202 protein-coding genes, 4 tRNA genes, 2 rRNA genes and 1 other RNA gene (1 of these 209 cut by a window edge) are annotated in these 218,961 nt (G+C 61.8%); 128 read left to right on the top strand and 81 right to left on the bottom strand.

The features are described from left to right. The 3 genes from ICI42_RS02400 to ICI42_RS02390 form a co-directional block, all read left to right on the top strand. A 23S ribosomal RNA gene (locus ICI42_RS02400) occupies positions 1–1,205 on the top strand; it begins 1,595 nt to the left of the window's first position. 260 nt (positions 1,206–1,465) lie between these two features. Continuing rightward, a 5S ribosomal RNA gene (rrf, locus tag ICI42_RS02395) occupies positions 1,466–1,580 on the top strand. 166 nt (positions 1,581–1,746) lie between these two features. Beyond that, positions 1,747–3,975: a mechanosensitive ion channel domain-containing protein gene (locus tag ICI42_RS02390; protein ID WP_188162933.1), complete on the top strand. Its 2,229-nt coding sequence runs from the start codon at positions 1,747–1,749 to the stop codon at positions 3,973–3,975. Between the two features lie 13 nt (positions 3,976–3,988). Here the strand turns inward: ICI42_RS02390 and ICI42_RS02385 are convergent, their stop codons facing one another. Continuing rightward, a complete protein-coding gene (locus ICI42_RS02385) occupies positions 3,989–5,089 on the bottom strand; it encodes a CobW family GTP-binding protein (protein WP_188162932.1) in 1,101 nt (366 codons plus the stop codon). Between the two features lie 11 nt (positions 5,090–5,100). Further along, complete coding sequence (locus ICI42_RS02380) at positions 5,101–6,252, bottom strand: D-alanyl-D-alanine carboxypeptidase family protein (protein WP_188162931.1); 1,152 nt, start codon at positions 6,250–6,252, stop codon at positions 5,101–5,103. Between the two features lie 196 nt (positions 6,253–6,448). On the opposite strand from ICI42_RS02380, the gene ICI42_RS02375 reads away from it, so the two are divergent. Further along, positions 6,449–7,615: a M20 aminoacylase family protein gene (locus ICI42_RS02375; RefSeq protein ID WP_188162930.1), complete on the top strand. Its 1,167-nt coding sequence runs from the start codon at positions 6,449–6,451 to the stop codon at positions 7,613–7,615. Positions 7,616–7,791: 176 nt separating this feature from the next. Here ICI42_RS02375 and ICI42_RS02370 read toward each other — a convergent pair whose 3' ends face one another. The 3 genes from ICI42_RS02370 to rpmB form a co-directional block, all read right to left on the bottom strand. After that, positions 7,792–8,553 carry a hypothetical protein gene (locus tag ICI42_RS02370; RefSeq protein WP_188162929.1) on the bottom strand — a complete coding sequence of 254 codons (762 nt, stop codon included), beginning with the start codon at positions 8,551–8,553 and terminating at the stop codon, positions 7,792–7,794. A 1,449-nt stretch (positions 8,554–10,002) separates the two neighbouring features. Continuing rightward, positions 10,003–10,686, bottom strand: a complete 684-nt coding sequence (locus tag ICI42_RS02365; RefSeq protein ID WP_230980126.1) for a queuosine precursor transporter — start codon at positions 10,684–10,686, stop codon at positions 10,003–10,005. Positions 10,687–10,808: 122 nt separating this feature from the next. Continuing rightward, on the bottom strand, positions 10,809–11,105 hold the full coding sequence (rpmB, locus tag ICI42_RS02360) for a 50S ribosomal protein L28 (RefSeq protein ID WP_188162928.1): 297 nt from the start codon (positions 11,103–11,105) through the stop codon (positions 10,809–10,811). Between the two features lie 308 nt (positions 11,106–11,413). On the opposite strand from rpmB, the gene modA reads away from it, so the two are divergent. From modA to ICI42_RS02320, 8 genes are all read left to right on the top strand, one after another. Beyond that, entirely contained in the window at positions 11,414–12,214 is an 801-nt protein-coding gene (gene modA / locus ICI42_RS02355) for a molybdate ABC transporter substrate-binding protein (RefSeq protein ID WP_188162927.1), read from the top strand. 17 nt (positions 12,215–12,231) lie between these two features. After that, entirely contained in the window at positions 12,232–12,933 is a 702-nt protein-coding gene (modB, locus tag ICI42_RS02350; RefSeq protein WP_188162926.1) for a molybdate ABC transporter permease subunit, read from the top strand. Then, on the top strand, positions 12,930–14,042 hold the full coding sequence (modC, locus tag ICI42_RS02345) for a molybdenum ABC transporter ATP-binding protein (protein WP_188162925.1): 1,113 nt from the start codon (positions 12,930–12,932) through the stop codon (positions 14,040–14,042). Before modB ends, modC begins: the two co-directional genes overlap by 4 nt. Before the next feature lie 67 nt (positions 14,043–14,109). After that, positions 14,110–14,451, top strand: a complete 342-nt coding sequence (locus ICI42_RS02340; RefSeq protein WP_188162924.1) for a winged helix-turn-helix domain-containing protein — start codon at positions 14,110–14,112, stop codon at positions 14,449–14,451. Between the two features lie 60 nt (positions 14,452–14,511). Continuing rightward, positions 14,512–14,871 carry a VOC family protein gene (locus tag ICI42_RS02335; RefSeq protein WP_188162923.1) on the top strand — a complete coding sequence of 120 codons (360 nt, stop codon included), beginning with the start codon at positions 14,512–14,514 and terminating at the stop codon, positions 14,869–14,871. A 245-nt stretch (positions 14,872–15,116) separates the two neighbouring features. Then, positions 15,117–16,304 (top strand): iron-containing alcohol dehydrogenase, encoded by a 1,188-nt coding sequence (locus ICI42_RS02330; RefSeq protein WP_407945124.1) that lies wholly within the window; start codon positions 15,117–15,119, stop codon positions 16,302–16,304. A 4-nt stretch (positions 16,305–16,308) separates the two neighbouring features. Next, positions 16,309–16,752, top strand: a complete 444-nt coding sequence (locus ICI42_RS02325; protein WP_188162921.1) for an acyl-CoA thioesterase — start codon at positions 16,309–16,311, stop codon at positions 16,750–16,752. Positions 16,753–16,769: 17 nt separating this feature from the next. Continuing rightward, on the top strand, positions 16,770–17,522 hold the full coding sequence (locus tag ICI42_RS02320; protein ID WP_188162920.1) for an SDR family NAD(P)-dependent oxidoreductase: 753 nt from the start codon (positions 16,770–16,772) through the stop codon (positions 17,520–17,522). A gap of 14 nt (positions 17,523–17,536) precedes the next feature. Here the strand turns inward: ICI42_RS02320 and ICI42_RS02315 are convergent, their stop codons facing one another. From ICI42_RS02315 to ICI42_RS02300, 4 genes are all read right to left on the bottom strand, one after another. Continuing rightward, the gene (locus ICI42_RS02315) at positions 17,537–17,734 is read right to left on the bottom strand and encodes a Trm112 family protein (RefSeq protein WP_188163682.1); all 198 of its coding nucleotides are present in this window, start codon (positions 17,732–17,734) and stop codon (positions 17,537–17,539) included. Positions 17,735–17,757: 23 nt separating this feature from the next. Then, a complete protein-coding gene (locus ICI42_RS02310; protein WP_188162919.1) occupies positions 17,758–18,429 on the bottom strand; it encodes an LON peptidase substrate-binding domain-containing protein in 672 nt (223 codons plus the stop codon). A gap of 84 nt (positions 18,430–18,513) precedes the next feature. Further along, the gene (gene trxA, locus ICI42_RS02305; RefSeq protein WP_188162918.1) at positions 18,514–19,509 is read right to left on the bottom strand and encodes a thioredoxin; all 996 of its coding nucleotides are present in this window, start codon (positions 19,507–19,509) and stop codon (positions 18,514–18,516) included. Between the two features lie 71 nt (positions 19,510–19,580). Continuing rightward, positions 19,581–20,078, bottom strand: coding sequence for a prolyl-tRNA synthetase associated domain-containing protein (locus ICI42_RS02300; protein ID WP_188162917.1), 498 nt, complete (start codon positions 20,076–20,078; stop codon positions 19,581–19,583). A 250-nt stretch (positions 20,079–20,328) separates the two neighbouring features. Here ICI42_RS02300 and ICI42_RS02295 point away from each other — a divergent pair. The 29 genes from ICI42_RS02295 to ICI42_RS02155 all read left to right on the top strand — a co-directional run bounded on the left by ICI42_RS02295 (position 20,329) and on the right by ICI42_RS02155 (position 53,684). Then, positions 20,329–20,403, top strand: a tRNA-Gly gene (locus tag ICI42_RS02295). Between the two features lie 548 nt (positions 20,404–20,951). Then, a complete protein-coding gene (nusG, locus tag ICI42_RS24220; protein ID WP_407945123.1) occupies positions 20,952–21,503 on the top strand; it encodes a transcription termination/antitermination protein NusG in 552 nt (183 codons plus the stop codon). 67 nt (positions 21,504–21,570) lie between these two features. After that, a complete protein-coding gene (locus ICI42_RS02285; RefSeq protein ID WP_230980125.1) occupies positions 21,571–22,875 on the top strand; it encodes a sugar transferase in 1,305 nt (434 codons plus the stop codon). 34 nt (positions 22,876–22,909) lie between these two features. Then, the gene (locus tag ICI42_RS02280) at positions 22,910–23,872 is read left to right on the top strand and encodes a GDP-L-fucose synthase family protein (RefSeq protein WP_188162915.1); all 963 of its coding nucleotides are present in this window, start codon (positions 22,910–22,912) and stop codon (positions 23,870–23,872) included. A gap of 218 nt (positions 23,873–24,090) precedes the next feature. Next, entirely contained in the window at positions 24,091–24,843 is a 753-nt protein-coding gene (locus ICI42_RS02275) for a glycosyltransferase family 2 protein (RefSeq protein ID WP_188162914.1), read from the top strand. A 52-nt stretch (positions 24,844–24,895) separates the two neighbouring features. Further along, complete coding sequence (locus ICI42_RS02270) at positions 24,896–26,197, top strand: glycosyltransferase (protein ID WP_188162913.1); 1,302 nt, start codon at positions 24,896–24,898, stop codon at positions 26,195–26,197. 269 nt (positions 26,198–26,466) lie between these two features. Continuing rightward, positions 26,467–27,333 (top strand): glycosyltransferase family 4 protein, encoded by an 867-nt coding sequence (locus ICI42_RS02265; RefSeq protein WP_188162912.1) that lies wholly within the window; start codon positions 26,467–26,469, stop codon positions 27,331–27,333. Continuing rightward, positions 27,334–28,632 carry an O-antigen ligase family protein gene (locus ICI42_RS02260; RefSeq protein ID WP_188162911.1) on the top strand — a complete coding sequence of 433 codons (1,299 nt, stop codon included), beginning with the start codon at positions 27,334–27,336 and terminating at the stop codon, positions 28,630–28,632. Between the two features lie 67 nt (positions 28,633–28,699). Next, the gene (locus tag ICI42_RS02255; RefSeq protein ID WP_188162910.1) at positions 28,700–29,212 is read left to right on the top strand and encodes an LbetaH domain-containing protein; all 513 of its coding nucleotides are present in this window, start codon (positions 28,700–28,702) and stop codon (positions 29,210–29,212) included. Continuing rightward, positions 29,148–30,764, top strand: a complete 1,617-nt coding sequence (locus ICI42_RS02250; RefSeq protein WP_188162909.1) for a lipopolysaccharide biosynthesis protein — start codon at positions 29,148–29,150, stop codon at positions 30,762–30,764. Before ICI42_RS02255 ends, ICI42_RS02250 begins: the two co-directional genes overlap by 65 nt. Positions 30,765–30,835: 71 nt before the next feature. Beyond that, positions 30,836–31,894 (top strand): glycosyltransferase, encoded by a 1,059-nt coding sequence (locus ICI42_RS02245; RefSeq protein WP_188162908.1) that lies wholly within the window; start codon positions 30,836–30,838, stop codon positions 31,892–31,894. Positions 31,895–32,049: 155 nt separating this feature from the next. Then, positions 32,050–33,237, top strand: a complete 1,188-nt coding sequence (locus tag ICI42_RS02240) for a glycosyltransferase (protein WP_188162907.1) — start codon at positions 32,050–32,052, stop codon at positions 33,235–33,237. Positions 33,238–33,375: 138 nt separating this feature from the next. Next, positions 33,376–34,488, top strand: coding sequence for a non-hydrolyzing UDP-N-acetylglucosamine 2-epimerase (gene wecB, locus ICI42_RS02235; protein ID WP_188162906.1), 1,113 nt, complete (start codon positions 33,376–33,378; stop codon positions 34,486–34,488). A 62-nt stretch (positions 34,489–34,550) separates the two neighbouring features. Then, a complete protein-coding gene (locus tag ICI42_RS02230) occupies positions 34,551–35,699 on the top strand; it encodes a polysaccharide pyruvyl transferase family protein (protein WP_188162905.1) in 1,149 nt (382 codons plus the stop codon). Beyond that, the gene (locus tag ICI42_RS02225) at positions 35,696–36,946 is read left to right on the top strand and encodes a glycosyltransferase (RefSeq protein ID WP_188162904.1); all 1,251 of its coding nucleotides are present in this window, start codon (positions 35,696–35,698) and stop codon (positions 36,944–36,946) included. Before ICI42_RS02230 ends, ICI42_RS02225 begins: the two co-directional genes overlap by 4 nt. 325 nt (positions 36,947–37,271) lie before the next feature. Continuing rightward, a complete protein-coding gene (locus tag ICI42_RS02220) occupies positions 37,272–39,212 on the top strand; it encodes an acyltransferase family protein (RefSeq protein ID WP_188162903.1) in 1,941 nt (646 codons plus the stop codon). A 141-nt stretch (positions 39,213–39,353) separates the two neighbouring features. Further along, positions 39,354–40,475 (top strand): GDP-mannose 4,6-dehydratase, encoded by a 1,122-nt coding sequence (gene gmd / locus ICI42_RS02215; RefSeq protein WP_188162902.1) that lies wholly within the window; start codon positions 39,354–39,356, stop codon positions 40,473–40,475. 11 nt (positions 40,476–40,486) lie between these two features. After that, positions 40,487–41,359, top strand: a complete 873-nt coding sequence (locus ICI42_RS02210) for an FkbM family methyltransferase (RefSeq protein WP_188162901.1) — start codon at positions 40,487–40,489, stop codon at positions 41,357–41,359. Between the two features lie 742 nt (positions 41,360–42,101). Then, entirely contained in the window at positions 42,102–42,569 is a 468-nt protein-coding gene (locus tag ICI42_RS02205; RefSeq protein WP_188162900.1) for a hypothetical protein, read from the top strand. Positions 42,570–42,678: 109 nt separating this feature from the next. Next, the gene (locus ICI42_RS02200; RefSeq protein WP_188162899.1) at positions 42,679–43,485 is read left to right on the top strand and encodes a tyrosine-protein phosphatase; all 807 of its coding nucleotides are present in this window, start codon (positions 42,679–42,681) and stop codon (positions 43,483–43,485) included. Then, a complete protein-coding gene (locus ICI42_RS02195; protein ID WP_188162898.1) occupies positions 43,482–44,240 on the top strand; it encodes a polysaccharide biosynthesis/export family protein in 759 nt (252 codons plus the stop codon). The genes ICI42_RS02200 and ICI42_RS02195 overlap by 4 nt, the downstream gene beginning before the upstream one ends. Positions 44,241–44,266: 26 nt before the next feature. Beyond that, positions 44,267–46,639, top strand: a complete 2,373-nt coding sequence (locus ICI42_RS02190) for a GumC family protein (RefSeq protein ID WP_188162897.1) — start codon at positions 44,267–44,269, stop codon at positions 46,637–46,639. Beyond that, positions 46,602–47,777 carry a tetratricopeptide repeat protein gene (locus ICI42_RS02185; protein ID WP_188162896.1) on the top strand — a complete coding sequence of 392 codons (1,176 nt, stop codon included), beginning with the start codon at positions 46,602–46,604 and terminating at the stop codon, positions 47,775–47,777. The genes ICI42_RS02190 and ICI42_RS02185 overlap by 38 nt, the downstream gene beginning before the upstream one ends. Then, positions 47,774–49,057: an O-antigen ligase family protein gene (locus tag ICI42_RS24080; protein ID WP_188162895.1), complete on the top strand. Its 1,284-nt coding sequence runs from the start codon at positions 47,774–47,776 to the stop codon at positions 49,055–49,057. The genes ICI42_RS02185 and ICI42_RS24080 overlap by 4 nt, the downstream gene beginning before the upstream one ends. A gap of 40 nt (positions 49,058–49,097) precedes the next feature. Then, positions 49,098–49,185 (top strand) — tRNA-Gly (locus ICI42_RS02175). Between the two features lie 243 nt (positions 49,186–49,428). Beyond that, positions 49,429–49,863, top strand: a complete 435-nt coding sequence (locus tag ICI42_RS02170) for a pyridoxamine 5'-phosphate oxidase family protein (protein WP_188162894.1) — start codon at positions 49,429–49,431, stop codon at positions 49,861–49,863. Positions 49,864–49,977: 114 nt separating this feature from the next. Continuing rightward, positions 49,978–50,496, top strand: coding sequence for a peptide-methionine (S)-S-oxide reductase MsrA (gene msrA, locus ICI42_RS02165; protein ID WP_188162893.1), 519 nt, complete (start codon positions 49,978–49,980; stop codon positions 50,494–50,496). A gap of 237 nt (positions 50,497–50,733) precedes the next feature. After that, positions 50,734–50,880, top strand: coding sequence for a hypothetical protein (locus tag ICI42_RS02160; RefSeq protein WP_188162892.1), 147 nt, complete (start codon positions 50,734–50,736; stop codon positions 50,878–50,880). 275 nt (positions 50,881–51,155) lie between these two features. Beyond that, complete coding sequence (locus ICI42_RS02155) at positions 51,156–53,684, top strand: HWE histidine kinase domain-containing protein (RefSeq protein WP_188162891.1); 2,529 nt, start codon at positions 51,156–51,158, stop codon at positions 53,682–53,684. Between the two features lie 354 nt (positions 53,685–54,038). Here the strand turns inward: ICI42_RS02155 and ICI42_RS02150 are convergent, their stop codons facing one another. From ICI42_RS02150 to ICI42_RS02140, 3 genes are read right to left on the bottom strand one after another with little or no spacing between them, the layout of a single operon-like run. Beyond that, positions 54,039–54,980 carry a nucleoside hydrolase gene (locus tag ICI42_RS02150; protein WP_188162890.1) on the bottom strand — a complete coding sequence of 314 codons (942 nt, stop codon included), beginning with the start codon at positions 54,978–54,980 and terminating at the stop codon, positions 54,039–54,041. Positions 54,981–55,002: 22 nt separating this feature from the next. Beyond that, the gene (locus tag ICI42_RS02145) at positions 55,003–58,476 is read right to left on the bottom strand and encodes an indolepyruvate ferredoxin oxidoreductase family protein (RefSeq protein ID WP_188162889.1); all 3,474 of its coding nucleotides are present in this window, start codon (positions 58,474–58,476) and stop codon (positions 55,003–55,005) included. Beyond that, positions 58,473–59,933, bottom strand: a complete 1,461-nt coding sequence (locus tag ICI42_RS02140; protein WP_230980124.1) for an FAD-binding oxidoreductase — start codon at positions 59,931–59,933, stop codon at positions 58,473–58,475. The genes ICI42_RS02145 and ICI42_RS02140 overlap by 4 nt, the downstream gene beginning before the upstream one ends. Before the next feature lie 126 nt (positions 59,934–60,059). Between ICI42_RS02140 and ICI42_RS02135 the strand changes: the two genes are divergently transcribed. The 4 genes from ICI42_RS02135 to ICI42_RS02120 all read left to right on the top strand — a co-directional run bounded on the left by ICI42_RS02135 (position 60,060) and on the right by ICI42_RS02120 (position 64,158). Beyond that, positions 60,060–60,815, top strand: a complete 756-nt coding sequence (locus ICI42_RS02135; protein WP_188162888.1) for a FadR/GntR family transcriptional regulator — start codon at positions 60,060–60,062, stop codon at positions 60,813–60,815. 50 nt (positions 60,816–60,865) lie between these two features. Next, positions 60,866–61,861, top strand: a complete 996-nt coding sequence (acuI, locus tag ICI42_RS02130) for an acrylyl-CoA reductase (NADPH) (RefSeq protein WP_188162887.1) — start codon at positions 60,866–60,868, stop codon at positions 61,859–61,861. A 285-nt stretch (positions 61,862–62,146) separates the two neighbouring features. Continuing rightward, positions 62,147–63,724, top strand: a complete 1,578-nt coding sequence (locus tag ICI42_RS02125) for a serine hydrolase (protein WP_188162886.1) — start codon at positions 62,147–62,149, stop codon at positions 63,722–63,724. 188 nt (positions 63,725–63,912) lie between these two features. Beyond that, positions 63,913–64,158, top strand: a complete 246-nt coding sequence (locus ICI42_RS02120; protein WP_188162885.1) for a hypothetical protein — start codon at positions 63,913–63,915, stop codon at positions 64,156–64,158. Positions 64,159–64,236: 78 nt separating this feature from the next. Here the strand turns inward: ICI42_RS02120 and ICI42_RS02115 are convergent, their stop codons facing one another. The 6 genes from ICI42_RS02115 to ICI42_RS02090 form a co-directional block, all read right to left on the bottom strand. Beyond that, entirely contained in the window at positions 64,237–66,366 is a 2,130-nt protein-coding gene (locus ICI42_RS02115) for an acetate--CoA ligase family protein (RefSeq protein ID WP_188162884.1), read from the bottom strand. A gap of 243 nt (positions 66,367–66,609) precedes the next feature. Continuing rightward, a complete protein-coding gene (locus tag ICI42_RS02110) occupies positions 66,610–67,392 on the bottom strand; it encodes an ABC transporter permease (RefSeq protein ID WP_188162883.1) in 783 nt (260 codons plus the stop codon). Position 67,393: 1 nt separating this feature from the next. Further along, a complete protein-coding gene (locus ICI42_RS02105; protein WP_188162882.1) occupies positions 67,394–68,254 on the bottom strand; it encodes an ABC transporter permease in 861 nt (286 codons plus the stop codon). After that, positions 68,251–69,309 (bottom strand): ABC transporter ATP-binding protein, encoded by a 1,059-nt coding sequence (locus ICI42_RS02100; protein ID WP_188162881.1) that lies wholly within the window; start codon positions 69,307–69,309, stop codon positions 68,251–68,253. Before ICI42_RS02100 ends, ICI42_RS02105 begins: the two co-directional genes overlap by 4 nt. A gap of 76 nt (positions 69,310–69,385) precedes the next feature. Next, positions 69,386–70,423 (bottom strand): ABC transporter substrate-binding protein, encoded by a 1,038-nt coding sequence (locus ICI42_RS02095; RefSeq protein ID WP_188162880.1) that lies wholly within the window; start codon positions 70,421–70,423, stop codon positions 69,386–69,388. Between the two features lie 151 nt (positions 70,424–70,574). Then, positions 70,575–71,546, bottom strand: coding sequence for an isopenicillin N synthase family dioxygenase (locus ICI42_RS02090; RefSeq protein ID WP_188162879.1), 972 nt, complete (start codon positions 71,544–71,546; stop codon positions 70,575–70,577). A gap of 262 nt (positions 71,547–71,808) precedes the next feature. On the opposite strand from ICI42_RS02090, the gene ICI42_RS02085 reads away from it, so the two are divergent. From ICI42_RS02085 to ICI42_RS02070, 4 genes are all read left to right on the top strand, one after another. Beyond that, a complete protein-coding gene (locus ICI42_RS02085) occupies positions 71,809–72,918 on the top strand; it encodes a carbohydrate kinase (RefSeq protein ID WP_188162878.1) in 1,110 nt (369 codons plus the stop codon). Positions 72,919–72,937: 19 nt separating this feature from the next. Then, entirely contained in the window at positions 72,938–73,867 is a 930-nt protein-coding gene (locus ICI42_RS02080) for a pseudouridine-5'-phosphate glycosidase (protein ID WP_188162877.1), read from the top strand. 52 nt (positions 73,868–73,919) lie between these two features. Continuing rightward, positions 73,920–74,744 (top strand): enoyl-CoA hydratase/isomerase family protein, encoded by an 825-nt coding sequence (locus ICI42_RS02075; protein WP_188162876.1) that lies wholly within the window; start codon positions 73,920–73,922, stop codon positions 74,742–74,744. A gap of 249 nt (positions 74,745–74,993) precedes the next feature. Further along, the gene (locus tag ICI42_RS02070; protein WP_188162875.1) at positions 74,994–75,911 is read left to right on the top strand and encodes a nucleoside hydrolase; all 918 of its coding nucleotides are present in this window, start codon (positions 74,994–74,996) and stop codon (positions 75,909–75,911) included. A 135-nt stretch (positions 75,912–76,046) separates the two neighbouring features. Here ICI42_RS02070 and ICI42_RS02065 read toward each other — a convergent pair. Both ICI42_RS02065 and ICI42_RS02060 read right to left on the bottom strand, forming a co-directional pair. Continuing rightward, positions 76,047–76,123 (bottom strand) — tRNA-Arg (locus ICI42_RS02065). 401 nt (positions 76,124–76,524) lie between these two features. After that, positions 76,525–78,003, bottom strand: coding sequence for a sensor histidine kinase (locus tag ICI42_RS02060; protein WP_188162874.1), 1,479 nt, complete (start codon positions 78,001–78,003; stop codon positions 76,525–76,527). A 255-nt stretch (positions 78,004–78,258) separates the two neighbouring features. Here ICI42_RS02060 and ICI42_RS02055 point away from each other — a divergent pair, with 255 nt between their 5' ends. Both ICI42_RS02055 and ICI42_RS02050 read left to right on the top strand, forming a co-directional pair. After that, positions 78,259–78,585, top strand: a complete 327-nt coding sequence (locus ICI42_RS02055; RefSeq protein ID WP_188162873.1) for a hypothetical protein — start codon at positions 78,259–78,261, stop codon at positions 78,583–78,585. A 208-nt stretch (positions 78,586–78,793) separates the two neighbouring features. Next, entirely contained in the window at positions 78,794–79,783 is a 990-nt protein-coding gene (locus ICI42_RS02050) for a BMP family lipoprotein (protein WP_188162872.1), read from the top strand. A 61-nt stretch (positions 79,784–79,844) separates the two neighbouring features. Here ICI42_RS02050 and ICI42_RS02045 read toward each other — a convergent pair whose 3' ends face one another. Beyond that, positions 79,845–80,054 (bottom strand): SlyX family protein, encoded by a 210-nt coding sequence (locus ICI42_RS02045; protein WP_188162871.1) that lies wholly within the window; start codon positions 80,052–80,054, stop codon positions 79,845–79,847. A gap of 140 nt (positions 80,055–80,194) precedes the next feature. Here ICI42_RS02045 and ICI42_RS02040 point away from each other — a divergent pair, with 140 nt between their 5' ends. Genes ICI42_RS02040 through deoA form a run of 6 tightly spaced genes read left to right on the top strand, consistent with a single transcriptional unit; the run spans position 80,195 to position 86,148 of the window. Next, the gene (locus tag ICI42_RS02040) at positions 80,195–81,727 is read left to right on the top strand and encodes an ABC transporter ATP-binding protein (RefSeq protein ID WP_188162870.1); all 1,533 of its coding nucleotides are present in this window, start codon (positions 80,195–80,197) and stop codon (positions 81,725–81,727) included. Beyond that, the gene (locus ICI42_RS02035) at positions 81,724–82,275 is read left to right on the top strand and encodes a cysteine hydrolase family protein (RefSeq protein ID WP_188162869.1); all 552 of its coding nucleotides are present in this window, start codon (positions 81,724–81,726) and stop codon (positions 82,273–82,275) included. Before ICI42_RS02040 ends, ICI42_RS02035 begins: the two co-directional genes overlap by 4 nt. Further along, complete coding sequence (locus ICI42_RS02030) at positions 82,272–83,414, top strand: ABC transporter permease (protein WP_188162868.1); 1,143 nt, start codon at positions 82,272–82,274, stop codon at positions 83,412–83,414. Before ICI42_RS02035 ends, ICI42_RS02030 begins: the two co-directional genes overlap by 4 nt. Position 83,415: 1 nt before the next feature. Beyond that, a complete protein-coding gene (locus ICI42_RS02025) occupies positions 83,416–84,387 on the top strand; it encodes an ABC transporter permease (RefSeq protein WP_188162867.1) in 972 nt (323 codons plus the stop codon). Between the two features lie 2 nt (positions 84,388–84,389). Then, a complete protein-coding gene (gene cdd / locus ICI42_RS02020; RefSeq protein WP_188162866.1) occupies positions 84,390–84,782 on the top strand; it encodes a cytidine deaminase in 393 nt (130 codons plus the stop codon). A 55-nt stretch (positions 84,783–84,837) separates the two neighbouring features. Beyond that, entirely contained in the window at positions 84,838–86,148 is a 1,311-nt protein-coding gene (gene deoA, locus ICI42_RS02015) for a thymidine phosphorylase (RefSeq protein WP_188162865.1), read from the top strand. Between the two features lie 70 nt (positions 86,149–86,218). On the opposite strand, the gene upp is transcribed toward deoA, so the two are convergent. Then, complete coding sequence (gene upp, locus ICI42_RS02010) at positions 86,219–86,848, bottom strand: uracil phosphoribosyltransferase (RefSeq protein ID WP_188162864.1); 630 nt, start codon at positions 86,846–86,848, stop codon at positions 86,219–86,221. 189 nt (positions 86,849–87,037) lie between these two features. Between upp and lnt the strand changes: the two genes are divergently transcribed. The 4 genes from lnt (at position 87,038) to trmB (ending at position 91,298) form a co-directional block, all read left to right on the top strand. Further along, positions 87,038–88,621, top strand: a complete 1,584-nt coding sequence (lnt, locus tag ICI42_RS02005) for an apolipoprotein N-acyltransferase (RefSeq protein WP_188162863.1) — start codon at positions 87,038–87,040, stop codon at positions 88,619–88,621. A 127-nt stretch (positions 88,622–88,748) separates the two neighbouring features. Further along, positions 88,749–89,168 (top strand): helix-turn-helix domain-containing protein, encoded by a 420-nt coding sequence (locus ICI42_RS02000; protein WP_188163679.1) that lies wholly within the window; start codon positions 88,749–88,751, stop codon positions 89,166–89,168. A 146-nt stretch (positions 89,169–89,314) separates the two neighbouring features. After that, on the top strand, positions 89,315–90,580 hold the full coding sequence (gene metK / locus ICI42_RS01995) for a methionine adenosyltransferase (RefSeq protein WP_188162862.1): 1,266 nt from the start codon (positions 89,315–89,317) through the stop codon (positions 90,578–90,580). A gap of 1 nt (position 90,581) precedes the next feature. Continuing rightward, complete coding sequence (gene trmB, locus ICI42_RS01990; protein ID WP_188162861.1) at positions 90,582–91,298, top strand: tRNA (guanine(46)-N(7))-methyltransferase TrmB; 717 nt, start codon at positions 90,582–90,584, stop codon at positions 91,296–91,298. A 119-nt stretch (positions 91,299–91,417) separates the two neighbouring features. Here trmB and ICI42_RS01985 read toward each other — a convergent pair whose 3' ends face one another. Together ICI42_RS01985 and ICI42_RS01980 are read right to left on the bottom strand one after the other, a co-directional pair. Further along, positions 91,418–92,806, bottom strand: a complete 1,389-nt coding sequence (locus ICI42_RS01985; protein ID WP_188162860.1) for a sensor histidine kinase — start codon at positions 92,804–92,806, stop codon at positions 91,418–91,420. Continuing rightward, positions 92,803–93,480, bottom strand: a complete 678-nt coding sequence (locus ICI42_RS01980; RefSeq protein WP_188162859.1) for a response regulator transcription factor — start codon at positions 93,478–93,480, stop codon at positions 92,803–92,805. The genes ICI42_RS01985 and ICI42_RS01980 overlap by 4 nt, the downstream gene beginning before the upstream one ends. A gap of 104 nt (positions 93,481–93,584) precedes the next feature. Between ICI42_RS01980 and ICI42_RS01975 the strand changes: the two genes are divergently transcribed. The 4 genes from ICI42_RS01975 to ICI42_RS01960 all read left to right on the top strand — a co-directional run bounded on the left by ICI42_RS01975 (position 93,585) and on the right by ICI42_RS01960 (position 97,916). Continuing rightward, the gene (locus ICI42_RS01975; protein ID WP_188162858.1) at positions 93,585–94,652 is read left to right on the top strand and encodes an ABC transporter substrate-binding protein; all 1,068 of its coding nucleotides are present in this window, start codon (positions 93,585–93,587) and stop codon (positions 94,650–94,652) included. A 276-nt stretch (positions 94,653–94,928) separates the two neighbouring features. Beyond that, on the top strand, positions 94,929–95,873 hold the full coding sequence (locus ICI42_RS01970; RefSeq protein ID WP_188162857.1) for a Bug family tripartite tricarboxylate transporter substrate binding protein: 945 nt from the start codon (positions 94,929–94,931) through the stop codon (positions 95,871–95,873). Next, a complete protein-coding gene (locus ICI42_RS01965; RefSeq protein WP_188162856.1) occupies positions 95,870–96,355 on the top strand; it encodes a tripartite tricarboxylate transporter TctB family protein in 486 nt (161 codons plus the stop codon). Before ICI42_RS01970 ends, ICI42_RS01965 begins: the two co-directional genes overlap by 4 nt. Positions 96,356–96,371: 16 nt before the next feature. Next, the gene (locus ICI42_RS01960) at positions 96,372–97,916 is read left to right on the top strand and encodes a tripartite tricarboxylate transporter permease (RefSeq protein ID WP_188162855.1); all 1,545 of its coding nucleotides are present in this window, start codon (positions 96,372–96,374) and stop codon (positions 97,914–97,916) included. A gap of 93 nt (positions 97,917–98,009) precedes the next feature. Here ICI42_RS01960 and ICI42_RS01955 read toward each other — a convergent pair whose 3' ends face one another. After that, entirely contained in the window at positions 98,010–98,174 is a 165-nt protein-coding gene (locus ICI42_RS01955; protein WP_188162854.1) for a hypothetical protein, read from the bottom strand. A gap of 260 nt (positions 98,175–98,434) precedes the next feature. On the opposite strand from ICI42_RS01955, the gene rimP reads away from it, so the two are divergent. The 11 genes from rimP (at position 98,435) to ICI42_RS01900 (ending at position 111,590) form a co-directional block, all read left to right on the top strand. After that, positions 98,435–99,061: a ribosome maturation factor RimP gene (rimP, locus tag ICI42_RS01950; RefSeq protein WP_188162853.1), complete on the top strand. Its 627-nt coding sequence runs from the start codon at positions 98,435–98,437 to the stop codon at positions 99,059–99,061. 46 nt (positions 99,062–99,107) lie between these two features. Further along, a complete protein-coding gene (gene nusA / locus ICI42_RS01945) occupies positions 99,108–100,715 on the top strand; it encodes a transcription termination factor NusA (protein ID WP_188162852.1) in 1,608 nt (535 codons plus the stop codon). 32 nt (positions 100,716–100,747) lie between these two features. Next, positions 100,748–101,398, top strand: coding sequence for an RNA-binding protein (locus ICI42_RS01940; protein ID WP_188163678.1), 651 nt, complete (start codon positions 100,748–100,750; stop codon positions 101,396–101,398). Beyond that, complete coding sequence (gene infB / locus ICI42_RS01935; RefSeq protein ID WP_188162851.1) at positions 101,395–103,995, top strand: translation initiation factor IF-2; 2,601 nt, start codon at positions 101,395–101,397, stop codon at positions 103,993–103,995. Before ICI42_RS01940 ends, infB begins: the two co-directional genes overlap by 4 nt. 31 nt (positions 103,996–104,026) lie before the next feature. Next, positions 104,027–104,545: a hypothetical protein gene (locus ICI42_RS01930; RefSeq protein WP_188162850.1), complete on the top strand. Its 519-nt coding sequence runs from the start codon at positions 104,027–104,029 to the stop codon at positions 104,543–104,545. Between the two features lie 57 nt (positions 104,546–104,602). After that, complete coding sequence (gene rbfA / locus ICI42_RS01925) at positions 104,603–105,007, top strand: 30S ribosome-binding factor RbfA (protein WP_188162849.1); 405 nt, start codon at positions 104,603–104,605, stop codon at positions 105,005–105,007. Next, positions 105,007–105,942 (top strand): tRNA pseudouridine(55) synthase TruB, encoded by a 936-nt coding sequence (gene truB / locus ICI42_RS01920; RefSeq protein ID WP_188162848.1) that lies wholly within the window; start codon positions 105,007–105,009, stop codon positions 105,940–105,942. The genes rbfA and truB overlap by 1 nt, the downstream gene beginning before the upstream one ends. Positions 105,943–106,161: 219 nt before the next feature. Continuing rightward, the gene (gene corA / locus ICI42_RS01915) at positions 106,162–107,253 is read left to right on the top strand and encodes a magnesium/cobalt transporter CorA (RefSeq protein ID WP_188162847.1); all 1,092 of its coding nucleotides are present in this window, start codon (positions 106,162–106,164) and stop codon (positions 107,251–107,253) included. A 160-nt stretch (positions 107,254–107,413) separates the two neighbouring features. Further along, entirely contained in the window at positions 107,414–107,683 is a 270-nt protein-coding gene (gene rpsO, locus ICI42_RS01910; RefSeq protein ID WP_188162846.1) for a 30S ribosomal protein S15, read from the top strand. A gap of 421 nt (positions 107,684–108,104) precedes the next feature. Continuing rightward, the gene (gene pnp / locus ICI42_RS01905; protein ID WP_188162845.1) at positions 108,105–110,252 is read left to right on the top strand and encodes a polyribonucleotide nucleotidyltransferase; all 2,148 of its coding nucleotides are present in this window, start codon (positions 108,105–108,107) and stop codon (positions 110,250–110,252) included. Positions 110,253–110,570: 318 nt separating this feature from the next. Beyond that, positions 110,571–111,590, top strand: coding sequence for a class I SAM-dependent methyltransferase (locus ICI42_RS01900; RefSeq protein WP_188162844.1), 1,020 nt, complete (start codon positions 110,571–110,573; stop codon positions 111,588–111,590). A 32-nt stretch (positions 111,591–111,622) separates the two neighbouring features. On the opposite strand, the gene ICI42_RS01895 is transcribed toward ICI42_RS01900, so the two are convergent. Continuing rightward, positions 111,623–112,900 carry a hypothetical protein gene (locus ICI42_RS01895; protein WP_210316926.1) on the bottom strand — a complete coding sequence of 426 codons (1,278 nt, stop codon included), beginning with the start codon at positions 112,898–112,900 and terminating at the stop codon, positions 111,623–111,625. 231 nt (positions 112,901–113,131) lie between these two features. On the opposite strand from ICI42_RS01895, the gene ICI42_RS01885 reads away from it, so the two are divergent. After that, a complete protein-coding gene (locus ICI42_RS01885; protein ID WP_188162841.1) occupies positions 113,132–113,323 on the top strand; it encodes a hypothetical protein in 192 nt (63 codons plus the stop codon). An 82-nt stretch (positions 113,324–113,405) separates the two neighbouring features. On the opposite strand, the gene fabI is transcribed toward ICI42_RS01885, so the two are convergent. Genes fabI through fabA form a run of 3 tightly spaced genes read right to left on the bottom strand, consistent with a single transcriptional unit; the run spans position 113,406 to position 115,992 of the window. Further along, entirely contained in the window at positions 113,406–114,212 is an 807-nt protein-coding gene (gene fabI, locus ICI42_RS01880) for an enoyl-ACP reductase FabI (protein WP_188162840.1), read from the bottom strand. A 14-nt stretch (positions 114,213–114,226) separates the two neighbouring features. Further along, complete coding sequence (fabB, locus tag ICI42_RS01875) at positions 114,227–115,447, bottom strand: beta-ketoacyl-ACP synthase I (RefSeq protein ID WP_188162839.1); 1,221 nt, start codon at positions 115,445–115,447, stop codon at positions 114,227–114,229. A 29-nt stretch (positions 115,448–115,476) separates the two neighbouring features. Beyond that, positions 115,477–115,992: a 3-hydroxyacyl-[acyl-carrier-protein] dehydratase FabA gene (fabA, locus tag ICI42_RS01870; protein WP_407945133.1), complete on the bottom strand. Its 516-nt coding sequence runs from the start codon at positions 115,990–115,992 to the stop codon at positions 115,477–115,479. Between the two features lie 262 nt (positions 115,993–116,254). On the opposite strand from fabA, the gene irrA reads away from it, so the two are divergent. Further along, positions 116,255–116,659, top strand: coding sequence for an iron response transcriptional regulator IrrA (irrA, locus tag ICI42_RS01865; protein ID WP_188163677.1), 405 nt, complete (start codon positions 116,255–116,257; stop codon positions 116,657–116,659). A 16-nt stretch (positions 116,660–116,675) separates the two neighbouring features. On the opposite strand, the gene ICI42_RS01860 is transcribed toward irrA, so the two are convergent. Next, a complete protein-coding gene (locus ICI42_RS01860) occupies positions 116,676–117,239 on the bottom strand; it encodes an SH3 domain-containing protein (protein WP_188162837.1) in 564 nt (187 codons plus the stop codon). 160 nt (positions 117,240–117,399) lie between these two features. Here ICI42_RS01860 and ICI42_RS01855 point away from each other — a divergent pair, with 160 nt between their 5' ends. Beyond that, the gene (locus tag ICI42_RS01855; protein WP_188162836.1) at positions 117,400–118,401 is read left to right on the top strand and encodes a 2-hydroxyacid dehydrogenase; all 1,002 of its coding nucleotides are present in this window, start codon (positions 117,400–117,402) and stop codon (positions 118,399–118,401) included. A 13-nt stretch (positions 118,402–118,414) separates the two neighbouring features. Here the strand turns inward: ICI42_RS01855 and ICI42_RS01850 are convergent, their stop codons facing one another. The 12 genes from ICI42_RS01850 to ICI42_RS01795 form a co-directional block, all read right to left on the bottom strand. After that, positions 118,415–118,894 (bottom strand): GNAT family N-acetyltransferase, encoded by a 480-nt coding sequence (locus tag ICI42_RS01850; protein WP_330999091.1) that lies wholly within the window; start codon positions 118,892–118,894, stop codon positions 118,415–118,417. Between the two features lie 4 nt (positions 118,895–118,898). Continuing rightward, on the bottom strand, positions 118,899–119,669 hold the full coding sequence (locus tag ICI42_RS01845; RefSeq protein WP_188162834.1) for a molybdopterin-synthase adenylyltransferase MoeB: 771 nt from the start codon (positions 119,667–119,669) through the stop codon (positions 118,899–118,901). Between the two features lie 31 nt (positions 119,670–119,700). Beyond that, positions 119,701–120,873 (bottom strand): DNA replication/repair protein RecF, encoded by a 1,173-nt coding sequence (recF, locus tag ICI42_RS01840; protein ID WP_330999090.1) that lies wholly within the window; start codon positions 120,871–120,873, stop codon positions 119,701–119,703. 13 nt (positions 120,874–120,886) lie between these two features. Next, positions 120,887–122,005: a DNA polymerase III subunit beta gene (gene dnaN / locus ICI42_RS01835; protein ID WP_188162833.1), complete on the bottom strand. Its 1,119-nt coding sequence runs from the start codon at positions 122,003–122,005 to the stop codon at positions 120,887–120,889. A 176-nt stretch (positions 122,006–122,181) separates the two neighbouring features. Beyond that, entirely contained in the window at positions 122,182–123,708 is a 1,527-nt protein-coding gene (gene dnaA, locus ICI42_RS01830; RefSeq protein ID WP_188162832.1) for a chromosomal replication initiator protein DnaA, read from the bottom strand. A 389-nt stretch (positions 123,709–124,097) separates the two neighbouring features. Beyond that, positions 124,098–124,448: a hypothetical protein gene (locus ICI42_RS01825; RefSeq protein ID WP_188162831.1), complete on the bottom strand. Its 351-nt coding sequence runs from the start codon at positions 124,446–124,448 to the stop codon at positions 124,098–124,100. A 68-nt stretch (positions 124,449–124,516) separates the two neighbouring features. After that, the gene (gene rpsT, locus ICI42_RS01820) at positions 124,517–124,786 is read right to left on the bottom strand and encodes a 30S ribosomal protein S20 (protein WP_188162830.1); all 270 of its coding nucleotides are present in this window, start codon (positions 124,784–124,786) and stop codon (positions 124,517–124,519) included. A 162-nt stretch (positions 124,787–124,948) separates the two neighbouring features. Then, positions 124,949–125,722 carry an enoyl-CoA hydratase gene (locus ICI42_RS01815; protein WP_188162829.1) on the bottom strand — a complete coding sequence of 258 codons (774 nt, stop codon included), beginning with the start codon at positions 125,720–125,722 and terminating at the stop codon, positions 124,949–124,951. 22 nt (positions 125,723–125,744) lie between these two features. Then, positions 125,745–126,635, bottom strand: a complete 891-nt coding sequence (mutM, locus tag ICI42_RS01810) for a bifunctional DNA-formamidopyrimidine glycosylase/DNA-(apurinic or apyrimidinic site) lyase (protein WP_188162828.1) — start codon at positions 126,633–126,635, stop codon at positions 125,745–125,747. Continuing rightward, positions 126,628–127,869, bottom strand: a complete 1,242-nt coding sequence (locus ICI42_RS01805) for a phosphopentomutase (protein WP_188162827.1) — start codon at positions 127,867–127,869, stop codon at positions 126,628–126,630. The genes mutM and ICI42_RS01805 overlap by 8 nt, the downstream gene beginning before the upstream one ends. A gap of 201 nt (positions 127,870–128,070) precedes the next feature. Then, positions 128,071–128,412, bottom strand: a complete 342-nt coding sequence (locus ICI42_RS01800) for a hypothetical protein (RefSeq protein ID WP_188162826.1) — start codon at positions 128,410–128,412, stop codon at positions 128,071–128,073. A 91-nt stretch (positions 128,413–128,503) separates the two neighbouring features. Beyond that, positions 128,504–128,800 (bottom strand): hypothetical protein, encoded by a 297-nt coding sequence (locus tag ICI42_RS01795; protein WP_188162825.1) that lies wholly within the window; start codon positions 128,798–128,800, stop codon positions 128,504–128,506. 203 nt (positions 128,801–129,003) lie between these two features. Here ICI42_RS01795 and ICI42_RS01790 point away from each other — a divergent pair, with 203 nt between their 5' ends. The 3 genes from ICI42_RS01790 to ICI42_RS01780 are packed head-to-tail and all read left to right on the top strand — an operon-like array spanning position 129,004 to position 131,624. Beyond that, complete coding sequence (locus tag ICI42_RS01790; RefSeq protein ID WP_188162824.1) at positions 129,004–130,374, top strand: leucyl aminopeptidase family protein; 1,371 nt, start codon at positions 129,004–129,006, stop codon at positions 130,372–130,374. A gap of 42 nt (positions 130,375–130,416) precedes the next feature. Continuing rightward, complete coding sequence (locus tag ICI42_RS01785; protein WP_188162823.1) at positions 130,417–130,767, top strand: MarR family winged helix-turn-helix transcriptional regulator; 351 nt, start codon at positions 130,417–130,419, stop codon at positions 130,765–130,767. Then, on the top strand, positions 130,764–131,624 hold the full coding sequence (locus ICI42_RS01780; RefSeq protein ID WP_188162822.1) for a C40 family peptidase: 861 nt from the start codon (positions 130,764–130,766) through the stop codon (positions 131,622–131,624). The genes ICI42_RS01785 and ICI42_RS01780 overlap by 4 nt, the downstream gene beginning before the upstream one ends. Before the next feature lie 26 nt (positions 131,625–131,650). Here ICI42_RS01780 and ICI42_RS01775 read toward each other — a convergent pair whose 3' ends face one another. The 9 genes from ICI42_RS01775 to ICI42_RS01735 form a co-directional block, all read right to left on the bottom strand. Further along, positions 131,651–132,592: a 2-hydroxyacid dehydrogenase gene (locus ICI42_RS01775; protein ID WP_188162821.1), complete on the bottom strand. Its 942-nt coding sequence runs from the start codon at positions 132,590–132,592 to the stop codon at positions 131,651–131,653. Between the two features lie 17 nt (positions 132,593–132,609). Beyond that, positions 132,610–134,238, bottom strand: a complete 1,629-nt coding sequence (locus ICI42_RS01770; RefSeq protein ID WP_188162820.1) for an ABC transporter ATP-binding protein — start codon at positions 134,236–134,238, stop codon at positions 132,610–132,612. After that, the gene (locus ICI42_RS01765) at positions 134,235–134,627 is read right to left on the bottom strand and encodes a type II toxin-antitoxin system VapC family toxin (RefSeq protein ID WP_188162819.1); all 393 of its coding nucleotides are present in this window, start codon (positions 134,625–134,627) and stop codon (positions 134,235–134,237) included. Before ICI42_RS01765 ends, ICI42_RS01770 begins: the two co-directional genes overlap by 4 nt. After that, the gene (locus ICI42_RS01760) at positions 134,624–134,872 is read right to left on the bottom strand and encodes a type II toxin-antitoxin system VapB family antitoxin (RefSeq protein ID WP_188162818.1); all 249 of its coding nucleotides are present in this window, start codon (positions 134,870–134,872) and stop codon (positions 134,624–134,626) included. The genes ICI42_RS01765 and ICI42_RS01760 overlap by 4 nt, the downstream gene beginning before the upstream one ends. A 49-nt stretch (positions 134,873–134,921) precedes the next feature. After that, a complete protein-coding gene (locus ICI42_RS01755) occupies positions 134,922–136,055 on the bottom strand; it encodes an ABC transporter permease (RefSeq protein WP_188162817.1) in 1,134 nt (377 codons plus the stop codon). Next, positions 136,055–137,167: a microcin C ABC transporter permease YejB gene (locus ICI42_RS01750; RefSeq protein ID WP_188162816.1), complete on the bottom strand. Its 1,113-nt coding sequence runs from the start codon at positions 137,165–137,167 to the stop codon at positions 136,055–136,057. The genes ICI42_RS01755 and ICI42_RS01750 overlap by 1 nt, the downstream gene beginning before the upstream one ends. A 46-nt stretch (positions 137,168–137,213) precedes the next feature. Beyond that, positions 137,214–139,073, bottom strand: a complete 1,860-nt coding sequence (locus ICI42_RS01745) for an extracellular solute-binding protein (RefSeq protein ID WP_188162815.1) — start codon at positions 139,071–139,073, stop codon at positions 137,214–137,216. 2 nt (positions 139,074–139,075) lie between these two features. Then, on the bottom strand, positions 139,076–140,959 hold the full coding sequence (locus ICI42_RS01740) for an extracellular solute-binding protein (RefSeq protein ID WP_230980123.1): 1,884 nt from the start codon (positions 140,957–140,959) through the stop codon (positions 139,076–139,078). Between the two features lie 154 nt (positions 140,960–141,113). Then, positions 141,114–141,803 carry a c-type cytochrome gene (locus ICI42_RS01735; RefSeq protein ID WP_188162813.1) on the bottom strand — a complete coding sequence of 230 codons (690 nt, stop codon included), beginning with the start codon at positions 141,801–141,803 and terminating at the stop codon, positions 141,114–141,116. 200 nt (positions 141,804–142,003) lie between these two features. On the opposite strand from ICI42_RS01735, the gene ICI42_RS01730 reads away from it, so the two are divergent. Both ICI42_RS01730 and ICI42_RS01725 read left to right on the top strand, forming a co-directional pair. Continuing rightward, a complete protein-coding gene (locus ICI42_RS01730) occupies positions 142,004–142,735 on the top strand; it encodes a 3-deoxy-manno-octulosonate cytidylyltransferase (RefSeq protein WP_188162812.1) in 732 nt (243 codons plus the stop codon). A gap of 4 nt (positions 142,736–142,739) precedes the next feature. Then, on the top strand, positions 142,740–143,603 hold the full coding sequence (locus ICI42_RS01725) for a prephenate dehydratase (RefSeq protein WP_188162811.1): 864 nt from the start codon (positions 142,740–142,742) through the stop codon (positions 143,601–143,603). Here the strand turns inward: ICI42_RS01725 and nudC are convergent. Together nudC and ICI42_RS01715 are read right to left on the bottom strand one after the other, a co-directional pair. Then, positions 143,600–144,541 carry an NAD(+) diphosphatase gene (gene nudC, locus ICI42_RS01720; protein ID WP_188162810.1) on the bottom strand — a complete coding sequence of 314 codons (942 nt, stop codon included), beginning with the start codon at positions 144,539–144,541 and terminating at the stop codon, positions 143,600–143,602. The two genes, ICI42_RS01725 and nudC, sit on opposite strands and share 4 nt — an antisense overlap. A 5-nt stretch (positions 144,542–144,546) precedes the next feature. Then, positions 144,547–144,966, bottom strand: coding sequence for an HIT domain-containing protein (locus ICI42_RS01715; RefSeq protein ID WP_188162809.1), 420 nt, complete (start codon positions 144,964–144,966; stop codon positions 144,547–144,549). Between the two features lie 134 nt (positions 144,967–145,100). On the opposite strand from ICI42_RS01715, the gene ffs reads away from it, so the two are divergent. The 6 genes from ffs to ICI42_RS01685 all read left to right on the top strand — a co-directional run bounded on the left by ffs (position 145,101) and on the right by ICI42_RS01685 (position 150,821). Beyond that, positions 145,101–145,197, top strand: an RNA gene (ffs, locus tag ICI42_RS01710) — signal recognition particle sRNA small type. Between the two features lie 131 nt (positions 145,198–145,328). Further along, on the top strand, positions 145,329–147,152 hold the full coding sequence (locus ICI42_RS01705; RefSeq protein ID WP_188162808.1) for a DNA polymerase III subunit gamma/tau: 1,824 nt from the start codon (positions 145,329–145,331) through the stop codon (positions 147,150–147,152). A 21-nt stretch (positions 147,153–147,173) separates the two neighbouring features. Beyond that, on the top strand, positions 147,174–147,497 hold the full coding sequence (locus tag ICI42_RS01700) for a YbaB/EbfC family nucleoid-associated protein (RefSeq protein ID WP_188162807.1): 324 nt from the start codon (positions 147,174–147,176) through the stop codon (positions 147,495–147,497). A 388-nt stretch (positions 147,498–147,885) separates the two neighbouring features. Next, entirely contained in the window at positions 147,886–148,641 is a 756-nt protein-coding gene (locus ICI42_RS01695; protein WP_188162806.1) for a cell wall hydrolase, read from the top strand. 100 nt (positions 148,642–148,741) lie between these two features. Beyond that, positions 148,742–149,347, top strand: a complete 606-nt coding sequence (recR, locus tag ICI42_RS01690) for a recombination mediator RecR (RefSeq protein ID WP_188162805.1) — start codon at positions 148,742–148,744, stop codon at positions 149,345–149,347. A 25-nt stretch (positions 149,348–149,372) separates the two neighbouring features. Beyond that, positions 149,373–150,821: a lytic murein transglycosylase gene (locus ICI42_RS01685; RefSeq protein ID WP_188162804.1), complete on the top strand. Its 1,449-nt coding sequence runs from the start codon at positions 149,373–149,375 to the stop codon at positions 150,819–150,821. An 18-nt stretch (positions 150,822–150,839) separates the two neighbouring features. Here ICI42_RS01685 and ICI42_RS01680 read toward each other — a convergent pair whose 3' ends face one another. The 3 genes from ICI42_RS01680 to ICI42_RS01670 all read right to left on the bottom strand — a co-directional run bounded on the left by ICI42_RS01680 (position 150,840) and on the right by ICI42_RS01670 (position 154,335). Further along, the gene (locus ICI42_RS01680) at positions 150,840–151,841 is read right to left on the bottom strand and encodes an LLM class flavin-dependent oxidoreductase (protein WP_188162803.1); all 1,002 of its coding nucleotides are present in this window, start codon (positions 151,839–151,841) and stop codon (positions 150,840–150,842) included. Between the two features lie 79 nt (positions 151,842–151,920). Next, positions 151,921–153,057: an AI-2E family transporter gene (locus ICI42_RS01675; protein WP_188162802.1), complete on the bottom strand. Its 1,137-nt coding sequence runs from the start codon at positions 153,055–153,057 to the stop codon at positions 151,921–151,923. Between the two features lie 210 nt (positions 153,058–153,267). Continuing rightward, positions 153,268–154,335 carry an LLM class flavin-dependent oxidoreductase gene (locus ICI42_RS01670; protein ID WP_188162801.1) on the bottom strand — a complete coding sequence of 356 codons (1,068 nt, stop codon included), beginning with the start codon at positions 154,333–154,335 and terminating at the stop codon, positions 153,268–153,270. A gap of 316 nt (positions 154,336–154,651) precedes the next feature. Here ICI42_RS01670 and ICI42_RS01665 point away from each other — a divergent pair, with 316 nt between their 5' ends. Then, positions 154,652–155,077, top strand: a complete 426-nt coding sequence (locus ICI42_RS01665; protein WP_188162800.1) for a DUF6481 family protein — start codon at positions 154,652–154,654, stop codon at positions 155,075–155,077. A gap of 82 nt (positions 155,078–155,159) precedes the next feature. On the opposite strand, the gene sugE is transcribed toward ICI42_RS01665, so the two are convergent. Together sugE and ICI42_RS01655 are read right to left on the bottom strand one after the other, a co-directional pair. Continuing rightward, the gene (sugE, locus tag ICI42_RS01660) at positions 155,160–155,474 is read right to left on the bottom strand and encodes a quaternary ammonium compound efflux SMR transporter SugE (RefSeq protein ID WP_188162799.1); all 315 of its coding nucleotides are present in this window, start codon (positions 155,472–155,474) and stop codon (positions 155,160–155,162) included. Positions 155,475–155,628: 154 nt separating this feature from the next. Then, complete coding sequence (locus ICI42_RS01655) at positions 155,629–156,867, bottom strand: DNA recombination protein RmuC (protein WP_188162798.1); 1,239 nt, start codon at positions 156,865–156,867, stop codon at positions 155,629–155,631. A gap of 102 nt (positions 156,868–156,969) precedes the next feature. Between ICI42_RS01655 and def the strand changes: the two genes are divergently transcribed. From def to truA, 6 genes are all read left to right on the top strand, one after another. After that, entirely contained in the window at positions 156,970–157,500 is a 531-nt protein-coding gene (gene def, locus ICI42_RS01650) for a peptide deformylase (RefSeq protein ID WP_188162797.1), read from the top strand. Positions 157,501–157,567: 67 nt separating this feature from the next. Next, complete coding sequence (locus ICI42_RS01645) at positions 157,568–157,858, top strand: ribbon-helix-helix protein, CopG family (protein ID WP_188162796.1); 291 nt, start codon at positions 157,568–157,570, stop codon at positions 157,856–157,858. Further along, positions 157,855–158,277 (top strand): type II toxin-antitoxin system VapC family toxin, encoded by a 423-nt coding sequence (locus ICI42_RS01640; protein WP_188162795.1) that lies wholly within the window; start codon positions 157,855–157,857, stop codon positions 158,275–158,277. The genes ICI42_RS01645 and ICI42_RS01640 overlap by 4 nt, the downstream gene beginning before the upstream one ends. Before the next feature lie 39 nt (positions 158,278–158,316). Then, positions 158,317–159,252: a methionyl-tRNA formyltransferase gene (gene fmt, locus ICI42_RS01635; protein WP_188162794.1), complete on the top strand. Its 936-nt coding sequence runs from the start codon at positions 158,317–158,319 to the stop codon at positions 159,250–159,252. After that, entirely contained in the window at positions 159,249–159,755 is a 507-nt protein-coding gene (locus ICI42_RS01630) for a GNAT family N-acetyltransferase (protein WP_188162793.1), read from the top strand. Before fmt ends, ICI42_RS01630 begins: the two co-directional genes overlap by 4 nt. After that, on the top strand, positions 159,755–160,528 hold the full coding sequence (gene truA, locus ICI42_RS01625) for a tRNA pseudouridine(38-40) synthase TruA (protein ID WP_188162792.1): 774 nt from the start codon (positions 159,755–159,757) through the stop codon (positions 160,526–160,528). Before ICI42_RS01630 ends, truA begins: the two co-directional genes overlap by 1 nt. Here truA and ICI42_RS01620 read toward each other — a convergent pair. From ICI42_RS01620 to dapD, 5 genes are all read right to left on the bottom strand, one after another. Next, positions 160,492–161,088 carry a transporter gene (locus tag ICI42_RS01620; protein ID WP_188162791.1) on the bottom strand — a complete coding sequence of 199 codons (597 nt, stop codon included), beginning with the start codon at positions 161,086–161,088 and terminating at the stop codon, positions 160,492–160,494. The two genes, truA and ICI42_RS01620, sit on opposite strands and share 37 nt — an antisense overlap. A gap of 7 nt (positions 161,089–161,095) precedes the next feature. Next, positions 161,096–162,283, bottom strand: a complete 1,188-nt coding sequence (gene dapE, locus ICI42_RS01615) for a succinyl-diaminopimelate desuccinylase (protein WP_188163675.1) — start codon at positions 162,281–162,283, stop codon at positions 161,096–161,098. A gap of 111 nt (positions 162,284–162,394) precedes the next feature. Beyond that, a complete protein-coding gene (locus ICI42_RS01610; RefSeq protein ID WP_188162790.1) occupies positions 162,395–162,760 on the bottom strand; it encodes a DUF805 domain-containing protein in 366 nt (121 codons plus the stop codon). Further along, positions 162,753–163,106: a DUF805 domain-containing protein gene (locus ICI42_RS01605; protein ID WP_188162789.1), complete on the bottom strand. Its 354-nt coding sequence runs from the start codon at positions 163,104–163,106 to the stop codon at positions 162,753–162,755. The genes ICI42_RS01610 and ICI42_RS01605 overlap by 8 nt, the downstream gene beginning before the upstream one ends. 70 nt (positions 163,107–163,176) lie before the next feature. Then, positions 163,177–164,031: a 2,3,4,5-tetrahydropyridine-2,6-dicarboxylate N-succinyltransferase gene (gene dapD / locus ICI42_RS01600; RefSeq protein ID WP_188162788.1), complete on the bottom strand. Its 855-nt coding sequence runs from the start codon at positions 164,029–164,031 to the stop codon at positions 163,177–163,179. A gap of 147 nt (positions 164,032–164,178) precedes the next feature. On the opposite strand from dapD, the gene ICI42_RS01595 reads away from it, so the two are divergent. The 3 genes from ICI42_RS01595 to ICI42_RS01585 all read left to right on the top strand — a co-directional run bounded on the left by ICI42_RS01595 (position 164,179) and on the right by ICI42_RS01585 (position 165,880). Continuing rightward, positions 164,179–165,018 carry an LOG family protein gene (locus ICI42_RS01595; protein WP_188162787.1) on the top strand — a complete coding sequence of 280 codons (840 nt, stop codon included), beginning with the start codon at positions 164,179–164,181 and terminating at the stop codon, positions 165,016–165,018. A gap of 71 nt (positions 165,019–165,089) precedes the next feature. Beyond that, positions 165,090–165,551, top strand: coding sequence for a group III truncated hemoglobin (locus ICI42_RS01590; RefSeq protein ID WP_188162786.1), 462 nt, complete (start codon positions 165,090–165,092; stop codon positions 165,549–165,551). 98 nt (positions 165,552–165,649) lie between these two features. Beyond that, on the top strand, positions 165,650–165,880 hold the full coding sequence (locus ICI42_RS01585; RefSeq protein WP_188162785.1) for a hypothetical protein: 231 nt from the start codon (positions 165,650–165,652) through the stop codon (positions 165,878–165,880). Positions 165,881–165,898: 18 nt separating this feature from the next. Here the strand turns inward: ICI42_RS01585 and ICI42_RS01580 are convergent, their stop codons facing one another. Beyond that, positions 165,899–166,609: a pyrimidine 5'-nucleotidase gene (locus tag ICI42_RS01580; RefSeq protein ID WP_188162784.1), complete on the bottom strand. Its 711-nt coding sequence runs from the start codon at positions 166,607–166,609 to the stop codon at positions 165,899–165,901. Positions 166,610–166,764: 155 nt separating this feature from the next. Between ICI42_RS01580 and ICI42_RS01575 the strand changes: the two genes are divergently transcribed. Both ICI42_RS01575 and ICI42_RS01570 read left to right on the top strand, forming a co-directional pair. Next, a complete protein-coding gene (locus ICI42_RS01575; protein WP_188162783.1) occupies positions 166,765–167,526 on the top strand; it encodes a GGDEF domain-containing protein in 762 nt (253 codons plus the stop codon). Between the two features lie 76 nt (positions 167,527–167,602). Then, a complete protein-coding gene (locus ICI42_RS01570; RefSeq protein WP_188162782.1) occupies positions 167,603–168,508 on the top strand; it encodes a DMT family transporter in 906 nt (301 codons plus the stop codon). Here ICI42_RS01570 and ICI42_RS01565 read toward each other — a convergent pair. Genes ICI42_RS01565 through argB form a run of 3 tightly spaced genes read right to left on the bottom strand, consistent with a single transcriptional unit; the run spans position 168,505 to position 169,900 of the window. Then, on the bottom strand, positions 168,505–168,750 hold the full coding sequence (locus ICI42_RS01565) for a DUF2442 domain-containing protein (protein ID WP_230980122.1): 246 nt from the start codon (positions 168,748–168,750) through the stop codon (positions 168,505–168,507). The genes ICI42_RS01570 and ICI42_RS01565 overlap by 4 nt on opposite strands. Beyond that, positions 168,743–168,985 (bottom strand): DUF4160 domain-containing protein, encoded by a 243-nt coding sequence (locus ICI42_RS01560; protein WP_188162780.1) that lies wholly within the window; start codon positions 168,983–168,985, stop codon positions 168,743–168,745. The genes ICI42_RS01565 and ICI42_RS01560 overlap by 8 nt, the downstream gene beginning before the upstream one ends. A gap of 12 nt (positions 168,986–168,997) precedes the next feature. Then, entirely contained in the window at positions 168,998–169,900 is a 903-nt protein-coding gene (gene argB / locus ICI42_RS01555) for an acetylglutamate kinase (protein WP_188163674.1), read from the bottom strand. Positions 169,901–170,049: 149 nt separating this feature from the next. Between argB and ICI42_RS01550 the strand changes: the two genes are divergently transcribed. The 3 genes from ICI42_RS01550 to ICI42_RS01540 all read left to right on the top strand — a co-directional run bounded on the left by ICI42_RS01550 (position 170,050) and on the right by ICI42_RS01540 (position 172,050). Beyond that, the gene (locus ICI42_RS01550) at positions 170,050–170,589 is read left to right on the top strand and encodes a sigma-70 family RNA polymerase sigma factor (RefSeq protein WP_188162779.1); all 540 of its coding nucleotides are present in this window, start codon (positions 170,050–170,052) and stop codon (positions 170,587–170,589) included. Continuing rightward, positions 170,586–171,299: an anti-sigma factor gene (locus ICI42_RS01545; RefSeq protein WP_188162778.1), complete on the top strand. Its 714-nt coding sequence runs from the start codon at positions 170,586–170,588 to the stop codon at positions 171,297–171,299. Before ICI42_RS01550 ends, ICI42_RS01545 begins: the two co-directional genes overlap by 4 nt. Positions 171,300–171,492: 193 nt before the next feature. Then, positions 171,493–172,050, top strand: a complete 558-nt coding sequence (locus tag ICI42_RS01540; RefSeq protein WP_188162777.1) for a fasciclin domain-containing protein — start codon at positions 171,493–171,495, stop codon at positions 172,048–172,050. A gap of 105 nt (positions 172,051–172,155) precedes the next feature. On the opposite strand, the gene yihA is transcribed toward ICI42_RS01540, so the two are convergent. From yihA to rpmH, 6 genes are all read right to left on the bottom strand, one after another. Beyond that, positions 172,156–172,809, bottom strand: coding sequence for a ribosome biogenesis GTP-binding protein YihA/YsxC (yihA, locus tag ICI42_RS01535; protein WP_188163673.1), 654 nt, complete (start codon positions 172,807–172,809; stop codon positions 172,156–172,158). A gap of 8 nt (positions 172,810–172,817) precedes the next feature. Further along, positions 172,818–173,456, bottom strand: a complete 639-nt coding sequence (locus tag ICI42_RS01530; RefSeq protein WP_188162776.1) for a CatB-related O-acetyltransferase — start codon at positions 173,454–173,456, stop codon at positions 172,818–172,820. A gap of 170 nt (positions 173,457–173,626) precedes the next feature. Beyond that, positions 173,627–174,424, bottom strand: a complete 798-nt coding sequence (locus ICI42_RS01525) for a phosphodiesterase (RefSeq protein WP_188162775.1) — start codon at positions 174,422–174,424, stop codon at positions 173,627–173,629. 251 nt (positions 174,425–174,675) lie between these two features. Next, on the bottom strand, positions 174,676–176,514 hold the full coding sequence (yidC, locus tag ICI42_RS01520; RefSeq protein WP_188162774.1) for a membrane protein insertase YidC: 1,839 nt from the start codon (positions 176,512–176,514) through the stop codon (positions 174,676–174,678). Positions 176,515–176,601: 87 nt separating this feature from the next. Continuing rightward, complete coding sequence (rnpA, locus tag ICI42_RS01515) at positions 176,602–176,955, bottom strand: ribonuclease P protein component (protein WP_188162773.1); 354 nt, start codon at positions 176,953–176,955, stop codon at positions 176,602–176,604. A gap of 15 nt (positions 176,956–176,970) precedes the next feature. Then, positions 176,971–177,105: a 50S ribosomal protein L34 gene (gene rpmH / locus ICI42_RS01510; protein ID WP_188162772.1), complete on the bottom strand. Its 135-nt coding sequence runs from the start codon at positions 177,103–177,105 to the stop codon at positions 176,971–176,973. A gap of 289 nt (positions 177,106–177,394) precedes the next feature. Between rpmH and ICI42_RS01505 the strand changes: the two genes are divergently transcribed. From ICI42_RS01505 to ICI42_RS01455, 11 genes are all read left to right on the top strand, one after another. Then, a tRNA-Ser gene (locus tag ICI42_RS01505) sits at positions 177,395–177,484 on the top strand. A 209-nt stretch (positions 177,485–177,693) separates the two neighbouring features. Beyond that, positions 177,694–178,017, top strand: coding sequence for a hypothetical protein (locus tag ICI42_RS01500; protein WP_188162771.1), 324 nt, complete (start codon positions 177,694–177,696; stop codon positions 178,015–178,017). A 743-nt stretch (positions 178,018–178,760) separates the two neighbouring features. After that, complete coding sequence (locus ICI42_RS01495; protein WP_188162770.1) at positions 178,761–179,516, top strand: SDR family NAD(P)-dependent oxidoreductase; 756 nt, start codon at positions 178,761–178,763, stop codon at positions 179,514–179,516. Between the two features lie 88 nt (positions 179,517–179,604). Then, the gene (locus ICI42_RS01490) at positions 179,605–180,249 is read left to right on the top strand and encodes a carbonic anhydrase (RefSeq protein WP_188162769.1); all 645 of its coding nucleotides are present in this window, start codon (positions 179,605–179,607) and stop codon (positions 180,247–180,249) included. A gap of 157 nt (positions 180,250–180,406) precedes the next feature. Beyond that, positions 180,407–181,432: a BMP family protein gene (locus ICI42_RS01485; RefSeq protein WP_188162768.1), complete on the top strand. Its 1,026-nt coding sequence runs from the start codon at positions 180,407–180,409 to the stop codon at positions 181,430–181,432. Between the two features lie 172 nt (positions 181,433–181,604). Then, on the top strand, positions 181,605–183,110 hold the full coding sequence (locus ICI42_RS01480) for an ABC transporter ATP-binding protein (protein ID WP_188162767.1): 1,506 nt from the start codon (positions 181,605–181,607) through the stop codon (positions 183,108–183,110). 231 nt (positions 183,111–183,341) lie between these two features. Continuing rightward, the gene (locus ICI42_RS01475; RefSeq protein WP_188162766.1) at positions 183,342–184,391 is read left to right on the top strand and encodes an ABC transporter permease; all 1,050 of its coding nucleotides are present in this window, start codon (positions 183,342–183,344) and stop codon (positions 184,389–184,391) included. A gap of 194 nt (positions 184,392–184,585) precedes the next feature. Then, positions 184,586–185,527, top strand: coding sequence for an ABC transporter permease (locus ICI42_RS01470; protein ID WP_188162765.1), 942 nt, complete (start codon positions 184,586–184,588; stop codon positions 185,525–185,527). A 63-nt stretch (positions 185,528–185,590) separates the two neighbouring features. Beyond that, complete coding sequence (locus ICI42_RS01465; protein WP_188162764.1) at positions 185,591–185,860, top strand: GIY-YIG nuclease family protein; 270 nt, start codon at positions 185,591–185,593, stop codon at positions 185,858–185,860. A gap of 191 nt (positions 185,861–186,051) precedes the next feature. Further along, positions 186,052–187,332: an amidohydrolase family protein gene (locus ICI42_RS01460; RefSeq protein WP_188162763.1), complete on the top strand. Its 1,281-nt coding sequence runs from the start codon at positions 186,052–186,054 to the stop codon at positions 187,330–187,332. A gap of 154 nt (positions 187,333–187,486) precedes the next feature. Next, on the top strand, positions 187,487–191,317 hold the full coding sequence (locus ICI42_RS01455) for a CHAT domain-containing protein (protein WP_188162762.1): 3,831 nt from the start codon (positions 187,487–187,489) through the stop codon (positions 191,315–191,317). A gap of 24 nt (positions 191,318–191,341) precedes the next feature. Here the strand turns inward: ICI42_RS01455 and ICI42_RS01450 are convergent, their stop codons facing one another. Beyond that, complete coding sequence (locus ICI42_RS01450) at positions 191,342–191,794, bottom strand: CoxG family protein (RefSeq protein WP_188162761.1); 453 nt, start codon at positions 191,792–191,794, stop codon at positions 191,342–191,344. Positions 191,795–191,938: 144 nt separating this feature from the next. On the opposite strand from ICI42_RS01450, the gene ICI42_RS01445 reads away from it, so the two are divergent. The 3 genes from ICI42_RS01445 to ICI42_RS01435 all read left to right on the top strand — a co-directional run bounded on the left by ICI42_RS01445 (position 191,939) and on the right by ICI42_RS01435 (position 194,913). Beyond that, a complete protein-coding gene (locus tag ICI42_RS01445) occupies positions 191,939–193,741 on the top strand; it encodes an IlvD/Edd family dehydratase (protein ID WP_188162760.1) in 1,803 nt (600 codons plus the stop codon). A gap of 130 nt (positions 193,742–193,871) precedes the next feature. Continuing rightward, complete coding sequence (fdhD, locus tag ICI42_RS01440; RefSeq protein ID WP_188162759.1) at positions 193,872–194,696, top strand: formate dehydrogenase accessory sulfurtransferase FdhD; 825 nt, start codon at positions 193,872–193,874, stop codon at positions 194,694–194,696. After that, positions 194,686–194,913, top strand: a complete 228-nt coding sequence (locus tag ICI42_RS01435) for a formate dehydrogenase subunit delta (RefSeq protein WP_188162758.1) — start codon at positions 194,686–194,688, stop codon at positions 194,911–194,913. Before fdhD ends, ICI42_RS01435 begins: the two co-directional genes overlap by 11 nt. A gap of 6 nt (positions 194,914–194,919) precedes the next feature. Here ICI42_RS01435 and ICI42_RS01430 read toward each other — a convergent pair whose 3' ends face one another. Then, positions 194,920–195,204 (bottom strand): hypothetical protein, encoded by a 285-nt coding sequence (locus tag ICI42_RS01430; protein WP_188162757.1) that lies wholly within the window; start codon positions 195,202–195,204, stop codon positions 194,920–194,922. 169 nt (positions 195,205–195,373) lie between these two features. On the opposite strand from ICI42_RS01430, the gene ICI42_RS01425 reads away from it, so the two are divergent. Continuing rightward, positions 195,374–197,746, top strand: a complete 2,373-nt coding sequence (locus ICI42_RS01425) for a sensor domain-containing diguanylate cyclase (protein ID WP_188162756.1) — start codon at positions 195,374–195,376, stop codon at positions 197,744–197,746. A gap of 31 nt (positions 197,747–197,777) precedes the next feature. Here ICI42_RS01425 and ICI42_RS01420 read toward each other — a convergent pair whose 3' ends face one another. Then, positions 197,778–198,953, bottom strand: a complete 1,176-nt coding sequence (locus ICI42_RS01420) for an Mrp/NBP35 family ATP-binding protein (protein ID WP_188163672.1) — start codon at positions 198,951–198,953, stop codon at positions 197,778–197,780. Positions 198,954–199,176: 223 nt separating this feature from the next. Here ICI42_RS01420 and ICI42_RS01415 point away from each other — a divergent pair, with 223 nt between their 5' ends. The 5 genes from ICI42_RS01415 (at position 199,177) to fdhF (ending at position 205,802) form a co-directional block, all read left to right on the top strand. Further along, entirely contained in the window at positions 199,177–199,596 is a 420-nt protein-coding gene (locus ICI42_RS01415) for a YciI family protein (RefSeq protein WP_188162755.1), read from the top strand. A gap of 105 nt (positions 199,597–199,701) precedes the next feature. Continuing rightward, positions 199,702–200,601 (top strand): LysR family transcriptional regulator, encoded by a 900-nt coding sequence (locus ICI42_RS01410; RefSeq protein WP_188162754.1) that lies wholly within the window; start codon positions 199,702–199,704, stop codon positions 200,599–200,601. A 92-nt stretch (positions 200,602–200,693) separates the two neighbouring features. Then, complete coding sequence (locus ICI42_RS01405) at positions 200,694–201,167, top strand: formate dehydrogenase subunit gamma (protein ID WP_188162753.1); 474 nt, start codon at positions 200,694–200,696, stop codon at positions 201,165–201,167. After that, positions 201,164–202,720 carry a formate dehydrogenase beta subunit gene (locus tag ICI42_RS01400; protein WP_188162752.1) on the top strand — a complete coding sequence of 519 codons (1,557 nt, stop codon included), beginning with the start codon at positions 201,164–201,166 and terminating at the stop codon, positions 202,718–202,720. The genes ICI42_RS01405 and ICI42_RS01400 overlap by 4 nt, the downstream gene beginning before the upstream one ends. A gap of 202 nt (positions 202,721–202,922) precedes the next feature. Beyond that, complete coding sequence (gene fdhF, locus ICI42_RS01395) at positions 202,923–205,802, top strand: formate dehydrogenase subunit alpha (RefSeq protein WP_188162751.1); 2,880 nt, start codon at positions 202,923–202,925, stop codon at positions 205,800–205,802. Between the two features lie 21 nt (positions 205,803–205,823). Here fdhF and ICI42_RS01390 read toward each other — a convergent pair whose 3' ends face one another. From ICI42_RS01390 to pdxR, 4 genes are all read right to left on the bottom strand, one after another. Further along, positions 205,824–207,326, bottom strand: a complete 1,503-nt coding sequence (locus tag ICI42_RS01390) for a glycosyltransferase family 39 protein (RefSeq protein ID WP_188162750.1) — start codon at positions 207,324–207,326, stop codon at positions 205,824–205,826. A 182-nt stretch (positions 207,327–207,508) separates the two neighbouring features. Then, positions 207,509–208,825, bottom strand: coding sequence for an MFS transporter (locus tag ICI42_RS01385; RefSeq protein ID WP_188162749.1), 1,317 nt, complete (start codon positions 208,823–208,825; stop codon positions 207,509–207,511). A 143-nt stretch (positions 208,826–208,968) separates the two neighbouring features. Then, positions 208,969–210,426 carry a trimethylamine methyltransferase family protein gene (locus ICI42_RS01380; RefSeq protein ID WP_230980176.1) on the bottom strand — a complete coding sequence of 486 codons (1,458 nt, stop codon included), beginning with the start codon at positions 210,424–210,426 and terminating at the stop codon, positions 208,969–208,971. Positions 210,427–210,596: 170 nt separating this feature from the next. Further along, positions 210,597–212,090: a MocR-like pyridoxine biosynthesis transcription factor PdxR gene (gene pdxR / locus ICI42_RS01375; protein WP_188162748.1), complete on the bottom strand. Its 1,494-nt coding sequence runs from the start codon at positions 212,088–212,090 to the stop codon at positions 210,597–210,599. A gap of 216 nt (positions 212,091–212,306) precedes the next feature. On the opposite strand from pdxR, the gene pgi reads away from it, so the two are divergent. Then, positions 212,307–213,947 (top strand): glucose-6-phosphate isomerase, encoded by a 1,641-nt coding sequence (pgi, locus tag ICI42_RS01370; RefSeq protein WP_188162747.1) that lies wholly within the window; start codon positions 212,307–212,309, stop codon positions 213,945–213,947. Between the two features lie 5 nt (positions 213,948–213,952). Next, positions 213,953–214,663 (top strand): HAD family hydrolase, encoded by a 711-nt coding sequence (locus tag ICI42_RS01365; RefSeq protein ID WP_188162746.1) that lies wholly within the window; start codon positions 213,953–213,955, stop codon positions 214,661–214,663. Positions 214,664–214,694: 31 nt separating this feature from the next. Here ICI42_RS01365 and ICI42_RS01360 read toward each other — a convergent pair whose 3' ends face one another. Further along, positions 214,695–216,425, bottom strand: coding sequence for a long-chain-fatty-acid--CoA ligase (locus ICI42_RS01360; protein ID WP_210316980.1), 1,731 nt, complete (start codon positions 216,423–216,425; stop codon positions 214,695–214,697). 813 nt (positions 216,426–217,238) lie between these two features. On the opposite strand from ICI42_RS01360, the gene ICI42_RS01355 reads away from it, so the two are divergent. Further along, positions 217,239–218,834 carry an ABC transporter substrate-binding protein gene (locus tag ICI42_RS01355; RefSeq protein ID WP_188162745.1) on the top strand — a complete coding sequence of 532 codons (1,596 nt, stop codon included), beginning with the start codon at positions 217,239–217,241 and terminating at the stop codon, positions 218,832–218,834. The last annotated feature ends 127 nt before the right edge of the window (positions 218,835–218,961 follow it).

Below are 218,961 nucleotides of genomic sequence, written 5' to 3'. Positions count from 1 at the left end.
CTATGCTGAAGGAACTCGGCAAATTGCACGCGTAACTTCGGAAGAAGCGTGACCCTTTTGCACGCAAGTGTAAGGGGGTGGCACAGACCAGGGGGTAGCGACTGTTTATCAAAAACACAGGGCTCTGCGAAGTCGCAAGACGACGTATAGGGTCTGACGCCTGCCCGGTGCTGGAAGGTTAAGAGGAGAGGTGCAAGCTTTGAATCGAAGCCCCAGTAAACGGCGGCCGTAACTATAACGGTCCTAAGGTAGCGAAATTCCTTGTCGGGTAAGTTCCGACCTGCACGAATGGCGTAACGACTTCCCCGCTGTCTCCAGCATAGACTCAGTGAAATTGAATTCCCCGTGAAGATGCGGGGTTCCTGCGGTTAGACGGAAAGACCCCGTGCACCTTTACTATAGCTTTACATTGGCATTCGTGTCGGCATGTGTAGGATAGGTGGTAGGCTTTGAAGCAGGGACGCCAGTCTCTGTGGAGCCATCCTTGAAATACCACCCTTATCGTCATGGATGTCTAACCGCGGCCCGTTATCCGGGTCCGGGACAATGTATGGTGGGTAGTTTGACTGGGGCGGTCGCCTCCTAAAGAGTAACGGAGGCGCGCGATGGTGGGCTCAGACCGGTCGGAAATCGGTCGTCGAGTGCAATGGCATAAGCCCGCCTGACTGCGAGACTGACAAGTCGAGCAGAGACGAAAGTCGGTCATAGTGATCCGGTGGTCCCGCGTGGAAGGGCCATCGCTCAACGGATAAAAGGTACGCCGGGGATAACAGGCTGATGACCCCCAAGAGTCCATATCGACGGGGTTGTTTGGCACCTCGATGTCGACTCATCGCATCCTGGGGCTGGAGCAGGTCCCAAGGGTATGGCTGTTCGCCATTTAAAGCGGTACGTGAGTTGGGTTCAGAACGTCGTGAGACAGTTCGGTCCCTATCTGCCGTGGGTGTAGGAATATTGAAAGGATCTGTCCCTAGTACGAGAGGACCGGGATGGACGGATCTCTGGTGGACCTGTTGTGGCGCCAGCCGCATAGCAGGGTAGCTATATCCGGACGGGATAACCGCTGAAGGCATCTAAGCGGGAAACCCACCTTAAAACGAGTATTCCCTGAGAACCGTGGAAGACGACCACGTTGATAGGCCGGGTGTGGAAGCAGGGTAACCTGTGAAGCTTACCGGTACTAATAGTTCGATAGGCTTGATCGTTCTCATTACTTATGTTCATCGCTAACGCGTTTATCTCGCTCACGCTTGTTCCGCCCTTCAGGCGGCGCTGCGCGGGTGCGGCGCAAAAGCGCCGACGGCCAGTCGGCCTTGCGAAGCTTCGCTTCGTCAGGCTAATGGCACGTCAAAAGCACGGAAAGAACAGAGCGCTGTGAAAAGGCAGGCGGAGGGTCAAAAACCTACTCGCTAATCCCTATTCGCTACTCGCTCCCCAGCTTCTCAATCAACATACCCTTTGCCGACCTGGTGGTTATGGCGGAGCGGCTGCACCCGATCCCATTCCGAACTCGGCCGTGAAACGCTCCAGCGCTGATGGTACTTCGTCTCAAGACGCGGGAGAGTAAGTCGCTGCCAGGTCTGCTAAGGGTATGAGTTCTCACACATTGTCCAAAACCTCGATCGAAGCCCGTCGCTTTTTAGCGGCGGGCTTTTTCGCTTTTTAAGCCAGCTTTTAACCAGCGGATTGACTTTCCAGCCTGCTGCCCCAAGTCCCCGGTATAGCCCAACAGCCATATCCGGACGCATGCTCAGACTTCTGCTGATTTTCATCCTTTTTTCCGCACTATCCGTCTCCGGCCATGCGCAGACGACCGCGCCCGGTGATCCGCCGGCACATACGGCGGCAGCCAGCGCCAATGTCGACGCGTTCATCCGCATCATCGAGAACGACGAAACGCGTCTGGAGCTCATCAACCGCCTGCGCGAGCGCGGCGGTGAGATAGCCGTCGCTCCGGAAGAAGCGAGCCCCAGCCTGGCAACGCAGGTTGCCGAATACACCCGCCAGGCTGCTGAACAACTGTCGGACGGCACCATGCTTGCAGCGTCAGCGGCGACCGAACTGGTAGGGGTGTTCAGCGGTGCCGGCGGCCGGCTCGCCAATCTTCAGACCGCTTTTCTGGAAATAGCCGTTGTGGCGGCAGTTTTGCTGGCGGTGTTCTTTGCCCTCAGGGCTCTCATTCGCTGGATCAAGACGTCGCTTGCGCGCCGGGCAATTGGTGGGTCTTTTGTCGTCGTGCTGGTCAGCGTTGTCATAGCCCTGGTTCTTGAATGGGCGAGTGTCGGAACTGCCTGGGCTGCCGGCTATTTCACCGCACTCCAGGCCGCGACCGGAGAGCTCGGACGCATGTCGCTCAGCCAGACCTTGCTCTTGAACGCCTTCCTGGTCGTGGAAACCATCAAGGCCGTTCTGCGCGCCACGCTGCAGCCGCGCGACCCGGCGCTGCGCTTTCTGCCGTTGAGCGACACCAGTGCCGCGTATTGGCATTTCTGGCTGGCAAGGCTGACTTCGCTTGTCGGCTATACGTTCCTGTTCATAGCTCCACTGCTTGCCAACAATGTATCCCCGGCGCTCGCGCAGGCGCTGCGTGTCCTCGTCCTGTTCGTCGCGCTGGTCACGGTCATTATCATCGTGCTGCAGAACAAATCTGCCGTTCGCACCGCCCTTTCGGCACGGGCCGCGGAGGAAGGCGGAAATCCGCTGTCGCGGAGCCTCCCCCTCATCGCCCGCTACTGGCATGTCGTCGCCATAGCCTATGCGGTGGCGATCTTCCTGGTGTGGATGGTCAACCCGACGAACGCGCTACCCTTCATGCTCGCGGCAACCGCGCAAACCGTTCTGGCGATCGTGGTCGCGAGCGTCGTCATCTACGGCGTCAACAGGTTCGTGCATGGCGGACTGCACTTGCCTCAGGACATCCGGACGAGGCTGCCTTTGCTCGAACATCGCCTGAACGCCTTCGTTCCCCGCGTCATGCAGGTCGTGCGCTTCCTGGTCATTCTCTGTGCCGTACTGTTCATCACCCAGGCCTGGGCGCTGCTCGACTTCTCCGGCTGGCTGGTCAGCGAGGCCGGCACGCGTGTGACCGGTGCGGTGGCGTCCGCAGGCATCATCGTGCTCATAGGCTTCGCCATCTACATCGCCATGTCGTCCTGGGTCGAATATCGCCTCAACCCGCAAATCGGACATGTCGCCACGGCACGCGAAAAAACGCTGCTGTCGCTGTTCCGCAACGCGTTCACGATTGCCTTGGCTGTTCTGATCACCATGCTGGCGCTCGCACAGATCGGCGTCAACATCGCGCCGCTACTCGCCGGCGCCGGCGTGCTCGGCCTGGCGATCGGCTTCGGTGCCCAGAAATTCGTTCAGGACATCATCACCGGCGCATTCATCCAGTTCGAAAACATCATGAACGAAGGCGATGTCGTGCAGGCCGGCGGCCAGTCCGGCGTGGTCGAGCATCTGACGATCCGCTCCGTGTCGATCCGGTCGGCGGATGGGACGCTGCATGTCATCCCCTTTTCCTCGGTCGATGCCGTTTCCAACATGATGCGCGGTTTTTCCTACCACGTCGCCGATATCGGCGTGGCCTACCGCGAGGACATTGGCGAGGTGAAGGAGGCGATGGGGGAGGCCTTCGACCTGCTGATGCAGACCGAGCACAAGGACTCCATCGTCGACGCGCTCGAAATGCAGGGGGTTACCGCACTCGGCGATTCCGCAGTGAATGTGCGTGCCCGGATCAAGACCTTGCCAGGAAAGCATTGGGGAGCGGGCCGCGCCTATAACGAGATCATCAAGACGGTCTTCGGCCGCCGCGGCATCGAGCTTCCCTATCCGCACATGACGATTTATATGGGTGAGGACAAGCAGGGCAACGCCCCGCCCCTCCATATCGAGGGATTGACGCCGTCCGCGCCGGCAACGCCGACCGTCCAAGCAAACCCAGGAACAATCGAGCCAAAGCCGGCGTGAGGGTTGGCCGCGTTCAGCGGCCGGCAATCGCCAAGGGGTTGTTTTCCAGTGCCGCCCGGTCGGGCATGTCGATGGACGGCTGGTTGACGAAGGCCGCGAATGTCCGCCTGACATAATCCTCCGGCAGATCGACCGCGATGATGACCAGCCGCATGCCGCGCACATCGTCCGGCCATTTGGGCAAACGTGCCGGCGGATGCAGGATTTTCTGAACGCCATGCACCACCAGCGGCCGCGCCGGATCCTCGGCGATCTCGACGATACCCTTGAGCCGCAGCACCTTGTCGCCATGCGTCGACAACAGCAGGTCGAGAAACATGCTGATGGTCGAGAATGGCACAGGGGCGGCATGGATCAGCGAAAACGAACGCACGCGTTCGTCGTGCCGGTGCTCATCATGATCATGCCCATGATCGTGGTGATGGTGCCCGTCATGATGGTGATGCGCCTCCTCACCCAGCCAGCGCTGCACGTCGGCTGTCTTGGTGGTGGGGTCGTAGAGCCCGCAGGCAAGCAGCGAGGCGCTGTCGATGGCGTCGACGGAGAACTGGCGTGCCCCGGGATTGATCGCCCTCAGGCGCTCCGCTAGGGCCGCCAACACGGCGTTGTCTTCCACGAGATCGGCCTTGGTGATCACGATCCTGTCGGCGACGGCGACCTGTTTGACCGCTTCGATATGGGCGTCGAGCGTTTCAGCTCCGTTGACCGCGTCGACCAGCGTGATGACGCCGTCGAGACGGAAGGCCTGCAGCAGCACCGGATGCCCCATGATCGATTGCAGCACCGGCGCGGGATCGGCGAGGCCGGTGGTCTCGATCACCACGCGGGCGAGCCGTTCGATGCGGCCGTTCTGCACCCGGTCGACCAGATCGGCCAGCGTGTCGACCAGTTCGCCGCGCACGGTGCAGCACAGGCAGCCGTCGGACAATTCGATCACCCCGTCGGTGGCCTGTTCGACCAAAAGATGGTCGATACCGACATCCCCGAACTCGTTGATGATGACGGCCGTATCGACGAGGGCCGGATCCTTCAGAAGCCGGTTGAGCAGCGTGGTCTTTCCCGCGCCCAGAAAGCCGGTGATGACCGAAACCGGTATCGGAAACTGCGCTGCCATGAAAACTGCTTTCAGAGAGAGGATTTGAGCACGCGATCGCCTTGGGCGAGCGGCTCGGCGCCTGCCGGCGGCGGCAAATCGGGCCGCCAGCTCGGCAGCGGCACATCGGCGAATTCTCGGCCGTCCGGACTGAGCCGTGCCTTTGGCGTCGGCCCGGTCGCATTGCCGGGTCCGACGGCCACGAGCGTCGGAACATGCGTCAGCGTCTCCTGATAGACCGACTTCGGGCCTTTTTCGGCCTCAGCCCCGGCTTCCGACAATTCGGCCGCGGGCTTCTTCTCGCAGATCTCCTGGCGCATGTCGGTCGCGACCGCCGCATTCTGGCCGTAGAAGGGCAGGGCGGTGACGGTCTGGCTCGAGGCGTTGGAGGTGGCGAAACCGGCGTTCAACAGATTGCCCGCAGTCTCGGCGCGTTTGACCGCCGATTGCTCGCCCAGCACCACGGCCACGAGCGTACGGCCGTCGCGGGTGGCCGAACCGATCATGTTGAAGCCCGAGGCGCAGACGAAGCCGGTCTTCATGCCGTCGGCGCCGGGCAGGCGGCCGACCAGCAGGTTGTAGTTCATGATGGTCGCCTTGCCGGCCTGCAGGCCTTCTATCGCGAAATAGGACTCATATTGCGGAAACTCGTTGCGGATCGCCATGACCAGCAGCGCCAGGTCGCGCGCGGTCGTATATTGGTCGAGCGAATGCAGGCCGTTGGGATTGGCAAAATGCGTGCCGGTCATGCCGAGACGTTGCGCCTCGGCGTTCATCCGCGTCACGAAAGCCTTTTCCGAGCCGCCGACATTCTCGCCAATGGCCATGGCGATGTCGTTGGCGGACTTGATCAGCATCATCTTCAGCGCATTGTCGAGACGGATCACCGAGCCCGCCGCGTAGCCCATCTTGCTCGGCTGTTCGCCGGCCGCGTGTTTCGACACCCGGATCGGCGAATCCAGCTGCAACTCGCCTGCCTGGACCGCGCGGAACGTGACATAGGCCGTCATCAGCTTGGTCAGCGAGGCCGGATACCAGCGCTGGAACGCATCCTGGTGTTCGATGACCCGGCCGCTGCGCAGCTCAAACACCAGCAACGGGTTCGCCTGTGCGTCCGAGGCAAAGGCTAAGGGGCCGGCAAGCGCGCCGACCAGAGCGAATGAAGAGAGCCAATGTCGTATCATCTAATCCGAAATATCCCCTTGCCGCCTCCATGCGACGGTCAATAAGATTTTCCCGAGCCAGTGGCATGGGAACAAAGGCAGTCGGGACACGGATAGTCCGACGCACCGCAGGGTGCTATCTAGCTCATGTGACGTCAAGATGGCAAAGGCCCCGCAATCACGTTTGCGCGGCCTAATCCGGAGAATGCGAGACACGATGCCGATCCTCAACAGAGCCGCCGAACTGCAGGATGAAGTTGCCGCCTGGCGCCGTCACCTGCACCAGAATCCCGAGCTGGGGTACGACGTGTTCGAAACCGCGGCCTTCGTGAAACAGAAGCTCGAGGAATTCGGCTGCGACGAGATCGTCACCGGCTTGGGACGCACCGGCGTGGTCGGGCTGATCAAGGGCCGAGGTCCGGGCGGCACGGTTGGCCTGCGTGCCGACATGGATGCGCTGCCCATCGATGAACTGACCGGCAAGCCCTATGCCTCGAAAACATCCGGCAAGATGCATGCCTGCGGACATGACGGGCATACCGCGATGCTTCTGGGGGCTGCGAAATATCTCGCCGAGACGCGCAATTTCGACGGCAATGTCGCCGTCATCTTCCAGCCTGCCGAAGAAGGCGGCGGCGGCGGCGGCGAAATGGTGCGCGACGGCATGATGGAGCGTTTCGGCATCCAAAAGGTGTTCGGCATGCACAACATGCCAAGCCTGCCGGTGGGCGAGTTCGCGATCCGGCCCGGTCCGATCATGGCCGCGACAGCGGAGTTCAGCATCGACGTCAAGGGCAAGGGCGGACATGCGGCCATGCCGCATCTCGGCATCGACCCGATCCTGGCAGGCGCGCAGGTGGTGGCGGCGTTGCAGACGATTGCCTCGCGCACCACCGATCCCATCGATTCGGTCGTGGTTTCGGTGACGAAATTCCATTCCGGCACCGCCCACAACATCATTCCCGAGCATGCGCATATCGCCGGCACCGTGCGATCGCTGCGCACAGACGTCGCCAAGAAGGCAGAGGAACGCATGAAGACGATCTGCGCCGGCATTGCGCTGGCCAGCGGCACGGAGATCGTCGTCGACTACCATCCCAACTACCCCGTAACCTTCAATCACGCCGCCGAAACCGTCATCGCCGGGGACGCCGCGGCATTGGTGGCGGGCGACCCGCAGGTTCATCGCGACATTGCGCCGCTGATGGGCGGCGAGGATTTTTCCTACATGCTCGAGGCGCGCCCGGGTGCCTTCATTTTTATCGGTAACGGCAAGTCTGCCAACCTGCATCACGCCGAATACGACTTCAACGACGAGGCCATCCCGCACGGCATCAGCTATTGGGTGAAGCTGGCGGAGACGACGCTCGCGATGCCACGTTGACAGCTGTCGAGTTGGGCGTCCGTGTGTGTCTTTCGAGGACCGGCCGGCTTTGTCCAACTCCGCTGAAACTTTGCTGACGGAAACGTCGGACCGCGCACAATCGGCCAACGGTTTTGGCGCGCGCGAGCGAGGCTGCGCGTCAGCGAACAAAGCGGTTCTGTCGCAAGGCCAGCTGGTCATGAACTGTCGGGGTGCTCCAGCGTCCACAGCGCCAGGCCGTGCACATCGTCCAGGGTGCGGTCGACCTCGCGGGCGTGGCGCGAGCCCGGTGCCCGCAAGCCCGGCGGCGGCCCGCCGCGCAACGGCGACAGGCGATGGAACACGCCGCGCCGCCGCCGTTGCCGCCAGCGCACGAAGCGCCGGGCCTGGCGCGGCAGGTCGTCGAGCGCGCGGCCAAGCGCTGCGAGCCTGAGCCGCAGGCGGTCGGCATCGAGCGGATCGTCTGGCTCCGGCACCGGGCGGGCCGGGATGAGCGAGGGCGCGTCGAACCCGAAACCGAAGCCGCGAATGCGCGGCACGACGGCCGGCCGCGACGGCTTGTGGCGGGGCAGGCGCAGCGGATCGAGCAGCGGCAGCGCCATGGATTGAGGCATGGGGCGAGACGGCATGGCTCCTTTCGGCATCACGATGCCGGTGCCGCCGGGCGCGCGCAGGAAGGCGGAATGTTGCTGCGATGCGCGAACAGGCGAGTGCCGGTGCGGCACAATCATGCCGCGCGCGGCGAGAATGATCAGCCGTCGTGCCGCCGCCTCGGCGGGACGCAGCAGCCGGAGAATGGCGCGATGCAGATGGCGCGGCAGGGTGTTTTGGCCGACATCAATGCCGGCCGTGCGTTGGCTTTCGCCAGCCGTAACCGTCATGCCGGCCATGGCGACGAGCAAAGCGAGCAGGCGCTTCAGCGCTGCCTGATGCTTGTCGATCGCCCCTGCCCAATCCATCGCCGCCTCCTTTCGTTGTTCAAGGCGGTGGGAGTGTAAGGCGGGGGGTGGGGAGTGTGGATAAACTTTTGCGATTGAGCGCCCTTCCTTCTCCCCTTGCGGGAGAAGGTGTCGCCCTCGGACTTGCGCAGCAAGGACGAGATCAGGCGACGGATGAGGGGTGTTGGACGGAGTGAGGGGCTGGAGAGTATCCGCCGCCAGCCTTTCGGTTCATCACCCCTCCTTCATCGCCTCGTTTCTTCCAACACCCCTCATCCGCCCCTTCGGGGCACCTTCTCCCGCAAGGGGAGAAGGGGGGGCGTCGGCGCTGACGATGCACTACCGCCAGGGCTCCGGGCGTTCATCACTTCAATCGACAAATCGTTGTCGATTGATCGGCTTCGCCGACCGCTCTTCACCCCGCAAGGGGAGAAGGGGGCGCGCTCCTTTCTGCCTTCGCAGGTGTTCCTCGTAAGTCACGGAATGGATTCCCGGGTTTCCGCCTTCGCTGCGCTCGGGCTGCACCCGAGAATGACGAAGGTGGGGTTGGCTCCGCCAATCTCCAGCGTCGGAGCTTGGCCGAGCCAATCCCACCTTCGTCATTCCTGGGCAAGCGAGGCGAAGCCGAGCGCGACCCGGGAATCCATTCCGTGACATCGACGAAAGCTACAGCGGTGGAGAAACTTGCTTATCGCCTTCGCTGCGCTCGGCTCCACCCGAGAATGACGAAGGCGCGGGGGTGGCAGATGTCAATCGCTAGCGTCGGAGCTTGGCGGAGCAACCCCACCTTCGTCATTCCTGGGCAAGCGAGGCGCAGCCGAGAGCGACCCGGGAATCCATTCCGTGACGTGTCAGACACGCGACGAAGGCAGAACGAGGCGGGCGTTGCCGATTCTTGCGGGAGATGAACTCGGTCTGCGATACCATCATCGCCTTTACGCGCGATCGAACTTTGCAGCCCTGGCGGTAGTGCGTCGTCAGCGCCGACGCCCCCTTCTCCCCCTGCGGGAGAAGGTGCCCCGAAGGGGCGGATGAGGGGTGCTGGAAGAAACGAGGCGATGGGAGGAAGGGGAAGCTCGGTGCATTGACGCGCGCAATACGCAGCCTCTCACTCCGTCCAACACCCCTCATCCGCCGCCTGTCTTTCGCTGCGCTCGGCTCGGCCACCCCCGGCCCTCCGCTTGGGCTCCGGGCGTTCATCGCTTCAATCGACAAATCGTTGTCGATTGATCGGCTTCGCCGACCGCTCTTCACCCCGCAAGGGGAGAAGGGGGGCGCTTCTTTCTGCCTTCGCAGGTGTATCTCGTCGATTGATCGGCTTCGCCGACCGCTCTTCACCCCGCAAGGGGAGAAGGGGGCGCTCCTTTCTGCCTTCGCAGGTGTATCTCGTCGATTGATCGGCTTCGCCGACCGCTTTCACTCCTCCCGCGCAGGGGGGAGCCATGACGAACGGTCTCGCCAGAAACCGGCTCAGCTCAACGGCTTGGGCTGCAGGCTCCAGCGTGTCGCAATCAGCCGGTAGGGGATCAGTGCCACGGCGGCGATGAGCAGCTTGACCGAAAGGTCGCCGAGCGCCCAGGACAGCCAGCGCGGCGCTTCTGTTGCGAAAAGGCCCATGAAAGGAGCAGTTTCGAGCGCGAAGCCATCTTCCGGGCCGACGAAGGCGAAGGCTGCCGAGAAACTGATGGCAAAGAACAGGATGGTATCGACCACCGAGCCGGCAAGCGTGCCGAAGATCGGAGCGCGCCACCAGCTTTGCGCGCGGAACTTGTTGAAGATGGTGATGTCCAGCAGCTGCGCGGTGAGGAAGGCTGTACCCGATGCAATCGCGATGCGCACCAGCCGGCCGGCCGCGGTCTCATATTCGATGTAGCCATGGCTGTAGAGCAGCGGCGGCACCACGATCGAGCAGATGACGGCCGCCATGAAGCCGACGAAGACGATGCGGCGCGCCACGACAGGGCCGTAGCGGCGGTTGGCGAGGTCGGTGACCAGAAACGCGAAGGGATAGGTGAACGCGCCCCAGGTCAGCAGATCAGCCAGAGAAAGCGCGCCGATCTGGCCCTGAACCGGGAATTGCACGAGAATATTGGACGCGACCACGACGAGAGCCATGGCGGCGACAAAGGGAATGTAGGCGGACAGGCGCTGCATTTTTTTATCCTGGGTAATGGAACCAGTGGACCGGCCGGGTGACATCCCGGAATGGAAAGAGCCTCGAAAGCCGTTCAGGCAGTCGAGGCTCGGAAGGCGGTTGTCCCCCGCCTTAAAACTGCTTAGGCAGCGACTTCTTCGGTCAGCTTCTTGGCGATCTGCTTCTTGAGCAGGCGCGCACGCTGCGAGAGTTCGCTGATATCGGCCTTCACGAGGAAGGCGTCGAGGCCGCCGCGATGCTCGACCGAACGCAGTGCGTTGGCAGAGATGCGGAGACGGACGTTCTGGTTGAGAGCCTCGGACATCAACGTGACGTTGACGAGGTTCGGCAGGAAGCGACGCCGGGTCTTGTTGTTGGCGTGGCTCACATTGTTGCCGGTCAGGACGGCTTTGCCGGTGAGTTCGCAGGCGCGGGACATGATGTGTCTACCTTTAATTCTTCTGTCGGACCAAAGGACACCGGCGCACCGAAACTCGGCTGGCGCGCAATCGATCCGGCGGCCCATTGGAAAAGTTGGCGTTCCTTAGTGGGAATTTTCGGACGCGTCAAGGCCGGGAGGCGATATCCATGCCGGCAAACCGACTTTCGCTTGAGCCGATGCATAACGGAGTTCGCAGATGTGGTTGCTATCACGAGGCCACTTGCTAACAGTGTTATATTTGTCTGTATATAGCGAGGGGCCTGCACACAATGTTGTCAGGCAGGATATGCGTCAGGGAGACGATCATGCTGACTGTTCGTCGCCGCATCAGGGGAGCCCTGGCGGGGCTCGCTGTGGTGGCCATGACAGCGGCCACGCCGCTGCATGCTGAGGAGAACGTCACCGTCTTCGCGGCAGCCAGCCTGAAGAATGCGCTCGATACCGTCAACGCTGCCTGGAAGGCGGATGCCGGCAACCGGGCGACGACCTCTTATGCGGCAAGCTCCGCGCTGGCCAAGCAGATCGAGCAGGGCGCACCCGCCGATATCTTCATCTCCGCCGATCTCGACTGGATGAACTATCTTTCCGACAAGAAGCTGACCAAGGCGGACAGCGAACTCAATCTTCTGGGCAACCGCATCGTTCTCGTCGCGCCCGCCGACACGGCGAAGGATGTGACCATCGCGCCGAATTTCGATCTTGCCGGCGCGCTGGGCGACGGCCGGCTCGCCATGGGCGACGTGAAGGCGGTGCCGGCGGGCAAATACGGCAAGGCGGCGCTGGAATCGCTCGGCGTCTGGGCGTCCGTCGAGGGCAAGGTCGCACAGGCCGAGAACGTGCGCGCCGCGCTCAAGCTCGTCGCCACCGGCGAGGCGCCGCTGGGCATCGTCTACGCCACCGACGCCGTGGCCGAGCCGGGTGTGAAGGTGGTCGGCACCTTCCCCGAAAGCAGCCACCCGGCCATCGTCTATCCCATTGGGATCGTCGCTGAATCGAAGAATGCCGATGCGGCCTCGGCCTATGTGACGTATCTTCAGGGCCGCAAGGCCAAGGAAATGTTCGAGGCGCAAGGGTTCACCGTGCTCGCGCCGACCGTTTCGAATTAGAAGGTTTGACCTGACGCATGGACTGGATGGCCCTCAGCCCGGAGGAATGGACCGCGGTCCGGCTGTCCGTCAAAGTCGCGCTGTGGGCGATGATCGGCAGCCTGCCGCTCGGCCTCGTCGTGGCCCTGCTTCTGGCGCGCGGCAATTTCTGGGGCAAGTCGGTGCTGAACGGCCTCGTGCATATGCCGCTTATCCTGCCGCCGGTGGTGACGGGCTATCTCCTGTTGCTGAGCTTCGGCCGGCGTGGCCCCATCGGCGCGTTTCTCGACGCGCATTTCGGCATCGTCTTCTCGTTCCGCTGGACCGGCGCCGCCCTTGCCTGCGCGGTGATGGGATTTCCGCTGCTGGTCCGGGCGATACGGCTGTCGATAGAATCGGTCGACCGCCGGCTGGAAGCGGCGGCGGGCACGCTGGGCGCCGGTCCGCTCTGGACCTTCGCCACCATCACCTTGCCGCTGATCCTGCCCGGTATCGTTGCCGGCATGATCCTGTGCTTCGCCAAGGCGATGGGCGAATTCGGCGCCACCATCACCTTCGTTTCCAACATTCCCGGCGAAACCCAGACGCTGCCCTCGGCGATCTACACCTTCACCCAGGTGCCTGGCGGCGACACGGGTGCGCTGCGGCTGACGCTGGTGTCGATTGCGATTGCCATGGCGGCCCTGGTCGCGTCCGAAGTGCTGGCGCGGCGGCTTAGCCGGCGGATGGACATCGAATGAGCCTGTCGGTCGATATCAGCCACAGCCAGGGCGCCTTCCGGCTTCAAGCTGCGTTCGAAAGTCCGGGCCGGCTGACGGCCTTGTTCGGGCCGTCGGGCTCGGGCAAGACCTCGCTGGTCAACATCATCGGCGGGCTGGTCAAGCCGGAGTCCGGGCGTATCGCGGTCGACGGCCGCGTGCTGGTCGATCGCAAGGCGGGCATCTTCCTGCCCCGGCACAAGCGCCGCATCGGCTATGTCTTCCAGGATGCGCGGCTGTTTCCGCATCTGACGGTGAGCCAGAACCTGCGCTATGGGCGCTGGTTTACCCCGCCATCCGAGCGCTACGCCGACATCGATGCGGTGGTCGGCCTGCTCGGCATCGGTCAACTCATGGAGCGGCGGCCCAACCTGTTGTCCGGCGGCGAAAAGCAGCGCGTGGCGATCGGCCGGGCGCTGCTGGCGAGCCCGCGCCTGATCCTGATGGACGAGCCGCTGGCGGCGCTGGACGATGCCCGCAAGGCCGAAATCCTGCCCTATATCGAAAGGCTGCGCGACGAGGCCAAGGTGCCCATCGTCTATGTCAGCCATTCCATCGCCGAGGTCGCGCGGCTGGCGACCGATGTCGTGATCCTGTCGGACGGTAAGGTGGCCGCGGCGGGGCCGGCCTCGGAGGTGCTGCAGAAGCTCGACCTGCTGCCGGCCGGCGAGCGCGGCGAGGGCGGCGCGCTTCTGGAGATGACGGTGGCCGAACAGGATGCCGGGCACGCCATCACCGTGCTGCGCTCGGCTGCCGGAGACATCCGCGTGCCGGTGTTCGGCGGCGCGGTGGGGCAGCGGGTCCGCATCCGCATCCGCGCGCGCGACGTGATCGTCGCCACCCAGAAGCCGGAGGGCCTGAGCGCGCTCAACATCGTCGCAGGCACGGTCGCCAGCGTCAGGGAAGGCGAGGGCGCACATGCCGATATCGGCATCGACTGCGGCGGACAGACGGTCCTGGCGCGCATCACCGGGCTGTCGCTGCGCACTTTGGGCCTGCGCGTCGGCCAGCCCGTCTACGCCGTGATCAAGACGGTCAGTTTCGAGCCGGGCACGGTGGCGGCAGGGCTCAACGGCGAACATTCCGGCTAATTGGCGACCGCTCGGATGGGCTCAACGCTTCACCAGGACCCGCCGCGAATTCAGGAGTAGGGAAAACATGCCATCGCTGAGCCTGCGCATCAATCTCGATCCGGACGGCCGTCTCGGCCCCGGCAAGATCGAGCTTCTGGAGCAGATCGTAGCGTTCGGCTCGATCTCGGCTGCGGCGCGCGGCATGAACATGTCCTACAAGCGCGCCTGGGATCTGGTCGAAGAGATGAACCGGCTGTTCGGCAAGCCGGTGGTGTCGACCCAGAGCGGTGGGCGTAGGGGCGGAGGGGCGCAGCTGACGCCGGTCGGGCTTGCCGTGGTCAGCCGCTTTCGCGCCATCGAGCGCGCTGCGACCTCGGCCACCGAGCAGCATATCGCAGCCCTTCAGGCCGAGATCGAAGCGGCCTGATTTTCCCAGATGTTTCGGCCGCAGCTGGTTGGTGTGGCCGAGTCCATAGGTCGGTGTTTCATGAAATCCGTTTGTGCCATTCTCGTTCATGTGTCCGATGTCACGGCCGCGCTGATATGGTATCGACAGGCGTTTCCGGATGCGGTTCTTGAAGTCAGCCAGCCATCCGGTTTCGAATTTCTCAGGGTCGGGTCGATCCAGCTCGAAATCGTGCCCGCCGACGAAAAAGTGGCGAGCGGCGCTGCGGGGTCGGTGGTCTACTGGGCCGTCAAGGATTTCCAACGCGCTCTCGACCATCTGATACATGCAGGCGGCGTTCTTTATCGTGGCCCGCTGGAAATCGATGGCGAACTGTGGATGTGCCAGGTCCGCGACCCCTGGGGGAACTGCATTGGCCTGCGTGGCCCAATGACGGACTGAAAAGCCTGTTTTTGCCGACCAAGCGCTGCGATGTCTTCTGCTGCGGTCGGCTAATGGCGATCATAACAGCGCGAGGGCTGCCGGCGGTCCGCCATTTTGCTCTTGTACCGGCTAGAACGCCGAGTACAAGGCATCGAGCCAGACCAAGCCTGGACACGCGGCGTCCGACAGTCAGTTTCATCCCTGTGAAGCCGTCTGTCGCGGACATTTCCGGCATCACCTGTTATGCCTGCACGCCAAGCTTTATGAGCGCGTTCGAGGAGGATCACAGTTTGCAGTCATTCGCTTTCCACACCACGCCCCATCTGGTTTTCGAACCGGGCAGCACTGCGCGGCTCGCGGCCATCGCCGGCAGGAAGCTCGGCGCATCCGTGCTGTTCGTCACCGATCCAGGCCTGCGCAGGCTCGGCCTGTGCGATGCGGCTTTGGCGTCGCTGACCCAGGCGGGACATTCGGTCGGCGTGTTCGACGCGGTCGAAGCCGATCCTTCGCTGGATACCGTCCTGAAGGCGGTCGAGGCGGGTCGCTCCATGGCCGCGACGGGCGTGGTCGGCTTCGGCGGCGGCTCTTCGCTCGATGTGGCCAAGGTGGCCGCACTTCTGCTCGGGTCCGGCGAAGAGATCGACGGCGCCTGGGGAGTCGGCAACGCCAAGGGTCCGCGCCTCCCGCTGGTTTTGGTGCCGACCACAGCCGGCACGGGCTCGGAGGTGACGCCGGTGTCGATCATAACCGTGGGCGCGGAGGAAAAGCGCGGCGTTTCGTCTCCGATCATCCTGCCCGACATTGCGATACTCGATGCGTCGCTGACGCTCGGCCTGCCGCCGGCAATCACCGCTGCGACCGGCGTCGATGCCATGGTGCATGCCATCGAGGCCTATGCGTCGAAGAACGCCAACAACAATCCGCTGTCCAAGATGCTGGCCCGGCAGGCGCTGCAACTGCTCGGCGCCAACATCGAAAAAGCGGTCTTCGACGGCGGGGATGTCGACGCACGCGGCGCGATGCTGCTCGGCTCCATGCTTGCCGGCCAGGCCTTTGCCAACTCGCCGGTGGCGGCGGTGCATGCGCTTGCCTACCCGATCGGCGGCACCTTCCATGTGCCGCACGGTCTGTCCAACGCGCTGGTGCTGCCGCATGTGCTGCGCTTCAACGCGCCCGACGCGGCACAGCTTTATGCCGAAATCGCCGCCGACGCGTTTCCGGACCTGGCCAAGGAGCAGGGCAGCCAGGGCCGCTGCGCCGCCTTCATCGAGGCGCTGGCCGCTTTGTCCAAGAAACTCGGCATGCAGACACGGCTGCGCGAGGTTGGCATCGGCGAGGAGCATCTGGCCAAGATGGCCTCCGACGCGATGAAGCAGCAGCGTCTGCTGGTCAACAATCCGCGCGACGTTTCCGAAGCCGATGCGCTGGCGATCTACAAGGCGGCATGGTGAGGTCATGAGCGAACGGCCTGCCCCTTCCGCCCGCAGCGGCTACAAGACGTTTCGCACCATTACCACGCGCTGGATGGACAATGACGCCTACGGCCACATGAACAATGTCGTGCATTACTCGCTGTTCGACACCGCCGTGAACGGCTGGCTGGTCGAGCAGGGCGTTCTCGATTTCCATGCCGGCGATCAGATCGGATTGGTCGTCGAGACCGGCTGCCGCTACTTCGCGGAAATCGCCTTTCCGGATGTGGTGCATGCCGGCATCCGGGTGGCAAAGGTTGGCTCGTCCTCGGTACGCTATGAAATCGGCCTGTTTCGCAATGACGAGGAGATGGCGGCGGCGGAGGGGTTCTTCATCCATGTCTATGTCGACCGCGTCAGTCGCAGGCCAAAACCGCTGACCGATCGCCTCAGGGGCATTTTGGCGACGATTGCTTCGACGCATTGACAGCACGAGGGGAAAGAATGTTCGACGATCTGAAGGGAAAGCGCGTTCTCGTGACGGGAGCCTCGAGCGGCTTCGGCAAGCATTTCGCGGGTCTCTTTGCCGGCTACGGAGCTTCGGTCACTTTGGCGGCGCGCCGTCTCGATGCGCTTGAGCAGAGCTGTGCCGAAATCCGGGATGCCGGCGGCCAAGCCGAGGCCGCAGTGCTCGACGTCGCAAGCGCCGACTCGGTCGCTGCATTGTTCGGCGCGCTGTCCGCGCCGTTCGATATCGTCGTCAACAATGCCGGCATCAGCGGCACCGGTCGCGCGCTCGATCTGACGGAGGCGGATTGGGATCAGGTGGTCGACGTCAATTTGAAGGGCGCTTTCCTGGTCGCGCAAGGTGCTGCGCGGGCGCTCAAGGCGGCGGGTAAGGGCGGCGCCATCGTCAATGTCGCCTCCATCGTCGGCCTGCGGGTGGCGAGCGAATTGGCGCCTTATGCGGCTTCCAAGGCGGGGCTGATCCACCTCACCAAGGAACTCGCACTCGAATGGGCGCGCCATGACATCCGCGTCAATGCGCTTTGCCCAGGCTATATCGAAACCGATATCAACCGCGATTTCTTCGTCACGCCGCCCGGAGAGGCGATGATCAAGCGCATTCCGCAGCGCCGGCTGGGCAAGATCGAGGATCTCGACGGGGCGATGCTGCTGCTGGCTTCGCAGGCGGGCGCCTATATCACCGGCGCATCCCTGGCCGTCGATGGCGGGCACCTTGTCTCGTCGCTGTAAGGTTGTAAGCCGGCTTATCTCGCCAGCTTCGCCAACTCCTCGTCGGAGAGAGAGCGTGCTTCCGAAGGCAGCATGACGGGAATGCCGTCGCGTACGGGATAGGCAATCCGGGCGAGGCGCGAGACCAACTCGTTGTTGGCTGCATCCCAACTCAACGCCCCCTTTGTCAAAGGGCAGACCAGCAGCTCCAGAAGTTTTGGGTCGACGGCCATGGCGGATTTGTCGCGGCGCACGGTCAGTTCATCCGCGAGCTGTTGCCGTCGCCATCGCGCGCGACGCTTATCTCGGTAATGGCGATCAAGGTATCGGCGCGGGTCTTGAGATCGGGTGCCTCGAGCAGCGCCTGTTTCTCGGCTGCGCCATAAGGCGCCATCATCGACAAAGCGTTGACCAGCATGGCGTTGTCGGCGCGACTGACGCTTTCCCAGTCGGCTTCGAGATCGTTGGCCTGCAGATAAGCGCGGAATGCCTTCAAAAGGGCTGCGCGGTTGATGTCGTCGGCGGCCGCATCTTCTGTCAGGTCGCCAATGAAAGGGGTGATCCTGCACTGGCGGTAGGGCGTCTTGACGTCCAACTCATCGGCAAGCCGGAAGCGGCACACGCCCTGCAACGACACGAGATAGCGGCCGTCGCCCGTTTCGGACAATGAGGTGATCCGGCCGAGGCAGCCGACGGGGCAGAGCTCCGGCTCGCCGTCCTCGCGGCGGCTTCCGTCGAGCGCGGGCTGTATCATGCCGATCAGCCGCTTGCCCGACATCGCCTCGTCGATCATCTGCAGGTAGCGCGGTTCGAAGATGTTGAGCGGCAGGCGCCCGCCGGGCAGCAACAGGACCGCGGCCAGCGGGAACACCGGAATCGCCGCGGGCAAATCCTTGGCCATCCTGTAATGTGCGTTTCCTGCCTGCATGATATTCCGGTCCTTCGCCGTTGCGACATCATCTGGGGCGAAAACGCCCAGACTCAAGACCCGCACCGGACTATATCTGCCGGCTTAGGAGAACAGCAGCGACGAAAGCTTCCTGCGCGCCGCCAGCGTCGCGGGGTCCATCGCCCCCCAAGCCTCGAAGAACTTCAGGAGTTGTGCCCTGGCGCCGTCCTCGTTCCAGGTCCGGTCAGCCTTGACGATGGCGAGCAGGCTGTTGGCCGCCTCGTCGCGCTTGCCGGCCGCGTTCTGGATCATGGCGAGATCGAAGCGCGCCTGATGATCGGTGGGGTCTTCCGCGAGGCGGCGTTCGAACTCGGCACCATCGCCCAGGGCAGAGGCTTCTTCCGCCAGCTTGATCTTGGTGCGGACGGCGTTCAGCGCGGCATCGTTGGCAGCGGTCTCCGGCGCCGTGGCAAGAACCTCTTTCGCAGCCTCGAGGTCGCCGGCATCCGCCAGCAGATCCGCGAAAGCCGCGATGGCTGCGACGGTCTCGGGCAGTTGCTCGATGATCGCCTGATAGATATCGGCCGCGGTCTGCAGGTCGCCCGCTGCGCGCGCTTCGGCGGCCGCTGCCAGCGCTTCGTCTATCTGCGGTTGCGCGCCGCCGCCCTTGCCGGCGAGCTTGTCGAGAAAGGCGTTGACCTGGCTCTCGGGCTGGGCCCCCATGAAGCCGTCGACCGGCTGTCCGTTCTTGAAGGCGATGACGGCGGGGATCGACTGGATGCCGAGCTGGCCGGCAATGGCCGGATGCTCGTCGATGTTCATCTTGACGAGCTTGACCCGCCCACCCTTGGCGCGCACCGCTTTTTCGATGATCGGCGTCAGCTGCTTGCAAGGCCCGCACCAGGGCGCCCAGAAATCCACCAGGACCGGCTGCTTGCGCGACTCCCGGATGACGTCGACGGCGAATGCCTGGGTGGTGGTGTCCTTGATGACATCGGCGGGCGGGGCGGTGTCGAGCTGCAGGGCGGCCGCTGGCCGCTCCGCGCTGGTGTCGCCATACTGCACGCTGGTGGCATACTGGCCGCCGAAGCCGCCGAACGGGTTGTTCTCGTTGTTCATGGTCATGCTTTCCGTCGGGGTTCCTCTGGCGCGACGTCAAGGTCTCGCCGCTTCAGGCTTCCATGTGGCGATCAGTCCGATACTTTCAAGATAACAGGCTCATGTCCGGTTGCCTCGATAAATCTGATCAGGTCGTCCCGCGCAATGGCGGTGGTGGCTTCGTTGGTCAGGGGATGGGCGTTGATGACGTCATGCTCCATCAGCGCTGCATCGAGGATCATCTTCACCCGGCCATTCGTATCGTTGATGACGCCGAAGGCGGTGACCGAGCCGGGAATGACGCCGAGCAGTTCCATCAGCGCTTCGGGCTTGCCGAAGGAGACGCGGCTGGAAGCGCCGATCACATGATGGATTTGCTTGAGGTCGACGACGGCGTTCTGCTCGACGGTCAGGAGGAAGAAGTTGTCCTTCTTGTCCTTGAGGAACAGGTTTTTGGTGTGGCCGCCATCGAGGTCTTCGCGCAGGTTCTGGGAATCGGCGACCGTAAACAGCGGCGGGTGCTTGATCGTGCGGACGGAGATATCGAGGCTGTCGAGATAGGCGAAAAGGTCTTCTGGTGTTTTCGGCATCGTCTTTCCGTCTCCCCAGGCGCCGCGGCCAGCTGCGCCATCCCAGCCGCGCCGCCTGCGCAGCACCGCGTATGCCGGGCTTTTTCAGCGAATTTTCGCGAGCTTACAAGCCCGAAAGCTTGGGCTCTCGCGATGTTTCGGGGTCGCGGCAAACAAAATGCCGGGGATGTTGAAATTGCCCAAATTTCCCTGTTGCATTCGCCCGGCTCTTCGGCCATATAGCACCGGCTTGCGGCGCACAGCTGCATGAGCGGGTGTAGCTCAGGGGTAGAGCACAACCTTGCCAAGGTTGGGGTCGGGCGTTCGAATCGCCTCACCCGCTCCAGTTTCCTTCGGGAAGCAAGCAATTAAAGCGGCCACCTTAGGGTGGCCGTTTTGCTTTCCCGGATACCCTCAAGTTACCACGGGATCACGCTACGCGCTGGTCAGCTCCTGTAAAAATAACGATTCGCTGTTGGCCTAGCCTCGTTAACGAATGCGAAAGAGATGCGATTCAGGATATCGGATCGGGAGTGGTTCAGGCCGATCTGGACCCCGGCGAGAATGCGCTGATGTACGAACTAACCCATTGAAATAAAACAATATCGTGATGCTGCCCTTCTATATGTCCTAAATGTCACGAAATGCGATATACAGTAGAAAAAACGCCAATACGGCGGTATCTGCTTGTTTTCTGAAAAGTTGAGTGTAATAGTAGATTATTCTGCCCAGTTTTTGAGCATCAATACAATAAGACATGATCAGGTGCCGACGCCGAATCCCGATTGAGCTTGATCTGTTTCAACTGCCGAGGCGTGAGTTCAAGCACGAAAAGTTCGGCCGAAATCTGGTTGTCTCGACCCTGTTTGCGGAGGGCGGCGACAAGCTGGGACGATGCATACAGCTATGACGTGTGGTGCGGGATATCCAGAATTGAACACGCCTGCACGGGAGAGATGGCACGTTGCACGCACGCAACCCGGGAAGTGGCGGATTGGCGAGCTTCATCTAAGGCGCCAGGGCTACAAAGCATTTGTTCCGCAGATAGAGACCACCGTTCGACGCAGGCAGCGGTTTCATCTGAGGAGGGTCCCGTTTTTCCCTGGCTATCTGTTCGTTTTTTTCAACACTGCCAACACGCGGTGGCGCGCGATAAACAGTACGCGCGGCATTAGTACGCTGATTATGCAGGGTGAGACTCCTCTGCCTCTGCCGATCGGGGTGGTCGAGTCGCTGATCGCGCGTACGGACGAACTGGGCATTTTACGGCCGGAAGAAAAAATAGCGCCCGGGTCGAGCGTTCTAATATCCACGGGGCCTTTCGCAAATCTTGCAGGTACACTACAAAAGCTGGAACCAAACGGCCGTTGCCGTGTGTTGGTCGAATTGCTGAATGGCTCCGTAGCAGTTCGACTAGAGAGAGGAAGCATCCGTCTTCAGGATTAGCGACCCAACTGGATATTTTGCTCGGCGAAGCGACGTCGAGTGCGGTAGCTTTGCTTGCGGATAGCCCTTGAGTACTCGTAAATTGCACGGCGGACGACGGCGTACGCTGCTTAGAATACGGTATCAGTTGCTTGGGGCAATCTTCTCCGCGATCGTTCTGCCGTATCTCTTGTCGCCAACGATGGGGTCGGAAGGGCTTCAGGCTGCGACCTTAAGCAACTCGATCATCGCGAGCTTCTTCGCTGTCACAATCGCCTTGTATTTTCTCAGAAGGGTCTCGATCTACCCGGGCTTCAATGAAGGCCTTTATGTCTTCCCGACCCTTACGGCGACATACGGAATGGCGATCTTGGTGCTGTTTGCATTTCGTCTGGACTATAGCCGGTTCCATGTCGTCGCAAGTTTCTGCGCTTCTCTATTCTGGTTCCTGTTCATATTTTTGGTGGTCAGGCGGAATGAAGTCTACCGTATGGCCGTCGTACCGGGCGGTGCAGTTGGCACGCTGATGCGAATTCCCAAAGTCGAGTGGGTTGAATTGGTCGACGCAGATCAACCACTGGAGGAGTTTTATGGACTTACCGCTGATCTACGGGCAAACCTGACGAACGAATGGGAGCGGGTGATCGCCTCGGCGGCACTAGGCGGTCTACCGGTTTTTCATTTCCGGCAGGTCACCGAGGCGCTCACAGGACGAACCGAGATAGAGCATCTCTCCGAGAACACGCTGGGTTCGATCAATCCCAACCAGGCCTATATCAAGATCAAGCAGGTTTTGGACTGGGTCGCGGCGGCAGTCGGCCTAGTGGTTCTAGGTCCGTTGATTGCAGTTTTAGCCGTGGCAATTCGACTTGAAACGACTGGCCCGGCGTTCTTCAAACAAGAGCGGATTGGGTACAGGGGGAAGACGTTTAACGTCTACAAGCTGAGGACAATGCGAGTTCGAACGGAGGACGTCTCCGGGCCCTCAGGCGCAAAAGACGTTGTCGACCGATTGAAGGATGCGATGACGCTCGAAGCCGATCCCAGAGTGACGAGGTTGGGGCGCTTCTTGCGGCGATCCCGAATCGATGAATTGCCTCAGTTGATCAACATTTTACGTGGAGAGATGAGTTGGATAGGGCCTCGACCGGAGGCGATTGCTCTGTCGAAATGGTACGAAAAAGAACTGCCCTTCTATGTCTACCGTCATATCGTACGGCCCGGGATCACGGGATGGGCGCAGATCAACCAGGGCCATGTGGTCGAGAAGGACGCCGTTCTGGAAAAGCTGCACTACGACTTCTACTACATCAAGAATTTCTCATACTGGCTTGATGTGATAATCATCTTAAAGACGTTTAAAACGGTTCTGACAGGTGCCGGGTCCCGCTGACCGTGTTCGCCCTTTTGGTTATGCTGAGAGCATTATGACAACCTATGAACTTTCCGGCCAGCGCGTCTGGGTTGCCGGGCACCGAGGCATGGTGGGTCAAGCGATCGTCAGGCGTCTCGCCTTGGAAAATTGCACCGTCCTGACCGCGACACGCGATACGGTAGACTTGCGAAACCAAGCTTCCGTCTACGCCTGGATGAACGAGGCTCGCCCGCAAGTGGTGTTCCATGCTGCCGCAACTGTGGGTGGGATCCTGGCGAACAGCACGCGACCGGCGGAATTTCTGTACGATAACCTCATGATCGGCGCGAACGTCATTGAGGCGGCGCGTGAGTTTGGGGTCGAAAAGCTCGTCTATCTCGGGTCATCCTGCATCTACCCAAAGTTTGCGCCGCAGCCGATTCCGGAAAGTGCGCTGCTATCCGGACCGCTCGAACCCACCAATGAGTGGTATGCGGTTGCCAAGATCGCTTGTATCAAGCTTTGTCAGGCCTACCGCGCTCAGTATGGCTGTGACTTCATTGCTGCACAGCCGACCAATCTCTACGGCCCGGGTGACAATTTTGACCTTGCCAGCAGCCATGTGCTGCCGGCGCTTCTCCGCAAGGCTGAGGACGCCAAAATCTCCGGTAAATCCATGACAGTTTGGGGAACGGGCTCGGCGCTGCGGGAGTTTCTCTATGTCGACGATCTCGCCGATGCGTTGGTATTCTTGGCGCGCACCTATTCCGAAAGCGAAATCGTCAATATCGGAACCGGCGAAGAGATTACTATCGGAGATCTCACCAAACTGATCGGCGACGTCGTGGGCTTCAAGGGCGGGTTCGACTACGATCGGTCCAAGCCTGATGGCTCTCCGCGAAAGCTGGTCGATATCACCAAGCTTCACAATCTCGGATGGAAGCACAAGATGAACCTGCGCGAGGGCATTGAGGCCACGTATCGCTGGTATCTCGAACAATCCGAGTTGCGCGGTGTCAGCCATTCGGCGTTGTAGCCTGTTAAGAATTGTCGCGGTCCCGTAGACGGCCTTGCCTTGGCACCTCCCGAAGGATTTGCCCACGGCAAGTGCCGTCGATGCTGCGTCACTTTCGCCGTTGGCGGCGTTCTTGAAATACCGCCGAGCAACAACAACGGCATTTTCAATCCGATGGATCGTTCGGCTGACATGGCGCGAACGCCTTCATTCGACGACCTTGCCTTTCCGGTGACCGCGTGAAAATCTCTCTCATAACCGCTGTTTTCAATTCGGAGACAACCGTCGGCGAAGCGATCGCCAGCGTCGCTGCGCAGACCTATTTGAACTTCGATCACATCGTCGTGGAGGGCAAATCCAAAGACGGCTCCCTCGCTGCCATTCAACAGGTCCAGCACGATCGGATGCGATTGATCAGCGAGTCTGACCGAGGTGTCTACGATGCGCTGAACAAGGGAATTCAGCATGCCGAGGGCGATGTGATCGGCTTCATTCACAGTGACGATTTCCTGGCGCATCCCGGCGTCTTGGAGCGGATTGCGGAAGCTTTCGAAGATCCCGCCGTTGAAGCTGTCTTCAGCGACCTCGACTATGTGGCCCAGTCAGACACCTCACGCGTCATCCGGCATTGGTCTACAGGCCCTTTTCGCCCTGGGAGGTTGAGGCGCGGATGGATGCCGGCCCACCCTACGCTCTATGTCCGGCGTCATGTCTACGAGCGGTACGGAGCCTTCGATATTGGTTTTGGCATCGCCGCGGACTACGATTTCATCCTGCGCTACTTCTCGCGCACCACAGGCAAGTCGATCTACATTCCTGAGGTTCTCTATAAGATGCGCGTGGGAGGGATCAGCAATCGCAACTTCGCTAAAGTTCGTCAGAAGATGGCGGAGGACTACCGCGCGATCCGGCGAAACCGGGTGGGCGGACTTTCGACTCTGGCGTTGAAGAACCTGTCCAAAGTGGGCCAGTTCCTGGTGCGGCAGGCATAAGAGCGAAGTTCTGGTACGGCCCGGGCCGAACTGGATGGCAGAAGACTGAGATATGCAGCCCCTGAAGTCTAAAGATACGGCTTTGAGACGTGCGAACGCAGCCGATGGCGCTCTTGATATTTTCGTAATCACACCTTGGTTTCCCAACCGGCCGGGCGGATGGCCTGCACCATTTATTGCTGAGTCCGTTGGGGCGCTGGCGGAGATGGGCCACCGGGTGCGCGTTGCAGTGTTGCGGGGAATTGTCCCGAACTTCCTAGAGCGGTTTGCACCCCGCGAACATCAAGGCAAGATCGATACTGCCGCATTTCACAGCTTGGAGCGACTTGAGACAAGCCGCTATCTAGCATTGCCACGCGGTTTCTTACGACGTTTGACAAACTTGGCTCTCGATGGGACGGTAAAGCGCAGCTTACAGAGGGCCTTTAAAGATCGACGGCCCGATGTTCTGATTGTTCACTCCGAAGGACTTGCAAGCGGCGCCGTTGAGATCGCTGGGACGATTGGTTTGCCTGTCATTGTGGTTCTGCACGGTGAAAATACCAATCGGGAATACATTTCCGGCGGTCAACAAGTAGAGCGTTTCCGACGATCTCTTTCTGCAGCGGATCGCCTTGTTATTGTAGGAGAACCCCTGCGGGCCTATGCGGCAAAGCTGGCCGGCCGTGCCGATCACGTCTGCGTAGTCTGGAATGGGGTCAGGCCACCCCCGAAAACACGCGTGGTTCCGGTTCCCGATTGCAAACCCTTAGAGTTGATCACCGTTTCCAATCTACAAGAAGGTAAAGGCGTGGACCTGCTGGTCGCGGCCTTGCACCGTCTCTGCCTAGCCGGTGTCGCTCACTGGAGACTGACGGTTATCGGGGAGGGGCCTGAAAAGCCGGCGCTCCGCCATCAAGTCGACGCCGCGAATCTTGGCGATCATGTCCGGTTCTTGGGTGCGCAGAGCAACACGCGCGTACTCGATGAACTTGCGCAATGTGACGTTTTCGTTTTGCCGTCATACCGCGAAGCATTCGGGGTGGCATATCTTGAAGCCATGGCCGCTGGGCTTTTGACCGTCGGGGTGAGAGGGCAAGGGCCAGCTCAATTCATTGTGGATGGGGAGACTGGACTCCTGGTTGAACCGCGTTCTGTCGATGCTCTGGTGCAGACGTTAGAGCCAATTTTGCAGCAAGCTGACCGAACAGCATGGCGCCGGATCGCTGCACAGGGGGCATCATATGCAGCGACGCAGGCGACTTGGCAGGCGCACGCGTCGAGAATGACCGATTTGATAAGGACGGTTGTCGCTGAAAACACATCGAGGCCGTCTACCGTAAGCCTCTCTACCAGCCGTGTCGTCGCTCCGTGAGCGGAGACTCAACTCCCCGGGCGTTTTGCGTCTTCATCGAACCTGCGCCATACATTACGCGGCTAGGCGAAGAATTGAGTGGTCGATGGCCAGCCCCTGTGGAAACCTGGTTTATTACCCGAACACTGACCCAGGCCTGGGAGCGATCACTAGAGCAATCGGGAGGCCGTGTACTCCCTAAGGGAACGCTGGCAGCTGCGGCAACGCTCTGGCGTGAACTTCGTAGAAAGCGCCCGGGTGTCGTTTTTGTCGCGGGTTGGAGCCATCCTGTGATCATCGCCGTGATCATCATGAGCCGTTTGCTGGGCGCAAAGGTGATCTCGATGTCCGACACCCACATCAGCACATCCAGAGGTTTACGCGCTGCGGCAAAGAGAACAGTGATGCGGCTGATCGATCGGTTTACGCCTGCTGGTTCCCGTCAAAGCCAATATCTCCGCGACCAAGGGATTTTACCCGATCGGATTTTCGTCGCTCGTATGACGGTTGATGTCAGTGCCGCAACCGCTTTTTTAAGCCAGGAGAGATTGCGCCGGCGTCGCGAAGTTCGAGAGGCGTTGGGCGTCGCTGAAGATGCACCTGTTTTTCTATATGTCGGCCGTCTCGAGCCGGTCAAAGGTCCGGATCTGCTGCTTGCTGCGTTCAATCGAGAAGAGGTGTCAAAGTCGGCGCGGCTGATTGTCGTGGGCGATGGGACAATGAGAGGGAAGATCGAGGCCGCAGCAAGGGCCGATCCTCGCATCGTATCACGCGGAAGGCTGGAGGGGCCGGCGCTTTGGGCGCAATTCGCCTCGGCGGATGTCTTGGTGGTGCCGTCGCGCTCCGAGTCATGGGGACTTGTCGTAAACGAGGCGTTGGTTGCAGGCTTGACCGTCATTGTTGCGGATTGCGCGGGTTGTATTGGGGATTTGATTCAAGACGAGGTGAATGGGCTGATCTTTCCAACGCACAGCGTTGAAGCGCTTGGCTCGGCGCTGGCGCGCTTGTCGCACGGTCCTGCATTGCGCACGTTTCTAAAGGGCAATGCAGCGGCGACAATCGCCGATTGGACCACCGAAGCGTGGGCCGGAAACATTTTGGCCGCATGGAGGGACAGCCTGTCAGACCGACAGCCGGGCCTTCAGGACGCTACCTGATTGAGAGCGCTGCAACTGAAAGACCGCACGTGGAGTGGCCTGCTGCTGGCATTGGGTTTCGCCGCATCGGTGGGGCCGAGCATAGCTTACGTAAACGTGGTCCTGAACCCGTTGGCAAGATGGGTGGTGCTTCTCTTGCTCGTATTGGCTCTGTTCGTTACCGGTCGACTGTTTTCGGGTCTGCGTGGCTATGCGGCGGCGTTTGGTTTGCCTCTTTTGGTCTACGCCACATTCTCCACGTTCTGGTCTCCGCTACCCAACCTGACCGGGTTGAAATCGGTGACCTTTCTGTTGGTTGCAATCGCTTATTCCGCCGCCGGGGCGGTGTGGGCGGCAAGTGCTAGGCGCTGGGACAGCTTCAATGTGCTTTGGCCTGTCCTCATCCTGACCATCCTCTCCGGTCTGGGAGGTCTTGGCATAGCCTCGTCGAAAGTGCAGATGAACGAAACGGTCAACCTGTACCGCGGGCTCACCGCCAACTCCAATTTCCTTGGGCTGTTGGCTCTTTTTTCGCTTCCACTTCCGCTGTGGTACCTTGCTCGACCGGATACAACACGCGGCACAAGGCGCTTGCACATCGCCATTCTCATTTATATCGGTTACCTTTTGGCAAGTTCGTTGTCGCGGGCAAGTCTACTCGGCGCGGCAATCATGCTCGTTATTTATCTGCTCGGACGAGGTGCGCAACGGTTTGTTGTCGTTCTCGCTGGAATGGCGGCTTTCTCCGTCCTGTTGTCAATATTGTTCCCGGCATTGATCGACTCTCTGGTCGTGCAGTTTGTTTATAAGGGGGACCCCTTGGCAACGTCGGTGTTGGCTTCCCGAGAGGACAATTGGTCTCTTTCCTACGAAGGCGCCGCTCAAGGGGGCCTCTTCGGCCTGGGTTATGGTGTTTCTTTTGGCTTCAACACCTACGATGTGGGCTTGGCGGCAATGGAATATGGCCGCGAGAAAGGCAACGTCTCGCTGGCGATCATCGAAGAGGTAGGCCTGTTGGGTTTTGGTTTGTTTGTCGGTTTCATCATCGCTGTGCTTATCCAAGGGGTAAGAGCAGCCATGACCGCCAGCATGCGCGAGGATCGTATGCTCCTTGCGCTGATGATCGGCAGCTTGGTTGGGATGGTCGCTAACGCACAGTTCGAATCTTGGTTGTTCTCGCCTGGTGGCGCGGGCACTCCGATATTCTGGGCCACAGTCGGGATGATATGGACAACCTCTCGGAACGTGGTTCGCGACAAGGGTCGGCGAGCGCGACATTTACGCTTCGCCCAGCGCGCCAACCATTGGGCGAAAAGTTGAATTCATCTCAAAGATCTAATGGAACAAAGCTGTGACGGATAGACCAGCCTTTCAGCGGATAGCTGCCTTGAAGTTAGGCGAGTTCCAGCGGCCGGCGATCGATGGAAACTGGGGTTATGGGTGGCGGATTGTTTGGTACATCGTCAACGCGTTGGTGTTCCAATCTGCGATCGTCGGGCTGCTGCCAAGCAGAGCAAAAGCGGCACTTCTACGCCTGTTCGGCGCGAGGGTCGGTACCGGTTTTGTTTGCAAGCCCGGCGTAAACATCAAGTATCCGTGGTTTCTGAACGTCGGCGACTACGTCTGGCTGGGAGAGGGCGTGTGGATCGATAATCTGTGTCGGGTCGAGATCGGCAATAATGTGTGCATCAGCCAAGGCGTGAAAATTCTCACAGGCAGCCACGATTGGAGCAGACCGGATTTTCCGTTCTTTGCGCTGCCTGTCACCATTGGCGACCATGTGTGGATTACAGCGCACAGGGTCATACGCCCTGGGGTGGAGATACCACCGCAGGTTGCCGTTCTCGCTGATATTGGACGACGCGATGCCGAACAGGCATATGCAAAGCTCCAGGCATGAATTCGTGAGAGTATCCACGCTCAGCGAACGTTTTCGATACGGTGTCGGTCGCATCCTGGCGAACAGCGTCGTCACTTGGCTGCAGATTGTCGGTGTGACTTTAGCCAAACTGCTGACGACCCCGTTCCTGCTGAACGCTCTCGGTGCTGAGAATTTCGGTTCCTATGCCGCCGCCACGTCCATTGCGTTGCTCACCAGTTTTCTGACAGGCGCTATGCAGGCTACGAGCCTGCGGGCGATCGCCTTGGAGGCCAAAGATGCTGACAGCAGAGGAAAGCTGTTCAATGCATTGCTCGGCCTGCACCTTTGGACGGCTGTCTGCGTGCTGCTCATCGGATACTCACTCGGCAGCTGGGTGGTCGCTCACCTGCTGGTCGTCCCGGAAGACGTGCGTTCAACGGTGCAGGTCGTGTTTCTCATAACGTTGGGGACGGCGGCGTTTGGGACCCTTCTTGCACCTTATGAAGCCTATCTGCAGTACAAAGAACGCTTCGCCGTATTCGCCTTCCTGGACCTTGCGCGATCCTGGCTGCTGGTGCCTGTAAGTTACGGGTTAATGTACTACGACGGTCAACGCATGATAATCTATGCGACGATTATGGCCGCTTCGACGATCTTAACCAATCTGGTCGGCATGGCCGTGGTACTGTATGACGATCCTCTCACGCGGCCACGCCCGACGCAGTTCTTCAATCCGGCCGCCTACCGTAAGCATGGCGCGATCTTTTCTTGGTCGCTTGTGGGCTCGCTCTCAGCGGTAGCGCGCAATCAGGGCCTTACCGTTCTCATGAATGTTCTGGGTGGCCCGACCGCTAGCGCTGCCTTTGCCATTGGCAATCAGATGCAAGGAGCGCTCCGGCAACTGGCCAGTTCGATCCAAGTCGTGCTGGCACCGCGCGTTTACAGCAAAGAAGCATCCGGCGACCGCAACGAGATGGTCGGTGCCGCCCTGGCTGCTTGCAGGATTTCGACGCTCGTGGCTGTCGCCCTCGCCGTGCCGCTCGTCGTCGAAATGCCGACCGTGCTGTTGTTCTGGCTGGGTGACATGGATCCGACCATAGCCTTTGTTGCGAGGATTTTGATCTTGAGCCAACTTGTCGATCAGACGTCGGTGGGCGCCGGGATGGCCAACATGGCGATGGGACAGGTTGGCCGTTTTCAATCCATCGCAGGCGGTCTCTCCTTGCTGGTACTGCCGTTAGGCTATGGCGTGGGGGTGCTGACCGGTGATTTCCGCGACGCGCTTGGCGTTTCGGTCATTGTCGTAGGCATCGTCGTGGTGGCTCGTATTTTGCTCCTCCAGTCCCGCGCACCGGGAATCATGCGCCGATGGGGCATCGAAACGCTCTCAAGGGTAGCCTTCGCATCGGTGCCACCTACAGTTATCGCGATCGCTGTCGCTTCACTCCTGCCGCCATCCTTGTCTCGGCTGGCGTTAACAATTGCAGTGACAAGTGCTGTATTCGGGGTCTCGGCCTACTGGTTAGGACTGAGTGCCAAAGAACGGGCGATGTTGGCGGGCCTCGTCTCGCGAGTGAATAGGCAGTCATGACGGCCTTTTCTAGGCCCACGGCGATAGTAGCGCATCCGATCTGGGGCCGAGGGGGCGCGGAAGCGGCGGCGATGTGGATCATCGCCGCTTTGGTCGAAGACTATGATGTGACTGTCTACACTCGATCTGGCTTTGATCTCGACGCGCTGAACGCACTCGCCGGCACTCGGGTTGAGCCTACCGATATCACTCTTCGCATGGCGAGGGTTGAGACGATAATACCGGTTGGGGCAATTGCTGCGGGCAACTTTGTTCGATCCCTGGCAAATGTGGGCGCTGACTACAGTCTCCGGGTTTCTGCGTCGGGCGCATTGCCCTGGGGGCGCCCGGCACTGCATTTTCTTTCTTCGCTGGACTGGAGCCCGGACGTCCGGGCTCAGCTGCCCTATGGCGATGCCGTACCGTTGCGGACACGGGTTTCGCGGGTGGTCGCGGCGCTCGTGTCCGGCCGACCGCGTAGAAACGCGGGCGACATTTTTATAGCTAACTCAAACTGGCTGCTGCGTCGGAGCAAGATGAGCCGCCAAGGTGACATGCGGGTAATCCATCCGGTTGTACCTACGATTCCCGTCGGGCTTGCGTGGTCAGAGCGCGAGAACATAGTGCTGGTTTTCGGTCGGATTTCGCCGGAGAAGGAGATCGAGGCTTGCATCCGAATCGTGGGCGCGGCGCGAGCGTCAGGCTTTCCTGGTCGGCTCGTGATCGCAGGCCCCCATGGTGAGGATGGCTATGTCCGCAGAATCCGAGCCCTCGTGGCAGAACACGATTGGATCGAGATGCTCCCTGCCGTGGTCTCGCGCGAGAAGGAAAAACTCCTCGGACGAGTCAAATATGGGCTAAATGCTTGCCGTATTGAGGCCTTCGGAATTTCTACCGCAGAGATGGCTGCCGCAGGTGCGATTGTGTTGGCCCCCGCCGATACCGGGCAAGAAGAAATTGTGACCGACCAAGCACAAATTTATCGAACAGAGGTGGAAGCTGCGCAGCTTTTGGTGGCGCTGGAGCGCGATGTGGAGTGGCAGGTTCGGGCAGTGGCGTGCTCTGCTGATGTGCGCGAGCGGTTCAACCCGTCACAATTCACGGACGCGGTCAGAGCTACCGCGCGTGAGTTGGTTGAGCGAAAAAGGTAGAGTGCGCCAGGACATACTATTAAGCTTTCAAAGAAAGTCCGATCGCGGGTTTATAAGAGGCGCCTGCCTTTGATACTTATATTCAGTCCAGCGTCGTGCCTTCTTGTGCAGATCAAATTCACCAAGCGTGATCTTCAATTGAATTATCATATCGATTGGCGGGCGAGTTTGTCGAAAATTATACGTTTCACAAGGTCTCGCCGATGATCGGGGTGCTTCATGTTGTCCCTGATTTACGTCGGCAAGCGGGTGGTATCGCCGCCGCGGTGACCGCACTTGCCGCCGCGCTGCAGGACCAAGGAATAGTAAGTCGGTTCCTGACTCGTTTCCTGGACGACGGTTCTGACTTGCGTCGACTTACCACAATCGTGTCCACAACGCATCTCGTCCACCCATTGAAAAGGAACGTTGTCCTTAAACAGGCGCTCGAGGGATTTCCTCCGGGCATGAGTTTTGTCGTGCACAGCCATGGCCTCTGGCATCCGCTGAATCATGCGGCTGTAAGATCGGCAAGAAAGAGCGCTGTCGGGACGGTGATCAGCGTACACGGCATGCTTCTGCCGTGGGCGCGTCAGCATAAAAATATGCGCAAAGACATTGCTTGGGCGTTGTATCAGCGACGCGATCTGCGCACCGCATCGGCAGTTCATGTGACATCCCAAGCTGAAGCAGAGATAGTAAATGCCGCTGTTGGCATGGGTCAGGTGCGAGAAGTCCCTTTTGGGATTGACCTTCCCGAAGCCCCAACCGCCATGAACCTATCCGGACACGAGCGCCGGCTGCTTTTTCTTGGCAGATTACATCCGGTGAAAAATCTTCATACTCTTATCCGGGCTTTCGCGCATGCTGGGTCAGCATCCTGGCACTTGAAACTGGTTGGACCCGACGAAGACAGCCACCGTTCTGAACTCGAATCCCTGATTGTGAGCCTTGGAATGCATACGCGTATCACAATTGCAGGTCCGGCCTATGGCGCGGACAAAAAGCTCGAACTTGCTGCGGCTCATGCGTTGGTGTTGCCGAGTTTTACGGAGAATTTCGGGGTTGTCGTGGCCGAGGCACTTGCCATGGGACGGCCCGTTTTGGCGTCGACCGGGACTCCGTGGAAGGCTGTGGAAAGCGAAGGTTGCGGCTGGTGGGTTGATCCCGCCCTGGAAGGCCTTGAAAGAGGGATTGCAACGCTGACCTCAACACCGGACTCCGAACTTGCGGTGATGGGCGCACGCGGCATGGCCTGGATTAGAGCTACACTGTCTTGGGCCAAGACGAGCACTGAGTTTACAGAAATCTATCAACACGCTGCGGGATGCTCCGGTGTCCGACAGTCATTTTCGGGGCAATAACTTCATCTCCGCCCGGCGTTTGTGAGAATTCAGCTTTTGCACATCAATGCTGTCACGCTCCAATCCTGCGGGGGACGATATGTGCCCAGCTTCTCTCTGCTGCGTATCTTTGAGCGGCAGGACTTCTGAGGACTGTTAATGAAACACTTCGTGCTTGTCCTTGGAACTCGACCAGAGGCAATCAAGCTTTTGCCGCTGAACATCGAGTTGCGGAAAAAGGAGAATGTCAGGACGACCGTTATTTTGACGGGGCAGCATCGAGAACTTGTCGAGGATGTATTTCACACCTTCGGCTGCGATGCCGACATCAAACTCGACACGATGAAACACAACCAATCCCTTGCCGGCATTACGGCGAGGGTTCTCGAGGGACTTGACGGGTTGTTGCCGGAAGATGCGGACCTCGTGATCGTCCAAGGAGACACCGCCAGCGCCTTTGTCGGTTCGTTGTTGGCGTATTATCGTGGCATTCCGTGCGCGCATGTGGAGGCTGGACTGAGATCTGGCGACGTTCATTCGCCTTTCCCAGAAGAATTCAACCGTCGTGCGGTTTCAATCACGGCGCGCTGGCACTTCGCCCCGACGCTGACCGCAGCGGGTAATCTTGCCGCGGAGGGCATCCATGACCATGTCCATGTCGTTGGCAACACGTCTATCGACGCGGCGCTTACAATCGCCGCGAAGAATCTACCGCCATCGGATATGTTGCGCGCTGCCTTACCCGAACTGACCGACAGCAACGCGCGCGTAGTGTTGGTCTCGGCGCACCGTCGCGAAAGTTTCGGCGAGGGCATCACCTCGATCATTGCCGCCATCCGCAAGATCGCCAAAGAGCGTCCTGACTTCGTCTTTGTCTGGCCTGTACATCCCAATCCAAACATTCATGGAGTGGTGATGGAAAGCCTCGCCAACATTGGAAATATCCGTTTGCTGAAGCCTTTGAGCTACAATGATCTGCTGATTGTCATGCAGCGGAGCTATTTGGCGCTGAGCGATTCCGGCGGCATTCAAGAAGAGGCGCCGTGCTTCGCTTGCCCGGTTTTGGTCCTCCGAAAAACCACGGAACGGCCAGAAGCGATCGAGGCTGGATGCAACATCTTGGTCGGCACCGATACGGGAGCCATTGTTGACGCGTTCAATCGCCTCGCTGATGATCGCGCTCTTCACAGGCGGATGACTGAGATTGACAATCCCTATGGAGACGGGACGGCATCTCGCAAGATCGCCGATACGCTTCTCTCAGCAGTTTGAAACCGGATCCACAACCGGTGCAAATCTCTGCGTTGATGATATCCATTTTCACAGGTCCGTAGATGACAGCAGTGCAGATCAGCGCGAACCACGTGAGTCTCCTAGGCAACTACCACGAAGGCAATTTCGGCGACGACGCCCTTCTAGTCGCCTGCGCTGCGCTGTTCAAAGGCCAAGCGCAGCCACTGAGCGTTCGTGGGAATATCGCCTACAAAGATGCTCGTCTATCGGGACTCCGATCAGAAAAGAATGTGACTGGCTCGCCGAATTTGATCGTGTATGGCGGTGGCACCCAGTTCTTCTCCTTCAACAGCACGGACACCGTCCCCGACCCTCTTCAGCCACGCCGGAAAGTGCTCGTGCAAAAGCTACTGTCGCCATCGTCGGTTGTATCTTCGATCCGAACTCGGATGAGGCGCGCGCGTTTGCAGCACGTCCCTAAAATTGCCATTGGCATAGGAGTCGGTCCATTCAACGATGCCGCCTCTGCCGAAGTCGCCGCTGCCTTGCTGCGCCGTATGGCTTTCGTTTGGGTTCGAGATGCCCTGTCTGAAGAGTTCTGCCGCAGCAATGGGGTGGAGAACCTCGTCGTCTCAGCAGACCTTTGCTTCACCGATGCCTTTGCGGGGATGGTGCATCGTCCGCGCGATCGGCGCCAGACCGGAGGGCAGGCAAGTCGCGTTGGAATCATCTTGCGCGATTGGGGGACTCTGGATGCCCGGTTTTTCCAACGCCAGATTGCGGCAGCACAAAAGTTGAGAACCTTAGGGCATAAGGTTCAATTCTTGGCGCTGTCGCCGCATGATGAAATGTACCTGAGCGAAATGGCAGCTGCCAACGAAGAGGTACACGTCTGGAACGCGGAGGAAGATAAACTTGAACGATTCTGGGAGGTGATCGGCAACCAGGACTTAGTGATCACGTCCCGCTTTCATGGCGCTATTTTTTCTTTGCTTTCACGAACACCGTTCATCGCAATTGAAATCGAACCGAAGCTGCGTAACCTGCGTACGGTCGTGCCAGAACTTGCGGCTTTTGCTGTTTCTCCATCGGTTGATGCGGATCATTTGTGCACGCTTGCAGAAGCCCTTCTCGCGCATCGAGAACAAACAGCACCTGCATTGGAGCGGGCCTTGAGCCGTCAATGCATGAACGCGCGTCGGGGTGAACAAGCTCTCGCGACCTTTCTGGAGAGTGAGAAAGGTCAGTGAAAAAAAAGCCCAATGTTCTGATGTTCGCGCCTTCCTTCGCACCCAATTTCTTTTCGGAGGCGTTGGTCAACAGCAAGCTTGCCCTGGCAATGCTCGATGAAGGCTGGGAAGTAACCGTGTTTTCCGCTTCAGCAGTCTCTGATTTTGGCTACACGGACACGTGGGAAAGCCCATGGCAGCCACTTCGTCCTATCGTGCGGCAAATCCCAGCCGCGGGAAACCATGGCAGCCTGAAAAAGATCGGGCGAGCCGCCTGGGCGATTGCAACGGGACGGCATCCCGTTCCCGGCGCGATCTGGGCAGCGAAGGTCGCTCGTGCAGCGCTTGAAATCCATGCTGTTAGGCCGTTCGACCTGATGTTGACCCGATCAACGTCGTGCATCGCCCATCTTCCAGGCCTGATCGTCAAGCGCGCCGCTGGCGTGCCATGGATTGCAAATTGGAACGACCCGCCACCGCATCTATTTCCAGCTCCGTATAACTATCCCATCTCGCCACTCCGGCGTTTTTTTACAGAGCGCTATCTAAGCGAGGCAGCGGCTGTCGCCGATCTCAACACATTTCCATCAGAGCGGCTGATGCGTTACTTGGCTGAGCCTTTGCTCATCTCCGACCCCAAGCGCATGCATGTCGTGCCGCATATTGGACTAGGCTTTAGGGGCCACGCACCAACTGGAAAAAAGGACCGGTTTCGTATCAGCCACGCGGGCAATCTTTCAGTTGAACGAAATCCGAGAGGCTTCCTTCGTGCTTTAGCTGAGGTTGCCAATCGCCACACGGAAATCAGGTTCGAACTTGAGCTAATCGGGAAGATTGACGACGGCATAAAGGCAGAAGTCGAGAAGTTGCAATTGTCAAAAGTCGTGACGTTTTTGCCAAACTTATCGTTTCAAGCCTGTTTCCAGCAAATGGAGGAGTCGGATGCGCTCTTGCTCATAGAAGCATCGGTGGAAAATGGAATATTCTTTCCAAGCAAGATTGTCGACTATTGCGAGGTCGGTCGTCCGATCCTTTTCATTTCGCCTGAACAAGGTGTCTCTAGAGAGATGAATGATCGTTTCAAGCTCGGGTACTTCTGCAATGTCGATGAACCGACCTCCATAGTAGTTGGGCTGGAAAAATTGGTATTGGACTGGAAAGCAGATCGTATCTCTTATTCTGGTCTTGAAGACATGCGGACAATCGTAAGCCCTTCCGAGATCGTCGGGCAGATCGGACGTCTGGCCAGAAGCCTCGGTGTACACTAACCCCGCGCAAAAGAGTGTTGATCCGAACGCATCCCTTGAGGGGAGCAACCTCCCGCCGACGATCTGGATCCCGCACGCGCTTGGAACCGATCCGATTGACCGACACAGGCCGGCGGCCTCCCCAGCGCCGGGCCCCAGTCGAGATCCAGTAAACCGAAATTGTCGACCTGTATGACGACAAAGACTTCATCCGGGTCGGTCTATGGGCGCGCCAGGTCCGATCCGTGCCTGGGTGTATACGGCCTGCTGTCCGTCACAGTCACAACCGAGTAGCTGTAATTTTCACCTTGCGATGATAGATGCAAACGGATCGGAGCGGCCGCGCATGAAAAAGACGCGGGACTTGCGTACGGACATCCAAATCTTACGCGCCCTCGCCATCGGTATGGTGGTGCTTTTTCATGCGGGCCTGCCAGGCTTCCCCGGCGGCTTTCTTGGGGTGGATATATTTCTCGTAATTTCGGGCTATCTCATCACGCGCATGATCGCGCGCAGCCTGACGGCGAGAACCTTCAGCATTCCGGTATTTTTCCTCAATCGGGCTAAGCGCCTGCTACCGGCAGCACTAACCGTCTATGCGGTGACGGGCATAGCTGCGCTCTGGCTGCTAACAGACGCGGAGATGCAGCGCTACCTCGACACTCTGTTCGGTGCCCTGACATTCACCGCCAACATCGAACTCTGGCAAACCACTGATTACTTCAGCGCCGCTGCGAAGCAGAACGTGCAGTTGCATGTCTGGTCACTTTCGCTGGAGGAGCAATTCTATTTAATAGCGCCGGTTGCGATGGTTCTGGCGCCGCGACGCTTTTGGATGCCCATGATGCTCGCCGGCCTGGCGCTCAGCATTGCAGCCTGCTTCTTTCTGGTTACGCGCAGTCCGGTTGCCACGTTCTATCTGCTTCCCACCCGTGCGTGGGAGCTTATAATTGGGGCGGTCGTTGCCTTGGGCGAACACCATCTGACGCCGAAAACGCGCGCAGTCGTTACCCGGGTGGGTCCTGTGGCGCTGTTGATCCTTCTGGCGGTTCCGATAGCGACGCCGGGCCAGGCGCTCGGCTTCCCGCACCCAAGTGTCGATGCGTTTTTTGTTGCGCTCTGCACCGCTGTGCTGATCGCCGGACGACCGTCATTTCTCAACAAGCACGATCCCATCTCTGCAACGGGTTATTGGCTAGGGGGCCTTTCCTACTCGCTCTACTTGGTACACTGGCCGCTTTTTGCATTCGCAGAAAATGCTTATATTGGGCAAGAGATACCGCTGCCCACACGCTTGGTGTTGTTGGGCGTATCGGTCATTCTCGCCGTTGCGCTGCACCGGGGTATTGAGCGTCCCCTTCACATGATGCGATTTAACGGATTCCGTTGGCCGGTCGCTGGCGGGTTCATCGCGGCGACGGTCGCGGTATGGGTTCTCGCCGTTTCTCTGTCTGATTTGCGCATCGGTCCTCGTGATTATGCGACGTTGTTTCAGCCAAACTACGGTTTGGATCGATCTTGTGAGGATGAAAAAGGCTTCCGCGACGCTCAAACATGTCGAACGGGTGAGAATCCGAGTACGCTGCTTTGGGGCGACAGTTTTGCGATGCATATAGCTCGCGCACTTCCGGCGCATTTCGATCCAATACAACAAGCAACGATGTCCAGTTGTGCTCCTGCTGTCGGTATCGCCCAGATTGAGCATGGAAGCTATCAAGATCGTTCCTGGGCTGAAAGATGTGTTCGGTTCAACAATCAGGTATATAATTTTCTATTGTCGCACGAAGAAGTAAAGACGGTTATTATTTCCAGCACCTTTTCACAAATCCTGGGAAAAGCGACGCTTGCTGGTCTCGTTGATGAGCAGGGTCACCTTTCGTTGCGCCCGATGAAGTTCGAACTTGGGACTGCCCACTTCGTTAATACACTGACAAAACTCGTTGAAAGCGGCAAAAAGGTTATCGTCGTTGGGCCGACGCCCACAACTCTTGTCGATCTTTCCGCATGTGTCGAAAGGCGAGAGGTGGGGCTGATCGTCGGCGGCGTTCGAGAGGATTGTCGTTTTTCCCGCAGCGCCGCCGAGACCTACAGGGCGGAGGCCCGGCGCTTGCTCGATCGTCTTCGTTCGCTTGAGGGTGTAACCGTGGTCGATATCTTTGACATCTTTTGCGACGAAACAACCTGCGATCCGACGCGCGATGGCGTCATATTGTTTCGGGACGCCGGGCACATTAGCGTCGCGGGAGCCGATTTCATTCGAGAGCGAGGACTCCTGCAGTTTCGCTGAGCGGTTATTGCCTAGTGAAATCATCATTTTAAGCGATTGGTTTTCGACAACAAGAAGCGCAGGCCAGTTATCTCCCCTCATTCATATCAGGTGCACAGAACGGCACCAAACCATCCGGACAACCAGAACGGGAGACCACGCGTGTCAAAACGGGCGCTAATTACAGGAATCACAGGGCAGGACGGTTCCTATCTGGCCGAACTGCTGCTCGCGAACGGCTACGAGGTGCATGGAATTAAGCGGCGTGCCTCGCTTTTCAACACGCAAAGGATCGATCATATTTACGAAGATCCCCACGTCGACAACGCGCGTATCAAGTTACACTATGGCGACTTGACGGATTCTTCGAATCTGACCCGCATTCTCTCTCAGGTTCAACCTGACGAAGTGTATAATCTGGGTGCCCAATCCCATGTTGCTGTGAGTTTTGAGGCGCCGGAATATACGGCGGACGTTGACGCCATGGGTACATTGCGTCTCTTGGAGGCAATTCGATTTCTCGGGCTGGAGAAAAAAACGCGCTTCTATCAGGCGTCGACCTCGGAGCTTTATGGCCTCGTGCAGGAGACGCCGCAGAACGAAACCACGCCCTTTCATCCGCGCTCGCCCTACGCCGTGGCAAAGCTCTATTCCTACTGGATCACCATCAACTATCGCGAAGCTTATGGGCTTTTCGCGTGTAACGGCATCCTTTTTAACCATGAAAGCCCACGTCGCGGTGAAACCTTTGTGACGCGTAAGATCACACGAGGGCTGGCTCATATCGCCCAAGGGCTCGAAACGTGCATCTATATGGGAAATATAGACAGTTTGCGCGATTGGGGGCACGCTAAAGACTATGTCCGGATGCAGTGGATGATGTTGCAACAAGAACATCCCGACGATTTTGTTATCGCGACCGGCAAGCAATACTCGGTGCGCGAATTTATTCGCTGGGCGGCAGCGGAGTTGGGCCTTGACTTGGAGTTTCGCGGAACCGGCGTGGATGAAGTCGCTACTGTCGCGGCTATAACGAGCGACAAGGCCCCAGGACTGAAAGTAGGGGATGTCGTGATGCGGATCGATCCGCGCTACTTCCGCCCGGCCGAAGTCGAGTCGCTGCTTGGCGATCCGTCGAAGGCGAAAGAGAAACTGGGATGGGAGCCCCAAATCACGGCGCGCGAGATGTGCGCCGAGATGGTCGCGGAGGATTTCAAGACGGCGCGCCGCCACGCGTTGTTGAAAGAGCACGGGTTGAACCTGCCGTTCTCGGTAGAAGGCTAAGGGCAACACAGATGCTTGGAACGCTAGGCTATATCTGGAACCATCCCCTCAACAAAAATGGCCGTTGGTCCGCGTTGTTACGGTTCGTTCGTTGGCAGATTTCAACCCGCTTAATGGCAGTTCCACACTATATCCCGTTTGTGAACGACACCGTGTTGGTCATGGAACGAGGGATGACTGGAGCGACCGGAAATTGGTACTGCGGATTGCATGAAGAAGCTGATATGGGATTTGCGCTTCGTTTGTTAAGGCGCGAAGATATATTCGTGGACGTCGGAGCGAATATAGGAAGTTATAGTATTCTTGCATCTGGTGCGGTAGGGGCGAAAACATTTGCTTTCGAACCTGCGGAAGAGACCTATCCAAAGCTCATTCGCAACGTTCTGGCGAACGATCTTCAGCATCGCATTTCAAGTTTTAATTTCGGCTTGGGTGCAAAAGAAGAGCAGCTGAAGTTTACAAAGGGACGGGACACCACCAATCACATCGTGACTGCAGGCGTTGGTGTATCCATCGTCGACGTTGTCGTTCGTCGCCTGGATGATGTTTTAGAGGGATCTGAGCCGCGGTTGATAAAAATCGATGTTGAGGGCTGGGAGGCTGAGGTTCTCGAAGGTATGCCCAATACTTTGAAATCATCCACGTTGGTCGCGATCATCGTGGAAACGAACCAAAGCGGCATGAGGTACGGCAAATCAGGGGAATCCCGTGTATTCTCCATCCTCAAGGCGAGCGGCTTCGCCCCGTATAGCTACGATCCCATCAGCAGTGAGCTGACCGCTGGGGCATCTGATCACAATACTATCTTTTTAAGGGATATTGGCTTCGTCAAGCAACGACTGAAAACCGCTGAAAGATACAAGTTGGTGAATGGATTCTTCTGAACAGGATGATGCATTTCTGTATTAGATTCTCCTTCCCTGTTTAGAAGTGCGAACCTAAGGGTTTCCCGGTCATATCGAAGAGGGCGAAAACCATAGCTGTGGCGTCGATCTTGGCATTTGCAGCGGTGACAGCGATGCTCTCCATCGCGCTCCGATACCGAGATGGGGTGGCGACACAGCCGCCGATGGCGCAAAAGCCCTTGACGCCGATAAATGGCAAACTCGCGATCAAGAGTCTCGATGCCGCCAAGGCGCATTTTCAGGGTCGGACCTTATCATGCAACCCGGTTGGGCTCGGTACGCCTTGCGACGGCCGCACAGCCGCTACATTTGCGAATGTGCCGGTCGTGCAATGTCGACTGGAGGACGGTACCGACCTCGCGGCAGAACTTGCCGGGTTGAATATCTTGTGTGACTTGCCTCACCAATCGGGCGGGATTTACCGTGCCTGGGGCTAAAGGGTTACAAGCCCAATGTCAGCAGTATCTTTTTGTCTGGAAATAGGGGTTTTGTATCGATTTCTGCGTAATCTGATCAAAAATGCACAACGCACCGTTGAGGAGCTGGTCGCCGTCACTGATGTTTAAGAATCTGCCACGTAATATTCACGACTTTCACCACTATGTTTGCACATGTGGCGGCTTTTACATCCTGAGATGAAATTTGTGGCTTGGCCTATCCCCCAAATTGCGATATGCGATCATGCATCAGAGACATCTGGGGGCCGCCAGTGAAAATCGCGATGAACTACCTCTTTGGAGTGTCGCTCCTGGTGCTTGGCGGCACTGCGCCGTCCATAGCGTGGGCAGAGGAGCAGGTGATCAGCGAATGTGCCTGCCCTATGACGCCGGCGGAATTTAATGGCACCCAAGCGTCCATCTCAGCAGTGTCTGGAAGCGTCATGGTTTCGCAAAAAGCAAGCTTTGTCGATGCCGGGAAAAACGCACCCATCTCGCTGAACGACCGAGTGATTACCGGAAACAATTCGTCTGCCAGTTTGCTGGTTGGTGGAAAATGCGCCATCAAGCTCGGCGCTAATTCCAGCGCAACCGTTGTTCAAGGGCAGCAGATATGCTTCCGAGTGTTGGGTGAGGAATCAGCCGCATCCCTTGGGGCCCCTGAAATCCTCTTCTTGGGCGCCGCAGCGGGCGCTGGTGCCGCGGCGCTTATGGCTGGTGACAGAGACGCAGCCTGCGTTTCGGGTTGCTGATCAAAGCGATTGGCTGCTTCGAAATATCCGCTTTTCGCGGGCGTTTGCATTCCTGGAACGGTATTGCACCGGCTGGCGCGATGCATAATGTCATAGTTGGCTTGGCCCAATGATCGATTTGCATTCGCATATCTTGCCGGGGCTGGACGATGGTTCGCCCGATCTTGCAACATCTGTCGAAATGGCCAGGGTAGCGGTTGCAGACGGCATCACGCATATGGCCTGCACGCCCCACATCGTCTCTGGCTTGTACGCAAACGATGCGCATATTATTAAACGGCAGGTTTCGCTGCTGCAACGGGCGTTGGATGCAGCCAATGTATCGCTGCAGCTCTTTACCGGTGCGGACGTTCACATTGCTCCGGACCTGGTCGAGAAAATTTCTCGGGGCACGATACCGACGCTGAACGGCAGTCGCTATTTCCTTTTTGAGCCGCCGCATCACGTGTTGCCGCCAAGAATCGAGGAGCTTGCAGCGCGTCTTATTCAAGCGCATTTCGTCCCCATTATAACTCATCCAGAACGACTGGGGTGGATTGCAGAGAATTACGTAGTTATCGAGAACTTAAATCGGCTAGGATGCTTGATACAACTCACGGCCGATTCCATCGTCGGCAATTTTGGCCCGTTGGCTACATACTATTGCGGACGATTGCTTGACGAAGGACGGGTGGATATCATTGCCAGCGATTGCCATGGGCCACGAATACGTTCGCCGAATTTGTCGAAAGCGCGCGAATTGCTGGAACGAAAGCTCGGACGTGAAGAAAGCGACCGAATGGTGCTTTCACGACCGAGGTCTATTCTGTTGAACGAATATTTGAGCCCGGCAGGAAACATGGAAAAACCCGCTAAATACCTTGCGGAAAAGAAGACTGGCCTGCTTAAGCGGTTGATGGGTGGAGGGCTCTCATGACACGTTCTGGCGCGATAGTTGCGGGTGCATGTTCGTTGGCGATGCTGGTGCTCCAAAATTGCTCCAGCACGTCTTCGCCGACGGCAGGGCCCACCGGGGTCCAAGCGCTTCAGCCGACTTCGGCTGCTGGTGCAGGTGATGGGGCGCTTCGCATCGTCTCGTCTTTGCCGGCGCCGTCACAAACCGGCGATGGCGACGATCAGCCGCTTTCTCCCGGAGATGTTCTGGAGCTGGATTTCTTTCAGGTCGACAATCTGGATAGAACTGTACAGATCGACGCCAACGGACGCGTGTCTCTCGCACTTATTGGTACAGTTACCGCAGCCGGCAAGTCAGTACGGCAATTCGAGCACGAAGTGAAATCCGCATACGGCGCCAAATATCTGCAAAATCCGGATGTGACTGTCTTCGTTAAGGACTCTGCCGGCCAAAGGGTTACAATTGACGGTGAGGTTGCGAAGGCCGGCATCGTTCCGGTGTCCAGCACGGCCACGCTGTTGGATGTTGTGGCGCTAGCAGGCGGATTTAGGCCCGTTGCAGACGAGACGAAGGTTTTCGTTTATCGAGATAGCAATGGGCAGAAATTGGTTGCGAACTACAATGTCAAGGCGATCAGACAGGGTGGCGCCCCAAACCCTCGGATATACGGCGGCGATGTCATTGTCGTGTTCCCGTCGTCAAGCAAGGTGGCTGTCCAAAACTTGAAGGAAGCGCTCGGCGTCGCTTCGAGCGCGGCTCGCTTGGCTGTTTTCTAGCGTTTTATGATGGGCGGATGAACTAAATGTTGGATAGAAACAGACAGCACGCCTTATCATCGCCTAGTGGTCAGCAGCTCGCCGATTTTCATAACGATCGTACACAGTACTATGGCGGTTATGGACTTGAGCCGGAAGAGGACACGCGTGGCTTAGATCCGCTCAAGCTGCTTTTCTACGTCGTTCAGTATCGCTGGTTGATCGTCATTTCGCTGGCGGCAGGATTGGTTTCCGGCGTTATTCTCACCTTCATGCAGACGCCAAAATATCAAGCTACAGCGACGCTTGAGGTTCTGGTGCCTTCGGCCAAGGTGTTTCAGGACATGGAAGTTGTTTCGGAGGCGAGCGACGTGCGGGCCTTCCTTACTGCTCGCGAAAAACTGCTTAGCCGAGCCCTTGCCCAACGCGTTGTTTTCCAGCTTGGCTTGACGGAAAAAGCCGATTTCCTTTTTCCCAAACCCGATTTTTCAGTCTCGAATATCGTATATCGGGCCTTTGGCATTCGAGGCCAGCCTTTGCTGGAAGACATCAGCCCGGAGCAGCGCGAACAGATTGCAATAGGTCGAGTTCGCGGTGATTTGGCCGTGCAACTTGTGCCAAATACGAGTCTGCTTTCCATCACGTTTCGGGACCAACGTCCGGAATATGCTCGCGACGTCGCAAACCAGCTTGCCCAAAGTTTCATCGATTCGCGGATTGATCAGACCGGCGAAACATCGGATTTGGCGCGTCAATTCATTCAGGAACAGGTCGCTCAGACGAAACAAAAGCTTCAAGCCTCCGAGGAGGAGCTGGTCGCCTACGCAAAGCAGGTGGGCCTGAGCGTTAACGAAGCGGACAAACCTCTAATCACCTCGAACATCGTAGACATCAATAAAGCGCTGACCGAGGCAATCCAAGAGCGCCTGGATGTCGGCCGCCTTGTCCAACAAATCGACGCAGGTCGTGGCGAAAGCCTGGAGCAGGTCCTTGGCAGCAAACCACTACAGGATCTTCAGGCCAAGGTCGCCGAGTTGGAGGGCGAGTACCAACAGAAGCTCTCCATGTTTAAGCCGGGCTTTCCCGAAATGCAGCAGCTGTCTGCGCGCATTCGCGAATTGAAGAAGCAAATCAACGCCGGTGCGATGACGATTCTCGGGTCCATCAGACTTCAACATCAAGAAAAGATCGAGAAAGAGGCCAACCTACGCGCCAAGCTGACGGAGCTTGAAGCGCAGCAATTAGAATATAACGATAAAAATATCAAATACACCATCCTAAAGCGCGAAGTCGACTCCAATCGATCTCAGTATGAAAGCTTGATTGCCAAATTAAACGATATCGGCGTCAGCTCTGAACTAAAGACGCGAACTGCTTCAATCATCGATCCGGCTACGCTGCCCGGCGCACCTTTCTCGCCACGGAAGCTTTTCAATATTGCTGGAGCGCTGGCGCTCTTTGCTGCTTTATGCGTCGTCATCATTTATATTCTTGAGCTGTTGAACAACTCATTCACCAATCCGGAACAGGTAGAAAAAGAGCTGGGAACTTCCGTGCTTGGCATTCTGCCGATGGTCGACGACAAACAATTGGCTGAGAGCCTGTCCGACCAAAAGTCTGGGCTTTCGGAGGCACATCGATCTCTGCGTACTGCCTTGCAGTTTTCGGGAGCCGACGGAGCACCCAAGATACTTCTGGTGACAAGCGCAGAGGCTGCTGAAGGCAAGTCGACGACTGCTTTCAAGTTGGGGCGAGACTTCGCAACCCTTGGCACGCAAGTTTTGATTATCGACGGCGATCTGCGAAGGCCCAACGTGCATCGGCTTTTTGGCCTCAGCAACACGATTGGGTTGAGCAACCTTTTAACCAGCACAGTTCGTCGGGAAGACGTACCGAACCTGTTCCGAAAAACCAAATATCCGAATGTGACTGTTCTGACATCCGGCACCATCCCGCCGAATCCCGCGGATTTATTGGCGTCGCATCGCATGGCCCAGGCGCTGGCAAGTCTAGCCAAGCGTTTCGACATGATTATCATTGATGCCCCGCCGGTGGTCGGCTTGTCCGATGCGCCCATTCTCGGTCGTCTGGCCGATGGTGTTTTGATGGTGGTTTCTAACAATCAAGTGACGCGAAAATCGGCGAAGGCGGCGGTCAGACGCCTCCGGTCCTCCGGAGCCAATATCGTCGGGGTCGTGGTTTCAAAGTTCTCGGTCAGCAAGTTCGATTACAACTATGCCTATAAATACATGAACTATCAGTATTACACATATGGCGCGGAGACGCCGAAGCTGGGGGCCTCTTCCGATGCTACACCTGAGCGAGCGGCAAAAGGCAGGCCGTCTCTTATGGCCCGTGCTTCTGCTGGCTTCCGCAGCCGCCTTGATAGCTTTCTCGCAAGGGCTCGGTCGAGTTCTTGAAACCGCCAACCCGGCGCTTGCTTCGATTTTAGACCCTTTCAACGGCGATGCCCGTTTGCGGCTTCTCTTGGGCCGGGCGTCGGGGCCATTGAGTGCTACCGAGTTCGAAGTCGTCCAGGGCGAGATCGGCGATGCGCTCGCTTTTAGCCCCATTGAGTCGCGCCTTTTCAGTCTACGCGGTGAGATAGAGAGGCAAAACGGACGGACCGACGCCGCGCTTCGGTCTTTCCAGACCGCGCAGGCATTGTCGAAAACCGATCTGCTGGCTGCGCAAGGTTTGGCAGCTCTTTTCCTATCCCGAGGACAGGCAGCAGCCTCCGTCAAAAGTCTGGATCTTATTCTGCGTCGGTCGCCGGATCGTATCGCCGAGCTGGCACCGGTGATTGCAGAAATTTCCGCTGATCACAAAGCCTATCGCGCTGTTGTGGAGCGGCTAGAAGCTGATGCGCCGTGGCGGACAAGTCTCATCAGTTTTCTGGCGTCAGGGGTTGATAGCCTGGATATTGCTGAACGATTGCTCGGAGATTTGTCGGTGCGCCCCCCATATCCGGCCGAGATTGCGGCTGTTATCAGCGGCCGGTTGAAGCAGCATCAATTCGAACGAGCTCACAGTTTTTTCCTGTTCACCCTGACGCCAAGTCAAAAAGCGATCGCAACCTATGTCTTCAATTCAGAGCTTTCACCCCAGCGATTGTATCGGAAGTTTGATTGGGAGACGCCTGTTCGTCCCGGAGTGGAGTTGACCTGGTCGACAGACGGCAGCAGCAGCCCGAAGGGAGCGAGGGTTCGATTTCTCGGTGCTCCGGTAAAGGATGTCGGCCTGAATCAGACGCTGATGCTGCCGCCAGGCGAATATCGTCTCGGCGTCTCGGCTTCGGCAACCGGCCTCGTTGCACCGAAGGGTTTGGCATGGGAACTGTCTTGCGGCGGCGATTCGCCAATGGCTATAGCCAAACTGGCTCTCGATGCAGGTGAGTATTCAGATCGGGAATTCGGCGTGAACTTTAATGTCCCGAGTTCTAACTGCCCGGTGATGCAACTCCGTCTGATGACGGATCTTGTGGCTGGAAGCTGGCGGTCGCTCTATCGCGGCGAAGTAATCATTCACTCCGTTAGAATTGAAAGGGTCGAGGGGTGAGTGAAGCGGGCAGGGAAAGCCAGAAATACGTTCTCGGAGGAGCTCTCATTCTCGCAATGATTATCGGGGGTGGGACTCGTTCAGGACTTTTGACGGACTCGATGATTTCCGTCGTGGTCTTATTGGCTTCGATATTCGTTCTTGCCCGCAATAAGGCCATCTCGATCTCGACGCCAATTTTTACGCTTTTGATCGTCGTTGTACTGGCTTTGCTGCTTCAGCTCGTGCCTTTTCCGCGGGCCCTTATTGCTGAGCTTCGCTTGCCGCCAATCGACCAGGCGATTAGCAGCTCGGACTCACCAATTTCCACTATTTCTCTTGGAGTAGGGCATACCATCCATTCGTTGGTAGTCTTCGTCGCGCTCGCCATGTTCACGTGCGCTGTTACCTCCCTTCGCTCGAAACAGATCATAGGCCTGGTTCCATTTTTCTTTACTGGGGTAGTCTGTAATCTTGTAGCGGGGGCAATCCAGTTCTCGATTTCCGATCAAGTCGTTATCGATAATTTGCTTTCATACAATATGACAGCAGGGTTTTTCGCGAATATAAACCACTTTTCTGCTTTGTTGTTTGTTGCGATTCCGTTCTTACTATACTTCAGTATCATCAGAGGACGTATGATCGCTGGGGCGGTCGGCTTGATATTCGTATTGCTGATGTTGTTGTCGGCCGGTTCGCGAGCGGGTGTTGTGATTGGCCTGCTGATCTTTGTGGCTTCGTTGCTGCTTTTAACGGCGAGGAGTCGGGCAGGGATAGGTGCGCTGGTTGCAGTGTTTGTTGGTGTTGCACTCTACACCATGGGCGTTTGGGCACGGTTTGAATCCGAAAACACGGCCGGTTTGGACGATTTGAGGCTCGAATTTCTCCAAACCAGTTGGGAAGGTATCAAGCAGAACTGGCTGCTGGGCATAGGATACGGAAATTTCGAGAAAGCTTATCAGATCTACGAAAAGCCGGAGCAGATATTCCAGTACTTCGTCAATCATGCTCACAATGAGTATGTCCAGCTCGTCTTCGAAGGCGGTATTCTCGCAGCAGGGCTTATCATGTTATATCTTATCGTGATTCACGTTCAGATTTGGCGGAATGGCACGGACGGATTTCGAAAAGTGGCCTACTTGTCGATTCTCTTTCTGCTTCTGCATTCACTGATCGATTACCCGTTGCGCACATATGCGCTGGCTATGGCGTTCGCGTTCTTCAACGCAGTGTTGTTTTATACGGGGACATTCTTGCCCAAAGCGAGGACCGAGCCTGTCGAGATCGTTGAGAGTGAGTAGGAACTATGAGCCCTGTCCTAAGCCGTGTGGACGAAATCACGCGAGTTGAGGGTTGAGGATGGCTATTGCTCTTTAATGCAACCTTGCCAAGGTTGGGGTCGGGCGTTCGAATCGCCTCACCCGCTCCAGTTTCCTTCGGGAAGCAGCATTGAAGAAAAGGCCACCTTCGGGTGGCTTTTCTCGTTTTACCCACCGCTCAGCTTTGAAAGCTGCACTCGCGCCGATGCCCAGGCATCGAAGGTTTTGTCGCCGATCGCAGGAACAAGTTTCGCCCTTGCCGCTTACTGATCCACGACGCTGCTCCTTCACCGAATCTCCAACTCAACTGCAAGCGGGCGGCAGGACTTCCACGGAAACCGGCGAGACCAACCATGACATCGATGACCTTGAGCGAACTTTCAAAGAAGATGAGCAGTATCGATTTCTGCATGCTGTCGACCAAGGCGTCGGACGGCGAAATCGCAAGCCGCCCGATGAGCAACAATGGCGATGTGGAATATGACGGAGACACCTGGTTCTTCACCTATGAGGACACCAAGAAGGTTCGGGAAATCGAGAGCGACAACAGCGTCTCTCTGACCTTCAGCGGCTCGAAAAGCCTGCTCGGAGCCCCAGGCATTTTCATTGCCATCGAAGGCGACGCCGATCTGATCCGCGACAAGGCCCAGTTCGAAGAGCATTGGGTGAAAGACCTGGAAATCTGGTTCCCCGATGGGATCGATACGCCGGGAATTGCTCTGATCAAGGTCCATGCTACGAAAATCAGCTATTGGGACGGTGAGGATAGCGGCACGGTCGCAATCTGATTGTAGCCGGTAAGGGAATTCTATTGTCGGCGGCACGCGATTTGCGGACCGCCGGCGATGAAATGTTGACGCCGTCATCCTATATTGGGCCCATCACAACTAGGGAGCACGCAAATGACGACAGAACGCGCAGTCCTTGCCGGCGGATGCTTCTGGGGCATGCAGGATCTGGTCCGCCGCCTTCCCGGCGTGGTTTCCACCAGGGTGGGGTATAGCGGCGGCGATGTACCCAACGCCACCTACCGCAACCACGGCACCCATGCCGAGGCCATCGAAATCCTGTTTGACCCCAGCCGGATCAGCTATCGCGACATTCTGGAGTTTTTCTTCCAGATTCACGATCCGTCGACCCGCAACCGCCAGGGCAACGATGTCGGGCTCAGCTACCGCTCGGCAATCTACTATACCAGCGACGAGCAGAAGCGCGTGGCGGAAGACACCATCGCAGACGTCGACGCCTCTGGCATCTGGCCGGGCAAGGTGGTGACCGAAGTCGAGCCGGCAGGCGATTTCTGGCAGGCCGAGCCTGAGCATCAGGACTATCTGCTGCGCTACCCCAATGGCTACACCTGTCATTTCCCACGGCCGAACTGGAAGCTGCCCCGCCGCGAAGCGGAACGCCGCTCCGCCTAGGCCCGCCGCATAGCATTTGTAGACGGCCGCTGAGAGGCGGCCGTTTTGCTTTGAGCGCAAACAACACATTCCCTATTCTGATGGTCATCCGCTTTCGCTTGGCACGGGCGACTGCAATCCTTGCTTGTATTTTCCTAGCCCGCGCCGTATCGCAGGCTTCATGTCGACCTCGTAGCGCTTGGCGTCCAGAAATCGGCAGGGTCCGCTTTCACATCCGCTTCGTGCGCGACAGGGCAGGTGGGGACGGGATCGGCGGCGTCAAGCTTCGCCTTGCAGCCCTTCTCGCGTCAGCGCCTGATACGTGCGCCAGCGCTCAACGAGATGGTCGAGGTCGCAGCGCAGCTGGTGGCCTGGTCGTCGCCGATAGGCGTTGCGCCGGAATAGCTCCTCCGCGCTACCGATCGCAATGCCTAAAGTCCCGCTTGCAAACGACTGTCCTGGCAGGGATCGGAGGAGGTGATACACCGTCGATCCGTTGACTTCGGCCTTGTGCCCTCTACATCTCATTACTTAGGGCTTCTTGTGTCTGATAGGCAGCGAAGCGGTTAACGGCGACAGGCGACAGGGAAGAATGATGCCTTCGATTTTCAGTACAGCGAAGGTTGAGCCGCGTGGCTTCGGCCAAAGCCGAGTGTTTTTCAGCCTAGCCAAAAATCTTCATGACTGAGCCCGTCAACCTTACCAACTGCGATCGGGAACCGATCCACATTCCCGGCAGCATCCAGCCGCATGGCTGCATGCTGGTATGCGACGTCAATGCCGTCACGGTGCTGCGCCACTCCGCCAATGCAGTCGAGATGCTCGGCTTGGAAGGCTCGGTCAATGGCGCTGTTCTGCAGGACATTTTGGGCAGCGAGGCCGCCCATTCCCTGCGCAACGGCCTGTCGAGTTTCAGCGAAGCGTCGCGGCCGGCCCTGCTGTTCGACATTCTTTTGTCGTCCGGCAAGCGCTTTGACATCGCCGTCCATCGTTTCAAATCCACAGTCATCGTCGAGTTTGAGCCGACGAAGAAGCCTGGCCGCGCATTGCGCCTGACCCGCGAACTGATCGGCCGCATCAGCAACATCGACAGCGTCGATCGGCTGCTCAACCAGAGTGCGAAGCTCGTGCGCGCCATGCTGGGCTATGACCGCGTGATGATCTACCGTTTCGAGCAAGACGGGTCGGGCAAGGTCGTCAGCGAGATCAAGCGCGCCGACCTCGAGAGCTTCCTGGGCCAGTATTTCCCCGCCAGCGACATTCCCCAGCAGGCGCGCGCGCTTTATATGCGCAACACGATCCGCATCATCTCCGATGCGAATGCGGCGCGTATCCCCATCGTTCCGGTGCTCGACGCCTCCGGCGAGGCGCTGGACCTGTCCTTCGCGCATCTGCGCAGCGTTTCGCCGATCCATTGCGAATATCTGCGCAATATGGGCGTGGCCGCTTCCATGTCGATTTCGATCATTGTCGAGGGCAAACTGTGGGGGCTGATCGCCTGTCACCACTACGCACCGCGCATATTGCCCATGGCGGAGCGGGTCGCCGCCGAGATGTTCGGCGAGTTCTTCTCCCTGCATCTTCATACGCTGAAGCAGAAGCGCACGCTCAGCATGGCATCCGACGCGCGCAAGGCGCTCGACAATTTCCTGCGGCTCGCCTCGCATCACGCCGATGTCGAGGAGCTTCTTCGGGAGAACCTCGGCGATTTCATGCGACTCATGCCATGCGACGGCGTCGGTATCTGGATGAACGGCTCCTGGAGCGCCCAAGGCGTCACGGCACCTGCGGACGCCATCCCCGAGCTGGCGCGTTTCGTTGGGTCGGTTTCGGAAGGCAGGATCTGGGCGACGCATGCGCTGTCGCAGAAGCTGCCCTCCGCGCAGGATTACCATGAGCTGACGGCAGGCGTGCTGGCCATACCGCTGTCGCAAATCCCCAATGATTATCTGTTCTTCTTCCGCCGTGAGATGGTGCAGACGCTGAACTGGGCGGGCAACCCGGAAAAGTCCTACGAAACCGGTCCGCTGGGCGACCGACTGACGCCGCGCAAGAGTTTCTCCATCTGGAAAGAAACCGTCCATATGCAGGCACAGCCCTGGACGGAAACAGACCGGGAAATCGCCGAAGCGGCGCGTGCGGCAACCGTCGAGGTCGTCCTGCGCCACAACGAGCTTATGGCCGAAGAGCGCAGCAAATCCGACGTGCGCCAGCGCATGCTCAATGCCGAGCTCAACCACCGGGTCAAGAACATCCTGGCCATCATCAAGTCGCTTGTCGGGCACCCGATTCAAGAGGGCCGGAGCCTCAAGGACTATGTCAACTCGCTCAAGGGGCGCATTCAGGCGCTTTCCTTCGCACATGACCAGGTGGTGCGTGGCGATGGCGGCGGGCTTTTGTCCGATCTCATCAATGCCGAGCTGTCGCCCTACCGTGGGCCATCGTCCGAAATCGTCCTGGTGGGACCGACGGTCTGGCTCGACGGGCGGGCTTTTTCGGTCATGGCGCTGATCCTGCATGAAATGTCGACGAACGCCGCCAAATATGGCGCCTTGTCACGGTCGGGCGGAAAGCTTGTCGTATCGTGGACGCTGACGAGTTTGGGCGACTGCGAGTTGAGGTGGGTGGAGAGTGGCGGTCCAGCCGTTACCGTGCCCGAGCGCGAAGGGTTCGGCACGGCACTCATCGACCGGAGCATTCCCTATGATCTGGGTGGTGAAAGCTCCGTCGACTACGCGCCCGGCGGCATCAAGGCCGACTTCCGCTTGCCCGCGCGTCATATCTCGTTGGCGACGACTGTTTCCCAGGCGCAGCAGCTGTCCCCGGCGGCGGAGACCGGCCTATCGGCGCTGCCTGCCGATCTGGCGGTGCTTCTGGTCGAGGACCAGATGCTGATCGCCATGGATGTCGAAGCCATGCTGGAAGAAAAAGGCATCCACGACGTTACCGTGACCAGCTCGGCGCAGGAGGCGCTGACCCGGCTGCGCTCGTTCAAGCCGCATGTCGCCGTGCTCGACGTCAATCTCGGCCAGGGCACCTCGATCCCGGTAGCCGAGGATTTGACGCGGCGCGGCATCCCCTTCCTGTTTGCCACCGGCTATGGCGACGGATCGGTCATTCCCTCGGAATTTTCCGCAGTGCCGATCGTGCGCAAGCCCTATGACGGCGAGACGCTGCTGGCCGCCATCGCGCGGCTGATGAACCGCTAACGCTCTAGAGCGTTTCCTGTTTAGATTGAAGCGGTTCTGTTTCACCGATGGCGAGGCGAACCGCAAGGAAGGCGGCGCAGTCCCGATGTGGTGCATCGGGCAAGACGTCTGACACAGCGGGCGCCCGCCAGCGGGAAACCTCCCCGTTGATTTGCGTGGCAAATCAACAAGTGTCTAAAGTGCCGGTGGTCCTTTGCGCATTCAAAGAAGGCGCGGCCACCGGTGGGCCGGGTTAATTCGGGCCAAATCCTTCGGGCCTCGGCTCGGCCGTAGCACCACTACGACCTCGCCTCATCCCTCGACCTTGTCCCGAATTCCCACCGGCAGAACGGTTCAATCTAAGCAGGAAACGCTCTAAGCCGGCAGCGTGGCGAGGCGCTCGGTCAACAGGCTGAAGAAGCCATCGGCGTCGACGTCCTTGATGAACAGCGCATTCTTCTCGCGGTCGGTGACGCCCCACCAGTCGACCACGGTCTCGCCGATGGTCAGCGGCGACGAGGTCTCGATCTCGACATTGCAATGGCGGCCGGAATAGAGCTCCGGCTTGATCAGATAGGCAATCACGTTGGGGTCGTGCAGCGGGCCGCCATCGGTGCCATATTTCTCTTCGTCGAAACGCTCGAAGAACTCCAGCCAGGCCGCCGCAACTTCGCCGACCCGGGTGCCGATGCCGCGCATCGCCGAGACCCGCTTCTCGGTCGTCAGCACCTTGTGGGTGACGTCGAGCGGCATCATCACGATCGGCACGCCCGAGCCGAAGACGATCTCGGCCGCATGCGGATCGACATAGATGTTGAACTCTGCCGAAGGCGTGATGTTGCCGCCTTCGAAATAGCCGCCGCCCATCAGCACGATTTCCTTGATGCGCGAGGCGATCTTCGGTTCGCGAACCAGCGCCATGCCGATATTGGTCAGCGGCCCGAGCGGGCATAGCGTCACCGTACCGGGCTCTTCCCGCATCAGCGTCTCGATGATGAACTCGACGCCGCCCTGCGTCTGAAGTGGCATGGCCGGTGCGGGCAGGTCGTAGCCGTCCAGCCCGGTCTCGCCATGCACATGCTCGGCAGTCACCAGTTGCCGCACCATCGGCCGCACCGATCCGGCATAGACCTTGACGTCGGGCCGGCTCGCCACCTCGCAGACCTTGCGGATGTTGGTGTGGGTCAGCTCCAGCGGAATGTTGCCCGCGACCGCGACGATGCCGAGAACGTCCAGCTCCGGGCTTGCCAGCGCCAGCAAAATGGCGAGCGCGTCGTCCTGGCCGGGATCGGTGTCGATGATGATCTTGCGGGGCATATGCGGTTCCTGCGATGCGGTTTCAGGCGGCGTGTTCGAGCGTTTCGGCGGGCCGAACCAGCTTTGCGAGAAGCTGTTCGCGGCGGCGCTTGAAGCGTTCGAACGCTGCCGCTTTTACATGGCCAAAGCCACGGATCTCGGACGGCAAACCGGCGATTTCCACCGAAAGCTTGTGGTTGCCGGCGGAGATCGATGCCGACAGCTGCGGAATGAGAGCGAAATAGTCGGCGATCAGCTGCCGCTCCATGCGCCGTTCCTCAGTGCGTCCGAAGGGGTCGAGAGGGGTGCCGCGGAGGAATTTGGCACCTGCCAAAACGCCGAAAACGGGCCTTATCCACCCCCCGAAAGCTATTTTGCCGGGGTGCCCGGTGCGGGGGTCGATCTTCGAAATCATCGGCGGCGCAAGATGGTGCTTGATCTTGAAGTCGCCCTCGAACTGCTCAGCGAGCTTCCTCTGGAACGAGGTGTCGCGATGCAGCCGCGCGACCTCGTACTCGTCCTTGTACGCCATCAGCTTGAAGGCGTTGCGGGCCACCGCCATGGCGAAATCCGTCGAGCCGAGCGGCGCTTCCGCCTTGCGCGCGGTTTCGACAAGCTCGCGGTAGCGCGCGGCATATTTGGCGTCCTGATAGTCGGTCAGGAACGCCGAACGGCGTTCGACGATGTCCTCCAGCGTTTCCGCCCTGGGCTCAGGGGGCTTGCCGAGACCGGCAGCGGCGATGACGCCCTCCGGATCGACGGCGGCGCGGCGGCCCCAGGCAAAGGCTGTGCGGTTCATGGCAAGGCCCGTGCCGTTGAGTTCCAGCGCCCGGTCGATGGCGTCGAAGCCGATCGGCACCAGGCCGCGCTGCCAGGCATAGCCGAGCAGGAACATGTTGGCCGCGATGGCGTCGCCCATCAAAGCGGTGCCGAGTTTCGAGGCCGAGATCATCTGCACCGCATCCTCGCCGGCAGCCTTTTTCAGCGACAGCAGCGTGGCTTCCTGGCGGAAGTCGATGGCCGTGTTCTGCACGAAGGAGGCGGTGGGCGCGAAATGGTCGTCCAGCACGGCGCGGGTGCGGCCCTTGCCGAAGGTTGCCAGCGACTTGGGCGAAGCGGAGACCACGACGTCGAAGCCAAGCACGAGGTCGGCTTCGCCGGCGCCGATGCGCGCGGCGTTGAGCATTTCGGGCTTGGGCGCGATGCGCACATGCGAGACCACTGCGCCGTTCTTCTGGGCAAGGCCGGTCTGGTCGAGCGTCAGGATCGACAGGCCTTCGAGATGGGCGGCCATGGAGAGCACGGCGCTGACCGTGATGACGCCGGTGCCGCCGATACCGGCAAGCAGCATGTTGAAGGCGCCGTCGATGGGCTGAAGATGCGGCATCGGCAGGTCGCCGGGCTTGATCGCGGCGGCCTGACCCTTGGCCTTGCGCAGCTTGCCGCCTTCGATGGTGACGAAGCTGGGGCAAAAACCCTTGATGCAGGACAGGTCGGTGTTGCAGCTCGACTGATTGATGCGGCGCTTGCGGCCGAACTCGGTTTCCACCGGCTCGACGGAAATGCAGTTGGAAACCGCCGAACAGTCGCCGCAGCCCTCGCAGACCAGCTCGTTGATGAAGGCGCGCCTTTCGGACTGGGCGAGCGCGCCGCGTTTGCGGCGGCGGCGCTTCTCGGCGGCGCAGACCTGATCGTAGACGAGAACGGTGACGCCCTCGATCTCGCGCAGCTCGCGCTGCACGGCGTCGAGTTCGTCGCGGTGGTGGATGCTGACCGTGCGCGGCAGCACGCCCTGCCAGACCTCGGGCTTTTCCGACACCACCACCACGCGCTTTGCGCCCTCGGCCAGAACCTGGTCGACGATGGAGGGAACTGTGTTGTCGCCGTCATGGCGCTGGCCGCCGGTCATGGCGACCGCGTCGTTATAAAGGATCTTGTAGGTGGCGTTGACGCGACCGGCGATGGCCGCGCGGATGGCGAGCATGCCGGAGTGAAAATAGGTGCCGTCGCCCATATTGACGAAAATGTGCTTCTCGTCGGTGAAGTGCGACAGGCCGATCCATGCGCCGCCTTCGCCGCCCATCTGGGTAAAGGTCGAGGTGTTGCGCTCCGGCAGGCCGATCACCATCATGTGGCAGCCGATGCCGGTGGTGGCGCGGCTGCCGTCGGGAATGCGGGTGGAAACGGAATGCGGGCAGCCCGAGCAGAAATAGGCGTCGCGCTTGAGCGCCGTGGCCTCGCTGGGCGTGGCGGCAACGATCTCCTCGATGCGCGCGGCACGGCTCCTGATGGCCTCATCGCCGCCGCCGAGCCGCGAAACGATGGCGCGGGCAACCGCCACGCTGTCGATCTCGCCATGGCTGGGCAGAAGCGGCGCGCCGTTTTCGTCCTGCTTGCCGACGATGCGCGGGCGGCGTCCGTCCGGCAGATTGAACAGCAGCGACTTGATCTGGTCTTCCAGGATCGGGCGCTTTTCCTCGACAACCAGCACCTGGTCGAGGTCGCGTGCGAAGTCGATCAGGCCGGTGGGCTCGATGGGCCATGCCAGGCCGATCTTGTAGAGCGCGATGCCGAGTTCGCCGGCGCGGATCTCGTCGATGCCGAGCGCATCGAGCGCGGCGAGCAGGTCGAGCCAGGATTTGCCGGTCGAGACGATACCGATGCGCGGCTTGCCGTTGCGCCAGACAGCGCGGTCGATGCCATTGGCCAGGGCAAAGGCATGCACCGCCTGCATCTTGTGTTCGAGGCGCTGTTCCATCGCGTGCGGGCCGTCGGGCCAGCGCAGCGACAGGCCGTCGCCCGGCAGGATGAGATCCGGCTTGACGATCTTGAGGCGCTCGGGGTCGAGATCGACGGTGGCCGAGCATTCGACGGTTTCGGTCTGGCACTTGAAGCCGATCCAGGCCCCGGAATAGCGGCTCATTTCCCAGCCGAGCACGCCATAGTCGATATATTCGCCGACGCCGGCCGGCGACAGCATCGGCACCATGGCCGAGATCAGATTGTGCTCGCTCTGATGGGGCAGGGTGGAGGAGACGGCGCCGTGGTCGTCGCCGACCAAGAGCAGCACGCCGCCATGCTTGTCGGTGCCGACGGCGTTGGCGTGGCGGATGACGTCCATGGTGCGGTCGACGCCCGGACCCTTGCCGTACCACATGGAAAACACGCCGTCATAGCGCGAGCCGGGAAACATGCCGGTCTGCTGCGTGCCCCACACGGCGGTTGCCGCCATGTCCTCGTTGAGGCCGGGGCGGAAGACGATGTGGTGTTCCTTGAGGTATTTTTCGGCCTTGCCCATCTCGCGGTCGAAGGAGGCGAGCGGCGAGCCGCGATAGCCGGAAACGTAGCCGGCAGTGTTCAACCCTTGCGCCAGGTCGCGCTCGCGCATCACCATTGGCAGGCGGATCAGCGCCTGGGTGCCGGAGACGAGGATACGGCCCTTGGGCAGCGTGTAGCGGTCGTCGAGATCGGTCATCTCGAAGAGCTGCGCGGCGGTGGAAGCGGGTGCAGCACTCATGATCGAGCGTCCTTCTCTGGCGGCTGCTGGGCCGGCATATCGAAAATACGGCCGGGATTCAGGATTCCATTCGGGTCGAACGCCGCCTTGAGCCGGCGCATCGCGGCGATTTCGGCGTCGCTGCGGCACAGATGCAGCCATTGCTTCTTGTCGAGGCCAATGCCGTGCTCTGCCGAGATGCTGCCATTGGCCGCCTTCACGCAGGACAGGATGGCATCGGTCACGGCGTCAGGCTTTTCGGTGCCGACGATGTAATGCAGATTGCCGTCGCCGAGATGGCCAAAGACATTGAAGGAGGCGTTTTCGTCGGCGGTGCGCACGGCGATGTCGGCGGAGGACAGGAAGCCCGGCATTTCGCGCAGCGCCACGCTGATGTCGCAGCCGACCATGTTGCTGCAGCTTGTGATGTAGTGGCTGCAGGCCTCGCGCAGCTCCCAGATGGCGCGGAATTCGCGCGGCGACTGCGATACGGTCACGTCGCTGACGATCTCGTCCTCGCAGGCCTGGATCAGCGCTTCGGCGAAGCGTTCATTGTCGACCTCGGCCTTGGTGCCCTGGATTTCGGCGAGGACATAGACGTCGCCGGTGGCCTGGACCGGGCGCTGCTTGCCGGAGAAGCGCAGCGCGCTCTCGTAGACGGCGGGAAAGATGATCTCGAAGGCCGACAGCATCGGCCCCATCGCAGAACGCAGGCGCGACAGAAGCGTGATCGCCGCTTCTACCGAGGGCAGGGCGCAAAAGGCATTGCTTTCGTAAAGCGGTTTGGGATGCAGCTTGAGACACGCGCGGGTGACCACGCCAAGCGTGCCTTCGCTGCCGATGAAAAGCTGGTTGAGGTCGTAGCCGGAATTGTCCTTAGCAAGCCCCTTGAGCGAACTCAGCACCGTCCCGTCGGCAAGCACGGCCTCGAGCCCGAGGATCTGGGCGCGATACATGCCGTAGCGCAGAACGCGAATGCCGCCGGCATTGGTGGCGACGTTGCCGCCCACCGTGGCCGAGCCGCGCGCGCCGATATCGACGCCGAACATCAGGCCCGCCGCATCGGCGGTTTCCTGCAGCGTCTGCAGTGCCACGCCGGCATCGACGACGATCGTTCCGGCATCGCTATCGACGGGATCGAGCGCCGTCATGCGTTCGAGCGACAGCACCGCTTCCCCCTCGCAGACCCGCGCGCTGCTGGAGAGGCCGGTGCGTCCGCCCTGGGTGACGAGGCGCTGGCCATGCGCATTGCAGATGGAGAGGACGGCGGACACCTCGGCCGTGGTTTTGGGGCGCAGAACCAGAAGCGGCTGAGTGCCCTTCTTGTCGCCCTGCGCCTCGCTGTAGCGGGCATCTACGGCGCCGTCGCTCATGATGCACTCGGCAGGCAGCGCCGCCGCCAGGGCCTGCAGGAGGCCTTGGGGGAGGGCGGGGGAGATGGCCGTGGCGTTATCGTTGGTGGCTGCGGCGGTCGGCATGGTGGTGCATTCCTGAACCCGGAAAGATTTAAGGCTAAGCCCAATTTTATATTTGTCAAACCTATATTTCAATTTGAAAACGAGGATTTCTCGGCTACAACGGACGCACATCGGAGAGGGGTTTGCATGAGCCTGAACTACGACGAGGTGGTGCGCACCGGCCTAGCCAAGCAGGTGGCGGACAACATCCGCGCCGCCATTCTCGAGGGCCGTCTCAAGGTCGACGAACGGCTTCCCAACGAGGAAGAGCTCGCCCGGCGTTTCGGCATTTCCCGTCCCACGGTGCGCGAGGCGCTCAAGCGGCTTGCCGCGCAGAACCTGATCCGTTCGCGGCGCGGCCCGACCGGAGGCAATTTCGTCACCCGACCCGACCCCGAGGGACTGTCCAAGGCGATCACCGGCGCGGCGACGCTGCTGGTGGGTATCGGTGCTTTCGACATCGACGAGATCGTCACCGCCAGGATGGAAACCGAATGCATCTGCGCGCGGCTTGCCGCCGCCAACCGCACCGACGCCGATATCGCGGCGATGGAGGCCGAGGTCGAGTTTCAGCTGCGCGAGGAAATGACGGACGAGGAGTTCTGCGCCTCGGATGTGCGGTTTCACCGCGCCTTGGTCGATGCGGCCGGCAACGGCCCGCTGAAGCTGATGATGTACACCGTCATCGAAGCCTTCATTCCGATCACCAACATGGTTACCTACCGCTATCGCGAGCGAAGGGAGGCCTCCGAATGGCACCGGCGTATCGTCGATGCCATCAGGGCGCATGACGTCGAGACCGCCGGCGGCCTTCTGCGCGAGCATATTCTGGGCATGCGCGACACCTTCATGCTCGCGCTCGAGCGGCGCGCGCAGGATGCCGAAGCAGCCGGCCCGCTCTGAACCAAGCCAACCAATCGAAGACCAGATTAAGTGAAGAACGGGAGAAAACCATGAGTGAGACTTTCCGCGCCCTGATGATCGTTGACAACGAGGGCAAGCCCAAGGCCGAATTCCGCGACCTGACGGTTGCCGAATTGCCCGACCACGACGTTCTGGTCGAGGTTGCCTTCTCCACGCTGAACTACAAGGACGGCCTCGCCGTCTCCGGCAAGGGCCGCATCGCGCGCCGCCTGCCGATGGTGGCCGGCATCGACATCGCCGGCACCGTGGTCGAGTCGCGTTCCGACGAATGGAAGGCCGGCGACAAAGTCGTGCTCAACGGCTGGGGATTGTCGGAGACCGAATGGGGCGGCTATTCCCGCTTCCAGCGCGTCAAGCCGGAATGGCTGATCCGCTTGCCCGACGCCTTCAGCTTCCAGGACGCCATGGCGATCGGTACGGCGGGTTACACCGCCGCCCTGTGCGTCAACGCGCTCGAAGCCTGGGGCGCCATCCAGCCCGGCGGCAAGGAAGTGCTGGTCACGGGTGCTGCCGGCGGCGTCGGTTCGACCGCCATCAGCCTGCTGTCGACCAAGGGTTACACCGTCACCGCATCGACCGGCCGTCCGGAAACGCATGAGTATCTCGGCGGCCTCGGCGCGACCAACTTCATCGACCGCGCGACGCTCTCCGAAAAGGGCGGACCGCTGCAGAAGGAACGCTGGGCAGGCGCCGTGGATTCCGTCGGCTCGACAACCCTAGCCAATGTGCTGTCGCAGACCGTCTATGGCGGCGCGGTGGCGGCCTGCGGTCTCGCCGGCGGCGCCGATCTGCCGGGCACCGTGCTGCCGCACATCCTGCGGTCGGTAGCGCTTTTGGGCGTGGATTCGGTCATGGCGCCGCGCGCCAAGCGCGAGGCAGCCTGGAAGACGCTCGCCGAGCATCTCGACAAGACGCATCTTGAATCCATGACCACGGTGGCTGGGATGTCCGACTTGCCGAAGCTTGCCAACGACATCCTCGCCGGCCAGATTCGCGGCCGCGTGGTGATCGATATTTCGAAGTAGGACTTGAGAGGGGCGGACGTTCTTGCCGCCCCTCATCCCCCTGCCGGGACCGTCTCCCCGTGAACGGGGAGAGGCGCGATCGCACCAGCACTGTCGCAAATTACAAAAGTCCCAGCATTCGTGACGGCTCGTCTCCCTCGTTTTCGGGGCCGGGCAGCCCGCTATCAAAATCGTTTGAACTCCGATCGAATCCAGCCTCATATTGGTATGAATATGGGCGGCGTCTTGGTCTTCGATGGATACAAGAGCCTTGTCTGTCAGGCGGCTGTTTCCGGAGGAGTTGCAATGCGCTTGTCGAGCCTCAAAGTCCTGCTTTCAACCGTCATGCTGATAGCGCTCGCCCCTCCCGGGGCTTTTGCCCAGGAGATGCCGATCACGCTGGGCGCAGCGCCCAGCCAGGATGCCATGACGCTGGCCGAAAACGGCGTGCCGAAGGCTGTGGAAGCGCTGCCCGATATCGTGGCGAAAATCATCGAGCGCAGCGGCGTGCCGGGCGTGGCCGTCGCGGTCGTGCATGACGGCAAGACCGTCTTCTCACAAGGCTATGGCCTGCGCGAGATCGGCAAGCCCGATCCGATCACACCGGAAACGGTGTTCCAGATAGCTTCGGTGTCCAAGCCGATTTCGGCCACCATCGCCGCCATCGAGATCACCAAGGGCAAGGCGGCGTGGACCGATCCTGTGGTGAAGTACCTGCCCGACTTCAAGCTCAGCGATCCCTATGTCGGCTCGCATGCCACGATCGGCGATTTCTTCGCGCATCATACCGGCCTGCCCCCTGCCGCCGGCGACGATCTCGAGGATCTCGGCTTCAGCCGTGACGAGATCATCGCAAGGCTGTCGCAGGTGCCGCTCGATTCATTCCGCGCCTCCTACCACTACGCGAATTTCGGCACGACCATCGCCGGCGAGGCGATAGCGGCCGCCGCCGGCAAGCCGTGGGAGACGCTGGCCGAGGAAGCGCTGTATCAGCCGCTCGGCATGGCCTCGACCAGTTCGCGCTACAAGGATTTCATGGCGCGGGACAACCGCGCCGTGCTGCATGCCTTGCAGGACGGCAAGTTCCAGCCGCTCTACCAGCGCGAACCCGACGCGCAGTCGCCGGCCGGCGGCGTGTCCTCCAATGTGCTCGATCTGGCCGAATGGTTGAAGCTTCTTCTGGCGGGCGGCTCCCACAATGGCGGGCAGTTGATCTCGGAAGATGTGCTTTTGCCGATGATGAGTCCGCAGGCCGTCAGCAGCCCCGCGCATGCGTTCGACGCGCGGACCGGCTTCTACGGCTATGGCCTCAATGTCGGCGTAACCGCGGGCGGTCATGTCAACGTCAACCACTCCGGCGCCTTTGCGCTGGGCGCGGGCACGACGATCAACGTCAATCCGGCCGCCAAGGTCGGCATCGTGGTTCTGACCAATGGCAGCCCGGTCGGCGTCGCCGAAGGCATCGCGGTGGAGTTCATGGATATCGTCCAGTTCGGCACTGCGACGCGCGACTGGTACGGCGCCTATCACAGCGTCATGGCGCATATGCTCGATCCGGAGGGCGATCTGGCCAAGGTGGAGCGGCCGGCAAATCCGGCGGCGGAGCGGCCGCTCGATGCCTATGCCGGTCGCTACGACAACAGCTATTTCGGCCCGGCGGAGATTGGCAATGGCCCCGACGGGCTGGTGATGACACTGGGTCGGCGCGGTCAGAACTTCAAGCTGCTGCCGTGGGACGGCGACACCTTCGCCATCGAGCCTTCCGGCGAAAATGCACCGAAGGGCTCGCGATCCTCGGTGACATTCGCCGCCAGCGGCGAGAAGGTCAGCGGCTTCACCATCGATTTCTACGACGCCAACGGCCTGGGAAGCTGGAGCCGCTGACGCCACCAGCGGACTTCAAGGCATAATCAAAGGGGATCACCGGCCAATCGCGATTTCGTGAACGGTGCGTCACGAAAATCGTGCGCGGGAGGCCTTTAAAAGAATTTCATAGGGTCCTATGTATCATTCATCGGACAGACGAAACCGTTTGATGTCCGAAAATTTTTAAGACTACAAAGGTAATTGCTATGAAAAAGATTCTCATTTCCGCTGCTGCTCTGGCTCTTCTCGGTGGTTCGGCTTTTGCAGCCGTTCCGGTTAGTGGTACTGTTGAGTATTACAACCCGGAAACCCGCGTCATTACATTTGAAAGCGGCCAGAGCGTGACTGTTCCACTTGACGTTGCTATTCCGGCAAACCTCCAGGCCGGTTCGCATGCTTCGGTGGATTTCAACGGCCGTGGCGACAAGGTTGACGTGGTCTTCACCCGCTAAACCTTTGCCACCGGTCCTTCTGAGGACCTGACAAAAGCCCGCTACCGGAAACGGCGGCGGGCTTTTCGTATGGGAAGGTCAGGCCGGCTTCTTCCCGATCACCAAGGCGTCGAGCAGCCGGACGCCCCTGCCTTTCGGCAGGACCGCGACCGGGTTCAGGTCGATCGCTTCCAGCACATCGTCATAGCGCAGCGCTGCATCCGACAGGGCGACCATGAGATCGGCCAACCCATCCGCATCGGCCGCCGCTGCGCCGCGATAGCCGGCCAGAAGCTGCGAAAGCTTGGTGCGATCGATCATGTCGAGCGCCAGCGGCTTGTCGATCGGCAGGAGTTCGAAGGCCGCGTCCTTGATCAGTTCGACCAGCACGCCGCCGACGCCGACGACGAGGCCAAGGCCGAACGGCTCGTGCCGGACGAGCCCGACCAATGCCTCGACCCCTCCCGTCACCATTTCCTGCACCACCACGCCGCGCAGATCCGCCTTGGGATCATAGGCACGGGCATTGGCGATGATCGTTTCGAACGCCTCGCGCGCTTCGGATTCAGAAGCGATGCCCAGGCGCACGCCGCCGGCTTCGGTCTTATGGGCGATGTCGGGCGATTCGATCTTCATCACCACCGGGAAGCCGGTTTTCTCGGCCGCCGCCGCGGCCTCGTCGGCTGTTGTCGCCAGATATTCCTGGGTGGTCGGCAATCCGTTCGCCGCCAGGAATGCCTTTGCCTCGCGTTCCGTCAGCGGTACGCCGCTGCCGATACGCTGCAGCCATGTCGGATCGGGTGCTGCCCAGGGCTTGCCTTCATCCAGCGAGGCGACTTCCACATTCATCACGGCCTTGATGGCGCGCAGCGTGGCGCGTGTGCCGTTCATGACGGTAACACCTCGGGCTGCCGCCGCCTTAACCGCCGGATGGTGGCCCGACGACAAATTGCTCATGAAAACGACAGGCGTTTCGGACTGTTTTGCGAAGTCCGCCGCCGCGCCTGCGATGCCGAGATATTCGGCCGCACCGTCCTGATCCAGGCCGGTGGGCGCGTCCTGCGCGGCCACGATCAGTCCGATCTCGGGATCGGTCGCGATGACGTCCAGCACCTGGCCATAGATAGAGGCATCGGCGAAGACGATGCCGGTTGTGTCGAGCGGGTTCTGCGGCGTCGCGAAGGGCGGCAGCAGGGTCCTAAGCGCAGCGACCGTGCCGCAGTGGAAGGGCGGCAGCGTGATGCCGGTCTCTTCGGCGATGTCGGACACATGCGCGACCCCGCCGCCGGACACGCCGAGAACGGCCAATCCCTTGCCGCGCCGGGGACGGCGCGTACCGCTGCACAGGACGGCGGTTTCGAGAAACTCATCCATGTCGCCGGCTTCAAGGACGCCGTTGCGCCGGAAGAAGGAAGTATAGGCTTCGCCGGCGCCGGCAAGCGACCCGGTATGGGCGGCGGTGGCGCGCGCGCCGCTTTCCGAGCGGCCGGCGCGCAGCACGATCACCGGCTTGCCCGCCGCATGAACCGTCTGCATGGCGTCTGCAAAGGCTTGCGGGTCGCGGATTGCCTCGAGGACGACGCCGATGGCTTTGGTCGCGTCGTCGGTGGCGAGATAATCGAGATAGTCCGGAATGTCGGTCGCCGCACTGTTGCCGGACGAGACGATATGGCTGATGCCGATCCGGCCGGTATTGCCGAGCGCAATGGCGGTCGCTCCCGAGTGCGAGACCAGCGCCAGCCCGCCCTTGAGCATTCCGGTCGACAGGCGCGAGGAGTAGAGAGCCGCACCGCTGTTGAGGTTGAACAGGCCGAGACAGTTCGGACCGCAGATCGCCATGCCGTTTCTGCGTGCGAGATCGACCAGTTCGTCCTGGCGGCGGCGGCCGGCATCGTCCAGTTCGCCAAAGCCGGAGGCCAGAACGACGGCTGCCTTGATGCCGTTGCGCGCGGCTTCCTCGAGCGCCGGCAGGACGCGTTCGGCGGAGATGCCGATGACGGCGACATCGGCGGGTTCGGCGAGATCGGAAAGCGATGTGGCGGCGGTGTAGCCGAACACGCTGCCGCCCTTGGGATTGACCGGCAGGATTTTGCCGTCGAAGCCATGCGCCATCAGATTGCGCATGACGAAGCTCGACGAGGCGTCCGGCCTTTCCGTCGCGCCGACGATGGCTACGGAGCGCGGGACCATCAGAGCCCGCATCGCGGAGGAGAACGTGTCGGAGGTCATGGAACCGTTCCTTGGTCGTTCACCGGCCTGGCTCACACCGAGCGAGACGAGAGCCGGAACCCTTTGCGGGGGGAAACGCCAACCAAAATGGAATGGCAATTTACCCCCACCCCTATCCCCTCCCCACAAGGGGGAGGGGAACTGCCAGCGCTTGCCCTTTGCTGGTTTTGAAGTTCGAGCGCGCCTTGAAGAGTGTTCCCGCCCGAAAAAGGGGGAGGTGAGGTTGTAGCTGCGGCAAACGCCTTAGAACCGATGAATCCGCAGTCCCAGGACCTTTTCCGAGATGATCACCACCGTCAGCGTCAGCACGATCGACACCGTCGAGACGGCGGCGGCTTCGGGCGTGAAGTTGGTGCGGAGGTAGTCGAACAGCTGGATCGGCAGGGTGGAGGTGCCGACCCCCTTCAGCATGAACGAGATGGTGAAGATGTCGAAGGAGATGATGAAGGCGAACAGGCAGCCGCCTATGACGCCCGACTTGATCATCGGCAGCATGATGCGGCGGAACCGCACCAGCTTCGGCGCGCCCAGGCTGCGCGCGGCCATGTCCCAGGACGGGTCGAAGCTTTCCAGCGAGGCCGACACGTTGATGAAGACGAAAGGCAGCGTGATCAGGACGTGGCCGATGATCATGCCGACCATGTTCTGCGTGCCGATGCCGATGGCATAGACGAAGAACAAGAGCGAGATCGCCGTCAGCACCTCCGGCAACAAAAGCGGCGCGAGCATGGCGATGCGCACCACGTCCTTGCTGCGGCGCGCATGCAGGACATGGAACAGTGCCGCCATGGTGCCGATGACGCCCGAGATGATCATCGTCACGAACGCCACCCACAAAGAGGTGCGGATCGCCCGCATGAACACCTCGTTGTTGAAGAAGGTGACGTACCAGCGGAACGACAGGCCCTGCGGCGGGAAGGTGAGGAAGGCGCCCGCATTGAAGGACGCTCCCACCACGACCAGGATCGGCGCGAGCAGGAAGGCATAGATGAGAAGGCAATAGCCGGTGAGAAACGGTCTCGACATGTCAGGCCACCTTCCATTTCATGCGCGTCATGCGGCCGAAAATGACCACGATGATCGCCCCGGTCACCGACAGCATCAGCGCGAGCGCGGAGCCGAACGGCCACTGGAAGGTATCGATCAGCGCATCGACCACCGTTACCGCCATGGTCTTGACCTTCAGCCCGCCGATCAGCGAGGGCGTGACATAGGCGCTGAGCGACAGCACGAAGACCAGGATGCAGCCGGCCTGGATGCCCGGCATGGACAAGGGCAGGACGATGCGGCGGAAGGCCGTGGCGCGCGACGCGCCGAGCGAGCGTGCAGCGGCTTCGAGCGATGGGTCGATGCCCTGGATGCCGTTCATGATCGGCAGGATCATGAACGGAAGGAAGACATGCACCAGCGCGATGATGATGCCGAGCGCATTGTACATCAGCGGCAGCGGCGCATCGATCAGGCCCATATTGGTCAGCGTGCGGTTGATGAGGCCGTTATTGCCGAGAAGGATGGTCCAGCCATAGCTGCGGATGACGATGCCGACCAGAAGCGGCGACAGGACGAGGCCATAGGCCAGGCCGCGGAACCGCATGTTCGGCCGGGTCAACTGCCAGGCAACGGGAAAGCCGATCACCAGGCAGATCGCGGTGGTCAGGAAGCCGATCCACAGCGTGTTGACGACCTGCCAGATATAGAAGCTGTCGGCAAAGAAGCGGGCGTAGTTGACGAGGGTGAAGCCCTCGCCATAAGGCGTGCCCTGGCCGGGAACACGGAAGCTCATCACGCCGATGTTGAGATAAGGCAGCACGAGAAAAATGGCCAGCAGAAGTCCTGCCGGCGCTATCAGCAGATAGGGGCCGATGCCCTTGGTCTTGCCTGGACTCATTGCGCCACCCCGACCAGCCAGAAGCGCTCCGCCGGCGCGTGCAAGGCAACGCGATCGCCTTCCGCGAAGCGGTTGACTGGAAAGGTCTGCGCATGCAGTTCGTCGCCATTGTCCAGCTTCAACCGGTAGTCCATCAGCGCGCCGGAATAGTAGCTTGCCAGAACGGTCGCTGCAGGCTGGCCTGCGGTAGCCATGGACAGTTCGATGGCCTCGGGGCGCAGCGCAAGCGACACCATATTGCCCGGCTTGACCGAAATCTTGGTCGGCAGGATGAAGTTTCCGAGCGGCGACGTGACGGTCGCGGTGCCCTCGCCGACGGACTCGACCTTGGCCTCGACGAGGTTCACCTGGCCGACGAATTCAGCGACCTCATGGTTTTCGGGGCGCTCATAGATGTCGGTGGGCGAACCGATCTGGGCGATGCGACCGCCGAACATGACGACGACGCGGTCCGACATGGTCATCGCCTCGGCCTGGTCGTGCGTGACATAGACCGTTGTGATGCCGACGCGGCGCTGCAGGTCGCGGATGAAGACGCGCATTTCCTCGCGCAGCTTGGCATCGAGATTGGCGAGCGGCTCGTCGAGCAGCAGGATCTTCGGCTCGATCACGAGCGCGCGGGCAAGGGCGACGCGCTGCTGCTGGCCGCCGGAAAGCTGGCGTGGATAACGTGCCTCGTAGCCCTTGAGCTGGACCATATCCAGCACCTTGGCGATGCGCTCGCGCATCTGCGGCTTCGGCACCTTGCGCATCTCCAGCCCGAAGGCGAGATTCTGCTCGACGGTCATGTGCGGAAACAGCGCGTAATTCTGAAACACCATGCCGATGTCGCGCTTTTCGGCGGGGGTGTTGACCACGTCCTGCCCGTCGAAGCGGATCGCACCCTCGGTGACGTCCTCGAAGCCGGCGATCATCTTCAACGTGGTGGTCTTGCCGCAACCCGAAGGCCCGAGCAGCGAGATGAACTCGCCTTCGGCGATCTTCATAGAGATGGCATTCACGGCGCGCGCGTTGCCATAGCTCTTGGTCAGCTTTTCGATGCTAACCTCGGTCATATATCTAATCCCTTGCTGGCGCAAAAATGCAAAGCCGCGCGCATACTCTCGTATGGGCGCGGCGCTGCTGTGCTTGCTACTTGACGGTCTTCGCCCAGGTCTCGGCGAACGCGGCCTGGTTCTGATTCATGAAGTCCCAGTCCCAGCTCAGGATCTTATCCATTTCAGGGCCGGAGATCGGCACGTCGGCCTTGAGATCGTCGGGCACCACGACCTTGGAATTGGTCGGCGAGATGAAGAACTCCTTCATCAGCAGCGCCTGGGTCTCGGGGGCCAGGAGGAAGTTCGCATATTCGTAGGCGAGTTCCTTTTCCGGCGCATTGGCGAGGATGTTGATCGTCTGGTCGAACATCAGCAGGCCTTCTTCCGGCACGATGACATCGATCGGCAGGCCCTGCTTGCGCAGGCGGGCGACTTCGCCGAAGTCGAACGGTGCGATGACGAACTCGCCCGAGGCAATGCCCGTGGACAGGTTGAAATCGGCCTGGATGACCGAGCCCAGCTCACCGAGCGCCTTGAAGCCGGCTTCGGTGTCATACATGTCCTTGCCGAAGATCTTGGAGAACAGCATCAGCTGCATCTTGCCGGCGCTGTTGGAGAAGCTGTAGAGGCCGATCTTTCCCTTGAACTCAGGGTTGGTCCAAAGATCCTTCCAGGCCTTGGGCGGGGTTTTCACCAGATCGGTGCGGTAGGCGAGCCCGATCGGCGAGACCATGGCGATGGCGCCCCAGCCGTCGGTCTTCTTGGCCAGCGGATAGAGATCGTTGTAGTTCGACACCTTGCTCAGGTCGAGCTTCTCGAAGAAGCCTTCCTTGCGCAGGCTCGACGCGAAGACCTCATTGGTCATCACGACCGAGTAAGGCGGGTTGGCAACGCCGGCGGCGCGCATATTGGCGCCCCAGACACGGCCGTTGCCGACGTCGAGCGTGACATTGGCGCCGCTGGCCTTGGTGAATTCCGGCGCCAGCGTGTTGCGCCAGAACTGTTCCCAAACGCCGCCCAGCGTCGGCACGATCAGGGTCTTGTTCTGTGCGAGGGCCGCGGGAAGCCCGAACATCGTACCGGCGGAAAGTGCCGCCATGCCGGCAAGTGCCTGTCTTCTAGTCAAATTCATCGTAAAGTTCCCCTTTCTGACATCCAATCTGCGTCCGTTCGGTCTCTGGCCGAACGGCTCTGGTGATCTCTTGCGAAGGACGGCGGTTCCCGTCTCTGTCCTTCCGTGCTCGATCGTGGCCCTCATACAGGACCACGGTCTCAGGCCTCCTTTACTTGCTGAAGGCCTGCTTGGTCTTGAGCGCGATATACTCGCCATAGGTGATGGGCTCGTATTTCGCAGGCGTGCCTTCGGCGCAGAACGGCTCCAGGCACGTGATGACGGTGTCCTTGCTCGGATTGAGGAAGAACGGGATCGACTGGCGACGCGAACTGCCTTTCTTGTCGCTGGGCGGATTGGCGACACGGTGCGGCGTCGACACCCATTCGTCGTTGGTCCAGCGCATGAAGGCATCGCCGATGTTGACGACGTAGGCGCCGTCGATCGAAGGCGCGTCAAGCCATTGGCCGTCCCGGGTCTGCACCTGCAGACCGCCCGAGGAGGCTTCCGAACGCAGGATGGTCATGAAGCCGTAGTCGGTGTGGACGCCGGCGCGCAGCTGGCCCGGCAGCGGGTCTTCGTCCTGCTCGGGGTAGTTGATGACGCGCAGTGCCGACATATGACCGTCGAAGGACGCCTCGAAATAATCCTGGTCGAGCCCGATCGCCTTGCAGAAGACGCGACGCAGGTGCTTTGCCAGCGTCTCCATCTCGACGAAATAGTCGCGGAACGCCTGCTCGATGCCCTCCGGCTGGTCCGGCCAGCTATCGCCCGGCAGGCGGACACCGAAATTCAGGCTTTCCTTGTAGTCGCCGGGGGTCTTGATCCCCAGCGTCGCACTCAGCGCCTCGTCGGCGATGGGCGAGAATGCCACGCCGCCGACGACATCGGTGCCACGCCCTTGCTGGGTCTTCCAATCCTGCGGCAGGTCGAAGAAGGCGCGCGCCAGATTGTAGAGGCGCATCGTCTTTTCCGGCGACACGCCATGACCGGTAACGAGGAAGAAGCCGGTATCGCGGCAGGCGGTCTCGATTGCCGAGACGACCGCGGCCGCACCCGCTTCATTGCGGATGAAGGGGCCGACATCGATGACCGGGATGGTCGGCGCCGATGTTCCTGGCTGGGTGGCTGAACTGTTATGCATTGTCACAACACCTTCTCGTGTAAGGAGATTTGAGGAGAAAGCCGTGAGCGAAAGCGTGCGAATGCTGCCGGAAAATCCGGCCTTACTGGCAGTTGGGGTTTCCCAATACGCATGCACACGCCTTGTCTTTTACGCACCTGCTGCTGCAGGCCGGTAGCATCGTAAAAGAGCACGCTATCTGCATAAACTGTTGTTGACAAGAACATCTGTTGTTGAACATATCAAAAAAATATACGACCGAATTTCAGCAAAGTGACAGGCCATGGACGATCTGGGTACGCAGGAACAGGCGGTCCTCGAAATTATTGCCGACAACCCGTTTGCCGGTCAGCAGGAAGTCGCTGACATGCTGGGATTGGCCCGCTCCACGGTCGCCGCCCATATCGTGAGCCTGACCAAGAAGGGCTATATCCTCGGCCGCGGCTACGTCCTTCCCACAGCCAAGCGCATCGTCTGCATCGGCGGCGCCGTGCTCGACCGCAAATATCATGCGCGCAAGGAATTCATCTTCGAGACCTCAAACCCGGTCGACGGCTACCGCAGCTTCGGCGGCGTGGCCCGCAACGTGGCGGAAAATCTGGCCCGGCTCGGCGTCGCGACGACCTTTGCCTCCGTCGTCGGCGACGATGAGACCGGCCGCGCGCTGGTGCGCCATCTGCGCGACCTCGGCGTCGAAGTCAGCCAGGTTCTGATCACCTCGGAACGGCCCACCGCCGAATATGCCGCGATCCTTGGACCCGACAACAATCTCGTGCTCGGCATCGCCGACATGGACATTTTCGAGCAGTTCGGCCCAACCCATATCGACCGCATCTGGCCGCATCTGGCCGCTGCCTCCTGGGTTTTCGCGGACTGCAACCTGCCTGCGGCGACGCTGGCGGCACTCGTCTCCAAAAAGCAGGGCAGCCGTTTCAAGCTCGCCATCGATACGGTGTCTTCGCCCAAGGCGATGCGCCTGCCGCAGGATCTTTCCGGCGTCGACCTGCTTTTCCTCAACAATGACGAGGCCAACACCATTCTCGGCCGCACCGATCCGGCGGATTATTTCCGCCCCAAGGAAGCGGCAATGCGGCTGCGCGCGCGCGGTGCAGGCGAGGTGGTCGTCACCATGGGCGCGCTGGGCATTTCGGTCGCCACCGAAAAAGGCGTGACGCAGGTGACCTCGGTGCCGGCGCGGCCCGTCGACGTGACCGGCGCGGGCGATGCGATGATCGCCGGCACGCTCTACCGGATTCTCGCAGGAGAAGACACCATCACCGCCGCAAGGACGGGCGCGCTGGCCGCGACGCTGGCCACAGAAAGCGATTCGAGCGTCCATCCGGACCTCTCCGCCCGCTTCCTTGCATCCAACATGCACCGCATTCCCGCCTGACAGGAAAGGCCTGATCCACATGGCTCCCATCACCATCCGTTACGGCCGCGACGTGGCCGCCGCGCGCGCCGCTTCCGGCCCCATCGTGGCACTTGAATCGACCATCATCACCCATGGCATGCCTTATCCGGCCAATCTCGAGACCGCTCGCGCGGTCGAGCAGGTGGTGCGCGACAATGGAGCGACACCGGCGACCATCGCCGTCATCAAGGGCGAGGTATTCGTCGGCCTCGACGACGAGCAGCTCGAAGCGCTGGCCCAGTCCAAGCAGGTCGTGAAGGCGTCCGGCCGCGACCTCGCAGCCGTCATGGTGCGCAAGGGCGATGGCGGCACCACCGTGTCGGCCACCATGCGCATCGCAGCGCTGGCCGGCATCGACATCTTCGCCACCGGCGGCGTCGGCGGCGTGCATCGCGGCGCCGAGCAGACCTTCGACATCTCCGCCGACCTGACCGAACTTGGCCAGACCGAGACAACTGTTGTTTGCGCCGGCGTCAAGTCGATCCTCGATATCCCCAAGACGCTGGAATATGTCGAGACCCAGCGCGTGCCCGTCATCGCCTATGGCAGCGACGATTTTCCCGCCTTCTACACCCGATCCAGCGGGCTGAAGGCCGACCACAGGCTCGACACGCCGGAAGAGATCGCGGAAGCGATGATCCTTCATGCTCAGCTTGGTTCGGGCACCGGCATCCTCATCGCCAACCCTATCCCCGAAGCCGACGCGCTCGACACCGCCTTCATCGACAAGACCATTGCCGAAGCTGTGGCGGAAGCCGAGAAGAAGGGCGTCGCCCGCAAGGAGGTCACGCCTTTCCTTCTGGACCGCATCAACCAGCTTTCCGAAGGCAAGAGCCTGAAGGCCAACATCGCGCTGGTGAAGAACAACGCGGCACTCGCCGCCAGGATGGCCGTCGCGCACAGCGCGCTGAAGACGCAGCAGAAATAATCAAGGGAACGGCGCCGTCTCCGGGCAGCGCGACACTGAAAGGAAGACAGGCATGAGCCAGACCGCGTCCTATGAGACGATCCTTTACGCCAAGGACGGCCAGGACAAGTTCGCGACGATCACCATCAACCGTCCCGACAAGCTGAACGCGATGAACAAGACGACGATCCGCGAGATCGACGCCGCCGTCGCCGCAGCGGTCGCCGACCCTGATGTCAACGCACTGGTCATCACTGGTGCCGGCCGCGCCTTTTCCTCGGGTTACGACCTGCAGGGCGGCGATTTCGACGTCGACATCGACTTCTGGCGCGAAGACATGAGCGAGAATGCCGAAGCGCTGCTCAACATCTGGAAAGCGCCGATCCCGGTCATCGCCTCGATCAACGGCTATGCGCTCGCCGGCGCGCTCGAACTGATGATGTGCTGCGACCTCGCCATCTCCGCCGACAACGCAAAATTCGGCGAGCCGGAAGTGCGTCACAATTCCGGACCGCCCGCGCTGATGATGCCGTGGCTGCTCGCCACCCGCGACGTGCGCTGGCTGATGTATACCGGCGACCTGGTCGATGCCGAGGAAGCGCTGCGCATGCACCTGATCAACAAGATCGTGCCGGCCGCCGAACTCAAGGACGCCACCGAAAAGCTCGCCCGCAAGCTGGCGCGCATGCCCGTTCCGGCGCTCAAATACACCAAGGCCTCGATCAACAACCAGCAGGTCGTGGCCGGCCTCCTGCCCTCGTTCCAGTATAATATCGAGGCGATTGCCGCGCTGCACGTTACCAAGCAGGGCCGCGAATGGATGGCCAACCTCGCCAAGATGGGCTTGAAGGAATATCTCGATTTCCGCGATTCCCCCTTCAAGGGCCTGGATATCTGAGCGCGACAGCGCCGTCGTTTCAAACTCGGACGAGTTGAAGCGGATCGATACCTCCACCCCTGTCCTCTCCAACTGAACAGGGGTAGGGGGAGCGGTTTCTTGCGCGCCCCGTCGTCGACTGCCAGCTTCTGACTCATTGCCGCAAAATGCGACGAGGGCGTCTCCCTCCCTTGTGGGAAGGGATAAAGGGGGGCAGCCTGGAAATGGGATGCGCAACCGCAGTTCTTTAGCACCGAAAAGGCTTAGCCCATGCCGGCCACCGAAACCCGCAAAATCGTGATCGACACAGATCCCGGCATCGACGACGCGGTGGCGATCCTTCTGGCGCTGAAGTCGGTTGAGTTCGACATTCTCGGCATCACCACGGTGGCCGGCAATATCGGCATACAGACCACCACCCGCAATGCCGGGCGCATCCTGGCGCTGCAAGACCGCCATGTGCCGGTGATAGCAGGCGCCGCCGTACCCCTGTCGCGTCCGGGCCGGAATGCATCCTATGTTCACGGCAATGACGGCCTCGGCGGCGTCGCATTTCCGGCGCCGCTCGCAGCGCCTGCCGGAGACGATGCCGTTGCCTGGCTGGCAGAGACGCTCGAGTCAGCGGAAGCCGGCAGCGTCGATATCCTGGCGTTGGGCCCGCTGACCAATGTCGCCCGCTTGGTGCAGGAGCATCCCGCTTCAGCCAGACGTCTGGGCCGCGTCATCGCCATGGGCGGCGCGATCCACGAGCCCGGCAATGTCGGCCCGCGCGCCGAGTTCAACATCGCCGCCGACCCCGAGGCCGCGGAAGTCGTGTTCCGGTCCGGGCTCGATGTCACGCTGGTCCCGCTCGACGTCACCCGCAAGGTCCGCGCCACCCATGCTCAGGCAGCCGAACTGAGGAGCAGCGGCGTTGCGGCCGCGAAGGTTTCGGGCGAACTGATCGACGCCTATTTCCAAAGCACCGGCGGCGGCGAAAGCCGCCCGCTGCACGACCCCTGCGTGATGCTTCTGGTGCTCGATGCCACGCTGTTTACCTGCGAACTGCTCAAGATTTCAGTCGACCGGACGATGACCGGCGATGCCGGGTCGCTCGACATCGACGCCTCGGGCGGCGCCATTTCGGTAGCGATGAAAGTCGATGGCGATAGGGCGCTGAAGCTGCTCTTCGACCGGCTGCTCGGCTAGCAGGTCATCTTACTGCCGAACTCACCGTGCCTGGCCACGTGGCCTCCCCGTGACGATTTGGCCACGGGCTAAAAAGGTTGCTGCAGCGACCGCCTTCACGACAGGCGACATGACATGCTGATCTCATGAATGAAATGGCGCACCCGAAGAGATTCGAACTCCTGACCCCCAGATTCGTAGTCTGGTGCTCTATCCAGCTGAGCTACGGGTGCGCATGAGGCGTGGGGAAAACCCCGCCTGCCGCAGCCAGCCTGTCGGCCAACCGCGATGGCTGCTTCCTAAAGACTGATTCCGCGAAAAGCAAGATGCTCCGGCAAACTTTTCATCGAGATCACCAAGCAGGCGGAGAAGGCGACGCTCTTCCAGGCGCGCCAGGTGAAGCTTGCCGGCCGCACTCGCGCTAGCGCGGTTGCCGGGAACGGAGAAGGGCCGGCGGAACGCTTCCTTCGAAAGGATTTGGTAGCCGGATTTCGGTCTTGGCGTTTGAGACTGTGGAGAAACGGCGTCTTCCCGGAAGCAGCCAGAGCAACTGCCGGGGCTCTGTCTTCGAACTTGACGCGTCGGAGTTGTGAATTCGCCCGAAGTGCTCGTTGCGGTGGCTTTAGCCCCGTTGTTACGCTGGGCGCTTGACGCCGCGCGTGCGCTCCAGCCGGACGGGCTGGTCGGGAATGGTAAGGGAAAAGACGGTACGGCCGCCGATGCTTTCCACAAGCTCCAGCGCGCCGCCATGCGCGCGGACCAGTTCGTGGGCGATTGCAAGGCCAAGGCCCGTGCCGCCGCTGCGGGCCGAGCCGCGGAAGGCGGCGAACAGGTTTTCACGCGCCTTCTGGGGCAGGCCCGGGCCGGTATCGGTGATCAGGATGCGGCTGACGCTGCCATGCCGCTCGCTGGAGATGGTGAGCCGCTTGACGACGGCGACCTCGGCTTCCGCCGCCATCGCCTGGATGGCGTTGCGGCTGAGATTGGTCAGGACGCGAAACAACTGATCCGGATCGGCGTCGATCTCGAAGGTCGTGTCCACCGAATTGATGAACTCGACCCCGGCGGAAGGCTCCGGGCCGAGCAGGCCGTGCACTTCGTCGACCAGTTGTCGCAGCCTGAGCTTGCGGCGGGCCGGGGGAAGCTCTTGGGCGCGGCCATAGGCCAGAACGTTTTCGGAATAGGACACGGCTCGGTCCAAGGTGCGCAGAAGCTTTGGCGCGAAAGCCTGGACGGAAGGATCCTTCACCTGCAGCAGCCGGTCCGACATCAATTGCGCGGAAGCGAGAATGTTGCGCATGTCATGGTTGATCTTCGACACGGCGAGGCCGAGATCGGCGAGGTGTTTCTGCTCGCCCAGCATGCGCTGCAGATTGACCTGCATGGACGACAATTCGCGCTCCGCCACGCCGATCTCGTCGCCGCGCCCATCATGTTCGATGATGGCGGAGGGATCGTCCGGCGTCCGCGAGAAGGCGAGCATTGAACGGGTCATCGAGCGGATCGGCCGGATCATGATGCGGTCGATGGCGACATAGACGAGTGCTGCCGTCACCAGCGAGATCAGCAGCGCCACCAGCGCGATAACGGCGGAATAGCCCAGCATCGCCTTGCGCAGCTGATAGTCTGGAAAGACCAGCTCGAACTCCTTGTCGCTGTCGCCGACATGGCCGTAGATGCGCAGCATATCCTTGCCGCCGAAGACCAGCGTGTACAGCGCGTCGGTGGCCGAGCCGAGAATGGGCGTGTCGTCGAGATCGATGTGCTGGTCGACCTGCGGCGGCATTTCGGCTGCCAACAGCAGCCGTGAGACACCGCCGTCGCGCACCGCGATGGCCTTGGCGCTGATCGATTTCAGCACCTCGTTCTGGGCATCCCGCGACAGGCTGGCCGGATCGCCCTGGATCAGCACCAGCCCAACGCTGGCCGCGGTCGACAGCCGCTCATCCAGCCAGCGCACGCGGAAGGTCGAAATAGCCGGAACGAAAATGACGATTTCGGCCAGCAGAACGAAGACGATGGTCAGAAGCAGCACCTTGGCCGACAGGCCGCGCCCCAGCGGAATGGGCTGGTCTACATTCGCAGCACTGTCTGGGGAAACCTCGTTTGTCATGCCGACTTTCTATCAGTCCGGAGCGCGCCGCCAACCACTTTATACGCCTGTCTGATGCGAGCGGTTCACGCAGCGGCACCAGCAAACAGGATACCGAATCCTACTCGCCAACGCCTTCCTGCGCGATTGCAAACAATTGTGGCGTTCTCGCGGAAGGCTGTCGATCAAGATGTCTTTGGCGCCGCCACGCCCATGCGGATTGCGCTTGGCGCGCTTGCGAACTATTCCTGTGCGCGGATCAACCGGAAGAGGCCGATGCTGCGTTTCCTGTTTCGTCTTCTTGCAACCGTCGCTCTGTCGGTGGCGACCATCATGGCAGTGCTCGACGCGACGCGCAGCGTGGCGAGCTCCCGTCTGGTCCTCACGCCGCTCGCCGCGAGCTGGGAAGCCGTCGCCCCGGACTCCTTTGCCGCGACGGGCGCTTTCATCCGCGACAAGGCGCCCGACATGCTGTGGGATCCCGTAGCACTATGGCTGCTGGCCTTGCCGGGCTTCGTCGTTTTTCTCGCGCTCGCCTTCCTGTTGTACGCCATCGGATACAACAGGAAGCGTCGGCGCATCGGTTTCGTCACCGAAAACTGACCGGCGTGCTTTCCTGACGCAACGTCACCTCCAGACAGCCGAAACGCTCGGCTTTGCAAGGCTTTTGCGCTTTTCAATGTTTACCAACAGGACAAGATTCCGCGTGAATTTTGTTTTGGGCCATGCAAGATTGCCGCATGAGCGGGACGCAAGTTCCTGCCATGCGCTTCCGGGCGCAAGGAAAGACAACCTACAGGGTGTGGATCATATGAAGAAAATCATTCTTGGCCTGGTGGCCGCCACCGCGATGTGCGCTCCGGCTTTCGCGCAGGAAGTGCAGCCGGCGCTGCTGTACGATCTGGGCGGCAAGTTCGACAAATCGTTCAACGAGGCTGCCTATAACGGCGCCGAGAAGTTCAAGACCGAGACCGGCATCGAATATGTCGAGTTCGAAGTGTCCAACGCCTCGCAGCGCGAACAGGCGCTTCGCCGCTTTGCCGAGGATGGCCGCAACCCGATCGTCATGGCTGGCTTTTCCTGGGCAGAATCGCTTTCAAAAGTGGCTGATGACTATCCCGACCTGAAATTCGAAATCATCGATATGGTCGTCGAAAAGCCGAACGTGCGTTCGGTGGTGTTCAAGGAACAGGAAGGGTCTTATCTCGTCGGCGTGCTCGCCGCGCAGGCATCCACTTCCAAGAAGGTCGGCTTCATCGGTGGCATGGACATTCCGCTGATTCGCCGCTTCGGCTGCGGTTATGTCGGCGGCGCCAAGGCCGCGGGTGCGACCGACGTGATCGAGAACATGACCGGCGACACCCCGGCTGCGTGGAACGATCCGACCAAGGGTGGCGAGATCGCCAAGACTCAGATGGACCAGGGCGCGGATGTCATCTACGCGGCTGCCGGCGGCACCGGCGTCGGCGTGCTGCAGGCGGCTGCGGACGCCGGCAAGTTCGGCATCGGCGTCGATTCCAACCAGAACGGCCTGCATCCCGGCAAGGTTCTGACCTCGATGGTCAAGCGCGTCGACAGCGCGGTCTATGACGCCTTCATGGATGCCAAGAACGGCAAGTTCGAAGGCGGCATCCAGAATCTCGGCCTCAAGGAAGGCGGCGTCGACTATGCCGTCGACGACAACAACAAGGCGCTGATCACCGACGCGATGAAGACCGCGGTGGAAAAGGCCAAGGCCGACATTATCGCCGGCACGGTCACGGTCCACGACTATATGTCGGACGACAAGTGCCCTTATTGATCGGCTAGAAGCGTTGCTGGGGCCGCCGGGAAACCGGCGGCTTTTGCTTTCAGTGGCCGTCCTACCAGTGCGGCGGCTTGGTAATCGGCACGTCGGGAGCCGCCTGTTCCTCGACCGCCAGAAAGCGCTCCGTCAGCGCGTCGAGCTTCTTTTGCATGCGCTCGATGACGGTCCATTGCCGGGCGATCTCGTCGGAGAGCTCTTCAATCGTTTTTTCGTGCTCGGCCGCCCTGATCTCGAGCGTGGTGAACCTGTCGGTGTCGCTGGTCATGGGCGTCCTTTCGGCGGGCGGTAGTGCGGTGTCGGGGTGACGGAACGGCAGCCGCGCTTGCGATTGGCAGTGTGCTAACGGCGTGCTAGCTCTTTCACAAGCCGGTAAAGACAAGACGCAGCCAAGAGGTGGAACGGCGCATGGCGGAAGCCGCAATCGAACTGGTCGGCATCAGCAAGAGTTTTGGCGCGGTGCGCGCCAACCGCGACATCAATCTCGAAGTCCAGAAGGGCACGATCCACGGCATTATCGGCGAGAACGGCGCCGGCAAGTCGACGCTGATGTCCATCCTCTACGGCTTCTACCAGGCGGACCAGGGCGAGATTCGCGTCAACGGCAAGCCGACGGTGATCCGCTCTCCCAACGACGCCATCGCCAATGGCATCGGCATGGTCCACCAGCATTTCATGCTGGTCGACAACTTCACCGTGCTGGAAAACGTCATCCTCGGCGCCGAAAGCAATGCGCTGCTCAACTCCTCCATTTCCAAGGCCCGAGCCGAGCTCAAGCGTCTCGAGCAGGAATACAGCCTGTTCGTCGAGCCCGATGCGGTGATTGAGGAACTGCCTGTCGGGCTGCAGCAGCGCGTCGAAATCCTCAAGGCGCTGTATCGCGGCGCCGAAATCCTCATTCTCGACGAGCCGACCGGTGTGCTGACGCCGCCCGAGGCGGACCATCTGTTCCGTATCCTCAAGCAGCTCAAGGAGCAGGGCAAGACCATCGTCCTGATCACGCACAAGCTGCGCGAGATCATGGCCATCACCGACAATGTTTCCGTTATGCGGCAGGGCACGATGGTCGCGACGCGGGAAACCGCCAAAACGACGGTCGAAGAGCTTGCCGAGCTGATGGTCGGCCGCCGCGTCCTGCTGCGCGTGGAAAAGGGCGAACCGGCCCTGGGCGCGGTGAAGCTTTCGGTGCGGAACCTGACCGTCAAGGATTCGCGCGGCGTCACCATGGTCGAGGATGTGTCCTTCGACATTCGCGCCGGCGAGATCGTCGGCATCGCTGGAGTCGCCGGCAACGGCCAGTCGGAATTGCTGGAAGCGATATCCGGCGTGCGCAAGGCGGTGTCGGGCACCGTGACGCTCGACGGCAAACCCATCGACCTGACGGGTGCCGCCGATCCCGGCGAGTTGCGCGACCGTGGTCTCGCCCATGTTCCCGAAGACCGGCATCATGTCGGCCTCGTGCTTGCCTTCGAGGAGAACGAGAATTCCATCCTCGGCTATCACGACAAGCCGCACTATCTGAACGGTCCTTTCCTCAACATCGAGGCGATCCGCCGCGATGCGAAGGAAAAGATCGAGAAATACGATATCCGGCCTTCGGATTGCCGGCTTAAGACGGCGAATTTCTCCGGCGGCAACCAGCAGAAGATCGTGCTGGCGCGCGAGATCGAGCGCGACCCTGGCGTGCTGATCGTCGGCCAGCCGACGCGCGGCGTCGATGTCGGCGCCATCGAGTTTATCCACCGCCGCCTGATCGACATGCGCGACCAGGGCAAGGCGGTGCTGGTGGTCTCGGTCGAACTGGATGAAATCCGCTCGTTGTCCGACCGCATTCTGGTGATGTTTGCCGGCCGCGTCGTCGGCGAGCGCGGACCGGATGCCACCGAAGGCGAGTTGGGCCTGCTCATGGCCGGCGTCGAGCAGCAGGAGGCCGCAGAATGAGAACGCCGGCCCTTCTCGTGATCGATGTCCAGAACGCCATAGACGATCCCAAATGGGGCCGGCGCGGCCAGCCCGACATGGAACGGCGGATCGTCGACCTGCTCGACGCCTGGCGCGCGCGACGTCTTCCGGTCATCCATATCCGGCACGATTCCACCGATGCGACGTCGCCCTACCGACCGGGGACGCACGGCAACGACTTCAAGGCGGAAGTGGCGCCCCAGCCCGGCGAGCCGGTCGTCGACAAGCGCACCAACAGCGCGTTCATTGGAACCGATCTCACCGATGTGCTTGACGAATTGCAGGTCAGCGAACTGGTGGTCACCGGCGTTCTGCTGGAAAACTCGGTCGAGGCGACGGTTCGCATGGCGGGAAACCTCGGCTTTCATGTGATTGTTCCGGAGGATGCGGTCGCAAGTATCGACCGCACCGACCATCGCGGACGGCATTGGCCGGCCGAAGATGTCCACGCGCTGACGCTCGCCATACTCGACAAGGAGTATGCGCGGATCTCCGACGCCAGAACCGTGATCGAGACCTTGCCATGAGCACGCCCTACGCAAAACTGCCGCGCTGGGCAGACTACGGCCTGATCCCGCTGATCAACCTTCTGGTCGCCTTTGCGGTGGCCGGCCTCGTCGTGCTTCTGGTCGGCGAAAACCCGTTCCGCGCCGCCGTCATCCTGGTCGACGGCGCCTTCGGCAGCGGCCCCGGCATCGCCTATACGCTGTTTTACGCAACCAGCTTCATCTTCACCGGACTGGCGGTGGCGGTCGCCTTCCATGGCGGACTGTTCAACATCGGCGGCGAGGGACAGGCATATTTCGCAGGCCTTGGTGTCGCTTTGGCCTGCCTGCCCTTCGACGGCTTCCTGCCGTGGTATTTGATCTTCCTGCTGGCCATCCTCTGCTCGGCAGTGTTTGGCGCTTTGTGGGCGCTGATTCCGGCCTATCTGCAGGCCAAACGCGGCTCGCACATCGTCATAACGACCATCATGTTCAACTTCATCGCCTCCAGCCTGATGGTCTATATGCTGGTCGATGTGTTGAAGCCGACGGGCTCCATGGCGCCACAGACGCGCCAGTTTCTCGAGGGTGCGCAACTGCCTCGTCTGGGCTTCCTGTTCGACTATATCGGCATGAAGGTTCGTCCGTCCGTACCGCTCAACATCTCCTTCCTCCTCGCTTTGTTCATGGCCTTCCTGGTCTGGGTGCTGATCTGGCGCACCAAGCTCGGCTACGAAATCCGCACCATGGGCTTCAGTCCCAAGGCGGCGCGCTATGCCGGAATTTCGGAAACCCGCATCATCATCGTCACCATGCTGATCTCGGGTGCGCTGGCGGGGATGATGGCGATGAACCCGATCATGGGCGACCAGCACAACGTGCCGCTGGACTTCGTTGCCGGTGCAGGCTTCGTCGGCATCGCCGTGGCGCTGATGGGGCGGTCGCATCCGGCCGGCATCGTGCCTGCCGCCATCCTGTTCGGCATGCTCTACCAAGGCGGCGCGGAACTCTCGTTTGAGATGCCCTCCATCTCGCGCGACATGATCGTCATCATCCAGGGCCTCGTGATCCTGTTTGCCGGCGCACTCGAACACATGTTCCGGCCGGCCGTGCAGGCGATGTTCGCGAGCGTCAGTCCCAAGTCGGTCGGGGTCGTCGCGGCGAAAGGGGAGGGCGCCTGACATGGATTTCCTCGACGTCGTCGTCAATGTCCTGAATTCGACCGTCCGCCTGTCGGTACCGCTCCTGCTTGCCTGTCTGGCAGGGCTTTATTCCGAGCGCGCCGGCATTTTCGACATCGGCCTCGAAGGCAAGATGCTGGCCGGCGCCTTTGCCGGCGCGGCCGCCGCTTCCGTCTTCGGCTCCGCCTGGATCGGCCTGCTGATCGCCATACTCGTCGCTGTATTCCTGGCGCTGGTGCACGGCTTTGCCTCCATCACCCATCGCGGCAACCAGATCGTCTCGGGCGTCGCCATCAACTTCATCGCGGCGGGCTCCACCATCATTCTCGGCCAGGCGTGGTTCAACCAGGGCGGGCGAACGCCGTCGCTGCCGTCGGATGCGCGCTTCAACGCCATCGTTCTGCCCGGGGCGGATGCGGTGCGCGACGTGCCCATTCTCGGCGAGATTTATTCCGGCCTGCTGTCCGGCCATTCGCTGTTGGTCTATCTGGCGTTTCTCGCGGTACCGTTTACCTGGTGGGTGCTGTTCCGCACGCGCTTCGGGCTCCGATTGCGAGCGGTCGGCGAAAACCCGGCGGCGGTGGATACCGCCGGCATTTCTGTGGCCTGGCTGCGCTATCGGGCAGTCATCTGCACCGGCATCCTCACCGGCATGGCCGGCTCCTACATGGCGCTCGCCCAGAATGCCGGCTTCGTCAAGGACATGACGGCGGGGCGCGGCTACATCGCGCTGGCGGCGCTGATCTTCGCCAAGTGGAAGCCGGTGCCGGCCATGTTCGCCTGTCTGTTGTTTGGCTTCCTCGATGCCATGGCAATCCGTTTGCAGGGCACGCCGCTTCCGGTGATCGGTCGCGTGCCGGTGCAACTCATGCAGGCGCTGCCCTACATCCTCACCGTCATCCTGCTGGCCGGCTTCATCGGCAAGGCAATCCCGCCGCGCGCCGGCGGCGTGCCCTATGTAAAGGAGCGGTGAATATGACGCATGACCTGTTCGAAGCGGCCTGGAAGGCTATGGACAAGGCCTATGTGCCCTATTCGAAATTCCCGGTGGGCGCTGCGATCCGCACCGAGGATGGCTCAGTCTTCACCGGCGCCAATATCGAGAATGCGTCCTATCCCGAAGGCTGGTGCGCCGAAACCACCGCGATCGGTCACTACGTCATGGGCGGCGGCGGCAAGATCACGGATGTTGCCGTGGTGGCCTCGCGCATGGCTCGCATCACGCCTTGCGGCGGTTGCCGCCAGCGGCTGGCGGAATTCACCACCGCCGACACCCGGCTGCATCTCTGCAACGAGACGGGCGTCGTCGAAACCTTGACCATGGGCGACATCCTGCCGCTTGGCTTCCGCGGCGACATCCTCAAATGACGCGGCACCCCGACTCCCACCTGAAGCACTGTCCTTCTGTGTGAGCGGAGGAGCCATGCTGCCGCAGGAACTGATCAGGGCCAAACGCGACGGCCGCAAGCTGCCGGCCGAGGACATCGCCCATTTCGTGGCGGGCATTGCTTCGGGCACCGTGTCCGACGCGCAGGTGGCGGCCTTTGCCATGGCGACCTTCTTCAACGGCATGAGCCGCGACGAGGCGGTGGCGTTGACGCTTGCGATGCGCGATTCCGGCCAGCGCCTCGACTGGTCGGACCTGCCTGGGCCGGTCACCGACAAGCACTCGACCGGCGGTGTCGGCGACAATGTTTCGCTCATGCTCGCACCCATCGTGGCGGCCTGCGGCGCCTATGTGCCGATGATCTCGGGCAGGGGGCTCGGCCACACCGGAGGCACTCTCGACAAGATGGATTCCATACCTGGCTATGTCAGCCAGCCCGACACCGCATTGTTCCGCAGGACGGTGACGGAGACGGGCTGCGCCATCATCGGCCAGACGGCCGATCTGGCGCCCGCCGACCGGCGGTTCTACGGCATCCGCGACGTCACCGCGACGGTGGAGTCTGTGCCGCTCATCACCGCGTCGATCCTGTCGAAAAAGCTCGCTGCCGGCCTTGGTTCGCTGGTGCTCGACGTCAAACTCGGCAACGGCGCCTTCATGGCAAAATCCCGCGACGCAGCGGCCCTGGCCTCTAGCCTCGTCGAGGTCGCCAACGGCGCTGGCCTCGCCACAACCGCCCTCATCACCGATATGCACCAGCCGCTCGCCTCCGCAGCCGGCAACGCCGTGGAAGTTCTCAACGCGGTGGATTTTCTGACCGGTCGCAGGCGCGACGCGCGGCTTCTGGAGGTCACGCTCGCGCTCGCCGCCGAAATGCTGCAATCGGCCGGTCTCGCCAACGCCCAGCGTGAGGCGCTCGGCATGGCACGTCAGTCGCTCGAAAGCGGAGCCGCCGCCGAACGCTTCGGGCGAATGGTGGCGCTGCTCGGCGGTCCCGGCGATTTTCTCGACCATCCGCATCGTTATCTGGTGCGGGCGGAAGTCGAAAAGCCGGTCCTGGCGCCTGAAAACGGCTTCGTCACCGGCATCGATACGCGCCAGATCGGCATCGCCGTCGTCGCGCTTGGCGGCGGCCGGGTGCATCACGATCACGGCGTCGACCATGCCGTGGGCATCACCCGGCTGCTTCCCATCGGCACTTCGGTGCGGCGCGGCGATCCGCTGGCGATGGTCGAGGCGCGCAACGAGGCCAAGGCCGATGCTGCCGTCGCGATGGTCAGCCAGGCCTACGTCCTCGGCGACAGCCGCCCCACCGTCAAAGGGCCGGTGCTGCGCAGGATTGCATAAAATCCTTGGAAAATCCCCGAAGCGATGGGATCAAGCCGGGTATCCGAAACGGAACTCTACCGTTGTCCGCTCATTTCGTTCCGTACATGCGGTCGCCGGCATCGCCGAGGCCCGGCACAATATAGCCTTTTTCGTTGAGCTGACGGTCGATGGAGGCGGTGAAGACCGGCACGTCGGGATGCGAACTGGTGAAGCGTTCGATGCCTTCCGGCGAGGCGAGCAGGCATAGGAAACGAATGTTGGTTGCACCGCGCGCCTTCAATTTGTCGATGGCCGCAATCGCCGAATTGGCGGTCGCCAGCATCGGGTCGACGACGATGACCAGACGGTCGCCCAGGTCGCTCGGCGCCTTGAAGAAATATTCGATGGCTTCCAGCGTGTCGTGGTCGCGATAAAGCCCGATATGGGCCACGCGCGCCGCCGGCACGAGGTCGAGCAGGCCTTCGAGCAGGCCGTTGCCGGCGCGCAGCACCGAGGCGAACACCAGCTTCTTGCCCTCAAGCGTTGGCGCTTCCATCGTCTCGATCGGCGTTTCGATGCTGCGCGTCGTCAGGTCGAGATCGCGCGTCACCTCATAGCCCAGCAGCAGCGAGATTTCGCGCAGCAGGCGGCGGAAGCCGGCTGTCGACGTCTCCTTGTCCCGCATGATGGTCAGTTTGTGCTGGACAAGCGGATGGTCGACGACGGTTACGCCCTTCATGGGTCTGCTCCTGAATTGGATTGTTTGCGCCACTCTAACGGGTGACGGGCCGGCTAACCACCGCTTACCGCGTCGCATCGCCAAGAACCACAGTTTTGTGCCGTCTTTATTGCCGAAACACCGGTTTGGAGCCTCTGCCGACGCCTGCTAAAAGCGGGAACGCCTGATTCTCGGCGCAAGGGGAAATGGATGGAGCATCTTGCCGGGCGGATCGTTTCGCTTTCGGGATGGCGCAGGGCGCTCGTGGCGTTTCTAGCCGGCGCGGTCGCCGTTCTGACGCAAGCCCCATATGATGCCTTCGCCGCCGGTTTCCTGGCCTTTCCGGTTCTGGTCTGGCTGCTCGACGGCGCAACGGCCGATGACGGCGCCGGTTTCCTCCGGCGGCTGAAGCCGGCCTTCGCTGTCGGCTGGTGGTTCGGCTTCGGCTATTTTCTCGTCGGCCTGTGGTGGATCGGCGGCGCGGTTCTGGTCGAGGCGGACAGCTTCGCCTGGGCGCTGCCTTTCGCCGTCGTCGGCATTCCGCTCATCCTCTCTTTCTTCTACGCCTTCGCCGCTGTCCTCGCCCGCCTGTTGTGGAGCGGCGGCATTGGACGTATCGCGGCGCTCGCCTTCGCCTTCGGGCTGACCGAATGGCTGCGCGGCTTCCTGTTCACCGGCTTCCCGTGGAATCCCATCGGCCTCGCGGCCATGCCGTTCCCGCTTCTGATGCAGAGCGTGGTGCTCACCGGCGTGTTCGGCATGTCGGCTTTGGCGGTGTTCGTCTTCGCCACGCCGGCGCTGCTGATCTCTCCGCGCCACCGGAACATCGGGCTGGCGGCGGCGCTTATCCTGGTCGCGGCACATGTCGGTTACGGCGCCTGGCGCATCAATGCGCCCGAGCCTGAGGCGACGTCCACCGTTCAGGTGCGTATCGTCCAGCCCAATGTCGATCTGTCAGTGAAGTGGGACGGTTCGGTCCGCGATGAAATCTTTGCCGGACTGCTCAAGGCGACCACCGCCGCGCCCGTCGACGGAGCTTCGAGGCCGGACCTGATCGTTTGGCCGGAAACATCGGTGCCGTTTCTGTTCTCCGACAGGCCGGATGCGCTGTCCGCGCTGGGCGACGCATTGCAGGACGGGCAACTGCTATATGCCGGCGCGGTGCGCATGCAGGGCGGTTCGGCCAGCGAGGAGGGGCTGTATTACAACTCCGTCGTCGCCATTAACGATCGCGGCGAGATCGTCGATGCGGTCGACAAGGTGCATCTGGTGCCGTTCGGCGAATACATACCCTTTGCCGACTGGGTGAGCCGCATCGGCCTCAATCAACTGGTCGCGGGACCGATGACATTCAGCGCCGGCGACAGCCGCCACGCGCTTGCGGTCAAGGATGGTGTCACCGCCGCTCCCTTCATCTGCTACGAGATCATCTTTCCCGAACTGGTGGATGCCGGTGCGCGCGACAGCAACCTCATCGTCAACGTCACCAACGACGCCTGGTTCGGCGATACGCCAGGTCCGTATCAGCATTTCCGCCAGGCCCAGATTCGCGCCGTGGAAACCGGCCTGCCGGTGCTCCGGTCGGCCAACACCGGCATCTCCGGCGTGATCGATGCGAAAGGCCGTATCGTCGATGCGCTGGCGCTCAATGTGCTGGGAACCGTGGATGTCGCAGTGCCTGTCCGGCAAAGCACGGTCCGCGTGAACCCACATGTTAACGCTGTTCTCATAATTCTGGCTTTTGCCGCAATTGCGATTGGAATGCGTGTTAGCGACATTCCTCGTCTCAATTGACACAAGGCAATTTAGAAACTCATATTCACCATCATTCCCGCGCTCTGACCAGTGCGGGTTGGGGCGTTTGCCAGCCCGGGTAGGGCGAAAAAACAAAGAGAAGCCGGCGAACGGCAGGGACAAGGCAGTGGACAAAGAAAACAAGAAAAAACCCAATCCGACAGACATCCATGTCGGCAGCAGGATCAGGCTTCGCCGCAACATGATCGGAATGAGCCAGGAAAAGCTAGGCGAAAGCCTTGGAATTACCTTCCAGCAGATTCAGAAATACGAAAAAGGTACGAACAGGGTCGGCGCAAGCCGCCTTCAGGCGATTTCCGAAATATTGAGCGTACCGGTCGCGTTCTTTTTCGAGGACGCTCCCAGCGCCGACGGCGAAGCGCCGAGAGGATTCTCGGAAGAATCGTCCACCAGCTACGTCGTCGATTTTCTATCGAGCGCCGAAGGCGTCCAGCTCAACCGCGCCTTCGTCAAGATTTCCAATCCAAAAGTCAGGCGAAAACTGATCGAACTTGCCAAGGCCTTGGCGGATGACGGTCCGGAATAGCGCGTTTTTTGCCCATTTGGGGGATAGGCTATCGTCATGCGGAGCGCCTGAGGCTAAAGCCTGCTTGACGAGTTCCGGCAGGCTTCGCTAACAGGTGTGCCGCAAGGTCGGCAGACTGCCGGTCACGTTTCAAGAGGGGACATCCCGTGTCGCGGCAGAACTATCTCTTCACTTCGGAATCCGTTTCGGAAGGTCACCCCGACAAGGTGTGCGACCGCATTTCGGACGAAATCGTCGATCTGGTTTATCGTGAAGCGAAAAAGACGGGCATGGACCCGTGGAAGGTTCGCGTTGCCTGCGAAGCGCTGGCCACCACCAACCGCGTCGTCATCGCCGGCGAGGTTCGCGTGCCCGACACGCTGCTGAAGAAGGACAAGGCCGGCAAGATCGTCACCGACGCGGCGGGCCATCCGCTGATCAACCCCTCCAAGTTCAAGTCGGCTGCGCGCAAGGCGATCCGCGCCATCGGCTACGAGCAGTCCGGTTTCCACTGGAAGACCGCCCGGATCGACGTGCTGCTGCACGGCCAGTCGCCCGACATCGGCCAGGGCGTCGACAACGCCGCCGACCGCCAGGGCGAGGAAGGGGCGGGCGACCAGGGCATCATGTTCGGCTATGCCTGCCGCGAGACGCCCGATCTCATGCCGGCGCCGATCTATTACAGCCACAAGATCCTCGAACTGCTCGCCGCCGCCCGCCACGAAGGCGCGGGCGACGCCGGCAAGCTCGGCCCCGACGCCAAGAGCCAGGTCACGGTGAAGTATGTCGACGGCAAGGCCGCCGAAGCCACCCAGATCGTGCTGTCCACCCAGCATCTCGACGAAAGCTGGGATTCGCACAAGGTTCGCCAGGTCGTGGAGCCCTATATCCGCGAAGCGCTGGGCGACCTCAGGATCGCCGAGGACTGCAACTGGTACATCAACCCGACGGGCAAGTTCGTCATTGGCGGTCCCGACGGCGATGCCGGCCTGACCGGGCGCAAGATCATCGTCGACACCTATGGCGGCGCAGCCCCGCATGGCGGCGGCGCGTTTTCGGGCAAGGACACGACCAAGGTCGACCGTTCGGCCGCCTATGCCGCGCGCTACCTGGCCAAGAACGTGGTCGCGGCCAAGCTTGCCGACCGCTGCACCATCCAGCTCTCCTACGCCATCGGCGTTGCCCAGCCCTTGTCGGTCTATGTCGACCTGCACGACACCGGCACGGTCGACGCGGCCGTGGTGGAAGAAGCGCTGCGCAAGGTCATGGACCTGTCGCCGAGCGGCATCCGCCGGCATCTCGACCTCAACAAGCCGATCTATGCGCGCACCTCGTCCTACGGTCATTTCGGCCGCAAGCCGGGCCGCGACGGGTCGTTCTCCTGGGAGAAGACCGATCTGGTGAAGGCCCTCAAGGAAGCGGTCGCGGCCTGAATTGAACGCCACCGATCCCGAGGATACGCCGCGACGCAGCCGGTCGACCGAAGCTTTTTTCGGCCGACGCCGCGGCAAGACGATGAGGCCCCTCCAGGCAAGCGCGCTGGATGAGGGGCTCAAGCGCTATGGGGTCGATATCAAGCAGCCCGCGCCCGCGAAACTGGTGGATCTCTTCCCCGTTCCGGTTTCGGGTGTGCGCCTTGAAATCGGCTTCGGCGGCGGCGAGCATCTCCGCCATGAGGCGGCAAGGCATGCAGGGATAGGCTTCATCGGCGTCGAGCCCTTCGTCAACTCGATGGCCAAGATGACGGTTGCGCTGGGCGAGACGCCTTTGCCCAATCTCCGACTCTATGACGAGGACGCGACGCAACTGCTCGACTGGCTGCCGCAGGATTGCCTCGACGGCATAGACCTTCTGTATCCCGATCCGTGGCCGAAGAAGAAACATTGGAAGCGTCGCTTCGTCAGCCCGGTCAATCTCGACCGTTTTGCTGATGTGCTGAAGCGCGGCGCAAAGTTCCGCTTCGCGTCCGACATCGATACCTATGTCAACTGGACGCTGCAGCATTGCCGCGCTCACTCTGCCTTCGAGTGGCACGCAGAGACGGCGGCGGACTGGCACACGCCCTATGAGGCCTGGCCCGGTACGCGCTATGAGGCCAAGGCGATCCGCGAACAGCGCCGCCCTGCCTATCTGACGTTTGTTCGGGTGTGACTATATTTGGTGCGTCCTTCGAGGCTCGCCCCTTGATGATTTGGTTTAATTTCAAAGACTTGCCGGCTGCCCGGCATTGTGCATGCGCTCTGGGTGATCCTCAGAAAATAGGCCCGACTTCATTCCAGCTTCGGAAATTGAATGCGGACGATAAGGCCCCGGCCATCGGCGCCAGATCCGAGCGTCAGTTCGGCTCCGAAGAGGGTGGCGATTTCCTCGACGATCGGCAGGCCTAGCCCCGCGCCGGGTTTGTCGTCCGATCGTCCACGAAAAAAGCGCTGCCGAACGTCGGCGATCTGGTCTGCCGGGATGCCGGGTCCGTTGTCCTCGACCTCCAGCACGACGCAGCCCTTATTGTCGAGCACGCGAACGGTCGCCTCCGTACCCTTGCCGGTATAGGCGATGACGTTCTCGACCAGGTTGCGCAGCATTTCGCCCAGAAGCATCGGCTCGCCCCGAACAAGATGAGGCTGTTCTCCTTCGAAGCCGATGTCGACGCCGGCCGCATGCGCTTGCGCCACCCGGTCGGCGGTCACGCCTTGTGCGAGGGTCGTCAGGTCAACGGATCCCGCTGCCTTCAGCGTTTCCGATGCGGCCTCATCGACCTTGGCGAGCAGCAGAAGCTGGGCAATGACGCGTTCGGCATGCGCCACCGCTTCGTCCCCGGTGCGCGCGGCCTCCCTTGCTTGTTCCAATGACGCCGCCCGCGCCGACAGCGCGAGCTGGGTGCGGATGATCGTCAGCGGCGTGCGCAACTGGTGGCTGGCATTGCCGGTGAAGTTGCGCATCGCGCCCAGCGTCGACCCCAGCCGCTCCATGAAGGAATTGACCGTGTCGACCAGCGTGCGGATTTCCTTCGGCACCGGCTGGTCGATCGGGTGCAGGTCGCCCGGATTTCTTTCGGCAATCGCATCGCGCAATCGCAAAAGCGGCCTGAGCGCCAGAGTCACGGCAACCCAGGACAGGATGGCGGCGGCCCCGATCAAAATGGCGATGCGGAGCGCGGAACGCAGCAGGATGGTCTGCGCCAACTGCTCGCGCGCGATAGTGGTTTCCGCCACGGTGACCACGAAGGGTATCGAACCCGCGCCGGTGGAGGCAGCGCGGGCCAGCGATGTCACCCGGATCGGCTCGTCGCGAAACATCGCATCGCGGTAGCCGCTTTGCTCGAGCCGCAGGCCGGCGATAACAGGCAATCCCTCATAGCCGGTGATGAAGTTCCCCGTCGGCCCCTCGACCCGGTAGAACACCCGGTCCTGGGCGGCCGAGGTGAGCATTTCCAGCGCGACATAGGGGATGTCGACTTCCAGCGCCCCGTTCTCGGAAACCACGACCCGTTCGGCAATGGCGAGCGCCGAGCCGGACAAGACCCTGTCGGACACCGAATTCGCCGTCTGCACCGCCTCGCTGTAGGTGTCGGCCAGCGCCACTGCCCCGATGGCGACGAGCGGTATCAGCAGCCACAGAAGCAGCCGGCGGCGCAGCGAGTAGGTTGTTCCCGGCATCATGCGCCGGGCGCTATCTTTTCGAGATAGTAGCCGATGCCGCGCGCCGTCCGCACCGTCAGCCCGTAGGGAGCGAGCCGCTTGCGCAGGCGGCTGACATATTGCTCGACCGCATTGGCGCTGAGGTCCTCGTCGAAGCCGGCGAGCGATTCGATGATGGCCTGCTTTGACACCACCTTGCCGGCGCGCATGAACAGCGTTTCCAATAGCGCCAGCTCGCGGGCGGGAATGTCGATGGCCGCACCCTGCGCGGAAAAGCTGCGTGTGTTGAGGTCGAAGGCGACCTCGCCGAAAGCCATGGTCGCGGCCTTCAGCCCAGCCCTGCGGCGCAGCAGCATGCGCACCCGCGCTTCCAGCTCGCCTACGTCGAACGGCTTGATCATGTAGTCGTCGGCACCGAGGTCGAGCCCTTTCACCCGGTCCTCCAGCGCGCCGCGCGCCGACAGGATGAGCACGGCGGCGTCGTGCTGGCGGCCGCGGATGGTGCGCAGCACGTCGATGCCGTCCATGTCGGGCAAGGTGAGATCGAGCACCACGAGATCGAAGCGCTCCGCCGCAAGGACTGCCAGCGCGGAACCGCCGTCGCCAACGATGTCGACAGCGTAGCCTCCCTGCTTCAGGACAGTCGCCAGGCCGTTGGCGAGCGTAACGCTGTCTTCGACCACCAATATGCGCAACCGGTCCTCCGCCTTGTTTCGCGGACGATGCCTTATCCGCCCGCCGAGGTCGAGGCCGAAGTGCCTCGGTTGAGAATTGCCGCGCGCTCGGGCATGGTCGCGGCATGAGATCGGTCGTAACCCTCCTGGCCCTGCTTGCCGCTGCTTCGTCCGCATATGCCGACGTCACGGTTTTTCCGGCGGCCAACGGGGATGCGGCGGCTCGCGCTCTGGTGGTGTATTCGTCGCTGGACACGCCGCTGGCACGGCCGATGATCGAGGGTTTCCAGAAGGCCAATCCGGATGTCGCCGTCCACTATGAGGAGCTTCTGACCACCGACATCTATGACCGCGTTGTGGCCGAAACCGATGCGGCGAGGAAGACGGCCGACATCGCTTTCTCCTCAGCCATGGACCTGCAGGTCAAGCTCGCCAATGACGGCTATGCCCAGGAAAGCCCGGTTTCGATGAGCGAACGCTGGCCGCGCTGGGCCAACTGGCGCAACACCGCCTATGCGCTGACCTTCGAGCCGGCGGTTTTCGTCTACCACAAGCCCAGCTTCCAGGGCACTGAGCCTCCCGCGACGCGCGAGCAGTTCGTCGCCTATCTCAAGCAACGGGGCGATGCCGTCTATGGCCGCATCGGCACCTACGATATCGAGCGTTCGGGCGTCGGCTTCATGCTCATGGCCCGCGATCAGGAGCAGTTTCCCGACATCTGGTCGGTCATCCGCACCATGGGCGCATCGGGGGTAAAGCTGTACTCCACCAGTTCCGCCATCGTCGAGCGCATCGCCGACGGCCGCTTCGTGCTCGGCTACAACATCCTTGGCTCCTATGCCGCCGAATGGGCCGCGCGCGACGACGATGTCGGCATCGTCCTGCCGCAGGATTACACGGTGGTGATGTCGCGCATCGGCCTGGTGCCGTCGGCGGCGGTTTCGCCCGATCTCGGTCGGCGCTTTCTCGATTACTTCATGTCGAATGCCGGACAGGAGGTGTTGGCCCGCCGGCTCCATATCGGTGCAATCAATCCGGACGTTTCGGGCGAAAACACCGCCAACCGCATGCAGCAGGTTCTCGGCGCGCAGCTTCGGCCCGTGCCGGTCAGCCCCGGACTGATGGTCTATCTCGATCAGGTCAAGCGCAACCGCGTCATCCAGCGCTGGAACCAGGCGCTCAAGGACCATTGATACCCGCAACAGGCAACTTGCATGCGTGTCAGTCTGGTGTCAGGTTGCTTCTGTAAGACATCATTCCGGCCCGCTGGGAGGCGAGCCTGGGATCCGGGAGGAACCCGCCGCACAACCGCATGAGCAGCCCGTCGTCGCTGATAGAGGGCAGGCTTATGGCCGACTGCAGGCAATCCCTTCCGCGTCGAACCAGGCCGGCCAGAATGCGAGCTTCCTGGCGTAGGATACGTCAGGCATCGATCGTTCCCGCGTTGCGGGTATCAGGGAGGAAATGCAGTGAAGCAATTTATTTTGGCATCCATCATCGCCGGGGCGTTCGCCTTTCCGGCGGCAGCCGAAGACTACAAGATCATGGCGCCCGCGGCTCCTGGCGGCGGTTGGGATCAGACCGCGCGTTCGATGCAGAGCGCTCTTCAGGACGAAGGCATTTCGAGCAGCGTCCAGGTCCAGAACGTTCCGGGCGCCGGCGGCACCATCGGTCTCGCGCAATTCGTCAACCAGGCGAGCGGCGACCCCTCGCAACTGATCGTCGGCGGCTATGTCATGGTCGGTGCGATCCTGACCAACAATTCTCCGGTCACGCTCGACCAGGTCACGCCGATTGCCCGCCTCACCGGCGAATATGAAGCCGTCGTCGTGCCCGCCGCTTCCGACATCAAGGACATGGCCGGCCTCGTCGCCAAGCTGAAGTCCGATCCCGGCTCCGTTTCCTGGGCCGGCGGCTCCGCCGGCGGTACCGACCACATCACCGCGGGCCTGATCGCCAAGGCAGCCGGCGTCGATCCGACCAAGGTCAACTACATCGCCTTTTCCGGCGGTGGCGAAGCGCTGGCCGCCATCCTCGGCAACCAGGTCACGGTCGGCATTTCCGGCTATGGTGAGTTCGCCTCGCAGATCCAGGCCGGCACGCTCCGCATCATCGGCATCTCGGCGGATGAGCGCATCGAGGGCATTGATGCACCGACTTTCAAGGAAGCCGGCGTCGACGTCTCGATCCAGAACTGGCGCATGGTCGCAGCGGCTCCCGGCATCACCGACGAGCAGAAGAAGACGATCCTGGCCGATGTCGACAAGATGGCGAAATCGGCGGCGTGGCAGAAGACGCTGGCCGACAAGGGCTGGGCCGACACCTATCTGGCCGGTGACGACTTCGCCGCACAGCTGAAGCAGGACACCGAGTCGACCGCGGCCATTCTCAAAGAGATCGGTCTCGTAAAATGAGTGACGGCAACTCGCCACACCTGCAGCGCCGCCCGGACAGGGCGGCGCTTGCCATTGCGGCGGCGCTCGCGGTGGTCGCGATCGTGATTGCCTGGAGCACATCGCAGGCAGGCGGTGTTGCCGGCTATTCGCCCGTCGGGCCCAAGACTTTCCCCTATATCATCGCCGGCGGGATGTTCCTGCTGTCGCTGTGCACCGCCATCGAAGCCTGGCGCGGCAATTTCCCTGCGCGCGAGGCCCAGAACATTCCGCCCATGCTGTGGGTGCTCGGCGGTCTCGCCGTGCAGATGCTGAGCATGAAGACCGTCGGCTTTTCGATTGCCACCGGCCTGCTCTTCGCCGCCACCGCCAAGGGCTTCGGCAAGGGTCCGTTGTGGATGACCGTGCCGATCGGCATCGTCTTCGCCTTTCTCGTCTGGGTGATGTTCGCCAAGGGCCTGCAACTGACCTTGCCTGCCGGACCGCTCGAGCGTCTGTTCTAAACCGGGGCACTGCATCATGGATACGTTCAGCCTGCTGGGCCAGGGTCTCATCACCGCGATGGACCCGTATAATCTTCTATACGCGCTGATCGGCGTCACCCTGGGCACGGCGGTCGGCGTTCTGCCCGGCATTGGCCCCGCCTTGACCGTCGCATTGCTGCTGCCCGTCACCTACAAGCTCGATCCGGCCGGCTCGCTCATCATGTTTGCCGGCATCTATTACGGCGGCATGTATGGCGGCTCCACCACCTCGATCCTGCTCAACACGCCGGGCGAAAGCGCCTCCATCGTGACTGCGCTCGAGGGCAACAAGATGGCCCGCAAGGGCAGGGGCGGGCCGGCGCTCGCCACCGCCGCCATCGGCTCCTTCGTGGCCGGCCTGCTTGCGACGCTGGGGCTTGCCTTCATCGCGCCCACGGTCGTGAAGTTCGCGCTGTCCTTCGGCCCCTCAGAATATTTCGCACTGATGCTGCTCGCCTTCATGACGGTGTCCGCCGCCTTCGGCGACTCCACCCTGCGCGGCATCACGTCGCTGCTGGTAGGCCTCGGGCTCGGGCTCATCGGCATCGACCAACTCACCGGCCAGGCGCGCCTGACCTTCGGCATGCCCAATCTGTTTGACGGCATTTCGGTGACGACGCTGGCGGTGGCGCTGTTTGCCATCGGCGAAACGCTGGCCGTGGTGTCATCCAAGCTGGCGGCGGATGAAAAAGTCGAATCGGTCAAAGGTTCGGTCTGGATGACGAAGCAGGACTGGAAGCGGTCCTGGATGCCGTGGCTGCGCGGCACGGCGATCGGCTTCCCCATCGGCGCGATGCCCGCGGGCGGCGCCGACGTGTCCAGCTTCCTGTCTTATTCGACGGAAAGGAATTTCTCCAAGCATCCCGAGGAATTCGGCCACGGCGCTATCGAGGGCGTGGCGGGTCCGGAGGCAGCCAACAACGCATCGGCTGCCGGAACGCTGGTGCCTTTGCTGACGCTTGGCCTGCCGACCACGGCGACGGCGGCGATCATGCTGGCCGGTTTCCAGCAGTTCGGCCTGCAGCCGGGGCCGCTGCTGTTTGCCACCAATGCGCCTCTCGTCTGGGGGCTCATCGCCAGCCTTCTGGTGGCCAACTTCATGCTGCTGGTGTTGAACCTGCCGCTGATCGGCCTGTGGGTGAAGCTGCTGTCGATCCCGCACTACTGGCTCTATGCCGGCATTCTGGTTTTCGCCACGCTCGGCACCATTGGCGCCGACGGCTCGACCTTCTTCCTCGGCCCGATCCCGGTGTCGTTCGGACTGCTGCTTTTGACGTTGTTCGGCATTCTCGGCTATGGGCTGCGCCGCTTCGGCTACCCCATCGCGCCGGTTGTCGTCGGGCTCATTCTCGGGCCGATGGCCGAAAAGAGCTTGCGCCAGGCGTTGCAGATCAGCCAAGGCGACCCTTCGGCGCTGTTCAAGTCGTGGATTGCGATCGTTCTGTGGATTCTGGCGGCTCTCGCCGTACTGGTGCCGCTCTATCTGCGGGCGCGCGGCAAAGGCAAGGTCCTGGCGCAGTTCGGCACCGACGAAGACTGATCGACAAAGAAGACAAAATAAAAGGGCGTCCCAAGCGGGCGCCCTTTCTCATTCTACAGTCGGCAACCAAAAGGCGCCGGATCGCGCTGAAGATCAGACGCGGCCGATTTTATTGAACTGCTGCGGATCGATGCCGAGATTGCGCAGATGACGCGCCTTCGGCTGTACGCCGCGGCTGACTGCATTGGCTGCGGAAACCGCGCTGCTCACAGTCGTGAAGAAATCGCCGATACGATCGAATTGCTTGCGAACACTCATCTCATCCGTCCTTACATACGTCGCACAATTTGTTTTGTGCGATGCAACATATTTAGGATGTTCATACGATTGCTACCAGAGACAGGCTTGCATGGTTGCCATGCAGCCAGCGCACGGCGCTTCTGCCGGCGAAGCCTGTCGGGACTTGAACCCGAACCGCACTTCGGTTATATGCAGCTCAAATTCTTGGTCGGTATGACGAAGAGTGGGTCCACCCGGTCCCGCTCTTTTTTGTTACCGGCTCCGCGCAGGGAGACCTCATGACTGAACCGGAGATTGAAACGACGGGCGACGACCGCATCATTCGCGAGAGCGGTATCGATGCGCGTATTGCTTCGATCGTGATGCCGGTTCTGAAGGCGACGGAGTACCGGCTGGTGCGGGTCCGCCTGTTCGCCCAGAACGGCCTGACATTGCAGATTATGGCCGAGCGCGAAGACGGCACTATGACCGTTGAGGATTGCGAAGAGGTCAGCCGCACGATTTCGCCGGCGCTCGATGTGGATGATCCCGTCGAGAAGGCATATCATCTCGAAGTGTCGTCGCCGGGCATCGATCGTCCGCTGGTCCGCAAGTCCGACTTTGCGAAATGGATCGGGCACCTCGTCAAGATGGAGACATCGGTGATGGTGGCGGAACGCAAGCGGTTCCGCGGCAAGATCGCCGAGGCCGACGAGAATGGTGTTTTGATCCAGCGCGATCAGGCTTCCTACGGCGACGAGCCGACGGTGCGCATTCCTTTCGAGGCGGTGGCCGAAGCGCGGCTGATCCTGACCGACGACCTGATCCGGGATGCGTTGAGCAAGGACAACCAGGCGCGCAAGGAAGCGAAGCGGCGCCGGGGCGAAGACGACGTCGAACAAGACGAAACTGAAACGGAAGAGTGACTGAACGGGAGCCGGCAATCCGGCGAACCCATTCCGGGAGACGAAAATGGTTGTAAGCGCCAACAGGCTCGAACTTCTCCAGATCGCTGACGCGGTTGCCCGCGAGAAGTCGATCGACAAGCAGATCGTCATCGCCGCCATGGCCGATGCGATCCAGAAGGCCGCGCGTTCGCGCTATGGCCAGGAAACCAACATTCGCGCCGACATCAATGCCCAGACGGGCGAGATGAAGCTGCAGCGTCTGATGGAAGTGGTGGAGACGGTCGAGGATTACGCCACGCAGATCGCACTTTCGACGGCGCGTGAGCGCAACCCCGACGCGCAGGTCGGCGATTTCATCGCCGAGCAGCTGCCGCCGATGGATTTCGGCCGTATCGCCGCCCAGTCCGCCAAGCAGGTCATCGTCCAGAAGGTTCGCGAGGCGGAACGCGACCGCCAGTTCGACGAATACAAGGATCGCATCGGCGAGATCGTCAACGGCACGGTCAAGCGCGTCGAATACGGCAACGTCATCGTCGATCTCGGCCGCGGCGAGGCCATCATCCGCCGCGATGAGCTGATCCCCCGCGAAAACTACAAATATGGCGACCGGGTTCGCGCCTATGTCTATGACGTGCGTCGCGAGCAGCGCGGCCCGCAGATTTTCATGTCCCGTACCCATCCGCAGTTCATGGCCAAGCTGTTCACCATGGAAGTGCCGGAAATCTACGACGGCATCATCGAGATCAAGTCGGTTGCCCGTGATCCGGGTTCGCGCGCCAAGATCGCCGTCACCTCGCGCGACAGCTCGATCGATCCGGTCGGCGCCTGCGTCGGTATGCGCGGTTCGCGCGTTCAGGCCGTCGTCGGCGAGTTGCAGGGCGAAAAGATCGACATCATTCCGTGGTCGCCTTCGGCCGCGTCTTTCATTGTTAATGCGCTGCAGCCGGCCGAAGTGGCCAAGGTCGTGCTCGACGAGGATGCCGAGCGTATTGAAGTTGTCGTTCCCGATGACCAACTATCTCTTGCCATCGGCCGTCGCGGACAGAACGTGCGTCTCGCCTCGCAGTTGACTGGCTGGGACATCGACATTCTGACCGAGCAGGAAGAGTCCGAGCGGCGTCAGAAGGAATTCGTCGAGCGTTCCACCTTGTTCATGGAAGCGCTGGATGTCGACGAGATGGTCGGCCAGGTGCTGGCTTCGGAAGGCTTCACCTCGGTCGAGGAAGTCGCCTATGTCGATTCCGGCGATATCGCGTCCATTGACGGCTTTGACGAAGATACGGCAAGCGAGATTCAGACCCGTGCGCGCGAATATCTCGACAAGATCGAGGCCGAGCATGACGAAAAGCGTCGCGGCCTTGGCGTAGCGGACGAGTTGCGCGACGTTCCGGGCATCACCACCGCGATGCTGGTGGCGCTGGGCAATGATGGCGTGAAGACGGTCGAGGACTTTGCCGGCTATGCCGTTGACGACCTCGTCGGCTGGAAAGAACGCAAGGACGGCGAGACCAAGTTCTTCCCGGGCGTGCTGAACGATTTCGGCGTTTCCCGCGCCGATGCCGAGCAGATGGTCGTTTCCGCCCGCTTGAAGGCAGGCTGGATCACGGAAGACGATATCGCCACGGAAGAAGAAGTTGACGATGCCGACGCTGTCGAAGCGTCGGAAGCGTAAGGTGACCACCTCTGGAGCAACCCTTGGACGAGATGAACGATCGCACCTGCATCGTCACGCGCCAGAACGGCGACGCGGATAATCTTATCCGTTTCGTCGTCGGCCCGGATTCGGCCGTCGTTCCAGATTTGAAGCGGAATCTTCCCGGTCGGGGGTGTTGGGTCACCGCCGACCGTATTCATGTCGACAAGGCGGCTGCCAAGGGCGCCTTCGCGCGTGCCTTCAAACGTCAGGTCGTCGTGCCCGACGACCTCGGCGCCTTGGTCGACCAGCTGTTGGTGAGGGCCGCGCTCGGCAATCTCGGCCTTGCCCGCAAGGCTGGCATGGTTGCAATGGGCGCAGCAAAAGTAGATGGTGCGGTGCGGTCAGGCAAAGCCCTGTTCGTGCTGCATGCGCATGAGGCCTCCGACGACGGGGTGCGCAAGATTACCCAGGCCAGGCGGGCTACCGTTTACGCGGGCGGCCCCGCCATCCCTTTTTACAAACTTTTTTCGGAAGCCGAATTGGGTTTGGCATTAGGGGGTACAAATGTGATACATGCAGCCGGTCTCGCGGGCGATGCGGGAAAAGCGGTTGTGAAGCGCATGGTTGCGCTTGACCGATATCGGGGCGGATCCCCGGATGATCTGGCGATGATTGCGGCAGTTGCCGAAGATGACGAAGCCGCAGAGGATATGGAATGAGCGATACCAAATCGGGTGATGACAAGACGTCGGACGGCGGTCAGAAGAAGACCTTGACGTTGAAGCGTCCCGGAATCGAGCAGGGAACAGTGCGCCAGAACTTCTCGCACGGCCGCACCAAGGCGGTCGTTGTCGAGACGAAGAAGCGCAAGTTCAGCATGCCCGGTGACAACAAGCCTGAGGCGCCCGCGCCGCAGCCCGTCTTCGCGCCCAAGCCGCCGGTCCAGCAGGTTCGCCCCGCACCGGTGGTGCGTGAGGCTCCGCGCCCCGCGCCGCAGAACGAGCGTTCGGGCATGGTGCTGAACGAGCTGTCTAAGAGCGAGATGGAAGCGCGCCGCCGTGCGCTGGAAGGATCGCAGGCACGCGACGCCGAAGAGCGTCAGCGCGCCATTGTCGAAGCCAAGCGCCGCGCCGAGGAAGACGAGCGTCGCAGGCTCGAACGCGAGGAGTCCGCGCGTCGCCAGGCCGAGGAAGAAGCCCGCATCCAGGCCGAGGCCGACTCGCGCCGCCGCGCCGAGGAAGATGCACGCCGCCGTGCGCCCACGGCAGCACCCGCTCCGATCAACCGCGCCATGGAGCAGGAAGAGGAAGAGGCCAAGCCGCGTCCCAAGGGCGGTCGCGTCGCTCCGGCTGCAACCCCGGTCCGCCGCGTAGCGGCACCCGAGGTGCCGGCCCGTCCCGCCAAGACCAAGGGCGAGGAAGACCGCCGTCGCGGCAAGCTGACGCTCAACAGCGCCCTGTCCGACGACGGTGCCGAACGTGCGCGCTCGCTGTCGGCCATGCGTCGCCGCCAGGAGAAGTTCAAGCGCGCGATGCACAACGAGCCACGCGAGAAGGTGATGCGCGAGGTCATCCTGCCCGAGACCATCTCCATCCAGGAGTTGGCGCAGCGTATGTCCGAGCGTGCTGTCGACGTCGTCAAGTACTTCATGAAGCAGGGCCAGATCATGAAGCCCGGCGACGTGCTTGATGCCGACACCGCCGAGCTGGTGGCGTCCGAATTCGGCCACACGGTCCGCCGCGTCGCCGAGTCCGACATCGAGGAAGGCCTGTTCGACATCGCGGACCGTCCCGAGGACATGGAGCCCCGGCCGCCGGTGGTTACCATCATGGGCCACGTCGACCACGGCAAGACCTCGCTGCTCGACGCCATCCGCAACGCCAATGTCGTGTCCGGCGAAGCCGGTGGCATCACCCAGCATATCGGCGCCTATCAGGTCGAGAAGAACGGTCAGAAGATCACCTTCATCGACACGCCCGGCCACGCCGCCTTCACGGCGATGCGTGCCCGCGGTGCGCAGGCCACCGACATCGCCATCCTGGTGGTCGCCGCCGACGACAGCGTGATGCCGCAGACGATCGAGTCGATCAGCCATGCCAAGGCTGCCGGCGTTCCGATCATCGTCGCCATCAACAAGGTCGACAAGCACGAGGCCGACGCCAACAAGGTGCGCACCGAACTGCTGCGCCACGAAGTCTTCGTGGAATCGATGGGCGGTGAAGTGCTCGACGTCGAAGTCTCGGCCAAGACGGGCCAGGGCCTCGACAAGCTGCTCGAAGCCATCCTGCTGCAGGCCGAAGTGCTCGACCTCAAGGCCAACCCGGAGCGTACCGCCGAGGGTGTTGTCATCGAGGCCAAGCTCGATAAGGGTCGCGGCCCGGTTGCCACCGTCCTGGTGCAGACCGGCACGCTGCTGCCCGGCGACATTCTCGTCGCCGGCAACGAGTGGGGCCGCGTTCGCGCTCTGGTCAACGATCTCGGCAAGCATCTGTCCGAGGCGCTGCCGTCCACGCCGGTGGAAATCCTGGGCATCCAGGGTACGCCGCAGGCGGGCGACAAGTTCGCCGTGGTCAATGACGAGGCCCGTGCCCGCGAGATCACCGAGTATCGCCAGCGTCTGGCGCGCGACAAGGCTGCCGCACGCCATGTCGGCCAGCGCGGTTCGCTCGAGCAGATGATGTCGAAGCTGCAGACCTCCGGCCTGAAGGAGTTCACGCTGCTCATCAAGGGCGACGTGCAAGGTTCGGTCGAAGCCATCGTGGCTGCCCTCGACAATCTCGGCACCGACGAAGTGCGTGCGCGCATCGTTCATGCCGGTGCCGGCGGCATCACCGAGAGCGATGTGTCGCTCGCCGAAACATCGGGTGCTGTGATCATCGGCTTCAACGTGCGTGCCAATGTGCAGGCGCGTCAGGCCGCCGAACAGGCAGGCATCGAGATCCGCTACTACAACATCATCTACGCTCTCGTGGATGACGTGAAGGATGCGATGTCGGGTCTGCTTTCGCCGGAACGCCGCGAAACCTTCATCGGCAATGCCGAAATCCTCGAAGTGTTCGACATCACCAAGGTCGGCAAGGTCGCGGGTTGCCGCATCACCGAAGGCAAGGTCGAGCGCGGTGCGGGCGTCCGCCTCATCCGCGACAACGTTGTCATCCACGAAGGCACGCTCAAGACCCTCAAGCGCTTCAAGGACGAAGTGCCCGAAGTGCCGGTCGGTCAGGAGTGCGGCATGGCCTTCCAGAACTACGAGGACATGCATGTCGGTGACGTCATCGAGTGCTTCCGCGTAGAGATGGTGACGAGACGCCTGTAAGGCGGCGCTTCGGCGCCTCCTTCCATCCCGTATGGTAGACGAGACCCGCAAACCGCTCCGCACGCTGAGCTTCAGGCTGACGCGTGCGGATTTCCTCGCTTACGAAATGCTGCCCAGGGAATTGAGCGGCAAGATGAAGCTGGCGCTGATGGTGATCGTCGGTTGCGGCGGCATCATGATCGGGCTGTTGCCGGACACCATCTCGACAGGCGCATGGTATGCTTCGGCTGCGGTGATCCTTATGATCGCAGGGGCTGCGGCCATAGCCTTCACCAATTGGGTGCCGCGTCGCAGGGCTTCGAAACATGCCGTGCCGCAAGGCGAGGTGGTTTTGGAGGAATGGGGCGATCATCTGTCGCAAATGGCGGATGGGCGGCATCGGAAGATCGCGATGGAAACCATCGCGCAGGTGCTCGTCTTTGGCGGACGGGTTTTCATTCGGGTCGGCCCGGAGCCGGTCATCGTTCCTCTCTCGGCTTTCGAGGATGAGAACGACATGAAGGCCTTCGCCGCCGCGATAGACGAAGCGAGCCATGCGGCGCAACCGTAGGCGGGTTCGCCCGTTGGCGGAAAACATGATACTTTGAAGCAACGGACAGGTAGGTTCATGGCTCAGCCCAATTCGCACGGCCCAACGCAACGCCAGCTTCGCGTCGGCGAACAGGTGCGCCATTCTCTGTCGGAAATGCTCCAGCGCGGCGAACTGCTCGACCCGGTTCTGGAAATGGCCGTGATTTCGATTTCCGAGGTCCGCATGTCGCCGGATCTGAAGGTCGCAACCGCCTTCGTGTCCCCGCTCGGCACCAAGGATACCGATGCCATCATCGATGCGCTGAACAAGCATGCCAAATTCATTCGCGGCCGCGTTTCCCACGCGCTGCGGCAGATGAAATACATGCCTGAATTCCGCTTCAAGCTCGACACCAGCTACGACAATTTCGCCAAGATCAACGATCTCTTGCGGTCGCCCGAAGTGGCCCGCGATCTTGACGGTGACAAGGAAAACGATTGATGTCCCGCCCGCGCAAGAAGAAGGGCCGCCCGATCTCGGGTTGGCTGGTACTCGACAAGCCGGTCGGCATGGGCTCGACCGAGGCCGTTTCCAAGGTGAAGTGGCTGTTCCAGGCTGAAAAGGCCGGACATGCCGGAACGCTCGATCCGCTTGCGTCCGGCATGTTGCCGATAGCGCTGGGCGATGCGACCAAGACGGTTCCCTATGTGCAGGACGGTGCGAAAATCTATCGCTTCACCGTGGCCTGGGGCGAGGAGCGCACCACCGACGATCTCGAGGGCCCGGTCACCAAGACCTCCGAGAAGCGTCCGTCGGAAGCCGAGGTCCGCGCCGTGATGCCGAACTACACCGGGGTCATCATGCAGACGCCGCCGCAGTTCTCCGCGATCAAGATTGCCGGCGAGCGCGCCTATGATCTGGCGCGCGAAGGCGAGACCGTCGATATTCCCGCCCGCGAGGTCGAGATCGCCCGCTTCGACATCGTCGAACTGGCCACCGACAGCACGACCTTCGAAATCGAATGCGGCAAGGGCACCTATGTGCGCTCCCTGGCCCGCGACATGGGTCGCGACCTCGGTTGCTACGGCTACATCTCGATGCTCCGCCGCAGCGCGGTCGACCCGTTCACGGCGGACGATTTCGTGACCGTGGCGGAACTGGAAGCCGCGCGCGGCGAGCCGGGCGAGGGGCCTATCGATTTCACCGCCATCGACGCCTATCTGGTCGACACGTCGGCAGCGCTTGACTGCCTGCCGCAGGTTGCCGTCAGCGACGATACCGCCAGCAAGATCAGGCTCGGCAATCCGGTCATCGTCCGGGGTCGCGACGCGCCCGTAGAGGCCGACGAAGCCTGCGTCACCGCCCGCGGTCGCCTGGTCGCCATCGGCGCCATCGAGCAGGGCATGTTCAAACCCAAACGGGTGTTCGCCGGGTGAGGAAGCAGTCGGCCGGAAGGCCGATCGATCGACAACGATTTATCGATTGAAGCGACGAACGCCCGGAGCCCTAGCGGAGGCCGGGCAGCGGTCCATGACAGCTTTGTTCTCGACTCGGCAGTGGAGAACGGTGCACCGAATCTCCCACAAATCCCGCTCGCGTCCCCGGCGAACTCTGCGTAGTGTGCCGGCATCGCCGAGCATTCCGGGTTGCATCGCATGGCTGTTGTTCAGGATACCACCAAGCGCGCAGCGCGCAGGCGCCGCCGCTCGCCCGTCGGCGCAGCACCCGGAACGCTGATCGCCGACCCCAATGCGCGGCGCTCGGAACTCAAGCTGACGCTGATTTCGCCGGAAACCTTCCAGGTCGTGGACGACGCCAGCACTGGCGAGCTTGCGCGCGCCTGCGAGGACTGGCCGGTAATCTGGCTCGATTGCGTCGGCCTCGCAAACATCGAACTGATCGAGGATATCGGCCGGATTTTCAACCTGCATCCGCTGGCGCTGGAAGACGTCGTCAATACCGGCCAGCGGCCCAAGGCCGAGTTCTTCGACGATCATGTCTTTGTCGTGCTCAGCATGATGGACGATGTCGCCACCAGCCGCTACGAGCAGATCGCCTTCTTTTTCGGTGAGGATTTCGTCGTCACGTTCCAGGAGCGCGAGGGCGACCCGTTCGAGCCGGTCCGTCGCCGCATCGAGGTGGCCCAATCGCGCCTGCGCACCAAGAATGCTGATTATCTCGCCTACGCGCTGATCGACGCCGTGGTCGACAGCTATTTCCAGCCGGTCGACCAGATGTGGGACACCATAGATGGTATCGAGGAAGAAATGCTCAGGGCGCCCGAACAGCAGCATGTCCGGCGCCTGCACGAGCTTCGGCGCAATGTCAGCCAGTTGAAGCGCGCCTTGGGGCCGTTGCGGGACGCGATTTCAGCGCTGATCCGTTCCGAGGCCGCCTGCATCGCGCCGGAGACCAAGATTTACCTCAACGATACGCTCGATCATATCTTGCGGCTCAACGAATCCGTGGAATCCTTGCGCGAAATGGCGATCGGGCTGATCGAGATGCATCTGTCGCTGTCGCAGGCGCGCATCAACGAGGTCATCAACGTGCTGACCATCGTCTCGGCTATCTTCATCCCGCTGACTTTCCTGGCCGGTATCTGGGGCATGAATTTCGATCCGGATACATCGCCCTGGAACATGCCGGAGTTGAAGGCCTATTTCGGATATCCCGCCGCCCTCGGCTTCATGGCGTTCATTGCACTGTCGCTGGTGGTCTATTTCCGCTGGAAGAAATGGCTGTAAAGCCGGCAAATTCGCAGCGTTTGTGAAGGGACTGGCTTTTCCCTCCGATTTCGCCTATATGCGCGACAACTTCGGTGCAATGCGCCAAGTTCCGTGGCCTCTGCTGGACGACATCCCGGCTGTGGGCGTCCCATTTCCTCAAATCGAAAGGAAAACTCCGATGTCGATTACTGCCGAACGCAAGTCGGAATTGATGACCGAATTCGCAACCGTTAAGGGCGATACCGGTTCTCCGGAAGTCCAGGTCGCGATCCTGTCGGAGCGCATCAAGAACCTTACCGAGCACTTCAAGGACCACAAGAAGGATAACCATTCCCGCCGTGGTCTTCTCGCGCTCGTTTCGCAGCGCCGTAGCCTGCTCGACTATCTGAAGCGCAAGGACAACTCGCGCTACACGACGCTGATCGAGAAGCTCGGTCTGCGCCGCTAAGAAAACGGCCGGCGGGCTTTCCTCGTGAAGGCCCGCCGGTTTCGCATTCAGCATGCCGCCCAAAAGTGGGTACCGGTTTTGGGGCAACGGCATGCGCAAGGAAGTCATGCCGCCCAAAAGTGGGTACCGGTTTTGGGGCAACGGCATGCGCAAGGAAGTCATGCCGCCCAAAACTGGACACCGGTTTGGGGCAACGGCATGCAGTAAGAAAAGGCTGCGAAAGCGGCCTGTGCTCGCGACGCCGGAATAGGGCGCGGAGCGACCCATGGACGGTCATGGGGCAGGATTGCAGGAGACTTGCCGCGCTGGGCGCGAAGGTCCAAGTCTCCCGCTGTCTTGCCCGTGGCTGGTCCGAACGGAAGCAAGGGAAGGTTTTCGCGCCGAACGGTCGGCGCGCCTTTCCGCATATGAAGGACAAGACATGTTCAATCACCACAAAGTGGAAATCGAGTGGGCCGGCCGCCCCCTCATTCTCGAAACCGGCAAGATCGCCCGTCAGGCTGACGGCGCTGTGTTGGCGACCTATGGCGAAACCGTCGTTCTGGCGACCGTCGTTTCGGCCAAGGAACCCAAGCCTGGCTTCGATTTCTTTCCGCTGACCGTGAACTACCAGGAAAAGACCTACGCAGCCGGCAAGATCCCCGGTGGCTATTTCAAGCGCGAAGGCCGTCCGAGTGAGAAGGAAACCCTGGTTTCCCGCCTCATCGACCGCCCGATCCGTCCGCTTTTCGCTGCCGGCTACAAGAACGATACCCAGGTCGTCATCACCGTCGTCCAGCATGATCTCGAAAACGATCCGGACATCCTGTCCATCGTCGCCACTTCGGCTGCCCTGACGCTTTCGGGCGTGCCGTTCATGGGCCCGGTCGGCGGCGCCCGCGTCGGCTACATCAACGGCGAGTATGTGCTCAACCCGCATATCGACGAAATGCAGGAATCCAAGCTTGACCTCGTCGTCGCGGGTACGGGCGATGCCGTTCTGATGGTCGAGTCGGAAGCCAAGGAGCTTTCGGAAGACGTCATGCTCGGTGCTGTGATGTTCGGCCACAAGGGCTTCCAGCCGGTGATCGACGCCATCATCAAGCTCGCCGAGGCCGCTGCCAAGGACCCGCGCGATTTCACGCCCCCGTCTTTCGGCGCCCTCGAAGCCGATATGCTGAAGCTCGTCGAGAACGACCTGCGCGACGCCTACAAGAATGTCGACAAGCAGAAGCGCTATGCTGCCGTCGACGCGATCAAGGCGAAGGTCAAGGAAACTTTCTCGCCGAAGGGCGACGAGACCCCGCTCTACACCAGCGAGCAAGTCAACACCGTTTTCAAGGAGCTCCAGGCCAAGATCGTGCGCTGGAACATCCTCGACACCGGCAGCCGCATCGACGGCCGCGACCTGTCGACGGTCCGCAAGATCGTCTCGGAAGTCGGCCTTCTGCCGCGCACCCACGGTTCGGCCCTGTTCACCCGCGGCGAGACCCAGGCGATCGTCGTCGCCACGCTGGGCACCGGCGAGGACGAGCAGTATGTCGACTCGCTGACCGGCATGTACAAGGAGAAGTTCCTCCTTCACTACAACTTCCCGCCCTATTCGGTCGGTGAAACCGGTCGTATGGGTTCGCCCGGCCGTCGCGAAATCGGTCACGGCAAGCTGGCATGGCGCGCCATTCGCCCGATGCTGCCCGCCGCCGAGCAGTTCCCCTACACGTTGCGCGTCGTCTCCGAGATCACCGAGTCCAACGGCTCGTCCTCGATGGCGACCGTTTGCGGCACCTCGCTGGCGCTGATGGATGCGGGCGTTCCGCTGCAGCGGCCTGTCGCCGGTATCGCCATGGGCCTGATCAAGGAAGGCGAGCGCTTCGCCGTGCTTTCCGACATCCTGGGCGACGAAGATCACCTCGGCGACATGGACTTCAAGGTGGCCGGCACTGAAGGCGGCATCACCGCCCTGCAGATGGACATCAAGATCGACGGCATCACCGAAGAGATCATGAAGGTCGCGCTCGGCCAGGCCAAGGACGGCCGTCTGCATATCCTCGGCGAAATGGCCAATGCCATCACCGAAGGCCGTGCGGAACTCGGCGAGTTCGCGCCGCGCATCGAGGTCATGCAGATCCCGACCGACAAGATCCGCGACGTCATCGGCTCCGGCGGCAAGGTCATCCGCGAGATCGTGGAAAAGACCGGCGCCAAGATCAACATCGAGGACGACGGCACGATCAAGATCGCTTCGTCGAACGCCAAGGAGATCGAAGCGGCCAAGAAGTGGATCCACACCATCGTGGCCGAGCCGGAAGTGGGCGAGATCTACGAAGGCACGGTCGTGAAAACCGCCGACTTCGGCGCCTTCGTCAACTTCTTCGGCCCGCGTGACGGCCTGGTCCACATCTCCCAGCTCGCCAATGAGCGCGTCGCCAAGACGTCCGACGTGGTCAAGGAAGGCCAGAAGGTCTGGGTCAAGCTGATGGGCTTCGACGAGCGCGGCAAGGTTCGCCTGTCGATGAAGGTCGTCGACCAGGAAACCGGCAAGGAAATCGCTCGCGACAAGAAGTCCGACGATGAAGAGTCGGCTGCCTGAGTCTTGTGTCTGATTGATTGAAGACGGGCGCGGCGTGGCTGCGCCCGTTTTCTTTTATGCAACGCCTCTTCCTTCTCCCCTTGCGGGAGAAGGTGTCGCCTTCGGGCTTGCGCAGCAAGATCGAGATAAGGCGACGGATGAGGGGTGTTGCAAGGAATGAGGGGCTGATGACGCAAGATAGTCGGACCCGATAGCGGTCGAGCTTCGTCCAGCACCCCTCATCCGACCTCGCCAATGCTTCGCTTGGCTCGGCCACCTTCTCCCGCAAGGAGAGAAGGAAGGTTGTGGCAGGCTGTTCGCTTTGCACATGGAAAAGCTATGCCCCGCGATGCCCTCAAAACCCTGTTTCATCCCTTTGAATCCGGCGCGCTCGACGCTCCCGCCAAGCACACCCGCGCGCTGTTCCTCAACGCCGAGGCCGGTTTCCGCCTGCCCGAGGGCTTCGAAGCGGCGCTGACGCTGGTTCAGGGCTTTCGGCCTGAGGTACAAGCGCTGGAGACCGCGCGCCGCACCGTCGCGCCATTGCCTGAGGGCGACGGCTACGACCACTCTCTGATCCTCATCGGCCGTCACCGCGGCCGCAACGAACTCGACATCGCCGAAGCCATCGAGCGTACGCTGCCCGGTGGGCTGATCCTCGTTGCCGGCGGCAAGGAAGACGGCATCGCCAGCCTGCGCAAGCGGCTGGGCAATCTACTCTCCATCGACGAGGCTCTGCCGAAGCATCACGGTATCGTCTTCTGGTTCCGCCAGACGCCCGAAGCAGAAGCGGCTGCGCAAACCCTGCGCTCGGAAAACCCGGAACCTCTGGTGGACGGCCGTTTTCACACCGCACCCGGCATGTTTTCGCATGATCGGGTCGATCAGGGATCGCGCCTTTTGGCCCAGCATCTGCCGCCCGAGATCAAGGGTGCAGCCGCCGATTTCTGCGCCGGGTGGGGCTATCTCGCCGCCGAGATCGCCACGCGTGCCAAAGGGCTCACCAAGCTTGACCTCTACGAAGCCGATTTCGCAGCGCTCGAGGCCGCGCGGCGCAACCTCGCCGTAGAAGGCATCGAGCCGCGTTTCTTTTGGCAGGACCTGCTGAAAGATCCGGTCGCCCGGCAATACGATCTCATCGTCATGAACCCGCCCTATCACCAGGGCGGTGCCGCAGCCGATCCGGCCATAGGCCAGGGCATGATCAAGGCGGCATCGGCGGCGCTCAAGCCTGGCGGCCGCCTGCTGATGGTCGCCAACCGGCAACTGCCCTATCTTCCGGTGCTCGAAGCATCCTTCTCATCTGCAACCGAGATTGGTTCAGACGGCGCCTTCAGGATCTACGCCGCGAAGCGGTGAGCCGAAGGGGCGATACTCCAAGCATTGCCTCGTCACAGGCGCAGAAGCGTAAATTCCTTGCCCAGCGCCTCATAGCGAACGATCTCTTTCGCCTTTCGATAGTCGGTTCGCTCGCTGGCCGGAACGAGAACATATTTCGTGCCGGGTGTCGTATCTGTCTTCAGGTCCGACAAGGGGAGTGCGGTTCCAGGCAATCCCCAGAATGAAAATCTCTGCTTGAAGCCTGTGGGGTCGATAGCTTCGCTGTCGGCCACGAAGAGTTGAAACCTGCGAGCCTTCCCTTGTTCGCTGGCAAGGTCGTAGAGCGCGCGGGCCGGGATTGAATAAATGCGCGAGACACTCAACTCCTGTTCATGCCGCTGAATCCCCCACAGATTGATAAAAACAAAGCCCAAAAAAATGACCAGCAGTGCTCCGGATCTGTGGTCCCACAGCATCTTTGCGCTGACTGACATGATGGCGATGACGGTCAGCAGCCACAATTCTGGATGAAACAGGATCTTGTAGCCGTCGATGGCGATCCTGACGCCGAAGAAGTTTTCGCCTATCGGGAGAATAAGACTCTCGTAAAAAACGGTATAAAAAAGAAAGATGGTCAGCAGGGAAATCAGCCACAGTGAAATGAAGGCTGCTTTTCCGAAATTCTTCCGCGAATAGATCTCGGAATTCGCGACATACATCGACACGATGAAGAAAATCACCGGCGAAAACATGATGTAGCGCCCCATCATTCTCATGGGGGCAGGGAAGTTGTAGTAGGCGTTCCAGGAGTGACGCGTCGCCGCTGCCATTGCTGCGAAGGTGACCAGGAAAGCGCCGACGATCAGCCGGTTTTTGTGGATGTTCTCGAAGCTTAGATTGCGGCAGACCTGAACAGTGCCGGCCCAGAGCAGGTGAAACACTGGAGCCGTAATCACGACGAAATAGCCGTAGTATATGAACAGCCAGAAGCCGAGCCTTACCAAAGTCTTTTGTTCGGGGTTTGACCGGCTGGCAATGCCGAAGCCGAAGATTTTGTTCAGCGCCACGTCTTTGGAAAGACCCATGACGACCCACGGCGCATAAGCTGCGCAAGCGATCAGGATGACATAGACAAGCCGAAAAACGAAAAGCTTGTTGCGCTGAAAATTGGTGATGCACCAGAGCGCGAGAAGCGCGGGCACTATGGCAAGCGAAATATGCCTGGTCAGATACAGCGCCGCAAGGGAAACCGCGGTCAGCGTGTCCCAAAGGACCAGCTTGCTGCTCGGTTTGCGAACCGCAAAATAAAACGAAAACAGCAGGAGCGGCAGGAAGATGTTTTCGCTCATCAGAGCGCGGGGGAAGAAAAAATTGAACGGCATCGTCAGCGCAAACGCAGCGCAGAGAAGGCTGCTTCGCGCATCCATAAACAGCTTTGCAATCAGGAAGGTCGGAAAGACGATACTGGAACTGTAGAAGCAGTTCAGGACGATGGCGGCGTCATAGTATTTTGCGCCGAATAGAAAGGACGGGGAAATCAGAAGCGGGTAGAGTGGCGGATATTGGCCGCTTGCATATCCTTGGAGATCGAACAGGCCTCGCGCGAAATCGCGGTAGAGCTTTTCGTCGCCAAAGATGATCGGGCCGTAGCTGATCCCCTTGAAGTAGAAAATCTTGAAGGCGACCGTCGCGAGAAAGAGGCAAAAGCAAACCCAAAGCGGATGCCGCTCGATGCCTGCTTCCCGATCAGAGGAGGAGGCGGTGTTGCCTGAAATCGGGCGACGGCCAGCCAGCGCTTCGATGCTCATAAACTAGCCGCCCTTAAAAAAAGCCGGCTTGCGCCGGCCTTGTCGTTTATTCCTTGTCGGTCTTCTTCAGTTCTTCCAGCGTCGGCATCGAGACGATGTTGTAGCCTGAATCGACATAGTGGATTTCGCCGGTGACGCCCGATGACAGGTCGGACAGCAGGTACAGCGCCGAGCCGCCGACTTCGCCGAGCGTGACGGTGCGGCGCAGCGGCGAATTGCGCTGCTGGTAGGAGAACATGTAGCGCGCGTCCGCAATGCCGGCGCCGGCCAAAGTCCGCACCGGACCCGCCGAGATGGCGTTGACGCGGATGCCGCGCGGGCCGAAATCATTGGCGAGATAGCGCACGCTCGCCTCAAGCCCCGCCTTTGCCACGCCCATGACGTTGTAGTTCGGCATCACGCTGACCGAGCCGGCATAGGTCAAGGTCAACAGCGAGCCGCCGTCGTTCATCAGCTTGGCGGCGTGCCGTGCGATCTCCGTGAAGGAGTAGCACGAGATCACCATGGTGCGGACGAAGTTGTCCTTGCTGGTGTCGGCGTACAGCCCCTTCAACTCGTTCTTGTCGGAGAAGCCGATGGCGTGGACGACGAAATCGAGCCCACCCCATTCCTCGCCCAGCCTGTCGAAGGTAGCGGCCACCGAGGCGCTGTCTTCCACGTCGCAGGGCACCAGCAGCGATGCGCCGACTTTTTCGGCCAGCGGCTTCACCCGGCGTCCGAATGCTTCGCCCTGATAGGAGAAGGCCAGTTCAGCGCCCTGCTCGGCCAGCTTCTGCGCGATGCCCCAGGCGATCGAATGGTCGTTGGCAACGCCCATGATCAGGCCGCGCTTGCCCTGCATCAGTCCGGTCATGGTGGATGTCCTCGTTATGACAGACGCTGGAAGACCAGCGTCGCGTTGGTGCCGCCGAAGCCGAAGGAGTTCGACAGCACGGTATCGATCTTGGCGTTGTCGATGCGCTCGCGCACGATCGGCATGCCGTCGAATTCGGGGTCGAGCTCTTCGATATGAGCGCTTTCGCCGATGAAGCCGCCCTGCATCTGCAGGATCGAGTAGATCGCCTCCTGCACGCCCGCGGCCCCCAGCGAGTGGCCGGTCAGCGATTTGGTCGAGGTGATGTTCGGGATCTTGGCGTCGAAGGTCTCGCGGATGGCGCCCATTTCCTTGCTGTCGCCGACAGGGGTCGAGGTGCCGTGGGTGTTGATGTAGTCGACATCGCCCTTCACAGTGGCCATGGCCTGCTTCATGCAGCGTATGGCGCCTTCGCCTGAGGGCGCTACCATGTCGTAGCCGTCGGAGGTCGCGCCATAGCCGACCAGTTCGGCATAGATCTTGGCGCCGCGCGCCTTGGCATGTTCGAGTTCTTCAAGCACAAGCACGCCCGCGCCGCCGGCGATGACGAAGCCATCGCGGTTGACGTCATAGGCCCGCGAAGCCACGGCGGCACGGTCGTTATATTTGGACGACATCGCGCCCATGGCGTCGAACAGGTTCGACATCGTCCAGTCGAGATCCTCGTGGCCGCCGGCGAACATGATGTCCTGCTTGCCCCACTGGATCATCTCAGCCGCATTGCCGATGCAGTGCGCCGATGTCGAGCAGGCCGACGAGATCGAGTAGTTGACGCCGTGGATCTTGAACCATGTCGCCAGCGTAGCGGATGCCGTCGAAGACATCGCCTTCGGCACCGCGAACGGCCCGATGCGCTTGGGGCTGGTGTTCTTCAGCGTCGTTTCCGCCGCTTCCACGATGGTGCGGGTGGATGGGCCGCCCGAGCCCATGATGATGCCGGTGCGTTCATTGCCGGAGATGTCGCTTTCTTCAAGCCCGCTGTCGGCGATGGCCTGCTTCATGGCGACGTGGTTCCACATGCCGCCCTGTGACAGGAAGCGCGCGGCGCGGCGGTCGACCAGTTCGGTGGTGTCGATGGTGGGCGCGCCCCACACCTGGCACTTGAAACCGTGCTCGGCGAAGGAGTCCGAAAAGCTGATCCCGGACTTTGCGTCGCGCAGGGAGGCTTGCACTTCATCGGCGTTGTTGCCGATGGACGATACGATGCCAAGGCCAGTTACGACGACCCGTCTCATTCGCTTTCCTTTCAGAAATCGCCCGGCGGCTAAGCCGCCTGAGCTTCCTTGAACAGCCCGACACGCAGGTCGGTCGCCTTGTATATGGTTTCGCCGTCGGCTTTTAGCCAGCCGTCGCCGATGCCCAGCACCAGGCGGCCGCGCATGACGCGCTTGAAGTCGACGCCGTATTCAACCTTCTTGTTGGCCGGGGTCACCATGCCGGTGAACTTGACCTCGCCGGTCGACAGCGCACGGCCCTTGCCGGGTTCGCCCAGCCAGCCGAGATAGAACCCCGTCAACTGCCACAGCGCGTCGAGCCCGAGGCAGCCCGGCATTACCGGATCGCGGATGAAATGGCAGGGGAAGAACCAGAGGTCGCGGTGGATATCGAGTTCGGCGCGAATGAAGCCCTTGCCGAATTCGCCGCCGGTTTCGCTGAGTTCGGTAATGCGGTTGAACATCAGCATGGGCGGATAAGGGAGCTGGGCATTGCCCGCTCCGAACAATTCACCGCGTGCACAGGCCAGCAACTCTTCGTAGTCGTAGCTGGATTTCTGCTCCACCATATAACGTCTTCCCCGTTTCGGCTGCGGCGGTTGGTCCCACCGCGCTGCTGATCTCTTCTAGCACAAGCCCTGCCGGACCTGAACCGTCGTCTGCGCTTAGCCTGCCGGCTTTCCCGGGTCAATGCGCGCTATTGATCGCGACTGTGGGACAGAATATATGAAAACGGAGAAATCGGTTGGTTTTGTCGGCATTGCCGGTTTTGCCGCTGAAACTTTCGAGCTGTCGATTGGGGCGCCGTTGAGCTTCCGAGTGGAAAAAATGTCTGTCGAAACCCGCGTGCGCGATGCCGGCCTCAGGCCGACGCGGCAGCGCATTGCGCTGGCCGAACTGCTGTTCGCCAAGGGCGACCGGCATTTTTCGGCGGAGGAGCTGCACGAGGAAGCCCTGGTTGCTGGGGTTCCGGTGTCGCTGGCCACCGTTTACAACGCGCTGCACCAGTTCACCGAAGTCGGCCTTCTGCGCATTCTGGCGGTCGAGGGTGCAAAGACCTATTTCGACACCAACACGTCCGACCACCACCATTTCTATATCGAAGGCGAAAACCGCATTTTCGATATCGAATCGGGTCCGGTGAGCGTCGTCAATCTCCCCGAGCCTCCCGAGGGCATGGAGATCGCCAATGTCGACGTGGTCATCCGCCTTCGCCCCAAGCGCTGCAGCTGACCACTGCCCGCATCCCTCAATCCTCGATGGTCTCGCCGGGATAGGCGCCCCAGACCAGCGACTGGCTGATCCAGCCGCGGTTGCGTCCGTCGAAGGTCATTTCGCACCACTGGCCGTTGCAGACGCGGATCGTGCCGATCGCACCGGGTTCGACCATAGCGATAACCCGTGCATCCTTGTCGCCCGAGGCGAGCAGTTGGACCTGCGTCTCCTTGCCGCGCTGCCAGGGCGCCACGATGGCGGTGCGCTTGCCCGACAGTAGCGACTGGTTGATCCAGCCCTCCGCGCCATCGGCATCGCGCACCCGGCGCCAATTGTCGTACTCCTGGATGATCTCCATCGGCAGGCCGGATTTCATATACATCCAGTCCACCGAGTAGCCCAGGCCAGGCCCGATCCGTGAATTGACGCGGCCGGATTTGAGGCTGACGAAGCGCGGCAGTGGCAGCCCGCTCGGTCCGAGCGTCACCGCGCCTTGCGCGGAAGCGGCAATCGTGAACGTGGTCGATTGCGGAAACAGAACGGCCGCACTCATCAGCACGGCGCCAATTGCCAGACGAAGCGACGCGGAACCAGACACTGTCGTACCTCTGCTGAGCGTTGCGCCCGCGAGCCCCGGGCGCCCCTTTTTCTTTGTCTTCCGGAACGGCGCTTGATACACAGTATCCCGCTCCAGATGGATTTCCAGTTTCGCCGATCTTGGTTAAAGAGGTCTCAACAAGAAGCTGGGTGAGGAAACAATGGCCGGCAAGAAGAAGCCTCTCGTCATCATAACGCGCAAGCTTCCGGATCCGGTCGAGACCCGCATGCGCGAGTTGTTCGACGCCAGGCTCAATGTCGAAGACCGCCCGATGACGCAGCCGGAGCTGGTCGCCGCCGTCAAGGAGGCCGACGTGCTGGTCCCCGCCGTCACCGACACGATCGATGAGGCGTTGATCGCCCAGGCCGGCGAGCGGCTGAAGCTGATCGCCAATTTCGGCAATGGCGTCGACAAGATCGACGTCGCCGCCGCCAGCCGGCGCGGCATCACCGTGACCAACACGCCCAACGTGCTGACCGAAGACACCGCCGACATGACCATGGGTCTGATCATCTCGGTGCCGCGCCGTCTGACGGAAGGCGCCAACGTGCTCCTGGGCGACGGCAAATGGGGCGGCTGGTCGCCGACCTGGATGCTGGGCCGCCGCATCTGGGGCAAGCGTCTCGGCATCGTCGGCATGGGCCGCATCGGCACGGCGGTCGCACGCCGCGCCAAAGCCTTCGGACTGTCGATCCATTACCACAACCGCAACCGCGTGCTGCCGGCGGTGGAAGACGAGCTGGAGGCGACCTATTGGGAAAGCCTCGACCAGATGCTCGCCCGCATGGACATCATCTCGGTCAACTGTCCCTCAACCCCCGCGACCTTCCATCTGCTCTCGGCCCGGCGTCTGGCGCTGATGCAACCCTCGGCCTATCTGGTCAACACCTCGCGCGGCGACATCATCGACGAGGATGCGCTGGTCAAGCTGCTGCAGGACGGCAAGCTCGCCGGTGCCGGGCTCGACGTGTTCGAGCAGGAGCCGGCGGTGAGCCCGAAGCTGCTCAAGCTGGCGCATAAGGGCAAGGTGGTGCTGATGCCGCATATGGGCTCGGCCACCATCGAAAGCCGCATCGATATGGGTGAGAAGGTCATCATCAACATCCGCGCTCATGTCGACGGACACCGCCCACCGGATCGGGTGCTGCCGCTCCGGAATTGATGTAAGTCATGACTTACGGATGGACGGAAAGCCGTTTCCGGTAGGTGATCGAGGTGATCCGGTCATAGCCGGGATGCACGGTGCGCTTGAACTCCGCAAAGCCAAGCCGCTCGAAGGTGGCGTGGTTTTTGGTGAGTTCGATGCGGGTCTCCAACTCCAGGATCGGAGTGCCCGACTCCAGCGCGAGGCGTTCGGCTGAATTCATCAAAAGCCGCCCGATGCCCAGGCCACGCGCGCTTTCCTCGACGGCGAGCTTGCCGACATAGACAGCGTCCTGCCGTCTGGCGACGAAGATGCAGCCGACAAGCCGGTCGCCGGCAAGTGCTATGAGGCAGGTCTCTGCTTGCGCCTTGTCGCGCAGGATTTCCGGCGTCAGACGATGCGCGGAAGAGGGCGGGTCGATGACACCGTCCATATAGGCGAAAGAACGCCTGATCAGCGTCAGCAGCGCGCCCCAGCGGTCGAAATCCGCGGGCAGGGCCTGGATTGTCACCGGGCTAGTCTTCGTTTCTGGATCGCTTGTAGCGAATGGTGTCGAAACGCGCGCCGAGCGCGTCATAGAGCAGAAGCCGACCGATAAGCGGTTCGCCGATGCCGGTGATCAGCTTGATCGCCTCCATCGCCTGCAACGTGCCGACGACGCCGGTCAGCGCGCCTATAACGCCCGCCTCGGCGCAGGACGGCACCAGGCCGGGCGGTGGCGGCTCGGGAAAAAGGTCGCGATAACCGGGGTTTTGGACCCCTTGGTCGTCGGTTTTGAAGGGTGTCAAAACGGTAATCGACCCGTCGAAACGCCCTACAGCGGCATGAACGAGGGGTTTGTTCTCGGCTTCCGAGGCATCGGCAACGGCGTAGCGTGTGTCGAAATTGTCGGAGCCGTCGATGACGAGATCGTAGCCGGAAATCAGGTCGCGCGCATTGTCCTGGTCAAGCCGCAACTCGTGCAGTTCAACAGTGACATGCGGGTTGATGCGGGCAATGGCGTCGCGTGCGCTTTGGCCCTTTGAGCGACCGACGGCCTGGGTGTCGTGGATCACCTGCCGCTGCAGGTTGGACAGGGACACGGTGTCATCGTCGACGATGCCCAGCGTGCCGACGCCGGCGGCGGCGAGATATTCCAGCACCGGAGCGCCGAGCCCGCCCGCGCCGATCACCAGAACCCGCGCACGCTTCAGCTTCTGCTGCCCCGGACCGCCGATTTCCGGCAGCACGATGTGGCGCGCATAACGCGTCAGTTCCTCGTCGGAGAGTGCGGGCTGCTTGCTCATGGCGCGACGATATCGCGCCGCATTCGGCTTGTCAGGCGCTTTCGGTAGGGCCAACGCTGCCGTGGTCGACCGTGATGAACTGTGCCTTGCCCTTGAGGCTGGAAAACAGCTCAGGCTCGGTGCCGGTCATGAAGGCCTGGCAATTCAGCTCTTCCAGGATGGAAAACAGCGCCGCGCGCCGGCCCGCATCGAGATGCGCGGCGATTTCGTCGAGCAGAAGGATCGGAGCCGAACCCGCCATCTCGCCGGTCAGCCGGGCGTGCGAGACGATGATCCCGACCAGAAGCGCCTTCTGCTCGCCGGTGGAGCAGAGTTCGGCAGGCATCGCCTTGGGCCGGTGCCGCACGATCAGGTCGGAGCGGTGCGGGCCTTCCAGCGTGCGGCCGGCCGCGCGGTCGCGGTCGCGTCCGTCTGCCAGCATCTGGCGGAAACGCTCTTCCATGTCGACGGCGGCCTGTGCGCCGATATTTTCCTCAAGCGTGCCCGACAGGGCCAGATCGGCCTGCGGGAAAGGCCCGGTTTCGGGCAGCTTGCCGATCATCGCGGTCAGAAGCCGGGTCATCTCGGCGCGGGCGGCGGCAATCGCCACGCCCGTCTCGGCCATCTGCGTTTCGATGGCCTCGAACCAGACGCGGTCGCGCCGGTCTTCGGCAAGCAGGCGATTGCGGCCGCGCATGGCTTTTTCGTAGTCCAGCGCGCGCTGGCCATGGGCGGGATCGATGGTCAGCACCAGCCGGTCGAGAAAGCGGCGGCGGTCGGCCGCAGGCCCGGTGAACAGCGCATCCATCGAAGGCGTCAGCCAGACCACGCGCAGCCAGTCGAGCATCTCCTCGGCCGAGCGCACGGTGGTGCCGTTGATGCGCACGCGGCGTCCGCCTTCGCCCGCGCCGTCGAACAGCGTTCCGGTGCCGATCTCAGCCTCGCCGTCCGGCCCTTCGACTGTGGCGTGGACCGCGAATCCGCCGCGTCCGCCTTCGCGCGCGACATCGGGATAAGGCGCGCGGCGCAGGCCGCGTCCGGGCGTGAGGAAGGAGATGGCTTCGAGCAAATTGGTCTTGCCCGCGCCGTTCTCGCCGGTGAAGACGACCGCGCCCGGCCGGAAGCAGACCGCGAGCTCCGCATAGTTGCGGAAATCGGTCAGCGTCAGCCGGCTGATGAAGTTTGACGGGAGCGCTTTAGTCGGCTCGGGCAGCTGTCCCGGCACGTCTGAGGTGACGCTAGACGCGCATCGGCATCAGCACGTAGAGCGTGTGATCGTCCGATGTGTCCTGGATGAGCGTCGGCGAACCGGCATCGGCGAGCATGAAGCGAGCCTCGCCGCCCGACAGCTGGGCTGCGACGTCGAGCAGGTATTTGGCGTTGAAGCCGATCTCGATGGGATCGGAGGCGTAGTCCGCCGCCAGTTCCTCGGTAGCGCTGCCGGAATCGGGATTGTTGACGGCGAGCGTCACCTGGCCGTCGGCAATCGACAGCTTGACCGCGCGGCCGCGCTCCGACGAAATGGTCGAGACGCGGTCGACGGCGGAGGCGAAGCTCTGGCGGTCGATGACCAGCTTCTTGTCGTTGCCGGTGGGGATGACGCGCTGATAGTCGGGGAAGGTGCCATCGATCAGCTTCGAGGTCAGCACGATGGAGCCGATGGTGAAGCGGATCTTGGTGTCGGACAGCTCCGTGGTGACAGCGATTTCCGGATCGTCGACCAGCTTCTGCACTTCGCTGACGGTCTTGCGTGGAATGATGATGCCCGGCATGCCTTCCGCACCCGCCGGCGCCTCGAATTCGGCGCGTGCCAGGCGGTGGCCGTCGGTGGCGACGGAACGCAGCTTCAAATTGCCTTCGCTCTCGAAGGTGTGCAGGAAAATGCCGTTGAGATAATAGCGCGTTTCCTCGGTCGAGATCGCGAACTGCGTCTTGTCGATCAGCATCTTGAGCTTGGCCGCTTCAAGCGTGAACTTGTGCGAGAAGCTGCCGGCCGACAGCTCGGGAAAGTCGGATTGCGGCAGGCACTGCAGGCGGAAGCTCGAACGCCCCGACACCACCGACATGGCGTTGCCGTCGTCGTCGGTCTTCAGCATCACCTCGGCACCGTCAGGCAGCTTGCGGACGATGTCGTAGAGCAGATGGGCAGGAACCGTGGTCGCCCCGGCCTGGTCGACCTGGGCGGGCGTGGCTTCGGTGATCTCGAGATCGAGGTCGGTGGCCTTCAGCGCGAGGCTGTTGCCGTCCGCCTTCATCAGCACGTTGGACAGAATCGGAATCGTGTTGCGCCGCTCAACCACGCGATGAACATGGTTCAGCGACTTGAGAAGGTTAGAGCGTTCAAGAACAACACGCATGATGCAACAAACTCGCTTTTCATGAAGTCGCGGGCTCTGCGGGCGAGCCCTCAGAGCGCCGTGGGCACGTTCAGAATGGGCGGCAAGTCTGACAGGAAATGAGCCGGAAACGCAAGCCTTCGCACACGCTTATGCGTTTCCGGACGACCATTCTGGGGATAACCCTGGAGGGCAGCTCAGGCCTGATCGGTGATCAGCCTTCTCAGCAATTCCAGTTCCTGCGCCAGCGTGTTGTCGGCACCCGACAGATCCTCGATCTTGCGGACGGCGTGCAGAACCGTGGTGTGGTCGCGACCGCCGAAGCGGCGTCCGATCTCCGGCAGCGAGCGCGGCGTCATTACCTTGGACAGGTACATGGCGACCTGGCGCGGCTTGACGATGGTGCGGGTGCGGCGGTTCGACAGAAGCTCCGTCTTCGACACGTTGTAGTGTCTTGCTACGATGCGCTGGATGTCCTCGATGCGGACGCGCTTGGGCTCGCCGGAGCGATAGATATGGCCGAGGATTTCCTCGACGCGGTCGATCGTCAGGTTCGGCTCGAAGGACTGGCGGAAGAGAAGCTGGTTGAAGGCGCCTTCCAGTTCGCGACCGCTGCCGGTGACGGTGCGGGCAATATGGGAGAGGATTTCCTCATCCATGCTGAGATTCTGGTCTTCGGCCCTGGCCTGCGCCATACGCATCTGCAGCATGCCCAGACGCATGGCGTAGTCGGGCGCCATGATCTCCAGCGCCACGCCGCCATTGAGGCGCGAGCGGACGCGGGGCTCCAGCGATTCCAGTTCCGACGGCGGACGGTCCGCGGCGACGACGACCTGCTTGGCGCTGTCGAGCAGCATGTTGATGAGATGGCAGAACTCGTGCTGGATCGACTTGCCCTGAAGGAACTGCATGTCGTCGATGATCAAAAGGTCGATGTCGCGCAGCTGTTCCTTCAGCGTCAGCGCATTGTTGTCGCGGATCGCGGTGGCGAAACGCCACATGAAATATTCCGCCGTCAGATAGACGACGCGCGACTTCGGGTTCTGGCGCAGCGATTCCGCCGCGAGCGCCTGAAGCAGGTGCGTCTTGCCGAGGCCGACTGAGGCATGCAGGAAAAGCGGGTTGAAGCGCGAAGTCGATTCCGACACCGCCTTGGCGGCGGCGAGTGCTACGCGATTGGCCGGGCCCTCGACGAAGGACTGAAACGTATAGCGCGGGTCGAGCGGGGAGCCGAGAACGCTCTGCTTGAATTCGGTCTCCGCCGGGATGGGGCGCGCCGACAACGGGCGTTCCATCTTGGTTGGCGAGACCATGCCCGAGGACAGCGCGGTCTGGGCCTGATGCGGCATCTTGCGAGCCACCGGCGCCTCAGGCTCGATGCGGGCCGCACGGGCCGCGGTGCGGACGATCACTTCCAGCTTCAACAGGCCGGGTTCTTCCTGGCGCCAGAGTTCGGCAATCAGGTCGACATAGTGGCTGTTGATCCACGATTTCAGAAAGGCCGTTGGAACCGACAGGCGGACAATGTCCTTGGAGGCTTCCGCGACCTTCATGCGGCCGAACCAGCTTGAATAGACTTCGCTTCCCAACCGCGCCTTAAGCTGTGCCTTCACCCTCTCGAAATTCTGTTCAGCACCGCTTGCAGCTTTCACCTCGCCCTCGATCGCGGGGCTTTCGCCGATATGAAAGCTGGAAACCGTCTGCCGTTCCACACTGCTCTGCATTTTCGCCAAAATCCCTATCCCTGTACTTTCATGTCCATCGTGCAGGTGCGCCACTTGCGCCTGCCGAGGTTATTATGTTTCGGAAGCCGCTTGAGGCGGCGGCAACCGTTTTCCTATCGCCTGCCTTGCGCAGCGAACGAGGTCCGTCCGTTTGACGCAAAAAGACAAACAAAACCTTCTCTGCCAGCGTTATGCGCTGGCGCGCCGCATGCTCTAATTGTCGTAAGTACCCCACTCACACTTCTACGCAGAAGGCCAAACCTTGCCCGTTCGCGGCATTGCGCCGCGTTCGGAAAACTGCAAGTTTTCAGGTTTGGTAGTGGGCTCGGAGCCCGTCCCTTCGATGTTTTGACTGTACGAAAAACGTTGTGGACAGAGCAAGACCGGGGCTAACGGATTTTTAAGGAATTGCGCTGCCCCAAAATGGGATTCTTCGCCCGGAAAGCGGCAAAGCCTTTGTGATTCAAACCGTTTTGACGAATGCCGAAATCTACGCCGGCCTGATAAATTTTTCTAAAAAAATTGCTTGACATAGACTTGTCCCCGAAGGGTGCTGCGCAGAGTGAACAAGCTGTGGATAAAGGTCTGCAACATCCTGTTATAAAACGACAATTCGAGATCGCTGCAATTTCGGAGAGTGTTTCTATTGAGGAATTTCCGCTGGCGGGTTGGAGAGACGCCGGCAAACCAACAAAGACATCTCCCGTGCGCCAAAGCTGCCACGTGAGGACAAATTTCATGCTTTTGTTCGGCAAAAGAAAAGCCCGGCGCCAAAGCGCCGGGCTTTTGGGTATTCCAGAGCTTGGATTTAAGCTGCCGACAGGGCCTTGAGGCGCTGGGCGAGACGCGAAACCTTGCGGGATGCAGTGTTCTTGTGCATCACGCCCTTGGTGGCGGCGCGCATCAGTTCAGGCTGTGCTGCAACGAAGGCTTCCTGCGCTGCGGACTTGTCGCCGGAGGCCAGTGCTTCCTCGACTTTGCGGATGAAGGTGCGGACCCGCGAACGACGGTTCTTGTTCAAAGCCGTGCGGCGAGCGATTTTCCGCGTTGCCTTCTTGGCCGAAGAGGTATTGGCCATGGTGCCTCTCTAATCTGGGTTGACGCCGTGTAGGGCGCAAAAAAATCTCGGGCGGCCAAACGGCCACCTCAGTTGCGCGGCTTATAGTTCAGCTTTTTCGCCGCGTCAACGTGAATCCGAACGGATCGGGCAGATGCGACGGGTACCGCCCCGTCATCGGTCCTAGCGGTTCTGGAAGTTGGCGGCGCGTTTCTCGACGAAGGCCGTCATGCCTTCCTTCTGATCCTCGAGCGCGAACATGGAATGAAACAACCGCCGCTCGAAGCGCAGGCCTTCGGCGAGGGTGGTCTCATAGGAGCGGTTGACCGCCTCCTTGTTCATGATGACGGAAGGCAGAGAGAAACCGGCGATCTTGGTCGCGGCCTTCAAGGCCTCCTCCACCACCTCGCCGGCGGGTACGACGCGCGACACAAGGCCCGCACGTTCGGCCTCGGCTGCATCCATCATGCGGCCGGTGAGGCACATGTCCATCGCCTTCGACTTGCCGACGAAACGGGTGAGCCGCTGCGACCCGCCCATTCCGGGCATGACGCCGAGCGTGATTTCGGGCTGTCCGAATTTCGCGGTGTCTGCCGCGATGATGAAGTCGCACATCATCGCCAACTCGCAGCCGCCGCCCAACGCGTAGCCGGCAACGGCGGCGATGATCGGCTTGCGGGTGCGGGTGAAGGCTTCCCAGCCGCTGAAGAAATCGCCGAGATACATGTCGACATAGGACTGCGATTGCATTTCCTTGATGTCGGCACCGGCGGCGAAGGCCTTTTCCGATCCGGTGAGCACGATGGCGCCGATAGTGCCGTCTTTCTCGAAGCCTTCGACAGCGGCGAGCAGCTCGGCCAGCACTTGCGAGTTCAGCGCGTTGAGCGCGTTGGGCCTGTTCAGCGTGATCAGCCCGACCTTGCCGCGCGTCTCCACCAGTATTGTCTCGTAAGCCATGTCTTCGTCGTCTCCCTGTGATTCAGTGCTGGCACCGGCTGCAGAAGAAAGTGGACCGGCCGCTCTGGACGATGCGCTCGACATGTCCGGTGCAGCCGGGCTTCCGGCATGGTTCTCCCTCACGCCCATAGACCGAGAAGGAGTGTTGAAAATAGCCCAGCGAGCCGTCCGTCTGCACATAATCGCGCAAGGAGGAGCCGCCGGCGGCAATCGCATCCGCGATCACCTCGCGGATGGATTGGGCGAGCAGGGCGCTGCGGTCCCGGGCGAGCTTGCCGCGGCCGCCAAGCGTGCCGGCGAGGCGCCTGGGCGACAGCCCGGCTCGCCACAGCGCTTCGGACACATAGATGTTGCCGAGCCCCGCGATCAGCCGCTGGTCGAGAAGCGCTGCCTTGAGCGGCGTCTTCTTGCCTTCGAGCAGCCTGGCGAGCATCGGGCCGTCTAGTGCGTTGCCGGTCGGTTCGATGCCGAGGCCTGTCAGCATGGGATGGACACTGCCATCCTGCTCGGCAAACAGCATAAAGCCGAAACGCCGGGGATCGTTGAAGACGACGCGGGCAAGGCCGCCGCCCTTGGTCTCGAGGTCGAAGACGACATGGTCGTGAAACTGCGCCTTGGAGCGCTCGTGGACGAAGACGCCGGGAATGTCGGCACCGCCATCGGCCTCTATGCGGAAGGAGCCGGACATGCCGAGATGGCAGATCAGGATCGGCCCGTCTTCTATATGCATCACGAGATATTTGGCGCGTCGGCCGACCGAGACGATGGTCTTGCCGACCAGCCGCTCGACGAAACCGGGCGGGAACGGAAAGCGCAGATTGGGTCGGCGCATCTCGACGGCGCATATCCGTGCGCCTTCGAGCACCGGCTGCAGCCCGCGCCGGACGGTCTCGACCTCGGGAAGCTCAGGCATCGGCTGTCATCGCCTTGTAAAACGAGGCGCCGTAGGGACCGGCAGCCAAACCGAGATGCTCCGCCGCCGTCTCTCCGATATCGGCGAAGCTGCCGCGCAGGCCGATCGAACCGCCGGCATGGCCAGGCAGGAGACCGATGACGGGAACCTGCTCGCGCGTGTGGTCGGTGCCGCGCCAGGTCGGGTCGCAGCCATGGTCGGCCGTCAGGATCAGCAGGTCGCCTTCGCGCAGCTTGGCGAGCGCCTCCGGCAGGCGCCGGTCGAACGCTTCGAGCGCCGCGGCATAGCCCGCGACATCGCGCCTGTGGCCGTAGAGCATGTCGAAATCGACGAAATTGGCAAAGACCAGGTCGCCATCCCCCGCCTCGTCCATGGCGGCCAGGGCCTGGTCGAACATCGCCATGTTGTCGGGCGCCTTGCGCAGGCGGGAGATGCCGCGATGGGCGAAGATGTCGCCGATCTTGCCTATGCCGAGGACCGTGCTTCCGCGTTCGACCAGACGGTCGAGCAGCGTGGCTTCGGGGGGAGGCACCGCGTAGTCGCGCCGGTTGCCGGTGCGCTCGAAATGGGCCGCGTCTTCGCCGGTGAACGGCCGGGCGATAACGCGACCGATGTTGAGAGGGTCGACCAGACGCCGGACGGTTGCGCAAAGATCGTAAAGTTTCTCCAGCCCGAAATGCGTTTCATGCGCGGCGATCTGGAACACCGAGTCGGCCGATGTGTAGCAGATTGGCTTTCCGGTCCGGATGTGCTCTTCGCCATGGCGTTCGATGATGTCGGTGCCCGAAGCGTGGCAATTGCCCAGAATCCCCGGCAGCCCCGCCTCGCGGACGATCATGTCGGTTAGTTCGGGCGGAAAGGTCGGTACCGTCTCGGGAAAGTAACCCCAGTCGAAGCGCACCGGCAGGCCGGCGATTTCCCAATGGCCGGAAGGCGTGTCCTTGCCGCTGGAGATTTCCCGGGCGGCGCCATGGAACGAGGAGGGCGCAAGAACAGCCGCGCCGATGTCGGGACGATCTCCGGCAGCGAGATAGGCCGCTTCGCCCAGGCCCAGCGAACCCATGACGGGCAGCCGCAGGGGTCCGCTGCGCAGGCCGGACCTGTCGGCGCGTCCTTCGGCGCAGGCCAGCGCGATATGACCGAGCGTGTCCGCCCCGGCGTCGCCGAACCGTTCGGCATCGGGCGCGCCGCCAATGCCCACGGAATCGAGAACGAAGAGAAATGCCCGCGCCATGAAACTCCTGCCAATCTTTGGGTCAGAGATAGGCGGGCTGCTCGAACTTGGCAATCGGTTCGACGCGGATAGGTGTCGACGCGGGAGGGTGGGACGCGTGCAACTGTGATCCTAAGCATGTAGCTGTCACACAGGATCCTAGCGCTTCATTTCCTTGGGATTTGAGATCGCCGCCGCGTGCGAAAGACAGCCTCGATACCATCATAAACCGCGGCGTTCCCGTTCTGCTTTCAGCTTTTCGACTTCTTTCACCGTGGCGAAATAGGCCTCGCGGTTTTCGATATAGGCGGGTTTCATGGCCGAGACTTTTTTCTCCCATTCCGCGATGCGCGCCTCGTCTTGTGAGAGCTTGGCCTCTTCCAGCAGAGCATTCGCCTCGCGCCAGGGACCAAGGAGTTCCTGGCGCTTGTCCTGCAGCTCAACGAGTTGTACACGCGCCTGGTCCAGCCTGTCTTCCAACTCACGGTTGCTTAGGTCCACCGCCTGAGCGTTCGCAACCGTGCCGGCAAACAGCAGGGCTGCCAGTAAAAGCCAAAATCGCAATTGCCATCTCCATTTCTTGGCCCGCCTGAGCGCAGACTTGTTCACCAACCCAGCAACTATAACAATCAGGCTGGAATAGGATGGGCGGAGATCAACCCTGGAAGCTGAGAGAAGGCAGTGGGTAGTCGGGCCGGTCGCCAATGCTCACGGCGCTGGTCGGCTCAGCTTCGAAAATCGTCATCGAATCGCGGCTCTTGTCGAACCCGCCGCGATAAAAAGCCCACTCTATCGTCTCGCTGTTGGCTTCATCGTCGCATCGAACGACAGCGAACTGAGGAACCTCTGTCCAAGCGTCACCAATCTCGGAGAGTTCATACCGGATCGATTGCAACCGCTCGAGAAAATACTTGTCAAAGTCCAATCTATAGCTGACAAAAAAAGTCTTCATCATCGCCTCGTAGGATTATTGTGCAACGCCGCAAATTGATGGTGCGTCGCACATAAATCCCCGTCAACCAAAAAATTGCCCCAAGCAACGCTGCACGAAGGTGCAGCACATAATCGCACCTATATGTAACAAAAGCGTTGCACCGAGCGGCCCGAGACGTATCACTCACCTGATCACCAAGACAGTTCCCAAAAGGATATGAAATGCCCGTCGAGTTGTTGCAGCGGAAACCTGAAGGCGCCTTGCCCGTCCATCTCATCGCCAAGGACGGGCTGGCCCAAGCAAAGCTCGGTGCTGCGGTCGAGAACTGGGCCAAAGCCAACGGCTTCAATGGCGAAACGGGCAAGGTTCTGATCCTGCCGTCCACATCGGGCGACGCGGGCGGTGCTTTGTTCGGCCTGGGGGCTGAGGCCGCCAGCGCGATGGCTGTCGGTGCCTTGGCGAAGGCCTTGCCGGAAGGCGACTGGCATTTTGCGACTTGGCCCGCCAACCCCGAACTCTCGTCGCTGGCACTTCTGCTTGGCGGCTATGTCTTCACCCGCTACGGCAAAAAAGGCGGCAGAGCGATCCGCTTCGCGCTGCCTGAAGGTGTCGATGCCGAGCGCGTCAAAGCGTTGGCCACCGGCAGCCTGCTGGCACGCGACCTTATCAACACGCCGACCAACGATATGGGCCCGGACGCGCTTGAGAAGGCCGCGCGGGATCTCGCGCAGGCGCATGGCGCATATATATCGGTCACCAGGGGCGACGATCTTCTTGCGGCGAATTTTCCCATGATCCACGCTGTCGGCCGCGCTTCGGTCGATGCGCCCCGGCTGCTCGATATGAAGTGGGGCAGGGATGCGGCTCCCAAGGTCACGCTGGTCGGCAAGGGCGTGTGTTTCGACACTGGAGGCCTCGACATCAAACCGGCCTCGGGCATGCTCCTGATGAAGAAGGACATGGGTGGAGCGGCCAACGTGCTCGGCCTCGCCTCGATGATCATGGCAGCGAAACTGGACGTCAGGCTGCGCGTTCTGATCCCCGTGGTCGAGAACGCGATTGCCGGCAACGCCTTCCGGCCCGGCGATGTGTTGACCAGCCGCAAGGGCATCACGGTCGAGATCGGCAACACCGATGCTGAGGGTCGGCTGATCCTGGCCGATGCGCTGGCTTTGGCCGACGAGGAGACGCCGGATCTGCTGATCGACCTGGCGACGCTGACAGGGGCGGCGCGTGTTGCGCTCGGGCCCGATCTGCCGCCCTTCTACACTGACGACGATGCGCTCGCATCCGAACTCGCATCGGCCGCGGTAGCGGTGGAAGACCCGCTGTGGCGCATGCCGCTGTGGATGCCCTATGACGCGAAACTGTCGTCAAAGGTCGCCGACATGAACAACGTGACCACGGACGGCTTCGCCGGTTCGATCACCGCCGCCCTGTTCCTCAAGCGCTTCGTCGAAAAAGCGGGGTCATGGGCGCATTTCGACATCTTCGGGTGGAACCCGGCGGACCGTCCGCACAGCCCGGCCGGCGGCGAGGCGCAGGCCATCCGTGCGCTGGAAACCGTCATTTCGACGCGTTTCGGGAAGTAAGATCGAAACGCATCCGAAACGAATGGCTGATACCGTCGCGCAATGCCGATCGTGTTGCGCCCGAGCCAGGCCCTGCGGCTGTGGCAGCAGTTCACCCTCTCCGAGGTGCGCGACGACGCGCCCGATCTGACGTTGCGCCAGACCGCCATTCTGTTGACCATCTATCTCGATCCGCCGCCGCATACGGTGCGCGGGCTTGCCGCGCATCTCGGTGTCAGCAAGCCCGTCATCACCCGGGCGCTCGACACGATGGGCGAACTGAAGCTGGTTTCGCGCCACCGTGACGAGTTCGACCGGCGTAACGTCATCATCCGCCGCACCGTCGAAGGTGCGCTCTATGTCGAGCGCATCGGCGATGTTATTATCGCAAAAGCACTGGAGTTGCCGCTTTGACCGTCCACGATACACGCCTTCATGCCTTTCGCCGCGATCTGGCCGACATCCGGCTGGAGGGCAAGGTGCAGGCGGAACGGTTCGTGGAAGGGCGTGCCGCTCGCATCGGTGCTTCGATCGTCGATGTGCTGGCGGCGCCGCGTGTCGATGCGGGCGTCAACACGCAGTTCCTTTTGGGCGAGGACGTGCTGGTTTTCGAGGAAGGACAGGGCTTCGCCTGGGTCCAGAGCCTTTTCGACGGCTATGTCGGCTATGTGCAACTCGCCGCGCTCGGCGCCAACGATGCCGAGACCACGCATGTCGTTGTTGCCCCGCGCACCTTTCTCTATCCCGGACCGGACCTGAAACTGCCGCGTGGCGGGGTCGTCTCGATGGGCTCGCGGGTCACGGTTGTCGACCGCAGCACCACGCGCGGCACCGAATACGCCCATCTCTCCAGCGGCAAGACATTGGTCGCGGCTCATCTGGCGCCCATCGGCGACTATGCTGCGGATTATGTCTCTGTTGCCGAGCGGCTGGTCGAGACGCCCTATCTGTGGGGCGGCGCCAGCGGCTTCGGCATCGATTGCTCGGGGCTGGTGCAACTGTCCATGCGCATGGCAGGCAGATCGGCGCTGCGCGATTCCGACATGCAGGCGGCAGGCCTGGGAACGCCGCTGCAGCCCGGGAAGGATTACTCCGGCCTGCAGCGCGGCGACCTCGTCTTCTGGAAGGGCCATGTGGCCGTCATGACGGACGCCGAATCCATGATCCACGCCAACGGCCATACGATGAGCGTCGCACGCGAAGGGCTGCACGCCGCGATAGATCGCATCGGTTATCTTTATGGGGCGCCGACCGGCTTCCGCCGTCCCTGAAACGGCGTGAGGGCTGGCGTTAGGGATCAATATCCTGCGTCGCGATCGACGACATTGTCGAGCGGCTCGCCGCGCTCGAAGGCGTCCATCTGCCTGAGCATCGGTCCGGCCAGATGAGCCGGATCGGACGTTGCCGCGGCATGCGGCGTCACGAAAACCTTGGGATTGTTCCAAAGCCCGCTCGTCTTGGGCAGCGGCTCGACCTCGAAGACGTCGAGGCTCGCTTCCTTCAACGTCCCGTCCTCCAGCGCGCGCAGGATGTCCTCATCATTCTGCAGTCGCCCACGCCCGGCATTGATCAGCACCGCTCCGCCTAGTCCGTTGCGGCGTCGCAGGTGCTTCAGCAATCCGTAATTGACGATGCCTTTCGTCGCTGGTGTCAGCGGCAGCAGGACGACCAGGATGTCGGTTGCGTTGAGGAAGGGGATCAACCCGGAATCGCCATGGAAGGTGGTGATGCCGTCGACCTGTTTCTCGGTACGGCTCCAGCCATTGGTCTGGAAACCCAGTGTCTTCAGAGCGTTGGCGGCGGCAAGGCCCAGGCTCCCAAGGCCCATGATGCCCACGGAAATGTCCTGCGCGGTCCGCTGCGGCGGTTCGCGCCAGATTTTCTTTGCCTGCTGCGAACGATAGAGCATGCCTTGCCGGTGATGGTCCATCACCCGCCAGACGACATATTCCACCATATGCCGGCTCAGATTGTCGGCGACCACGCGCACGATGGGGGCCTCGGGCAGTCTTGTGTCGTTGAAGATATGGTCGACGCCGGCGCCGATGGAAAAGATCGCCCGCAGATTGGGCAGTTGCGCCAGGATGCCCGGCTTCTGCTTCCAGACCACCGCGTAGGTGATGCTCGGATCGGCTGGGCCGTTCGGCTCCAGCACCACGTCCCGTTCCGCTGAAAGCAATTCGTACCAGCGCTGCGGGTTGAATCCCGTCACCGAGAGAAGAATCCGCCCTTTTTCCATATTATACCTGCTTTTATTTACTCACTGACAACGCCCGTGGGCGCCGCTTCGATCTTGAACGCCGCCGAAATCAGCGCCTTGGTGTACTCGGTCTGCGGCGCCTGGAATATCTGCTCGGAGGGGCCGGCTTCCACCACCTGCCCGTTGCGCATCACGATAACCTCATTGGCGAGCGCGCGCACCACTTTCAGGTCGTGGCTGATGAAGAGATAGGCGAGATCGTGCTTGGCCTGCAGGTTGCGCAACAGATCGACCACCTGCGCCTGCACGCTCATATCCAGCGCCGAGGTCGGTTCGTCCAGCATGACGAAGCGCGGCTTCAGAACCATGGCCCGCGCGATGGCGATGCGCTGGCGCTGGCCGCCGGAAAATTCGTGCGGGTAGCGGAAGCGGGTCGCGGGATCGAGACCAACTTCGCGCAGCACGTCGACGACATGGGCGTCGCGCGCGGCAGCCTTCAATTGCGGCTCGTGAATTTTCAGCCCTTCCTCGATGATCTCCGACACCGACATGCGCGGGCTAAGCGAACCGAATGGATCCTGGAAGACGATCTGCAACTCGCTGCGCAGTGGCCGCATCTCGTTGAAGGTCAGCGCATTGATGTCGCGGCCCTCGAAGCTGATGCGCCCCTGGGACGAGATCATGCGCGAGAGGGCGAGCCCCAGCGTCGTCTTGCCCGAGCCGGATTCGCCGACCACGCCAAGCGTCTGGCCGGCGCGGACGATGACGTCGATGCCGTCGACAGCCTTCACATGATCGACCGTGCGGCGCAGGAAGCCCTGCCGGATGGGGAACCAGACCTTGACGTCCTTGCCTTCCATCACCGGCTTGGCGGAGGTGTCGCTGGCCGGCGGCTTGCCCTTGGGCTCGGCTGCCAGCAAATGCCGGGTGTATTCATGCTGCGGATTGGCAAAGATCTCCTTCGTCGGTCCGGTCTCGACGATCTTGCCCTTGGTCATCACGCAGACGCGGTCGGCGATCTTACGCACGATGCCCAGATCATGGGTGATGAAGAGCATCGACATGCCCTTCTTTGCCTTGAGGTTGGCAAGCAGTTCGAGGATCTGCGCCTGCACCGTCACGTCCAGCGCAGTCGTCGGCTCGTCGGCGATCAAAAGGGCCGGCTCGTTGGCCAGCGCCATGGCGATCATGACGCGCTGCCGCTGTCCGCCCGAAAGCTGGTGCGGGAAGGCTTCGAGGCGCTTTTCGGGGTCGCGAATGCCGACTTCCTTGAGCAGTTCCAGCGTCCGCGCCTTGGCCTGCTTGTCGCTCATACCCTGGTGAAGCCGGAGCACCTCGACGATCTGCTGCTCGATCGTATGCAGCGGATTGAGCGAGGTCATGGGTTCCTGGAAGATCATGGTGACCTTGTTGCCGCGCACGGCACGCAAGGTCTTTTCATCGGCCGACAACAGGTCTGTGCCGCGAAACAGGATTTGCCCGCTAGGATGGCTGGCCGCCGGATAGGGCAGGAGCTTCAGCACCGACAGGGCCGAGACCGACTTGCCCGAACCCGATTCGCCCACCAGGGCCACGGTTTCGCCTTCGCCGATATCGAAGGAGATGCGGTCGACGGCGGTCGAGACCTTGCCGCCCTGGGCAAAGGCCACCGACAGGTCGCGGACGGAAAGCAGGGGAGAGGTCAAAGGGCGGCCTCGATGTCGGTCATGCGGAAATCGTCACCCTTGAACAGCAGCGGCTGGCACCGCGCCTTGGACAGAGCATAGGCGAAACAGTCGCCGAGATTGAGCTTGGCTTTGTGGTTGCCCTTGCCGAAAGTCTGGTAGGCCTCCCGCGCAAGACGCGCCTGCTCGGGCGTGACCGTGGTGATCTCGATCGCTAGGCTCTCGATCAAATCGTCCAGTTTGCGCGACTTCGCGTCAGAGCCGAGCTGGTCAACGCGCACCGCTGCCTCGAGAAAATTCACCGGTGAGATGACGGGACGTGCCTTTGCGGCAATGAGCGCATCCTCCATTTGCTGGCCTTCGGGTTCGTCAAAAAGGATGGCCAGAATGGCCGATGCGTCGACGATCACTTGGGCAGCCCCCGCTCGTCGTAAAGATCGGAGTGGTCGCTCGTCACGCCCTCCGGTATCGGCCCGAAACTGTCGACGATCTCACGCACGCGCCGTTTCCGCTCGGCCACGTCGCGCTGGCTGTGCAGCCGCTGAATCTCGGCTTCCAGCGCCTGCTCGATGGCCGCCGTCATGCTCAATCCGGTCTCGGCGGCGAGCTGTTTGGCCAGGCGCTGCGCTTTTTCGCTCTTGATGTTCATGCCCATGACAATCTCCAAGGTAGAAGATTGCCAGGATTATACCATGCGGCCCCGGTCATTTGAACGTCTTCCGCGGGTCGAAGGCATCGCGGGTGGCTTCGCCGACGAAGATCAGCAGCGACAGCATGATCGAGATGACCACGAAGCCGGACAGGCCGAGCCATGGCGCATTGAGGTTGCGCTGGCCCTGCTTGAGCAGTTCGCCCAAAGAGGCCGAGCCCGGCGGCAGGCCGAAGCCGAGGAAGTCGAGCGAGGTCAGCGTGGTGATCGAACTGTTCAGGATGAACGGCAGGAAGGTCAGTGTCGCCACCATCGCATTGGGCAGCATGTGGCGGTACATGATGGTGCGGTTCGGCACGCCGAGCGCGCGGGCGGCGTTGACATATTCGAAGTTTCGGGCGCGGAGGAACTCGGCGCGCACCACGCCGACAAAGGCCACCCACGAGAACAGCAGCATCAGCCCCAGCAGGATGAAGAAGCCCGGCGGCAGGATCGCGGCCACGATGAGCAGCAGGTAGAGCACCGGAATGGCCGACCAGATTTCGATGAAGCGCTGGAACAGCAAGTCGACCCAGCCGCCGAAATAGCCCTGCACGGCGCCGGCCGAGATGCCGACCAGGGCCGAACCGATCGTCAGCGTCAGGCCGAACAGCACCGAGATGCGGAAGCCGTAGAGCACGCGCGCCAGCACGTCGCGTGCCTGGTCGTCGGTGCCGAGCCAGTTCCAGTTGCCGATGACGCAGTTGGGATCGTCGACACCCTGCGGCAGGCGTTGGCAGCGCGTCTGCTTGTCGTACATCCAGGACGGCTTCGCAGGCGCGGCCTGCGGAATCGCGGTGTTCACCGTGCGGTAGGAGTAGCGCACCAGCGGCCACAGCATCCAGCCATTCGTTTCGATCTCCTCCTGAATGACCGGGTCGCGATAGTCGGTCACCGCGTAGAAGCCGCCGAATTTCTCCTCCGGATAATCCACCAGAACCGGAAACAGGATTTCCCCCTTGTAGGAAACCATCACTGGCCGGTCGTTGGCGACGAACTCGGAAAACAGCGTCAGAACGAAGAGAAACAGGAAAATCCACAGCGACCAGTATCCACGCCGGTTGGCCTTGAAGCTCTGCCAGCGGCGTATGTTGAGCGGCGACAGCCAGGGCCGTTTCACCGTTTCGGGAGCGAAGTCCACCGCCGACATCAGACATCCCTCCGGTCGAAGTCGATGCGGGGATCGATCTTGGTGTAGGTCAGGTCGGAGACGAGGCCGATGAACAGGCCGATGAGCGACATGATGTAGAGGTTGGCGAACACCACCGGATAGTCGCGGTCGAGCACCGAACGGAAGCCGAGCAGGCCGAGCCCGTCGAGCGAGAAGATGTTCTCGATCAGCAGCGAGCCGGTGAAGAAGGCCGAGATGAAGGCGCCGGGAAAGCCGGCGATGATGATCAGCATGGCGTTGCGGAAGACATGGCCGTAGAGCACCCGCCGCTCTGACAGGCCCTTGGCGCGGGCGGTGACGACATATTGCTTGCGGATTTCATCGAGAAAGGAGTTCTTGGTCAGAAGCGTCGTGGTGGCGAAGGCCGACAGCACCATCGCCGTCAGCGGCAGGGTCAGGTGCCAGAAATAGTCGAGGATGCGGGCCGGCCAGGACAGTTGCTCCCAGTTCTCGGAGGTGAGGCCGCGCAGTGGGAACCAGTCGAAGAAGGAGCCGCCGGCGAACAGCACCATCAGGAGAATCGCGAACAGGAAGCCCGGAATGGCGTATCCGACGATGACGACGCCGCTGGTCCAGACGTCGAAGGCCGAGCCGTCCTTGACCGCCTTGCGGATGCCGAGGGGGATGGAAATCGCATAGGAAATCAGCGTGATCCAGAGACCGAGCGAGACCGAGACCGGCATCTTCTCGATGATCAGGTCGAGCACGGAGATGTCGCGGAAGTAGCTTTGGCCGAAATCGAAGCGCGCATAGTCCCAGAGCATATTCAGGAAACGCTCCAGCGGCGGCTTGTCGAAGCCGAACTGAACCTCCAGCCGCTTGATGAAGTCCGGGTCGAGGCCCTGCGCGCCGCGATAGCGCGAGGATGTCTCCGCCCCGGCTCCGCCTCCCGGATTGGCGGTGACGCCTGCGTCGGGGCTGCCGCCGCCGGAAAGCCGGTCGCCTGCGTCGCCGCCCTGTCCGGACAATTGTGCGAGAACCCGCTCGACGGGACCGCCCGGCGCGAACTGTATCACCACGAACGAGATCGCCATGATGCCGAACAAGGTCGGGATCATCAAAAGCAATCGGCGAAGGATATAGGCGCCCAAGGCTCAGAGCCCCCCGGTCCGAATGAGGGAACGCGTCATCTCGTTTTCAAGCCTTGCCAATCGCCGCCGCCTTATCCTTGTCGAACCACCAGAGCGCCTCGACGGGAAAGCCGAAGTCGGGCTTCGGCTCCTTGAAGCCGAACATGTCCCAATAGGCAACACGGTGATTCGCCGAAAACCAATTTGGAATCCAGTCGAGCCGGGCGCGCAAGGCCCGATCGAGCGCGCGCATGGCAATCGTCAGCGTTTCTCTGTCCTGCGCGCGCCCCACAGCGTCGACGAGGGCGTCGATGGCCGGATCGGCGGTGCCCGGAAAATTGCGCGACCCTTCCAGTCCAGCGGAACGCGAATGGAAGATGCCGTCCAACTCGTCACGCGTCGGGCTCGCCGAAAAGGACAGCGCCATGGAAATCAGGTCGAAGTCGAAACTGTTCTGTCGGGCGTTGTATTGCGTCGAATCGACCAGCCGCACCGATGCGTCGATGCCGATGGCGCGCATATTGCCCACCCATGGCGAGAAGATGCGGACGAACCCTTCGTCATCGACCAGCAGTTCGAGTGTCAGCGGTTGCCCTGCCGCGTTGCGCACGAACGATCCGTCGCGTTTCCATCCGGCGTCGGCAAGCAGCTTGGAGGCGGCGCCCAAAAGCTTGCGGTCCCGGCCGCTGCCGTCCGAGACCGGCTGGATCACGGCATCGCCAAAGGCGGTATCGGGCAGCTGTCCGCGAAACGGTTCGAGCAGTTCCAACTCGGCCGGCGAGGGCGGACCTTCCGCGCGATAGTCGGATTTTTCAAAGCTGGACTGCGACCGTTCGTAGGAATCGTAAAACAGGTTGCGCTTGGTCCATTCGAAATCGAAGCAGATCGCGATGGCCTCGCGGACGCGGCGGTCCTTGAAGCGCTCGCGCCGCTGGTTAAGGGCGCAGGCCTGCATGGAAGGCCGCTTCTCGCCGTCGAAGTCGCGGCGGACGACCTTGCCTTCTTTGAGCGCGGGAAAATCATAGCCGGTCGCCCACAGCCGTGAGGTGAACTCCTGCCGCTGCAGGATATCGCCTTTCTTGAAGGCCTCGAACGCTGCCTGGCGATCCTGGTAGAACTCGATGCGGATGGTGTCGAAGTGATTGGTGCCGCGGTTTACCGGAAGATTGGCGGCCCAGTAGTCCGCCACGCGCTCATAGTCGATGGACTGGCCCGGCCGCACGCGGCCGACCTTGTAGGGGCCCGATCCCAGCACGGGCTTCATGCTGGCGCCGTCGAAAGGGGCGACGTCGAAAAAGGCCTTGGAAACCAGAGGGAAGGTCACGGCATCGAGAACGGTGCGCGCCGACTGCTTGCCGTCGAAGGTCAGGCGCAGGGTGCGCGGATCGAGCGCCTCGGCTTTTTCGAGCCGCAACAGCGGCAGCGCCAGGCTGGGGTGACCCTTCTCCTTGAAGATGGTGAAGGAAAACGCCGCGTCCTCGGCGGTCAGCGGCGTGCCGTCATGGAAGCGGGCTTCGGGCCGCAGCGCAAATTCGAAGCTGTTGCGATCCTCGCTGATAACAACGGTTTCGGCCAAAAGGCCGTAGACCGCGTCCGGTTCGTCAAGGGCGCGGGTCATCAGCGAATCGTAGCACATCTCCATGCGCGGCGGCGCATCGCCGCGCGCCACGAAGGTGTTGAGCGTGTTGAAGGTCAGCGGGCTCTGGTTGAAATACCAATACGGCACCGAGAACACAAAGCGCCCGCCCTTGGGCGCCTCCGGGCTCGCATAGTCGAAATGCGAGAAGTCAGGGGGATATTTGAGGTCGCCGAAAGCCGACAGCCCGTGCAGCTTCGTCTTCGTCGGGCTCTCGGCAAAGGCCGGGATCGCCGGCGCGGCAATCGCGGAGGCCGCGAGCGCCAAAAACTGTCGCCGCGGCAGTCGCATGGTCAATTCTGGCTCCTGTATTTGGATGCCAGCACCTTTTCCTTGTCGACGTCGATCCACCAGGAATCGATGTCGGCGCCCACATAGGTCGGCTGCTTGTCGGGAATGCCGAACTTGTTCCAGACAGCCAGCCACTGCGTGTCGCGGGTGAACTGCGGAACGACGTAGTAATTCCACAGCAAGGCGCGGTCGAGCGCGCGCGTGGCGGCAACGAGGTCGTCGCGGTCGGTGGCGAAGATGACGCGGTCGACAAGCGCGTCGATCACCGGGTTCTTGATGCCGGAATAGTTGCGCGAGCCGGGCACATCGGCCACCTTCGACGACCAGAAATCGCGCTGTTCGTTGCCCGGGGAGTCCGATTGAGACAACGGCATGATGATGGAATCGAAATCGAAATTGTTGATTCGATTGAGATACTGGGTTGGATCGACCAGTCTCAACCGCGCCGTGACGCCGATCTTGCGCAGTGAACTGATGTAATAATTGATCGTGGCTTCCGATGCCTCGTTTGCCGACAGGATTTCATACTCGAAGGCCTGCCCGGTCTTGTCGTTGGTCATGCGGCCGTTCTTGATGTGCCAGCCGGCATCGCCGAACGCCTTGACGGCGGCTTGCAGATTGGCGCGCTCATCCTTGGGCTCGGCATAGACGGGCAGCGTAAACGGCTCGGTGAAGACCTCCGGCGGAAGCTGGTCCTTGTACTGGCTCAGGATTTCCAACTCCTTGCCTTCCGGCAGCCCGCTCGAAGCGAGATCGCCGCCGACGAAATAGCTGCTCACGCGCTTGTTGAGACCAAACGACATGGTTCGGTTCAGCGTTTCGAAATCATAGGCCAGCGTCAGCGCCTTTCGCACATTGCGGTCCGCAAACAGCGGGCGGCGCGTGTTCAGCACGAAGCCCTGGAAATTGGCCGAGGCTGTGGCCTTGAACTCCTTCTTTATGACGTCGCCTGCATCGAGGGCAGGGAACTTGTATTTGGTCATCCAGTCGCGGGCGCTCATCTCGACTTCGATGTCTTCCAGCCCGCCTTTGGTAAAGGCCTGGAAGGCCGCATTGGAATCGAGGATATAGGTGTAGCGGCGCTTGTCGAAATTATTGCGGCCGACATTCACAGGAACGTTCTGCCCCCAATAATCCTTGACGCGCTCCCAGATGATTTCCTGGCCGGGCCTGAAGCTTGCGATCTTGTAAGGACCTGAGCCGAGCGGCGGCTCCAGCGTCGGCTGGGTGACGTCGCGCTTCTTGCCCTTGGCATCGGTGCCCTCCCACCAGTGCTTGGGCAGGACGATCATGTCGCCGATAATCTTGGGCAATTCGCGATTGCCCTTCTGGTCGAAACGGAACTCGACCTGGTTGTCGCCGACGGCGACAGCTTCGGTGACATTCTCGTAGTAGCGGCTGTAATAGGGGCTGTTGGCTTTGAGCACCTGGAACGACCAGATGACGTCGTCGGTGGTCACCGGCTGGCCGTCATGCCATTTGGCGGCGGGATTAAGCCGGTAGGTGGCCGACGAATAATCGTCTGGATATTTGAACGCCTCGGCAATCAGCGGGTGGCTGACGCTCGGCTCGTCAACCGACTGTTCCATCAGCATCTCATAAATCAGGCCTCCGCCAAACGGAGCGAAGCCCGCGGCCGGCGTGCCGCGCACGATATAGGGATTGAAGCTGTCGAAGGTGCCTTGCACCACGCTGTTCAACGTGCCGCCCTTGGGCGCATCCGGGTTGACGTAGTCGTAGTGCTTGAAGTCCTGGCCGTATTTGGACTCAGCCATGAGGGAATAAGATGTGTGCCACTCGTCCTGAGCATGGGCGACGATGGGACTGATGAAAAACACGGCGGCGATGGCGGCGGGGGCAAATCTCGTCATCCGGCGTAGCGTCATTCTCTTCCTCTCAAGCAGATTTCGCAGCAGTCTAGAGCATTCGCCGTGCATGGAAACCGGGTCTCGCACGATTGTTACGAACCAGAATGCAGAAAATGAAAAAGCCGGGCTGAACCCGGCTTTTTCAAGGTCTTAATATTACAATTTGGTCAGGTTACTGCGCCGGCGCAGGCTGGTTTGGCGTCGTCGGGGTCTCGGGAGCCGGCGCTGCCGGTTGCGCGGGCGCGTCGCCAGGCGCGACAGGCGTCGAGCCGCTCTCGGGAGCCGAGGTGTTTTCAGGTGCGGGCGCGGCAGCGGCGTCCGGTAACGGAGCCGGATTGTCGGCCAGCGTGCGCAGGTAGGCGATCAGGTTGGCGCGCTCATCCGGCTTCTTGATGCCGGCAAAGCCCATCGCGGTGCCCTTCACATAGCCCTTCGGCGAGGTGAGGAAGTGGCTGAGGTGGCCGTAGTCCCACTTGACCGAGCCGCCCTCCGAGAATTCCTTCAAAGCGTTGGAATAGGCGAAGCCGCCATGCGTGGCGATCGGGCGGTTGACGATGTCCCACAGATCGGGACCGACCTTGTTGGGGCCGCCCTTTTCGCCGGAATGGCAGGCCGTGCACTTCTTGAACACGGCAGCGCCCGCATCGGCATCGGCACTGGCCAGGAGAACGGCGATCGGCTCTTCCGCCGCGGCGGCTTCACCTCCGCCCGCGGGCGCCTCTTCGGCAGCCTCGATGGTGAAGCCCGGCTTTTCCGGCGCCGGCGAAGCAAAAATCGCATCGCCCACCAACGAGATCGAGAAGACGATGAAGACCGTCCCCAGGAGCCCGCCGATCACCTTGTTCAGTTCGAAAGAGTCCATTCGCCCCAGGCTCCCTTTTTCGGATTGCCGCACCCTCCAGCGCTGGCGTCCGATCGTCGGTAAAGAATTCTCGGCCGGCGGACCGGTCCAAATCGCGCGGAAACTAGGTCTTTTGCTCTGACGTTGCAACACATATAAGGGCGCTTCCAGTGAGACCTTTTGCCACTTTGCCCAAGCTTCGGAACAGCCGTCCAACCGCCATGTCCATCCTGATCCTCATCCCCGCCCGCATGGCTTCCACGCGCCTGCCCGGCAAGCCGCTGGCCGATATCGCCGGCAAGCCGATGATCGTCCATGTCGCCGAGCGTTCCGCCCGAAGCGGGCTTGGCCGCGTGGCCGTCGCCACCGACGCCGCCGAGGTGGCGGACGCAGTGCGTGCGCATGGCTTCGAGGCGGTGATGACCAGGGCCGATCACCAGTCCGGCTCCGACCGCATCTTCGAAGCCCTGCAAAGCCTCGATCCCGCTGGTTCGGTGGATACGGTCATCAACGTGCAGGGCGATCTGCCCACCATCGATCCCGAATTGATCCGCGCCGCCTTGCGCCCGTTCGACGATGCCTCGGTGGATATCGCCACGCTCGGCGTCGAGATCGTCCGCGAGGAGGAACGCGCCAACCCCAATGTCGTCAAGATCGTCGGATCGCCTCTATCGGAGAGCCGATTGCGGGCACTCTATTTTACGCGTGCGACGGCACCGTGGGGCGAGGGCCCGCTTTATCACCACATCGGCCTCTACGCTTATCGCTGCGCCGCGCTTGAACGCTTCGTCGGCCTCAAGCCGTCGCCGCTCGAAACTCGCGAACGGCTGGAACAGTTGCGCGCGCTGGAAGCCGGCATGCGCATAGACGCCGAAATCGTTCATTCCGTGCCACTTGGCGTGGACACGCCCGAAGACCTCGAGCGCGCCCGCGACATACTTTCCCAGGACTAAGACCATGCCAGACAAGACGAACCGTATCTCCTTCCAGGGCGAACCTGGCGCGAACTCCGACACGGCATGTCGAAACGTGTTTCCGACGATGGAGCCGCTGCCGTGCCCGACCTTCGAGGACGCATTCAACGCGGTGGAGAGCGGCAAGGCGGATCTGGCGATGATCCCGATCGAGAACACGATCGCCGGCCGCGTCGCCGACATTCACCATCTCCTGCCGGAATCCAAGCTGCACATCGTCGGAGAGTATTTCCTGCCGATCCATTTCCAGCTGATGGTGCTGCCCGGCGTCCAGCGCGCCGAGATCAAATCCATCCACAGCCATATCCATGCGCTGGGCCAGACGCGCAAATATATCCGCAAGAACGGCTGGAAGGCTGTCGTCGCCGGCGATACGGCGGGCGCGGCGAAGCTGGTGGCCGCGGTCAAGGACCGCTCGATGGCAGCGCTCGCGCCGCAGCTGGCCGCGAGCCTCTACGGCCTCGATATCCTCGAGCAGAATGTCGAGGATACGGAAAACAACATCACCCGCTTCGTCGTGCTCAGCAAGCGCAAGCAATGGGCCGAGCGCAACGATCCGGAGGTGAAGATGATGACCACCTTCGTCTTCCGCGTGCGCAACGTTCCGGCCGCGCTCTACAAGGCGATGGGCGGCTTTGCCACCAATGGCGTCAACATGACCAAGCTGGAGAGCTACCAGTTGGGCGCCTTCACCGCCACGCAGTTCTATGCCGATATCGAGGGCCATCCCGACGACGCCCATGTGGCGCGTGCCTTGGAAGAACTGCGCTTCTTCTCCAAGGAAGTGCGCATTCTCGGGGTCTATCCGGCGAGCGAGACCCGCGAGGAATGGAATGCGGCGGACTAGTCGCCTTCCGCCCATGACTTGATCAGGTGATGGGCGATTGCCGCGGGCGGTGGGGTGCGTAGCCCCTCGGGATGGGTGCCCGCAAGCATCTGGAGGACATCGCCGCGGTCGAACCAGCGGCAGTCTTCCAGCTCTTCCAGGTCGGTGCGGATGGTTTCGTCCAGCGCCTCGCCATAGCAACCGATCATCAGCGTGTAGGGGAACGGCCAAGGCTGGCTGGCGTGATAGACGACGCGGCCAAGCCTGATGCCGGCTTCCTCGAAGGTTTCGCGCCGCACAGCCTCTTCGATGGTTTCGCCGGGCTCGATGAAGCCTGCGAGCGCCGAATACATGCCCGGCGCGAAATGCCGGCTGCGCCCCATGAGGCAGCGGTCGCCATGGATCGTCAGCATGATGGCGACGGGGTCGGTTCGCGGGAAATGCTCGGCGCCACACCCCGTGCAGATGCGTTTGTAGCCGCCCGCGCGGTTTTCGGTCGGCTTGCCGCAGCGGCCGCAGAAGCGGTGCGTGGCGTGCCAGGCCAACAGCGCGGCCGCCTGCGCCATGGCTGCCAGATCGGCGCCCGGCAGAAGGCCCTGCGTGTAGGCGGAGCGGTAGTCCACCGCCTTGATGTCGTCCGGCAGCGTGTCGGGCAGGGCGGAGCAGGGTACGGCCACGACCGGCCCCTCCGGCGTCATGCCCAGAAGCACGGCTTCCGCGAAATCCGGCTGCAGCGCGGCGATCTCTCTTGCATGAAAGCAGGCATTTGCGGTGTCGCCCTTAAAGCGCAGATGCAGGCGTCCGCCGCCGAGCGCAAGCAGGCGCACCGACGGGTCGTCGAGGGCCGACTGCGTTGACGTGTCGCTGCGTTTTTCGGACTGCCGGTCGATGAGATTGCCGGCAAAAGCGACGAACTGGCTCGGCTCGCGCTCGGGAGCGTCAAAAAGTTTGAATGGCATAGGGACTAAAGCGCTGCCTTGATCTTGGCGGTAAAGCCATGGATTTCTTCGCTGGTATAGGGCTCCCTGAGCCCATGCCCCCAGACGGGACCGGGCCAGGCGGGGTCGCCCTCGTTGCGCGCGATGATGTGGACATGCAACTGGCGCACGATGTTGCCCAGCGCGCCGCTGTTGATCTTGATGCAGCCGGTCACCCGTTTGAGCGCCGAGGCGACCATGTTGGTTTCGAAGGTCAGCATCGCCTGGTCGAGCGGCGTCAGGTCGTGGAGTTCCTCGATGCCGGCGCGTTGCGGCACCATCACCAGCCATGGCCAGCGGCGATCGTTCATGATCCGCAACTCGCACAGCCCGAGCCACATCAACTGCTCGGTATCCGCGTCCAGGCGCGCGTCGAGCGTAAAACCCGGCTTCAGAGCCTCGATCATGGTATTGCCTCGTTTTTCCCGAGGCTAGAGCGGCGGTCGGGCGGCTGCAAGCGATTCCTTGCGGAAGACGGCCTAATCGCCGCAGTTTCGGACGGGCCTTGCATTTCGGTTTCGAATTGCCGATATGGACGTTGGGAGGTTGGTGGTGGACGATCCACTCGCCAACCGGGTCAGGTCCGGAAGGAAGCAGCCCTAACGAGCCCGGAACGGGTCATTGTTCCAGCCTCCCGCCTTCTGCCCCTCTTCGCGACGTTGACGACGCATTGCGGCGCGGGCGAAACTTGTTTTGCGGAATCGGCCCGAACGAGGCCGGTCGAGCGGGCCGAAAGGCCCAACGGGATGACGCCGGAGCGGAACGACGAATGAGCGAAAGCGGACAAACCGATACACCCGGCGGCGGCGCCTATCGCGTCCTGGCCCGGAAATATCGCCCGGCCGATTTCTCGGCTCTCATCGGCCAGGAGCCGATGGTCCGCACCCTGACCAATGCCTTTTCCTCCGGACGCATCGCCCAGGCCTGGATGTTGACGGGCGTGCGCGGGGTCGGCAAGACAACCACCGCCCGCATCCTGGCGCGCGCGCTCAACTACAAAACGGCCGACATTGATCGCCCCTCCGTCGACCTCATCCTTCCCGGCGAGCACTGCAAGGCGATCATGGAAGGCCGCCATGTCGATGTCATCGAGATGGACGCGGCCTCCCATACCGGCATCGACGACATCCGCGACATCATCGACCGGGTGCGCTATGCGCCGGTCTCCGCGCGCTACAAGGTCTACATCATCGACGAGGTTCACATGCTGTCGACGCAGGCCTTCAACGGCCTGCTGAAGACGCTGGAGGAGCCGCCGCCGCATGTGAAGTTCATCTTCGCCACCACCGAAATCCGCAAGGTTCCGATTACCGTCCTGTCGCGCTGCCAGCGCTTCGACCTGCGCCGGGTCGATGCCGGCGCGCTGGTTGCCCATCTGGCCGGCATTTCGGAGCAGGAGGGCATCGCCGTCGAGGACGAGGCGCTGGCCATGGTGGCGCGCGCCGCGGAAGGCTCGGTGCGCGATTCGCTGTCCATCCTCGACCAGGCGATTGCCCATGGCGGCGGCGCCGTTACGGCGGAAGCGGTGCGCGCCATGCTCGGCCTGGCCGACCGCGCCCGGGTGGTCGATCTGTTCGAGCATATCATGAAGGGCGATGTCGCGGCGGCGCTCAACGAGTTCCGCACCCAATACGACACCGGTGCCGATCCGGCCGCTGTGCTGACCGATCTCGCCGAGTTCAATCACCTCGTCACACGCCTGCGTTTCGTGCCGACGGCGGCCGACGATGCGTCGCTATCGGTGGAAGAGCGCAAGCGCGGCCTGCAATTCGCCGAGACGCTGTCCGTCAGGGTGCTGTCGCGCGCCTGGCAGATGCTGCTCAAGGGCATTCCGGAGGTGCAGTCTTCCAACCGGCCTGTATCCGCTGCCGAGATGGTTCTGATCCGGCTGGCGCATGCCGCCAACCTGCCGACGCTGGACGAGGCGCTGAAGGCGTTGGCCGATGCCCCGTCCGGCACCGCTGCTCCGGTCGTTCGTGGCAATAACGCGTCGATCTCGGCGCCTGCCGCTCCGGTTTCGGCGGCGATGTCGCAGACGCGCATGGGGCCTTCCGGCGGCGTGGGCACCGCCATGCGGCTTGTCGAAACCACGGCTCCCGCCGAAACGCCTGCCATGGCGCCTGTGCCGGTGGCCGAGCCGGAACCCGAGGTGCCTGTGAGGTCTCTGGCCGAACTGGCGGCTCTGGCCGAGACCAACCGCGACATGGCCTTCAAAGTGTTGATCAAGCGCTGCGTTCGTCCGGTGAAATTCGAGCCGGGCAAGGTCGAGGTCAGCCTGACCGACGAGGCGCCGCGCACCTTGCTCAACGACATGACCGCGCGGCTCAAATCCTGGACCGGCCGGCACTGGATGGTGTCGCTGTCGCGCGAGGAAGGCGGGCCGACGCTGGCGGAGATGGAAGCAAGCAAGCGCGAAACCGCGTTCATGGATGCGCGCTCCGATCCCACGGTCGCTGCCGTCCTGGCGAAGTTTCCGGGCTCCAAGATTATCGACGTGCGCATTCCGGATGCGCCCGAGGCCGATCTCGAAGATGCAGCACTTCCCGTCGATCCTGGCATCGACCCGGGGAGCGACGAAGACGACGACAACTGAAATCGACGACAGGAGCCGATCATGAAAGATCTTCTGGGCCTTATGGGCAAGGCAAAGGAAATGCAGGCCAAGCTACAGGCCATGCAGGACGAGGTGGCGCAGATGGAGGCGACCGGCCAGTCCGGCGGCGGTCTCGTCTCCGTCACGCTTTCGGGCAAGTCCGACCTCAAGGCGCTCAAGATCGATCCGTCGCTGCTGAAGGCCGACGAGGTCGAAATTCTCGAAGACCTGATCGTGGCCGCCCACAACGACGCCAAGGCCAAGGTTGAGGCGCAGATGCAGGAAAAGACCAAGGCGCTGACCGCCGGCCTGCCGATCCCTCCCGGCATGAAGCTGCCGTTCTAATCGCGGTCCGTTTTGGCGGTGCGGCTTTTATGGCCGGCCGCCAGCAGGCTGTAACGATCTGTTTCAGCACGTGGCGAAAACGTGTTGAATTTATGGTTAACCGTTTGTCTATGCACAGCGTTCCCGTCTCGGACGCCTCTGAACGGCCTCGCCGCAGCTAAGTTCTTGTCTTTACAGGATTCCCAGCGGCAAGACGGTTAATGCAACGGCATCACCGTCATGGCATCTACGGCATTTGTTAACCTCGCTGTGTGACCTTCTGAAACGCGGTTGATGCTTTGTGGCAACATTCGCCATTTTTTCGCCTGAAAATATCCGATGCTGCTCAGCACTAGGGGATGTGGCGGGTTTTTGGAGAGGGGCTCTTTTGAAAGCCAAGAGATGGAAGATGCCGATTGTGATCGGCATCATCGCATCGCCTGTCGTCATGTCGGGTTGCAACAGCACCAGCAAATTGACGGATGGCGTGACCACCAGTTCGGTCCGGTCCTATGGCTACACGGCCCAGGACAAGGGATGCCTCGCAAGGGCGATGTTCTTCGAATCCAACCGGTCCAGCCGTGACGGCCTGGTCGCCGTCGGTTCGGTGGTCATGAACCGGCTCAAATCCGGCGAGCATGGCGAAACGGTCTGCGACGTGGTCGGCCAGAAGGGCCAGTTCGCCCCGGGCGTGATGACGCGGCCGATGGATTCCAAGGCCCTGCCGGACGTGACGGCCGCCGCGGAAGCGGTGCTGAAGGGCGAACGCCATCCCAAGGTTCCGGAGAACGTCATGTTCTTCCACACCGCGGGTCTGAAATTCCCTTACAAGAACATGCATTACACCACCGTTGCCGGTGGCAATGCGTTCTACGAAAAGCGCAGCCGCCGCAAGGCACAGCCTGCCGCGCCTGAAGTCGCTGAAACCATGATGGCTGCGGCGGAAGAGCCGAAGACGCTGCCAGGCGTCGCCGAAGCCGAGCTTGTCGCTTCGGTCGCGGCCACCGTGCCGGCTCCGGCCCCGATCGATAGTGGATCGACGGACATTGCCGCGATACCCGCCGAGGCGGCGCTGGAAAGCGCAATGTCGTTCCAGCCCACGGCAAGCCAGGCCGATCAGATCGGCGCGCTGATCCTCAACCAGGACCGCCCGGTGATCCAGTAAGGGTTGCGGGAGCAGCAACGCGTGTGGGAAAGAAGGCGTCCAAAAGTGGCGCCTTCATAATTTCCTACTCACGCTTCGCCGCTCGTTTTATACCCCTCCCATGTCCAAACGAATCGCCGGCCCGGAAATCGAACGCCTGATCCAGCTCCTGTCCAAGGTTCCGGGCCTTGGGCCGCGTTCGGCCCGGCGCGCGGCGCTGCACCTGATCAAGAAGAAGGAGCAGCTTCTGGCGCCGCTGGCCGCCGCCATGGGCGAGGCAGTCGACAAGGTGCGGGTATGCTCGACCTGCGGCAATGTCGACACGGCCGATCCCTGCATGATCTGCACCGATGCCCGCCGCGATTCCGGCACCATCATCGTCGTCGAGGATGTCTCCGACCTGTGGGCCCTGGAGCGTGCGACCGCGATGAACGCCAAGTTTCATGTACTTGGCGGCACGCTGTCGCCGCTCGACGGCATTGGCCCCGACCAGCTCAACATCAAGCAACTGGTGACGCGCGTGGCCGAAGGCGGGATCAGGGAGATCATCCTGGCCGTCAACGCCACGGTCGAGGGCCAGACCACCGCGCACTACCTGACCGACCAGCTTTCCGGCTTCGACGTCAAGGTCACCAGACTCGCCCATGGCGTGCCGGTCGGCGGCGAGCTCGACTATCTCGATGATGGAACATTGGCCGCGGCGTTGAAATCGCGGACGGTTTTTTGACTCAATTGGTTGGGAAGACGGCGGAATGAGATTTTCAACTGCTTTCAGCTTTCCCGCTCTACGTTGCCCCCCTCTGTCCTGCCGGACATGTCCCCCGCAAGGAGGGAGATCGGATATCGGGCCGGCTTTCGCCAATCGCAGACGGTGCAAAAGAGATGCGGAGCGCGAAGCTGCCAATCTCCCCCCTTGCGGGGAAGATGTCCGGCAGGACAGAGGGGGGCGCGAAGGAACGTGGCATATCCGACTACTATCGTTCTTTCTTGCCTCACTTCTTGCCGCAGTCATTTCCACAACCCCCTCCCGCGCCACCCCCGTCGATGACCAGTTCCGCGCCTGGCTCGACAACGACCTGTGGCCGGATGCGCAGAAGCAAGGGGTGTCCCGCGCCACATTCGACAGCGCGTTTGCCGGCATCAAGCCCAACCTCAAACTGCCGGATCTGGTTCTGCCGGGTCAGAAGCCCGACACGCCCAAGGTCCAGCATCAGGCCGAGTTCGGCTCTCCGGGCAATTATTTCGCTGAAAAGACCATCGGCGCAGTCGCGGCCGGCGGACGCAGCAGGGCGAAAACCCATGCAGCTACGCTGACGGCCATCGAGCGCAGATATGGCGTGCCCGGTTCGGTCGTGCTGGCGATATGGGGCCGCGAATCCGGCTTCGGTGCGGCGAAAATGCCCTATGACGCCTTCGAGGTGCTCGGCACCAAGGCATTTTTAGCCACCCGCAAGGACATGTTCCGCAAGGAGGTGCTTGCCGCCCTGCAGATCGTGCAAAAGGGGTTGGCGAGCCGTGACAAGATGAAATCGTCATGGGCCGGCGCGTTGGGCCAGCCGCAGTTCCTGCCGACATCGTTCCTTGAGCATGCGGTGGCGTTCGACGGCAGCGGTAGGCCCGACATCTGGAATTCGTTACCCGACAGCCTGGCGTCCATTGCCAATTATCTGGTGCATTACGGCTGGGCCAAGGGCCGCGACTGGGGCTTCGAGGTCGCCGTTCCTGCCAGCCTGTCCTGCGCTTTGGAAGGCCCCGACCAGGGCAAGCGCATTTCGGACTGGGCGTCGCTCGGCGTCAAGCGGGTCGGCGGTCGCCCGTTCCCGAGCAATGAACTGGCTGCCGAAGGTTTCCTTCTGATGCCTGCCGGCCGCAGGGGACCTGCCTTCATCGTGACGCAGAATTTCTACGTGCTGAAGAAATACAATGAAAGCGACCTGTACGCGCTGTTCATCGGGCATGGCGCTGATCGGATTTCAGCGGGCGATCATCGCTTTTCCGGCCAGTGGGGCCAGGTCGGCGGCCTCTACCGTTCGGATATAGCTGCGATGCAGCGCGGCCTTGAAAAGGCCGGCTACGATGTCGGCGGCGCCGACGGACTGCCAGGCTTCAAGACCCGCCGCTCCATCGGCGATTGGCAGCATAGCAAGGGGCAGGAGCCGACCTGCTTCCCCGACAAAGGCATCGTCGACGCGACGAAATAGGCTGGACCTGTCCGTCCGTTATGCCGCCTTGGCGAGTTGTCCGTGGACATCGGCCGCGATCTCATAAGAGCGCTTGCGGGCGGCGTGGTCGAATATCTGCGAAGTCACCATCAGTTCGTTGGCGCCGGTGCGCTCAATAAAGGCTTGCAGCCCCGCGCGTACGGTGGACGGTGAGCCGGCGTAGGAGCATGACAGCGTCTGGGACAGCATAGCGCGGGCGGACGGATCGAGGTCGCGCTCGTAGTTCTCCACCGGGGGGCGCAATTTGCCGGGCTGGCCGAGGCGAAGATTGACAAAAGCCTGCTGCATCGAACTGAACAGCAGCTTGCCCTCCGCATCAGTATCCGCGGCATAGACGCCGACGCCTGCCATGACATAGGGCTTGGCCAGCCTTTCCGATGGCTGGAAGCGCGAGCGGTATATTTCCAGTGCCTGGTCCAGTTCCGCCGGCGCGAAATGCGACGCGAACGCATAAGGCAGCCCCAGGATCGCAGCGAGTTGCGCTCCGTAGAGGCTGGAGCCAAGCACCCACATCTCGACCTCCTGGCCTTCGCCGGGCACAGCGCGCAGCTTCTGGTTCGGTTCAGCCGGCTCGAAATAGCGCATCAACTCGACGACATCGTTGGGGAAGCTGTCGACGCCGGCGTCCATGTTCCGCCGCAAGGCGCGGGCGGTCATCATGTCGGTGCCGGGCGCACGGCCGAGGCCGAGATCGATGCGGCCGGGATGCAGGGCGGCGAGCGTGCCGAACTGTTCGGCGATCATGATCGGAGCGTGGTTCGGCAGCATGATGCCTCCGGCGCCGACGCGGATTGTCTTGGTGCCGCCGGCGACATGGGCGATGACGACGGAGGTGGCCGCGCTGGCGATGCCGGGCATGTTGTGGTGCTCGGCGAGCCAATAGCGCTTGTAGCCCAGGCTTTCGGCATGGCGCGCGAGATCCAAAGAATTGGCAAGCGAATGCGAAACATCACTGCCTTCCGGAACGGGGGACAAGTCGAGAACGGATAGTTCGGCCATGGGTCAGCTCCGGACAGGGCGGGGGTACCCTGTCCATATAGGCATGCGGCGGCGAGATACAAAGGCTCCGAGGGATTCTCTATTTCGCCTCTTCTGCCACTTCCTCGCTGTCATGGCTTTGCTGTGCGGCCAGGAAGTTGCCGATATGGCGCAGGCTGTCGAAATGATCGCAGAACACCTTGATCACGACCAGCAGAGGGACGGCGATCAGCGCGCCGATGATGCCCCACAGCCACGACCAGAAGGCAACTGCGATGAAGATCGACACCGCATTGATCTCCAGTCGGCGCCCGACGACAACCGGGGTTACGAACTGGCCCTCGATGATGTCGCAGGCCAGCACATAGGCGGGCGCCACCAGGGCAAAGGCAAAGCTCGGAAAGGTGATGAGCGAAATGATGGTCACCAGGATGATGGTCAGCGCAGCGCCGATATAGGGCAGGAAGTTGAGGAGCGCCGCCGCGACGCCCCACACGGCCGGGTTGGGCATACCGATGGCCCACAGGCCGAGCCCGATGGCGAGGCCGAGCCCGCCATTGATGAGGGCAACAGTGAGCAGATAGTGCGAGATTTCGCGTTCGACGTCATAGACGATTCGCAGAGCGCGCTTCTTCTCGCTCATGCGGGCGAAGGATTGGACGATCTTCTCGTAGAACATCGAACCGGAGGCCATGAGAAAAAGGGACAGGACAAAGGTGATCGCCGCTGTCGTGCCGGCGGAAAGAACATTGCTTGCCGCTTGGGACAGAATGCCGGGCTGAGCCATGACAACACGTTGTACGCCCGGCTCCTGCGTCGACTGGGTGACTCGCTGGACCTCGGCCGAAATCTGCATCAGCCGGTCGAATGGATGCCTCAGCTCGGCGAGGCGTTCGGTCAGTCGGTAACCGATCGAGGATGCGTTGTTGGCGAGATCGATCACCGGCCCACTGAGGAAATAGCCGGTGCCGAAAATGAGCGTCACGGAAATCACCACCAACAAGGTGGCGGAGAGAGGCTCGGGAATGCCTCTTCTGCGGAGAAAGCGCACGATCGGGGTGAGCATCAGCGCGAGCAAAAAAGCCAAAATGACCGGCAGGATGAAGTCGCGGCTGAAATACAGCGCATAGATGCTGCCCAGAATGAACAGGCCGGTCAAAAGCGTCCGGATTTGCCTAAGATCGGCGAAAAGCGCCACCGGCTGTGGGCTGCCCGTGGATGCCGTCTCGGGTTTCATGAACCGTCCCTCAAACTCAGGAATATCACCACCGCACAGGCACGGTATGGCTTCGGTTGAGAACGGCAAAGCGGCCAAAAAGTTCCTATCCGCTCTCTTTGCCGGATAAAGCGACGGCAAATATAATCGGAGAAAAACAGGATAGTTTTGCTGCGGCCGGCGCCGACGTTTCAACATCGGCGCCCTGCGTGGGAAGATGACTATTACAGTCTACTTGGCGGCGGCGGCCTCGGTGCCGGTCTTCGCCGCAACGCCCAGCTCCTTGCGGACCAGAGGAGCGACCTTGGTGCCGTAAAGCTCGATCGCCTTCAGCATCTTGTCATGCGGCAGGATGCCGATTGCCATCTGCAGCAGGAAGCGGTCGTTCTTGAACAACTTGTGCTGCGCAACGATCTTCTCGGCCACGGTTTCGGGGTCGCCGACAAACAACGCGCCGCGCGGGCTGCGCGAAGCGTCGTAGTGAGCGCGGTTCGTCGGCCCCCAGCCGCGTTCGCGACCGATGCGGTTCATCACTTCCGCCTGCGGCAGGTAGAAATCGTCCGCCGCCTGCTGGGTGGTCTCGCCGACGAAGCCATGCACGTTGATGCTGGTCGCAAGCTTTGCCGGATCGTGGCCGGCGCGGCGCGCGGCTTCGCGGTAGAGCTCGAACAGCGGCGCGAAACGAGCAGGCTCGCCGCCGATGATGGCGAGCGCCAAGGGCAGGCCGAAGGCGCCTGCGCGCGCCACCGAATTGGGCGTGCCGCCGACCGCGATCCAGATCGGCAGCTTGTCCTGGTAGGGACGGGGATAGACGCCAAGTCCGTTGATCGGTGCGCGATGCTGACCCTGCCAGGTCACCCTTTCGCTGTCGCGGAGCGCGAGCAGAAGATCGAGCTTTTCCGTGAAGAGGTCGTCATAGTCCTCCAGATTATAGCCGAACAGCGGGAAGGACTCGATGAAGGAGCCGCGTCCGGCCATCAGTTCGGCGCGCCCGCCGGACAATTGGTCGAGCGTTGCGAATTGCTGGAAGACGCGGACGGGATCGTCCGAGGACAGCACCGTGACGGCACTGGTGAGCCTGATGCTCTTGGTGCGGGCGGCCGCCGCGGCAAGCACGACGGCGGGAGCGGACACGGCGTAGTCCGGGCGGTGATGCTCGCCAAGGCCGAAGACATCGAGACCCACCTGGTCGGCAAGCTCGATCTCTTCGATCAGGTTGCGCAGGCGTTCGTGCCAGCCGATCGTGCCGTTGGCAGCGCTGGTGCCGACATCGCCGAATGTATAGAGGCCGAGTTCCATCGTAGAATGTCCCTGTCGTTGTTTTCGGACAGGTAATGAAGGATATCGCCCCGCGCCAGTGGCGATCCGTTGAACAGTCTTTGTCCAATTTGACAGTTCCCCAACGGCAACATTTTGCAATTTCATGAGAGCAATGCGGATTTGGTGCTTGAACTCTGCCGTTTCCCGCGTATGTAAGCCTCGCCAGGACAATTTCTGCGACGGTCCAATACCGTTGCTCATGATCATGACCTGGATTGATAAAAGAGCGCTCCTTATCCAATACCGGTATCGGTGGATCTGGACACTGCGCGAGATGACTTTCAGGGACTGGAAATTGGCTATATTTAGGGAAAAAGACTTTCTCGACCGGCGCACCGCCGCCCAAACTGCAAAACAGGCACTTCTCGAAAAGTTCAAGTCCCGCCCGGCGGAAGACGACCCGGCGGTGCTGGCTCGCCAGGCCGAGCGCAAGGCTATTCTCGAGGCGCGCGAGCAGCGCAACCGCGAGAAAGAACAGCTGAAGCGCGAGAAGCAGGCTCGCGAGGCCGCCGAACGCGCCGAGCGCGAAGCGCGCGAAGCCGCTGAACGCGCTTTGGCAGAAGAGCAGGCGCGTGCGGAGGCGAAAATCCGCGAGGCTGAGGAAGCCGAGCGTCTCGCCAAGGAACTCGCCGAGGACGCCGAGCGCAAGGCAAAGCGCGACGCCCGTTATGCTGCCCGCAAGCAGCGCAACGGCCGCATGCCGCCTCCACCTCGGCCTTGATAGCGCGGCCTCAGTAACGCAACGTCGACGAGATCGAACACGCGGAGACCGGAAGGTTTCCGCGTGTCTTGTGCTGTCTTGATCAGGCGACGAGTTTGAGCCCGACGATGCCCGAGACGATCAGGCCGATGCAGGCCAGGCGCATCGCCGTTGCAGGTTCGCCGAACAGCCACATGCCGAGAACCGCGGTTCCAACCGTGCCGATGCCGGTCCAGATCGCATAGGCGGTTCCAACCGGAAGATCGCGCAAAGCCAGGCCGAGAAGGCCAAGGCTGACGATCATACTGGCAACGGTGAGGACGGTCGGCATCGGCCGCGAAAAACCGTCGGTATATTTGAGCCCGACGGCCCAGCCGATCTCAAAGAGACCTGCGAAAACCAGAAAAATCCAGGACATATCATGCCCTCCATGAGATGGCGGGCCGTCCTGCCGTGATTCTTGCAAAGGCAAGGTCGTCCTTGCAGCGTCGATTATAGGCCGGGCAGGAGCGGGGATCAATAATGGCCTGCGCCTCAAGCCATCCGCCCATCTGCGGCCGACCCCAAGCCGCCTATTCTTCCTCCACCACACGCAGTTTGAGCTGACCGGTGCGCGATTCCACCGGCCGGGCGCCTACGTCTGTGGGGCTTGCGGAGGGCCTGTCGGGGTCGTTGGCGCCGAATTCCAGCGCCTCGATCTTCTGGCCGCGCTTGGTCACCTTGCCGGACGAGACGAGGATGTCGTCGATATCGCGCGCGGCATGGCCGAAATGCACCTGCAGCTTGCGCACGCGGTCGTCCAGCCGCGACACGTCCTCCATCAGCCGGATGACCTCGCCCTGGATGAGATGCGCCTGCTCGCGCATGCGGGAATCCTTCAGGATCGACTGGATGACCTGAATGGACAGCATCAAGAGCGAGGGCGAAACGATGACGATGCGCAACCGGTGTGCGCGCTGGATCAGCGTCTCGAAATTCTCGTGCATCTCGGCAAAGACGGACTCGGACGGCACGAACATGAAGGCGGTGTCCTGCGTCTCCCCGCTCAGGAGATATTTGTCGGCGATGTCCCTTATGTGAACCTCGACATCCCGACGGAAGGCTTGCGCTGCGGCCTTCTGCGCATCGGGGCCTTCGGCTGCGCGAATCGCATTCCAGGCTTCCAGCGGGAACTTGGCATCGATGACCAGCGACGGCGTGTCGTTGGGCATGCGCACGAGGCAATCGGGCCGGGTGCCGTTCGACAGCGTCGCCTGGAACTCGTAGGCGCCCTGCGGCAGGCCGTCGGCGACGATCGCCTCCATGCGCGACTGGCCGAAGGCGCCGCGCGTCTGCTTGTTGGACAAAATCGCCTGCAACTGCACGACCTGACCGGCCAGCGACTGGATGTTGCTTTGGGCTGTGTCGATAACGGCAAGCCGTTCCTGCAGCCTGGCAAGGTTTTCATGCGTGGATTTCGTCTGCTCCGCCATGGTCTGGCCGAGCCGTCCGGTCATGGCGTCGAGACGCTGGCTGAGCGACTGGGTGAGTTCGGCTTGGCGCGCGCCGAAAATCTCGGCCATGGAGCCGAGTCGTCCCTGCATCTCGGCTTGCGAGCGAAGGATGCCCACCATGCGCATCTCCGCTTCGCGCGCCCGCTCCGCCGCCTCGAAAGCGGCGTCCGCCCGCGCGCGTCCGGACCGCCAAAGCGCCATGCCCAGCATCAGCAGGGCGATCAACACGGCAGCGCCGCCGACAGCCACGCCCTGTCCCACGGTAATCGTCGAACTGCCAAGTCGAAGGAGCGGTTGGGCAAAAAGCGATGGTTCCATCGCCACAGCATACCCAATTCAGACCGTAAATCCAGATCAAAACGTGAACATGCCGTCGCATCGACGGTTGACGATAGAACGGCGACGAATTAGGTGAGGCGCATGACGATCAAGCCTCTCATCATCCTACCCGACCCCTTGCTGCGCCAGGTTTCCAAGCCCGTCGAACGCGTCGACGAGCGCGTGCGCGCCTTCGCCGGCGACATGCTGGAGACGATGTACGATGCGCCCGGTATCGGGCTGGCCGCAATCCAGGTGGGCGAGCCCATCCGCATGCTGGTGATCGACCTTGCCAAGGAAGGCGAGACGCCCGAGCCGCATGTCTTCATCAATCCCGAGATCGTCCAGAGCGCCGAAGAGCGTTCGGTCTATGAGGAAGGCTGCCTGTCGATTCCGGACTATTATGCCGAGGTCGAGCGCCCGGCCTCTGTCCGCGTCACCTATCTCGACCGCGACGGCAAGCCGCAGGAAATGAATGCGGAAGGGCTGATGGCGACCTGCCTGCAGCACGAGATCGACCATCTCGACGGCGTCCTGTTCATCGACCACATCTCCCGGCTCAAGCGTGACATTGTGCTGCGCAAATTCAAGAAATTGGCGCGCGACAAGCCGTCGGGCCGACTGGCCGGCTGATTGTTCCTGGATATTTGCCGGGGGTTGCGGGGTCTGATATCATTGATATCAACCGGTGGAGGCTGATATGGGCGACCTGCTGATCAGAAACATTCCCGAGGCCTTGCGGGCCGATATCGAAGCCCTGGCACGTCGCAAGGGGCAATCCTTGTCCGAGGCCGCGCGAGAAGCGCTTCGCGCGGGCGTAGCGGCTGTTGGTAAAGCTACCGAGGAAAATGACAGATTGCCAGCCGGTGACCGGCTGAAAGCCATCTTCGCCGGCGTTTTCGAGAGCGACGACGAAGCGGAGGCTTTTCAAAAGGAACTCGAAGCAATGCGCCGGAACGACATTGGTCGTCCGGTGCCCGATTTCGAATGATCGTTCTCGACACCAACATCATTTCGGAGCCGACCAAGCCATCGCCGAATGCCACAGTGCTCGCATGGTTGAACGCGCAAGCCGAAGCCTCGCTGTTTCTGACAGCGCCCGGGATGGCCGAAATGTGGGCCGGTGCGCAGCGAGTCGTTTTGAGAGACGGGAGTTCGCGCTATGCGAAGAGCTTCGAACGTGTCGCCGCTGCCTATGCTGACCGAATCCTTGTATTCGATTTTCTGGCTGCGAAGCACTTCGGTGATATTGTCGCCCAACGCGAACGGTCTGGACGGCCCATGGCATTGATCGACGCCATGATCGCGGCGATCTGCATCGCGCATGGGGCCGTGCTGGCCACGCGCAACATCCGTGACTTCGACGGGCTTGACCTGAAGCTCGTAAACCCGTTTGAAGCGCATCTCTGAACCCGGCATCGCGGCCGGCGATAACGGATTCGAAAGACCATGCCCCTTCGCGTCATCTTCATGGGAACGCCGGATTTCTCCGTGGCGACACTGCGCGCCATTGTCGAGGCCGGCCATGAGGTTGCAGCGGTGTACACCCAGCCGCCGCGTGCCGCCGGCCGGCGCGGGCTGGAACTGACGCCATCGCCGGTTCAGCGCGCGGCCGAGCATCTTGGTTTGCAGGTCCGCTCGCCGCTGTCGCTCAAGGGCGAGGACGAGCAGGCGGCGTTTCGCGCGCTTGATGCGGATGTGGCCGTCGTGGTCGCCTATGGGCTTTTGCTGCCCAAGGCCATCCTCGAAGGAACCAGGCTGGGCTGCTATAACGGCCATGCCTCGCTGTTGCCGCGCTGGCGTGGTGCCGCCCCCATTCAGCGCGCCATCATGGCCGGAGACGCCGAGACGGGCATGATGGTGATGAAGATGGATATCGGGCTCGATACCGGCCCGGTGGCGCTGACGCACAAGGTCGAGATCGGCCCCGACATGACCGCTGCCGAATTGCACGATCGGTTGATGCCCGTCGGCGCCAGGCTGATGGTCGAGGCGCTCGGGCGGCTGGAGCAGGGAGACCTGCCGCTGACACCGCAGCCCGAAGACGGCGCGCTCTACGCGCGGAAGATCGACAAGGCGGAAAGCCGGATCGACTGGACCCGGCCTGCCGGCGACGTGCACAACACCATCCGAGGCCTGTCGCCCTTTCCCGGCGCCTGGTGCGAGTTCGATGCCGGCGGCAAGCCGGAGCGGCTGAAGCTGCTGCGGTCGACGCTGGCAAAAGGTCAGGGACAACCGGGTTTCCTGCTGGACGATGCGCTGACTGTCGCCTGCGGCGAAGGAGCCGTGCGGCTGGGCGAGGTACAGCGGGCCGGCGGCAAGGCCGTGCCGGCAAGCGAGTTCCTGCGCGGTGTCAAGCTGGCGACCGGAGACAGATTGCTATGAACGGCCTGCTTATTCGCGAAGCGATGGAGGCCGACCGGCAGGCGATCCATGCGGTCGAGACCCGCGCCTTCGGCAGGAACGACGAGGCGGATCTGGTGGAGCGCATCGTCGCCAACGGAGATGAGGTACTCGAATTGGTCGCCGTCAAAAGCGGCCTGATCGTCGGGCACATCCTGTTCTCGCGGCTTCTCGTCGAAACGAGAAATCGCGGCGCCTCCGCCGTGGCGCTTGCGCCGCTCGCCGTCGATCCCGATCACCAGCGCCAGGGCGTGGGCGGCGCCTTGATCGAGGACGGGCACCGCCTTCTGCGGCTGGCCGGAGAAACCCTGTCGGTGGTGCTCGGCGATCCCGCTTATTACCGCCGCTTCGGCTACAGCCACGAACGCGCCGCCGGTTTCGACAGCGACTATCAGGGCGCCGCGTTGCAGGCTCTGGCCTGGGGTACTTCCGCGCCGGCGGCGGGCCGCCTCGTCTATGCGGCGGCGTTTGCGGAGCTTGCCTGATGCCGCGGTTCCGTCTCGATATCGAATATGACGGCGGCGGCTACGCCGGCTGGCAGCGGCAGGCCGACAACCACTCGATCCAGGCGGCGATAGAACAGGCAATCTTCAAGTTCAGCGGCGACGCCATCTCGCTGCGCGGTGCAGGCCGCACCGATGCCGGCGTCCATGCCACCGGCCAGGTTGCGCATATCGATCTCAGCCGCGACTGGACGGACGACAAGGTGCGCGATGCCATCAACGCACATCTGCAAATGGCTGGCGAGACGGTGTCCATTCTGTCCGCGCGTCGCGTCGGCGACGGTTTCGACGCCCGGTTTTCAGCCACCGGCCGCCACTATCTCTATCGCATCCAGAATCGCCGGGCGCCGGCGGCGCTGGAAAAAGGCAAGGTCTGGTGGGTGCCCAAGCGGCTTGACGCCGAAGCCATGCAGGCGGCGGCGCAACTCATCCTCGGCAGGCATGACTTCACGACCTTCCGCTCGACCCAGTGTCAGGCCAACAGCCCGATCCGCACGCTCGAGCGGCTGGATGTCAGCCGCACCGGCGACATGATCGAAATCCGCTCCTCGGCGCGGTCCTTCTTGCATAACCAGGTGCGGTCGATGGTCGGCAGCCTCAAGCGGGTCGGCGAGGGCGGTTGGGAGCCTGCGGACATGCGCAAGGCGCTGGATGCACGCGACCGCGCCGCCTGCGGCCAGGTGGCGCCGCCCGACGGGCTGTTCCTGACCGGCGTGGATTACGCGGCGGGGGCCGAGATGCCCAGCAGCGACTGAAGCGAAAACAGCACCATCAGCGACAGGGCGAACATGCCGACGAACACCGCGGTGGCGATCGCCGGCCCCTTGCCGATGGAGTGGTTTGTCAGCCGCCAGCTCAAGGCCATGGCGAGCAGGAAGAGCACGAACGACACGAGCGTGGCGAGATCGGTCGCATCGGGCAGCAGCAATCGCACCAGGGATGCCGGCAGCATCATCCATGACAAGATGACGGAGCCCCAATTGGTGGCGATGACATAGGGCACCACGCGATTGCCGAGACCGAGTTTCGGCGCGACCGCGATCAGCACCACAAGCGGCAGCACCCAGGCCGACAGGTCGATGACGGCCAGCCGAAGCATCAGTCCCAAGCCGCTCATCTCGACCGGTCCCAGCATGATGTCGCCGGTGACGCCGATCCAGCTGACCATCATAGCCGGCAGGGCAAGCGCAATCGCGAAGAACGAATCCCAGAACCCGTCGGCGCTCAGGTCGAAGGCGCGCAGTCCGTCGCGCTTGCCGAGCATCAGCCTCCAGGCGCCGTTAAGATTTCTCTGGATGTCGTTGCCCGAAATCATGCGCTGTTCAGCCGAACCAGTCTTCCAGGAATTTCTGATAGATCGTCGTCAGCGTCTCGAGGTCTGCCAGCGCGACGCGCTCGTCGACCATATGCATGGTCTTGCCGACGAGACCGAACTCGACCACCGGACAATAGTCCTTGATGAAACGCGCATCCGAAGTTCCGCCCGAGGTAGACAATGTCGGCTGGCGACCCGTCACACTGGCGATGGAGGCAGACAGCGCGCCGACAAGCTTGTCGTCGCGGGTCAGGAAAACGTGGCTCGGGCGGTCGCGCCAGACCAGTTCGAACTCGACGGGTTCCTTCCGGCCAGGCCGGTATTTGCCGCGCCGGGCGGCGGCATCGAGCCGGTTGTGGACCTCCTGCTGCAACGTCTCGGCTGTCCAGCTGTCGTTGAAGCGGATGTTGAAGATAGCCGTCGCCTTGGCCGGAATCACATTGGTCGCCGGATTGCCGACATCGACCGAGGTGATTTCCAGATTGGTCGCCTGGAAATCCTTGGTGCCTTCGTCGAAGGCCGGATAGAGCAGCGCGTCCAGCAGGCTCACCATGCCGCGCACGGGATTGTCGGCTAGGTGGGGATAGGCGGCGTGTCCCTGCCGTCCATGGACGGTGACGACGCCGGAGATCGAGCCGCGTCGGCCGATCTTGATCATGTCGCCCAGCGCATCGGGATTGGTCGGCTCGCCAACCAGTGCCGCGTCCCAGCTTTCGCCGCGCCCGGCTGCCCATTCGAGCAGTTTGATGGTGCCGTTGATGGCGGGACCTTCCTCATCGCCGGTGATCAGCAGCGAGACGGAACCCTTCAGGCCGCCGGTCCTTTCGATGTGCCGGGCAACGGCGGCGACGAAACAGGCGATGCCGCCTTTCATGTCGACGGCGCCGCGCCCGTACATCTCGCCATTGGAGATTTCGGCGGAGAAGGGCGGATGTGTCCAGGCAGTCTCGTCGCCGACCGGCACCACGTCGGTGTGGCCCGCGAACATCAGATGCGGACCATTGCCCGATCGACGCGCATACATATTCTCGATGTCGGGCGTAGCGTCGTCGGAAAACACCGGTCGGTCGACGGCGAAGCCCAAGGGCCGGATCATCGCCTCCAGCGCGGTCAGCGCGCCGCCCTCTTCCGGGGTGACGGAAGCGCAGCGAATGAGCGTGGCGAGGTTCTCGGCGGGGTCGGTTGGCAAGGTCATCCGGTAGCGATAATCCAAAGACATGCCGCTGTCACCGGGTCAGCCGCTTCTGGACACGCTGCTCTTTCGTCGCAGGAAAGCCCGGCGCCGAAAACGCCGAGAGGCCGCTGATCACCGAGGCTGGTTGGTGCGTTCGCCATAGCGGTTGGGCCCGGTATTTCCGGGCAGCAAGGCCAGCACGATGATGGCGAGAATATCGAAAACGACGGTCGGGATCGCCCAAAGCCCGGGAAGTCCGAGATCGTGAAGCCGCTTGATCGACAGCGCGACGTTCGCCCACAGCGAGACGAGCAAGGTGATCAGCAACACGGTGGTCCAGCCGGTGCTCGGCTCCGTCTCGGTCGAGTAACGCACCACCTGATAGACGGCGAAGAACCGCGCCAGATAGGAAAACGCGCAGGCCAGAGCGAAAACGCCCCGGCCCAGACGCCCGGATGTGCCAAAGAACAACCAGAAAAAAAGCGATAAATCAGGCAAGAGGATCCGGTCCGAAGCGATTTGCTCCTCGCGTTCCTTCGAGGATGCCGAGTTCAACGAGCAGCCAGACACCGCCGATAACAGGTACCAGGCCGATCAGCGACCACCAGCCCGACTTGTCCCGGTCATGCCAGCGTTTCGTATAAAGAGCGAGCGCCAGAAAGATATAGAACGGCATCGAGACGATGGCGAGGATACCGATAGGATGCTCGCCGATATGCAGCCCGAGAGCGGCATCGAGAATGTTGATGACGATGCCGGTGGCAATCAGTATCCCGATGCCAGCCCAGAACTTGGCGCGATTGATGCGGCCTTGATAGCTCGTCAGAAGATATTTCCAGTCCATGTCCACCCTTCCCTCTCACAAGACGTGCTCACGACACGCAAGCGGAGGTTGCGACCAATTCGGTTAAAGATCAGTCTCTGAGCAATTCGTTGATCGAGGTCTTGGACCGGGTCTTCTCGTCGACCCGCTTGACGATGACGGCGCAATAAAGGCTCGGGCCCCAGTTTTCGCCCGGTACGTTCTTTCCGGGCATGGTGCCGGCCACCACCACCGAGTAGGGCGGCACCTCGCCATAAAAGATTTCGCCGGTGGCGCGGTCGACGATCTTGGTCGACTTGCCGATGAACACGCCCATGCCGAGGACAGCGCCTTCGCGGACGATACAGCCTTCGACAACTTCCGAGCGCGCGCCGATGAAGCAATTGTCCTCGATGATGGTGGGGCCGGCCTGCATGGGCTCAAGCACGCCGCCGATGCCGACGCCGCCGGACAGATGCACATTCTTGCCGATCTGGGCGCAGGAGCCGACAGTCGCCCAGGCGTCGACCATGGTGCCGGTATCGACATAGGCGCCGAGATTGACGAAGGAGGGCATCAGCACGACGCCGGGCGCGATATAGGCGGAACGCCGAACCACGCAGTTCGGCACGGCGCGGAAGCCGGCGCGTTCGAAATCCATGCCGCCCCAGCCTTCGAACTTGGACGGCACCTTGTCCCACCAGGACGATTCGCCAGGCCCGCCCTTGACGATTTCCATGGCGTTGAGTCGGAAGGACAGGAGCACGGCCTTCTTGAGCCATTGGTTGACCGTCCAGGTGCCGTCCTCGCCGCGCTCGGCGACGCGGGCCGTGCCGCGGTCGAGCAGGTCGAGCGAGGTTTCCACGGCCTCGCGGACTTCGCCGCGCGTCGAGGTCGAAACACCGTCGCGCTCGTCGAAAGCCTTCTCGACAATCTTTTCGAGGCTGGCGAGATCGGTCTTCGACATGGGTGGGTGCTCCGTTACGTGGTGTTAAGGTTAACGCCGATAGGCTGGTCTTAAAATCGCGCGGACCGTATGTCAGCGTGGTGCAGGGGTCAATCGCATGAGCCCCGCATCGCCGGACGCAATCGAGAAAACTGGAAGTTTGTTTGAATGACCCCAATGGAAAAATCAGGCTGGACGCCGCTCTCCCATGCCGATGAGGATATGGAGCGCGTCAAGAGCGTGCCGGATACCCCGCAGACACGGGCGCCGAGCTATCGCCTGGCCTGGGACGACGCGGATTTCCTGACCCGCCGCGAATTGCGGCCGGTGCGCCTGCAACTCGAACTGATGAAGCCCGACCTGATTCTGACCGAAAGGGGGATCCGCTCGACGGTGGTGCTGTTCGGCGGCGCGCGTCTGCCCGAACCGGGCGGGGAGGCCTGGGCGGCCAAGAACGAGACGCAGCGCAAGAACCTCCTCGCCAACAGCAAATATTACGACGAGGCACGAAAGTTCGCCCGCATCTGTTCGGAGCACTCGTCTGCTTCCAACTACAGCGAGTATGTCGTCGTCACCGGCGGAGGACCGGGTGTGATGGAGGCGGGAAACCGTGGCGCGAAAGATGTCGGCGCACCGTCCATCGGGCTCAACATCGTGCTGCCGCACGAGCAGGCGCCGAACCCCTATGTGACGCCCGAACTGTGCTTCAACTTCCACTATTTCGCCATACGCAAGATGCATTTCGTCATGCGCGCCAAGGCCGTCGCGGTGTTCCCGGGCGGCTTCGGCACCATGGACGAGTTCTTCGAGACGCTGACGCTGATCCAGACCGGCCGGATGGAACGCGTACCGGTGATCCTGTTCGGCAAATCGTTCTGGGAGCGCGCCATGGACCTCGATTTCCTCGCCGAGCAGGGCACGATCACGCCAGGCGACCAGGACATCATCGACTATGTCGACACGGCCGAAGAGGCCTGGGAGATCATCCGGCGCTTTTACTCGCTTTGACCGAAATCAACGCCCGCGACGACGGAGCGGGTTAGTTCGCCTATATGGGCGCAACGGATACGACAGGAACGATGGAAGACAGAACGACGATCGTGGTGGATGGCGGCACGCTTCCACCTGCGCTGGATGAGGCGATGATCCACACGGTGGTGCATCGCTTCTACGATGCGATCCAGGCCGATCCGTTGCTGGGGCCTGTCTTCGGCGGCGCGATCAAGCCGGAGGCATGGCCGGTGCATCTCGCCAAGATGTGCGATTTCTGGTCTTCGAGCCTGCTGCGCAGCGGTCGCTACGAAGGTCGCCCCTTGCCGCCGCATTTGAGGTTGCCCGGCCTGGACGAAAAGCATTTTCGGCGTTGGCTCGAACTGTTCCGCGCCACGCTGCGCGAAACCTGCCCGCCCGAGGTTCGCAAGCTCTTCATGGGGCGCGCTTTGCGCATGGCGCAGAGTTTTCGCCTGGCCATCGCCTTTAGCCGGGGCGAGGACACGCTGGCTGTTAAGCCCATTGTCGAAGACAGCCTGGGCGACGCCTGATCCGTCGAATCGCCGCGATGAAGCCGGTCTGACGAGCGCGCGGAACGTCGCGCGGCACCGCGCGTTCTCTTCCGTCCAAGGCGACCAGGAGACAGGCCGTGACGCGCACGACGAAAGCACCGGGACCTCTTCATCCCGACCCGGTTCCCGAAAGCAAGGACGAGAAGCAGCGTGCTTTGGAAGAGCGCGTCGAACGGCTTGAAAAGCGGCTCGACGAAACGCTGACCGAAAAGGGCGCGTCGCATGTACGGTCAAGCCATGGACCGGATGAGCGACGCGATGAGCTTCACAAGGCGGTCGACCGGGCGCTGGAGAGGCGGGGCAAGTAGCTGCCTCTGCGACTGCCTTCAGGCGTTGAACGCGTCGACCAGGCTGTTGAGAAATTCCGGAAGATTGTCGGTGACGAAATCCACGTCGTCCGAACGTTCCAGATCGCGCTCCCATATCTCGGCGAAAGTCGGCTCGAAATTACGCGGCACGATCAGCACGGTGGTCATACCCAGCGCCTTGGGCGCTGAAAGATTGCGCGCCAGATCCTCGAACATAGCAGCGTTCGGACCGACGATTTTGTACAGTTCGGCGAATTTATCGTAAGTTTCCCGCGCGGGCTTGGGCGTCAGGCCGGCAGCGACGATGTCGAAAATATCGTCGAAATGGTCGAGTATGCCGAGTTGGCGCGCGGTGCGTTCGGCATGGCCGCGATCCCCATTGGTGAAGATGAACTTGCGGCCGGGAAGCTGACGGATGGCCGCGCCCAGAACCGGGTCAGGCACCAGCCAGGAATAGTCGATGTCGTGGACTTTTTCGAGAAAGTCGTCGGAATCGATGGCGTGCCGCTCCATCAGCCCTTTTAGCGTCGTGCCGTATTCGAGGTAGAGTGCCTTTTGCAGCGCGCGTGCCTCCTCGCGCGGAACGCTGAGCAGTTCCGAGACATAGGCCGTCATCTTGACGTCGATCTGCGAAAACAGATTGGTGTGGTGGGGGTAGAGCGTGTTGTCGAGGTCGAACACCCAGTCCGTCACATGGCTGAAGTGGCTGGCATCGGGTAAATCTGTCATAGATGGCTTTGCTAACGTTTCGGAGTAATCTTGCGCGAAAGGTGGACGGGCTTTTGCGGATTATTTCAAGGCACGGTGCCGAAAATCTTTTGAAAAGGCTAATTTTAACCGATCAGGGATAGATCATTTCGGCTCATCTGTCCCGGAGGCGTGGTGTGGCAACGATAGTCTTGAAGGCGAGTGCGGTCGCCGTGCTTTCCGTGCTGGTGTCCCTGCTGTTGGCCGTCACCATCGTACCCGCGCTTGGCGGCGTCGTAGACGGCAATGCCTGGCTGATGTGCATCGTCTGCCCGCTCCTCATTTCCTGGCCGGCCAGCGCCTTCACCTTCTGGCAAAGCGGGCGGCTCAAGGCAGCGCATCGCGAGCTTGCCCGCACCCATGCGCAGCTTGCCGCCGCGCACCGGCGCCTGGCCGAAAAGGCCCGGCGGGACGAGATGACCGGCATGCTCAACCGGGAGACGTTTTTTTCCATGCTCGACGGTTCGCGCCGCAGGACGGACCGTGGCGCCCTGTTGATCGTCGATGCGGATCATTTCAAGCGCATCAACGACACCTATGGCCATCTGACCGGGGACACGGCTCTGCGGCTGGTGTCGGACGCCATCAAGCGCGGCATACGCAGCGGCGACCTGCTTGGTCGCATCGGCGGCGAGGAGTTTGGCGCGCTGCTGGTCGGTGCATCGGCGGAAGAGGCAGCAGAGGTGGCCGAGCGCATTCGCGTGGAAGTCGAGCGAATCCGCTTTAAACCCGATGACGAAAAGGTCCTTACTCTGACCGTCTCGATCGGCGGGGCCGTCTGCGGCGCCGACGCCGCGGTTTCGGACGTCATGCGGCTGGCCGACCAGGCGCTCTACGAGGCCAAGAACAGCGGGCGCAACCGTGTCGCCATGGCCAATCGGATTGTCGCTGCGGCCTGACCCTATGGACCGCGATTGCGTGGCCGGCTGGGCGAGACTATAGCGCAGGCTATTTCATGCCCGAAAGCGCCTGCCCATGGAACTGTGGATCCCTATCACCATCGCTGCTGCGTTCTGTCAGAACCTGCGTTCGGCGCTGCAGAAGCATCTGCAGGGCGCGCTGGGAACGACAGGCGCCAGCTTCGTGCGCTTCGGCTTCGGCTTTCCCGTCGCGATCGTCTATGTCCTGCTCCTGCATGTGCTGACGGACCGCCCGTTTCCTCTGATGTCGCTGCCCTTCGCCCTCTGGGCCGTGGTGGGCGGCGTCGCCCAGATCATGGCGACGATCCTTTTGGTGCACATGTTCTCGCTGCGCAATTTTGCTGTCGGTACCGCCTATTCCAAGACCGAGCCCGTGCAGGCGGCGATCTTCGGCTTCGTGCTGCTGGGCGAGCGGATCACGGCAGGCGCCGTCATGGCGATCTTTGTCGGCGTGGTCGGCGTGATGATGATCTCGGTGGCCCGCATGCCCTTGTCGTGGCGCAATCTGTTCGCCGCTTTGTTCGGACGGACGGCGCTGACGGGCATAGCCTCGGGGGCGCTGTTCGGCATATCGGCTGTGGCCTATCGTTCCGCTGCCCTGTCGCTCGGCGGGCCGGATCCGATCATGCAGGCGGCGGTGACGCTTGCCGTGGTGACCACATTCCAGACCGTCATCATGATCGCCTGGATGGCCGCGACCGATCTCAGCGAATTCGGCCGCGTGGCCAGGGCCTGGCGGTCTTCGGCGATGGTCGGGCTTGCCGGCGTCGTCGGCTCGGCCTGCTGGTTCACCGCCATGGCGCTGCAGCAAGTGGCCTATGTGCGCGCGCTCGGCCAGATCGAACTGGTCTTCACCTTTGCCGTGTCGATCTTTTTCTTCCGCGAACGCATCACCAGGATGGAGGCGACGGGCTGCGTGCTGATCGTCAGCGGCATTTTGCTGCTGCTGATGTGGCGTTAGGCTGCGCTCGATTTCAGCCTTGTAGCGTCGCCGCGACCTGCCAGAAGCCCTTCGACCGAAATGTCCTCGTCAAGGTCCTCCCAATGCAGACCGCGGGTGCTCAGCGTGAGTTTTTCGCGCTGCTCCGGGGTGGCATGAAGAAGTCGTGGAAACCAGGCCAGCGGCACGCTCAGCACACGCCCATCGGACAGCTCAACAGAAAAGCTGTCCGCTGCAAATGTGACGTGTGTCGGCCTAACCAAAGAAGTCGTTCCATGCATGATCGATTTCCGGTCGCCTGCTTTCGATGATCTCCGTCAGCTCACGCAAAGTCTTGGCGTTGAAGCCGTCATTGTAGGCTACCACAATTTCCGGCCACAGCCAAAACTTTGCATCGATCCCGTCCTTGATCACATGGACATGAACCGGTTCGCGCGGATCGCCTTCATTTGCGTAGAAGAGGAAACGGAAACCCTTTTCGCGAAAGACGACCGGCATTGCAGGCAAATTTCACGGCACGATCAGCGTGCCGGCGCCGTGCTCGGTGAACAGTTCGAGCAGCACCGCATGGGCCGTCTTGCCGTTGAGGATGACGACGCCTTCGACGCCGCGCTCGATGGCCTCGATGCAGGTCTCGACCTTGGGGATCATGCCGCCGGAAATCGTGCCGTCCTTGATCAGCGCCTTGGCTTCCGACACAGACAACTCGTCGATGAGTTTCTTGTCCTTGTCCAGAACGCCGGGCACGTCGGTAAGGAACAGCAGGCGCGAGGCCTTCACCGCGCCGGCAATGGCGCCGGCGAAAGTATCGGCGTTGATGTTGTAGGTGTGGCCGTCGCGGCCAGGTGCCACGGGTGCGAGCACCGGGATCATTTCGGAGCGGGCGAGCAGGTCGAGCAACGTGCGGTCGACTTCCACCGGCTCGCCGACGAAGCCGAGATCGATCACCCGCTCGATGTTCGAGTCCGGGTCGATCATGGTTTTCTTGGCCTTTTCGGCGAAGACCATGTTGCCGTCCTTGCCGCACAGGCCGATGGCCCATTCGCCCTCGGCATTGATGAGGGCGACGATTTCCTTGTTGATCGAGCCGGCCAGAACCATTTCGACGATCTCGACCGTCTTCTGGTCGGTGACGCGCAGGCCGCCTTCGAACTTGGACTCGATGCCCATGCGATTCAGCATGGCGCCGATCTGCGGTCCGCCGCCATGGACGACGATGGGGTTGACGCCGGATTGCTTGAGAAGCGCGATGTCGCGGGCAAACGCACGGCCCAGCGCGATGTCGCCCATGGCGTGGCCGCCATATTTCACCACGACCGTCTTGTTCTCGTAGCGCTGCATGTAGGGCAGGGCCGCGGAAAGCAGGGCGGCTTGCATTTCTGCGGTGGCGGCGACATCCGTCGTCATTGGCATCATTCCCATAACATCGAGGACGCGGCGTCTTAACCGGAAAACCTGCGGGGATCAAATGGTTCCGGAACCCTGCGGCGTGACGGTGACAGGGGTGTGAAGAAGCGAGATGGACCGTTGCAAAACCGGCGCGACGGCCTAGTTTGTGGCCAATGACGCCTCAGGACATCACAAAGCTGATCGTGCGGACCTCCTTGAAGGACCGAGCCGCGTTCGATCAACTGTATCGCGCGACGAATGCGAAACTCTTTGGCGTCTGCCTGCGTGTCTTGAACGACAGGGCGGAGGCGGAGGAAGCGCTTCAGGAAGTCTTCGTCAAGATCTGGACGAAGGCCGACCGTTTCGCGATTTCCGATCTCAGTCCGATTTCATGGCTGGTGGCCGTGGCGCGCAATCATGCGATCGATCGCATCCGTGCCCGACGCAAACCGACCGTCGACATCGATACCGCGCTGGATGTGGCCGATCCTACGCCCGGACCGGAGCAGCAGGCGCTTTCGGCGGGGGAGGGCGACCGCGTCTATCGCTGCTTGGACGAGCTTGAAGACGACCGCGCAGCCGCCGTTCGCGGTGCCTATCTGAAAGGCGAGAGCTATGCGGAGCTTGCGGAACGCCATGGCGTACCGCTGAACACCATGAGGACCTGGCTGCGCCGCAGCCTGATCAAACTGAGAGAGTGCCTGGAACGATGACGTCCGCGGAAGAAGACAGAGCAGTACCCGGAGGCGACGATATGGTCGCCGCCGAATACGTGCTCGGCGTCCAGCCGCTGGATGAACGGCAGCAGGCGGCACGGCGTGTCGACACCGAACCCGACTTTGCTCGTCTCGTCGATGCATGGGAGGTCCGGCTCTCGCCGCTCGCCGCCGGCTATCCCGAGATCGAGGCGCCCTTCGCCGTCAAGCAGGCGATCGACCGCCGCCTGAGCCGGAACGACCGCAGGAAGCGCGCCGGCTTCTGGTCCAGCCTGGTGCTGTGGCGCGGCCTGGCAGGGATGGCGGTGCTTGGCTTTGCGCTGGCTCTGGCCGTACCCTACATGCTCGAAAACCGCTCGCAGACACCGCCGGTCAGGATGGTCGCCTCGCTCGCAGCGCCTGGAACCGACGTCCAGTATCTCGCCATGTTCGATGCGCAAAAGGCGGAGCTTGGCCTGTCGCATGTTTCGGGTGAGCGCGAGGCCAACCACGACTTCGAACTCTGGATGATCGAACCCAACAAAGCCCCGGTATCGATGGGTGTCATTCCGGTGGGCAGCACCGCGCACATGACGCTCGACCAGGCGACGCTCGCCAAGCTGGCAGGCGGCGCGGTTCTCGCCATCACCTTGGAGCCGCCGGGTGGGTCGCCGACGGGAGACCCGACCGGTCCGGTCGTGGCCTCCGGAGACCTGCGGCAGATCTAAGGATTGGCTCATCTATAAAGCAGGATGACGCAAGTCATGTATAGAAAAAGGGAGATCGGCTTTCGCCGGTCTCCTTTTTTGTGAAGTCGAGCTGTTTGTAGAAAAATTATGAGACTGGGTGAAACTTAAGATTCTCATTGTCGTGACTTCCATCACCTCATCGGGAGGTAGAACAACCAGGGAAACACGAAAAATGACCAAGATGAAAACTGTTCTTCTCGCCGGCGCTCTCGCATTCTCCAGCCTTGCAGGCGTTGCTTATGCCGAGAACCCCAAGGTCGGCGGCGCCGCCATGTTCGAGGACAAGAACATCGTCGAAAACGCGATGAACTCCAAGGACCACACCACTCTCGTGGCCGCCGTCAAGGCAGCCGGACTGGTCGAAACGCTCCAGGGGACGGGTCCGTTCACGGTTTTCGCACCCACCAACGAGGCTTTTGCAGCCCTTCCGGCCGGCACTGTCGACACGCTTCTCAAGCCTGAGAACAAGGATCAGCTTGCCAAGATTCTGACCTGTCACGTCGTTGCCGCCAAGGCGATGGCGGCGGACGTTGCCAAGATGGTCAAGGACGATGGCGGCATGCACAAGGCCAAGACGGTCGGCGGCTGCGAACTCACCTTCAAGGACGACATGGGCAAGGTCACCGTGACCGACGAAAACGGCACCGTCGCCAATGTCACCACCGCCGATGTAGTTCAGTCCAACGGCGTCATCCACGTCGTCGACAAGGTTCTGCTTCCCAAGATGTGAGCCGTCTCAGGCCACAGCCGCTTTGAGGCGGCATCTCCCTCCAGTGCCGCCCATCGCGACTTGCCCCACGCCGAAAACGCGGCGCGGGGCTCTTTTCTTGGAGCGTCAGCCGCCGTTGACCGCCAGCACCATGGCGGCGCGCAACTCGTCCAGGCCTTCGTTTTTCTCCGACGATGTCGCGAGCACGACGGGAAAGGCGGCGGGGCGGCGCTTGGTCTTCAAAAGCGTGTCTTCGATCAGCTTCGGCACGCCAGCTGCCTTGATCTTGTCGGTCTTGGTCAGCACGATCTGGTAGGAGACGGCGGCCTTGTCGAGCAAGGCCATGACCTCTTCGTCGTTCTTCTTGATGCCGTGCCGGGCATCGATCAGCAGGTAGACGCGCTTCAGCGTCACACGGCCCTTGAGATAATCGAAAACCAGCTTGGTCCAGAGGTCAACCTGGTCCTTGGGCGCCTTGGCGTAGCCGTATCCCGGCATGTCGACCAGCGCCATGGGTGGCATGTCGCCCTCCATGCCGGAATAGCCGTCGGGAACGAAATAGTTGAGCTCCTGCGTGCGGCCTGGGGTGTTGGAGGTGCGTGCAAGCCCGTTCTGACCCACCAGCGCATTGATCAGCGATGACTTGCCGACATTGGACCGGCCAGCAAAGGCGATTTCCGGCGGTCCCTCGGGCGGCAGGAACTTCATTGCGGGTACGCCGCGGATGAACACCCAGGGGCGCGTGAAGATGCCGGTGACGATCTCGTCGGCGGTGAAAATCTGTTCGCTCAAGCCGCCTGCTCCAGTGCGTCGATGTCGGCGCCACGAATGGCGTCGAGGTTGCGGGTAATCTTGTCGATCGGCCAGTTCCACCAGCCGATGGTGAGAAGCCTGCCTATGATGGCGTCGTCAAAGCGCTTCTTGATCTGCGTTGCCGGATTGCCGCCAACCACTGTGTAGGGTTCGACGTCGCGGCTGACAACGGATTTGGCTGCAATGATGGCGCCGTCGCCGATCTTTATGCCCGGCAGGACCACCGCCTCCATGCCGATCCACACATCGTTGCCCACGACGGTATCGCCACGGTTCTCTCGTTCCCAGCTGGAAACGTCGAATCCTTTTTCCCAGCCGTGGCCGAAGATGTTGAACGGATAGGTCGAGAAGCCGGACATGGCGTGGTTGGCGCCGTTCATGATGAAGCGCGTGCCTTCGGCGATGGCGCAGAACTTTCCGATGATCAGTTTGTCGCCGATGAAGGGGTAGTGATGCAGCACGCATTTCTGCTGGAAGAGATCGGGGCCTTCCGGATCGTCATAATAGGTGAAGTCGCCGATCTCGATGTTCTCGGCATCGACCAGCGGCTTGAGGAAGCCGACGCGCTTGTGCAGCGGGAGCGGGTGTTTGATGTCGGGATTGGGTCCGTTCATGGCAGGTCCGTTGATGATCGATGGAAGGAGGATGACTGCTTGAGGCGACCCGCAAAGGCTACGGGCGAAGGCTGGAGCTGGTCTTCCTACTGGATCATGTCGAAACGGGTCTCCTTGCGGTTGCGGCCTTATAGCGGCTGAGCCGGCAGGCGTCCACCTCGCGCCTTGATTCAGAAAAAGGGCAGTGGCCCGCGAAAGGTTCCGATCGGCACGTGGTGCGTGATCAGGCCGGTATCGGCCTTCCAGTGATGCAGCAGCAGCGCCGGCGGCTCGATATAGGAAGCGGGCTCCGCATCGGGCGACAGCCTGAGCGCAATCGCAGTGGTGGTGCTGGGCGCCGTGCACAGCAGCGTGCCGGCGAAGCGCACCTGCATGAAGCGGTGGATATGCCCCGTCAACACCCGCTCAACGGCCGGATAACGGGCGATGATGGCGGCCAGCCGCTCACTGTTTCGGCAGTTGTAGTCGTCGATAAAAGGAATTCCGCTCAGGAATGGCGGCTGGTGCATCATGACGATGGTCGGCCGATCAGGCTCCGCCGACAGAGCGGCTTCCAGCCAATCGCCGGCCGCTGCGTCGAAATCGCCGTGATGGTCGTCGGGCACGGTGATGTCGAGGCCGACGATGCGCACCGGCCCGAGCGTGTCGGCGACGAAATGCAAGGGTCCGGTCCGCGGCATCAGGGGGTGGTCGGAGAAGGCCGACCTGAACGCCTCGCGCTCGTCATGGTTGCCCGGAATGACCAGCAGCGGCTGCTCGATCGCCGCCAGCAATTCCAATGCATGCTGGTACTCGACGGGACTGCCGTTTTCGACCAGATCGCCTGTCAGGATCACCATGTCGGGTCTGGGCGTCAGCCTACGAAGCTGGGCGACTGCTTCTGTGAACATGGCGTTGGAATTGACGAGCCCCTGATAGAGTTCGCCGCGCGGCATGATGTGCGGGTCGGAAAGATGGGCAATCAGCATCAGGAGCCGCCATGTCGAGGGAACTGAGAGCCTGTTTGGAAACCCGTGAAAGCGGTCGGCAAATGGCCCTTTCTGCGCTTCCGGTGCTCACGTACCGACTGTACGCTGCGCTCCGGGTCTCGAAAGCACCATTTTCGCCACGCTTTGACGTGTTTTCAGACAGACTCAAAGAAGCTAGCGCGCAAAGTACCGCCGCACCACCAGAAATGAAAAACCCCGGACATGCCGGGGTTTCTCGTTGAAGTCTGCGGCTATTCCGCCGGTTTGGGCTTTTTCTTGAACAGCCCCGCCAGATTGTCCCAGAGCTCTATCTTGGCGCCCTGGCGCTTCATGATTACACCCTGCTGGATGACCGACAGCGTGTTGTTCCATGCCCAGTAGATGACGAGGCCCGCCGGGAACGACGCCAGCATGAAGGTGAAGATCACCGGCATCCAGGTGAAGATCATCGCCTGTGTCGGATCGGGCGGGGTCGGGTTCATGCGCATCTGCAGGAACATCGTGATGCCCATGACGATCGGCCACACGCCCAGCATCAGGAAGTGACCGAAAACCGGAACAGCGCCTGGGTCGAACGGCAACAGGCCGAACAGGTTGAAGATCGAGGTCGGATCGGGCGCCGCCAGATCCTGAATCCAGCCGAAGAACGGCGCATGGCGCATTTCGATGGTGATGTAGAGCACCTTGTAGAGCGCAAAGAAAACCGGGATCTGGATCAGCACGGGCCAGCAGCCCGCCACCGGATTGATCTTCTCGGTCTTGTACAGCTCCATCATCGCCTGCTGCTGCTTCATCTTGTCGTCCGCGTATTTCTCGCGGATTTCCAGCATTTTGGGCTGCACGACCTTCATCTTCGCCATCGACTTGTAGGATTTGTTGGCGAGCGGGAAGAAGACGGCCTTGACGACGACGGTGGTGGCCAGGATGGCCAGGCCGAAATTGCCCAGCATCGTGTAGAGGCTGTCGATCAGCCAGAACATCGGCTTGGTGATGAAGTAGAACCAGCCCCAGTCGATCAGCAGGTTGAACTGGCGGATGTCGCGCTCGGTCTCATAAGCGTTGATCTTGGCGACTTCCTTGGCGCCGGCAAAGACCAGCGCCTTCACTTCGGTCGACTGGCCGGGCGCGACCGTTATCGGGTCGGTCAGGTAGTCGGACTGGTAGTGGCTGCGGCCCTCGCCGAAGAAGGCGAAACGCGGCTGGAACGGCTGGCCGGTCGGGGGGACGAGGGTCGCCGCCCAATATTTGTCGGTGATGCCCAGCCAGCCGTCTTCCGACTTGCCCGGGATGATCTGCTTTTCGTCCTCGATCTTGCCGTAGCCGATTTCCTGAAGGCCTTCGGTGCCGGTGACGCCGATCAGGCCTTCGTGCAGCACATAGGCGGCCGCATGCTGCGGCTTGTCGAAGCGGGTGACGCGACCGTAGTTCAACAGCGAGATCGGCGCGGTGCCGGAATTGGCGACCGTGTCGGTGACGGTGAACATGTAGTTGTCGTCCACCGCAATGTTGCGGGTGAAGGTCAGGCCGGTGTTGTTGGTGTAGCTCAGCGTCAGCGGCGTCGAGGGCGTGAGGGTCGGGGTGCCCTGAACCTGCCAGACCGTCTCGGGACCGGGAACGTCGCCGCTGTTGTCGGTCTTCACATAGCCGATCTCGGTGTAGAAGCCGGCCGGCAGCGCGGAAGGGTTGAGGAGCTGGATGTTCGGCGAATTCGGCTCGACGGTCAGCCGGTACTGCTTGAGGCTGATGTCGTCGATGCGGGCGCCGGTCAGGTTGATCGAGCCGAACAGGCTGGGCGTCTCGAGCTTGACGCGGCCGGACGAGGCCAAAGCCTGGTCGCGGGTGGCTGCGGCCACGCCGTCGGAACCCGGCACGCCGGGGACGCCGGTCTGCGGCGCAGCCGTGCCTGCCGGAAGCGGCACGTTGCTCCCCGGCGTGGCGGCTGCGCTGTCCTGGGCCTGCGAACGCTCGGCTTCGATGCGCGCTGCCTCGCGCTGCGCTTCCATGCGCGGGCCCATGTAGAAAAACTGCCACAGGGCAAGGATCAGCACCGACAGTGCGATCGTGATGAAGAAGTTACGATTGTTTTCCATCGAAAACCCTTGCTCGGTGGCCCCGCCCTGGCTGGACCACGCCCGAGTAAACCAATTGTCGCTGGACAGCGCGGCTCTGGCGCGGCCTCAGCGTGTTCCGCGTAGACGTCTGGACAGCTCGGCCGTCAATTGCTCGAACCGGGCTGTGAGGACATCTTCGCGGCCGACGATGACATAGTCGTGGCCGCTGGCCATGTCACCTGCGGCATGTGTGCGGACCGCCTCGCGCAATCTGCGGCGAACGCGGTTGCGGACGACCGAATTGCCGACTTTCTTGGTGACGGTGAAACCGACGCGCGGCGCATGATCGTCGCCGCGGTCAAGGACTTCCATGAGAAACAACCGCCCGCGCCGCTTTTCACCGCGGCGGACGGCCAGGAAATCGGCGCGCTTGAGAAGCCGTTGGGGGCCTGGGCCCCGTGGCTTGCAGCTTGCGGGCAACGTCTCGTCTTTCGGTTATGCCGACAGACGCTTGCGGCCACGATTGCGGCGGGCTGCAACGACTGTGCGGCCGCCCTTGGTAGCCATGCGAGCACGGAAGCCGTGCCGACGCTTGCGGACGAGTTTGGACGGTTGGTAGGTACGCTTCATTTCTTTTAATACCGCGGGGTGCGGCCCTTCTTAATTCTGTCACGCTGTAACAGGAGCTATGCCGGGCTGCGCTTGGCACGATAAAAATCGCGCCGGGTCGCGGGCCCGAGCGTGTGCGGGCTTATAGAAAGAAGGTGCCGCGAAGTCAATCAGCGTATGCCTTTGCAGTTGCTGAGCCGGCGCCGGTCGAAAACTTGCAAAGAATTCGGCGGCGCACGGCTTGGCAAGAGCGGCAGGATCGACTAGATCAGCCCCGCGTCCGCCAGCCCTCGCGCTTGCGGCCGTATACGGACAGGTGGCCGAGTGGTTTAAGGCGCACGCCTGGAAAGTGTGTGTGCGTGAGAGCGTACCGCGGGTTCGAATCCCGCCCTGTCCGCCAGTTTCCATATCTCACGCCAGTTCGCTTCACTCACGGCGCCGATGGGGCGGCCTGACCGGCCGGCGGACCGTCGCACGCTGGGCTCAGGGTTCGAACTCGCGTCCGAACGCTCCGCCAGATCGCCAGCCCGGCCTTTGCGATTGGATAATCGCGACGCTCGCTGATCGGTGTCGGCTTGCAATGGGAAAACCTCTTGCTAGTTTGGCGCGATGAACATCCAGTCAGTTGCCGCCCTTTTCCTCGTCTCGGCCTGTATCGGCGGTTGCGCCTCGCCACGGATCGCCCCCGTCGACGTGGCGGCGATCGAGAGCATGACCTGCACTCAGCTCAATGCCGAGATCGGCAGCACGGCAGCCCAGATCAGTTCGGCTGCCATCCGGCGCGGCAATATCCGCAACCGCAACATCCCCTCATGGGTGCCAGGCGCCGATAAAGCGGTCTCGCTGATCGTCGAACGCCGTACGGCGCAGATCGAAAGCCTTCAAGCGTCCCAGACGGCGTTGACCGCGGCGAGAAACCGCCGTTGCACCTGAAGCCTTTTCTTGCTCGTCAGCGAGCCTGATACCTTTTTGCTGCATAGGTTCCATGCAAAATTGTGCGTTGCAGCAAAAAGGGGTGTTTCGTAAATATTGCGTGTCGGCAGTCTACCTCCTCCCAGACGCGCCGACGCCAGAATGCGCTGCACCTCCTCCCGCGGCGTATTTCGAATTAAGCCCGCCGCACCTCCTCCCGCGGCGGGCTTTTTCGTTTTGCGGCGCCTCGGCCGCATTGCTGTTTTTCCGTTATGCGTCGTGCCCGGTTCTCGCGCGTCGAGATAAGCGACATAGGCGCGGCCTTGATCGACACTGGCTGCCGGGGGGTATTCGACTTTGGAGGTTTGTGCCCGAAGGCAGCATGTCGACGATTTTCCTTTCCAAGGCCGGGTAACTATCCCTTCTGGCTCGACCTGGCGCAGCTTTCGTCTTGCTTCTTGTTGGAAACCTCGCTTTCTGCGAGGTTTCGGCTATCCAATGCTCGACCCGCGCTTAAATGTAAGGGAAATGTTTGGAATCACTGGGTGATGTCTCGTCTAAGCCATTTGGGGACAACCTTCATGCAATCGCCGCCTTGCCGGAGCGGGGCGCTTTCGCATACGGGATAATCTGGCTTCTGGGCGTCATGCAGGGGCAAACCGCGGCGGGCTGCGGCCCGCGGTGGTTTTGAAGTGGGGCGCGAGGCCGCAGTGCCGGGATTGACGCGGAGCGCTGTGGCGGCGTTGAGTAAGGAGAGACGGTCGATGGCGCGGGAGTTCGAAGGCAAGTCTGTTCTCGTGACGGGATCGGCTTCCGGTATCGGCGCGGCAATCGCTCTTCAGCTTGCGGAAGAGGGCGCCTCCGTCGTCGTTGCAGACCATGACAGCCGCGGCGCACAGCGCATCGTCAAGAAGATTCATGACGCCGGTGGCGAAGCCAAGGCGTTCAAGGTCGATGTGACGCATCCCTCCGAAGTGCATGCCGCCGTGACGTTCACGATCGAAGCCTATGGCGCGCTGCATTGCGCGGTGAACAATGCGGGCATCAGCGGCCCGAACAAGCCGACCACCGACTACACGGTCAAGGAATGGCAGCGCGTCATCGACACCAACCTGAATTCGGTGTTCTACGGGCTGAAATACCAGATACCCGCGATCATCGAGGCGGGCGGCGGCAGCATCGTCAACATGTCCTCGATCCTCGGCAGCAACGGCTTTGCCAACGCCCCGGCCTATGTCACCACCAAGCATGCGCTGGTCGGCATGACCAAATCGAGCGCGCTGGAATATGCCGCGCAGGGCGTCCGCATCAACGCGGTCGGGCCGGGCTTCATCGAAACGCCGCTGCTGACGCGAAAGACCGATGCCGAGACCATGGAGCATCTATCGTCGCTCCATCCGATCGGTCGGCTTGGGCGCGCCGAGGAAGTGGCTGCACTCGCCTGTTTCCTGCTCTCGGACCGTGCATCCTTCATCACCGGCAGTTATCATCTTGTCGACGGCGGATATTCCGCGCAATAGCATGTGCGCGTCGTCCGGGCTTGCCGCCCTAGGCGCATGCATGAGTGCTCGGCTCGCCGCCGGCCGGTTCAATGATAAGGGAGCCTGAATGGTTCATCTTCCTGAGAAACTTCTGAATGGCTACCGGAACTTCATGGCCGGCCGCTACGCGTCCGAAACCAGCCGCTACCGCACGCTGGCCGACGACGGACAGACACCGGAAACGCTGATGATCGCCTGCTGCGATTCGCGCTCGGCGCCCGAAACCATTTTCGACGCCGGTCCCGGCGAATTGTTCGTGGTCCGCAACGTTGCCAATCTGGTTCCGCCCTATGCGCCGGACGGCGAGTATCACGCCACCTCGTCCGCCCTGGAATTTGCCGTGCAGGGCCTGAAGGTCAAGAACATCGTCGTCATGGGCCACGGCCGCTGCGGCGGCATCAAATCCGTGCTCGGACCCACGCATGAGCCGCTGTCGCCGGGCGATTTCATCGGCAAATGGATGAGCCTGCTCGGGCCGGCGGCGGAAGCCGTCTCCGGCAACACGATGATGACGGCGGGCGAACGCCAGACCGCGCTGGAACGCATTTCGATCCGTTTCTCTCTGGCCAATCTGCGCACTTTCCCCTGCGTCGACATTCTCGAGAAGAAGGGCCGGCTCAACCTGTACGGCGCCTGGTTCGACATCAGCACTGGCGAATTGTGGGCCATGAACCCCGTCACCGGCGATTTCGAACGTCCCCGGCTCGACTGATCGGCCTCACGGTTTTCCGAGAAAGAGTTTGTTTCGGGACGCGATGAAATAGCGTCCCGACATCGATTGCTGCGCGAAAAAATTTCGCATAGCTTTGACCAAAAGATAAAACGACGGGTGATCTTCGTCCAAAAACAACAGCCAGAGGTGGTTCTCGATGTCCAGTTCGTTCCTTTTTCCCGGCCTGTCACGCCGCACGCTTTTGAAAGCGGCGGGCGCTTCCGCTACGCTGGCGGCGGCCGGCCTGCCGACCCGTCTGTTTGCCGCCGATCCGATCAAGGTCGCCGCCGTCTATACCGTGCCGGTCGAACAGCAATGGGTCAGCCGCATCCACAAGGCCGCCATGGCTGCCAAGGAACGCGGCGACATCGAATATGTCTATTCGGAAAACACCTCAAACAGCGACTATGAGCGCGTCATGCGCGAATATGCGGAGGCCGGCAACAAGCTGATCCTGGGCGAGGTGTTCGGCGTCGAGGATGCTGCCCGCACCGTTGCCGCCGACTATCCTGATGTCGCTTTTCTGATGGGGTCGAGCTTCAAGCCGGACGACGCGGTGCCCAACTTCTCGGTTTTCGACAACTACATTCAGGATGCATCCTACCTGTCCGGCATCGTCGCCGGCGCCATGTCCAAGTCGAAGACCATCGGCATGGTGGGCGGTTATCCGATCCCCGAGGTCAACCGGCTGATGAACGCCTTCATGGCCGGCGTGAAGGAAACCGCGCCCGACGCCAAGTTCCAGGTTGCCTTCATCGGCTCGTGGTTCGACCCGCCCAAGGCCAAGGAAACCGCCTTCGCCCAGATCGATGGCGGCGCTGATCTGCTCTATGCCGAGCGTTTCGGCGTCTCGGATGCCGCCAAGGAAAAGGGCGTCCTGGCCATCGGCAACGTCATCGACACCCAAGCCGACTATCCCGAGACCGTCGTCGCCTCCGCGCTGTGGCATTTCGAGCCGACGCTGGACAAGGCGATTGCCGAGGTCAAGGCCGGCACCTTCAAGGCGGCCGACTATGGCGTTTATTCCTTTATGAAGGAGGGCGGCTGCTCGCTCGCCCCGCTCGGCACGTTCGAGGACAAGGTGCCCGCCGAGGTCAAGGCCATGGTGGCGGAGAAAGAAAAAGCCATCAAGGACGGCTCGTTCACCGTCGAGATCAACGACGGCGAGCCGAAGTCGAGCTGATGACAGCGCAGCGCCTGCCTTCTCCCCTTGTGGGAGAAGGTGGATCGGCCAAAGGCCGAGACGGATGAGGGGTGTTGGAAGACACGCCAGCCGCTCAATCCGTGCAACACCCCTCATCCGTCGCCTTCGGCGACACCTTCTCCCACAAGGGGAGAAGGGAAGGTCCTGCTACATGACCGTCCTCAGACTTTCCGGCATCACCAAGCGTTTCGGCCCCCTGGTGGCCAACGATGCCATTTCGTTCGAGCTCAAGCGCGGTGAGGTCATCGCGCTGTTGGGCGAGAACGGGGCGGGAAAGACGACGCTGATGAACATCCTGTTCGGGCACTACTTTCCCGACGAGGGCAGTGTCGAAGCATTCGGCAAGGTGCTGCCGCAGGGCGATCCGCGCGCCGCACTCGAAGCCGGCATCGGCATGGTGCACCAGCATTTCACCCTGGCCGACCAGATGACGGTGCAGGAAAACATCACCTTGGGCACCGAGCCGCTGTGGCGCCCGACGCTGAGCCGCGCCAATGCACGCGAGCGTATCGTTGCGTTGTCGCGCGACTTCGGGCTGACGGTCGATCCCGGCGCTGCCGTGGCCAGCCTGTCGGTTGGCGAGCGGCAGCGGGTCGAAATCCTCAAGGCGCTGTATCGCGAGGCGCGTATCCTCATCCTCGACGAGCCGACGGCGGTGCTGACGCCGGGCGAAACCGACGCTTTGTTCAAGACGCTGAAACTGCTCGTCGCCAAGGGCCTGTCGATCATCTTCATCTCGCACAAGCTGCATGAGGTGATGGCCGCCAGCGACCGGGTTCTGGTGTTGCGCGGCGGAAAACTGGTTGGCGAACGCCTGACCGCTGACACCGATCGTAGGGAACTCGCCGCTCTGATGGTGGGACAGGAGGTCAAGGCGGCTGATGTGTCGCCGGTGCGCAGCGGAGCACCCTTGCTGGTGCTGGAGGGCGTGTCGACCCGCCGCGTCAACGGCGCGGGGCTCGATGCCGTGTCGCTGACCTTGCGCGGCGGCGAGATCACCGGCCTGGCCGGTGTGTCCGGCAACGGGCAGGCGGCACTTGCCGCCCTTCTGTCGGGAACGGAGAGGCCCACGGCCGGCACCGTCGCCGTCAACGGCTCGCCGATAGCAGACTGGTCGCCCAAGGCAGCACTTGGCAAAGGGATCGCGCGCGTACCTGAGGACCGGCACGCGGTCGGCACCATCGGCGATATGAGCATCACCGAAAACGTCATTGCCGAGAGCTACGACAGCGCCCGTTTCAGCCGCCATGGCTTCATCGACTGGAAGGCCGCGCGCGGCTTCGCCGAACAGATCATCAGGGACTACGACGTCAAATGCCCATCGCCCGAAACGCGCATCCGGCTCCTGTCGGGGGGCAACATGCAGAAGCTGGTGCTGGGCCGGGCGCTCGATCCCGATCCGGTGGTGATCCTCGCCAGCCAGCCGACGCGCGGGCTCGATGTCGGCGCGGTCGCCTATGTTCATGCCAGGCTTCTCGAAGCGCGCGAGCGGGGTGCCGCGATTCTGCTGATTTCGGAAGATCTGGAGGAAATCCTCGCACTGTCGGATACGGTCGTGGTCATCTCGAAAGGCCAGGTGTCGGCGCCCTCGAAGCGCGGCGAACGCTCGATCCGAGAACTCGGCGAACTGATGGCCGGGCATGGGGAGGCAGCGTGAGCATGGCAAGCTTGAACAGAAAGGCGCTCTGTGGCGCCCCCCTCTGTCATGCCGGACATCTCCCCCGCATGGGGGGAGATCGGCAGCTTCAGGCTCACCGCCCGTTCTGCAGCGCTGGCGATTGGCGAAAGCCGACGCGACATCCAATCTCCCCCCATGCGGGGGAGATGTCCGGCAGGACAGAGGGGGGCGCTGTCCCGCAATCCTCCCGCCAATTTTCGGAACGATCCCATGCGGCTTGAACCGAAACCCGCACCGTCGCTCGTCATGCTGTTGCTCTATCCGGTCGGCGCCATCGTCTTCACGCTGGTCTTCGCCAGCTTGCTGGTGCTGCTTGCCGGCGCATCCCCGTTTTCGGTGTTCTTCCTGGTCGCAAAGGGCGCTGCCGGCTCGCAATTCGCCCTTTTCGAGACGCTGACGCGCGCCACGCCGCTGATCTTCACCGGTCTGGCTGTGGCGGTCGCCTTCCGCGCCAAGCTTTGGAACATCGGCGCCGAAGCCCAGCTTTATATCGGCGCAGTGGTCACGGTGGTGCTGGGCACCGGTGCCTTGCCATTACCCTCGATCCTGCTCATTCCGCTGATCGTGATTGCCGCGATGACGGCCGGCGCGCTGCTGTTGCTCGGCCCGGCGCTGCTGAAAACGCGCTTCGGCGTCGATGAGGTGGTGACGACGCTGCTGCTCAACTTCATCGTGCTGTTGTTCGTGTCGATGCTGCTCGAAGGCGTGCTGAAGGACCCGATGGGGTTGGGCTGGCCGCAATCGCAAAAACTGATCGCCGAAGCGCGGCTGCCGCGCATCGTCACCGGACGGCGGCTGCATTGCGGCTTCGGGATGGCACTGGTCTCCGCTGTCATCGTCTGGGTCATCATGAAAAAGACGACGCTGGGTTACGAAATGCGCGCCGCCGGCAACAATGCGGAAGGCGCGCGCTTCGTCGGCATCCCCGTCAATCGAGTGCTGATGAAGACGGCGCTTCTGTCCGGCGGGCTTGCCGCTTTGGCGGGTTTTTCCGAGGTTTCCGGCCTCAAGGGCAATCTGACGCTCGATCTGTCGCCGGGCTATGGCTATTCCGGCATCGTGGTGGCGATGCTCGCCATGCTCAATCCGCTCGGCGTCGTTGTCTCGGCGATTTTCGTCGCCGGAATCTTCGTCGGCGCGGATGCCATGAGCCGCAGCACCGGCGTGCCGAGCTACATCGCCGACGTCATGGTGGCGACGGCATTGCTGTCGATGGTCGTGGCGATCCTGCTGGCGCGGTTCAGGGTGAGGTGGAGGTGATGATGACATGCGCCGGTTCTACCCTCCCCCTTGAGGGGAGGGTCGTCGAGAGAACGGAACGCAGTGAAGTTCGTGAGACGGGGTGGGGTTGTGTCAGGATCGAGCACTTCATCGGCAACCCCACCCCGCGTCTCAATCGCGCGCAGGGCACGCCGATTGTTCCGCGACCCTCCCCTCAAGGGGGAGGGTAGGCCGTGGACGCGCTCGACATCCTCTTCACCGCGAGTTTCTGGGTCGCCGCCATCCGCATCGCATCGCCGTTGATCTTCGCCACCATGGGCGAACTGATCTGCGAGCGGGCGGGCGTGCTCAATCTCGGTATCGAAGGCATTATGACCGTCGGTGCCTTTGCCGGCTGGTTCACCGTCTACTCCGGCGGGGATCTGTGGACCGGCGTCGCGGTTGCTGCCCTCGCAGGCGCGATGTTCGGCCTGCTGCACGCCACGCTGACGGTGCCGCTCGGTCTCTCGCAGCATGTCGTCGGCATCGGCATCACGCTGTTTGCCACCAGCCTGACCTATTTCACCTACCGGCTGGCGCTGCCGCAGGTCACGTCTCCGCCCAAGATCGAGCCGTTCCAGCCCTTCGCCATCCCCGGCCTGTCGAGCATTCCTTTCCTCGGCGACGCGGTTTTCAACCAGACGCCGCTGACCTACCTGGCTTTCCTGACGGTGGCGCTGGTCGCCTGGGTGCTCTACCGCACGCCGCTCGGCCTTGCCGTCCGCGCCGCCGGCGAAAACCCCTCGGCCGTGGAAGCGCAGGGCATCAGCGTCAACGCCATCCGCATCGGCGCCGTCATGGTTGGCAGCGCGCTGATGGCCGTCGGCGGCGCGTTTCTCACCATGTCGGCTTTCAACTCGTTCTTTTTCGAGATGATCAACGGGCGCGGCTGGATTTGCATCGCGCTCGTCGTGTTCGGCTCCTGGCGGCCCGGCAAGGCGCTCCTGGGCGCCATCCTGTTCGCCGCCTTCGACGCCTATCAGATCCGCCTGCAGCAGCTGTCCGGCGGTGTCGTGCCCTATCAGCTGTTCCTGATGATGCCCTATGCGCTGTCGATCCTGGCGCTGATCCTCGTGGCGCGCCGCGCCTCCTATCCCAAGGCGCTGATGGTGCCTTACCAGAAGGGGGAGAGATGAAGCCGTGCCGCCCGTCATCCTCGGGCTTGTCCCGAGGATCTGCCGACATGTGAAAGAAAGGCCATGTCCGGCTTCGCCTACATGATGTCAGACAGGCCGCGTGGCGTGATTTACATCGGTGTCACGAGTGATCTGAGAAATCGTGTCTGGGAGCACCGAAACGAAGTTCACCAAGGCTTCACTGCAAAATACAACGTGAAAAATCTGGTCTGGTTTGAGAGGCATCCGAATATCGTTCTGGCGATACAGCGCGAGAAGTCTCTCAAGAGATATCGCCGCGAATGGAAAGCCAGCCTGATCAAGGGACTGAACCCTACGTGGCTGGATCTGTAAGATCGCATTGACGAGATCGACAATCTATATCGCCCACACCCCAACACAAAAATGTGGGTCGACTACAACTGAAGCGTTGGGATCATGAAATGCGGCTGAAAGGCCGCGCCCAGCCGACAAGGCCGCAGATCCTCGGGACAAGCCCGAGGATGACGGTGTCGGCGTAGAGCGACAAACCGAGGAGGTGAACGATGAGCTTCGATATCCTGGTCAAAGGCGGCACGCTGCCCGATGGACGCGTCGCCGATATCGGCATCGCGGGCGGCAAGATCATGGCGATCGAGCCGTCGATCATGGGCGAGGCGGGCGAAACCATAGACGCCTCCGGCGATCTTGTATCCGCACCCTTCGTCGATCCGCATTTCCATATGGACGCCACGCTCAGCTACGGCATTCCGCGCATCAACGCATCGGGTCTGCTTCTGGAAGGCATCGCGCTGTGGGGCGAACTCAAGCCGCTGCTGACGCATGAGGCGGTGAAGAGCCGCGCGCTCGACTATTGCGACTGGGCCGTGTCGATGGGGCTGCTTGCCATCCGCACCCATGTCGACACCTGCGACGACCGGCTGCTGGCAGTGGAGGCCCTGCTGGAGGTGAAGAAAGAGGTCGCCTCTTACATTGACCTGCAGCTTGTCGCCTTTCCGCAGGACGGGCTTTACCGCGATCCGACCGCGCGCCAAAACACCATCCGCGCGCTCGACATGGGCGTCGACGTGGTCGGCGGCATTCCGCATTTCGAGCGCACCATGGCCGACGGCACCCGCTCGGTCACGGACCTCTGCGAGATCGCCGCGGAACGCGGGCTGATGGTCGACCTGCATTGCGACGAGAGCGACGACCCGCATTCGCGCCATATCGAGCAGCTCGCCTATGAAACGCAGCGCCTTGGCCTGCAGGGCAGGGCGGCGGGCTCGCACTGCACGTCGATGCACTCGATGGACAATTACTATGTGTCCAAGCTGTTGCCGCTGATTGCCGAGGCCGATGTGTCCATCATTCCCAACCCGCTGATAAACATCATGCTGCAGGGCCGCCACGACAGCTATCCCAAGCGTCGCGGCATGACACGCGTGCCGGAAATGCTGAAGCACGGCATCCGCGTCGGATGGGGCCAGGATTGCGTGCTCGACCCATGGTATTCGCTCGGCACGGCGGACATGCTCGACGTCGCCTTCATGGGCCTTCATGTCGCGCAGATGTCGAGCCCGGACGACATGCGGCGCTGCTTCGACATGGTGACGAATGTGAACGCCGCGATCATGGGCCTGGAAAACTATGGCCTTGCCGTGGGCAAGGATGCGTCGCTGGTGGTGCTCGATGCCGGCAATCCCATCGAAGCGGTGCGGCTGCGCGCCGAACGCCTCTGCGTCGTCGCCAAGGGCAAGGTCGTTGCCCGCCGCGAAAAGCGCGACACCGCGTTGTCGATCCCCGGCCGCCCCGCCGGCGTCAACCGCCGGCATGAGGCGAGCTGACCGGCCGTCGATACAGACGTTGTCGATTGGGCAACCCGCATCGGACCGATTGTCCGCAGGCCTTCGCACCTATAGGCTGCGCCGGGCGGTTGAGGGTTTGGGCGTCATGCCGAAGAGCGGTTTGCGCGGGTTTTTTCACGTCCTGGCGTTGTGCATGACGTTGGGAGGTTTTTTCACGTCGACATCGCGTGCCGAGGCGGATCAGGCCACCGTTTGCGATGCGCTCGACGATTTTGCCATAACCAAGCGTTTTGTCGCCAACGAACTGCATCGCGAAGCGGTCAGGCTGAGCTTCGACTTCACCAGGGACGATCGTGAGCAGCGTGCGCAAGAGCTGCTGCCCAGACTGCATGAAACAGTAAAAGAGCTCCTGCACGCGCCGGATGCAAAGGTAAATCGCGTTGCCATTCTGACCGCCGACCTGGCGGAACTCGCGAAGATCGCAGACCCCAAGCAGTATGGAAAAGCTGCCGACGACGCGCTGCGGAAAGTATTCGAACTGCTTTTGTCGAACGCATCCGATGTGGTGGAGGTGGACTACCTCGTCAACCTCGCTTCCTCTCAGGCACATAACGCAGCCGAGCAGATCGACGCCGTCAAGCGGCATTACAGCGTTGCCGGCGCGCAGATACGACAGGTCGCAGCGCTCGATAGAATGGGATCGGGCTATGAGGATGCCGGGGATCGCCTGCGTTTTGCGCGCGCGATGCGAGAGATTGCCCCCTCAACCGGCAATGCTCGTGCAGTCTACGATGCCGATGCGGCATTCGTGATCGCGGCGGCGGAAGCGGCAGTCGATAGCGATGCCAAGGCAATCGCTTCTGGATTTCTGCCGGTAGCAAGGTCGCGGCTGGAACGCTGGCGGGCGGATTTTGAGAACGGCGAAATCGATTCGGTGGACGGCCGATGTCTTGCGCAACAAGGCGTTGTTGCGGCGATCAACGAACTGTTGAAGGACACGCTGCCGCAAGCCGAGATGGAAGCCAACTATCGGCTGGAGGCGCTGGAGACGGTCACGTTCGGCGAATTGGCGACGGACTATGCCGGGGCTTCCCAGCCCTATGCCGAACTTCTCGGTCTACGCGCCATCGACGATGCCAGCTACCGCGATTTGATGCGATACTTTGCCCGGATCAATCCCGGCGCTAACGATGCGGAGTCCGGCGAGATCGGCATGGCGATATCGGGCGCCGACATTTTCGATTCCATGATGGTGCCCGATCTCGCCCGCGAACTGTTTCGCGACGCCAAGTCCTGGTCGGCCGGCATCGACGATCCAGCCGTGCGGTTCCTTACGCTGCAGCGTTCTCTGCGCTTCGAATGGCGCGCCGGCAGCGCATCCCGCCTGGATGCGGATATTGCCGAGGCCCGCGCAATCCTGGCCGCCCATGGCGACCGCATCGATCCGGTTCAGCGCATCCAGTTCGCCGTGTTCGAGGCAGAGTTTTACGACTCACGGCTGGAGGATCGCGAGGCTGCCGCCGCTCTCGGACAGGCCATCGATCTGGCGTCGACGCCGTACGAAAACGTCAGCGATGCCGGTAACGTAACCACTTTGTACGACGAGGACATTTCGCGTCTGGTTGTAGATCATCTGCGCAACCGCTTTTGCGGCGGCTGCGGGGGCCTGATGCGTCCCATGGTAGAGAGGTGGTGGCGGGCCGCCGTCGATGCGGACCGGCAGACGGGGAACAAGACCTCCGAGCCTATGACTTTCGAAATTTTAAAATCCGATGCGGCGGCAGCTCAGCCGTTGAAAGCCGACGCACAACAGGAAATCCTTCGCATCCTGGCTCTGCAGCGTACGGAGGTGGAAGCCTATCCGAAAGCGGCTGAAATTCTTGATAGCCTCGATCCGAATGAACGCGAGCGCGTGCTTGTCGCGTCGAGAAGGTTTGCCGATCAGGAAATCTCAAGCAGCAGTGTTTTGACGATGCTGACCGACCAAGATGTCATCGGCGTCCGGCGTGTGCTCGACCCGATCGTGTCCAGTATGGCAGCTCACTATTCCAATTTCGGGATCGACACCGCCATTTTCGAGACGTTGTCGGCCTTTGCGGAAGCGCTGACCGAACTGCGCTTCCCCATCGCCGCGCAGGCCGTCGACGACAACATCGCTCGGCTCGATGAGCCTGGGCATAACATCAAGGCCTGGACCGAACCGGACGCGAATGCGCGCCTGCAGATCGCAAGAGTGCTGGCTCCCGCTTATGCCCGTCTCGGTGGCTATGCTGTCGCAGACCAAGACTGGAGAAAGGCCTCGGCACGGCTGGACCAGGCAAGTCAGCTGATGTCTGCCCGATTGAAGCAGGAGTGGCAGGTCGGCAACGACCAGGCTGGTCTGTTGTATCAGGCGTTCCAGCCGTCGTTGAAGCATGTGGCGGAGCTACGCTTTCTGGTCGCGGGTGACATGACCGCCAGACAGCAACTGCCGGATGCGGTGGAACGGACCTTTGCCGACCTGCAATCCGCCATGCTCGGCGATACGGCGCTTGCCACACAGACCGCGATCAAAAACAGCATCACCCGCGATGTGCGGTTGCGCGATGCTGTCGATGCCCGCGACCGGGCACTGGGTACGCTCGCACAAATCGAGGCGACGGAAGCGATTTTGCCGTCAAAACTGCCTTGGGTGATAAGAAAGCGGCGTGAGGAAGCGCACACTGCCATCACCGCGGCATCGGCGGTCATTGCGGAAAAGCTGACGGTCTCAGAGGATTTAGCCAGCCTGTCGCCGTCCACTGTCGCGGATGCAGAGAGCGCGCTGGAAGCAGATGAAGCGCTTGCCATGCTGCATGTCGGGTCAGCCCACATTTACGGCTTGGTCCTCCGGCCGGGGCTGGAACCCTTCCTGTTTGTGTCGCCCATAGCCGCCACCGACCTTTCCGACCGCATTGCCAAACTTCGGCGGCAGGCATCTTCGTTCGGTGCCGTGGACATGGGCAATGCGGCTGCGCTTTACGATGTGCTGTTGCGCCCCGCGGAAGCTGCGCTTGAACGCGTCGGCCATCTCATTGTCGTCGGCGACGGGCCATTGCCCGGTCTGCCCTGGGCAATGCTTTCGACAGGCGCTACCATCGACAAGGCTGGCGGAAAACCGGAAGCGGTCGGCGTTCGCGGCGCGAAACCGATCGGCGACGGCAGTTTAGCGACGGTGGATTGGGCAGCCCAGCCGTTTCTCATCCGCCGGTTTCCGGTGTCGCTGTCGCCGAGCGTGCGCTCGCTGGTAGCGCAGCGAAAAGGCCTGAAGGCGTCCGAGGCTCCGAAACCGTTTTTCGGCATCGGAAATCCGCTCCTCGGCGGTGCGGTTCCGGCGCAGGAGATGGAGGTCGCGTCGCTCTTCACCCGCGATGGCGGCGTCGATGTGGCAGCCCTTTCGGATCTTGCGCCATTGCCCGAAACCGCCGATGAGCTTCGTGCGTTGGCGGCGTCGTTCAAGGTCGGCGACGAGGCGCTTCTGCTTGCGGGGCAGGCGACTGAAAGCCGTCTGGCGGAACGTTCCTTGAGCGATTATCGGGTGCTTGCCTTCGCCACCCACGGCATTCTTGCCGGCGAGGTCGGCGGCACCGTGGAGCCGGGCCTCGTGCTGTCGCCCGAAGCGTTCGATATGGCCGGGCGGGACGGATATCTGTCGCTGTCGGAGATCATGGCGCTGAAGCTCGACGCCGATCTTGTCATTCTCTCGGCCTGCAACACCGGGGGAGCCGATGGGCGGCCGCGCGCCGAGTGGATGTCGGGTCTGGCGCGGGGCTTCATCGCGGCGGGGGCGCGGCAACTGCTCGTTACCTTGTGGGCAATCCCGTCGAAGCCCACGGTGAGACTGACCACCGGAATGACCGGAGCCCATGCCGAAGCACCGGGTTCAGGTTGGCCCCGTGCACTCCAGGCATCGATACTGGCAATGATCGACAAGCCGGTGGGCCCAGCCGAGAGCCATCCGGCGAGTTGGGCGTCGTTCACCGTTCTCGGCGTCGGTTCGCGATAGGTTGGCCTGCGCCAGCCCCGCCGTTCAGCCCGCGCTGACTTTCTGGTTGAAGCTCGAAAAGAACTGGCCGGCCAGTTTTTTCGAGGTCGATGTAATCAACCGGCTGCCGAGTTGGGCGATCTTGCCCCCGACATCGGCCTTGGCTTCGTATTTCAGCACCGTGGCGTTCGGGCCGTCCTCGGTAAGCGCAACGTCGGCGCCGCCTTTGGCGAAACCGGCGATGCCGCCCTTGCCCTCTCCCTGAATAGTATAGGAGTGGGGAGGGTTGAGGTTCGTCAGCGTCACTTCGCCCAAGAAGGTGGCTTTGATCGGCCCGATCTTCAGCACGATGGTGGCCGCCATCTCGGTGTCTGATTTCATCTCAAGGCTCTGGCAGCCAGGAAGGCATTCCTTGAGCACTTCGGGATTGTTCAATGCCTTCCAAACGGTGTCGATCGACGCTTCGATGCGCTCTTCGCCTTCAATCACAAGTGCCATGACGGTCCTCCCCAGAATCGGCCCCCATGGGCTACTCCACGTCATTGTTGCTGTCTACCGCACCAAAGTACAGGATCGGCGTTCACCATCTTGCGGGCCGAATGCTGTTGTCATAACCATGCGTGACAAATCCGGGAGGGTGTCATGGCCGGCGCAGCAACGACTAAAAAATTCCGTTCGCAGGAGTGGTTCGACAATCCCGACAATCCGGGCATGACGGCGCTTTACCTCGAGCGCTATCTGAATTTCGGCCTGACCCGCGAAGAGCTGCAGTCCGGCAAGCCCTTGATCGGCATAGCGCAGACGGGTTCCGACCTGTCGCCATGCAACCGGCACCATGTCGAGCTGGCCAAGCGCGTGCGCGAGGGCATCGTGGCGGCCGGCGGCATTCCTTTCGAGTTTCCCTGCCACCCGATCCAGGAAACCGGCAAGCGCCCGACCGCCTCGCTGGACCGCAACCTGGGCTATCTCAGCCTGGTCGAGGTGCTCTATGGCTATCCGCTCGACGGGGTCGTGCTCACCATCGGCTGCGACAAGACGACGCCGGCTCTGCTGATGGCGGCGGCAACCGTCAACATTCCAGCCATCGCCCTTTCGGTAGGGCCGATGCTCAACGGCTGGCACAAGGGCAAGCGCACCGGCTCGGGCACCATCGTGTGGGAATCGCGGCAGCGGCTTTCGTCCGGCGAGATCGACTACGATGAGTTCATGACCATCGTGGCGTCGTCGGCGCCGTCGGTGGGCTATTGCAACACGATGGGCACTGCCACCACCATGAACAGCCTGGCCGAGGCGCTCGGCATGCAACTGCCAGGGTCTGCCGCCATCCCCGCGCCGTACCGCGAGCGCGGCCAGATTTCCTACGAGACCGGCAAGCGCATCGTCGAGATGGTCTATGACGACCTCAAGCCGTCCGACATCATGACGCGCGAAGCCTTCGAGAATGCCATCGTCGTCAACTCGGCCATCGGCGGCTCGACCAATGCGCCGATCCATCTCAACGCCATCGCCCGCCATCTCGGCGTGCCGCTCGACAATGACGACTGGCAGCGGCTTGGCCACCATGTGCCGCTGATCGTCAATTTGCAGCCGGCCGGCGACTATCTCGGCGAGGACTATCATCACGCCGGCGGCGTCCCCGCCGTGATCGCCGAACTCATGAAGGCCGGCATGCTGCCGCATCCGGGCGCGGTCACCGCCAATGGCAAGAGCATCGGCGACAATTGCGCAGGCGTCGAAAACCTCAATGAGGCGGTGATCTGGCCTGTCTCCGCGCCACTCAAGGAGCATGCCGGCTTCATCAATCTGAAGGGCAATCTGTTCGACAGCGCCATCATGAAGACCAGCGTCATCTCCAAGGAGTTCCGCGACCGCTATTTGTCCAATCCCGACGATCCCGATGCGTTCGAAGGCGTTGCCAAGGTATTCGACGGGCCGGAGGACTATCATGCCCGGATCGACGACCCCGCCGAAAACATCGACGAGAACACGCTGCTGTTCATGCGCGGCGCCGGGCCGGTCGGCTATCCCGGCGGTGCGGAGGTGGTGAACATGCAGCCGCCGGCCTATCTCATCAAGAAGGGCATCCATTCGCTGCCCTGCATCGGTGACGGCAGGCAGTCGGGCACATCAGGCACGCCCTCAATCCTCAACGCTTCCCCCGAGGCGGCGGTGGGCGGCGGGTTGGCCATCCTGAAATCGGGCGACCGTGTCCGGATCGACCTCAACAAGGGCACCGCCGACATGCTCGTCGACGACGCCGAAATCGCGCGTCGCCGCGAGGCGCTGCAGCAGGATGGTGGTTATCATTTTCCGGCGCATCAGACGCCGTGGCAGGAAATTCAGCGCGGCATGGTCGACCAGTTGGCGCAGGGCATGGTGCTGCGGCCGGCGGTCAAGTATCAGCGGATTGCCCAGACGAAGGGTGTGCCGCGCGACAACCACTGATCTGACGAAGCGCCGCAGGCGGGTGCTTTCGACAAAACCGCGTTCAGGCGGTATGCTCGTTGTCGTCTTGCGATAGTGGCAGCGAGCATCTCGGAGGATTTGCCGTGACGTTATGGGACTCGTGTTTGACATGACCCGCCCTGTCATCAGTCCGATCACACGCATTGCCCGCCGCGCCGACGGGACAAGCGCGTCGGCCCGGATGGTGCCGGAAGAGACGCCGATTGCGCTTTCCTATGCCGGGACGACCCATGCCGTGATGATGGCGAGCCCCGCCGATCTCACGGATTTCGCGCTCGGTTTTTCATTGACCGAGGGCATCATCGCCGCCCCCGAAGAGATCGACCACATCGAGGTCGAGGATCATGGCGCGGGGATCGACATCCAGATACGCCTCAAGGACAAAGCGAACACGCGCTTCCAGGCGCGTCGCCGGAGGCTGGCCGGGCCGGTCGGCTGCGGCCTTTGCGGCATCGAATCCATCGAAGAGGCGATGCGCGCCGTGCCGTCGGTCGCAGACTGCGCGCTCACCGTGAGCGCTGCCGACATCGTTCAATCCATCCTGCAGCTGTCGAAAAAACAGCCGCTGCACGCCGAGACCGGCGCTGTCCACGCAGCCGGCTTTTATATCCCCAGGCAAGGCATCGTGATGGCGCGCGAGGATGTCGGCCGCCACAACGCGCTCGACAAGCTCGCCGGTGCATTGGCCGTTGCCCACATCGATGGATCCTTGGGCGCGGTGGCGGTCACCAGCCGCGTTTCGGTGGAGATGGTGCAGAAAACAGCCGCTCTCGGCGCATCCGTCATCATCGCGGTGTCGGCGCCCACCGCGCTGGCCATTCGCACCGCCGAGGACACGGGTATGACCCTGGTGGCGCTGGTGCGGGGCGACGATTTCGACATCTTCACCCATCCGACACGCATCACTCCGGGAGCCTCACAGCATGTCGCATAGCAAGATCACCCGCATGGCCAACCAGATCGCCACCTTCTTTCATTCCAAGCCGCGTGAGGAAGGCATCGCAGGCGTTGCCGAACACATCAACAAGTTCTGGGAGCCACGCATGCGCCGGCAATTGTTCGAGTTCATCGACGCCGGTGGCAGCGACCTGGATGAACTGGTCCTGGCCGCCGCTCCCGGTATCCACCGACCCGCTGCAGACGCTGCCTGACGACCCTCAGGATTGGTCCTGGCGCGGCCCTGGAGGGCGCGGGGCGACGAGGATAGGCCGATAAACCACTGTCTGGCGATCCCAGAACGGATCGGTTCGCATGTCGGCGCGCCGCTCTGCCCGGCGGTCGAGTTCGATGCGCTGCAGGCACTCGGCGAAAGCATCGTTGCGTTGGGTGAAGCCGTATGGCCGGCACTTGTCCTCGTCGGCCTCGCGCTGTCGCGCATTCATGCTCGTGCACCCAGTCAGGAGCGAGGCGAGCACCAGCGCGGACAAAGATGCAAAATACATGGCTGTATGTCTCACGGGGAACCTTTCATTGTACACGGTGTTCGAGACCGTGGCACAAGTGGAGCACCCAGCGAAACTTTTCGCCGTGGGGGTGCTTGTCCAGTCCCGAAGATGATAGCCTGCCCCGTGGATTTTGTGACCAGTACCTCTGCAACCGAGTTGATCGCTTATGCTGACCATCTACAACTGCATTGTCTACGATCACGACTTGAGACTGGTCTTGTTGGCTGCCGTGGTCTGCACGCTCGCTTCCTTCGCCGCCGTCAGCCTCCTCAACCACGTCCGCAAATCCTCAGGCGCGGCGCGGTGGCAATGGTTGGCAGTGTCGGCAACGTCAATCGGCTTCGGTATCTGGGCAACGCACTTCATCGCGATGCTCGCCTTTTCACCGGGAACCACAGTCGCCTATTCGATGGGTCTGACGGCCTTATCCCTGTTTTTGGCGATAGGCTTGACCGGGGCCGGCATTGGGCTGGCTGTCAGCCGGGCCGACAGTTACGCTTATCTTTCGGGAGGTGCGATCATCGGCGCGGGTATCGCGGCGATGCATTACACCGGCATGGCCGCCTATCAGGTGCAGGGACACCTTGAGTGGCATCAGCTTTATGTTGCGGCGTCGCTGGTCAGCAGCGTGCTTCTGGGGGCTCTGGCGCTGTACGTCAGTCTGCGCCAGAGGTCTCGCCGCAACACACTGGTCGCGGGCGTGCTTCTGACGCTTGCGATCTGCGGCTTGCATTTCATCGGCATGGCGGCTGTCACGGTGGTGATGGATGCGGGCGCACCCATTCCCGTTTCGGCGATCAACCCGACGCTGATGGCGATGGGCGTTGCGGTTGTCAGCCTCGCGGTCCTCGTCATTGCCGGCGCCGCTTTGTGGCTCGACCTGCGTGAGCAGCAGCTGGAAGTGGAGACGATGCGGATGCACGCGCTCGCCAATGCGGCGGTCGAGGGCATCCTCGTCTGCGACGGCGACACCATCGTCAGCGCCAATGACAGCTTCTGCGATCTGACCGGCCTTCCGCGCGACCAGATCGTCGGGCGGTCGCTGGCGGCTTTTTTTCCCGAAGGCCTCGGCCCCTCTGCGAAGCCCTTGAATGGCGTGCTCGAGTCGCAATTGCTGGCGCATGACGGCAGCGTCGTCGCTGTCGAACTGATCGCGCGGATCATCGACTACTGCGACAGGCCGCATTCCGTGGTGGCGGTGCGCGATATCCGTGAGCGCAAGAAGGCGCAGGCCGATATTCTGCGGCTCGCCAACCACGACCCGTTGACCGGCCTGCCGAACCGCCGCAGCTTCTCCGGCAAGCTCAACACCGAGATCGGTGCGATGAACCCCCAGGACGGCAGGTATCTGGCGCTGCTGTGCCTCGATCTCGACCGCTTCAAGGAGGTCAACGACATCTTCGGCCATTCCGCCGGCGACGCATTGCTGCAGCGCGTGACCCAGGCGGTGACGGCGGTTTTGCGCGAAGGGCAGATGATGGCGCGCCTGGGAGGCGATGAATTCGCGGTCATCTTACCTGGATTGCGTGACCCGACCCATGCCGGCCGGGTCGCCGACGACATCTTGGCGGCGGTCCGCAATGCCAATGAAGGCACCCATGGCGAAGGCATCGTGTCGACCAGCATCGGCATCGCGGTCTATCCCTCCGACGCCTCCGATTCCGAAAGCCTGATTTCCCACGCCGATACCGCGCTTTACAAGGCCAAGGCCGAAGGCCGCAACATGCACCGCTTCTTCGAGGCGGCCATGGGTCTGCAGGAACGCGAACGCCGGCTGATCGAATACGACCTGCGCAATGCCGTCAAGCGCGGCGAAATGGGCGTCGTCTATCAGCCGCAGAAGCGCATCGATTCCCGCGAGACCATCGGATATGAAGCGCTTATCCGCTGGTATCATCCGCAGCGCGGCGAGATCGATCCCAGCTACTTCATCCCCATCGCCGAGGAAAGCGGAGCCATCGTCCAGATCGGCGAATGGGTCCTGCGCATGGCATGTCTGGAGGCTGCGACCTGGGATGGCGACATGACGATTGCCGTGAACGTCTCTCCGGTGCAACTGCATGGCGGGGCTTTTCCGCTGTCGGTGCAGTCGATTCTCATGGCAACCGGGCTGCAGGCGCACCGCCTCGAGATCGAAATCACAGAAACCGCTCTCATCAAGGATCTGAATCGCACACTCGTCACCCTGCGGCATCTCAAATTGCTCGGCGTGAAGGTTACGCTGGACGATTTCGGCACCGGCTACTCCTCTCTTGCCAACCTGCGCGCCTTTCCCTTCGACAAGATCAAGATCGACCGCTCCTTCATCCATTCGGTGAATACGAACGAGCAGGCTGCAGCAATCGTCCGCGCCGTGGTGGGACTGGGTCGTGGACTCGGTTGCCCGGTGCTGGCGGAAGGCGTGGAAACCAAGGAAGAGCTGGATTTTCTCCATCTCGAAGACTGCCAGATGGCGCAGGGCTACTTCCTGGGGCGCCCTTCCGCAGCCGAGGATATGAGCGCGGAGTTCCGGGTGGAGCCGAAGCGACTGGGCGCCTGAAGCATCGGGCTGACCCGACGATCAAGCCTCGCTATTCGAAGATGATCGACGGGGTCGCGGCGTCGGAGGCGGTTTTTTCTGCCGTTACGCGCTCCCAGACCTTGGTGGCGATGTCGCGGTAGATTTTCGCCTGCGGTCCTTCAGGGTTCGACACGACGACCGGTTCGCCGGAATCGGATGTTTCGCGGATTTGCATTTCCAGCGGCACCTCGCCGAGGAAGGTGACGCCCAGCCGCTCGGCCTCCCGTCGCGCACCGCCATGGCCGAAGATATCATAGCGCTTGCCGGTGTCGGGGGCGATGAAATAGCTCATATTCTCGACGATGCCGAGCAGCGGCACATCGACCTTCTTGAACATGTTCAGTCCCTTGCGGGCATCGATCAGCGCCAGATCCTGCGGGGTGGAGACGATCACCGCGCCCGCCAGCGGCACCTGCTGTGCCATGGTCAGCTGGGCATCGCCGGTACCGGGCGGCATGTCGACGACAAGAACGTCGAGCGCGCCCCATTCGACCTCGCGCAGCATCTGGGTGAGCGCCGACATCACCATCGGTCCGCGCCAGATCATCGGCGTTTCCTCATCGACGAGGAAGCCGATCGACATCACCCTCAAGCCGAATTTCTCCATCGGCTTGAGGATTTTGCCGTCAACGGTCTCGGGCCTTCCATGCAGGTTGAGCAGCTTCGGCATGGACGGACCGTAGATGTCGGCATCCAGCACGCCGACCTTCAATCCGTTCGCGGCCAGACCGAGCGCCAGGTTGATCGCCGTGGTCGACTTGCCGACGCCGCCCTTGCCGGAAGCCACCGCGATGATGGTCTGGATGCCGGGAACGCCGCGCTTGCCGCGCTGCTCGGAAGGCGGTGCCTGGGGCGCCGGACGCGGCGGCTGAGCGGGCCGCTGCGGTGCGGCCGGTCGCGGGGCCGGAGGCGGGGCGTTTTCCATCCCGCCGCCTTTCTTTTCGGCCGTCAGCGCCACCATGGCGCCCGCAACGCCGGGAATGGACTTGACCACGCGCTCGGCAGCCAGCCTCAGAGGCTCCATGTCGTTGGCGCGCGCGGCGGGTACGGTGATCGAAAAGAACACCTTGTTGTCGGCGATGAAGATGTCGGAGACCAGGCCCAGGCTGACGATGTCGCCGGTGAAGTCCGGGCCGTTGACGGTCTTCAGACGTTCGAGAACGGTTTCTTTGGTGACGCTCATGATTGACCTGCCGCGTGCGAATTCTGGCTAGCAGATACTGCAGAAGCGCCTGAACACCAAGCCGTCATACCATTTTAGCCTGCGGCGCAGGAGGCTACTTGGGCCGAAGACGGTTGAGTCGCGGTCGAAACTCCCGCATGCTGCTCGTTCCAGGGGCGGTTACAGGCGGAACGGACTGACGGTTTAAGGTCTTTCGCACCCGCCTTGAAACGAGGAGGAACAGGCCATGCGTTTCATGCTGCTGATGATTCCGAAGGGATATGAGTCGGCCCCTCCCGGTATCGATCTCGACCCGGCCGCGGTCGAAAAGATGATGAAATACAACGACGATCTGCAGAAGGCCGGCATTCTTCTGGCGCTTGACGGCCTTCATCCCCCGTCGACCGGCGCCAGGGTTTCGTTCAAGGGTGGCGAGCCGACAGTCACCGAAGGCCCGTTCTCTGGGGTCGACGAAGTTCTCGGCGGTTACTGGATCATCGACGTCAAGTCGCGCGACGAGGCCATCGAATGGGCCAAGCGCTGCCCCGGCGGCGACAATGAGGTGATCGAGGTCAGGCAGATCCAGGAGTTCGAGGATTACTCCGAGCCGGTGCAGGATATCGTCCAGCAATATCCCGACATGCCGATGACGGCCGCCAAGCCATAAAGACTCGACCCGTCCGACATGCCGATGCGCAGGTCCGCGTTTCGTCGGCTGTTGACCCATACGCGAAGAAAGAAAAGGGGAGGGAGCACAGGTGCTGGCTGCGGCATGATCGACAAGCTCGAATTTTTCATTGCGCTGGCCCGCGAGCGGCATTTCGGCAGGGCCGCCGAGGAATGCGGCGTCACCCAGCCGACGCTGTCGGCCGGCATCAAGCAGCTCGAGGACCAGCTCGGCGTCATGCTGGTGCAGCGCGGCTCGCGTTTCCAGGGCCTGACGCCGGAGGGCAGCCGGGTGCTCGAATGGGCGCGTCGCATCGTCGGCGACAGCCGCACCATGCGCGAGGAAATGCGCGCCGCGCGCCACGGTCTTGCCGGTCATGTGCGGATAGCCGCCATCCCCACCGCGCTTGCCATGACGCCGCGGCTGACGACGCCGTTTCGCGAAAAGCACCCTAACGTCACCTTCTCCATCCTGTCGCGCACCTCCATCGAGGTCCTGACGCTGCTGGAGAATTTCGAGATCGACGTCGGCATCACCTATCTTGAGAACGAGCCGCTCGGCCGGGTGGCCGCCGTGCCGCTCTATTCCGAGCGTTATCAGCTGATCACTGCGGCGGGAAATACCTATTCCGAGCGCGAAACGGTGACGTGGAAGGAGGTCGCCGCCTTGCCGCTCTGCCTGCTGACCTCGGATATGCAAAACCGTCGCATCATCAACCATCATCTGCAGGAGGCCGGCGTCGAGGCGCATCCGACACTGGAGTCCAACTCGATGATCGTGCTGTTCTCGCACATCCGCACCGGCAAATGGTCGTCGATCATGCCGCTCAATCTGGCTGAAACCTTTGGCTTCGCCGAGCCGATCCGGTCGATCCCGATTGTCGAGCCCGACGCGCACCACACGGTCGGACTGGTCGCAGCGCATCGCGAACCTCATACGCCCCTGGTCTCGGCGCTGCTGCACGAGGCCAAGGTTCTGGCGGACGCCTTGGATGGCTTTCGATAGGTTTTCTCTATCGTTCAACGATTCTGCTGCATTGATAAAGTTGCCTTCTTTTGCTCTTGTTTTGGGTAAGTGTTCAGGGAGGGCGCTGCATCATGCAGCACGCAGGTACCGATATCGCAGACCGTGCGACGGTCATCGTCAACGATCTCATGGGATTGGAAGGGCCTTTGCTGCCCATCCTGCATGGCATCCAGCATGAATTCGGCTATGTTCCCTCCGAAACCTTGCCGGTCATCGCCGAGGCGCTGAACCTCTCCAACGCCGAAGTCCATGGCGTCGTGACCTTCTATCATGATTATCGCAACCATCCCGCCGGTCGTCATGTGCTCAAAATCTGCCAGGCCGAAGCCTGCCAATCGATGGGCAGCGACCATGTCGCCGCAAAGATCAAGCAGCTTCTCGGCATCGGGTTTCACGAGACGACGCGCGACGGCGCGGTGACGCTCGAACCGGTTTATTGCCTGGGCTTGTGCGCTTGCGCACCGGCGGCCATGCTCGACGGCGTGCCGATCGGCCGGCTCGACGATGAGGCGCTCGAAGAGATATCGGCGGCGGTGCGGCTATGACCGTTACCATCTACATCCCCGGCGATTCCGGTGCGCTGGCGCTCGGCGCGGAAAAAGTCGCCCGTGCGGTTGCCGGTGAGATCCAGGGCCGGGGGCTGGATGCGAGGATTGTTCGCAACGGCTCGCGCGGCCTCTACTGGCTCGAACCCATGGTCGAGGTTGAGACTGAAACGGGCCGCGTCGCCTACGGCCCTGTGAAGGCGAGCGACGTGGTTGCGCTGTTCGATGCCGGGCTGGCTTCAGGCGGTTCGCACCCGCTATCGCTCGGCAATCCTGAGGACATTCCGTTTCTCAAGCGCCAGACGCGGCTGACCTTCGCGCGTTGCGGCGTTGTCGCGCCGCTCTCGCTCAACGACTATCAGTCGCATGGCGGCCTCGCGGGCCTGCGCAAGGCCGTGGGCATGACGCCTGCCGATGTGGTCCAGACGGTGACCGAATCCGGGCTGCGCGGGCGTGGCGGAGCCGGCTTCCCCACCGGCATCAAATGGAAAACGGTGCTGGATACGGCAGCCGACCGCAAATACATCGTCTGCAATGCCGACGAGGGCGACAGCGCCACCTTTGCCGACCGCATGATCATGGAAGGCGACCCTTTCGTCCTGATCGAGGGCATGACGATTGCCGGCCTGGCCACCGGCGCGACCAAGGGCTTCGTCTATATCCGCTCGGAGTATCCGCATGCCATCGCCGTCATGACGGCGGCCGTCGACATCGCGCGCAAGGCCGGCATTCTGGGCACGACCGTGCTTGGTTCTCCCAATGCCTTCGACATTGAGATCCGATCCGGCGCGGGCGCCTATGTCTGCGGCGAGGAGACGTCGCTGCTCAACAGCCTCGAAGGCAAGCGCGGCGTGGTGCGTGCCAAGCCGCCTTTGCCGGCCATACAGGGCCTGTTCGGCAAGCCGACGGTGATAAACAACGTCATCTCGCTGGCCTCCGTGCCGGTCATCCTCGACAAGGGGCCGGAACACTACAAGGATTTCGGGATGGGTCGCTCGCGCGGCACCATTCCTGTCCAGATTGCTGGCAATGTGAAGCATGGCGGCCTGTTCGAGGCAGCCTTCGGCATGACGCTGGGCGAACTGGTGGACGATATAGGCGGCGGCACGGCTACGGGCCGGCCGGTCAAGGCCGTGCAGGTAGGCGGACCGCTTGGCGCTTACTTCCCGCGCGAATTGTTCGACACGCCCTTCGATTATGAGGCTTTCGCCGGCAAGGACGGCCTGATCGGCCATGCCGGGATCACCGTGTTCGACGACAGTGCTGATATGCTCAAGCAGGCGCGGTTCGCGATGGAGTTCTGCGCCATCGAAAGCTGCGGCAAGTGCACGCCCTGCCGCATCGGCTCCACCCGCGGCGTCGAAACGCTCGACAAACTGGCGGCGGGCATCGAGCCCGACAAGCAGATCGCCTTGGTCACCGATCTCTGCAACACGATGAAATACGGCTCGCTCTGCGCGCTTGGCGGCTTCACGCCCTATCCGGTGATGAGCGCGCTGACGCATTTCCCGCAGGACTTTGCGCCGAAGCCGATGCAGGAGGCTGCGGAATGATGTGCGCCGCGCAGACCTCGCGTCCCCTTCTCCCCTTGTGGGAGAAGGTGGATTGGCGCGTAGCGCCAAGACGGATGAGGGGTGCTGGAGGAATCTCCAGCGGCTCCACTCCGTCCAACACCCCTCATCCGACCTCGCTTCGCTCGGCCACCTTCTTCCACAAGGGGAGAAGGCAGGACGACAACGCTTCAGGAGCCTCCTCATGGGTCTGATTCAAGAAATCGACTACGGCACACCCGCTTCGAAATCCGAAAAGCAGGTCACGCTCACCGTCGACGGCTTCGAGGTCACTGTGCCTGAAGGCACCTCGATCATGCGGGCTTCGATGGAGGCCGGCATCGCCATCCCGAAGTTGTGCGCCACAGACATGGTCGATGCTTTCGGCTCCTGCCGTCTCTGCCTCGTGGAAATCGAGGGCCGAAACGGTACGCCATCCTCCTGCACCACGCCGGTCATGCCAGGCATGGTGGTCAAGACGCAGACCAGCCGGCTCAAGGATATCCGTCGCGGGGTGATGGAACTCTACATCTCAGACCATCCGCTGGACTGCCTGACCTGCGCGGCCAATGGCGACTGCGAACTGCAGGACATGGCGGGCGCGGTCGGCCTGCGCGATGTGCGCTACGGCTATGAGGGCGACAACCATGTCCGCGCCAAGGCCGATGGCGCCGAAAACTTCCGTTGGATGCCGAAGGACGAGAGCAACCCTTATTTCACCTACGATCCTTCCAAATGCATCGTTTGCTCGCGCTGCGTGCGCGCCTGCGAGGAAGTGCAGGGCACCTTCGCGCTGACCATCGAGGGCAGGGGTTTTGGCAGCCGCGTTTCGCCCGGCATGCACCAGCCCTTCATGGAGTCGGAATGCGTGTCCTGCGGCGCCTGCGTGCAGGCCTGCCCGACCGCGACACTGACCGAAAAGAGCGTCATTCAGATCGGCCAGCCCGAGCACTCCGTGGTCACCACCTGCGCCTATTGCGGCGTCGGCTGCTCCTTCAAGGCCGAAATGCGCGGCGACGAGCTGGTGCGCATGGTGCCATGGAAGGACGGCAAGGCCAATCGCGGCCATAGCTGCGTCAAGGGCCGTTTCGCCTATGGCTATGCCACGCACAAGGACCGCATCCTCAATCCCATGGTGCGCGAGAAGGTCACCGACCCCTGGCGCGAAGTGTCCTGGGAGGAGGCTTTTTCGCACATCGCCTCCGAGTTCCGCCGCATCCAATATCAGTATGGCAAGAACGCCATTGGCGGCATCACCTCGTCTCGCTGCACCAACGAGGAGACCTACCTCGTCCAGAAGCTGATCCGGCAGGGTTTCCGCAACAACAATGTCGACACCTGCGCCCGCGTCTGCCATTCGCCGACCGGCTACGGCCTCGGCCAGACCTATGGCACGTCGGCGGGCACGCAGGATTTCGATTCGGTCGAAGAGGCCGATGTCATCATGGTCATCGGCGCCAACCCTTCCGCCGGCCACCCGGTCTTTGCCTCGCGCATGAAGAAGCGCATCCGCCAGGGGGCGAAGCTGATCGTGCTCGACCCGCGCGAGACGGAGACGGTCAACTCCGTCCACGCCAAGGCCGATTTCCACTTGCCGCTGAAGCCGGGCACCAATGTCGCTGTCGTCACGGCACTCGCCCATGTGATCGTCACGGAAGGCCTGTTCGACGAGAAGTTCATCCGCGAGCGCTGCGATTGGTCGGAATTCGAGGATTGGGCGGCTTTCGTGGCCGAGCCGCGGAATTCGCCGGAAGAGATCGAGAAACTCTCCGGCGTTCCCGCCGAAAAGATCCGCGGTGCGGCAAGGCTCTACGCCAGAGGCGGCAATGGCGCGATCTATTACGGGCTGGGCGTGACTGAGCACAGCCAGGGCTCGACCACGGTCATGGCCATCGCCAACCTTGCCATGGCCACCGGCAATGTCGGCCGGCGCGGCGTCGGCGTAAATCCGCTGCGCGGCCAGAACAATGTCCAGGGCTCCTGCGATATGGGCTCGTTCCCGCATGAATTGCCGGGCTACCGCCACGTCTCGGGCGATGCGGTGCGCGATATCTACGAGGCGCTGTGGAACGTCACGCTCGACAACGAACCGGGCCTGCGCATTCCCAACATGCTGGACGCCGCCGTCGAAGGCACGTTCCGCGGCATCTATATCCAGGGCGAGGACATTCTGCAGTCCGACCCCGACACCAAGCATGTCGCGGCCGGCCTGGCGGCGATGGAATGCGTCGTCGTCCACGACCTGTTCCTGAACGAAACGGCCAATTACGCGCATGTCTTCCTGCCCGGCTCGACCTTCCTTGAAAAGGACGGCACCTTCACCAATGCCGAGCGCCGCATCAACCGCGTGCGCAAGGTCATGGCGCCGAAGAACGGCTATGCCGACTGGGAGGTCACCCAGTTGCTCGCCCAGGCGATGGGGCTGGATTGGAATTATGCCCATCCTTCCGAGATCATGGACGAGGTCGCCAAGACGACGCCGAGCTTCGCCAACGTCTCCTATGCCTTGCTGGAGCAGAAAGGCTCGGTGCAGTGGCCGTGCAACGAACAGGCGCCGGACGGCACGCCGATCATGCATGTCGGCGGCTTCGTGCGCGGCAAGGGCAAGTTCATCCGCACCGAATATGTTGCGACCGACGAGAAGACCGGCCCGCGCTTTCCGCTGCTTTTGACCACCGGTCGTATCCTCAGCCAATACAATGTCGGCGCGCAGACCCGCCGTACGGCCAATGTTCTTTGGCACGCGGAAGACAGGCTTGAGATTCATCCGCACGATGCCGAGCAGCGGGGCATTCGCGACGGCGACTGGGTCAAGCTGCAGAGCCGCGCCGGCGAGACCGCGCTGCGCGCACTGGTGACGGAACGCGTCGCCGCCGGCGTCGTCTACACCACCTTCCATCACCCCGACACCCAGGCCAATGTGATCACCACCGACTATTCCGATTGGGCGACCAACTGCCCCGAATACAAGGTGACGGCGGTGCAGGTCAGCCCGTCCAACGGGCCGTCGCAATGGCAGGAAGAGTACGAGGAGCAAGCCAGGCAGAGCCGGCGTATCGAAGGACGGCTCGAGGCGGCGGAGTAGACGGTTCGCGCCGACGCGGAGTCAGCCGCGCGGCGGCAGGACCCAGACGGTAAAGCGCCATTTCGTCGTTCCATCCAGTCCCAGGACAATCAGGGGCTGGCGGAACGCGGATTTCGGCATGATCTTGCCAACCGCCGTGATGCATTCCGTGTCGCTGGACAGGCAGATAGCCATGGCCCCGGTCCGGACGAGAAGCTTGCGGTTCACGTAATCGCGCGAGAACGCCAGCGAGTTGCCTTCGACGATGAGCGGGTCGTATTTCGAGTAGAACGAGACGCCGTTGGCGAGGAAGATTTCGCCGGCGATGTAGAAGCCGGGCTGTCCGCTGCCCTGGCGCGACCAGATGCCGTCCACTGCCTTGGCGACATTGGCGATGGGCACGGAAAGATTGGAAACGGTGTTGCCCCGCTCGAGATATTTGATGATGGGCGCCGAGCCAATCATGGCGGCGAAATAGACCATGACCGCTGTGGTTGCGCGCCTCATATTCGTTTGGCGCAGGGCGGCGGGCACCAGATAAGCGATCAGCACCGAGAACGGCGTGTAAAAGGGAATCGACCATCCGGCGCTGATCTCCGCCCCTGCGGCGATGCCCAGTATGACGGTCAGAATGGTCGGCCCAACGCACATGACCAGCAGCGCACGGCCCTGCACGGTCTCGGTGAGGGACCGGATGCCATTCCTGTAGGCCGGGGCGGAAATGTCTGTTTTGTCGTGCAGGAACAGCGCCAGAAGCAGCGCCGGAAGGGCATAGAGCGGGATGGCAAGCACGAATTTGACCGCGCTGTAGAACACGTCGAACCAGAGCCCGTCGCCCTGGCTGGCGGCATAGACGAACGGGCGGAATTCGTTCCTAAACAGCCACAGCACATGCGGGACCATCACCACCAGGAAAGCCGCGAGCGTCACAGCGCCAAACAGCGACAACAGCAGCGGCCGTGCCTTCTTGTCGATCAGGCCATGCGCGAAAAGCGCCGCGAGAAGCACGCCGGAGTGATACTTCGTCAGCATGGCGATGCCTGCCAGAATGCCGAGGATGGCGGCGTCCAGGAGCTTGCCGCGCTCCAGCCCGCGCAAATAGAACACGAACAGCCAGGCCCAGACCGGCGTCATCGCGGAATTGGCGTTGTACTTGATGGCGAGAAAAGCGATGGGCGGCACCACGGCGGCGCAATAGACCGCAAGCAGTTGCAGCCGGGCGTCGCCGTAGCGTGCCGCGATCCGCCAGACCGCGAGCAGTGCAAGCGCGGAGTTCAGCGCCGAAAAGAAGAAATAATTGGTCTCGATGCGTGGGAAGACCGAGAACCAGGCCGCCGTCAGCCATCCGAAAAAGGGCGGGTGCTTGTAATAGCCCCACTGCCACAACGTGCCCCAGGCGTAGTTCTCGACCATGTCGCCATGCCGGTCGAGATTGATGCGCGAGACATCCGCATGCACGGTCAGCGCCAGGGTGAACAGGACGACCGTTGCCCAGATCAGCGCGGTTTCCATTCGGAAACCCGGCCTCCCCGACGGTTCGTTCATGCATTCGCTCCAAGCTCTTCTTACGCGATGTGCCGATACCAGCTTATGCCTGCCATTGCGAGCATGCAGTCGCCGCAGGTCCCGCGAATGCCCATGAAGATCAGGTCTGTCGCGAAATGAAAAGCCCCACCGTGCAGGGCGCGGTGGGGCTTTGGTCGGGGATGCGCGCTTTTGAGTGGGGCTTATTGTCCCGCGGCCGAACGCGAAATGTCGATGCGGTGATGCGAGAGGAAGCCCGCGGCGGCAAAGGAGATTGCCGTCAGGATGCCGGCAATGGTCATGTAGTAGCCGACCCAGGCAAGGCCGTGGTTGGTGGCGAGCCAGGTTGCGATGTAGGGCGCGAGCGAGGCACCTACGATGCCCGCCAGATTGAAGGTCATCGACGCGCCGGTATAGCGCACCTCGGTCGGGAACAGTTCGGCGAGAGCGGTGCCGAGCGGGCCATAGGTCAGCCCCATCAGGCCGAAGCCGATGACCAGAAACAGCGCGATAACCCACAGATTGCCCGAGCCGAACATCGGCAGGAACAGGAAGCCGAAGGCGGCGATGACGATGCTCGTCCACAACAGGACTTTGCGCGCGCTGTAGCGGTCCGACATCAGGGCGGAGAGCGGAATGGTGAGGCCGAAGAAGACCACACCGGCGAGTTGGACGGGCAGGAATTCGCCGCGCGTATAGCCGAGCGCCGTCGTGCCCCAGCTCAGCGAAAACACCGTCATGAGATAGAACAGCACGAAGGTGGCCAGGCCGCAGATCGTACCCAGCAGCAGCGCCGCTTTATGGTCGGTCAGAATCGAGACCAGCGGCACGCGGACGCGCTCCTGCTTGTCGAGCGTCTTCTGGAACGCCGGCGTCTCCGAGATCTTGAGGCGCACATAGAGCCCGACGAAGACCAGCAAAGCGCTGGCGATGAAGGGAATGCGCCAGCCGAAGGCGAAGAACTGCTCGTCGGTCAGGAAATCGCTGAGCAGCAGGAAGCTGCCGGTCGCGCAGATGAAGCCGATCGGCGCGCCGAGCTGGGGGAACATGCCGTACCAAGCGGTCTTGCCGCGCGGTGCGTTTTCGGTTGCGAGCAGAACCGCGCCGCCCCATTCGCCGCCGAGGCCGAGACCCTGGCCGAGCCTGCACAATGCCAGGAGCAGCGGCGCAAGAACACCCACTGAATCATAGGTCGGCAGCAGGCCGATGAGCACGGTGGACAGGCCCATGGTCATCAGGGCGGCGACGAGCGTCGCCTTGCGGCCGATGCGGTCGCCATAATGGCCGAAGATCGCAGCGCCGATGGGGCGCGCGAAAAAGGCGATGGCGAAGGTGGCGAGCGATTGCAGCATCGCAGAGGTGTCGTCGCTGGCCGGGAAGAACAGATGCGGGAACACGATCACGGCGGCGGTAGCGTAAATATAGAAATCGAAAAATTCGATGGTCGTGCCGATGAGGCTGGCGAAAAGGACGCGACCCTTCGAGTTCAATGGCGGCGTGGAAACGGGCTGCGGGGACATTGTATGACTTTCAGGCGGCTATTTTCGCAATAAAGTTTCCGGGGGCCTTAACCCTGCATTTTATCGGGGACAATTGTTAAAACGGGGCAAGAGCCATGTTCTGCATGCATGTCTGACGCACGGTCACCCCTGTCATTCGCTGCTTACAGGCCCATCGCAGCGCGTGGCAGTTGGATCAGATCGCCGAAACGCGCGCGGATGCGCTCGTCCATTGTCTTGGGGATATGCCGTGGGAAGAACGTCGTTAGAAGCCGGTTTTTCTCCACCGTCGCGCGCTCCACGATGCTTGGCCAGCCGGAACTCTCCCGCTGCTGGGAGCCGGATCGGTCAGCCAGGGCGGGGCGATAGCGCTGGTCCCGGGCGACAGGGTCCGAGGCGAGATAATGGCGCGGACCATCGACGCAGACAGCGGCGATTTCGTCGAGCGACAGCGTTTCGCCGGTGACCTCGATGCCTTCGAGGCAGCGCAGGCACTGGCCGATCAAATCGTTGTCGAGGATCAAGCTCTCATGGCAGAAACCGATGAGAGAAGCATGCATGCCGGCTGCCTCGTAGACCAGATCGAGCCCGGCAAACCCGGCCATGACCTCGGTCATCCCCTTCTCATAGCCGGACTGGATATCGGGCAGTCTTGCCTCGGTCATGCCGGCTCCCGACCCGCAGGGGAGATCGTAGAATCCGGCCATCTCAGCGCAGGCGGCGGCCAGCAGCGACTGTTCGGCCGAGCCGCTGGCCATTTTTCCGCTGCGTGGGTCTGATGCGAAGGGCCATGCGCCGAAAATCGCTGGATGCCCCGGCTTCAGCGCGTTGACATAAACCAGCCCGGCAAGCACCTCGGCCACCGTCTGCGCTACCGCGCCTGCAAGGCTTTGCGGCGCGGTCGATCCTGCCTGGCCGGTGGCCAGAAGCAGGATCGGCAGCCCGCCGGCAACGCACGCTTCCAGCACGCCGCAGGCCTGCTCGGCAAACTGCATCGGCGAGATGACGAAGGCGTTGGAGTTCGACACGAAGGGGCGGGCGCGGAATTTCGCCTCGCCGCCGGCCACCATGTGCACCATGTCGAGTGCGGGCGCCACATGCTCGCGTACCGCGAAGCTGGTGCCGACATGCTTGGTCGTGCCGCTGAGGCAGGCATAGAGGGTGTTGATATCCATCGCCAGGGGGTCGGCGATGTCGCGCGCTACCATTGGCCGCTGGAAAAAATGGATATGCGGCAGGCTCTCGGCGAGGCGTGCGGCGTCATAGAGATCCTGAAGCCGCGCCTCCCGATACAAGCCTGTCTCGGCCTCGACGAACTGCACCGCCGCGCCCGCCGTGCCGTAATGCACGCGTGCCGTGCCCAGCGGCAGATCGTGGCTGGAATCCTGACCGAAAAGCGTGAACCCACGCGCCGCCTTGTCGATGCTGGCCAGCACCATCCGGCGCGGGAAACGGATGCGACCGTCGGCGCCGACGAGGGCTCCCGCTCTGGTCATTGCCTCGGCGCCGCTGGGCGTGACGTCGGAAAAGCCGACCTGTTCCAGGAGGTGGAGCGCAGCATCGTTGATGCGCTCGATGTCGCTTGGGGACAGAACGGTCAATTGACTGCGCCGAGGACGCATCCGCTGCGTTTTGTCCGGCTTGTCCTGGGGCGAAGACATGCGGAACTCCATACCAGAAACAAGGCGGCATGTCGCCGAAGCGTCACGTAAAGGCAACTATGACGCCTGCCAGGCATGTCTCCATACGCCAGCCGGTCCCCATACTTGGTCCAAATCTCTGGGCCAGGTGGTTATGCGGCCGCCGGGCGTCGGCCGGCGGCCGTGGCCAATTCACGAATGCCCGGCTCGATATGCTGGAGCGCAATGGAGGAGAACCCCAGCCGCAGATAGCGCGACGAGCCGTCCTCACCATGGAAGAACCGGTCGCCGGGTTCGATCAGCACGCTGCGGGTGGCGGCGGCCTGAGCCAGAATCCGCGAATCGGTACCGCGCGGGCCTTCCAGCCACAACGATGTGCCGCCGGCCGAATCGGTGGAGCGCCAGTCGGGCAGGAAGTTCGAGATGGCATGCACCAGCCGCTTGCGCCGTTCTTCGAAGGCCGTCGAAAGCCGGCGCACCAGCGCCTCGTGGTGGCCGAGCGACAGGAACAGGGCGACGGCGCGCTGGTTGTTGGCCGGTGGATGCCGCAGCATGAAGCGCCTCAGCGCGCGCAGCTCGGCGATCAGGTCGGCGGAAGCGACGATGTAGCCGAGCCGAAGGCCTGGTGCGAGAGTCTTGGACATCGAGCCGACATAGACGACACGGCCGGCACGGTCGATGCTCTTCAGCGCCTGCTGCGGCGCTTCGTCGATGAGCTGGCTGTCATAGCCGTCCTCGATGACGATCTGGTCGTTCTGGCTTGCCCGCGCCAGAAGATCGTGCCGGCGCTGCTCGCTCAGCGGCACCATGGTGGGGCAATGGTGGCTCGGCGTGACGAAGACGAAACCGGCATCCGACGGTATCGCCGAGGTGACGATGCCCGACTGGTCCACCGGCACAGGTTCGATCGCAGCGCCCGCAAGCGTGAAGATGCTGCGCGCGTCGGGATAGCCGGGGTCTTCCATCGCCACCTTCGAGCCCTTGGTCATCAGAAGCGTCGCGAGCATGTAGAGCGCGTTCTGCGCGCCCAGGGTCACGATGATCTCGTCTGGATTGGCGAAGATGCCGCGCCGGGGCAGCAGTCGCGCCTGGATCTGCTCGATCAGCAGCGGGTCGTCGCGGTCGACCATGTCAGCCGCCCAATTGCGGATTTCCAGAACCGCGAGCGCCATGCGGTTGCATTCGCGCCATTCCGCCGTCGGGAACAAAGCCGGGTCGAACTGGCCGTAGACGAAGGGGTAGGAGGACTTGATCCAGTTCTGGTGCTTGGCCGGGGGCTGCAGCTCGGTCGCCGTGATCTGCCGCCGCGCCTTCCAGTCGATTTCGGTGTTTTGTTCCGGCGACTTCTGGTTCGGGCGGGACGGTGTCGCGAGCACCTCAGGGTTGACGAAATGGCCGCGCCGTTCGCGCGCGACGAGAAAGCCCTGGTCGACCAGCTGCTGGAAGGCGAGCACCACGGTGCCGCGTGCCACGCCGAGCTTTTCGGCCAGAATCCGGCAGGATGGCAGCGGCATGGACGCGGCTATCTGACGGTCCAGAATCGCCGCGACGATGGCCTGCCGGATCTGCGCCTGCAGGGTTTGGCCTGATTCCGCTGAGATGCGGAACAGGCCCGACCAGATTGCCGTGTCATTGCGCTGGGTCATCGGACGTTTCCTCGTGGCCAGCTTTTTCTGTCGTGCTGGACCATTTGAACGTAGCCGTGGCACAAGCGATTGCGCCAATCAATTTTTCTGATCCTATTCATTTATGCCAGTGATCCATCGAGGCCGGATCGGTTGGGCGATTGCCGCGAAATCTGTCTCTCTATCGTCGTTTTGTTCTGCTAGAAGTCTCGGGACTTCACATCGGAGAGCACCACAGTGGTTGAACAGACTGTCCCGGCCGCGCTTTCGGCCCTACGCGAACACCTGAAGAACGTCCCGCAGGACATGCGCGCAGCCTTCGCCGCCGATCCCGCGCGGTTCGAAACCTTCTCGGTGCGCGATGGCGACCTCTTGATCGACTGGTCCAAATGCGCGGTCGACGCCAAGGCCATGGCGCTGCTGGAAGGCCTGGCCAAGGCCGCCGACCTGGAAGGTCGCCGCGAAGCGATGATGTCGGGCAAGCGGATCAATTTCACCGAAGACCGCGCCGTGCTGCACACCGCGCTGCGCAACCTGTCGGGCGATGTCGTGCTCGACGGCCAGGACGTCATTCCCGATGTGCGCGCCGTGCTCGACGCCATGGAAGCCTTTGCCGACGGCATCCGCTCCGGCGAAACCAAGGGCGCGACCGGCAAGCGCATCACCGATGTCGTCAATATCGGCATCGGCGGTTCCGATCTCGGCCCGGTTATGGCGACGCTGTCGCTTGCGCCCTATCATGACGGCCCGCGCGCGCATTTCGTCTCCAACATCGACGGCGCGCATATTCACGACACGCTGGAAGGGCTCGATCCCGAGACCACGCTGGTCATCGTCGCGTCCAAGACCTTCACCACCGTCGAGACCATCACCAACGCCGAAACCGCGCGCCGCTGGATCGTTGACGGCATGGGCGAAGGGGCCGTCGACAAGCATTTTGCCGCCGTCTCCACCGCGCTCGACAAGGTCGCCAAGTTCGGCATCTCAGCCGACCGCGTCTTCGGCTTCTGGGACTGGGTCGGCGGGCGCTATTCGCTTTGGTCGGCGATCGGCCTGCCGATCATGCTGGCCATCGGACCGCGCAATTTCCGCGATTTCCTTGCCGGCGCACATGACATGGACAGCCATTTCGTCTCTGCGCCGCTGCTCAAGAACCTGCCGGTCGTCATGGGCCTGATCGGCTACTGGCACCGCGTCGTCTGCGCTTATCCGGCGCGGGCCGTCATCCCCTATGACCAGCGCCTGTCGCGCCTGCCGGCCTATCTGCAGCAGCTCGACATGGAATCCAACGGCAAGAGCGTGACCATCGAGGGCCTGCCCGCACCGACGCCGACCGGCCCGCTGGTCTGGGGCGAACCCGGCACCAATGGGCAGCACGCATTCTTCCAGCTCCTCCACCAGGGCACCGACATCATCCCCGTCGAGTTCCTGGCCGCCGCGCAGGGCCATGAAGCCTCGCTCGGTCATCAGCACGACCTGCTGCTCGCCAATGTGCTGGCGCAGTCCGAGGCGCTGATGAAGGGCCGCACGCTGGAGGAAGCGCGCCGCCAGATGCTGACCAAGGGCATGACGGAAGCGGAGGTCGACAAGATCGCGCCGCACCGCGTCTTCTCCGGCAACCGTCCGTCGGTGACGATCCTGTACCGCACGCTCGATCCCTACACGCTCGGCCGGCTGATCGCGCTTTACGAGCATCGCGTCTTCGTCGAGGGCGTTCTGTACGGCGTCAATTCCTTCGATCAGTGGGGCGTCGAATTGGGCAAGGAACTCGCGACCGGTCTTCTTCCTGTCGTGGAAGGCAAGGAGGATGCCGCCTCGCGCGACGCGTCCACCGCCGGTCTGGTGGCGCATATTCATCGTCTGCGCGGCGAGGAGTAGGAATTTTGGCTGATATAAAAGGGATTCTGTTCGACAAGGACGGGACGCTGGTCGACTTCGAGGCGACATGGTTCGCCATAGGCGACCAGATGGCCATGGAAGCGGCCGGCGGCGACCGAATTCGGGCCAACGAACTGATGCAGGCAGCCGGTTACGATTATGCGAGCAAGGGTTTCGTGCCCGACTCGGTGTTTGCCGCCGGCACCAACGCCGATATTGTCGAGCTTTGGTATCCGGATGCGGACGATGCCGACCGCCTCAGCCATGTCAGGCATTTCGACCGGATCACGGCAGAGCAGGGAGCGTTGCAGGCCGTCGCCTTGCCGGGCTGCATCGAGACGATCTCGACGCTGCATCGCTCAGGCCTGCGGCTCGGCGTCTGCACCAACGATTCCACCAGCGGCGCGGAGAAGACGCTGGCAGCACTGGGCATCGCGCAGATGTTCGATGCCGCCTATGGCTACGATGCGGTGGCCAATCCCAAGCCCGCGCCCGACACCATCACCGCCTTTCTGGACCTGACTGGGCTCAAGGCCTCGGAGATCGCCGTCGTCGGCGACAACAGGCACGATCTGGTCATGGCCCGCGCTGGTGGCGCCGGCCTTGCCGTCGGTGTGCTGAGCGGGACGGGGACGCGCGAGACGCTGGCGCCGATAGCCGACGTGATCCTCGACTCCATCGCCGATCTGCCGGGCTATCTCACCGGCCGCGCCTGATCGACAAAAAGACAGCGCTCGGGTTGCTTGGCTACTTGTCCCGCAACTCGCGCCGCAAGATCTTGCCGACATTGGTTTTCGGCAACTCGTTGCGGAATTCGATGTAGCGTGGGCGCTTGTAGCCCGTCAGGTTCGCCTTGCAGTAGACCATCAAATCTTCGCTGGTCAGGTTCTGGTCCTTGCGCACGATGAACAGCTTGGGCACCTCGCCGGAATGCTCGTCCGGCACACCGACCGCCGCCACTTCGAGAACGCCCGGATGCTGCGCCACGACCTCTTCCAACTCGTTGGGATAGACGTTGAAGCCCGAGACCAGGATCATGTCCTTCTTCCGGTCGACGATCTTGGTGTAGCCCTTCTCATCCATGAAGCCCATGTCGCCGGATTTGAAGAAGCCGTCCTTGGTCATCACCTTGGCGGTCTCGTCGTCGCGGTTCCAGTAGCCGGCCATGACCTGCGGTCCGCGAATGCAGATTTCACCGACCTCGCCGATCGGCAAATCGTTGCCTTCATCGTCGCGGATGGCGATTTCGGTCGAGGGGATCGGCAGGCCGATGGTGCCACTGAAGCTCGTCGCGCTGCACTTGTTGGCGGTGGCCACTGGCGAGGTCTCGGACAGACCGTAGCCCTCGGTGATGTTGTTGCCGGTCAGTTCCTTCCAGCGTTCGGCGACACCCTTCTGCACCGCCATGCCGCCGCCCAGGCTGAGCAGCAGCGGCTTGAAGTCGAGCTTGCGGAAGTCCTCATTGTTAAGAAGCGCGTTGAACAGCGTGTTGAGGCCGGGGAAGATGTGGAAGCTGTGCTTTTTCAGTTCCTTGACGAAGCCGGGAATGTCGCGCGGATTGGCGATCAGCACGTTGAGCGCGCCTTGCTGCATGCCCATCAGCGCGTTCACCGTCAGCGCGAAGATGTGATAGAGCGGCAGTGCGCAGATAAAGGTCAGATGCGCCGGTTTCGGCCTGACCGTGTAGGCATCCTCGATCCACAGCGCCAGTTGCTCGACATTGGAAAGCACGTTGCTGTGCGTCAGCACGGCACCCTTGGAGACGCCTGTGGTGCCACCGGTATATTGCAGGAAGGCGATGTCGCTGGCCTGGACCTCGACCGGTTTCAGCGTCATCGAGCCGCCGGCCTTGAGCACATCGTTGAATTTCACATGCGATGGCAGCGACCATTTCGGCACCATCTTCTTGACGCGCCGTACCACCAGATTGACCACCATGCCCTTCAGCCCGAGCATGTCGCCCATGGTCGCCACGACGACATGCTTGACCTTGGTCTTGTCGATGACGCCCTGCAGCGTGGTGGCGAAATTTTCGAGGATGAAGATCGCCTCCGCCCCTGAATCCGCAAGCTGGTGCTGCAACTCGCGCTGGGTGTAGAGCGGGTTGACGTTGACGACCGTATAGCCCGCGCGCAGGACCGCCATCATGATGACGGGATATTGCAGGATGTTGGGCATCATGATCGCCACGCGCGCACCCTTGGCGAGCCCCTTGGACTGCAGCCACGCACCGACGGAGAACGAGATGCGCTCGACTTCGCCGAAGCTGATGGTCTTGCCCATCGAACTGAACGCCGGCCGCCCGGCATAGCGTTTGCACGCTGCGACCAGCAAATCGCCGATCGACTGATGGCGCAGCGGGCCGATCTCCGCCGACATGTTGGCGGGATAGCTGTTCAGCCAAATTTTGTCCTGGGGTTTCACTGGCTTGCCCTTGGCCTTGGGTTCGATCGCGCTTTCGGCAGACGTCGCGGCCATATCGGCTGCGGGTTCTGTCTTGGTGTCGGCAGCGGCTGTTTTTACTGCTTTTCCCGGTTTCGCGGTGGCGGCCTTGCCGGTTTTCTTGAGCTCGGGCGGTGTTTTGGCAGAGGTCTTCCGAGCCGCTTTGGTCTGGGCCTCGGGTTCCCCAACAGCCAGGGTCGCTTCCGGCGCCGCTGCGGTCTTGCTGGGATATTCGGCTTTCCTCACAGGGGTTTTCGCGGATGGTTTCGCTGCGGGCTTTGACTTCTCCGCGACCGTCTTGGCTGCAGACGGCTTCGACTTGGCCGCCGGAGCGGTCTTTTTTGGCTTCGTCGCTTTCACGTCGCCATCGCCGACCTTGCTCGTGTCCGATCTCTCTCCAGACTTTGCCGGTGCCTTTGCCAATCACGCCTCCCTTTTTTCACAACGGGGACGTGCTTTGCGTCCCAGTCTGTCTTTAGCCGCTGCGTCGCGTTCTGCGCGGCAATGGCAGCTTATGGAAAGTTTGTATTGCCTGATAGGGGCCGCATCAACCCTGACGCAGCGTAAACGGCCGGGTTGCCGGGGACGGGAAGCGGCATCCGACTAAAGTATTGTGCATTTCTTCAAGCAAAAATTTCCTTAGGCGGAAAGCTGCGGCCCCCATAACTCTACCCGTTCCGCAGGCCACGGAAGGAAAAAACGTGCTCTGAGACAGGCAAAGGTGAGTAAAGAAATTCCCTTCCCGTAGGTTAGGGAGTTGGGGAGTTCCAAAGCGTAGAAAACGATGCTTATATGCGCGTTCCTCGAACCTGCCGGGGGGTGGGTTCAGAAATTTACAGGGAGTTTCCGATGAGAAAAACATTGGCTTTTGCGGCAGCATTGATGGCCGCAACAGTTCTCGGTGGCGTGGCCAACGCCAAGACTTTCGTCTACTGCTCCGAAGGATCGCCGGAAGGTTTTGATCCTGGCATGTACACCGCCGGCACCACCTTCGATGCCGCCGCCCACACCGTTTACAACCGCCTTCTCGAGTTCAAGCCCGGCACGACCGAAGCCGAAGCCGGCCTTGCCGAAAGCTGGACCATCTCCGACAACGGCCTCGAATACACCTTCAAGCTGCGCCCCGGCGTCAAGTTCCAGACCACCGAATATTTCACGCCGACGCGCGAACTGAACGCCGACGACGTGATCTTCTCGCTCGAACGCCAGTTGAAGGCCGACAATCCCTGGCACCAGTACGTTCCCGGCACGAGCTGGGAATACTTCGCCGGCATGGGCATGCCGGAACTCATCCAGTCGATCGAAAAGGTCGACGACATGACCGTCAAGATCGTGCTCAAGAAGACCGAAGCGCCCTTCCTCGCCAATCTGGCGATGCCTTTCGCGTCGATCATGTCCAAGGAATATGCCGACAAGCTCGACGCAGCCGGCACCAAGGAAAAGCTCAACCAGCAGCCGCTCGGCACCGGCCCGTTCACCTTTGTCGGGTATCAGCAGGACGCCGTGATCCGCTACAAGGCCAACCCGGATTACTGGGGCGGCAAGCAGAAGATCGACGATCTCGTCTTCGCCATCACGCCTGACGCTTCGGTCCGCTACCAGAAGCTCAAGGCCGGCGAATGCCACCTGATGCCGTTCCCGAACTCGGCCGACGTCGAGGCCATGAAGGCCGATCCGAACCTCAAGGTTGAAGAGCAGGAAGGCCTGAACGTCGCCTATCTCGCCTACAACACGACCCAGGCTCCGTTCGACAACGTGAAGGTGCGCAAGGCGCTCAACCACGCCATCAACAAGGAAGCCATCGTCGACGCGGTGTTCCAGGGCGCGGCCACCCCGGCCAAGAACCCGATCCCGCCGACTATGTGGTCCTACAACGACAAGGTCGAGGACGACGCCTACAACCTCGACGAAGCCAAGAAGCTTCTCGAAGAAGCTGGCGTCAAGGACCTGTCGATGAAGGTCTGGGCAATGCCGGTGTCACGTCCCTACATGCTCAACGCACGTCGCGCCGCCGAGATCATCCAGTCCGATTTCGCGAAGGTGGGCGTCACCGTCGAGATCGTGTCTTACGAATGGGCCGAATATCTCGACCGTTCCAAGGCCAAGGATCGTGACGGCGCCGTCATGCTCGGATGGACCGGCGACAATGGCGATCCCGACAACTTCCTGCACACCCTGCTCGGCTGCGACGCGGTCGGCGGCAACAACCGCGCGCAGTGGTGCAACGAAGAGTTCAACACCCTCGTCATGAAGGCAAAGGAAACCACCGACCAGGCCGAGCGCACCAAGCTCTATGAAGAGGCGCAGGTCGTGTTCAAGCGCGAAGCGCCTTGGGCCACCATCGACCACTCGCTGTCGGTCGTTCCGATGCGCAAGGGCGTCGAAGGCTTCGTCCAGAGCCCGCTTGGCGACTTCGCCTTCGACGGTGTCGACATCGTCGAGTAAACCGCTCTGCGGCAGAGACGTGAGGGGCGCTTGTCTGGCAAGCGCCCCTCACTGCCATCTGCATGAAGCTGTTTTCGGCCACACTTGAAGCGACGCAGTTCTGCCCGACTTACTGCGGCACTGCGAA

Origin of the sequence: Oryzicola mucosus (assembly GCF_014534685.1) — a bacterium.
Lineage (GTDB): Bacteria > Pseudomonadota > Alphaproteobacteria > Rhizobiales > Rhizobiaceae > Oryzicola > Oryzicola mucosus.
Note: the sequence above shows the minus strand (reverse complement) of the source record. Positions and strands in the feature narration are given on the sequence as shown.

Bases quoted from the DNA above. Each gene is read 5' to 3' on its own strand.
- ICI42_RS02390 (WP_188162933.1), top strand. From the start codon at position 1,747: ATGCTCAGACTTCTGCTGATTTTCATCCTTTTTTCCGCACTATCCGTC.
- ICI42_RS02385 (WP_188162932.1), bottom strand. From the start codon at position 5,089: ATGGCAGCGCAGTTTCCGATACCGGTTTCGGTCATCACCGGCTTTCTG.
- ICI42_RS02380 (WP_188162931.1), bottom strand. From the start codon at position 6,252: ATGATACGACATTGGCTCTCTTCATTCGCTCTGGTCGGCGCGCTTGCC.
- ICI42_RS02375 (WP_188162930.1), top strand. From the start codon at position 6,449: ATGCCGATCCTCAACAGAGCCGCCGAACTGCAGGATGAAGTTGCCGCC.
- ICI42_RS02370 (WP_188162929.1), bottom strand. From the start codon at position 8,553: ATGGATTGGGCAGGGGCGATCGACAAGCATCAGGCAGCGCTGAAGCGC.
- ICI42_RS02365 (WP_230980126.1), bottom strand. From the start codon at position 10,686: ATGCAGCGCCTGTCCGCCTACATTCCCTTTGTCGCCGCCATGGCTCTC.
- rpmB (WP_188162928.1), bottom strand. From the start codon at position 11,105: ATGTCCCGCGCCTGCGAACTCACCGGCAAAGCCGTCCTGACCGGCAAC.
- modA (WP_188162927.1), top strand. From the start codon at position 11,414: ATGCTGACTGTTCGTCGCCGCATCAGGGGAGCCCTGGCGGGGCTCGCT.
- modB (WP_188162926.1), top strand. From the start codon at position 12,232: ATGGACTGGATGGCCCTCAGCCCGGAGGAATGGACCGCGGTCCGGCTG.
- modC (WP_188162925.1), top strand. From the start codon at position 12,930: ATGAGCCTGTCGGTCGATATCAGCCACAGCCAGGGCGCCTTCCGGCTT.
- ICI42_RS02340 (WP_188162924.1), top strand. From the start codon at position 14,110: ATGCCATCGCTGAGCCTGCGCATCAATCTCGATCCGGACGGCCGTCTC.
- ICI42_RS02335 (WP_188162923.1), top strand. From the start codon at position 14,512: ATGAAATCCGTTTGTGCCATTCTCGTTCATGTGTCCGATGTCACGGCC.
- ICI42_RS02330 (WP_407945124.1), top strand. From the start codon at position 15,117: ATGAGCGCGTTCGAGGAGGATCACAGTTTGCAGTCATTCGCTTTCCAC.
- ICI42_RS02325 (WP_188162921.1), top strand. From the start codon at position 16,309: ATGAGCGAACGGCCTGCCCCTTCCGCCCGCAGCGGCTACAAGACGTTT.
- ICI42_RS02320 (WP_188162920.1), top strand. From the start codon at position 16,770: ATGTTCGACGATCTGAAGGGAAAGCGCGTTCTCGTGACGGGAGCCTCG.
- ICI42_RS02315 (WP_188163682.1), bottom strand. From the start codon at position 17,734: ATGGCCGTCGACCCAAAACTTCTGGAGCTGCTGGTCTGCCCTTTGACA.
- ICI42_RS02310 (WP_188162919.1), bottom strand. From the start codon at position 18,429: ATGCAGGCAGGAAACGCACATTACAGGATGGCCAAGGATTTGCCCGCG.
- trxA (WP_188162918.1), bottom strand. From the start codon at position 19,509: ATGAACAACGAGAACAACCCGTTCGGCGGCTTCGGCGGCCAGTATGCC.
- ICI42_RS02300 (WP_188162917.1), bottom strand. From the start codon at position 20,078: ATGCCGAAAACACCAGAAGACCTTTTCGCCTATCTCGACAGCCTCGAT.
- nusG (WP_407945123.1), top strand. From the start codon at position 20,952: ATGCATACAGCTATGACGTGTGGTGCGGGATATCCAGAATTGAACACG.
- ICI42_RS02280 (WP_188162915.1), top strand. From the start codon at position 22,910: ATGACAACCTATGAACTTTCCGGCCAGCGCGTCTGGGTTGCCGGGCAC.
- ICI42_RS02270 (WP_188162913.1), top strand. From the start codon at position 24,896: ATGCAGCCCCTGAAGTCTAAAGATACGGCTTTGAGACGTGCGAACGCA.
- ICI42_RS02245 (WP_188162908.1), top strand. From the start codon at position 30,836: ATGTGGATCATCGCCGCTTTGGTCGAAGACTATGATGTGACTGTCTAC.
- wecB (WP_188162906.1), top strand. From the start codon at position 33,376: ATGAAACACTTCGTGCTTGTCCTTGGAACTCGACCAGAGGCAATCAAG.
- ICI42_RS02230 (WP_188162905.1), top strand. From the start codon at position 34,551: ATGACAGCAGTGCAGATCAGCGCGAACCACGTGAGTCTCCTAGGCAAC.
- ICI42_RS02220 (WP_188162903.1), top strand. From the start codon at position 37,272: ATGAAAAAGACGCGGGACTTGCGTACGGACATCCAAATCTTACGCGCC.
- ICI42_RS02210 (WP_188162901.1), top strand. From the start codon at position 40,487: ATGCTTGGAACGCTAGGCTATATCTGGAACCATCCCCTCAACAAAAAT.
- ICI42_RS02205 (WP_188162900.1), top strand. From the start codon at position 42,102: ATGAACTACCTCTTTGGAGTGTCGCTCCTGGTGCTTGGCGGCACTGCG.
- ICI42_RS02200 (WP_188162899.1), top strand. From the start codon at position 42,679: ATGATCGATTTGCATTCGCATATCTTGCCGGGGCTGGACGATGGTTCG.
- ICI42_RS02195 (WP_188162898.1), top strand. From the start codon at position 43,482: ATGACACGTTCTGGCGCGATAGTTGCGGGTGCATGTTCGTTGGCGATG.
- ICI42_RS02190 (WP_188162897.1), top strand. From the start codon at position 44,267: ATGTTGGATAGAAACAGACAGCACGCCTTATCATCGCCTAGTGGTCAG.
- ICI42_RS02170 (WP_188162894.1), top strand. From the start codon at position 49,429: ATGACATCGATGACCTTGAGCGAACTTTCAAAGAAGATGAGCAGTATC.
- msrA (WP_188162893.1), top strand. From the start codon at position 49,978: ATGACGACAGAACGCGCAGTCCTTGCCGGCGGATGCTTCTGGGGCATG.
- ICI42_RS02155 (WP_188162891.1), top strand. From the start codon at position 51,156: ATGACTGAGCCCGTCAACCTTACCAACTGCGATCGGGAACCGATCCAC.
- ICI42_RS02150 (WP_188162890.1), bottom strand. From the start codon at position 54,980: ATGCCCCGCAAGATCATCATCGACACCGATCCCGGCCAGGACGACGCG.
- ICI42_RS02145 (WP_188162889.1), bottom strand. From the start codon at position 58,476: ATGAGTGCTGCACCCGCTTCCACCGCCGCGCAGCTCTTCGAGATGACC.
- ICI42_RS02140 (WP_230980124.1), bottom strand. From the start codon at position 59,933: ATGCCGACCGCCGCAGCCACCAACGATAACGCCACGGCCATCTCCCCC.
- ICI42_RS02135 (WP_188162888.1), top strand. From the start codon at position 60,060: ATGAGCCTGAACTACGACGAGGTGGTGCGCACCGGCCTAGCCAAGCAG.
- acuI (WP_188162887.1), top strand. From the start codon at position 60,866: ATGAGTGAGACTTTCCGCGCCCTGATGATCGTTGACAACGAGGGCAAG.
- ICI42_RS02125 (WP_188162886.1), top strand. From the start codon at position 62,147: ATGCGCTTGTCGAGCCTCAAAGTCCTGCTTTCAACCGTCATGCTGATA.
- ICI42_RS02120 (WP_188162885.1), top strand. From the start codon at position 63,913: ATGAAAAAGATTCTCATTTCCGCTGCTGCTCTGGCTCTTCTCGGTGGT.
- ICI42_RS02115 (WP_188162884.1), bottom strand. From the start codon at position 66,366: ATGACCTCCGACACGTTCTCCTCCGCGATGCGGGCTCTGATGGTCCCG.
- ICI42_RS02110 (WP_188162883.1), bottom strand. From the start codon at position 67,392: ATGTCGAGACCGTTTCTCACCGGCTATTGCCTTCTCATCTATGCCTTC.
- ICI42_RS02105 (WP_188162882.1), bottom strand. From the start codon at position 68,254: ATGAGTCCAGGCAAGACCAAGGGCATCGGCCCCTATCTGCTGATAGCG.
- ICI42_RS02100 (WP_188162881.1), bottom strand. From the start codon at position 69,309: ATGACCGAGGTTAGCATCGAAAAGCTGACCAAGAGCTATGGCAACGCG.
- ICI42_RS02095 (WP_188162880.1), bottom strand. From the start codon at position 70,423: ATGAATTTGACTAGAAGACAGGCACTTGCCGGCATGGCGGCACTTTCC.
- ICI42_RS02090 (WP_188162879.1), bottom strand. From the start codon at position 71,546: ATGCATAACAGTTCAGCCACCCAGCCAGGAACATCGGCGCCGACCATC.
- ICI42_RS02085 (WP_188162878.1), top strand. From the start codon at position 71,809: ATGGACGATCTGGGTACGCAGGAACAGGCGGTCCTCGAAATTATTGCC.
- ICI42_RS02080 (WP_188162877.1), top strand. From the start codon at position 72,938: ATGGCTCCCATCACCATCCGTTACGGCCGCGACGTGGCCGCCGCGCGC.
- ICI42_RS02075 (WP_188162876.1), top strand. From the start codon at position 73,920: ATGAGCCAGACCGCGTCCTATGAGACGATCCTTTACGCCAAGGACGGC.
- ICI42_RS02070 (WP_188162875.1), top strand. From the start codon at position 74,994: ATGCCGGCCACCGAAACCCGCAAAATCGTGATCGACACAGATCCCGGC.
- ICI42_RS02060 (WP_188162874.1), bottom strand. From the start codon at position 78,003: ATGACAAACGAGGTTTCCCCAGACAGTGCTGCGAATGTAGACCAGCCC.
- ICI42_RS02055 (WP_188162873.1), top strand. From the start codon at position 78,259: ATGCTGCGTTTCCTGTTTCGTCTTCTTGCAACCGTCGCTCTGTCGGTG.
- ICI42_RS02050 (WP_188162872.1), top strand. From the start codon at position 78,794: ATGAAGAAAATCATTCTTGGCCTGGTGGCCGCCACCGCGATGTGCGCT.
- ICI42_RS02045 (WP_188162871.1), bottom strand. From the start codon at position 80,054: ATGACCAGCGACACCGACAGGTTCACCACGCTCGAGATCAGGGCGGCC.
- ICI42_RS02040 (WP_188162870.1), top strand. From the start codon at position 80,195: ATGGCGGAAGCCGCAATCGAACTGGTCGGCATCAGCAAGAGTTTTGGC.
- ICI42_RS02035 (WP_188162869.1), top strand. From the start codon at position 81,724: ATGAGAACGCCGGCCCTTCTCGTGATCGATGTCCAGAACGCCATAGAC.
- ICI42_RS02030 (WP_188162868.1), top strand. From the start codon at position 82,272: ATGAGCACGCCCTACGCAAAACTGCCGCGCTGGGCAGACTACGGCCTG.
- ICI42_RS02025 (WP_188162867.1), top strand. From the start codon at position 83,416: ATGGATTTCCTCGACGTCGTCGTCAATGTCCTGAATTCGACCGTCCGC.
- cdd (WP_188162866.1), top strand. From the start codon at position 84,390: ATGACGCATGACCTGTTCGAAGCGGCCTGGAAGGCTATGGACAAGGCC.
- deoA (WP_188162865.1), top strand. From the start codon at position 84,838: ATGCTGCCGCAGGAACTGATCAGGGCCAAACGCGACGGCCGCAAGCTG.
- upp (WP_188162864.1), bottom strand. From the start codon at position 86,848: ATGAAGGGCGTAACCGTCGTCGACCATCCGCTTGTCCAGCACAAACTG.
- lnt (WP_188162863.1), top strand. From the start codon at position 87,038: ATGGAGCATCTTGCCGGGCGGATCGTTTCGCTTTCGGGATGGCGCAGG.
- ICI42_RS01985 (WP_188162860.1), bottom strand. From the start codon at position 92,806: ATGATGCCGGGAACAACCTACTCGCTGCGCCGCCGGCTGCTTCTGTGG.
- ICI42_RS01975 (WP_188162858.1), top strand. From the start codon at position 93,585: ATGAGATCGGTCGTAACCCTCCTGGCCCTGCTTGCCGCTGCTTCGTCC.
- ICI42_RS01965 (WP_188162856.1), top strand. From the start codon at position 95,870: ATGAGTGACGGCAACTCGCCACACCTGCAGCGCCGCCCGGACAGGGCG.
- ICI42_RS01960 (WP_188162855.1), top strand. From the start codon at position 96,372: ATGGATACGTTCAGCCTGCTGGGCCAGGGTCTCATCACCGCGATGGAC.
- ICI42_RS01955 (WP_188162854.1), bottom strand. From the start codon at position 98,174: ATGAGTGTTCGCAAGCAATTCGATCGTATCGGCGATTTCTTCACGACT.
- rimP (WP_188162853.1), top strand. From the start codon at position 98,435: ATGACTGAACCGGAGATTGAAACGACGGGCGACGACCGCATCATTCGC.
- nusA (WP_188162852.1), top strand. From the start codon at position 99,108: ATGGTTGTAAGCGCCAACAGGCTCGAACTTCTCCAGATCGCTGACGCG.
- ICI42_RS01940 (WP_188163678.1), top strand. From the start codon at position 100,748: ATGAACGATCGCACCTGCATCGTCACGCGCCAGAACGGCGACGCGGAT.
- infB (WP_188162851.1), top strand. From the start codon at position 101,395: ATGAGCGATACCAAATCGGGTGATGACAAGACGTCGGACGGCGGTCAG.
- ICI42_RS01930 (WP_188162850.1), top strand. From the start codon at position 104,027: ATGGTAGACGAGACCCGCAAACCGCTCCGCACGCTGAGCTTCAGGCTG.
- rbfA (WP_188162849.1), top strand. From the start codon at position 104,603: ATGGCTCAGCCCAATTCGCACGGCCCAACGCAACGCCAGCTTCGCGTC.
- truB (WP_188162848.1), top strand. From the start codon at position 105,007: ATGTCCCGCCCGCGCAAGAAGAAGGGCCGCCCGATCTCGGGTTGGCTG.
- corA (WP_188162847.1), top strand. From the start codon at position 106,162: ATGGCTGTTGTTCAGGATACCACCAAGCGCGCAGCGCGCAGGCGCCGC.
- rpsO (WP_188162846.1), top strand. From the start codon at position 107,414: ATGTCGATTACTGCCGAACGCAAGTCGGAATTGATGACCGAATTCGCA.
- pnp (WP_188162845.1), top strand. From the start codon at position 108,105: ATGTTCAATCACCACAAAGTGGAAATCGAGTGGGCCGGCCGCCCCCTC.
- ICI42_RS01900 (WP_188162844.1), top strand. From the start codon at position 110,571: ATGCCCCGCGATGCCCTCAAAACCCTGTTTCATCCCTTTGAATCCGGC.
- ICI42_RS01895 (WP_210316926.1), bottom strand. From the start codon at position 112,900: ATGAGCGAAAACATCTTCCTGCCGCTCCTGCTGTTTTCGTTTTATTTT.
- fabI (WP_188162840.1), bottom strand. From the start codon at position 114,212: ATGACCGGACTGATGCAGGGCAAGCGCGGCCTGATCATGGGCGTTGCC.
- fabB (WP_188162839.1), bottom strand. From the start codon at position 115,447: ATGAGACGGGTCGTCGTAACTGGCCTTGGCATCGTATCGTCCATCGGC.
- irrA (WP_188163677.1), top strand. From the start codon at position 116,255: ATGTCTGTCGAAACCCGCGTGCGCGATGCCGGCCTCAGGCCGACGCGG.
- ICI42_RS01855 (WP_188162836.1), top strand. From the start codon at position 117,400: ATGGCCGGCAAGAAGAAGCCTCTCGTCATCATAACGCGCAAGCTTCCG.
- ICI42_RS01845 (WP_188162834.1), bottom strand. From the start codon at position 119,669: ATGAGCAAGCAGCCCGCACTCTCCGACGAGGAACTGACGCGTTATGCG.
- dnaN (WP_188162833.1), bottom strand. From the start codon at position 122,005: ATGCGTGTTGTTCTTGAACGCTCTAACCTTCTCAAGTCGCTGAACCAT.
- dnaA (WP_188162832.1), bottom strand. From the start codon at position 123,708: ATGCAGAGCAGTGTGGAACGGCAGACGGTTTCCAGCTTTCATATCGGC.
- ICI42_RS01825 (WP_188162831.1), bottom strand. From the start codon at position 124,448: ATGAAATTTGTCCTCACGTGGCAGCTTTGGCGCACGGGAGATGTCTTT.
- rpsT (WP_188162830.1), bottom strand. From the start codon at position 124,786: ATGGCCAATACCTCTTCGGCCAAGAAGGCAACGCGGAAAATCGCTCGC.
- ICI42_RS01815 (WP_188162829.1), bottom strand. From the start codon at position 125,722: ATGGCTTACGAGACAATACTGGTGGAGACGCGCGGCAAGGTCGGGCTG.
- mutM (WP_188162828.1), bottom strand. From the start codon at position 126,635: ATGCCTGAGCTTCCCGAGGTCGAGACCGTCCGGCGCGGGCTGCAGCCG.
- ICI42_RS01805 (WP_188162827.1), bottom strand. From the start codon at position 127,869: ATGGCGCGGGCATTTCTCTTCGTTCTCGATTCCGTGGGCATTGGCGGC.
- ICI42_RS01795 (WP_188162825.1), bottom strand. From the start codon at position 128,800: ATGAAGACTTTTTTTGTCAGCTATAGATTGGACTTTGACAAGTATTTT.
- ICI42_RS01790 (WP_188162824.1), top strand. From the start codon at position 129,004: ATGCCCGTCGAGTTGTTGCAGCGGAAACCTGAAGGCGCCTTGCCCGTC.
- ICI42_RS01785 (WP_188162823.1), top strand. From the start codon at position 130,417: ATGCCGATCGTGTTGCGCCCGAGCCAGGCCCTGCGGCTGTGGCAGCAG.
- ICI42_RS01775 (WP_188162821.1), bottom strand. From the start codon at position 132,592: ATGGAAAAAGGGCGGATTCTTCTCTCGGTGACGGGATTCAACCCGCAG.
- ICI42_RS01760 (WP_188162818.1), bottom strand. From the start codon at position 134,872: ATGGGCATGAACATCAAGAGCGAAAAAGCGCAGCGCCTGGCCAAACAG.
- ICI42_RS01755 (WP_188162817.1), bottom strand. From the start codon at position 136,055: ATGTCGGCGGTGGACTTCGCTCCCGAAACGGTGAAACGGCCCTGGCTG.
- ICI42_RS01745 (WP_188162815.1), bottom strand. From the start codon at position 139,073: ATGCGACTGCCGCGGCGACAGTTTTTGGCGCTCGCGGCCTCCGCGATT.
- ICI42_RS01740 (WP_230980123.1), bottom strand. From the start codon at position 140,959: ATGACGCTACGCCGGATGACGAGATTTGCCCCCGCCGCCATCGCCGCC.
- ICI42_RS01735 (WP_188162813.1), bottom strand. From the start codon at position 141,803: ATGGACTCTTTCGAACTGAACAAGGTGATCGGCGGGCTCCTGGGGACG.
- ICI42_RS01730 (WP_188162812.1), top strand. From the start codon at position 142,004: ATGTCCATCCTGATCCTCATCCCCGCCCGCATGGCTTCCACGCGCCTG.
- ICI42_RS01725 (WP_188162811.1), top strand. From the start codon at position 142,740: ATGCCAGACAAGACGAACCGTATCTCCTTCCAGGGCGAACCTGGCGCG.
- nudC (WP_188162810.1), bottom strand. From the start codon at position 144,541: ATGCCATTCAAACTTTTTGACGCTCCCGAGCGCGAGCCGAGCCAGTTC.
- ICI42_RS01715 (WP_188162809.1), bottom strand. From the start codon at position 144,966: ATGATCGAGGCTCTGAAGCCGGGTTTTACGCTCGACGCGCGCCTGGAC.
- ICI42_RS01705 (WP_188162808.1), top strand. From the start codon at position 145,329: ATGAGCGAAAGCGGACAAACCGATACACCCGGCGGCGGCGCCTATCGC.
- ICI42_RS01700 (WP_188162807.1), top strand. From the start codon at position 147,174: ATGAAAGATCTTCTGGGCCTTATGGGCAAGGCAAAGGAAATGCAGGCC.
- ICI42_RS01695 (WP_188162806.1), top strand. From the start codon at position 147,886: ATGCCGATTGTGATCGGCATCATCGCATCGCCTGTCGTCATGTCGGGT.
- recR (WP_188162805.1), top strand. From the start codon at position 148,742: ATGTCCAAACGAATCGCCGGCCCGGAAATCGAACGCCTGATCCAGCTC.
- ICI42_RS01685 (WP_188162804.1), top strand. From the start codon at position 149,373: ATGAGATTTTCAACTGCTTTCAGCTTTCCCGCTCTACGTTGCCCCCCT.
- ICI42_RS01680 (WP_188162803.1), bottom strand. From the start codon at position 151,841: ATGGCCGAACTATCCGTTCTCGACTTGTCCCCCGTTCCGGAAGGCAGT.
- ICI42_RS01675 (WP_188162802.1), bottom strand. From the start codon at position 153,057: ATGAAACCCGAGACGGCATCCACGGGCAGCCCACAGCCGGTGGCGCTT.
- ICI42_RS01670 (WP_188162801.1), bottom strand. From the start codon at position 154,335: ATGGAACTCGGCCTCTATACATTCGGCGATGTCGGCACCAGCGCTGCC.
- sugE (WP_188162799.1), bottom strand. From the start codon at position 155,474: ATGTCCTGGATTTTTCTGGTTTTCGCAGGTCTCTTTGAGATCGGCTGG.
- ICI42_RS01655 (WP_188162798.1), bottom strand. From the start codon at position 156,867: ATGGAACCATCGCTTTTTGCCCAACCGCTCCTTCGACTTGGCAGTTCG.
- def (WP_188162797.1), top strand. From the start codon at position 156,970: ATGACGATCAAGCCTCTCATCATCCTACCCGACCCCTTGCTGCGCCAG.
- ICI42_RS01645 (WP_188162796.1), top strand. From the start codon at position 157,568: ATGGGCGACCTGCTGATCAGAAACATTCCCGAGGCCTTGCGGGCCGAT.
- ICI42_RS01640 (WP_188162795.1), top strand. From the start codon at position 157,855: ATGATCGTTCTCGACACCAACATCATTTCGGAGCCGACCAAGCCATCG.
- fmt (WP_188162794.1), top strand. From the start codon at position 158,317: ATGCCCCTTCGCGTCATCTTCATGGGAACGCCGGATTTCTCCGTGGCG.
- ICI42_RS01630 (WP_188162793.1), top strand. From the start codon at position 159,249: ATGAACGGCCTGCTTATTCGCGAAGCGATGGAGGCCGACCGGCAGGCG.
- truA (WP_188162792.1), top strand. From the start codon at position 159,755: ATGCCGCGGTTCCGTCTCGATATCGAATATGACGGCGGCGGCTACGCC.
- ICI42_RS01620 (WP_188162791.1), bottom strand. From the start codon at position 161,088: ATGATTTCGGGCAACGACATCCAGAGAAATCTTAACGGCGCCTGGAGG.
- dapE (WP_188163675.1), bottom strand. From the start codon at position 162,283: ATGACCTTGCCAACCGACCCCGCCGAGAACCTCGCCACGCTCATTCGC.
- ICI42_RS01605 (WP_188162789.1), bottom strand. From the start codon at position 163,106: ATGGACTGGAAATATCTTCTGACGAGCTATCAAGGCCGCATCAATCGC.
- dapD (WP_188162788.1), bottom strand. From the start codon at position 164,031: ATGTCGAAGACCGATCTCGCCAGCCTCGAAAAGATTGTCGAGAAGGCT.
- ICI42_RS01595 (WP_188162787.1), top strand. From the start codon at position 164,179: ATGACCCCAATGGAAAAATCAGGCTGGACGCCGCTCTCCCATGCCGAT.
- ICI42_RS01590 (WP_188162786.1), top strand. From the start codon at position 165,090: ATGGAAGACAGAACGACGATCGTGGTGGATGGCGGCACGCTTCCACCT.
- ICI42_RS01580 (WP_188162784.1), bottom strand. From the start codon at position 166,609: ATGACAGATTTACCCGATGCCAGCCACTTCAGCCATGTGACGGACTGG.
- ICI42_RS01570 (WP_188162782.1), top strand. From the start codon at position 167,603: ATGGAACTGTGGATCCCTATCACCATCGCTGCTGCGTTCTGTCAGAAC.
- ICI42_RS01560 (WP_188162780.1), bottom strand. From the start codon at position 168,985: ATGCCGGTCGTCTTTCGCGAAAAGGGTTTCCGTTTCCTCTTCTACGCA.
- argB (WP_188163674.1), bottom strand. From the start codon at position 169,900: ATGCCAATGACGACGGATGTCGCCGCCACCGCAGAAATGCAAGCCGCC.
- ICI42_RS01550 (WP_188162779.1), top strand. From the start codon at position 170,050: ATGACGCCTCAGGACATCACAAAGCTGATCGTGCGGACCTCCTTGAAG.
- ICI42_RS01545 (WP_188162778.1), top strand. From the start codon at position 170,586: ATGACGTCCGCGGAAGAAGACAGAGCAGTACCCGGAGGCGACGATATG.
- ICI42_RS01540 (WP_188162777.1), top strand. From the start codon at position 171,493: ATGACCAAGATGAAAACTGTTCTTCTCGCCGGCGCTCTCGCATTCTCC.
- ICI42_RS01530 (WP_188162776.1), bottom strand. From the start codon at position 173,456: ATGAACGGACCCAATCCCGACATCAAACACCCGCTCCCGCTGCACAAG.
- ICI42_RS01525 (WP_188162775.1), bottom strand. From the start codon at position 174,424: ATGCTGATTGCCCATCTTTCCGACCCGCACATCATGCCGCGCGGCGAA.
- yidC (WP_188162774.1), bottom strand. From the start codon at position 176,514: ATGGAAAACAATCGTAACTTCTTCATCACGATCGCACTGTCGGTGCTG.
- rpmH (WP_188162772.1), bottom strand. From the start codon at position 177,105: ATGAAGCGTACCTACCAACCGTCCAAACTCGTCCGCAAGCGTCGGCAC.
- ICI42_RS01500 (WP_188162771.1), top strand. From the start codon at position 177,694: ATGAACATCCAGTCAGTTGCCGCCCTTTTCCTCGTCTCGGCCTGTATC.
- ICI42_RS01495 (WP_188162770.1), top strand. From the start codon at position 178,761: ATGGCGCGGGAGTTCGAAGGCAAGTCTGTTCTCGTGACGGGATCGGCT.
- ICI42_RS01490 (WP_188162769.1), top strand. From the start codon at position 179,605: ATGGTTCATCTTCCTGAGAAACTTCTGAATGGCTACCGGAACTTCATG.
- ICI42_RS01485 (WP_188162768.1), top strand. From the start codon at position 180,407: ATGTCCAGTTCGTTCCTTTTTCCCGGCCTGTCACGCCGCACGCTTTTG.
- ICI42_RS01480 (WP_188162767.1), top strand. From the start codon at position 181,605: ATGACCGTCCTCAGACTTTCCGGCATCACCAAGCGTTTCGGCCCCCTG.
- ICI42_RS01475 (WP_188162766.1), top strand. From the start codon at position 183,342: ATGCGGCTTGAACCGAAACCCGCACCGTCGCTCGTCATGCTGTTGCTC.
- ICI42_RS01465 (WP_188162764.1), top strand. From the start codon at position 185,591: ATGTCCGGCTTCGCCTACATGATGTCAGACAGGCCGCGTGGCGTGATT.
- ICI42_RS01460 (WP_188162763.1), top strand. From the start codon at position 186,052: ATGAGCTTCGATATCCTGGTCAAAGGCGGCACGCTGCCCGATGGACGC.
- ICI42_RS01455 (WP_188162762.1), top strand. From the start codon at position 187,487: ATGACGTTGGGAGGTTTTTTCACGTCGACATCGCGTGCCGAGGCGGAT.
- ICI42_RS01450 (WP_188162761.1), bottom strand. From the start codon at position 191,794: ATGGCACTTGTGATTGAAGGCGAAGAGCGCATCGAAGCGTCGATCGAC.
- ICI42_RS01445 (WP_188162760.1), top strand. From the start codon at position 191,939: ATGGCCGGCGCAGCAACGACTAAAAAATTCCGTTCGCAGGAGTGGTTC.
- fdhD (WP_188162759.1), top strand. From the start codon at position 193,872: ATGACCCGCCCTGTCATCAGTCCGATCACACGCATTGCCCGCCGCGCC.
- ICI42_RS01435 (WP_188162758.1), top strand. From the start codon at position 194,686: ATGTCGCATAGCAAGATCACCCGCATGGCCAACCAGATCGCCACCTTC.
- ICI42_RS01430 (WP_188162757.1), bottom strand. From the start codon at position 195,204: ATGTATTTTGCATCTTTGTCCGCGCTGGTGCTCGCCTCGCTCCTGACT.
- ICI42_RS01425 (WP_188162756.1), top strand. From the start codon at position 195,374: ATGCTGACCATCTACAACTGCATTGTCTACGATCACGACTTGAGACTG.
- ICI42_RS01415 (WP_188162755.1), top strand. From the start codon at position 199,177: ATGCGTTTCATGCTGCTGATGATTCCGAAGGGATATGAGTCGGCCCCT.
- ICI42_RS01410 (WP_188162754.1), top strand. From the start codon at position 199,702: ATGATCGACAAGCTCGAATTTTTCATTGCGCTGGCCCGCGAGCGGCAT.
- ICI42_RS01405 (WP_188162753.1), top strand. From the start codon at position 200,694: ATGCAGCACGCAGGTACCGATATCGCAGACCGTGCGACGGTCATCGTC.
- ICI42_RS01400 (WP_188162752.1), top strand. From the start codon at position 201,164: ATGACCGTTACCATCTACATCCCCGGCGATTCCGGTGCGCTGGCGCTC.
- fdhF (WP_188162751.1), top strand. From the start codon at position 202,923: ATGGGTCTGATTCAAGAAATCGACTACGGCACACCCGCTTCGAAATCC.
- ICI42_RS01390 (WP_188162750.1), bottom strand. From the start codon at position 207,326: ATGAACGAACCGTCGGGGAGGCCGGGTTTCCGAATGGAAACCGCGCTG.
- ICI42_RS01385 (WP_188162749.1), bottom strand. From the start codon at position 208,825: ATGTCCCCGCAGCCCGTTTCCACGCCGCCATTGAACTCGAAGGGTCGC.
- ICI42_RS01380 (WP_230980176.1), bottom strand. From the start codon at position 210,426: ATGCGTCCTCGGCGCAGTCAATTGACCGTTCTGTCCCCAAGCGACATC.
- pdxR (WP_188162748.1), bottom strand. From the start codon at position 212,090: ATGACCCAGCGCAATGACACGGCAATCTGGTCGGGCCTGTTCCGCATC.
- ICI42_RS01360 (WP_210316980.1), bottom strand. From the start codon at position 216,425: ATGGCCGCGACGTCTGCCGAAAGCGCGATCGAACCCAAGGCCAAGGGC.
- ICI42_RS01355 (WP_188162745.1), top strand. From the start codon at position 217,239: ATGAGAAAAACATTGGCTTTTGCGGCAGCATTGATGGCCGCAACAGTT.